General features: G+C 68.1%; 198 protein-coding genes and 1 pseudogene (2 of these 199 running past the window's edge). 75 read left to right on the plus strand and 124 right to left on the minus strand.

Features of this window, described 5'->3' with window-relative positions; all coding sequences use genetic code 11:
• The 10 genes from LTA6_RS03505 to LTA6_RS03550 form a co-directional block, all read right to left on the minus strand.
• A protein-coding gene (locus LTA6_RS03505; RefSeq protein WP_407358631.1) for a protein kinase domain-containing protein crosses the window boundary here: on the minus strand, positions 1-619 show its start. Its footprint begins 1,028 nt before the window's first position; 619 of the gene's 1,647 nt are visible here — the first part of the coding sequence; the start codon lies at positions 617-619; its stop codon lies beyond the left edge, outside the window.
• Complete coding sequence (locus LTA6_RS03510; RefSeq protein WP_407358632.1) at positions 616-2,148, minus strand: FHA domain-containing protein; 1,533 nt, start codon at positions 2,146-2,148, stop codon at positions 616-618. Before LTA6_RS03510 ends, LTA6_RS03505 begins: the two co-directional genes overlap by 4 nt.
• Positions 2,148-2,957 carry a protein phosphatase 2C domain-containing protein gene (locus LTA6_RS03515; protein ID WP_341976156.1) on the minus strand — a complete coding sequence of 270 codons (810 nt, stop codon included), beginning with the start codon at positions 2,955-2,957 and terminating at the stop codon, positions 2,148-2,150. Before LTA6_RS03515 ends, LTA6_RS03510 begins: the two co-directional genes overlap by 1 nt.
• Positions 2,954-4,198 (minus strand): RDD family protein, encoded by a 1,245-nt coding sequence (locus LTA6_RS03520; protein WP_407358633.1) that lies wholly within the window; start codon positions 4,196-4,198, stop codon positions 2,954-2,956. Before LTA6_RS03520 ends, LTA6_RS03515 begins: the two co-directional genes overlap by 4 nt.
• Positions 4,195-6,582 carry a transglutaminaseTgpA domain-containing protein gene (locus LTA6_RS03525; RefSeq protein WP_407358634.1) on the minus strand — a complete coding sequence of 796 codons (2,388 nt, stop codon included), beginning with the start codon at positions 6,580-6,582 and terminating at the stop codon, positions 4,195-4,197. The genes LTA6_RS03520 and LTA6_RS03525 overlap by 4 nt, the downstream gene beginning before the upstream one ends.
• Complete coding sequence (locus LTA6_RS03530) at positions 6,579-7,841, minus strand: DUF58 domain-containing protein (RefSeq protein WP_407358635.1); 1,263 nt, start codon at positions 7,839-7,841, stop codon at positions 6,579-6,581. The genes LTA6_RS03525 and LTA6_RS03530 overlap by 4 nt, the downstream gene beginning before the upstream one ends.
• Positions 7,841-8,812 carry an AAA family ATPase gene (locus LTA6_RS03535; RefSeq protein WP_407358636.1) on the minus strand — a complete coding sequence of 324 codons (972 nt, stop codon included), beginning with the start codon at positions 8,810-8,812 and terminating at the stop codon, positions 7,841-7,843. The genes LTA6_RS03530 and LTA6_RS03535 overlap by 1 nt, the downstream gene beginning before the upstream one ends.
• A gap of 49 nt (positions 8,813-8,861) precedes the next feature.
• A complete protein-coding gene (locus tag LTA6_RS03540) occupies positions 8,862-14,975 on the minus strand; it encodes an Ig-like domain-containing protein (RefSeq protein ID WP_407358637.1) in 6,114 nt (2,037 codons plus the stop codon).
• Positions 14,976-15,112: 137 nt separating this feature from the next.
• Entirely contained in the window at positions 15,113-21,190 is a 6,078-nt protein-coding gene (locus tag LTA6_RS03545; protein WP_407358638.1) for an Ig-like domain-containing protein, read from the minus strand.
• 130 nt (positions 21,191-21,320) lie between these two features.
• A complete protein-coding gene (locus tag LTA6_RS03550; protein WP_407358639.1) occupies positions 21,321-21,887 on the minus strand; it encodes a DNA-3-methyladenine glycosylase I in 567 nt (188 codons plus the stop codon).
• Between the two features lie 88 nt (positions 21,888-21,975).
• Here LTA6_RS03550 and LTA6_RS03555 point away from each other — a divergent pair, with 88 nt between their 5' ends.
• Positions 21,976-22,944, plus strand: a complete 969-nt coding sequence (locus LTA6_RS03555; RefSeq protein WP_407358640.1) for a hypothetical protein — start codon at positions 21,976-21,978, stop codon at positions 22,942-22,944.
• Positions 22,945-22,978: 34 nt separating this feature from the next.
• Here LTA6_RS03555 and LTA6_RS03560 read toward each other — a convergent pair whose 3' ends face one another.
• The 5 genes from LTA6_RS03560 to recQ all read right to left on the minus strand — a co-directional run bounded on the left by LTA6_RS03560 (position 22,979) and on the right by recQ (position 30,067).
• Positions 22,979-24,025: an NAD(P)-dependent alcohol dehydrogenase gene (locus LTA6_RS03560; RefSeq protein ID WP_407358641.1), complete on the minus strand. Its 1,047-nt coding sequence runs from the start codon at positions 24,023-24,025 to the stop codon at positions 22,979-22,981.
• A 119-nt stretch (positions 24,026-24,144) separates the two neighbouring features.
• A complete protein-coding gene (locus tag LTA6_RS03565; protein WP_363550792.1) occupies positions 24,145-24,684 on the minus strand; it encodes an MOSC domain-containing protein in 540 nt (179 codons plus the stop codon).
• Positions 24,685-24,743: 59 nt separating this feature from the next.
• Positions 24,744-26,810, minus strand: coding sequence for an acyl-CoA dehydrogenase (locus tag LTA6_RS03570; RefSeq protein WP_407358642.1), 2,067 nt, complete (start codon positions 26,808-26,810; stop codon positions 24,744-24,746).
• A 166-nt stretch (positions 26,811-26,976) separates the two neighbouring features.
• Complete coding sequence (locus tag LTA6_RS03575) at positions 26,977-27,831, minus strand: SGNH/GDSL hydrolase family protein (protein WP_407358643.1); 855 nt, start codon at positions 27,829-27,831, stop codon at positions 26,977-26,979.
• Between the two features lie 232 nt (positions 27,832-28,063).
• On the minus strand, positions 28,064-30,067 hold the full coding sequence (recQ, locus tag LTA6_RS03580; RefSeq protein WP_407358644.1) for a DNA helicase RecQ: 2,004 nt from the start codon (positions 30,065-30,067) through the stop codon (positions 28,064-28,066).
• 130 nt (positions 30,068-30,197) lie between these two features.
• Between recQ and LTA6_RS03585 the strand changes: the two genes are divergently transcribed.
• Complete coding sequence (locus LTA6_RS03585) at positions 30,198-30,512, plus strand: GNAT family N-acetyltransferase (RefSeq protein ID WP_407358645.1); 315 nt, start codon at positions 30,198-30,200, stop codon at positions 30,510-30,512.
• Positions 30,513-30,522: 10 nt separating this feature from the next.
• Here LTA6_RS03585 and LTA6_RS03590 read toward each other — a convergent pair whose 3' ends face one another.
• On the minus strand, positions 30,523-30,897 hold the full coding sequence (locus tag LTA6_RS03590; RefSeq protein ID WP_407358646.1) for a hypothetical protein: 375 nt from the start codon (positions 30,895-30,897) through the stop codon (positions 30,523-30,525).
• Between the two features lie 74 nt (positions 30,898-30,971).
• Here LTA6_RS03590 and LTA6_RS03595 point away from each other — a divergent pair, with 74 nt between their 5' ends.
• Positions 30,972-31,949 carry a pirin family protein gene (locus tag LTA6_RS03595; RefSeq protein ID WP_407358647.1) on the plus strand — a complete coding sequence of 326 codons (978 nt, stop codon included), beginning with the start codon at positions 30,972-30,974 and terminating at the stop codon, positions 31,947-31,949.
• Positions 31,950-31,997: 48 nt separating this feature from the next.
• Here LTA6_RS03595 and LTA6_RS03600 read toward each other — a convergent pair whose 3' ends face one another.
• The 7 genes and pseudogenes from LTA6_RS03600 to LTA6_RS03630 all read right to left on the minus strand — a co-directional run bounded on the left by LTA6_RS03600 (position 31,998) and on the right by LTA6_RS03630 (position 41,512).
• Positions 31,998-33,455 (minus strand): cation acetate symporter, encoded by a 1,458-nt coding sequence (locus tag LTA6_RS03600; protein WP_407358648.1) that lies wholly within the window; start codon positions 33,453-33,455, stop codon positions 31,998-32,000.
• The gene (locus tag LTA6_RS03605; protein WP_363550781.1) at positions 33,452-33,826 is read right to left on the minus strand and encodes a heavy metal transporter; all 375 of its coding nucleotides are present in this window, start codon (positions 33,824-33,826) and stop codon (positions 33,452-33,454) included. The genes LTA6_RS03600 and LTA6_RS03605 overlap by 4 nt, the downstream gene beginning before the upstream one ends.
• Entirely contained in the window at positions 33,823-34,542 is a 720-nt protein-coding gene (locus LTA6_RS03610) for a LytR/AlgR family response regulator transcription factor (RefSeq protein ID WP_407358649.1), read from the minus strand. Before LTA6_RS03610 ends, LTA6_RS03605 begins: the two co-directional genes overlap by 4 nt.
• Positions 34,543-34,549: 7 nt before the next feature.
• Positions 34,550-35,730 (minus strand): annotated as a pseudogene (locus LTA6_RS03615) (sensor histidine kinase).
• A 49-nt stretch (positions 35,731-35,779) separates the two neighbouring features.
• Positions 35,780-36,016, minus strand: coding sequence for a YbdD/YjiX family protein (locus tag LTA6_RS03620; RefSeq protein ID WP_363550776.1), 237 nt, complete (start codon positions 36,014-36,016; stop codon positions 35,780-35,782).
• A 10-nt stretch (positions 36,017-36,026) separates the two neighbouring features.
• Positions 36,027-38,312 (minus strand): carbon starvation CstA family protein, encoded by a 2,286-nt coding sequence (locus LTA6_RS03625; RefSeq protein ID WP_407358650.1) that lies wholly within the window; start codon positions 38,310-38,312, stop codon positions 36,027-36,029.
• A 170-nt stretch (positions 38,313-38,482) separates the two neighbouring features.
• Positions 38,483-41,512 (minus strand): S8 family serine peptidase, encoded by a 3,030-nt coding sequence (locus LTA6_RS03630; protein ID WP_407358651.1) that lies wholly within the window; start codon positions 41,510-41,512, stop codon positions 38,483-38,485.
• A 165-nt stretch (positions 41,513-41,677) separates the two neighbouring features.
• On the opposite strand from LTA6_RS03630, the gene LTA6_RS03635 reads away from it, so the two are divergent.
• From LTA6_RS03635 to LTA6_RS03655, 5 genes are all read left to right on the plus strand, one after another.
• Positions 41,678-42,220: an ECF transporter S component gene (locus LTA6_RS03635; protein ID WP_341976180.1), complete on the plus strand. Its 543-nt coding sequence runs from the start codon at positions 41,678-41,680 to the stop codon at positions 42,218-42,220.
• 103 nt (positions 42,221-42,323) lie between these two features.
• Positions 42,324-44,048, plus strand: coding sequence for an ABC transporter ATP-binding protein (locus tag LTA6_RS03640; RefSeq protein WP_407358652.1), 1,725 nt, complete (start codon positions 42,324-42,326; stop codon positions 44,046-44,048).
• The gene (locus LTA6_RS03645; protein WP_407358653.1) at positions 44,045-44,857 is read left to right on the plus strand and encodes an energy-coupling factor transporter transmembrane component T; all 813 of its coding nucleotides are present in this window, start codon (positions 44,045-44,047) and stop codon (positions 44,855-44,857) included. The genes LTA6_RS03640 and LTA6_RS03645 overlap by 4 nt, the downstream gene beginning before the upstream one ends.
• 14 nt (positions 44,858-44,871) lie before the next feature.
• A complete protein-coding gene (locus LTA6_RS03650) occupies positions 44,872-45,747 on the plus strand; it encodes a siderophore-interacting protein (RefSeq protein ID WP_407358654.1) in 876 nt (291 codons plus the stop codon).
• Positions 45,744-46,427, plus strand: coding sequence for an ECF transporter S component (locus LTA6_RS03655; protein WP_407358655.1), 684 nt, complete (start codon positions 45,744-45,746; stop codon positions 46,425-46,427). Before LTA6_RS03650 ends, LTA6_RS03655 begins: the two co-directional genes overlap by 4 nt.
• Before the next feature lie 218 nt (positions 46,428-46,645).
• On the opposite strand, the gene LTA6_RS03660 is transcribed toward LTA6_RS03655, so the two are convergent.
• Complete coding sequence (locus LTA6_RS03660) at positions 46,646-47,809, minus strand: acyl-CoA dehydrogenase family protein (RefSeq protein ID WP_341976185.1); 1,164 nt, start codon at positions 47,807-47,809, stop codon at positions 46,646-46,648.
• A 160-nt stretch (positions 47,810-47,969) separates the two neighbouring features.
• Complete coding sequence (locus LTA6_RS03665) at positions 47,970-48,899, minus strand: M15 family metallopeptidase (protein ID WP_407358656.1); 930 nt, start codon at positions 48,897-48,899, stop codon at positions 47,970-47,972.
• Between the two features lie 84 nt (positions 48,900-48,983).
• Here LTA6_RS03665 and LTA6_RS03670 point away from each other — a divergent pair, with 84 nt between their 5' ends.
• Together LTA6_RS03670 and LTA6_RS03675 are read left to right on the plus strand one after the other, a co-directional pair.
• Positions 48,984-50,027 carry an Rv2578c family radical SAM protein gene (locus LTA6_RS03670; protein WP_407358657.1) on the plus strand — a complete coding sequence of 348 codons (1,044 nt, stop codon included), beginning with the start codon at positions 48,984-48,986 and terminating at the stop codon, positions 50,025-50,027.
• A 46-nt stretch (positions 50,028-50,073) separates the two neighbouring features.
• A complete protein-coding gene (locus tag LTA6_RS03675) occupies positions 50,074-50,613 on the plus strand; it encodes a YaeQ family protein (RefSeq protein WP_407358658.1) in 540 nt (179 codons plus the stop codon).
• 24 nt (positions 50,614-50,637) lie between these two features.
• Here the strand turns inward: LTA6_RS03675 and LTA6_RS03680 are convergent, their stop codons facing one another.
• The gene (locus LTA6_RS03680) at positions 50,638-51,816 is read right to left on the minus strand and encodes a PIG-L family deacetylase (RefSeq protein ID WP_407358659.1); all 1,179 of its coding nucleotides are present in this window, start codon (positions 51,814-51,816) and stop codon (positions 50,638-50,640) included.
• 136 nt (positions 51,817-51,952) lie between these two features.
• Entirely contained in the window at positions 51,953-54,382 is a 2,430-nt protein-coding gene (locus LTA6_RS03685) for a DEAD/DEAH box helicase (RefSeq protein ID WP_407358660.1), read from the minus strand.
• Positions 54,383-54,656: 274 nt separating this feature from the next.
• Here LTA6_RS03685 and LTA6_RS03690 point away from each other — a divergent pair, with 274 nt between their 5' ends.
• Positions 54,657-55,553 carry an aldose 1-epimerase family protein gene (locus tag LTA6_RS03690; protein WP_407358661.1) on the plus strand — a complete coding sequence of 299 codons (897 nt, stop codon included), beginning with the start codon at positions 54,657-54,659 and terminating at the stop codon, positions 55,551-55,553.
• Between the two features lie 164 nt (positions 55,554-55,717).
• Here LTA6_RS03690 and LTA6_RS03695 read toward each other — a convergent pair whose 3' ends face one another.
• Positions 55,718-58,897 (minus strand): efflux RND transporter permease subunit, encoded by a 3,180-nt coding sequence (locus tag LTA6_RS03695; protein ID WP_407358662.1) that lies wholly within the window; start codon positions 58,895-58,897, stop codon positions 55,718-55,720.
• A 21-nt stretch (positions 58,898-58,918) separates the two neighbouring features.
• Entirely contained in the window at positions 58,919-59,524 is a 606-nt protein-coding gene (locus tag LTA6_RS03700; RefSeq protein WP_341976193.1) for a TetR family transcriptional regulator, read from the minus strand.
• A gap of 159 nt (positions 59,525-59,683) precedes the next feature.
• On the opposite strand from LTA6_RS03700, the gene LTA6_RS03705 reads away from it, so the two are divergent.
• Complete coding sequence (locus tag LTA6_RS03705) at positions 59,684-60,784, plus strand: hypothetical protein (protein ID WP_341976194.1); 1,101 nt, start codon at positions 59,684-59,686, stop codon at positions 60,782-60,784.
• A gap of 65 nt (positions 60,785-60,849) precedes the next feature.
• A complete protein-coding gene (locus LTA6_RS03710; RefSeq protein WP_341976195.1) occupies positions 60,850-61,740 on the plus strand; it encodes a LysR family transcriptional regulator in 891 nt (296 codons plus the stop codon).
• A gap of 85 nt (positions 61,741-61,825) precedes the next feature.
• Here LTA6_RS03710 and LTA6_RS03715 read toward each other — a convergent pair whose 3' ends face one another.
• The 12 genes from LTA6_RS03715 to LTA6_RS03770 form a co-directional block, all read right to left on the minus strand.
• Entirely contained in the window at positions 61,826-63,334 is a 1,509-nt protein-coding gene (locus tag LTA6_RS03715; RefSeq protein ID WP_341976196.1) for an aldehyde dehydrogenase family protein, read from the minus strand.
• Positions 63,335-63,356: 22 nt separating this feature from the next.
• On the minus strand, positions 63,357-64,469 hold the full coding sequence (locus tag LTA6_RS03720; protein WP_341976197.1) for a zinc-binding dehydrogenase: 1,113 nt from the start codon (positions 64,467-64,469) through the stop codon (positions 63,357-63,359).
• Positions 64,470-64,560: 91 nt separating this feature from the next.
• The gene (locus tag LTA6_RS03725) at positions 64,561-65,880 is read right to left on the minus strand and encodes an MFS transporter (RefSeq protein WP_341976198.1); all 1,320 of its coding nucleotides are present in this window, start codon (positions 65,878-65,880) and stop codon (positions 64,561-64,563) included.
• 72 nt (positions 65,881-65,952) lie between these two features.
• Positions 65,953-67,311, minus strand: coding sequence for a phosphonoacetate hydrolase (gene phnA / locus LTA6_RS03730; RefSeq protein ID WP_341976199.1), 1,359 nt, complete (start codon positions 67,309-67,311; stop codon positions 65,953-65,955).
• Positions 67,312-67,495: 184 nt separating this feature from the next.
• Positions 67,496-68,665, minus strand: coding sequence for a Gfo/Idh/MocA family oxidoreductase (locus LTA6_RS03735; protein ID WP_341976200.1), 1,170 nt, complete (start codon positions 68,663-68,665; stop codon positions 67,496-67,498).
• Positions 68,666-68,709: 44 nt separating this feature from the next.
• A complete protein-coding gene (locus LTA6_RS03740) occupies positions 68,710-69,699 on the minus strand; it encodes a LacI family DNA-binding transcriptional regulator (RefSeq protein ID WP_407358663.1) in 990 nt (329 codons plus the stop codon).
• 68 nt (positions 69,700-69,767) lie between these two features.
• The gene (locus LTA6_RS03745) at positions 69,768-70,661 is read right to left on the minus strand and encodes a carbohydrate ABC transporter permease (RefSeq protein ID WP_407358664.1); all 894 of its coding nucleotides are present in this window, start codon (positions 70,659-70,661) and stop codon (positions 69,768-69,770) included.
• A complete protein-coding gene (locus LTA6_RS03750; protein ID WP_341976203.1) occupies positions 70,654-71,613 on the minus strand; it encodes a sugar ABC transporter permease in 960 nt (319 codons plus the stop codon). The genes LTA6_RS03745 and LTA6_RS03750 overlap by 8 nt, the downstream gene beginning before the upstream one ends.
• 6 nt (positions 71,614-71,619) lie before the next feature.
• The gene (locus tag LTA6_RS03755; protein WP_341976204.1) at positions 71,620-72,894 is read right to left on the minus strand and encodes a sugar ABC transporter substrate-binding protein; all 1,275 of its coding nucleotides are present in this window, start codon (positions 72,892-72,894) and stop codon (positions 71,620-71,622) included.
• Between the two features lie 118 nt (positions 72,895-73,012).
• Positions 73,013-73,372: a CrcB family protein gene (locus LTA6_RS03760; protein ID WP_341976205.1), complete on the minus strand. Its 360-nt coding sequence runs from the start codon at positions 73,370-73,372 to the stop codon at positions 73,013-73,015.
• On the minus strand, positions 73,369-73,752 hold the full coding sequence (locus LTA6_RS03765) for a CrcB family protein (RefSeq protein WP_341976206.1): 384 nt from the start codon (positions 73,750-73,752) through the stop codon (positions 73,369-73,371). The genes LTA6_RS03760 and LTA6_RS03765 overlap by 4 nt, the downstream gene beginning before the upstream one ends.
• 10 nt (positions 73,753-73,762) lie before the next feature.
• Positions 73,763-74,644, minus strand: a complete 882-nt coding sequence (locus LTA6_RS03770) for a LysR family transcriptional regulator (protein ID WP_341976207.1) — start codon at positions 74,642-74,644, stop codon at positions 73,763-73,765.
• 68 nt (positions 74,645-74,712) lie between these two features.
• Between LTA6_RS03770 and LTA6_RS03775 the strand changes: the two genes are divergently transcribed.
• Together LTA6_RS03775 and LTA6_RS03780 are read left to right on the plus strand one after the other, a co-directional pair.
• Entirely contained in the window at positions 74,713-75,588 is an 876-nt protein-coding gene (locus LTA6_RS03775; protein ID WP_341976208.1) for an alkaline phosphatase family protein, read from the plus strand.
• On the plus strand, positions 75,585-76,430 hold the full coding sequence (locus LTA6_RS03780; RefSeq protein WP_341976209.1) for an SMR family transporter: 846 nt from the start codon (positions 75,585-75,587) through the stop codon (positions 76,428-76,430). Before LTA6_RS03775 ends, LTA6_RS03780 begins: the two co-directional genes overlap by 4 nt.
• Positions 76,431-76,586: 156 nt before the next feature.
• On the opposite strand, the gene LTA6_RS03785 is transcribed toward LTA6_RS03780, so the two are convergent.
• Positions 76,587-77,366 (minus strand): MerR family transcriptional regulator, encoded by a 780-nt coding sequence (locus LTA6_RS03785; protein ID WP_341976210.1) that lies wholly within the window; start codon positions 77,364-77,366, stop codon positions 76,587-76,589.
• A gap of 118 nt (positions 77,367-77,484) precedes the next feature.
• On the opposite strand from LTA6_RS03785, the gene LTA6_RS03790 reads away from it, so the two are divergent.
• The 3 genes from LTA6_RS03790 to LTA6_RS03800 all read left to right on the plus strand — a co-directional run bounded on the left by LTA6_RS03790 (position 77,485) and on the right by LTA6_RS03800 (position 81,598).
• A complete protein-coding gene (locus tag LTA6_RS03790) occupies positions 77,485-79,971 on the plus strand; it encodes a glycogen/starch/alpha-glucan phosphorylase (RefSeq protein WP_341976211.1) in 2,487 nt (828 codons plus the stop codon).
• Between the two features lie 164 nt (positions 79,972-80,135).
• The gene (locus tag LTA6_RS03795; RefSeq protein WP_341976212.1) at positions 80,136-80,975 is read left to right on the plus strand and encodes a DUF4097 family beta strand repeat-containing protein; all 840 of its coding nucleotides are present in this window, start codon (positions 80,136-80,138) and stop codon (positions 80,973-80,975) included.
• On the plus strand, positions 80,972-81,598 hold the full coding sequence (locus tag LTA6_RS03800) for a PadR family transcriptional regulator (protein ID WP_341976213.1): 627 nt from the start codon (positions 80,972-80,974) through the stop codon (positions 81,596-81,598). Before LTA6_RS03795 ends, LTA6_RS03800 begins: the two co-directional genes overlap by 4 nt.
• A gap of 127 nt (positions 81,599-81,725) precedes the next feature.
• On the opposite strand, the gene LTA6_RS03805 is transcribed toward LTA6_RS03800, so the two are convergent.
• Positions 81,726-82,271 (minus strand): universal stress protein, encoded by a 546-nt coding sequence (locus tag LTA6_RS03805; protein WP_341976214.1) that lies wholly within the window; start codon positions 82,269-82,271, stop codon positions 81,726-81,728.
• Between the two features lie 148 nt (positions 82,272-82,419).
• Between LTA6_RS03805 and LTA6_RS03810 the strand changes: the two genes are divergently transcribed.
• A complete protein-coding gene (locus LTA6_RS03810; protein ID WP_102193934.1) occupies positions 82,420-82,605 on the plus strand; it encodes a DUF3073 domain-containing protein in 186 nt (61 codons plus the stop codon).
• A 61-nt stretch (positions 82,606-82,666) separates the two neighbouring features.
• Here LTA6_RS03810 and LTA6_RS03815 read toward each other — a convergent pair whose 3' ends face one another.
• Genes LTA6_RS03815 through purM form a run of 3 tightly spaced genes read right to left on the minus strand, consistent with a single transcriptional unit; the run spans position 82,667 to position 86,565 of the window.
• On the minus strand, positions 82,667-83,971 hold the full coding sequence (locus LTA6_RS03815) for an MFS transporter (protein ID WP_341976215.1): 1,305 nt from the start codon (positions 83,969-83,971) through the stop codon (positions 82,667-82,669).
• The gene (purF, locus tag LTA6_RS03820; protein WP_341976216.1) at positions 83,968-85,443 is read right to left on the minus strand and encodes an amidophosphoribosyltransferase; all 1,476 of its coding nucleotides are present in this window, start codon (positions 85,441-85,443) and stop codon (positions 83,968-83,970) included. The genes LTA6_RS03815 and purF overlap by 4 nt, the downstream gene beginning before the upstream one ends.
• A 6-nt stretch (positions 85,444-85,449) precedes the next feature.
• Positions 85,450-86,565: a phosphoribosylformylglycinamidine cyclo-ligase gene (gene purM / locus LTA6_RS03825; protein WP_341976217.1), complete on the minus strand. Its 1,116-nt coding sequence runs from the start codon at positions 86,563-86,565 to the stop codon at positions 85,450-85,452.
• Positions 86,566-86,650: 85 nt separating this feature from the next.
• Between purM and LTA6_RS03830 the strand changes: the two genes are divergently transcribed.
• A complete protein-coding gene (locus tag LTA6_RS03830) occupies positions 86,651-87,283 on the plus strand; it encodes a zinc-binding alcohol dehydrogenase (RefSeq protein WP_341976218.1) in 633 nt (210 codons plus the stop codon).
• A 6-nt stretch (positions 87,284-87,289) separates the two neighbouring features.
• Here the strand turns inward: LTA6_RS03830 and LTA6_RS03835 are convergent, their stop codons facing one another.
• Both LTA6_RS03835 and LTA6_RS03840 read right to left on the minus strand, forming a co-directional pair.
• Entirely contained in the window at positions 87,290-87,604 is a 315-nt protein-coding gene (locus LTA6_RS03835; RefSeq protein ID WP_341976219.1) for a potassium transporter Trk, read from the minus strand.
• Between the two features lie 184 nt (positions 87,605-87,788).
• Positions 87,789-88,157 carry a sterol carrier family protein gene (locus LTA6_RS03840; RefSeq protein WP_341976220.1) on the minus strand — a complete coding sequence of 123 codons (369 nt, stop codon included), beginning with the start codon at positions 88,155-88,157 and terminating at the stop codon, positions 87,789-87,791.
• A 111-nt stretch (positions 88,158-88,268) separates the two neighbouring features.
• On the opposite strand from LTA6_RS03840, the gene LTA6_RS03845 reads away from it, so the two are divergent.
• Together LTA6_RS03845 and purD are read left to right on the plus strand one after the other, a co-directional pair.
• On the plus strand, positions 88,269-88,940 hold the full coding sequence (locus LTA6_RS03845; protein WP_341976221.1) for a CoA pyrophosphatase: 672 nt from the start codon (positions 88,269-88,271) through the stop codon (positions 88,938-88,940).
• Between the two features lie 238 nt (positions 88,941-89,178).
• A complete protein-coding gene (gene purD / locus LTA6_RS03850) occupies positions 89,179-90,456 on the plus strand; it encodes a phosphoribosylamine--glycine ligase (protein ID WP_341976222.1) in 1,278 nt (425 codons plus the stop codon).
• Positions 90,457-90,475: 19 nt separating this feature from the next.
• Here the strand turns inward: purD and LTA6_RS03855 are convergent, their stop codons facing one another.
• The 5 genes from LTA6_RS03855 to LTA6_RS03875 all read right to left on the minus strand — a co-directional run bounded on the left by LTA6_RS03855 (position 90,476) and on the right by LTA6_RS03875 (position 95,606).
• Complete coding sequence (locus tag LTA6_RS03855; RefSeq protein WP_341976223.1) at positions 90,476-91,204, minus strand: amino acid ABC transporter ATP-binding protein; 729 nt, start codon at positions 91,202-91,204, stop codon at positions 90,476-90,478.
• Positions 91,201-92,679, minus strand: coding sequence for an amino acid ABC transporter substrate-binding protein/permease (locus LTA6_RS03860; protein ID WP_341976224.1), 1,479 nt, complete (start codon positions 92,677-92,679; stop codon positions 91,201-91,203). Before LTA6_RS03860 ends, LTA6_RS03855 begins: the two co-directional genes overlap by 4 nt.
• A gap of 119 nt (positions 92,680-92,798) precedes the next feature.
• Positions 92,799-93,329 (minus strand): GNAT family N-acetyltransferase, encoded by a 531-nt coding sequence (locus LTA6_RS03865; protein ID WP_341976225.1) that lies wholly within the window; start codon positions 93,327-93,329, stop codon positions 92,799-92,801.
• Positions 93,330-93,378: 49 nt separating this feature from the next.
• Positions 93,379-94,806, minus strand: a complete 1,428-nt coding sequence (locus LTA6_RS03870; RefSeq protein WP_341978264.1) for a DHA2 family efflux MFS transporter permease subunit — start codon at positions 94,804-94,806, stop codon at positions 93,379-93,381.
• Positions 94,807-95,057: 251 nt separating this feature from the next.
• On the minus strand, positions 95,058-95,606 hold the full coding sequence (locus LTA6_RS03875; RefSeq protein ID WP_407358665.1) for a GNAT family N-acetyltransferase: 549 nt from the start codon (positions 95,604-95,606) through the stop codon (positions 95,058-95,060).
• Between the two features lie 109 nt (positions 95,607-95,715).
• Between LTA6_RS03875 and LTA6_RS03880 the strand changes: the two genes are divergently transcribed.
• The 5 genes from LTA6_RS03880 (at position 95,716) to LTA6_RS03900 (ending at position 100,396) form a co-directional block, all read left to right on the plus strand.
• Positions 95,716-96,594, plus strand: coding sequence for a phosphoribosylaminoimidazolesuccinocarboxamide synthase (locus LTA6_RS03880; protein ID WP_407358666.1), 879 nt, complete (start codon positions 95,716-95,718; stop codon positions 96,592-96,594).
• Between the two features lie 90 nt (positions 96,595-96,684).
• Positions 96,685-96,885, plus strand: a complete 201-nt coding sequence (locus LTA6_RS03885; RefSeq protein ID WP_341976228.1) for a dodecin family protein — start codon at positions 96,685-96,687, stop codon at positions 96,883-96,885.
• Between the two features lie 104 nt (positions 96,886-96,989).
• Complete coding sequence (locus LTA6_RS03890; RefSeq protein WP_407358667.1) at positions 96,990-98,330, plus strand: uracil-xanthine permease family protein; 1,341 nt, start codon at positions 96,990-96,992, stop codon at positions 98,328-98,330.
• 156 nt (positions 98,331-98,486) lie between these two features.
• Positions 98,487-99,359 (plus strand): DUF1266 domain-containing protein, encoded by an 873-nt coding sequence (locus LTA6_RS03895; RefSeq protein WP_407358668.1) that lies wholly within the window; start codon positions 98,487-98,489, stop codon positions 99,357-99,359.
• Entirely contained in the window at positions 99,332-100,396 is a 1,065-nt protein-coding gene (locus LTA6_RS03900; protein WP_407358669.1) for a hypothetical protein, read from the plus strand. Before LTA6_RS03895 ends, LTA6_RS03900 begins: the two co-directional genes overlap by 28 nt.
• Before the next feature lie 21 nt (positions 100,397-100,417).
• On the opposite strand, the gene LTA6_RS03905 is transcribed toward LTA6_RS03900, so the two are convergent.
• Genes LTA6_RS03905 through LTA6_RS03920 form a run of 4 tightly spaced genes read right to left on the minus strand, consistent with a single transcriptional unit; the run spans position 100,418 to position 105,913 of the window.
• Positions 100,418-102,130 (minus strand): acetyl/propionyl/methylcrotonyl-CoA carboxylase subunit alpha, encoded by a 1,713-nt coding sequence (locus tag LTA6_RS03905; protein ID WP_407358670.1) that lies wholly within the window; start codon positions 102,128-102,130, stop codon positions 100,418-100,420.
• Positions 102,127-103,800, minus strand: a complete 1,674-nt coding sequence (locus LTA6_RS03910) for a carboxyltransferase domain-containing protein (protein ID WP_407358671.1) — start codon at positions 103,798-103,800, stop codon at positions 102,127-102,129. Before LTA6_RS03910 ends, LTA6_RS03905 begins: the two co-directional genes overlap by 4 nt.
• 51 nt (positions 103,801-103,851) lie before the next feature.
• Positions 103,852-104,616, minus strand: coding sequence for a LamB/YcsF family protein (locus tag LTA6_RS03915; protein ID WP_407358672.1), 765 nt, complete (start codon positions 104,614-104,616; stop codon positions 103,852-103,854).
• Positions 104,617-104,620: 4 nt separating this feature from the next.
• Complete coding sequence (locus LTA6_RS03920) at positions 104,621-105,913, minus strand: NRAMP family divalent metal transporter (RefSeq protein ID WP_407358673.1); 1,293 nt, start codon at positions 105,911-105,913, stop codon at positions 104,621-104,623.
• Positions 105,914-106,047: 134 nt separating this feature from the next.
• On the opposite strand from LTA6_RS03920, the gene LTA6_RS03925 reads away from it, so the two are divergent.
• Positions 106,048-106,704, plus strand: coding sequence for a GntR family transcriptional regulator (locus LTA6_RS03925; RefSeq protein ID WP_341976236.1), 657 nt, complete (start codon positions 106,048-106,050; stop codon positions 106,702-106,704).
• Between the two features lie 12 nt (positions 106,705-106,716).
• Here the strand turns inward: LTA6_RS03925 and LTA6_RS03930 are convergent, their stop codons facing one another.
• The 6 genes from LTA6_RS03930 to LTA6_RS03955 form a co-directional block, all read right to left on the minus strand.
• Entirely contained in the window at positions 106,717-107,376 is a 660-nt protein-coding gene (locus tag LTA6_RS03930; RefSeq protein WP_341976237.1) for a TetR/AcrR family transcriptional regulator, read from the minus strand.
• A 389-nt stretch (positions 107,377-107,765) separates the two neighbouring features.
• Positions 107,766-108,764 (minus strand): LacI family DNA-binding transcriptional regulator, encoded by a 999-nt coding sequence (locus LTA6_RS03935; RefSeq protein ID WP_341976238.1) that lies wholly within the window; start codon positions 108,762-108,764, stop codon positions 107,766-107,768.
• A gap of 73 nt (positions 108,765-108,837) precedes the next feature.
• The gene (locus tag LTA6_RS03940; RefSeq protein ID WP_407358674.1) at positions 108,838-110,250 is read right to left on the minus strand and encodes a GH1 family beta-glucosidase; all 1,413 of its coding nucleotides are present in this window, start codon (positions 110,248-110,250) and stop codon (positions 108,838-108,840) included.
• Between the two features lie 5 nt (positions 110,251-110,255).
• Positions 110,256-111,188 (minus strand): carbohydrate ABC transporter permease, encoded by a 933-nt coding sequence (locus LTA6_RS03945; protein ID WP_341976241.1) that lies wholly within the window; start codon positions 111,186-111,188, stop codon positions 110,256-110,258.
• The gene (locus tag LTA6_RS03950; RefSeq protein WP_341976242.1) at positions 111,185-112,171 is read right to left on the minus strand and encodes a sugar ABC transporter permease; all 987 of its coding nucleotides are present in this window, start codon (positions 112,169-112,171) and stop codon (positions 111,185-111,187) included. The genes LTA6_RS03945 and LTA6_RS03950 overlap by 4 nt, the downstream gene beginning before the upstream one ends.
• 136 nt (positions 112,172-112,307) lie before the next feature.
• Positions 112,308-113,585 (minus strand): ABC transporter substrate-binding protein, encoded by a 1,278-nt coding sequence (locus LTA6_RS03955; protein ID WP_341976243.1) that lies wholly within the window; start codon positions 113,583-113,585, stop codon positions 112,308-112,310.
• A gap of 181 nt (positions 113,586-113,766) precedes the next feature.
• Between LTA6_RS03955 and LTA6_RS03960 the strand changes: the two genes are divergently transcribed.
• The 3 genes from LTA6_RS03960 to purQ all read left to right on the plus strand — a co-directional run bounded on the left by LTA6_RS03960 (position 113,767) and on the right by purQ (position 115,322).
• Positions 113,767-114,297: an adenine phosphoribosyltransferase gene (locus LTA6_RS03960; RefSeq protein ID WP_341976244.1), complete on the plus strand. Its 531-nt coding sequence runs from the start codon at positions 113,767-113,769 to the stop codon at positions 114,295-114,297.
• 72 nt (positions 114,298-114,369) lie between these two features.
• A complete protein-coding gene (gene purS, locus LTA6_RS03965; RefSeq protein WP_341976245.1) occupies positions 114,370-114,618 on the plus strand; it encodes a phosphoribosylformylglycinamidine synthase subunit PurS in 249 nt (82 codons plus the stop codon).
• Positions 114,615-115,322 (plus strand): phosphoribosylformylglycinamidine synthase subunit PurQ, encoded by a 708-nt coding sequence (gene purQ / locus LTA6_RS03970; protein ID WP_341976246.1) that lies wholly within the window; start codon positions 114,615-114,617, stop codon positions 115,320-115,322. The genes purS and purQ overlap by 4 nt, the downstream gene beginning before the upstream one ends.
• A gap of 187 nt (positions 115,323-115,509) precedes the next feature.
• On the opposite strand, the gene LTA6_RS03975 is transcribed toward purQ, so the two are convergent.
• Positions 115,510-115,938 carry a DUF1761 domain-containing protein gene (locus LTA6_RS03975; RefSeq protein ID WP_341976247.1) on the minus strand — a complete coding sequence of 143 codons (429 nt, stop codon included), beginning with the start codon at positions 115,936-115,938 and terminating at the stop codon, positions 115,510-115,512.
• A 160-nt stretch (positions 115,939-116,098) separates the two neighbouring features.
• Here LTA6_RS03975 and LTA6_RS03980 point away from each other — a divergent pair, with 160 nt between their 5' ends.
• From LTA6_RS03980 to LTA6_RS04005, 6 genes are all read left to right on the plus strand, one after another.
• Positions 116,099-117,760, plus strand: a complete 1,662-nt coding sequence (locus LTA6_RS03980) for an alpha-amylase family glycosyl hydrolase (protein WP_407358675.1) — start codon at positions 116,099-116,101, stop codon at positions 117,758-117,760.
• Between the two features lie 9 nt (positions 117,761-117,769).
• Positions 117,770-118,780 (plus strand): LacI family DNA-binding transcriptional regulator, encoded by a 1,011-nt coding sequence (locus LTA6_RS03985; protein ID WP_407358676.1) that lies wholly within the window; start codon positions 117,770-117,772, stop codon positions 118,778-118,780.
• Between the two features lie 71 nt (positions 118,781-118,851).
• Complete coding sequence (locus LTA6_RS03990; RefSeq protein WP_407358677.1) at positions 118,852-119,787, plus strand: ABC transporter ATP-binding protein; 936 nt, start codon at positions 118,852-118,854, stop codon at positions 119,785-119,787.
• Complete coding sequence (locus LTA6_RS03995; protein ID WP_407358678.1) at positions 119,780-120,580, plus strand: ABC transporter permease subunit; 801 nt, start codon at positions 119,780-119,782, stop codon at positions 120,578-120,580. The genes LTA6_RS03990 and LTA6_RS03995 overlap by 8 nt, the downstream gene beginning before the upstream one ends.
• A 143-nt stretch (positions 120,581-120,723) precedes the next feature.
• Positions 120,724-122,088: a TrkH family potassium uptake protein gene (locus LTA6_RS04000; protein WP_407358679.1), complete on the plus strand. Its 1,365-nt coding sequence runs from the start codon at positions 120,724-120,726 to the stop codon at positions 122,086-122,088.
• 43 nt (positions 122,089-122,131) lie between these two features.
• Positions 122,132-122,830, plus strand: a complete 699-nt coding sequence (locus LTA6_RS04005) for a potassium channel family protein (RefSeq protein ID WP_407358680.1) — start codon at positions 122,132-122,134, stop codon at positions 122,828-122,830.
• Between the two features lie 2 nt (positions 122,831-122,832).
• Here the strand turns inward: LTA6_RS04005 and LTA6_RS04010 are convergent, their stop codons facing one another.
• Complete coding sequence (locus LTA6_RS04010; protein WP_341976254.1) at positions 122,833-123,174, minus strand: metalloregulator ArsR/SmtB family transcription factor; 342 nt, start codon at positions 123,172-123,174, stop codon at positions 122,833-122,835.
• Between the two features lie 83 nt (positions 123,175-123,257).
• Here LTA6_RS04010 and LTA6_RS04015 point away from each other — a divergent pair, with 83 nt between their 5' ends.
• The gene (locus LTA6_RS04015; RefSeq protein ID WP_407358681.1) at positions 123,258-124,562 is read left to right on the plus strand and encodes an FAD-dependent oxidoreductase; all 1,305 of its coding nucleotides are present in this window, start codon (positions 123,258-123,260) and stop codon (positions 124,560-124,562) included.
• 51 nt (positions 124,563-124,613) lie between these two features.
• Here LTA6_RS04015 and LTA6_RS04020 read toward each other — a convergent pair whose 3' ends face one another.
• From LTA6_RS04020 to LTA6_RS04030, 3 genes are all read right to left on the minus strand, one after another.
• Positions 124,614-125,261 (minus strand): cation transporter, encoded by a 648-nt coding sequence (locus LTA6_RS04020; RefSeq protein ID WP_407358682.1) that lies wholly within the window; start codon positions 125,259-125,261, stop codon positions 124,614-124,616.
• On the minus strand, positions 125,258-125,617 hold the full coding sequence (locus LTA6_RS04025) for an ArsR/SmtB family transcription factor (RefSeq protein WP_407358683.1): 360 nt from the start codon (positions 125,615-125,617) through the stop codon (positions 125,258-125,260). Before LTA6_RS04025 ends, LTA6_RS04020 begins: the two co-directional genes overlap by 4 nt.
• Before the next feature lie 86 nt (positions 125,618-125,703).
• Positions 125,704-126,099, minus strand: coding sequence for a hypothetical protein (locus tag LTA6_RS04030; RefSeq protein WP_341976258.1), 396 nt, complete (start codon positions 126,097-126,099; stop codon positions 125,704-125,706).
• Between the two features lie 257 nt (positions 126,100-126,356).
• Between LTA6_RS04030 and LTA6_RS04035 the strand changes: the two genes are divergently transcribed.
• Together LTA6_RS04035 and LTA6_RS04040 are read left to right on the plus strand one after the other, a co-directional pair.
• Positions 126,357-127,349: a metalloregulator ArsR/SmtB family transcription factor gene (locus LTA6_RS04035; RefSeq protein WP_407358684.1), complete on the plus strand. Its 993-nt coding sequence runs from the start codon at positions 126,357-126,359 to the stop codon at positions 127,347-127,349.
• Between the two features lie 20 nt (positions 127,350-127,369).
• Positions 127,370-127,780: an arsenate reductase ArsC gene (locus LTA6_RS04040; RefSeq protein WP_407358685.1), complete on the plus strand. Its 411-nt coding sequence runs from the start codon at positions 127,370-127,372 to the stop codon at positions 127,778-127,780.
• 11 nt (positions 127,781-127,791) lie between these two features.
• Here LTA6_RS04040 and LTA6_RS04045 read toward each other — a convergent pair whose 3' ends face one another.
• From LTA6_RS04045 to LTA6_RS04070, 6 genes are read right to left on the minus strand one after another with little or no spacing between them, the layout of a single operon-like run.
• Positions 127,792-128,154: a nuclear transport factor 2 family protein gene (locus tag LTA6_RS04045; protein ID WP_363550676.1), complete on the minus strand. Its 363-nt coding sequence runs from the start codon at positions 128,152-128,154 to the stop codon at positions 127,792-127,794.
• 23 nt (positions 128,155-128,177) lie between these two features.
• Positions 128,178-128,609, minus strand: a complete 432-nt coding sequence (locus LTA6_RS04050; RefSeq protein ID WP_407358686.1) for an SRPBCC domain-containing protein — start codon at positions 128,607-128,609, stop codon at positions 128,178-128,180.
• Positions 128,602-128,949 (minus strand): ArsR/SmtB family transcription factor, encoded by a 348-nt coding sequence (locus LTA6_RS04055; RefSeq protein ID WP_407358687.1) that lies wholly within the window; start codon positions 128,947-128,949, stop codon positions 128,602-128,604. The genes LTA6_RS04050 and LTA6_RS04055 overlap by 8 nt, the downstream gene beginning before the upstream one ends.
• A gap of 57 nt (positions 128,950-129,006) precedes the next feature.
• Positions 129,007-129,636, minus strand: coding sequence for a superoxide dismutase (locus tag LTA6_RS04060; RefSeq protein ID WP_407358688.1), 630 nt, complete (start codon positions 129,634-129,636; stop codon positions 129,007-129,009).
• A gap of 37 nt (positions 129,637-129,673) precedes the next feature.
• Positions 129,674-130,192, minus strand: a complete 519-nt coding sequence (locus LTA6_RS04065; protein ID WP_407358689.1) for a flavin reductase family protein — start codon at positions 130,190-130,192, stop codon at positions 129,674-129,676.
• Positions 130,189-131,562, minus strand: a complete 1,374-nt coding sequence (locus tag LTA6_RS04070) for an FAD-dependent oxidoreductase (protein WP_407358690.1) — start codon at positions 131,560-131,562, stop codon at positions 130,189-130,191. Before LTA6_RS04070 ends, LTA6_RS04065 begins: the two co-directional genes overlap by 4 nt.
• 127 nt (positions 131,563-131,689) lie before the next feature.
• Between LTA6_RS04070 and soxR the strand changes: the two genes are divergently transcribed.
• Positions 131,690-132,121 carry a redox-sensitive transcriptional activator SoxR gene (soxR, locus tag LTA6_RS04075; RefSeq protein WP_407358691.1) on the plus strand — a complete coding sequence of 144 codons (432 nt, stop codon included), beginning with the start codon at positions 131,690-131,692 and terminating at the stop codon, positions 132,119-132,121.
• A gap of 54 nt (positions 132,122-132,175) precedes the next feature.
• Positions 132,176-133,390, plus strand: a complete 1,215-nt coding sequence (locus LTA6_RS04080; protein WP_407358692.1) for an amidohydrolase — start codon at positions 132,176-132,178, stop codon at positions 133,388-133,390.
• 131 nt (positions 133,391-133,521) lie between these two features.
• Here the strand turns inward: LTA6_RS04080 and LTA6_RS04085 are convergent, their stop codons facing one another.
• Complete coding sequence (locus tag LTA6_RS04085) at positions 133,522-134,208, minus strand: GTP pyrophosphokinase family protein (RefSeq protein WP_341976268.1); 687 nt, start codon at positions 134,206-134,208, stop codon at positions 133,522-133,524.
• A gap of 61 nt (positions 134,209-134,269) precedes the next feature.
• Entirely contained in the window at positions 134,270-135,172 is a 903-nt protein-coding gene (locus tag LTA6_RS04090) for an intradiol ring-cleavage dioxygenase (RefSeq protein ID WP_407358693.1), read from the minus strand.
• 346 nt (positions 135,173-135,518) lie between these two features.
• Here LTA6_RS04090 and LTA6_RS04095 point away from each other — a divergent pair, with 346 nt between their 5' ends.
• Positions 135,519-137,474, plus strand: coding sequence for an APC family permease (locus LTA6_RS04095; protein WP_407359244.1), 1,956 nt, complete (start codon positions 135,519-135,521; stop codon positions 137,472-137,474).
• 9 nt (positions 137,475-137,483) lie between these two features.
• On the opposite strand, the gene LTA6_RS04100 is transcribed toward LTA6_RS04095, so the two are convergent.
• Positions 137,484-138,662 (minus strand): SLC13 family permease, encoded by a 1,179-nt coding sequence (locus LTA6_RS04100; RefSeq protein ID WP_407358694.1) that lies wholly within the window; start codon positions 138,660-138,662, stop codon positions 137,484-137,486.
• Positions 138,663-138,869: 207 nt separating this feature from the next.
• Between LTA6_RS04100 and LTA6_RS04105 the strand changes: the two genes are divergently transcribed.
• Genes LTA6_RS04105 through LTA6_RS04130 form a run of 6 tightly spaced genes read left to right on the plus strand, consistent with a single transcriptional unit; the run spans position 138,870 to position 146,637 of the window.
• Complete coding sequence (locus tag LTA6_RS04105) at positions 138,870-138,959, plus strand: potassium-transporting ATPase subunit F (RefSeq protein WP_341976271.1); 90 nt, start codon at positions 138,870-138,872, stop codon at positions 138,957-138,959.
• Complete coding sequence (gene kdpA, locus LTA6_RS04110; RefSeq protein ID WP_407358695.1) at positions 138,959-140,638, plus strand: potassium-transporting ATPase subunit KdpA; 1,680 nt, start codon at positions 138,959-138,961, stop codon at positions 140,636-140,638. Before LTA6_RS04105 ends, kdpA begins: the two co-directional genes overlap by 1 nt.
• A 1-nt stretch (position 140,639) precedes the next feature.
• Complete coding sequence (kdpB, locus tag LTA6_RS04115; protein ID WP_407358696.1) at positions 140,640-142,793, plus strand: potassium-transporting ATPase subunit KdpB; 2,154 nt, start codon at positions 140,640-140,642, stop codon at positions 142,791-142,793.
• Between the two features lie 27 nt (positions 142,794-142,820).
• On the plus strand, positions 142,821-143,435 hold the full coding sequence (gene kdpC / locus LTA6_RS04120) for a K(+)-transporting ATPase subunit C (protein WP_407358697.1): 615 nt from the start codon (positions 142,821-142,823) through the stop codon (positions 143,433-143,435).
• Complete coding sequence (locus LTA6_RS04125) at positions 143,432-145,969, plus strand: ATP-binding protein (protein ID WP_341976275.1); 2,538 nt, start codon at positions 143,432-143,434, stop codon at positions 145,967-145,969. The genes kdpC and LTA6_RS04125 overlap by 4 nt, the downstream gene beginning before the upstream one ends.
• Positions 145,966-146,637, plus strand: a complete 672-nt coding sequence (locus LTA6_RS04130) for a response regulator (protein ID WP_341976276.1) — start codon at positions 145,966-145,968, stop codon at positions 146,635-146,637. Before LTA6_RS04125 ends, LTA6_RS04130 begins: the two co-directional genes overlap by 4 nt.
• Positions 146,638-146,683: 46 nt before the next feature.
• Here LTA6_RS04130 and LTA6_RS04135 read toward each other — a convergent pair whose 3' ends face one another.
• Positions 146,684-147,271: a VanZ family protein gene (locus LTA6_RS04135; protein WP_407358698.1), complete on the minus strand. Its 588-nt coding sequence runs from the start codon at positions 147,269-147,271 to the stop codon at positions 146,684-146,686.
• A gap of 11 nt (positions 147,272-147,282) precedes the next feature.
• On the minus strand, positions 147,283-147,867 hold the full coding sequence (locus LTA6_RS04140; RefSeq protein ID WP_407358699.1) for a TetR/AcrR family transcriptional regulator: 585 nt from the start codon (positions 147,865-147,867) through the stop codon (positions 147,283-147,285).
• 92 nt (positions 147,868-147,959) lie between these two features.
• On the opposite strand from LTA6_RS04140, the gene LTA6_RS04145 reads away from it, so the two are divergent.
• Positions 147,960-148,802 (plus strand): alpha/beta hydrolase, encoded by an 843-nt coding sequence (locus LTA6_RS04145; RefSeq protein ID WP_363550661.1) that lies wholly within the window; start codon positions 147,960-147,962, stop codon positions 148,800-148,802.
• Positions 148,803-148,982: 180 nt separating this feature from the next.
• Here LTA6_RS04145 and LTA6_RS04150 read toward each other — a convergent pair whose 3' ends face one another.
• The 14 genes from LTA6_RS04150 to LTA6_RS04215 all read right to left on the minus strand — a co-directional run bounded on the left by LTA6_RS04150 (position 148,983) and on the right by LTA6_RS04215 (position 164,199).
• The gene (locus LTA6_RS04150; RefSeq protein WP_341976280.1) at positions 148,983-151,106 is read right to left on the minus strand and encodes an iron ABC transporter permease; all 2,124 of its coding nucleotides are present in this window, start codon (positions 151,104-151,106) and stop codon (positions 148,983-148,985) included.
• Positions 151,103-152,134 (minus strand): iron-siderophore ABC transporter substrate-binding protein, encoded by a 1,032-nt coding sequence (locus tag LTA6_RS04155; RefSeq protein ID WP_341976281.1) that lies wholly within the window; start codon positions 152,132-152,134, stop codon positions 151,103-151,105. The genes LTA6_RS04150 and LTA6_RS04155 overlap by 4 nt, the downstream gene beginning before the upstream one ends.
• 33 nt (positions 152,135-152,167) lie before the next feature.
• A complete protein-coding gene (locus tag LTA6_RS04160; RefSeq protein ID WP_341976282.1) occupies positions 152,168-153,019 on the minus strand; it encodes an ABC transporter ATP-binding protein in 852 nt (283 codons plus the stop codon).
• Between the two features lie 19 nt (positions 153,020-153,038).
• Complete coding sequence (locus LTA6_RS04165) at positions 153,039-154,112, minus strand: DUF998 domain-containing protein (protein WP_341976283.1); 1,074 nt, start codon at positions 154,110-154,112, stop codon at positions 153,039-153,041.
• Positions 154,113-154,249: 137 nt separating this feature from the next.
• Positions 154,250-154,966 carry a Type 1 glutamine amidotransferase-like domain-containing protein gene (locus LTA6_RS04170; RefSeq protein ID WP_341976284.1) on the minus strand — a complete coding sequence of 239 codons (717 nt, stop codon included), beginning with the start codon at positions 154,964-154,966 and terminating at the stop codon, positions 154,250-154,252.
• Positions 154,963-155,088 carry a hypothetical protein gene (locus tag LTA6_RS04175; RefSeq protein ID WP_341976285.1) on the minus strand — a complete coding sequence of 42 codons (126 nt, stop codon included), beginning with the start codon at positions 155,086-155,088 and terminating at the stop codon, positions 154,963-154,965. The genes LTA6_RS04170 and LTA6_RS04175 overlap by 4 nt, the downstream gene beginning before the upstream one ends.
• Positions 155,089-155,120: 32 nt before the next feature.
• Positions 155,121-156,071 carry a siderophore-interacting protein gene (locus LTA6_RS04180; RefSeq protein ID WP_341976286.1) on the minus strand — a complete coding sequence of 317 codons (951 nt, stop codon included), beginning with the start codon at positions 156,069-156,071 and terminating at the stop codon, positions 155,121-155,123.
• The gene (locus tag LTA6_RS04185; protein WP_341976287.1) at positions 156,061-156,861 is read right to left on the minus strand and encodes an ABC transporter ATP-binding protein; all 801 of its coding nucleotides are present in this window, start codon (positions 156,859-156,861) and stop codon (positions 156,061-156,063) included. The genes LTA6_RS04180 and LTA6_RS04185 overlap by 11 nt, the downstream gene beginning before the upstream one ends.
• Positions 156,858-157,880 carry an iron chelate uptake ABC transporter family permease subunit gene (locus LTA6_RS04190; RefSeq protein ID WP_341976288.1) on the minus strand — a complete coding sequence of 341 codons (1,023 nt, stop codon included), beginning with the start codon at positions 157,878-157,880 and terminating at the stop codon, positions 156,858-156,860. The genes LTA6_RS04185 and LTA6_RS04190 overlap by 4 nt, the downstream gene beginning before the upstream one ends.
• Positions 157,877-158,923: an iron ABC transporter permease gene (locus LTA6_RS04195; RefSeq protein WP_341976289.1), complete on the minus strand. Its 1,047-nt coding sequence runs from the start codon at positions 158,921-158,923 to the stop codon at positions 157,877-157,879. The genes LTA6_RS04190 and LTA6_RS04195 overlap by 4 nt, the downstream gene beginning before the upstream one ends.
• Entirely contained in the window at positions 158,920-159,951 is a 1,032-nt protein-coding gene (locus LTA6_RS04200; RefSeq protein ID WP_341976290.1) for an iron-siderophore ABC transporter substrate-binding protein, read from the minus strand. Before LTA6_RS04200 ends, LTA6_RS04195 begins: the two co-directional genes overlap by 4 nt.
• Before the next feature lie 209 nt (positions 159,952-160,160).
• Positions 160,161-160,364 carry a cold-shock protein gene (locus LTA6_RS04205; protein WP_102193879.1) on the minus strand — a complete coding sequence of 68 codons (204 nt, stop codon included), beginning with the start codon at positions 160,362-160,364 and terminating at the stop codon, positions 160,161-160,163.
• Positions 160,365-160,933: 569 nt separating this feature from the next.
• Positions 160,934-163,870: an AAA family ATPase gene (locus LTA6_RS04210; protein ID WP_407358700.1), complete on the minus strand. Its 2,937-nt coding sequence runs from the start codon at positions 163,868-163,870 to the stop codon at positions 160,934-160,936.
• A 23-nt stretch (positions 163,871-163,893) separates the two neighbouring features.
• Positions 163,894-164,199 (minus strand): hypothetical protein, encoded by a 306-nt coding sequence (locus LTA6_RS04215; protein WP_407358701.1) that lies wholly within the window; start codon positions 164,197-164,199, stop codon positions 163,894-163,896.
• Between the two features lie 118 nt (positions 164,200-164,317).
• On the opposite strand from LTA6_RS04215, the gene LTA6_RS04220 reads away from it, so the two are divergent.
• Positions 164,318-164,674, plus strand: a complete 357-nt coding sequence (locus LTA6_RS04220) for an HNH endonuclease signature motif containing protein (protein WP_363550639.1) — start codon at positions 164,318-164,320, stop codon at positions 164,672-164,674.
• A gap of 12 nt (positions 164,675-164,686) precedes the next feature.
• On the opposite strand, the gene LTA6_RS04225 is transcribed toward LTA6_RS04220, so the two are convergent.
• From LTA6_RS04225 to LTA6_RS04240, 4 genes are all read right to left on the minus strand, one after another.
• Positions 164,687-165,742: a DUF998 domain-containing protein gene (locus LTA6_RS04225; protein WP_407358702.1), complete on the minus strand. Its 1,056-nt coding sequence runs from the start codon at positions 165,740-165,742 to the stop codon at positions 164,687-164,689.
• 58 nt (positions 165,743-165,800) lie between these two features.
• Entirely contained in the window at positions 165,801-166,997 is a 1,197-nt protein-coding gene (locus tag LTA6_RS04230) for a PucR family transcriptional regulator (RefSeq protein WP_407358703.1), read from the minus strand.
• Between the two features lie 65 nt (positions 166,998-167,062).
• Positions 167,063-168,298 (minus strand): amidohydrolase family protein, encoded by a 1,236-nt coding sequence (locus tag LTA6_RS04235; RefSeq protein ID WP_407358704.1) that lies wholly within the window; start codon positions 168,296-168,298, stop codon positions 167,063-167,065.
• Positions 168,295-169,770, minus strand: coding sequence for a peptide MFS transporter (locus LTA6_RS04240; protein WP_407358705.1), 1,476 nt, complete (start codon positions 169,768-169,770; stop codon positions 168,295-168,297). Before LTA6_RS04240 ends, LTA6_RS04235 begins: the two co-directional genes overlap by 4 nt.
• A 161-nt stretch (positions 169,771-169,931) precedes the next feature.
• Here LTA6_RS04240 and LTA6_RS04245 point away from each other — a divergent pair, with 161 nt between their 5' ends.
• Positions 169,932-171,122, plus strand: coding sequence for a M24 family metallopeptidase (locus LTA6_RS04245; protein WP_407358706.1), 1,191 nt, complete (start codon positions 169,932-169,934; stop codon positions 171,120-171,122).
• Positions 171,119-172,024: an alpha/beta fold hydrolase gene (locus tag LTA6_RS04250; protein ID WP_407358707.1), complete on the plus strand. Its 906-nt coding sequence runs from the start codon at positions 171,119-171,121 to the stop codon at positions 172,022-172,024. The genes LTA6_RS04245 and LTA6_RS04250 overlap by 4 nt, the downstream gene beginning before the upstream one ends.
• Here LTA6_RS04250 and LTA6_RS04255 read toward each other — a convergent pair.
• The 4 genes from LTA6_RS04255 to LTA6_RS04270 are packed head-to-tail and all read right to left on the minus strand — an operon-like array spanning position 172,001 to position 176,332.
• On the minus strand, positions 172,001-173,272 hold the full coding sequence (locus LTA6_RS04255) for a Gfo/Idh/MocA family protein (RefSeq protein WP_407358708.1): 1,272 nt from the start codon (positions 173,270-173,272) through the stop codon (positions 172,001-172,003). The two genes, LTA6_RS04250 and LTA6_RS04255, sit on opposite strands and share 24 nt — an antisense overlap.
• Entirely contained in the window at positions 173,269-174,087 is an 819-nt protein-coding gene (locus tag LTA6_RS04260; protein ID WP_341976301.1) for a carbohydrate ABC transporter permease, read from the minus strand. The genes LTA6_RS04255 and LTA6_RS04260 overlap by 4 nt, the downstream gene beginning before the upstream one ends.
• Positions 174,084-175,007 carry a sugar ABC transporter permease gene (locus LTA6_RS04265; protein ID WP_341976302.1) on the minus strand — a complete coding sequence of 308 codons (924 nt, stop codon included), beginning with the start codon at positions 175,005-175,007 and terminating at the stop codon, positions 174,084-174,086. Before LTA6_RS04265 ends, LTA6_RS04260 begins: the two co-directional genes overlap by 4 nt.
• A gap of 2 nt (positions 175,008-175,009) precedes the next feature.
• Positions 175,010-176,332 carry an ABC transporter substrate-binding protein gene (locus LTA6_RS04270; protein ID WP_407358709.1) on the minus strand — a complete coding sequence of 441 codons (1,323 nt, stop codon included), beginning with the start codon at positions 176,330-176,332 and terminating at the stop codon, positions 175,010-175,012.
• Between the two features lie 124 nt (positions 176,333-176,456).
• On the opposite strand from LTA6_RS04270, the gene LTA6_RS04275 reads away from it, so the two are divergent.
• From LTA6_RS04275 to LTA6_RS04290, 4 genes are all read left to right on the plus strand, one after another.
• On the plus strand, positions 176,457-177,557 hold the full coding sequence (locus LTA6_RS04275) for an ROK family protein (protein WP_407358710.1): 1,101 nt from the start codon (positions 176,457-176,459) through the stop codon (positions 177,555-177,557).
• Between the two features lie 96 nt (positions 177,558-177,653).
• On the plus strand, positions 177,654-178,940 hold the full coding sequence (locus LTA6_RS04280) for a family 16 glycosylhydrolase (protein ID WP_407358711.1): 1,287 nt from the start codon (positions 177,654-177,656) through the stop codon (positions 178,938-178,940).
• A 54-nt stretch (positions 178,941-178,994) separates the two neighbouring features.
• Entirely contained in the window at positions 178,995-179,633 is a 639-nt protein-coding gene (locus LTA6_RS04285) for a hypothetical protein (protein ID WP_407358712.1), read from the plus strand.
• 41 nt (positions 179,634-179,674) lie between these two features.
• Entirely contained in the window at positions 179,675-180,712 is a 1,038-nt protein-coding gene (locus LTA6_RS04290; protein WP_407358713.1) for an FUSC family protein, read from the plus strand.
• 82 nt (positions 180,713-180,794) lie between these two features.
• On the opposite strand, the gene LTA6_RS04295 is transcribed toward LTA6_RS04290, so the two are convergent.
• Entirely contained in the window at positions 180,795-181,829 is a 1,035-nt protein-coding gene (locus LTA6_RS04295; RefSeq protein WP_341976308.1) for a GGDEF domain-containing protein, read from the minus strand.
• Between the two features lie 92 nt (positions 181,830-181,921).
• Between LTA6_RS04295 and LTA6_RS04300 the strand changes: the two genes are divergently transcribed.
• Entirely contained in the window at positions 181,922-182,662 is a 741-nt protein-coding gene (locus tag LTA6_RS04300) for an EAL domain-containing protein (protein ID WP_341976309.1), read from the plus strand.
• On the opposite strand, the gene LTA6_RS04305 is transcribed toward LTA6_RS04300, so the two are convergent.
• Together LTA6_RS04305 and LTA6_RS04310 are read right to left on the minus strand one after the other, a co-directional pair.
• A complete protein-coding gene (locus LTA6_RS04305) occupies positions 182,624-182,830 on the minus strand; it encodes a hypothetical protein (RefSeq protein ID WP_341976310.1) in 207 nt (68 codons plus the stop codon). The two genes, LTA6_RS04300 and LTA6_RS04305, sit on opposite strands and share 39 nt — an antisense overlap.
• A complete protein-coding gene (locus LTA6_RS04310; protein ID WP_341976311.1) occupies positions 182,827-184,257 on the minus strand; it encodes a glycosyltransferase family 2 protein in 1,431 nt (476 codons plus the stop codon). Before LTA6_RS04310 ends, LTA6_RS04305 begins: the two co-directional genes overlap by 4 nt.
• A gap of 145 nt (positions 184,258-184,402) precedes the next feature.
• Here LTA6_RS04310 and LTA6_RS04315 point away from each other — a divergent pair, with 145 nt between their 5' ends.
• The 3 genes from LTA6_RS04315 (at position 184,403) to LTA6_RS04325 (ending at position 191,547) form a co-directional block, all read left to right on the plus strand.
• Positions 184,403-186,136, plus strand: coding sequence for an acyltransferase (locus LTA6_RS04315; RefSeq protein WP_341976312.1), 1,734 nt, complete (start codon positions 184,403-184,405; stop codon positions 186,134-186,136).
• 122 nt (positions 186,137-186,258) lie between these two features.
• Entirely contained in the window at positions 186,259-186,927 is a 669-nt protein-coding gene (locus LTA6_RS04320; RefSeq protein ID WP_341976313.1) for a DNA alkylation repair protein, read from the plus strand.
• 264 nt (positions 186,928-187,191) lie between these two features.
• Complete coding sequence (locus tag LTA6_RS04325) at positions 187,192-191,547, plus strand: endo-alpha-N-acetylgalactosaminidase family protein (RefSeq protein ID WP_341976314.1); 4,356 nt, start codon at positions 187,192-187,194, stop codon at positions 191,545-191,547.
• Between the two features lie 149 nt (positions 191,548-191,696).
• Here the strand turns inward: LTA6_RS04325 and LTA6_RS04330 are convergent, their stop codons facing one another.
• Positions 191,697-193,472, minus strand: coding sequence for a beta-galactosidase family protein (locus LTA6_RS04330; protein WP_341976315.1), 1,776 nt, complete (start codon positions 193,470-193,472; stop codon positions 191,697-191,699).
• A gap of 92 nt (positions 193,473-193,564) precedes the next feature.
• Between LTA6_RS04330 and LTA6_RS04335 the strand changes: the two genes are divergently transcribed.
• The 3 genes from LTA6_RS04335 (at position 193,565) to LTA6_RS04345 (ending at position 198,128) form a co-directional block, all read left to right on the plus strand.
• Positions 193,565-194,593 (plus strand): substrate-binding domain-containing protein, encoded by a 1,029-nt coding sequence (locus LTA6_RS04335; protein WP_341976316.1) that lies wholly within the window; start codon positions 193,565-193,567, stop codon positions 194,591-194,593.
• 192 nt (positions 194,594-194,785) lie between these two features.
• A complete protein-coding gene (gene deoD / locus LTA6_RS04340) occupies positions 194,786-195,499 on the plus strand; it encodes a purine-nucleoside phosphorylase (protein ID WP_341976317.1) in 714 nt (237 codons plus the stop codon).
• Positions 195,500-195,623: 124 nt separating this feature from the next.
• Positions 195,624-198,128: a DEAD/DEAH box helicase gene (locus tag LTA6_RS04345; protein ID WP_407358714.1), complete on the plus strand. Its 2,505-nt coding sequence runs from the start codon at positions 195,624-195,626 to the stop codon at positions 198,126-198,128.
• 49 nt (positions 198,129-198,177) lie between these two features.
• Here LTA6_RS04345 and LTA6_RS04350 read toward each other — a convergent pair whose 3' ends face one another.
• From LTA6_RS04350 to LTA6_RS04370, 5 genes are read right to left on the minus strand one after another with little or no spacing between them, the layout of a single operon-like run.
• A complete protein-coding gene (locus tag LTA6_RS04350; protein WP_341976319.1) occupies positions 198,178-199,194 on the minus strand; it encodes an ABC transporter substrate-binding protein in 1,017 nt (338 codons plus the stop codon).
• A complete protein-coding gene (locus tag LTA6_RS04355) occupies positions 199,191-200,003 on the minus strand; it encodes an ABC transporter ATP-binding protein (RefSeq protein ID WP_341976320.1) in 813 nt (270 codons plus the stop codon). The genes LTA6_RS04350 and LTA6_RS04355 overlap by 4 nt, the downstream gene beginning before the upstream one ends.
• Positions 200,000-201,100, minus strand: a complete 1,101-nt coding sequence (locus LTA6_RS04360) for an iron ABC transporter permease (protein ID WP_341976321.1) — start codon at positions 201,098-201,100, stop codon at positions 200,000-200,002. The genes LTA6_RS04355 and LTA6_RS04360 overlap by 4 nt, the downstream gene beginning before the upstream one ends.
• Positions 201,097-202,806 carry a prolyl oligopeptidase family serine peptidase gene (locus tag LTA6_RS04365; protein ID WP_341976322.1) on the minus strand — a complete coding sequence of 570 codons (1,710 nt, stop codon included), beginning with the start codon at positions 202,804-202,806 and terminating at the stop codon, positions 201,097-201,099. The genes LTA6_RS04360 and LTA6_RS04365 overlap by 4 nt, the downstream gene beginning before the upstream one ends.
• Positions 202,803-204,005, minus strand: coding sequence for a hypothetical protein (locus LTA6_RS04370; protein ID WP_341976323.1), 1,203 nt, complete (start codon positions 204,003-204,005; stop codon positions 202,803-202,805). Before LTA6_RS04370 ends, LTA6_RS04365 begins: the two co-directional genes overlap by 4 nt.
• 114 nt (positions 204,006-204,119) lie before the next feature.
• On the opposite strand from LTA6_RS04370, the gene amiA reads away from it, so the two are divergent.
• From amiA to LTA6_RS04405, 7 genes are all read left to right on the plus strand, one after another.
• Positions 204,120-204,218: a streptamidine family RiPP gene (gene amiA, locus LTA6_RS04375; protein WP_341976324.1), complete on the plus strand. Its 99-nt coding sequence runs from the start codon at positions 204,120-204,122 to the stop codon at positions 204,216-204,218.
• An 85-nt stretch (positions 204,219-204,303) separates the two neighbouring features.
• Positions 204,304-205,113 carry a hypothetical protein gene (locus tag LTA6_RS04380; protein WP_341976325.1) on the plus strand — a complete coding sequence of 270 codons (810 nt, stop codon included), beginning with the start codon at positions 204,304-204,306 and terminating at the stop codon, positions 205,111-205,113.
• Positions 205,110-206,087, plus strand: a complete 978-nt coding sequence (locus LTA6_RS04385) for a CocE/NonD family hydrolase (protein ID WP_341976326.1) — start codon at positions 205,110-205,112, stop codon at positions 206,085-206,087. Before LTA6_RS04380 ends, LTA6_RS04385 begins: the two co-directional genes overlap by 4 nt.
• Positions 206,087-207,484 carry a YcaO-like family protein gene (locus LTA6_RS04390; RefSeq protein WP_341976327.1) on the plus strand — a complete coding sequence of 466 codons (1,398 nt, stop codon included), beginning with the start codon at positions 206,087-206,089 and terminating at the stop codon, positions 207,482-207,484. The genes LTA6_RS04385 and LTA6_RS04390 overlap by 1 nt, the downstream gene beginning before the upstream one ends.
• A gap of 7 nt (positions 207,485-207,491) precedes the next feature.
• Positions 207,492-208,526, plus strand: coding sequence for a hypothetical protein (locus tag LTA6_RS04395; RefSeq protein WP_341976328.1), 1,035 nt, complete (start codon positions 207,492-207,494; stop codon positions 208,524-208,526).
• On the plus strand, positions 208,523-210,187 hold the full coding sequence (locus LTA6_RS04400) for an ATP-binding cassette domain-containing protein (protein ID WP_407358715.1): 1,665 nt from the start codon (positions 208,523-208,525) through the stop codon (positions 210,185-210,187). The genes LTA6_RS04395 and LTA6_RS04400 overlap by 4 nt, the downstream gene beginning before the upstream one ends.
• The gene (locus LTA6_RS04405) at positions 210,184-211,905 is read left to right on the plus strand and encodes an ABC transporter ATP-binding protein (protein WP_407358716.1); all 1,722 of its coding nucleotides are present in this window, start codon (positions 210,184-210,186) and stop codon (positions 211,903-211,905) included. The genes LTA6_RS04400 and LTA6_RS04405 overlap by 4 nt, the downstream gene beginning before the upstream one ends.
• 7 nt (positions 211,906-211,912) lie before the next feature.
• Here LTA6_RS04405 and LTA6_RS04410 read toward each other — a convergent pair whose 3' ends face one another.
• Positions 211,913-212,374 carry an SgcJ/EcaC family oxidoreductase gene (locus LTA6_RS04410; protein WP_407358717.1) on the minus strand — a complete coding sequence of 154 codons (462 nt, stop codon included), beginning with the start codon at positions 212,372-212,374 and terminating at the stop codon, positions 211,913-211,915.
• 85 nt (positions 212,375-212,459) lie between these two features.
• Here LTA6_RS04410 and LTA6_RS04415 point away from each other — a divergent pair, with 85 nt between their 5' ends.
• Positions 212,460-212,909 (plus strand): MarR family winged helix-turn-helix transcriptional regulator, encoded by a 450-nt coding sequence (locus LTA6_RS04415; RefSeq protein WP_407358718.1) that lies wholly within the window; start codon positions 212,460-212,462, stop codon positions 212,907-212,909.
• A 39-nt stretch (positions 212,910-212,948) separates the two neighbouring features.
• Here LTA6_RS04415 and LTA6_RS04420 read toward each other — a convergent pair whose 3' ends face one another.
• From LTA6_RS04420 to LTA6_RS04460, 9 genes are all read right to left on the minus strand, one after another.
• Positions 212,949-213,551 (minus strand): GNAT family N-acetyltransferase, encoded by a 603-nt coding sequence (locus LTA6_RS04420; protein WP_407358719.1) that lies wholly within the window; start codon positions 213,549-213,551, stop codon positions 212,949-212,951.
• On the minus strand, positions 213,548-215,644 hold the full coding sequence (locus LTA6_RS04425; protein WP_407358720.1) for a penicillin acylase family protein: 2,097 nt from the start codon (positions 215,642-215,644) through the stop codon (positions 213,548-213,550). Before LTA6_RS04425 ends, LTA6_RS04420 begins: the two co-directional genes overlap by 4 nt.
• A gap of 4 nt (positions 215,645-215,648) precedes the next feature.
• A complete protein-coding gene (locus LTA6_RS04430) occupies positions 215,649-217,430 on the minus strand; it encodes an IucA/IucC family protein (protein ID WP_407358721.1) in 1,782 nt (593 codons plus the stop codon).
• Positions 217,427-218,017: a GNAT family N-acetyltransferase gene (locus tag LTA6_RS04435; RefSeq protein WP_407358722.1), complete on the minus strand. Its 591-nt coding sequence runs from the start codon at positions 218,015-218,017 to the stop codon at positions 217,427-217,429. Before LTA6_RS04435 ends, LTA6_RS04430 begins: the two co-directional genes overlap by 4 nt.
• Positions 218,014-219,357: a lysine N(6)-hydroxylase/L-ornithine N(5)-oxygenase family protein gene (locus LTA6_RS04440; RefSeq protein WP_407358723.1), complete on the minus strand. Its 1,344-nt coding sequence runs from the start codon at positions 219,355-219,357 to the stop codon at positions 218,014-218,016. The genes LTA6_RS04435 and LTA6_RS04440 overlap by 4 nt, the downstream gene beginning before the upstream one ends.
• Positions 219,354-220,814: a pyridoxal phosphate-dependent decarboxylase family protein gene (locus LTA6_RS04445; RefSeq protein WP_407358724.1), complete on the minus strand. Its 1,461-nt coding sequence runs from the start codon at positions 220,812-220,814 to the stop codon at positions 219,354-219,356. Before LTA6_RS04445 ends, LTA6_RS04440 begins: the two co-directional genes overlap by 4 nt.
• 204 nt (positions 220,815-221,018) lie before the next feature.
• Positions 221,019-221,996 (minus strand): D-alanine--D-alanine ligase, encoded by a 978-nt coding sequence (locus LTA6_RS04450; RefSeq protein ID WP_407358725.1) that lies wholly within the window; start codon positions 221,994-221,996, stop codon positions 221,019-221,021.
• The gene (gene alr, locus LTA6_RS04455; RefSeq protein ID WP_407358726.1) at positions 221,993-223,141 is read right to left on the minus strand and encodes an alanine racemase; all 1,149 of its coding nucleotides are present in this window, start codon (positions 223,139-223,141) and stop codon (positions 221,993-221,995) included. Before alr ends, LTA6_RS04450 begins: the two co-directional genes overlap by 4 nt.
• On the minus strand, positions 223,138-223,785 hold the full coding sequence (locus LTA6_RS04460) for a M15 family metallopeptidase (RefSeq protein ID WP_407358727.1): 648 nt from the start codon (positions 223,783-223,785) through the stop codon (positions 223,138-223,140). Before LTA6_RS04460 ends, alr begins: the two co-directional genes overlap by 4 nt.
• 88 nt (positions 223,786-223,873) lie before the next feature.
• Here LTA6_RS04460 and LTA6_RS04465 point away from each other — a divergent pair, with 88 nt between their 5' ends.
• Together LTA6_RS04465 and LTA6_RS04470 are read left to right on the plus strand one after the other, a co-directional pair.
• Complete coding sequence (locus LTA6_RS04465; RefSeq protein ID WP_341976340.1) at positions 223,874-224,566, plus strand: response regulator transcription factor; 693 nt, start codon at positions 223,874-223,876, stop codon at positions 224,564-224,566.
• A 10-nt stretch (positions 224,567-224,576) separates the two neighbouring features.
• Positions 224,577-225,662 (plus strand): sensor histidine kinase, encoded by a 1,086-nt coding sequence (locus LTA6_RS04470; protein ID WP_407358728.1) that lies wholly within the window; start codon positions 224,577-224,579, stop codon positions 225,660-225,662.
• A gap of 145 nt (positions 225,663-225,807) precedes the next feature.
• Here LTA6_RS04470 and LTA6_RS04475 read toward each other — a convergent pair whose 3' ends face one another.
• Positions 225,808-226,770, minus strand: coding sequence for a helix-turn-helix transcriptional regulator (locus LTA6_RS04475; protein ID WP_407358729.1), 963 nt, complete (start codon positions 226,768-226,770; stop codon positions 225,808-225,810).
• A gap of 61 nt (positions 226,771-226,831) precedes the next feature.
• On the opposite strand from LTA6_RS04475, the gene LTA6_RS04480 reads away from it, so the two are divergent.
• Positions 226,832-227,998 carry an epoxide hydrolase gene (locus LTA6_RS04480; protein WP_341976343.1) on the plus strand — a complete coding sequence of 389 codons (1,167 nt, stop codon included), beginning with the start codon at positions 226,832-226,834 and terminating at the stop codon, positions 227,996-227,998.
• A gap of 113 nt (positions 227,999-228,111) precedes the next feature.
• Here the strand turns inward: LTA6_RS04480 and LTA6_RS04485 are convergent, their stop codons facing one another.
• From LTA6_RS04485 to LTA6_RS04495, 3 genes are all read right to left on the minus strand, one after another.
• Entirely contained in the window at positions 228,112-228,933 is an 822-nt protein-coding gene (locus LTA6_RS04485; RefSeq protein ID WP_407358730.1) for a GyrI-like domain-containing protein, read from the minus strand.
• Positions 228,930-229,373 (minus strand): GyrI-like domain-containing protein, encoded by a 444-nt coding sequence (locus LTA6_RS04490; RefSeq protein WP_407358731.1) that lies wholly within the window; start codon positions 229,371-229,373, stop codon positions 228,930-228,932. Before LTA6_RS04490 ends, LTA6_RS04485 begins: the two co-directional genes overlap by 4 nt.
• A gap of 74 nt (positions 229,374-229,447) precedes the next feature.
• On the minus strand, positions 229,448-230,686 hold the 3' portion of the coding sequence (locus LTA6_RS04495) for an SDR family NAD(P)-dependent oxidoreductase (RefSeq protein ID WP_341976346.1). It continues 279 nt past the right edge of the window; 1,239 of the gene's 1,518 nt are visible here — the last part of the coding sequence; its start codon lies beyond the right edge, outside the window; the stop codon is at positions 229,448-229,450.

Consider the following 230,686-nt stretch of genomic DNA (forward strand, 5'->3'; position numbering starts at 1 on the left):
GGCCGGCTAACAGCGTGTAGAGCGTCGCCCCGAGAGCCCAGACGTCGGTACGCGGTCCGCTCTGCGGCGGCTCGGCGAACGACTCGGGCGGCGACCACGGGATGGACATTCCGGATGCTTCACCGGTCGCACCGGTCGTCGAGGCGATGCCGAAGTCGGTCAGCGCCGGCCGGTTGTACTCGGTGACGAGGATGTTCGCCGGCTTGATGTCGCGGTGCAGGACGCCCGCCCGGTGAGCGGTCTCGACGGCCCCGGACACCTGGATGCCGACGCGCAGCGCTTCGGCCACCGAGAACGGCTCCTTGCGTGCGCGGAGCTGGAGGTTCGGACGCGGGCAGTACTCCATCACCAGATACGGACGACCGTCTCCGGCGACGTCGGACTGGTAGATCGTGACGATCGCGGGGTGCGTGGACAGCATCGCCATCACGTTCGCCTCATCGGCGAACTCGCGTGCGGCACCGCTGGAGATCCGGTCGGCCAGCAGCACCTTCACGGCCACGCGCCTGCGCGGCATCTGTTGCTCGTACAGGAACACATCTGCGAAGCCACCGGTGCCGAGCGGCTCCAGATAGGTGAAGCCGGGCAGCTCAGGCGGCGGCGAAGGACGACGACTCATGGGAGATCCTCGAATGCGACGGTGACGCCGTCGCCAAGATCCACCACATCTCCGGAGAGGACGAGCGTCTGCTCGCCGGGATGCAGACGCAGTGGATCGGCGCCGGGCCGGAGCAACGTGGATCCGTTCGTCGTGTGCAGATCGATCACGACAACCGTGTCGCCCTCTGGCCGGATCTCCAGATGGCTGCGGGAGATGTCCTGCTGCGGGCTCTCGACAGCGACGAGGTGCGGCATGTTCGCGCCGCTCGCCCGCGTGGACCGAGGGCGCCGTCCGATGATCACGGTGCGGTCGAGCGCGATGACCTGGCCGGTGGACATCCGGATGCGACCGCCCTGCGCCGCCGCGACCGGAATCACGGCTGTCGCCACCTCGTCGGCCACGGCCGGCGGCTGCTGACGGAGCGCCCGCAACTCAGCAGCAGAGATCGTGGCACCGTCGTGGTCACCCGTCGCATCGACGGGTGACGCCTTCGTACCGGGCTGATCGGAGACTGCGGACACGGAGTGCACCGTCTCGCCCCAGAGCTGGTCGAAGTCGTCGTCGGCGGACGGCGCGAGCGTCACCTCGGTCGGGAACAGCGTCACGCCGTCGATCACGGGCACGACGGGCTCGTCCGCCTCATCTGCGGAGACCACGTCGGACGCGTCATCCGCGGAGCTCTCGACCGACTCGACGTCACCCTCTCCGTCGCCCTCCGAGATCGGCGCAACGGGCAGCGCTTCGGTCGGCGCCGCGTCGATCGGAGTCTCCGCGTCGGCGGGAACGTCCGAGGGCGCCGGTTCGGCGACGGAGCCGACACTCGCCAAGACCGAGGCGACGGGCTCCGGTGACTCGGCGGCATCGTCCACGGCCGCGACGAGCGGCTCCGCAGCCGACTCGACGGGCTCGGGCGGGCCAGCCTCGATGACGGGCCCGACGGAAGCGTCGCGCTCCGTCGGTTCCGACGCAGAGCCCGAGACACCCGGAACGGGGAAGGCAGCGAGAAGCGGAGCCGGCGCACCGGCCAGGGCAGCCGCGGAGACGCCCATCGAGGCGGAGACCACGACCGGGGTCGGACCCAACGCACTCGTGAGCTGCTCGGCGTCGTCCGGTTCGAGATCGGCGCTCACCGCAGCCGCGAGCACGAGCCCGCTGTTCACCGTGAGGACGGACCCGGAACCGGTCTCCTCCACGGTGATCTCCACCCTGGTCGCACCGGCAACGAAACGCTCGCTCCAGGTCGTGACCTCGGCACCCGAGAATTCCACGGCATCGGTCGCAGAGCTGACCCGTGCGACGACGCGTCCGCGCAGCGCGATCCTCAGGTCGGCACCTTCAGCCACCGCTGCCACGAACGGCGGAAGCGCCGTGAACGAACCACCGGCGTGCGATGTCAGCACGTCGACGACCGTCGCGAGGGTCTTCGTGCCCGGCAGCCGCTCCCACAGTCCCGCGAGGATCTCCCCGGGCACGTCGGGCGGCAATGCGACGAGTGCACCCGGAATCACCATCAGGTACCACTGTCCCGGTCGGTAGATCGTCTGCATCAGCGTGTCCCTCCTGCAGCTGTACGCGGCCGTGTGTCCATGTCGAAGTCATCGGCTTCAATCGGCGTCCCCGGCCGGGTCACCACCGAGACGGCATCCAGGATCACCACGGTGATGTTGTCCCGTCCGCCCGCCTGCACTGCCTCTTCGACCAGTACGTCGGCCGCTGTCTGCGGATCCGGGGTCGTCAGCAGGATGTCACGGATCCGCGCATCCGTCACCTCCGAGGTGAGTCCGTCGGAGCAGACCATGATCCGGTCCCCGAGTTCCGCCGGGAACAGCCAGTAGTCGGCATCTCCGGTGCTGCTCGCACCGATCGCCCTCGTGATGATGTTGCGGCGTCGATCCGTGGCTGCATCCTCGATGGTGAGCTCACCGGCCTCGATGAGTTCCTGCACCACGGAATGATCGACCGTGATCTGCTCCAGGTCGCCGTCGGCCAACCGATACGTGCGGGAATCGCCGATGTTCATCGCCAGCCAGTAGCCGACGCCGTCGACCGAGGCGATCACGACGCCGCTGAGCGTCGTGCCCGCGCGGCCGTTGCCCGACGTCGAGAGTTCTTCCACCGCATCCCTGGCTCGCGCCAGGGCGCCGCGGACATCGTCCAGCGCGAGGGCGGACCGGCCGACGAAGAGCGAGAATTCGGCGATCACCGCGGCACTGGCGCGTTCGCCGGCCTCGTGCCCGCCCATTCCGTCGGCGACGAGGAAGACCGGGGCGCTGGCCAGGAGCGCGTCTTCGTTGAGCGCGCGCCGGAGGCCGGGATGCGTCGCGAACCCCGTCGACACGCTGACTGCGGAACTCACGCGTAACCACCGATCGTCACGATGCGGTCACCGATCTCGATGGCATCGCCGAGGCGTACCGGGACGCGTTGCCCTGCCGGGCACGCGATTCGCTGACCGTCGCGCACGATGGTCATGCCGTTGGTCGAGTGACGGTCGAGGACCCAGCCGCCCGACGTCTCCGCTGCGGCCTCGAAATGCGTCTTCGAGAGGGAAAGGGTCTCATCGCGCACCGAGACGAGAGTTGCGCCGTCTTCCGGTGCGGGATTGCGTCCGAAAACGGTGCGGCGCGAGACCGAGACGCGCGTGCCGTCGTCCCACGTGAAGATCAGCCGATGCCCGGGAACGCTGATCCGCGTGTCCTCGAGTTCGGCATCGTCCACGGATTCCGGGGCAGGCGGGGCCGCGGGAGCGGATGCAGGCGCGGGGGGCGTGTAGGTCGGCGCCGGGGGTGCGTATGTCGGTGCGGGCTGGATATCGACCGCAGGTTCCGGGGTCGCAGCGGGGGCGACGCGCGGCGGCTGTGCATCCTGCGTCACACCGGGGACAAACGCGATGAGCGCCCCCGGTTCGGCCACCGGCGCGGCCGGGACGACGGGTCGGCGTGCGGAAGCCGGCAAGACTGGAGCGGCCGGCGCGACGGGAGCGGGGGCAGCCGCCGAGGCGAGACCGGTGGGGAAGGCGGGAGGTCCGGATGCTGCGGCGGGCGCCGGGAAGCCAGGCAGCGCGGCGGAGGGCGCAGGGTCCGACGCGCGCGTCGGCCGCTGCGGAACCACGGCAGGCCCCGTCATCCACACGCTCGGCGAACCCGTGGCCCGCGCGTCCAGCATCAGCGAGTTCGCGACCTTGTCATGCCAGCCCTGATAGCGGCCGGAGCCGTCGAACAGGGGTGTGAAGTAGCCGACGACGATCGAGGCAGCGAGGCCGAAGATGACGTTTCGCAGCAATGCACGCCCGAACCCGAGCGGGGCGCCATCGACGGCACTGGCCAGCCGGAGTCCCTGCGCACGCATGCCGATCGACCCGTTCTTCGACTGCATCAGGGTGTACACGATGAACCAGCCGAGCAGGATCAGGCTGACGATGGGTCCGCCGATCAGGAGCGTCGTGAGCGTTCCTTCGATAGAACCAGTGAGGGAGGCGGCGATCATCAGGCCGCCGCCGAGCACGATGGTGAGGCCGGTGGCGATCGCTGCGTCGATGACGTAGGCCACCGCGCGCCGAGAGATCGGGGCGACCTGTCCGAACGCAAGCTGGGTCATGGGGTCTCACTCTCGGGTGACGGTGAAGTAGTGGTCTTGATCGTGCCAGGTTCACGCCGGACGCGCGCCGCCGCGGCATCCTTCAGGCTCTGCAGCTGCTGCGAGACCGCCGAGTCGCCCATCAGTGACCGAAGGTTGAGTCGCGCCTTGGTGCGCTTCCAGAAGCCGGCCTCGCTGTGGAGACCGCCGACGATCTCATCGACCTCGCTCCAGAAGGCATCCACGTCCTCCGGGGTGGGCTCCGCCGGACCGAAGACCTCGGCATCCGCGCGCTCGGCGAGGGCGGTGACGGTGGGAACGGGGAGGGAGCTGGCCACCGCGGTGGCCTCCTCGATGCGAGTTCCGCCGGGAGCGAGGCGTGCTCCGTAGTCGACGGCGCGGTCGGTGAGTTCGTCCCAGCCACCGCTGATCCGGTCGGCGGTGCGGGCCGCCGAACGGCGAGTGCGACGCTTGGCCGCCTTCCACGCGCCGATCACGATGAACGGCGACATCAGCAGCGCGATGATGCCGAGCGAGATCCCGCCGATGACGAGGATCGCCGCGAGGATGCCGGCGAGGTTGAGGTTCTCGTCCTCGGACTCACGGTCATCGGGAAGCGTCGGCGGCAGGTCGACCGGCTCCTGGGGCGGGGGCGGCGGCTGCAGGACCTGCGGCTTCGGATCGACCCGCGGCTTCGTGTTCTGGTCGTTGGGGACCTTGTCCTCCGGCGGGGTCGGGTTGAACGTGAGCCAGCCGAGCCCGTCGAAGTTGATCTCCACCCAGGCGTGCACGTTGTCACCGGTGGCCTCGAACAGCGGCGCGCCGTCCTGCTCCTCCTCGGGGTAGAACCCCATCACGACACGAGCGGGGATGCCGGCCTCGCGTGCGAGCAACGCCATCGCCACCGCGTACTGCTCGTCGTCGCCGATCATCTGATCGCCGCCGATGAGCGTCGAGATGCGCTCGGCGGTGTGGCCGGCGCGTGAGAGCACTTCGCCCTCGAGGCCGTGGCTGAAGAATCCGCCCTCGGCGAGGAAGGTCTCCAGCGCCCTGACCTGCTCGATCGGCGACTCGGCGCCGGCAACGGTGTCGGATGCGAGCGAGGTGAGTTCCTCGGGAACGTTGCTCTGCTTGGGCATCGGCACCGTGCCGAATTCGACATCGGCCAACTGCTCGTCATCGAACTCGGCGGGGATGACGGTGTCGACCGTGTACGAGTCGCCCGCCTTCAGCTTCGGTGTGGCGACAGCGGTTCCGGTCGAGCCGTTGTAGTACGTGCCGCGCTGGAGTTCCTCGGCGCGGTCGCCGGCGAACTCGATCGCGGAGACCTCGCCGGTCTCCGGCACCCATACGCCGCGGTACTCGTCGATCTCGACCTGCAGGGTGACCGGGACGCCTTCGGCATCCGGGGACATGTTGGAACGCAGCGGCGCGAACGCACTGGACGACTCCGGCCCGCCGTTGGTGACGTTGTAGACCATTCCGTCGTACTGGTCCATGGTCGCGATCCGGATGCGGGAGCCCTTGGGCAGCCCGCGCACCGTGAAGAGCGTGTCGTTCAGGTCGTCGCGCACGATCTTGCGGAAGGACTGCAATGCGCTCGGATAGTCCCGGATGTTGAACGGCGGGATGATCACGTCGCGGAAGATGTGGCGCGGCGCGACCGGAGCGGCGACCGCGCTGGTGGCGATGCCCGCACCACCGGCGATGGCGAGCACGGCGACGCCCGCGAGGAGTCTGCGCATCCGCATGTGGGCGGCCCGCGACGGATCCACCTCGCTGACCGAGATGGCCGCGTTCTGCGGCGCCCAGAGCTGGCGCAGCGCGAGCCAGGCGACGGTGAGCGCGGCGAACACGAAACCCTGCACGACGGGGAAAGCCGGTTCCGGTGTTCCCAGCGCGATCACGAGGATGAGCATGAACCCCGCGGGGAGCAGGGCCCAGGCCACCTGGCGCAGACGCAGCGCGAGGGATGCCGTGAGCACGGTGATCACCAGGGTGAGCAGGAACGGCACGAGGAGGTGTCCGTCGACGGCGGCGACCGGAGCCACCGTCGTCAGCAGCTGCTTCCACGAGGTGACGGCGCCGAGCGCCAGCTGCCGCAACGTCTCGAGCGTCGGAACGAACCCGAAGATCGTCGTATGCGGCAGCGCGAGCGCGCCACCGAATACGAAGTAGACGACGATCGTGAGGCCGCTGACGATGAGGATGCCCCAGTGGCGCCACGTCGCGAGAGCGGCAATACCGAGCCCCAGCAGAAGAGCGCCGATGGCGGCGAGCAGGTAGGACGGACCGGCGAAGGTCGGCCAGAAGCCGACGATAGAGACGCCGACGACGAGTGCCGTCGCGACCAGGTCGAGGATCCAGCGGCGCGGCGGAAGTGCCGAGGACGCGGGCGAGGTCATGCGAGCACCTTCCGCAGAGCGAGGGGAACCTGTTCGAGGGCACCGATGGTCATCACGTCGGCATCGCCGATCCGCTGCAGGGCCGGGGAGGACACCGTGCCGTCGGCGACGATGGCGAGCACCCGGGCGCCGAACGGCAGCCGGGCGCATGCCAGTCGAAGACTGTCGGTCGACACCTTGGACCCGCACACGAGAACCACGACGCTGGCGAGGGGCATGTGTGCGGCGACGACCCCCGCGAGTTCGGCGATGCCGCCGTCGCGCGGCTTGCTGTGCTCCACTGCTGACAGGGAGTCGAGCAGCTGCTTGCCGGTGCCGGCGGGAAGGTCCCTGCCCTGCACGCGCACGTCGACGCGCTGCGAGTCCCTGATCGCGCGCAGGCCGACGGACCCGGCAGCGGAGATCGCCAGCTCGAAGTCCTCGTTCGTCGCGTAATCACCGGACGAGCGGGAGAGGCCGATCACGAAGTGCGACCGCCGGGTCTCCTCGTACTGACGCACCATCATCACCCCGGTGCGTGCCGTGGACTTCCAGTGCACGTGCCGGAGGTCGTCACCCGGCTGATACTCGTTCAGCGCATGGAAGGACACGTCATCACGCGAGAGGTCAGCGGCAGGCAGACCCTCGAGGTCGCGCAGGTATCCGAGCGATTGACCGTCGAACAGCACGGTGCGCGGGTGCACGTAGAGGTCGACCGGGTCGTCGCGACGGTGTGCCCGTTCGAACAGGCCGAGCGGGTCGCCGCGGACCACGCTCACCGGTCCGACCTTGACCACACCGCGCTTCTGCGTGGGAATCGCGAAGAGCTCCTCCGCCTCCTCCCCCGGAGCAAGGCGCTGGATGCCGAACTCACCGCGGCCGGAGCCGACCGGGAGCACGACGCGCGAGGGCAGGATCGCCCTCGTGCCGCGGTTCGCCAGAGTCAGCGCGCCGACGGCGCGTTCGCCGACCACGACGCGGGTGCGTGCGAGATCGAGCGAGACGTCATACGCGGTGCGGCCGATCAGGAACAGCGCACACAGCGCGACCGTGATGGCGACGACGACCGCGGCAACGGTGAACTCGGACCAGCCGGCCACCTGGCCGAGAATCCAGAAGCCGACGGTGGTCGCCATCAGCACCCAGGCCAGCGGACGGATGGATGCGGTGATCTTCCGGAGACGAGCCAGGATGCGCGCGCCGATGACCGCCGCGATGTCTTGCCAGCCGGCGTCGCGGTCGGTCGGCACCGGCGGCGCCTGAAGCGTCTCCGCGGTCATCAGGCCGCCGTTCGTGCCTGCGGCGCTGCCACCGCATCCAGGACGCGGGAGATGACCACGTCGCTGCTCGTGCCCGCGAATTCCGCTTCGGCGTCGAGCAGCAGACGGTGCTGCCACACCGGACGGGCGAGCATCTTGATGTCGTCGGGGAGCACGAAGTGGCGGCCGTGCGCTGCCGCCCACACCTTGGCCATGCGGATCATCGAGATCGCACCGCGCACCGAGACGCCCAGACGGATCGCCGAGTCGTTGCGGGTCGCTTCGACGAGTTCGGCGACGTAGCGCAGCACCGCCGGCTCGACGTGCACGGATGCACCGAGGTCGGCCATGTCGGCGACTGCGCTCGTCGTGATGATCGCGCTGAGGCCGGCCGAGGGGTTGCGGTCGGAGGCTCCGGCGAGGATGCTCTCGGTGATCGCGAGGTCGGGGTAGCCGATCGAGGTCTTGATCAGGAAGCGGTCCAGCTGCGCCTCGGGGAGCTTGTAGGTACCGGCCTGCTCGATCGGGTTCTGCGTCGCGATGACGAGGAACGGACGTCCGGCCTCGTGCGTGACGCCGTCGATGGTGACCCGCGACTCCTCCATCACCTCGAGCAGGGCGGACTGCGTCTTCGGCGAGGCGCGGTTGATCTCGTCGGCGAGCACGATCGACGCGAAGATCGGTCCCTTGTGGAACTCGAACTTGTGCGACTGCTGGTCGTAGATGGTGACACCGGTGACGTCGGACGGCAGCAGGTCGGGCGTGAACTGGATGCGGGAGCTGGTGCCCTGCACCGTCGCCGCGAGCGCCTTCGCGAGGCTGGTCTTGCCGGTGCCGGGTGCGTCCTCTAGGAGGACATGTCCCTCGGCGAGCATGGCGGAGAGCACGAGGCTGACGACCTCGCGCTTGCCCTGCACGGCCTTGTCGATGTTGTCGACGAGGCGGTGGAACGTGCCCTGGAACCAGGCGGCCTGTTCGGGTGTCATTGTCATGAGGATTCCATTCGTTCTCGGTTCTTCGAAGTTGTCGTCGCGCCGGCCGTCACCAGGTGACGGATCCGGATTCCTTGTTGTACCCGGGTCCTTCGATCCACACGGAGACGCGCTCACCCGGATACCCGAAGTAGCAACTGGTCCGGGTGGCTCCGTTGGCTGGGAGCGACATGGTCCGCGGGCTCGTTCCGCCGATACGGCTTCCGTTCTCGAGACAGGTCACGGTGAAATTGCCCGCCGTGAAGTTCTCGGTGTTCACCACGATCCAGCGGCACGGGTCGGTGCTGCAGCCGGGTTCACCCTTCGCGGAAACGCCCTTGCTCGCCCACGCCTTCGGCGCCGGCGGATCGCTGGTGACGGCGGATGCCGAGGCGACCGGTGTCCACTGATTTGCGGTGTCTCGCGCTCTGACCTCGATGGTGTAGCGCTGCTGATAACCGTTGCCCGGCGTCCGCGATCCCGTCTGCGGCACGTCCTGCCAGCCGCCGTTGTTCACGTTGATCTGCGTGAGCTCGATCGGCCGGCCATTGGCGGACCCCCTCGAGTCCCAGGTGAGCTCGACGCTGGTGCCGAGGTTCCTGGCGTTGGCCTCCGGCGCGCGCGGTGCCCCGTACGGGATCTCGGCGATCGCATTCGACGGACTGCCTACGTAGGTGCTGCCGTCGACGTTGGCGACAGCGCGCACCTCGACCCGGTAGGAATCACCGTTGCGCAGCCCCCCAATGGTCCCCAGGAGCGGCGGGTCGAAGCCCGCATCGCGGGTCACGCTGCCGAAGTCGGCCCATCCGCCACCGTTCAACTGGTACTGGTACCTCAACTCGTCGGAGCGGGCGCCGTTGCGCGCCGGTTCCGAGAAGTGGGCGAAGAGTGCTCCGTCGCGGGGGGTCACGCTCCCGAGGCGCGGCGCGCCGGGTGCGATCACGCCGCGGCGTGGCGCGGACGCGGCGCTCGGCTCACCCCACCCGGCCTTGTTGTGAGCCAGGATGCGGTACGTGTACGCGGTCTCCGACGTCGGCACGACGACCGCGAAGCTCGTCGCGCCGGCAGCGGGCTGGTGCGTGCGCACCAGGCTCGAGCCCTCGTAGACCTCCAGCGTGTAACTGTCGATCACATCACCGTTGTTGTTCGGCGCGATCCAGTTCACCTGCATCTGCGCCTGGTCACCGACCGGCGCCAGTTCCGTCGTCGTCGGAGCCCCTGCCGCGAACGGCGGACCGGCCGGAACCTCAGATGTCGACCAGTTGCTCCAGCTCGACGGCTCCGGCGCTCGGTTATGCGCCTGCACCTTCACCTGATAATTGGCGCCGTTCTCCAGACCCTCCCAGGTCATCGAGTTTCCGGTGACTTCCTTCTGTGTGATCCCAGACGGCGGCGCTGGCGAAATCTCCAACGTGTAGCGCTCCACGGGGGAACCGGGGGTGGTCGGCGTCGTCCACGCCACCTGCAACGACTTGTCCCCGAACTTCAGCGTCGGCGGATTCGGAGTGTCAGGACGCGCATCCGGACGCGCGATCTGCGATGCTCCGGACGGCTCCGACTCGCCCACACGGTTCGTCGCCGTCACCTGGAAGGTGTACTCGACGTTGTTCGTCAGGCCGTCGAGGGTGCACGTCGTCGACTGGCACTCCTTCGAATACGCGCTGCCCTGCACCGACTTGACGGTGTACTTCGTGATCTCCGCGCCGTTGTTCGACGGCGCACCATACGACACCACCACGGTGCGGTCCTGCACGCTCGTGACCGTCGGGGCGCCCGGTGCCGCCGGAACGCCCTGCACCGTCACGACGACCTGTCCCGAGGCTTCCCGGTCGGGGTCTTCCGTCGCATCCTGGATGCGATAGCGCACCACGAGCGTGCCGACGAACTCCTTGGACGGTGTGACGACGAGTTTGTCCCCGTCTTTCTCCACCGAACCGCTGCCCGTCTCGACGACGAATGAGGTCAGCTTCAGAGGGGTTTCGGGGAATGGGTTGAAGTCATTCGCGAGCACCGGCACCGTGATCGGCTTACCCTGATCCGCCTCGGAGATCGTGTCGGTGTTCGCCGCCGGCATCGCCCGGTTCGATGCGGTGACCTGCACCAGCACCGTGCCCTCGACGGGTTCGGTCTCACCGTCGTCCACGCGCAGGGTCAGCGTCGCGACGGTGCCCTTCTTGGCATTCGACGAGGCCTCGACGGAGAGCTTCCCACCGCGAACCTGAGCCGTGATGCCCTTGCCCTCGCCACCGGTGAGCGTGTACTTGTGCTTGCCCGCGTCTTCCGGGTCCGGATCGACGGTCAGCGGTACCAGGTCGAGTACCTCGGCCTTCTCGCCCGGGGAGACGTTGATCTCTCCGCGGATGAACGTGGGCTGTTGATTCTCCGGTGGGAGCACATTGATCGGGATGCTGAGCGTCGCCTTGCGGCCCTCAGGGTCATCCGGGCCCGTGCCATCCGTCACCTCGAACGTGAGGGAGTCCTGACCGAAGTAGCCCGGCGCCGAGGTGTAGACCAGGGTCCGCTCGTCCTTGACGAGGTTCGAACCGTCAGACTTCGCTGCCGCGACCTTTGCGTGCTCGGTGATCACGACATCGCCGCCGCCGGCGACGGTGACGTACTCGGAGAGCGGGAGCTCCTTCGTCTCACCGCTGATGACTTCCAGCGGCTTCGTCGACGTGAGGGTCGGGCGCAGCCCGTCCACCGACGGCACGAAGATGAACGCCGAAGCCGCCAGACCATCCTGATCGGTGAGCGTGTAACGAATCAGCTGCAGCTCGTCGGTGACGGTGACTCTGATCTTGCCGTTCTCCAGCGGCGTACCACCGTCGCCGACCTCCAGGTCAAGACGTTCGACGGTTCCATCGGGATCCTCGTCGTTCTCGAGGATGTCGAGGTCTGCGGTCAGACTTCCCTTCTCAAGGTCGACCGGACGCAGCCGATCGTCACGAGCGACCGGCGCCACGAGCGGCACTTCCTCGTCGACGGTGATCTGCAGCACGGCCGATGCGGTCGCACCGCGTGTGTCGCTGATGGAGTACTGCAGCGAGGTCTCCAACGACTTGTCGGGAGCCTGGACCAGGACGCGGTCGCCGGACACTCGTGCCGACAATCCACCGATGTCGGGCACTTCGAGGCCGTCCTTGACGAGCGCCACCTTCTCGCCCTCAGGATCGGAATCGTTCACCAGCACGGGGACCGCGATCTCGCGCCCCGGACGCACCACCACGGCATCCTTCACCGCATACGGGGCCTGGTTCACCTGCTCCGCTGGAGCGATACCGACACGGATCGTCGCCGTGCCCTCTTTACCGAGGCGATCACGCACCCGGTACTTGAACGTGTCCACGCCGGTGGAGTCGTCGAACGCCTCGTAGGTGAAGTAGTTCTGCGCGACCTCGATGATGCGGCCCTTGGTCGGGGACGAAGCGATGTCGAGGAGTTCGACGGAGTCGCCGTCGCCGTCGATGCCGTCCAGCGGCACGGCGATGTTCACCTCGGTGCCGCTGAGTGCGCGCGCGACGAGATCCCGGGGGCGCGGGGCAGCATTCGTCTCTTCGTCGATCGGCAGGATCTGCACGGTCACGTACCCGGCAGACTTCTGCTGGCGAGAATCCACCGCCTCGTAGGTGAAGTAGACCGTCTTCGCCTCGGCACCGGCCTTGAACCGGACTGCGTCCTGGGAGACGAACGCCTCACCGTCCTCCGGATCGACGAACGGCTCGATGAGTTCGGGGGCGACGTGCAGGGCATCGTCGCTGGGGTGGGTGTCGTTGTCGAGGACCGGGATGGTGACGACATCTCCGGCACGCACATAGACGGTGTCCGGGTTCGCGATCGGCTGCAGGATCTTCTCGGGCGCCGGGATGGGCACCACCACGACCTCACCGTCGGCGGACTTCGATCCGTTCGAGATGCGATAGCTGATCCGGACGGTCTCCTCCAGGGTTCCCTGGTCGGTGATGCGCAAGGTCTCGTGATTGAGCACCGACACGGAGATGCCGGTGCTCGGCTCCATCGTCACGGACTGCACGACGAGGATGCCGCCGGACGGATCGGTGTCATTGTTGAGCACGCCGATGAGCGCATCGCCACCGGTGGGCAACAGCGCGACATCACGGACGGCGACCGGAGGCAGATCGACCTCGGCCCCCTCGGTCACGTCGATGCGCACGAGCCCTTCGCCGTTCTCGGGGCCCGCGGTCGCGAGGTACTGCACGTAATAGACACCGGCGGTCGGCGCCGAGAACGTGAACGTCTTGTTCGTGAAGTCAGGCAGGATCGTCGCACCCGGCGACTCGTCGACACGGCCCAGTCGCAGCGGCTCGCGGCCGGAGCTGGTGTCGTTCGCGAGGGGCGCGACGGTGATCTGCTCACCGACGCGGGTGACCACGTGATCGGCGTTCGTCTTCGGCTTCGTGGTGCCCTGCGGGCGCACATCGAGGGTGATCGTCGCCGTCGAGGTCTCGCCGGAGCCGTCGGCGACCGTGACCTGCACGTCTTTACGACCCTGCTGGCTCGCCGTCGCCTTGTATGTCAGTTGACCATCGGTGCTGAAATCGACTTCATCGCCCGGAGCCGCCACGACTGCCTTGAGGTAGATGTCATCGCCGTCGGGATCGATCCAGTCCGGGAGAATGTTGTAAGAGACCGTGCCACCGGCCTCGACCGTCAGCGACGTCTTGCGCTTGGGTGATGGCGCCGCGTTGACGTCCCACCCGTGCACCGACAGCGACACCGTCGCGGTGTCCTTGCCGCCTCGGCCGTCGTCGACCTCGTACGTGAACGATCCCGAGCCGGATGCGTCCTCCGGCACGGCAATCTGCAGAGACGCCCCGTTGTAGATCGGCTGCACGGTGCCGATGGCGGGCTGCTGCTCGGCGATCGCCGCAACCAGCACATCACCATCCGGGTCGTTGTCGTTGTCGATCACCGGGAGCAGAGCCGATGCCCCAGGACGCACGCCGAAGGAATCATCCTCCGCGATCGGCGGGGTGTTCACCTCGCTGCGCTCCGGCAGGGTCGTCTCCACCGTCTCCTCGGTGGAGTCCTCCTGGTTCTCCGTCTCGCCCTCCGGCGGGGTCAGGTCGTTCCAGTTGTCGACGCGCTGCAGACTCTCGTTCGCCATCCACGCGGCACCGCCGACGGCGTCGTTGAGGATGATCACATCGCGGTTCACCCGGAACGTGAGGGTCTTCGAATCCTTCGCATCCTTGATCGACGCCGCCACGTCATTGCTGTCGCCGGGGCACTCGCGAACGAACCTCGCGGCCCCCGCCCACGCGCCGTACGTACAGCCCTTCAAGAACACCGGCGCCGCCGGAGCACCCTCGCCCCCGGCATCCGTCACAACAGGCTCGCTGCCATCCAGCGGCACCTGCACCAACGCCGACGCAGTTGCGACAGCAACCGCATCCGTCTCCGCCGACGCCTGCTGCAGCACCGCGCCATCCGCATTCGGGATCTCAGTACGGAACCCGCCCGGCGTCAGTACGACACCAGACACCGCATCCAGCACCACCGGGGTGCGGCCCACGACGGTGATCGTTGCCTCCGCCGGATCGATCTCGCCGAGCGAGGCCGTCGAGGACTCCAGCGGCTCTCCCTCGTTGTCGACCGAGACCGTGACGACCTCGCCGCGCGTGCTGGACAGGCCGAAGACTGTGCCGTCCTGCGCGACGGCGACATCGGCGTCCTTGCCGAGCTCTGCAGCCGGCTCCTTGGACTCGATCTCGAAGGAGGCGATCCCCTTCACCGGCACGACCCACAGGTCGCCCGACTTCTGGTCGAGGATCGCCGCGGTCTGATTCCCGAGCGCCACCTTGGCGGATCCGGGGATGCCGGTGGAATCGCCCAGCGACACCCTGGCCGGGTCCACCGAGCTGACGGTCGACGATCCTTCGTCGACGACGAGCACACTGGTGGCGTCCTGCAGAATGTCGTAGTTCTCGCCCGTGGTCCGCAGACCCCCGTCGAGCACCGTGGATTCGTGGTTGAAATGCCCGACGAGCAGACTCGACGTCTTCGTGATCCAGACGCCGCCGTCGTTCAGATCGACCTTCGTCGTCGGAAAACCTTCATACGTCAGGGCCATCGTGGTGAGTGCGACGACGCCGGCGGTCACGCCTGCTGCCGAGGCCAGAACCTTCGGCCGCGCGCGAATCCACGACAACGCCTTCATACTCATTTCCCCCTGGTGGCACGATTCGGCTCTGAGTCGGTCGCTCGAAAGCGCCGCAGATACCCGGTAATCCTAACCGGCTCCGTCGACGCACCTGATGGGGAGTATTCCCCATCAGGTGCGCCCAGGGCCGTGATGGCGGCTTAGAAGTAGCCTTCCCTCGCTTGGGCCGGATTGCCACCGATGATGTTCAAGCCCTTCGTGGTTTCGTAGCCGTTCCAGCAGTTGATGATGATCGATCCGTTCGCGGGGATGCTGACCGAGTATCCGTCGTTGTTCGCGAACACCACACCGCCAGCCGTGCACTCGATCTTGTACGACCCTGCGGCGAAGTTCGAGGTGTTCAGCCGGAGGTTGTAGCACGGACCGCCGTTCACGCTCGTGCAGCCGTTGGTCTTCGCATCGCCTCGCGTCACCCAGGCATCGGGTTGCGGACGATCGCCCGACTGCGCCGACGCCGCGGCTTCCGCGGTCCACTGGTTCGCTTCGTCTTGGGCCCTGACCCGAATGCTGTGCGGCTCGCTGTAGCCGTTGCCGACGACGACCGAGCCCGATATTGCCACGTTCTGCCAGCCGCCACCGTCGATGCTGACCTGCACGACCTTGATGTTGCGACCGTTGGGTGAGCCAGTGGCGTTCCAGGACAATTCGACCTGGGTCGGCAGCTGTCGCGCCGATGCCAAGGGCGTGTGCGGGGGCCCGAACGGTCTCGCCGTCGACGCGTTCGATGTCGCACCGGCATACGTCGTTCCGTCCACGTTGGCGACGGCACGCAGCTCTACCGTGTAGTCCGTGCCGTTCGAGAGGCCGCCGATGGTGTTGTTTCCGGGGAGACCGGCCCAGCCACCGCCGTTGAGGCGGTACTGGTACGAGATTTCGCCGGAACGGGCGCCGTTACGCGACCCCTCCGAATAAGCGACAGTGATCGCCTGGTCCGCCGGGGACGCGACGACTCCGGTCGGCGCGCCGGGCGCGATCACGCCGCGGCGTGGTGCGGACGCGGCGCTCGGCTCGCCCCAGCCGGCCTTGTTATGCGCCAGGATCCGATACGTGTACGCGGTCTCCGACGTCGGCACCACGACCGCGAAGCTCGTCGCACCGGCACTGGGCGTGTGCGTGCGCACCAGGCTCGAGCCCTCGTAGACCTCGAGCCGGTAGCTGTCGATCGCGTCTCCGTTGCTGTTCGGAGCGACCCAGTTCACCTGCATCTGCGCCTGGTCGCCGACCGGCGTCAACTCCGTCGTCGTCGGAGCCCCCGCCGCGAACGGCGGACCAGCCGGAACCTCAGACGTCGACCAGTTGCTCCAGCTCGACGGCTCCGGCGCCCGGTTATGCGCCTGCACCTTCACCTGGTAGTTGCCACCGTTCTCCAGACCCTCCCAGGTCATCGAGTTCCCCGTGACTTCCTTCTGCGTGATCCCAGACGGCGGCGCCGGCGAGATCTCGAGCGTGTACCGCTCGACCGGCGAGCCCGGCGTCGTCGGCGTCGTCCAACTGACCTGCAACGACTTGTCGCCGAACTTCAACGTCGGCGGATTCGGGGTATCCGGACGGGCATCCGGGCGCGCCACGGCCGACGTGCCCGAAGGCTCGGACTCGCCCACCCGGTTCGTTGCCGTCACCTGGAACGCATACTCGACGTTGTTGGTCAGCCCGGTCAGCGTGCAGGTCGTCGACTCGCAATCCTTCGAATAGGCACTGCCACTCACGGACTTGACGGTGTACTTCGTGATCTCCGCGCCGTTGTTCGACGGCGCGCCATACGACACGACCACGGTGCGATCCTGCACACTCGTCACCGTCGGCGTTCCGGGCGCCGCCGGCACACCCTGTACCGTCACCACGACCTGACCGGTCACCTCTCGGTCCACGTCTTCTGTCGCATCCTGGATGCGATAAGCGACGACCAGCGTGCCGACGAACTCTTTGGACGGTGTGACGACGAGTTTGTCCCCGTCTTTCTCCACCAAACCGCTGCCCGTCTCGACGACCCATGAGGTCAGCTTCAAGGGGGTTTCGGGGAAGGGGTTGAAGTCGTTGGCGAGCACCGGCACCGTGATCGGTTTGCCCTGATCCGCCTGTGCGATCGTGTCGGTGTTCGCCGCCGGCATCGCCCGATTGGATGCGGTGACCAGCACCTGTACGGTGCCCTCGACGGGTTCGGTCACACCGTCATCGATGCGCAGAGTCAGCGTCAGCGCCGTCCCCTTCTTCGCGTTCGACGATGCCTCTACCAGCAACCGGTCCTTGTCGACCTTCGCCGTGATGCCCTTGCCCTCACCGCCGACGAGCGTGTACTTGTGCTTGCCTGCATCCTCCGGATCTGCATCCGTCGTCAACGCCGCAAGGTCCAATGCCTGCGCGGTCTCCCCCGGCGCGACGTTCACCTCACCACGGATGAACTTCGGCTGCTGATTCTCCGGCGGGAGCACATTGATCGAGATGCTCAGCGTCGCCTTGCGCCCCTCAGGGTCATCCGGCCCCGTGCCATCCGTCACCTCGAACGTGAGGGAGTCCTGACCGAAATAGCCCGGCGCCGACGTGTAGACCAACGTCCGCTCATCCTTGACCAGGTTCGAACCGTCACCCTTCGCCGCACTCACCTTCGCGTGCTCGGTGATCACGACATCGCCACCGCCGGCGACCGTGACGTACTCCGACAGCGGGAGCTCCTTCGTCTCACCACTGATGACCTCCAGCGGCTTCGTCGACGTCAACGTCGGGCGCAGACCATCCACCGACGGCACGAAGATGAACGCCGAAGCCGCCAGACCATCCTGATCCGTGAGCGTGTAACGGATCAGCTGCAGCTCGTCAGTGACGGTGACCCGAATCTTGCCGTTCTCCAGCGGCGTACCACCCGCACCGACCTCCAGGTCCAGGCGATCGACGGTTCCGTCGGGGTCCTCGTCATTGCTGAGAATGTCGATGTCGGCCGTCAGAGTCCCGTCCTTGAGGTCGACCGGGCGCAGGCGGTCATCGCGCGCGACCGGCGCCTGCAGCGGCACTTCCTCGTCGACCGTGACTTGCAGCACCGCGGATGCCGTGGCTCCGCGCGCGTCACTGACCGTGTACTGCAACGAGGTCTCCACCGAACGGTCGGGCGCCTGGACGAGCACGCGGTCGCCGGACACTCGTGCGGACAGACCATCGATGTCCGGCAGCTCGAGGCCATCCTTGACGAGGGCGAGCTTGTCACCCTCCGGATCGGAGTCGTTGCCCAACACCGGCACTGCGATCTCGCGCCCAGGACGCACCACCACGGCATCCTTCACCGCGTAGGGCGCCTGATTCACCTGCTCCGCCGGAGCGATACCGACGCGGATGGTCGCCGTGCCCTCTTTACCGAGGCGATCACGCACCCGGTACTTGAACGTGTCTACCCCGGTCGAACCGTCGAACGCCTCATAGGAGAAATAGTTCTGCGCGACCTCAGTGATACGCCCCTTCGTAGGAGACGAGGCGATGTCGAGGAGCTCGACGGAGTCGCCGTCGCCATCGATGCCGTCCAGAGGCACCGCGATGTTCACTTCGGTGCCGCTGAGAGCCCGGGCGATGAGGTCGCGGGGGCGCGGAGCCGCGTTGGTCTCTTCGTCGATCGGCAGGATCTGGACCGTGACGTATCCGGCCGCCTTCTGCTGCCGGGAATCCACCGCCTCATAGGTGATGTAGACCGTCTTGGCCTCGGCGCCGGCCTTGAACCGCACGACATCCTGGGAGACGAAAGCCTCACCATCCTCCGGATCGACCAGCGGCTCGACCAGCTCCGGCGACAGATGCAGCGCGTCGTCACTGGGATGCGTGTCGTTATCCAGCACCGGAATCGTCACGACATCTCCGGCGCGGACGTAGACGGTGTCCGGATTCGCAACAGGCTGCAGGATCTTCTCCGGAGCCGGAATCGGCACCACCACGACCTCACCGTCGGCGGATTGCTCGCCGTTCGAGATGCGGTACGAGATCCGGACCTGCTCGTCCAGCGCACCCTGATCGGTGATGCGCAGGGTTTCATGGTTGAGCACAGAAACCGACACTCCGGTACTCGGCTCCATCGTCACGGACTGCACGACGAGGATGCCGCCGGAAGGATCGGTGTCGTTGTTGAGCACGCCGATGAGCACGTCGCCGCCGGTGGGCAGCAGCGCGACATCGCGGACGGCGACCGGAGGCAGATCGACCTCAGTTCCCTCGGTCACGTCGATGCGCACGAGGCCTTCACCGTTCTCTGGCCCTGCCGTCGCGAGGTACTGCACGTAATAGACACCGGCAGTCGGCGCCGAGAACGTGAACGTCTTGTTCGTGAAGTCAGGCAGGATCGTCGCACCCGGCGACTCGTCGACACGGCCCAGTCGCAGCGGCTCGCGGCCGGAGCTCGTGTCGTTCGCCAACGGAGCGACCGTGATCTGCTCACCGACGCGGGTGACCACGTGATCGGCGTTCGTCTTCGGCTTCGTGGTGCCCTGCGGGCGCACATCGAGGGAGATCGTCGCCGTCGACGTCTCGCCGGAACCGTCCGCGACCGTGACCTGCACGTCTTTACGACCCTGCTGGCTCGCCGTCGCCTTGTATGTCAGTTGACCATCGGTGCTGAAATCGACCTCGTCACCGGGGGCGGCGATGACGTCCTTGAGATAGATGTCATCACCGTCCGGATCGATCCAGTCGGGAAGGATGTTGTACGAGACCGTGCCGCCGGCCTCGACCGTGAGCGACGTCTTGCGTTTCGGAGCCGGAGCTCCGTTGACGCCCCAATCGTGGACGGAGAGAGTGACCGTCGCGGTGTCTTTGCCGCCGCGTCCGTCATCGACCTCGTACAGGAAGGAGGTCGAACCCGACGCCTTCTTGTCGACGGCGATCTGCAACGAAGCACCGTTGTAGATCGGCTGCACGGTGCCGATAGATGGCTGCTGCTCGGCGATCGCCGCGACCAGCACATCACCATCCGGATCGTTGTCGTTGTCGATCACCGGAAGCAGGGCCGACGCCCCGGGGCGCACGCCGAAGGAATCATCCTCCGCGATCGGCGGGGTGTTCACCTCGCTGCGCTCCGGCAGAGTGGTCTCTACCGTTTCCTCGGTGGAATCCTCCTGGTTCTCCGTCTCGCCCTCCGGCGGAGTCAGATCGTTCCAGTTGTCGACGCGCTGCAGGCTCTCGTTCGCCATCCACGCCGCACCGCCGACAGCGTCGTTGAGGATGATCACATCGCGGTTGACGCGGAAGGTGAGGCTCTTCGAATCCGCCGCATCCTTGATCGACGCCGCCACGTCATTGCTGTCGCCAGGACACTCCCGAACGAACCGCGCAGCACCCGCCCAGGCACCGTACGTACAGCCCTTCAAGAACACCGGCGCCGCCGGAGCGCCGTCTCCTCCGGCATCCGTCACGATCGGCTCGCTGCCATCCAGAGGAATCTGCACCAACGCCGACTTGGTCGCGACGGCAACCGCGTTCGTCTCCGCCGACGCGTGCTGCAGCACCGCCCCATCGGCGTTCGGCAATTCGGTACGGAAGCCACCCGGGGTCATCACCACGCCCGCTGCAGGATCCAGCACCACCGGCGTCCGGCCGACCGCCGCGATCGTCGGCGTCGCTTCGGATGCATCGATCTCACCGACGGAGGCCGACGACGACTCCAGCGCCTGCCCCTCGTTGTCGACCGAGACCGTGACGACCTCGCCGCGCACACTCGACAGGCCGAAGACCGTTCCATCGTCGGCGACGGCGACATCGGCGTCCTCGCCGAGCTCTGCGACCGGATCGGCGGACTCGATCTCGAACGACGCGATCCCCTTCACCGGCACGACCCACAGGTCGCCCGACTTCTGGTCGAGGATCGCCGCCGTCTGATTTCCCAGCGCCACCTTCGAGGCGCTCGGAATGCTGGCAGAATCCCCCAGCGACACGCGCGCCGGGTCGACCGAGCTGACCGTGGAGGCACTCTCGTCGACGACGAGCACGTTCGTGGCATCCTGCAGGATGTCGAAATCTTCACCTGTGGTGCGCACGCCGCCGTCGAGCACCGTGGACTCGTGGTTGAAATGCCCGACGAGCAGACTCGACGTCTTCGTGATCCAGACGCCGCCGTCGTTCAGATCGACCTTCGTCGTCGGAAAGCCCTCATAGGTCAGTGCCATTGTCGTGAGCGCGACGACGCCGGCGGTCACACCCGCGGCTGACGCCAGCGTTTTGGGCCGCGCGCGGATCCACGACAACACCTTCATACCCGGTCCCCCCAGGAAACTCACCCGCGGCATCTGATGGCCCGCAGTGTAACCATTTCATCCTAGTTGCGTCATCTGAATGCGATGGCGGGGAGAAATACCCATCGACCAGCGTGCGTCGAAGGGGGCGTCAGGCCCGCCAGCACCCCGCAACATGGTCATCCACCATGCCGGCCGACTGCATGAGCGCGTACATCGTGGTGGGACCGACGAAACGAAATCCGCGCCGACGCAGCTCTTTGCTCATCGCGGTGGACTCCACCGTGACCGCCGGCACATCGGCCATCGACGCCGGTCGGGACGCGGATGCCGCGGGCGCGAACGACCACATCAGAGCATCCAGTTCGCCCTCGGCCATCTCGAGCACCAGGCGGGCGTTGCCGATCGTCGCCTCGATCTTCGCCCGGTTGCGGATGATGCCGGCATCGGCCATCAGCTTCTCGATCTCAGCCTCGCCGAATGCGGCGACCACCGCCGGCTCGAACCCCTCGAACACCTCACGGAAGCGCGGTCGCTTGCGCAGGATCGTGATCCAGCTCAGCCCCGCCTGGAACCCCTCCAGCGCCATCTTCTCGAAGAGAGCGCGGTCGCCGCGCAGCGGGGTGCCCCATTCTTCATCGTGATAGCGGCGGTATTCCGCGTCGTCACCGACCCAGGCACAGCGTTGACGTTCATCGGGGCCGAGCACGGTGTCCATTTCCTCAGGCTATCGACCGGCCCGGACACGCTGTGCCCTCGGAAGGGTTAGAGGTAGCGTGATGGGCACGACTCTGGAGGGAAGTCCCATGCGCAGCTCTTCCACACTCGCCCGCGTGCTCACGGTCGTGATCGCCGTCCTCGTCACGCCGATCGCCACGGGAGTCCTCTCCGCCGGCGGGTACCCCTGGCTGATCGAATTCTCGAGCTACGGCGTTCCCGGCATCAGTCGGCTCATTCTGCCTGCCCTGCTCCAGCTGCTCGCGATCGCCCTCCTGGTCGGGGTCGTGCTCACCGGGTTGTGGAGTTCGGCGGGTCTGATCGCGGTCGGCGCACTCTCCGTCGTTCCTCTTGTCTACGCGCTCTTCCCCGCGCTGCTGCTCGAGACGTACCGACTGCTCGCGCGGGTGCTGCCCCGAGAGTGGATCGACGGTCTGAGCTTCGGCATCCCGCTCGCCGTCTTCCCCGTGCTGGGCATGATGGGCGTCGTTCTCGCGATCGTCCGGCGACGCCCGGAGTCGACCGGAGCGGGATGGTCCGTCGCCGGGCTGATCGGCGCGCCAGCGCTGCTCGCCGTGGGCGCCATCCTGCTGAGCTGGGGCATCGGCCGGGGCCAGCTGATCGCGCTGCAGCAGTTCCGGTTCGATTTCGCCCCCGATGCAGCGGCTGCCGTGATCGGTGGCCTCGTGTTCGTACTCGCCAGCATCGGCGCCACCCGATGGTCCTCATTCGCTCTGGTGCTGCCGGCACTGGCGCTCCTGCTGGTGAGCCTGCTGTTCGTCGTACCGGCGACCTCTCATGTGCTCTTCTCCGCGCTGCCGATCGAGATGAGCCGCGCGGCCTCGACTCTGCTGCTGATCGGAGCGGGCACGGCCGTCGCATTCCTCTATCTCGCGTTCACCGCCGTGCTGCTGCGGGTACGAGCACAGTCCCGCCGGTGGTCGCCGGCGACTCAGCCCGATGCGTCAGCGGCTCAGCCGTACCCGCCGGCGCCGCATGTGACGCCGTACCCGCCGGCCGCGCCGCCGTATCCGCCCGCGGCGCCGCCGGCGAGCTAGCGCGCTGCGCCTTCCTCAGCGCCTTCTCCTGGGGTCAGGCGGCGATGGTCGATGCGTCGATCACGAACCGGTAGCGGACATCGGAGGCGAGCACGCGCTCGTAGGCGTCGTTGATCGCGGATGCCGGGATGACCTCGATCCCGGGGAGGATGCCGTGCTCCGCGCAGAAGTCGAGCATCTCCTGCGTCTCGCGGATGCCGCCGATGTTGGACCCGGCGAGCGTCTTGTTGCCGCCGATCAGCGACATCACGCCGAGGGACAGCGGTTCGCCCGGTGCGCCGACGCAGACCATCGCGCCTCCCACGTCGAGAAGGCCGAGGTAGGCCCGCAGATCGACGACGGCGCTGACGGTGTTGAGGATCACATCGAAAGACCCGCGCAGCTCCTTGAACGTCGCGGGATCGCCGGTCGCGCGGTAGTGGTCGGCTCCGAGCCGAAGACCGTCGTCCTTCTTGTTCAGAGTCTGCGACAGCACGGTCACTTCGGCGCCGAGGGCGTGCGCGAACTGCACTCCCATGTGGCCGAGCCCGCCGAGCCCGACGACGGCGACGCGGGTACCCGGTCCGACTTTCCATCGGCGCAGCGGGGAGAAGGTAGTGATGCCGGCGCAGAGCAGCGGTGCCGCCGCATCGAGCGGGATCGCGTCGGGGATGCGGACGACGAACGACTCCGTCACCACGACGTGCTCGGAGTAGCCGCCCTGGGTGACGGTGCCGTCGCGGTCGGTGCTTCCGTAGGTGAACACGGCGCCTTCGGCGCAGAACTGCTCTTCGCCTCGAACACAGCTCGGGCACTCGCCGCAGGAATTCACCAGGCAGCCGACGCCGACCCGGTCGCCGACGGCGTGCTTCGTCACCTCGGTACCGACGGCCGCGACGACGCCAGCGATCTCGTGGCCTGGCGCGAGCGGGTACTGCTGCGGCCCCCAGTCGCCCCGGACAGTGTGAATGTCGGAGTGGCAGATACCCGCGAAGGCGATGTCGATCAGCACATCGTGCGGGCCGAGGTCACGGCGCTCGATGACGGTACGCGCGAGGGGCGCTGCTTCATTCGGGGCTGCATAGGCGTGGGTGCTGGGCATGGTTGCTCCTTCGTTCTGCGCGGTGCAGTCCGACGATAGCCGACCCGATCGTGCAGACCCCTGGGGCATGCTGCTCATCCCCGTGCGACGCGCCTGCAGGGTGAAGCTCTGGGCCGCGATCAAACGCGCGTGAGTGGAAAGTGCGGTGTCGGCGGTAGCTCGACGTCGATCGTGTCTCCGGCGGCCACAGGTCCGCCGCGGGAGACAATACCCATGACCCCGGCGAGTCGGACGACGTGGCCCTCATCATCGGTCTTGATCACTTGCTTGAGCAGGCCGGATTGAAAATCGTTGATCTGCTGGCACGGGTTGCGGAGGCCTGTGATCGTCACCACCGCGTCGCCGAAGTGCAGGCGAGCGCCAACGGGAAGTGCCAGCAGGTCGACATCCCGAGTGGTGATGTTCTCGCCGAGTTCACCGGGTACGACGCCGTGACCGCTCGCGCGCAGTTCGTCGAATAGCTCTCCATGGATCAGGTGCACCTGTCGCAGGTTCGGCTGTGAGGGGTCTGCGGCTACCCGTGAGCGGTGCTGCACGGTCGCGCCACAGTGCGCATCCCCTTCCACCCCGAGCCCCTCGAGGAGCGTGATCGACTCACGCGTCAGCTTGCTGAAGGTGTGCGAGGCGTGGGAATGAACAGCGACAACCCGAGGAGCCATGCCTCGATCGTTCCACGAAACATCGGGACTCTCGACCGGCCCGCCTTCAGCAAGCCGCCCTAGCGCTTCGCCTTCTTCAGCGCCTTCTCCTGCACCGGGGCGTTCCCCGAGGCGACGAGATCGGCGTAATAGGCGCGTGCTTCGTCCTGACGCTCGGCCTCGGCCCCCGAAGCGATCGGCGCCCGCACGTGCTCGGGCTCGTAACCGAAGGCGTTGACGAGGTCGAGCGCGTAAGGCCGCAGCCGTGCACACAGGCGATCGATGTAGCTCGACACGGCGGCGGCACGCTGCGTCGACAGTCGTCCGTTGATGAGGTGCCAGGCGAGGTGCTTCTCGACGAGCTGCAGGCCGAAGAGGTCGCGCAGCCAGGTGAGCACCTTCTTCGTCTCGGCATCCTCGATGCTGTGCACGGCGTCGGTGAACGCCTCCCACTGCAAGAGCTCGCCGTGCGCACGAGCCGCCTCGATGAGCTCGGCCTGGTTCTCATTGAAGAGGCGGGCACCGAGCGCCTTGTCCTTGGCGCCGGGGCGCAGGCGTCCGGCGATGTCGGCCACCATCTGCTGCACGCGGTCGGCGAGCAGCTCGTGCTGCTGCTCCTCGCGGAGACCCTTCTCGACCGAGCGCGCGGTCGAGCCGAGGTCGGCGACGGCCTGCCCGAACTGACGGAGGCCCGCGCCGTGGAACACCTTGCCGGCGGTCTGCTCGACCGCGAACTTCGCCAGGGCGGCGGCATCCTTGCCCTGGAACTGCTTCGCGTAGTCGGTGAGCAGGCGCTTGCCGACGAGCTGCAGGAGAATGTTGTTGTCTCCCTCGAAGGTCACATAGATGTCGAGGTCCTGACGGAGCCCGACCAGGCGGTTCTCGAACATGAAGCCGGCCCCGCCGCACGCCTCGCGCGCTTCCTGCAAGGTGTCGAGCGCATGCCAGGTCGACAGCGGCTTGAGAGCGGCAGCAAGCGTCTCGAGATCCTCACGGTCATCCGGGGTGTCGGTGCGTCCGGAGAAGACGCCGTCGAACTTCTGCAGGAACTCGTCGTGCGCGAAGATCTGAGCGTAGGTGGTCGCCAGACGCGGCAGCAGCCGGCGCTGGTGCTTGCCGTAGTCGAGCAGGACGACCTCCTGCCCGTCGACGCCGTCGAACTGACGGCGCTGCGACGCGTAGGTGATCGCGATGTGCAGACCGAGGGCGGATGCCCAGCAGGCCGCACCGTCGAGGGAGACGCGCCCCTGCACCAGGGTGCCGAGCATCGTGAAGAATCGGCGGCCGGGGCTGTCGATCGCGCTCGAGTAGGTGCCATCGGCGGTGACATCGCCGTAGCGGTTCAGCAGGTTCGTGCGCGGGATGCGGACGTGGTCGAAGGTCAGACGGCCGTTATCGATGCCGTTCAGCCCTCCCTTGAGCCCGTCGTCCTCGCGGGTGATCCCGGGAAGGTCGTTCCCGTCCTCCCCACGGAGCGGTACGTAGAAGCAGTGCACACCGTGGCTCACGCCGTTCGTGATCAGCTGCGCGAACACGGTCGCGGCGATGCCGTGCAATGCGGCGTTGCCGAGGTACTCCTTCGTCGCGCCGCGGAACGGCGTGTGGATGACGAATTCCTCGGTCGCCGGGTCGTAGGTCGCGGTCGTGCCGGCCGACGCCACGTCGGAGCCGTGCCCGATCTCGGTCATGGCGAAGGCGCCAGGGATCGAGAGATCCATCACACCGGGAAGCCACTTCTCGTGGTGCTCCTTCGTGCCGAGCTGCAGGATGGCCGAGCCGAACAGGCCCCACTGCACGCCGGACTTGATCTGAAGGCTCGGATCGGCGACGACGAGCTCTTCGAAGCCGGCGATGTTCGCGCCGTTGTTCTCCTCGCCGCCCAGCGACTTCGGGAACGCGCGGTGCACGGTCTTGTTCTCGACGAGCAGGTGCAGCTGGCTGAGCACACGCTCGCGGTGCTCGTCCATGCCGAGCTCGTCCTTGCGCCAGAACGCCGGGTCCTTGATCATCTCGCGCGCCTGCCGACGAGTGTCGGCCCAGGTGCCCAGCAGGAGTTCGTTGACGGCATCGACGTCGATCTGCGGAGTGTTCTCCGCGTCGTTCGTCAGGCTGGGGGTCGTCGTAGGACGGACGGCGGCGTCGACCATGAGCATTCCTCTCAAGGAGAAGTAGGGATGCTCATATCGTAGGTCTGCGACAACATCAGGGGAACTCCACTGTGAGCATCCTCCAACGCGATGCCGGGGCTGCTCCGGTTCCGGTTGTCGGCTCGCGACAGCAACGCGCGCTCGGGAGATCAGGACGAGCGGATGCTCAGGGCGCGAGCGCTGCCGCCACGATCGCTGCGTAGGCCTGCTGCCCTGCCGCGTTCGGATGGAAACCGCGGTCCACCGTCGGCTTTCCGGAGACGAGGCCGCTGATCCAGCGATCCCCCGTGTCGCACAGCGCGTGTCCGGTGAAGCCCTGAGTGACATCGACATACCGGACCCCTGGATCGCCGGTCTGGCCGACGTATCCGGCGACGCCCGTCTGCACTGCGGTGTTCACACCCATCAGCCCCGCGTTGACCCCCGCTGCCTGCGCCGCGGTGAACTTCACCGAGACACCCTGGTAGTTCCCCACGCTGCAGGAGTCGGCGAACGCACCGAAGAGCATCGGGTAACCGGTGACCACGATCAGGGCGTTCGGAGCGAGCGTGCGCACAGCGACCAGCACTTGTGCGATGCCCAGCGGCACACCCTGCAGAGCGACGCCCGCGGCGCTCATCGCCGCCCCGCACGCCGCAGCAGTGCCGGCACTGCTGCACGCAGTGAGCACCCCCTGCCAGTCGAGATCGTTGACTCCGGCGGTGAGGGTCACGAGTTGTGTTGCCGGGCCGAGGTCTCCGAGCTGCTGCGCCACGACGTCCTGGGTGCTGGCGCCGGCACAGGCGCTCGATGCCACCGGTACCCCCGCCATGCCGGCCAGGAGCATCGGGTAGGACTTCTTCGAACGCAGGCACTCCTGGTCGACGTACGGAAGGTTGCCGGTGCCCGCGGCCTCGGAGTCGCCGATGGCGACGTAGGTCGCCCCGCCCGGATCATCCGCCAGGGCCGGAGATGCTCCTCCGATGAGGGCTGCTCCGCCCAGAGTCAGTGCTGCGAGCATGGCGATGAGGCGTCGCTTCATGGTGGTCCCCTTGATCTCGCCGGTTCCCCAGAACCGGTTCGTCGACACCGTCGTCGGCGAGATGGGGCCAACACTAGACCTGTCCTATTGCGCGCACCAGGGCATCTTCCATCGCTGCGAAAGGCGCCGGCGATCGAGGCGCGGTGCGAGGTCAGGAATGCATCTCCCACGGCAACGGCGGGTGCTATTTCGACCCGCACCGCGACGGATCGGGCAGAGCAGCGCGGCCTGCTCAGGACGCGGCGGCGATCACCGCGATGACGGCCTCACCATAGGCCTCGCGCTTCTTCTCGCCGATCCCGGTGATGCCGTCGAGGCCGGAGAGCGAGCTCGGGCGGTGTTCGGCCAGTGCCCGCAGCGTCGCATCGCCGAACACGATGTACGCGGGCATGCCCTGCTCCTTCGCGGTCTCCGCTCGCCAGGCGCGCAGCGCCTCGAAGAGGGGCCGGTCACCGGCATCCAGCGCATCGGCCGCCGACGCCTTGCGTGCGCGTGTCGTGGTGACGCGCCCGATGGTGTCTTTGCGCAACGGCACCGGCAGCTCGCCGCGTAGCACGCCAGCCCCCTGCTCACCCGGTGCGAGGGTGCCGTAGTCACCCTGGGCGACGAGGATGCCGCGGGCGAGGAGCTGGCGGACGACGCTGCGCCAGTCCTGATCGGAGAGGTCGGCGCCGATGCCGAAGGTCGAGAGGCGCTCGTGCCCCTGCTGCCGCATCCGCTCAGTGGATGCGCCGCGGAGGATGTCGATGAGGTGCCCGGCGCCGAAGGACTGACCGCGCTCGCGCTGCAGGCGCACGATCGTCGACAGCAGCTTCTGCGCGGGGATGAGTCCGTCGAACGTCTCCGGCGACTCCAGGCAGGTGTCGCAGTTGCCGCACGGTTGGGAGTCCTGCCCGAAGTAGCCGAGCAGGTTCTGCCTGCGGCATTCGACTGTCTCGCACAGCGCGAGCATCGCGTCGAGATGCTGCCCGAGCCGCATCTTGAAGGTGCGATCGCCGGGGCTCTGATCGATGAGCCGGCGCTGCTGCACGACGTCGCCGAGTCCGTACGCCATCCAGGCGACGGCGGGCTCGCCGTCGCGGCCGGCTCGACCGGTCTCCTGGTAGTAGCCCTCGACCGACTTCGGCAGGTCGATGTGCGCGACGAATCGGACATCCGGCTTGTCGATACCCATGCCGAACGCGATGGTCGCGACCATCACGACGCCGTCGTCACGGAGAAAGCGCGACTGGTTCGCCGCGCGCACCTCGGCCGGGAGGCCCGCGTGATACGGCAAGGCGTCGAGACCCTGGGCTGCGAGATAGGTCGCCGTCTGCTCGACTGACTTGCGGCTGAGTGCGTAGACGATGCCCGCAGCGCCCTCGGTCTGGGACTTGATGAACGCCACCAGCTGCTTGCGCGGGTCGATCTTGGGAACGATCCGGTACTGGATGTTCGGTCGGTCGAAGCTCGCCACGAAGTGCTTCGCCGTCGGCAGCTGCAGCCGCTCGGTGAGCTCCTTGTGCGTCTCGCGCGTGGCCGTCGCGGTGAGCGCCATCCGCGGCACACCGGGGAACCGTTCGGCCAGGTCGCCGAGGGCGAGATAGTCCGGGCGGAAATCATGCCCCCACTGCGACACGCAGTGGGCCTCGTCGATCGCGATGACGCTGAGCGTGCCGCGCTGCAGCAGAGCGGTCGTCTGCGCGCTCGACAGCCGCTCGGGCGCGACGTAGATGAGGTCGAGCTCGCCGGCGAGGTACTCGCGCTCGACCCTGGCGCGCTCCTGAGGGGCTTGCGTCGAGTTGAGGTACGCCGCCCGCACACCGTTGGCGCGGAGCGCGTCGACCTGATCGTGCATGAGCGCGATCAGCGGGCTGATCACCAGACCCGTGCCCTCGCGCACGAGCGCCGGCACCTGATAGGTGACGCTCTTGCCGCCACCTGTCGGCATGAGCACGACGGCGTCACCGCCGGCGATGACGTGCTCGACGATCGCCGCCTGATCGCCTCGGAACGCGTCATAGCCGAAGACCGCGTGCAGCGCTTCGCCCGGGGTCGCGTACTGGCTCGGCGTGGCCTTGCGAGCGGTCGGGGCGGATGCCGCCGCCACCGGCGTCACGGGACCCGGCCCCCAGTCGAGGGGAGGCTCGTAGTCCGCCCCCTGCGGCACCCAGTCCATCTCCTCCGGCGGGGTGTCGTCCCACGGCTCGTCCGCGTACGGCAGATCCTCGTACGGGTCACGGGGAGTCTGCGGCATCCGTCCAGCCTAACGACCGGCGCCGACGTCGGCTGGCGTCATCCACAGGCCGACACATGGACTTCGGGGAACCGGGGCCGGGCCTGCCTGACGGCCTTAGGTTGGAGACACACGCCCGAAGGAGCATTCGATGACCGACACGACCGCCACCTCCGTCGTCACCCGCAACGACGAGCTCTCCCGCTATGAGATCCGCACCGACGGCACCCTCGCCGGATTCGCGGAGTTCGATCGACGACCGGGAGAGATCCGTTTCACCCACACCGAGGTCGATCCCGCCTTCCAGGGCCAAGGGCTCGCCGGGCGGCTCGCGGCAGACGCACTGGCGGATGCCGCGGCATCCGGTGACGTCATCGTGCCGTTCTGCCCCTACATCGCCAAGTACCTGCAGACGCACGAGATCGATGGCGCGAAGATCCGCTGGCCCGAGCGTCGAGGAGCCTGACTGCGCGGGGCTACTGGAGGCAGGTCCCCTTGTAGTACCCGTCGAGGGCGCTACCCGCCGCCGCCACCTCACGGTCGTACGCGGCGAGCAGCGCGGCAGGATCGACGTCGATGGTCTCGGCCGCGCTGTTCAGATATCCGATCCATACCTCCAGGTCGTCGGCCAGCTCCGATGTCGGTTCGAGCTTCTCGACGAGGGAAAGACGCGTCTGCGCTGTCTCTGCGTCGTCCGCACCGGGGATCAACGGGGTGAACGCCACGGCTGCGGTCTCGTTGGCGTCATGCAGCGGACCGCAGAAACCCGCATCGCCGCCGGAGGCGCAGCCGGCTGCAGCGAGAGTTGCGGCGAGCGCAAGTGACATCAGGATCGGGCGTCGAGCGAGCATGCGGCCGAGTCTACGCAGCCCTCCGGTAGGGCTGACGGCATTAGTTTGGACGTACCCACGTGAAGGAGCAACCGATGAGCGACCTCGCAGACGGCGCACGCGTCGACGGGCCCGGCACGCCGGGAGACGGTCGAACGATCGGACAGCGCCGGATCATTCTGGAGCCGCGCGAGGTGCCGCTCGGCGGCGTGCGCGGGATGAACGTGCTGCGCGCTCTCCCGCACCGCAACCTGCCGACGATCGGAGCCTGGTGCTTCCTCGACCGGTTCGGTCCGGCCCAGACCCGGATGCGGGTGGAGCCGCACCCGCACATCGGGCTGCAGACGGTGACCTGGCCTCTCGTCGGCGAGATCCGCCACCGCGACTCCCTCGGCAGCGATGCGGACCTGCGCCGCGGCCAGCTGAATCTGATGACGGCCGGGAACGGCATCTCGCACTCGGAGTATTCGATCGGAGACGCCCCGATCCCCCTGGATGCGCTGCAGCTCTGGGTCGTGCTGCCGGAGACGGCACGGCACGGCGACGGCGGGTTCGAGCGGCACACGTCGTTGCCCACGCTCGATCTGCCGGCGATCGCAGGGACGGATGCCACTGCCACCGTTGTACTCGGCGAGTTCGCCGGGACCCGATCGCCGGCGACGGTGCACACCCCGATCGTCGGCGCGGAGATCAGAGTGCCTGCCGGGACCCGGCTGACGCTGCCACTGCGCGCGGATTGGGAGCACGCCGTGATGCTCGTCGACGGCGCGGTGTCGGTCGCATCGCACTCGATGGCACTCAACGACCTGCTGTACCTCGGCGATTCACGGGACGGTGTGGAGGTGTCGTCCGCCGAGGGCGCGCTGCTGTTCCTCATCGGCGGCGAACCGTTCGAGGAGGACCTCGTGATGTGGTGGAACTTCGCCGCCCGCACGCACGACGAGATCGCCTCCGCTCGGGAGGACTGGGAGGCGGCATCCGCACGCTTCGGCGTGGTCCCCGGCCACGATGAGCGCATTCCGGCTCCGCCGCTCCCGCCGGTGCGCCTGCTGCCACGGACCCGCACGATCTGAGGCCCGCTCACACGAGCCCCGACGCCACCAGCGGTCGGATGCCGCGAATCAGCCGCGCTCCGGCGTATGCACCCGCGCAAGGAACCGGTCGGTGCGAGGCGACGGTGCCCGCGGATCGAGCAGGGACACGACGATCGTGACGACCGCGGCGAGGGGAATCGTCCACGCGGCCGGCTGCGCGAGGTACGGTGCCGCCACTCCGACTCCCCCGATCGCCGCATGCACGAGCAGCGCGAGTCCGGCCGCGAGACCCCCGGACAGCATCCCCGCCACCGCACCGCGGGCGGTGAGCCCGCGCCACCACACCCCCAACAGCACGACAGGTGACAGCGTCGACGCCGCCACGACGAAGACGACACCGACGCTGGACCCCAGTCCGGCCGGCGCCGTGAGCAACGCGACCGCGAGCGGCACCAACGCGCACAGGACGGCGGACAGGCGGAACGAGCGCACCGACCCGGAGAACACGTCCTGGCTGATCACGCCGGCGAGCGACACCACGATCCCCGCCGAAGTCGCGAGGAACGCGGCGAATGCTCCGGCCACGATGAGCGCCGTGAGCAGTTCGCCGAGCAGGCTGGGGAAGACGCGCGAGGGGAGCTGCAGCACGACGGTGTCGGCGAGACCGGGGACTGCGAGGTCGGGAGCGGCGATACGCGCCAGCAGGCCCATCGTGCTCGAAACCGCGTAGAACGCGCTCACCATGGCGATGACGATCACGGTCGTCCGTCGCGCCGACACTCCGTTCGGGCTCGTGTAGAACCGCACCAGAACGTGCGGCAGGCCCATGGTTCCGAGCAGCAGCGCGAGCAGGAGGGATGCCGTCTCATAGGCGTCGAAACCCGAGGGACCGGCCTCGGCGGGGAAGACCAGCGCAGGATCGAACTCATGCGGCCCGCCGCTCAGCGCGAAGGCGATGAAGGCGACCGGCACGAGCAGCGCCGTGAGCTTGAGCCAGTACTGGAACGCCTGCACATAGGTGATCGCGCGCATGCCGCCGGCGGCCACCGCCGCCGCCACGAGTACGGCCACCGTGACCGCTCCGACCCACTCGGGTACCCCTGCCACGACGAGCAGGGTGATCCCGGCCCCGTGCAGCTGCGGCACGATGTACAACCAGCCGATGATGAGCACAGCGATGCTCGTCACCCGTCGAGCCGCAGTCGACTCCAGTCGCGCCTCGATGAAATCGGGGATCGTATAGGCGCCGCTGCGACGAAGCGGCGCGGCGACGAACGCGAGCACCAGCAGATACCCGGCTGCATAGCCGATCGGGAACCAGAACCCCCTGGCGCCGTCGAGCAGCACGAGCCCCGACAGGCCGAGGAACGTACCGGCCGAGAGATACTCCCCACTGATCGCCGACGCGTTCCAGACCGGCCGCACGGTGCGCGACGCCACGAAGAAGTCGCTCGTCGTTCGCGAGATGCGCAGTCCGTACACCCCGATGAGCAGCGTCGCCGCGACGACGAGCGCGACGCCCACCAGGTCCATGGCCGCGTTCATTCGCGAGCCAGCAGCGCGCGATAGCGCCGCTCATTGCGAGCCGCGGTGCGCAGGTAGAGCACCGCGAACACGAGGATGATCGGATAGAACGCATACGCCTGGAGCAGCCACGACAGGGGAAGACCCCACACCAGGATCTGCCCGATCTCGGGAATCAAGGCGATCGTCAGCGTCAGCGCCACCACCACGAGCACGAAGCCGGCGATCGTGCCGAGCGCGAGGCGGAGCTGGCTGCGCATGAGCGCTCGAGCGTAGACGGCATCCGCCTCGTCCACCGGCGAACCGGGCAGCGCGATGCCGCGGGTCGATGCCGCCGCACGCCGAGCGGGGAGGTCGGCAGTCACCCGCACGCGCTTGGGCTTCTCCGTCATCCCGCCCCCTCGCCGCGCACGAGGGCATCACGCACCGTCGGCACCAGACGACGACTGACGGGGAGCGAGAGGTCACCGATCGACACCACGGGCTCCGCCCCGGAAAGGCGCGCCTCGGTCACCGCCAGGGTGCGCACGAGCGAGGAGCGATGGATGCGGATGAACCCGGCATCCGCCCACCGGGACTCGAGCTCAGAGATCGGGATGCGCACGAGATGCCCGGCACCGTCTCCGGTGTGCAGACGCGAGTAGTCGCCCTGCGCCTGCACCCAGCGCACGTCGCTGCGCCGCACGAACCGCACGGCGGTGCCGACCGTGACGGGCACCATCTCATCGTCGCCGGCACTCGCCGCGTCGCCGATCTCGAGGACGCGATCGACGGCACCACGCAGGCGCTCCGCGCGGACCGGTTTGAGCAGGTAGTCCACGGCGCGCAACTCGAACGCCTCCACGGCTCGGGCCTCGTCAGCCGTCACGAACACCACGGCCGGTGGCCTGGACAGAGCGAGCAGTGCACGCGCGAGCGCGGTACCGAGCAACCCGGGCATGTGGATGTCGAGGAAGGCGATCTGCACGGCCCGCTCGGAGAGCTGGCGAAGCGCGTCCGCACCGTTTGCGGCAGTGAGGATCTCGCCGATGCGGTCGTCCGTGCGCAGCAGGTGGACGAGTTCATCGAGTGCCGGCTTCTCGTCGTCGGCGACGAGGACGTCGATCATGCGCACCTCAGTCGTTGTCCGGGTCGTGCAGCGGTTGCGATTTCGGCACCCGCATGCGCACCAGGGTACCCGCGCCGGTGTTGGTCTCGACGATCAGTCCGCTCTCAGCCCCGTAGAGCTGACGGAGGCGCGTGTCGACGTTTCGGAGTCCGACGTGCAGACCGTCATCGGCGGCGGTGAGCGTGGCGCGCAGTCCCTCCGGGTCCATGCCGACGCCGTCGTCCTCCACCGAGATCTCGGTGTGCGTGCCGTCGTCACGAGACGCGATGCGGATCTCTCCTCCGCCCTCTCCCGGCTCCAGCCCGTGCCGGACGGCGTTCTCGACCAGCGGCTGCACCGAGAGGAAGGGATCACCGTCGCGAGGGTCTCCGGGGCGATCTGCAGAGTGACCTTCAGCCGGTCGCCGAAGCGCGCGCTTTCGAGTTCGAGATAGGAGTGGATGCTGCCCAGTTCCTCGGCGAGGGTGGTGAACTCGCCCTGCCGCCGGAAGGAGTAGCGCGTGAAGTCGGCGAACTCGAGAACCAGTTCGCGAGCACGGGCGGGGTCGCTGAGGATGAATGATGCGATGGCCGTCAGCGCGTTGTAGATGAAATGCGGCGAGATCTGCGCCCGCAGTGATCGCAACTCCGCCTCGGCCAGCTGGGTGCGCGAAGCTTCCAGATCACCGAGCTCGACCTGTGCTGCGCACCAGTCGGCGACCTCTTCGGCCGCCCGGACGAGCGCGGCCCGCACCGGTGCCGCGAACGCGACGACGGCCCCGACTGCCCGACCTTCGACGAGGATCGGCGCACCGACGGCCTCGAGATCGTCGTCCGCCCCCGGCGAGGGGAACACCTGCCGCCGACCCGAAGCGGTGACCTGCCCGGCGATCCGGACGGCAGCCGACTCCAGCCCGTCGGAGGGCCCGTCGAATGACACGGTGCCATCGGCGCTCACGATGGCCACCGCCGCGCTGCCGAGCAGCACGCGCAGGTGACGGGCGGCCTTGACGACGGCCGGCGCTGCGAGACCCGCGCGCAGGTGGGGAGCGGCGAGGCTCGCGTGGTGCAGCGCGTCGAGTGCGGCCTGCTCGGCATCGCTGCCGAGATCGGCCGCACCGCGCGCCAGGCGACGGGCGAGCAGCAGCAGGACTGTCAGGACGATCCCGCCGAGCACGCCGAGCACCGCAGCGAGAACGACGTCGGTCATGCCCTCAGCCTAGGCACCGCGGCATCCTGCGCCGTCACGAGCCTCGCCGTCAGCAGCAGCGCGCACCGGGATTGCGATCCTGGTCATCCATCCGCTGCCGCCAGAACTGCCGCTCCGTCATCGGTTCCTCGTCAGGATGCTGGCGCCGATGATGGGCGACGTACGTCGCATAGGCCGTGTCGCCCATCAGCGTGGTCATGTACCAGCGGATGCCGCGGCCGACCCGCCCTGCAGCACGCGCGAGCGTGCGCAGAGGGGTGGTCGCGGCATCCGTGTGGTTCGTCATCGCGTGCTCATCAGTGGGTCGTCGCCTTGCGTTCCTCGGCGAGCAGCGGTTCCCACTGCTTCTCGAGCTCGCGCTCGGCCGCGTTCGGCAGGAAGCCGGCCGGAGCGAAGCGTCGCGAGGCCACCGGGGTCTCCTCGGTGTTCTCGCCGCCGCCGTTGCGGATGGCCCTGATCGTCACGATGACGGCGGCCACCATCACGATGATCGCGAGCGTCACGAAGATGATCGACAGCGTGCCCTGCACCGCCGTGTTGCGGATGACCGCGTCGAGCACCTCGGGAGCGCCCAGCGACGTGTCGCCGCTGTCGCGGGCCTCGACGTACCGGAAGTGGTTCGCCCAGTATCCGATCGCCGGTACCGGGGAGGCGATCTTGTACAGCGACGCCGTGATGGTCACGACGGCGGTGAACGCGAGCGGCAACCCGATGATCCACAGCCACTTGACATAGCTCCGGCCGCGCTTCGCGACGATCGCCAGCACCACGGCGAGCGCGATCGCTGCGAGCAGCTGGTTCGCGATGCCGAACAGCGGGAAGAACGTGTTGATGCCGCCGAGGGGATCGGTCACGCCGAGGATGAGGATCGCTCCCCAGCCCGCCACCATGATCGCGGTGCAGATCCAGACGCCGGGGCGCCATGACACGTCGCGGAAATTCGGGAACCAGGCGCCGATCGAGTCCTGCAGCATGAAGCGGGCGACACGGGTGCCGGCATCCACCGCGGTGAGGATGAACAGGGCCTCGAACATGATCGCGAAGTGGTACCAGAACGCCATCAGCGCCTGCCCGCCGAGGGCCTGCTGCATGATGTGCGCGAGGCCGAGCGCGAGCGTCGGAGCCCCACCCGTACGGGAGACGATCGATTCCTCGCCGACTGCCTCGGCGGTGCCCGTCAGCATCTCCGGCGTCAGGTTCACCCCGGTCAACCCGAGGGAGTTCACGAACGCGACCGCGCCTTCCACCGTGCCCTGCGTCACCGCCGCCGGCGCGTTCATGGCGAAGTAGATGCCCTGGTCGATCGAGATCGCGGCGACCAGCGCCATGATCGCGACGAAGGACTCCATGAGCATGCCGCCGTAGCCGATGAAGCGCGACTGACGCTCCTTCTCGATGAGCTTCGGTGTCGTACCCGAGGCGATCAGAGCATGGAAACCCGACAATGCTCCGCACGCGATCGTCACGAACAGGAAGGGGAAGAGCGGACCGGCGAACACCGGCCCCATGCCGTTCTCGCCGAAGATGCTGACGGCCGGGACGGTGATCTCCGGACGCACCAGGATGATGGCGCCGGCGAGCATCACGATCACGCCGATCTTCATGAAGGTCGACAGGTAGTCGCGCGGGGCGAGCAGCAGCCAGACCGGGAGCACTGCGGCGATGAAGCCGTAGATGATGATGCCCCAGGCGATCGTGGTGCGGTCGAGGTGGAAGATCGCCTGACCCCAGTCGGTGCCGGCGACCCATCCGCCGCCGATGATGGCCGCCATCAGCAGCACGAACCCGATGATCGAGACCTCGGTGACCTTGCCGGGGCGCAGGAACCGCAGGTAGACGCCCATGAAGATCGCGATCGGGATGGTCATCGCCACCGAGAAGACACCCCAGGGGCTCTCTCCCAGTGCGTTGACGACCACGAGCGCGAGGATCGCGACGATGATCAGCATGATCAGGAGGGATGCCACGATCGCGGCCGTTCCGCCGATCCTGCCGAGCTCCTGCCTGGCCATCTGGCCGATCGTGCGACCACCGCGGCGCATGGAGAAGAACAGGACCGTGTAGTCCTGCACCGCACCGGCGAGCACGACGCCGACGATGATCCAGATCGTGCCAGGGAGGTAGCCCATCTGGGCGGCGAGCACCGGACCCACGAGCGGACCGGCGCCGGCGATGGCGGCGAAGTGGTGACCGTAGAGCACGCGGCGATCGGTGGGGACGTAGTCCTTGCCATCCTGCTTGACCTCGGCCGGGGTGGCCCGGCGGTCGTCGGGTCGGGTGATGTACTTCTCGATCACCTTGGAGTAGAAGCGGTAGCCGATCAGGTACGTGCAGACGGCCGCGAACACGAACCAGATCGCGTTGACCGTCTCGCCGCGGACGATCGCCAGCATCGTCCAGGCCACCGCACCTAGCAGCGCGATCGCCGACCAGATGAGAATCTTGGGCCAGGTCCAGCGATTCGCCTTCTCGTGGTGCTCGTCGGTCAGGGCGACCGGGGGAAGATTCGGGTCGGTGGCGACAGGAGGTTCGTCATCGACGATCGCGGTGCCGTCGCGGCGGCCCGATGAAGGTGCAGTCATGGAGATCTCCTCGGTGTGCGCATCGTTGCGTCTCCCCACGCTAGAAAGCTCAGCCGCCACGGGTGAGCGCTCGAGCGGATGCTGCGACGAGCGGCATCGATCGCGCGATGAGCGGGCACGCGCAGCACAGCGCCCCGCGGTCCGTGGACCGCGGGGCGCTGTGCGAGGGGCTACTCGGCGGCGACCGTCACGACGGTGCGCACCTCGGAGTCGCCGTACTGCACGACGCCGAGGTAGTCGGTGCCGGCGGTGAGGCCGGTCCAACTCAGCTCGTAGCTCGTCTTCTCACCGCGGACGGCCGGAATCGGATTCGGCGTCGCGGTGAACGCGCCCTCTCCGCCCGGGACGACGTTGGCGTAGGACATATCCCACGTCATCGGCCCGGTCGTCGAGTACACGTTCGCGACCACCAGATACGTTCCCGCGGTCGGTGCGACGACGGTGACCTGCTCGTCCGCCGAGCCGGTCGCCGACGCCCAGCGCTGGTGGTAGCGCAGGTCATCCGGCGACACGACCCGGAAGACCGTGAGGTCGAGATCGCTGCCTTCGTCATCCGAGGAATCGAGGTCGAACCGCGACAGCGCGGTGCCCTCCGGCACCGTCACGATCCACGACACGTCCTTATTCTCGTCGCCCGAGTTCTCGTTGCCCGAGTGCCCCTCGACGGGGTTGGCCTCGTCGACGAGCAGTTCGAACGGCGTCAGACCGGACAGGTTGAGCGGCAGGTCGCCGTCCACACCCGGCGTGATCTCGACCTCGGTCGAACCGTCGACGCCGGTGCCCGCGACCTCGGCCGGAGCATCCGCCGTCACCGGGAACACCGCGATCGGAGAACGCACCGTGTTCGAATCGCTCGACCAGGTGAGCGAGCCGGTCGCCCACTGCTCGACCGGGGCGCTCTTGTTGTCGAAGGTGACGTTGAACGTCGCCGTCTCGCCCACGGCGCCGAACTCGAGCGTGGCCGGCTCGACGGTCACGTCGACACCGGGAACGTCGACGGATGCCGTGAACGTGCCCGCCTCGGTCGAGGTGACTGTGCGGGTCACCGTCTGCGCACTCGCCAGCGAACCGATCGAGATCGACGCGATGTTGAGGTCGCTGCCGTCGATCGGCTCGACGCCGTCGAACTCCGCGAGATCCTTGCCCTCGATGAACGCCGCCCAGTCGGCGATGCCGTTGAGGTACAGCAGACCCGGCTCGAAGTAGCGCGTCGGGTCGACGTGACCTGCGCCCTGCTCGAAGGGGTTCGTGTTCGCCGAACCATCGGCCAGCACGGTGTCGTACGCGGTGGTCATCATCGCCGACTTCACCTCTGCAGGCGTCGCGTTCGGACGCTCGCCGAGGTACAGGGCGCCGAGGCCCGCGACGTGCGGCGACGACATCGAGGTTCCGGAGAGGATCTCGAACGTCGGATCCGCACCTGCGACATTGTGCCCGGCCGCGAGGATCGCGACACCGGGGGCGGTGACGTCCGGCTTCATGATGTCGCTGCCGTCGGCGAGCATCGGACCACGACTGGAGAAGCCGGCGATCTGCGGAACCGGAGTGGTCTCGCCGGTGGTGTTCTCGCCGACGAGCGTGATCGGACGGTCTGCTCCACCCTGCACGTACGCGAGCACGGCTTCGTGGTGCACCGAGGAGAGGTGCACCGTCGGCACGGCGTGGAAGTCGTTGTCGAGCGAATCCGCACCACCCGGCACGTTCACCAGCACGACACCGATGCCGCCGGCATCCTTCACGACCTGCGACTTCTCAGCGCGCGCGTTGCCACCGCGGTCGCAGACGACGATGTGGCCGGTGACCTTCGCCGGATCGAGTGTTCCGGGGAGGCACAGCTGTGCGTCGACGGCATCTGCCACCGCCGCGTCCCCTGCGTAGACCGAGGGGCCCTGCACGGTGCTGCCGAAGGGCACGCTCACCGAGGCGCCGGCCTCTTCGAAGCCCTCGAACTGGACGGTTCCCTCCCAGGTCGGGATCGTGGATGCCGCCACCGTGGTGTACCACGGCGACGCATGATCGGCCGTCGCCGAGTCCGGACCGTCGTTGCCGGCGCTGACGGCGACGAACACGCCGGCGGCCGCCGCGTTCAGGAACGCGATGTCTTCGGGAGCGAGCACCGTCGAGGCTGCTCCGCCGCCGATCGAGTAGTTGATCACATCGACGCCGTCGGCGACGGCTTTGTCGATGGCGCCGACGAGATCGCTCAGCGCGCAGATGTCGTCGGTGGTGACCGTGGTGTCGGGGCCGACGTAGCACGCCTTGTATGCGGCCACCTTCGCGCCGGGGGCGACGCCGGAGACCTTGCCGAAGTCGACACCGCCGACGGACGCGTTCACCTTGAAGTTGCCCGCTGCGGTGCTGGCGGTGTGCGAACCGTGGCCATCGCCGTCGCGGGGAGACAGATAGTCGTACTGGAAGTCGAAGCCCGCCGCCGCAGCTCCTGCGGAGAAGTACTGGGCGCCGATGAGCTTGGTCGAGTAGTCGCCCTTGTCCCAGTCCTGGGCCTCGAGCATCTCGGCCTGGAACTGGCCGCCGTCGGACTTGTCGAAATAGACGTAGGTGCCGTCGGTATAGGGCTGGTTGCCCTTGTGACGGTTCTGCTGCTTCTTCTGCTTCTTCAGCTTCTTGCCGTCGAAGGAGGGATGCTCCGGCGCGATGCCGGTGTCGATGACGCCGACCACGACGCCCTCGCCTGCCTTGCCGACCCCGCCGGTGTCCTCCCAGACGCCGCCGCGGCCCTTCTTGTCATCGCCGAGTCCGAGGAAATCGGTCGACGTCTGGGCATCCGGGTGACGGATCTCGTCGGGGAAGACGCCGAACACATCCTTCGAGGTGCGCAGCTTGTCGACCTGTTCGCCGGTGAGCTCGGCGCTGAAGCCGTTGAGCACGACCTGGTAGGTGGTGTCCGGAGTGACCCCGATCTCCTCGGCGAGGCTCTTCTGCTCACCCTTCAGGTGCTTCACGTAGCGCTGAGCGTCGTCGGACTGCGCCTCGAGCTGAGCGCCGGCATCCGGCTTGGTCGCCTTGAGTCCGTTCACGTCGCCCGTGTAGCTGGCCAACGGGTCGGACTTCATCACCACGATGTAGTGCCCCGGCGTGCCGGCGACCGGAACAGGATCTGTCACCTCCTCCACGCCTGCGTATCCTGCGGTTGCCGTCGAAGCGATGAACAGCGCAGCCAGGGTTGTGGCTGCTGCCATCCGGAGTGGGATTGAACCCATGTACTGCTCCCGGTGGTCATGATGCGGCCGGGTTGCCACATTGTCGATCAACCTAGTGCGACTCCCGGTCTCACACCAGGTGCGCCGCAGTGTCATAGACGAACGTCCAGCCCCCGTGACTTTCGTCGCCAGTAGGCTGAGAAAGTGACCCGCACCTCCACCCTGTCGACGCGAGTGCTGCTCGTCTGTGCGGCGATCGGAGTCGCGACCGGAATCCTCGGCGGGATCGCCGGTTGGCTGACGATCCCCGTCCTGCTGGGACCGTTCTTCCTCTACGGCCTGGTGCTCGGTTCGCACGTGCTGCCGGGGATCATCGCGCAGGAGGTGCTCCGCCAGCCGTTCGTGGCGATCGTCACGCATGTCGTCGCAGCTCTCATCGCGAGCGCGTTCAACCCGGCGTGGACGCTGCGCTTCCTCGGCACCGCGCTCCTGTTCGGCGCCATCCAGGAGGGTGTCGCCGCCCTCACCCGGTACCGATCCTGGGGTCCGTGGCGGTTCTTCATCTCCGCGGCCGTGATCGGCGTGCTCGTCGCCGTCGTCGTCTACTTCGCCGCGCACCTCGCCGTGATGGCGCCGTGGGCGCAGATCCTGTACCTGACGATCTCGGTCCTCGGTCCGATCGCCTGGACGGCCGTCGGCCTGGGGATCGGCTCGGCGCTGCGCCGCGCCGGCGTGGCACGGCGCTGACGAACGCGGAGCGGTGAACGCCGGCATCCACCGCCGGATGGCGAATCAGGTAAGGCTAGGCTAAGTTAAGAGGGTATTCGACCCGCCTACCCGAGGTTCCGCCGTGCGCTCATCCGCGCCTCTGCTTCGCGTGCGTGACCTCACCCTCACTCACGTGGATGCGGCGTTCCCCTCCCCCCGTGAGGTGAACCTCGACATCCACCCTGGCGAGGTCGTCCTGCTGCTCGGCCCATCCGGCTCGGGCAAATCGACATTCACGCTCGCGCTGAACGGACTCATCCCGCACGCGCTGCCGACGAGCATGTCCGGCACGGTCGAGGCCGGCGGGCTCGACACCACGACCACACCGACGGCGATGCTCAGCACCCGGGTCAGCATGGTCTTCCAGGACCCCGACGCGCAGATCGTCACCGGAAGCGTCTACGACGAGGTGGCCTTCGGCCCGGAGAACCTGCTGCTGCCGGTCGCAGAGGTGCATCGGCGATCCGAGGAGGCCCTGCGCCGGGTGGGGCTCTGGGATCGTCGCGCGGACAACCCCGACCGGCTCTCCGGCGGTGGCCGCCAACGCCTCGCGATCGCCTGCGCACTCGCTCTGGGTTCGCCGTTGATCGTGCTCGACGAGCCGACGGCCAACCTCGACACGCAGGGCATCGACGACGTCTACGCCGCTCTCGCCGACGTCGTGGCCGAGGGCGATCGGGCCATCCTGCTCGTCGAGCACAACCTGGATGCGGCGATGGAGCTCGTCACCCGGACGATCGTTCTCGATCGCACGGGCCGCGTCGCGTTCGACGGCCCCGCGGCCGAGATCATCCGCGCGCACACCGACGAGTTGATCGAGATGGGTGTGTGGCTCCCGGCCGCGACCCTCGCCGCGCGGCGGCTGGAAGCGGACGGCATCCGCCTCGACCCGCTCCCGGTCACGCCGGAACAGCTGGCCGAGGCGCTGGGCACGGTACAGATGCATGCCCAAAGCACGGATGCAGGTCGAAACGCGCCCGAATCGACCGACATCCGTACTTTCGCCCGACAGGTGCACCCCGGCGATGCGGGCGAGGGCGACTCGATCGTCCGAGCCCGCGGTCTCACCGTTCGACGGCACCGCACCGAGATCCTCCACGGCATCGATCTCGACATCCCCACCGGCAGCCTCACCGCGATCGTCGGTGCGAACGGCGCAGGCAAGACGACGCTGATCCAGGCGCTGGCCGGCGTCGTCCCGCCGCCGAGGCATCAGGTCGTCGTCGACGGTCTCGACGCCGGCTCCGCCTCCCCGCGGGATCTCGCCGCCCGCATCGGCTTCGCCTTCCAGAATCCCGAACATCAGTTCATCGCGCACACGGTGTTCGACGAGCTCGCCCACGGCCTGCGGCTGCGGCACACGCCGGATGCCGAGGTCGCAGAGCGCGTCCACGAGATGCTCGAGCGCTTCGGACTCGAAGCCAAGACCGACGTGCATCCGTTCCTGCTGTCCGGCGGCGAGAAGCGCCGACTCTCGGTGGGCACGGCCCTGATCGCTCGGCCGCGTGTGCTCGCCCTCGACGAGCCGACCTTCGGCCAGGACAGGGCCCGCGCATCCGAAATGCTCACGCTGCTGGAGTCCCTGCGCGAATCGGGCACGACGATCGTGCTCGTCACCCATGACCTGCAGCTCGTCGCCGACCACACGACGCACACCGTCGTGCTCGCCGAGGGGCGCGTGCACGCGGCAGGCTCGACGGGAGATCTCTTCCGCGACGAGGCGTTGTTCGCCGACGCGGGTCTTCGCCTGCCCGCGCTGCACCGGATGCTGCCGCCCGCGCTGCGCGGAAGGATCCGCGAGACATGACGACCACGACCGTCATCGACCCGTACGCCGCCGCGGCGCCCGCATCACGCCGGCAGTTCCTGCACGGCCTGAATCCGCTCTCGAAGGTCATCGGCGTCGCGCCGGCCATGGTGGCGCTGGTCTTCGTCCGCGACATGACCACCCCGACCGCGTTCCTCGTGTTCTCCTACGCTCTGATCCTGATCGGCGCCCGGCTCACTCGGCGCACCGCGGCGCTGCTGCTTCTCGCGCTGCCGGTCGGCGTGGCGGCCATCGGCATCGGATTCTCGCTGTGGGTGGATGCGGCACGCGTCGACGACACCGCCCCCGTCCTGCAGCTCGGCGGTTGGACCCTGTTCGCCGGCGCGCTCGACATCGGCTTCGCGACCGGTCTGCGGCTCGGCGCGATCCTCGCGCTCGCCCTCATCGGCGGCCTCACCACGACCGGCCCCGACCTGGTGCGCGCGAGCGTGCAGCAACTGCGCGTGCCGTACCGGATCGGATACACCGCACTGGCGGCGTTCCGGTTCGTCCCCCGCTTCGGTCACGAGCTCGCGGTGATCCGTGCCGCGCATCGCGTGCGCGGCCATCACGGTGGGAGCGGCCCCTTCTCGCGCATCGCCCGCGGCTGGGGCTACATCGTGCCGCTGCTGGCCGGCGCGATCCGGCACGCGGAGCGCGTCGCGCTCGCCATGGACTCCCGGGCGTTCGGAGCCCACCCCACCCGCACCGAGCGCCACCTCGTGCCGTTCCGCACACGCGATTGGATCTTCATCGCACTGTGCCTGGCGGCATCCGCCGTCATCTTCATCATCACCTTCAGCTTTTGAGAGAAAGGCGCCCCATGGCGTTCAGCAAGCTCGTCAAGCCCGAGTCGTCGGAGCTCATCCACCTCACCGTGCTGCGCTCGGAACGACTTTCACCGCACTGGATGAGAATCACGTTCGGCGAGGGCGAGATCGCGAAGTTCCGCCCGATGGGCTTCGACCAGTGGTTCCGGCTGTTCCTGCCGATCGCCGGAGAAGCAGGGCTCGAGCGGGTTCCGGCGAAGGCCAACAAGATGTTCGGATACTTGAAGTTCCTGCGCATCCCGGATGACGAACGCCCGGTGATGCGCAACTACACCGTGCGCGCCTACCGTCCTGCCGTGGGCGAGCAGGGCGCGGAGATCGACGTCGACTTCGTGCTGCACGGTTCCGCTGCCGACGGCACTGCCGGCCCGGCATCGCGCTGGGCCGAGACCTGCCAGCCGGGAGAGCACGTGCTGATCATCGACGAGGGCCTGACGTTCAATCCGCAGCGCGGCACGGAGCGGGTTGTACTCGTGGGTGATGAGACCGCACTGCCGGCCATCGCATCCATCTGCGCCTCCCTTCCCGCCGACGCCACCGGAACGGCGATCATCGAGGTGCCGTCCGACGACGACGCGCTCGAATTCCCGCATCCCTCCGGAGTCGAGGTGAGCTGGGTCGTGCGCGCTGGCGATTCGACCCCTGGCGTCCTCGCGCTGGGGCGCCTGCGCGAGCTGGCGCTGCCGGAAGCACCGTTCCACACTTACGGTGCCGGTGAGCAGGCTCTCGCCTCCGGCGTGCGCAAGCATCTCGTCGGCGAGCGCGACGTCGACAAGAACCTGGTCAGCTTCTGCGGGTACTGGAAGATCGGGGCCGCATCCCCGGCATCCAAGGCCGCACGCGAGGCCGCAGCGGAGCCCCTGGCATGAGCGGGACGGATGCGGGGAATGCAACGGCCGACCGCGCTGCGGCATCCGAGACGAATCCCTATGTCGGTGCGAGGTCAGAAACGCATCCGGCAGACCCGTCCGGGGTGCCTTCTCGACCTCGCACGGGAGCAGCGCGCCGATTCCGCCTGCCGACGGCGATCCTGCTGACCTGCGCAGCGCTCGGGGTGGCCGGCGCGCTGCTGCTCGCCCCGGCTAACTGGATCTCGACCCTGATGTTCGCCGGGTTGCCGTTCGTGAGCGTCGCGCTGGCCGGGCTCTGGCTGCTGCCGTCGGTGATCGCCCTCCGGCTGCTCAAGCGCCCGCTGGTCGGACTGCTCGTCGGCCTTCTCGCCGGGCTCATCATCGTGCCGTTCTCCCTCTACGGCTTCAACAGCGTGCTCACGAACCTGTGGTGGGCGGCGTTCACCGAGCTGCCGTTCCTGTTCGTGATCTGGCGCTACTGGGGCACGTGGCTGCACTACCTCGGTGCGGTCATCGTCGGCATCGTCTATCCGGTGCTGGCCTGGGCGTCGTTCGACCTCGGCTCGATGAGCACCGGCGTGCAGGTGGCGTTCTTCGCCCTCACGCTGGCGAGCTGCGTCGGCGCCACTGCCCTCGGCATCCTCGTCGCCGATCGCCTGCGCAAGGCCGGAGTCGGCGGGCGCGCTCGGCGAGCCTGAGTCACCCGCCAGGCCTGGCCACGCCCTGGTGGGTCCTCGCCCGCGCACACCTTCGGGGAGTCTCGGCGACACGCCGCACAGCGGCATCCCCCACTGGGGTGTCGCGAGGGGACTCCGAAGCTGTGCACGCATCGAAGGGACGACTCAGAAGTCGTTCACCACGGCGAAACGCACGAGGGCCCCGGATGCGGCATCCGGGGCCCTCGTGAAACGTGACGTCAGCGCTTGCCGACGATCTGGCGACCGACGAGGTCGCGCATGATCTCGTTGGTGCCGCCGTAGATGCGGTGCACGCGGGCATCGGTGAAGGCCCGCGCGATCGGGTACTCCATGATGTAGCCGTAGCCGCCGTGCAGCTGCACGCCGGTGTCGAGCACCTCCCACTCGCGCTCCGTCGCCCAGAACTTGACCTTCGCCGCGTCTTCCGCGGTGAGCTTCTTGTCCTTGTACGCGAGCAGTGCGCGGTCGATGTAGGCCCACATCGCGTCAGTGGTCGCCGACATGTCAGCGAGCCGGAAGCGCGTGTTCTGGAAGTCGGCGATGCGCTCGCCGAACGCCTCGCGGTCCTTCGTGTAGGCCACGGTCCAGTCCAGGGCCGCCTGCGCGGCCGCCGCTGCGGCGACGCCGATCGACAGGCGCTCAAGGGGCAGGTTCAGCATCAGCTGGATGAAACCCTGACCCTCCTTGCCGCTGATCAGGTTCTCGTCGGGGACGAACACGTCGGTGAAGCTGAGCTCGGCGGTGTCCCAGCCGTGGAAGCCCATCTTGCTGAGCTTCTTGCCCTGGTCGAAGCCCTCCATGCCCTTCTCGACGAGCAGCAGGCTGAACGCGTCGGGGCGGTTGCCCTCTCCGGTCTTCACGAAGGTCACGACCACGTCGGCCGTCGTGCCAGACGAGATGAACGTCTTCGCGCCGTTGAGGATGTAGCCGCCGTCGACCTTCTTCGCGTTGGTCTTGATGCCGCGGAGGTCGGAACCGGCACCCGGATCGGTCATGGCGAGTGCGCCGAGCACCTCACCGGTCGCCATGCGGGGCAGCCACTTCTCCTTCTGCTCCTGCGTGCCCATGTGCACGAGGTAGGGAACGGCCAGGTCGTCCTGGATGCCGAAGGCCCCCGCGAGCGAGCCGGCGCCGGCCGCGATGACCTCCTCCATCACGATCGTGCGGAAGCGGTAATCCTGCAGCATTCCCGCGCCGCCGAACTCCTCCGGAACGGAGAGTCCGATCAGGCCGGCTTCGCCGGCTGCGAGCATGGTCGCGCGGTCGATCTCACCCGCGGCATCCCACTTCTCGATCGCCGCGTTGTTCACGTGGCGCTTGACGAAATCCTTGACGAGGTCGCGAAAAGCCTCGTGGTCCTCTTCATAGATGTCGCGTTCCATGCCGTCCTCCTGAACGTTCGTGCGTCATTGCTCCGGCGATTCTATGTCGGTACGCCGCAGGGAAGACAGCCATTGTGAGAATGCATCCCACAATTCATGAGACTGGGTACCGCGATTGTGGGAAGCCGCCAGCCGCGATCATCGAGCGCCGTATCGCGACTCAGTGCGGGTAGTCGGGAGCAGCCGGCAGGCCGAAGAACTCCTCGAGCGTGTGGAAGCCGCCGTCGTGATAGGCGGCCGCGAGGTCCACCCCGATGTAGCGGATATGCCAGGGCTCGGGCTCGTAGCCCGTCACCCCGGTGCCGACCGTCTCGTACCGGACGATGAATCCGTGTTCCCAGCCGTGCGCCGCCACCCAGTCGCTCTGCGGGGTACCACCGAAACCGTCGATCCCTCCGCAGCCGCCTCCACAGGCGACGACATCGAGCGCGAGTCCGGTCTGGTGCTCACTGTGTCCGGGGCGAGCCGATCCGGCATCCGCCTCGGCCTGCCCCAGGTCCTCCACGTATGACTCGTACGTGGCCACCTGCAGCCCGTAGGAGCGGTATCCGTTGTTCGCCCCGAGCTGCCCCACTCCGGCAGCATCCGCGGCCTGGGCCAGCTCACCCGCGGCCGCAGCCACTTCTGGCCGCACCTGATTCGCACTCGTCGTCGTCTGCATCGGCAGCGGCGCCAGCACCGGCGGGGCGTAATCCATCGGCACGAGAGGTCGCGCCTTGTTCACGACGACCCAGCTGTGCGCAGGATCGTCGAGGGCGATGCACGGCGCGTTGCCGGCGACCACAGCGGCGCGGAAGCTCTCGCCGCCGCCGAATCCTGCGACCGTCGCCGCGTCGTCTCCCGCCGCCAGTGCCTGCTGGACCGCCGCGTCCGCGCACGGATCGACCGCCGGTGTCGCCCCGACGTCGACCGCCGGCACCTCCAGCACGGCCAAGGGCTCCGGTTGCACGGCCGCAGACGTCGACGCATCGGAAGCCCCGGCCAAGGAGAGCAGCACGCCGAGCGCGGTGATCGCGAGACCGATGGGCAGAGCAGGTCCGTGGATCGGGGATCGCGACTCCGCATGCTGTGGCTGCGGGGCGGCGTACATCCCTCCATTGTCCCCCATCCTCACTGATCGAACATAAATCCCCTTTCGGCTTGACACTCATTCGTTCATATGTTCGCATAGAGTATGCGCTGGCAGGGACAGAAGGTCGGAGATGTGGATGCCGCCGCCCTGCCAGGAATGGAAGATCGCTCCAGCGTCCTCCGCTCGGTGACCACGCCCGAGTTCGCCGGGATGACGTTCCACGAGGTGCTCAGCAAGTCGGCGCTCAACCGCGTGCCCGGTGCCTCGCGGATGCCGTTCAGCTGGACGATCAATCCCTATCGTGGGTGCAGTCATGCGTGCGTTTATTGCTTCGCCCGCGGCACGCACGAGTACCTCGACCTCGACGGCGGCGGGGACTTCGATTCGCAGATCGTCGTGAAGGTCAACGTCGCCGAAGTGTTGGAGAAGGAGCTCCGTCGCGGCAGCTGGGATCATGAGCTGGTCGCCCTGGGGACGAACACCGACCCATATCAGCGCGCTGAGGGCCGTTACAAGCTGATGCCCGGGATCATCGAGACGCTCGCTGCCTCGGGCACGCCGTTCTCGGTGTTGACCAAGGGCACCTTGATCCGGCGCGACATCCCCTTGCTCGTAAAGGCCGCGCAGCGCGTACCCGTCGACGTGCAGATGTCCATCGCCATGTACGACGATGAGCTCCAGAAGGCGATCGAGCCCGGCACGCCCAGCACCCAGGCGCGTCTGGACACCGTGCGGGCACTCGCGGACGCCGGGTTCCGGGTCGGGGTCTTCCTGATGCCGATCCTGCCGCACCTCACCGACTCGGTCGCGGCGATCGACGAGGCGCTCCAGCGCATCAAGGCATCCGGCGCCGCCTACGTCATCTACGGCGCCCTCCACCTGCGTCCAGGCGTGAAGCCCTGGTTCATCCAGTGGCTGGGCGAGTTCCGTCCTGACCTCCTCTCGTCCTACCGGGCGCTCTACCCGGGTACAGCATCCGTCGCCCCGAAGGCGTACCGGCAGTGGCTCGCGAAACGCACCCGCCCTCTCATCCGCGCGCATGGCCTGGACGGTCGTGACGAGGATGACGTCACTCCACCGCGACGGATGTCGGCTCGCCCCGCGCCGGTCGCGGCACCCGCTCCTGCGCCGGCGATGCTGTTCTGACGGCTGTGGATTCGCGGAGAGCAGTGAGCGCGTAGGCTCGACGGTTATGGCCATCGGCGCAATGATCCACACCTTCACCGTGCAACTCGCCGATATGGACCGCGGCGTCTACGACGACTTCACGCTCCGCGTGGCACGGCATCCCTCCGAGACGGATGCGTACATGCTCACTCGTGTGCTGGCCTACTGCCTGGAGTACGGCGAGGGGATCACCTTCGGCGACGGCATCTCGTCCACCGAGGAGCCCGCCGTGCTGGTGCGTGATCTCACCGGCCGGATCCTCACCTGGATCGAGGTCGGAGCCCCGGATGCCGAACGGCTGCACTACGGCAGCAAACTCGCCGAGCGCACCACCGTCTACACCCACCGTGATCCGGCGAAGGTGATGGCACCGTGGGTCGGGAAGCGCATCCATCAGTCTGAAGCGCTCACCCTGCACAGTTTCGACCCGGGCTTCATCGACTCCGCCGTCGGCGTGCTCGAGCGGCGCAACACCCTCACGCTCTCGGTCACGGAACGAGAGCTGTACCTCGACCTGAACGGGACGACGCTGACCTCTGCGGTCCACGAGCACCGACTCGACTAGAGCGCGGCGACAGGCGCCTTCGGCTCAGCGAGCGACGTCCGCATCCGGAACCAGGTACTGCCGCTGCAGCCAGGCCCCGAACTTTCGCACGTTCAGGCAGCTTTCGGCCGTCGAGCACTTCAACACGGAGTCGTACGAGGCGTACGCTGCGAAGGCTTCGAGCTTGCGTTGCAGCTCATCGCCCCCGAGGTTCACCCCGTTCCACTCGCTGGGGTAACCGACGGCGTACTGCACCTTCGCGCTCTCGACCACACCCCGATCGACGAGGTTCGCGACCAGGGTGCCGGTGGCGGAGTGGTCGGGGTGATCGCCCTGCGCCAGCGGAGACACGGCGGGCATGTGGGCGAGCACTGCCTGCGGCGCATACGCGGTCACCACTTCGGCGACGGTGGCTTCCAGCGCCGCGAGCGTGACCTGCTGGCCGGTGTCGATCGTCGTTATCGCTTCGATGGCCCCGGAGAGGAGCTGGGGCAGCGCCTGGTTGCCGGTGGCGCTGAAACCACTCGAGTCCAGGCCTCCGTCCGGCAGCCGCACGAACAGCAACGCGACGCGAGCATCACCGACGGGCGAGGTCGTGGTGATCGTCAGACCGCTGCGCAGCCCGACCGTCATGTCGGCCCACTCGCCCTCGGCGCCGCGGATGACGTCGTACGCCGCCCGGATGCCCCGTTCTCGGTTCGCTGCGTACTCCGGGCCCTTTCCGGCGTCGGAGCCCGTGATGAAGAGCGTCCGGATGCACTGGCCTGCGGCCAGCGCGTTCGGGATCGTCGGGCTGCCGAAGATCAGGTCATCGTCGTAGTGCGCCCACACGGTGACCGTCGCCGCGGAGGCACAGGGTGCCGTGTACTGCAGGGGTGAGACGAAGGTCGCCGGCTGCGCAGGAGCCTGCGTGACCAGCGCGATCAGGCCGCACTGCGCCGTGGCGGCCATGAAATCGATGGCGTTCGCCGCGGACTCGGGGAGTTCGCTCAGCACGTCGGCGGCGACCGTCGCGGGGCACTGCTGCTCGGTGATCTCGGCGATGCGCGCCGCGGTCAAGGAGTTCGCGGGCGGCGTGGGCGTCGGCGTGGACGTCGCAGTCGATGTCGGTTCCGCCGTCGGCGGCGCAACACACGCAGCGAGCAGCGAGGCGAGGACTGCGGTGATCAGAACGGCTCCGGCAGCGCGCTTCCGCGCGCGTGCACTCGGTCGAAACACGATCATTCATAACCCCCCGGTCGACTGTCACTGCGCACATGATCGACGACGCACGGGAAGGCGATCAACGTTCTGGGGGCAGCCTTCGGCCACCCCCAGAACTCCTAGCCATATTCTTAGCAGATCAGCGCGTCCTGAGAGGTCACGCCGTGAGGTCGGCCGCGCTCGGCGCCCGACCGGTGATCTCCTCGAGGATGTCGTCATCGATGCGCGCGTTCTCGAACGGCGCGTCGATCTCTGCACGATCGAGCAGTTCCGTCATCCGGCGCTGACGCTGGCGCGTGATCAGCGTGACCACTCGGCCGGAGCGGCCAGCGCGGCCAGTACGGCCGGAGCGGTGCAGGTACGTCTTGTACTCGTCCGGAGCATCCGCCTGCACGACCAGGTCGATGTCGTCGACGTGGATGCCGCGAGCCGCGACGTCGGTCGCCACCAGCACATTCACGCGACCCGAGGTGAGACGCTCGAGGTTGCGCGTGCGCTTGGCCTGGTTGAGGTCTCCGTGCAGCGAAACCGCGGGAATCCCCGCGTCGTCGAACTGCTCGGCGAGCATGTCGGCGTAGGCGCGAGTACGGGCGAAGACCAGCGTCTTGCCTGCACGGTCGACGAGCGAGGTGAGGATCTCGGCCTTGTCGCGGTGCTCGATCACGAGCACGCGGTGCTCGATCGTGCTGGAGTCCTGGTCCTCACCGGCGACCTCGAAGACGGCCGGGTCCACCAGGAATTCGTCGACGAGAGCTGCGACCTCACGGTCGAGCGTCGCCGAGAAGAGCAGCTTCTGGCTGCCCTCGGCGGTGTGCCGGAGGATGCGCTGCACAGGCTCGACGAAGCCGAGCTCGCACATGTGGTCGGCCTCGTCGAGCACCGCGATGCGGCAGTCCGAGAGGTCGAGCTTGCCCTGGTTGATGAGGTCTTCGACGCGACCGGGGGTGCCGATGATGATGTCGACGCCCTTCTTCAGCGCGCCCACCTGACGGCCCTGCGGCACGCCGCCGTAGATCTGCGTGGTGAACAGACCGACGCTGCGGGCGATCGGCTGAATGGTGCGGTCGATCTGCAGAGCGAGCTCACGCGTCGGAGCGAGGATGATCGCGCGCGGGGAGCGACCGAACTCGCGGCGCTTACCAGCCTGCGACTTCAAGACGTTCTCGACGAGCGGCGCACCGAACGCGATGGTCTTGCCCGAGCCGGTGCGGCCACGGGCGAGCACGTCACGGCCCTCGAGGACCGCGGGGATGCTGGCGGCCTGGATCGCGAACGGCGAGGCGGCGCCCATGTTGTTCAGCGTCTCGACGATGTTCGAGCCGAGGCCGAGGTCTCCGAAGCTCACGCCGTCGACGGCGACAGCCTCGATGGACTGCGCCTCGAGACGCTCGTGCACGACGTCCTCGGTCTGCTCGGTCTTCGCCTTGGACGACTTGTCCCAGTTGTCGCGGGTGGGACGGTCCTCGCGGCGCGGGCGGTCGTTGGAGTCGCGACGCGGGCGGTCGCTCGCGTCACGACGCGGGCGGTCGTCACGGTCGAAGCGCGGGCGCTCGGCGGAGGTGCGATCGAACCGCGGGCGGTCAGAGCCGCGATCGTCGCGGCGCGGACGCTCGTCACGATCGAAGCGCGGACGCTCGCTCGCGTCGCGGCGCGGACGCTCGTCGCGATCGAAACGCGGACGGTCGGTGCGGTAGGCGCCGCCCGTCGACGGGCGGGTGCGCTCGCCACCGCGGTCATCGCGGTTCGGGCGGGCATCGCGGTCGAAGCGCGGACGGCCTGCGGCGTCGCGGTGTGCTCCGGACCCGGTCGACGGGCGGGGACGCTCGTCGCGGCTGTCGTCGAAGGAACGGTTCAGTCGATCGCGATCGAAGGCGCGACGTGCGCGATCGCCGTCGAAGGAACGGTTCGGACGCTCGTCACGATCGGACCGCGGACGCTCGGACGCGTTCCGGTCGAAACGGGGGCGATCGGAGCCGCCGCCGCGGTAGTTCCCGGTTCCGGTCGACGGGCGCTGCCCGCGGTCCTGGCCGGCACGGTCATCGCGGTAGGTGCCTGCACCGGTCGGACGCTCGGTCGAGTTCCGCTCGTAACGCTGGCGGGCATCGCCACTACTGCGGTACGAACCCGCGCCGCGGTCGTCACGGCGGGGGCGGTCGTCGAAACGACGGGCCGACCCGGCGGCCGGACGGTCGGTGTAACGCGGACGGTCGGCGCCGCCGGACGTGCGCGGACGCTCATCGCGGTGATGCGGGGCCTCGCGGCGTCCCGACTCGGCGCGATTGCGGATGCCGCGTGCCTCGTCGCGGCCGGCGCGCTCCTGCGCGCTCCAGCGCTGCTTCGGCGCACCCGACTCCGCCTCGACGGGGCGGTGTCCACGGTGGCCGGCGCTGCGGCTGCCCGGACGGCGGTCGTAGCCGCCGGCTGCGGGAGAGGAGCGGCGTTCGGTGGAATCCGCTCGGCCTCCACGCTCGCCGTCCGACGACGGTGCGCCGTGGTGACGGTCGTGGAAGGAAGTCTTCTTCGCGGCGAAACGCGGCTCGAAGTTACGGGCGGGCCGGCCGCCCTGGGGCTTCTTGTTCTTGGGCATTGATGCAGTCCTTCTGGGTTCTCGCACGAGAACAGCGCTGCGCGCACGCGCGAGCACCCAGCGCCTCATCAAAGATCAAGACAAAAGCTCGGGGTCCGGACTGTCAGCGGCCGGGGCCATTCATGTGATGGTTGATTTGCGTCGATCGACGCTCACCATCGGCCCCTGGACTCACACTTCTTACACAAAAACGTCCGCGCTCTGCGCGGGTGTCCGAAGCCGACCGCACAAGTTTAGCGGATGCGCCTGAGAAACCTCCCCGTACGATGACTTGGTGACCACGTACTCCCCCACCGGCACCCAGGTGCACCTCCGTCGCGGCGACGTCACCGCGCAGATCTCGCAGGTCGGAGCATCCCTGCGCTCCCTGGCCATCGGCACCGTCGACCTCGTGCCGCCGTACCCCGCCGACGCGCCGACGCCGGCCTGCTCCGGAGTCGTGCTGACGCCCTGGCCGAACCGTGTGCGCGACGGTCGATGGAACGACGGCGACACCGTGCGGCAGCTCGCCATCACCGAACCGGCGAAGAACAATGCCAGCCACGGCCTGCTCCGCTTCAGCGCCTACGAGATCGACCAGACGGATGCCGCGGCCACCCTGACGGCGACGATCGTGCCGCAGACCGGCTACCCCTACCTGGTCGAGACCTCGGTCACCTATCTGCTGACCGACGCCGGCATCGAGGTCATCCATGTCCTCGTGAACCGGTCGGCCGAATCCGCGCCGGTCGCGCTCGGGACGCACCCGTTCGTCACGATCGGCGGTGTCGATCCGCATGACCTCGTGCTGCGGGTACCCGCGGAGACGGCATTCGACACCGACGAGCGGATGCTGCCCATCGGCACCCGGCCCGCCGATGCGGCGCTCCGCGAGGGGGTCAGGCTCGGCGATGTGACGCTCGACACCGGCTTCACCGACCTGAGTCGCGACGCGGACGGCCGCGTACGGCATTCGCTCACCGCTCCCGACGGCCGTCGCGTCACCCTGTGGCAGGGCGAGGGCTTCGACTACGTGCAGGTCTACACGACCACCGGCTATCCCGGTCAGGAGCTCGCGGTCGCCATCGAGCCGATGACCGCTCCCGCCGACGCGTTCAACAGCGGCCTCGGCATCCGCCACCTCGCACCCGGCGAGAGCTGGACCCTGCACTGGGGCATCGAGCTCGGCTGACGCTCGCCGCGGATCGGTTCACAATTCAGGAAGAACCGACCCATCGAGGGCTATGCGCAGATTCCATCCGCGAAGTTCCGCGACCGCTCGCCCGCCCGGGCTCCGGATTTCCTGAGTTATGAACCACTGGATCGCGGGCCGATCGGCCCGCGATCAGCGGCCAGCTACTCCGACGGGTGCTCGCGGAGCTCCCGACGGGTCAGCGGATGCGCGTGCGGCAGCACGGACTCGGATGCCGCGGCATCCGTCCCTGACTCCGAAGCATCGCCGGAACCGCTGCCGACATCACCGGTACCGGCCCGCTTCGCCCGCCGACGCTCACGCGCGCCCTCGACGAGGTTGTACAGCGTCGGCAGCACGATGAGCGTCAGGACGGTCGACGAGATGAGCCCGCCGATCACGACGATCGCGAGCGGCTGCGAGATGAACCCGCCGTGCCCGGTGATGCCGAGCGCCATCGGCGTGAGCGCGAAGATCGTCGCCAGTGCGGTCATCAGAATCGGACGCAGACGCTTCTCTCCACCGGCCATCACCGCGTCGGCGGTCGACAGGCCCTTCTCGCGGTACTGGTTGACCAGGTCGATGAGCACGATCGCGTTCGTCACCACGATACCGATGAGCATCAGCACCCCGATGAGAGAAGCGACACCGAGCGGCACACCGGTGACGATCTGCAGCAGGATCGCACCGGTCGCCGCGAACGGCACAGAGACGAGCAGCAGCAGCGGCTGACGCAACGACTTGAACGTCGCGACCATCACCACGTAGACGATCAGGATCGCGGCGAGCATGGCCAGCCCCAGCTGTGAGAACGAGTCGGCCTGCTGAGTCGCGACGCCGCCGACGGCGGCAGACGCTCCATCCGGCAGCTCGACAGCGGCGAGCGCCTCGTTGACCGAAGCGGTGGCGACGGCGAGGTTGTCGGAGGCCGGCGGCACCGTGACCGTCGCCGTGCGGCGCCCCTGCTCCGTGGAGATGGAGGTGGGCCCGTTGCGCTCCTCGACGGTGGCGATGTCCTGCAGCTGCACGAGGCCGAGCGGAGTCGGGATCGTGAGCGCACGCAGCGCATCCGCCGTCGCCGGCGGCTCGGATGCGGCGAGGTAGACGGTCAGCGCCGTGTCACCGATCTCGATCGAGCCGAGCTGTTCCGGACGCATCGTGTTCGACACGATGGAGCCGACCGCGACCTCGGAGAGGCCGCGTTCCGCTGCCGCCGCGCGATCGACGACGACCGCGATGTACGGCAACGACGCCGCAAGGTTGTCGGTGACCTGACCGACGCCGTCTCGTCCCTCGAGCTCGTCGACGACCGCTGACGTCGCGGTCTGCAGATCCTCGGAATTCGAAGCGGTGACGGTGATCTCGATATCACTGGATCCGAAGCCGGAGCTCGCCGCGACGGCGATCTCGCCGACATCCGACAGCGAATCGATCGCATCCTGCACGTCGGCGCGCAGCGCCTCCTGGTCGGCGTCGCCATCGGTCAGGACCGAGTAGGTCACACCGGCGCTTCCGGAGAACGCGTCGCGCAGCGCCGACCCGCTCGAGCCGATCGAGGCCTGCACGTGCTCGACACCGTCGACGCCGAGCAGCGCCTCCTCGACGGCGATCGCCGCGTCGGACTTCGCCTCCAGGCTCGCGGTCGGACCGAGATCCTGCGTGACGCGCATCGTGTTCTGACCGGAGTCGCTGAGGAAGTTCACCTTCATCAACGGCGCTGCCGCGAGGGTGGCACCGAGCACGACGACGGCGAGGATCACCGTGACCGCCGAGTGCTTCAGAGTCCAGCCGAGGATCGGGCGGTACATGCGCTGCAGCGGCGTCGGCGGGGCGTCCGGATGCTCCGGATCGATGGCCTTGCCGTTCTCGTCGAGCAGCTCCTTGCCCGGCCGGAGGAACCAGTAGGCGAGCACCGGGACGATCGTCAGCGAGACCAGCAGCGAGGCGATCATCGCGATCGACACCGTCACCGCGAACGGACGGAAGAGCTCGCCGACCATGTCGCCGACGAACACGATCGGCAGGAACACGGCGACCGTGGTGATCGTGGAGGAGGTGACCGCCATGGCGACCTCGCGCACGGCGAGCCGGATCGCGTCCCCCTTGTCGGCGTCTCCGACGTAGTGCCGCTTGATGTTCTCGATGACGACGATCGAGTCATCCACGACGCGACCGATCGCGATCGTCAGCGCACCGAGCGTGAGGATGTTCAACGAATAGCCGAACGCCTGCAGACCGATGAACGTGATCAGCACCGACGTCGGGATGGAGATCGCCGTCACCAGCGTCGATCGGATCGACAGCAGGAAGACGAGGATGATGATCACCGCGAAAGCGAGCCCGAGCAGACCCTCGGTGGCGAGCGTCTCGATCGACTGCACGATGAACGGCGCCTGATCGAAGATCACCGTGAACTCGGCATCCGGGAACGCCTTGCCGATCTCGTCGAGTGCCGCGAGCACGCCCTGGGAGACCTCGACGGTGTTCGCCGCCGGGAGCTTGGTGATCGAGATCGAAAGCGCGTCCTCGCCGTCGACCCGGGAGATGGACGAGACCGGGTCGGATTCCTGCGCGACCGTCGCGACGTCGCCGATCGTCGCCGCGGAGCCGACCAGCGGGAGCGCCGCGAGTTCTTCGACGGAGGTGATCTTCGCACCCGTCTGCACGGTGAGCGTCTGGCCGTTCTCGGTGATGTCACCGCCGGGGAAGAGCGTGCCGTTCTGCTGCAGCGCCTGACTGATCGCCTGCGTGCTGAGGCGCTGTTCCGCGAGGGCTGCGGCGTCAGGGGTGATGGTGATCCGCTGGCCGATGCCGCCGACGATCTGTGCGGCGTTGACGCCGTCGACGTCTTCGAGGTCGGGGATCGCGACGCGCTCGAGTTCGGCCTGGGCGTTCTCGGCGTCGTCGAAGCCGGTGACGGCGACCTGGATGACCGGGAAGTCATCGATCGCCACGGCGAGCACCTGCGGGCTCACATCGTCGGGAAGCTGCTGCCCGACCCGGTTGATCGCCTGCTGGATCTTCTGCTCGGCCGTCGCGAGATTCGTGCCGTACGCGAATGTCGCCTGCACGATCGAGGCGTTCGTCGTGCTCGTCGCCGTCGTCGATTCGAGTCCTGGCACGCCCTGGATCGCCGACTCGATGGGCGTGGACACGTCGTTCTCGACGACCTCGGGCGAGGCACCGGGATACGTGGTCATCACGATCAGGTTGGGCAGCTCCAGCGACGGGATGAGCTCCTGCTTGAGGTTCGTCAGCGCGAGGCCGCCGAACACCGCGGCGACGATCGTGATGAGTGCGATGAGCGCGCGGTTCTTGAGGCTCAGGACGGCGAGGTTCGACACGGCTGTTCTCTCTCGGTCGGATCAGGCGGATGCAGGTGCGGATGCGGTGGGTGCGGATGTGAGGATGCCGGCGAGGGCGTCGCGGATGAGGCTCTCGTCTAGCGGCTCGTCGTGGATCTGTGCGTGCCAGAGTACGCCGTCGATGAAGACGGCGGCCGCCCTGGCACGGTCGGTTCCGTGAACGGGAGCGATGAAGGCGACGACCTCGTCCGACCAGTGCCTGGCGAGCTCGCGCACGCGAGGATCGTGCACGGCTGCGGTGACGACGGCACGGTCCGCCTGGACGGCACGCGCGTCTTCGAGCCCCCCGTGGATGAGACGCGCGAGCCCTGCCGGTGTGACGCCGTCGGCGATCACGGCCTGCCGCGTGATGTCGATACGCAGCTCGACTTCGGCGGCGAGCGCATGCAGAGCGGCGTCGCGGAGGTCGTCGAGCGTGGCGAAGTACTGGGTCGTGGCGCCGAGCGGCACCCCAGCGCGGGCGGCGACCTTGCGGTGCGTGATCGCGTCGACGCCGATCTCGACGATCAGCTCGGAGGCGGCGGCGACGATCTCGCGTCGGCGCGCCTCAGGGTCGCGTCTCCTGCGCGTCACCGCATCCGGCATCACCCACCCCCTTCTGTACATTTGTACATTCACTGCGCTTGGAGAACGCTGAGAGGCGAAGTTCACGCCTTTCGACCGCCCCGCTCAGGACATTCGTCTCTGTCTCCGCGACACCGTCCTCCGGAGAATGGGAAGGCATGGTCTCGTTCCCCCCAGGAGGCCGGTTCCCGGAGGTCCCCCATGGTCGCAAGGCCTCGTTTCCCGTTCGCACTTCTCGCAGCCGCCATCGTGTTCACCGCGGCGCTGGCAGGGGCCGCACCCGCCGCGAGCGGCACGACCGGCTCGACGGCGCCGGCGGTCAGCATTCTGGATGACGATCCGACGATGATCCTCGGGTGGGCGTCGCACGACCTGCCCACGATGGCCACGGAAGAAACCGCCTTCGGCAGGAGCAACGGGATGCTCTCCACCTACGTCGATTTCGTGCAGTCTCCTGGATTCCCGCACGACGACGTCGATGCTGCCGAGGCCCGCGGCTCGGCCCTGCTGATCGCCTGGGAACCATGGGACTGGAATCGGCCCGCCGATCAGCAACCTGAGTTCGCCCCGCGCCGGATCGCCGCCGGCGAGTTCGACACCCAGCTGACGGCGTGGCTGACCCAGGCCGCGCAGCGCACCGCCGACGCGGAGATCATCGTGCGCTTCGCTCCCGAGATGGACGACTCGAGCCGCCCCTGGTCGAGCGGCACGGCCGCCGGGAGCAGCACACCGGCGGAGTACATCGCGATGTGGCGTCACGTGTACGCGATCAAGCAGGCGGTCGCGCCCGAGGTGGTCTTCCTCTGGAATCCTCTGAACTACGGAGCCGGGCCGCATCCCTTCGAGTCGTACTTCCCCGGATCTGCGCATGTCGACGCTCTCGCGCTCGACGGCTTCAACTGGGGCTACGTCCGGACGGGCTCGGCCGGGTGGCAGAGCCCGGAGGACGTCTTCGGGTTCTCGACTCCGAACGGCCCGGTGCCGAGGCTCAAAGCGCTGGCCGGCGCGAAGCCCTGGGGCATCGCCGAAGTGGCATCCGCCCCCGACGACCCCGCCGATTTCCAACTGGGAGGCCCCGGTTACGGGGCCTGGGGCACGTGGGTGCACCAATGGCCCGCGAACCCGCCGTACGAACAGACGCCACAGGATTGGATCACCCAGGAAGGCTGGTCGCGGATGCTGATCGAGCGGGCGAGCGACGCCGGGGCCTCCTTCGTCGGCTTCTTCCACACTGTGAAGGAGACCGACTGGCGCCTCACGGACACTCTCGTCGGCCGCGACGTGTTCGACGACGCCTCGTAGCCGCGCTCCTTTCGCCCGGCGCCATAGAATTACGCAGGGCCACGACGGCTTCCGAGAGGGTGGACATGGTCAATCTCAACCAGCTCGAAGTGCTCGTCACGGTGGTCGAGGCGGGCGGTTTCTCCGGGGCCGCGAAGAAGCTGTACATGAGTCAGCCGTCGGTCTCGACCCACGTGCGAAACCTGGAGACGTCGCTCGGCGTGCCTCTCGTCGAACGCACGACGCAGGGCGCACGCGCGACAGCCGCCGGCACGGTCGTCGTCGATCACGCCCGCCGGATCTTCGCCCTGCTCGCGGCGCTGGAACAAGACGTCGCCGCATTTCAGGGGCCGGACGCGGGGCGCCTCACCGTCGCCGGCACGACGACCCTCGGCACGTACCTGCTGCCGCGCCTGGTCGCACAGTTCAGCGCTCGCGCACCGCGCGTCGATTGCCAGATCCGGGTGGGCAACGAGGATGCCGTCGAGGGATGGGTCATCCGCGGCGACGTGGCTCTCGGCCTCTCGATCGGCCTGCCGCGCGAACAGCTTGAGGCTGAGCCGCTACTCACCGAGGAGATGGTGCTCGTCGCCGCCTCCGGTTCACCGCTGGCAGGGCGCACGCTGCAGGCGATCGAGCTCTCAGGGCAGCGTTTCCTCGTGCGAGAGCAGGGATCAGCGACCCGTCGACAACAGGAGGAGATCCTGCGCACCTGGGGCCTCGAGACCGCAGCGCGCTGGGAGATGTGGGGCCCCGATACCCTCAAGGAAGCCGCGTCCGCCGGCCTTGGCGTCGCGCTGCTCTCGGAGCACGCGACAGCACGTGAGCGCGCGATTGGAGACCTCGTCGCCCTTGACATCACCCCGGCACCGCCCGGGCGAACGGTGTCGCTGATCCGGCGGGCCGATCGGGTACTGACCCCGCCGGAGGAGGCCTTCGTCACGCTTCTTCGCAGCATGGCGCACTGGCCGACCTGAAGACTCGATCCGATCGCCGGATCGTTTGCGATGCAGGAGGTGCATCCGCGAGCTTCCTCACGGATGCACCGTTGCGCGGAATAGATCAGTATCGGATGCAGGCCGAGCGCAGATCCGTGTAGAACTGCCAAACCTCCGGTGAGCACTCGGGCGCTCCGAGCTGAGAAGCCTTGGCACCCATGTGAGGCAGATGCGAGTATGCACCGACACCAGGACGGTTCACGTGCAGCATCCCGGCCTGGAACTCCTGCAGCGCCTGGAAGATGCGCGATGGGTCCTGCGTGAAGATCGTTCCGGACATGCCGTACTTGACGGAGTTGCTGATGCGCATCGCGTCGTCGTAGCCGTCGCACGTGATCACGGAGAGTACCGGCCCGAAGACCTCCTCCTGTGCGAGCTCGGAGTCCCAGGCGACATCGTCGAGAATGGTCGGCTTGATGAAGAATCCCGGAGTGTCGAGCTCCGCGGCCTCTCCACCGGCGACGACCTTCGCGCCGTCTGTGATGGCGCGCTCGATGGCGGTGATGCAGGCCTGGTGACGCTCCTCGTTGACCACAGGGCCGATGTCGGACCAGCTCTGATCCCCGCGGCCGATCTTCATGGCCCGCACGCGCGGCGCGAGACGCTCCAGAAGAGCGTCGTGCACCTTCGCGTCGACGATCACGCGGCTCGTGGCGCTGCAGCGCTGCCCGCTCTGGCCGAACGCGCCATGGATGATCGCCTCGACGGCGGCGTCGAGGTCGGCATCATCGAGGACGAGGAGGGCGTTCTTGCCGCCGAGTTCGAGCTGGGTGCGCATGAGGCGGTCGGCGCCGGCGCGGTTGATCGCCTGACCGACCGGTAGCGAGCCGGTGAACGAGATGCCGGCGACGCGGGGGTCGTTGACGATCGCCTCCCCCGCTTCGCGGTCGCCCTGGATCAGGTTCAGCACGCCGGCCGGAACGCCCGCGTCGTGGAAGGCTTGCACGAGCAAGGCCGAGGTCCACGGGGTCAGCGGAGACGGCTTCAGCACCGCGCCACAGCCCGCGATCAACGCGGGAGCGATCTTCCACATCGGGATCGCGACGGGGAAGTTCCACGGCGTGATCAGGCCGACGACGCCGAGCGGGCGGCGGAATGTCATCACGATGGTGCGCGGCTCCTCAGCAGGAGTCGTGACACCGTTGATGCGTCGCGCCTCGCCGATGGTGAAGTCGAGGATCGCCAGGGAGCGGGTAACCTCGCCGCGAGCCTCGTTGAGACGCTTGCCCTGCTCGCGGGTGATCGCCGCAGCCAGGATGTCGATCCGGTCCTCGATGATACGGGCGGCGCGGGTGAGCACCTTCGCTCGTTCGATGGGGCCGATCGCATCCCACTCGATGCGAGCGCGTTCGGCGGCGTCGACCGCCGTTGTCACATCGGCGGTGACCGACTCGGTGAACTCGCCGATGACGTCGTTCAGGTCCGCCGGGTTGATGTTGCGTCGGGTGTCGCCGCTGACGCTGGCGCGCCACTGTCCGTCGATGTAATTGAGGAGGTGGTCGGGATCGGGGCTATGCGTCACGGCATATCCGACCACGGTCGAAGGTTTCGGATCGATACTCACGTCAGTCACTTCAAGCTCCTGAGTTCGGGGGTCAGTTCGGGCGGACGGCGATGCGCGGAGCGACGGCGGTGCGTGCGACGGCGACGGCTTCGTCGATCTCGTTCAGCGGAAAGGCGTCGGGGATGAGATCGGAGAACAGGTGCTGCACAGAGGTGCGCTGCAGAAAATCGACGGCCTCGACGAGGTCGTCGATCCGGTAATTGTGGCTGCCCACAACGGTGGTCAGGTTCTTCACGAAACCACTCGGCTCGAAGATGATCTCCGGGGCGGGCGACACAGAGCCGACCATCGCGATGCGGCCGCCCATGGCGACCACCTGGAACGCAGACTGCACGGCACGACTGTTGCCGGAGAGCTCGAAGATCACGTCAGCGCCCAGGCGCCCGGTCGTCTCCGCGAGGTCCTCGGGCGCGACGGTGGCGGTCGCACCGAACTGCGCGGCCAGCTCGCGTCGGGCGGGATCGACGTCGACAGCGATGACGGTCTCGACGCCGCGATCCTTCGCATAGGCGACGGCTGTCAGCCCGAGCATCCCGCATCCGAGCACGACGACGACATCGGAGGCGTCGAGCTCGACCCGGCGTGCGGCGCAGGTCACTGTCGCCGTGGCGCAGTTCGCGGGAGCGGCCAGCTCCGCGGGAAGGTCTTCGGGCACCGGAACCAGACCGGTGCCAGCGATGAGGTGGCAGTGCGAGGCAAAGCCGCCATTGAGCTTCCAGTGGTCATCCATCGCCTCGTGGCCGTACTTTCGGACGCTCTCGCACTTCTGCGGGATGCCGCGCAGGCATCGGCGGCACTCGCCGCACGAGGTGCCGATGGTCCAGGTGACTCGAGTTCCGATGGCGAGGGCCGCCCCATCAGGACCCGAAGCGCTGCCGCCGGTGGCGACGATGCGTCCGACGGCCTCGTGACCGAGAACGGTGGGCAGCGGAGTCGGGCGATCTCCCCCGATGGTGTGCAGGTCGCTGCCGCAGATGGTCGCGAGTTCAATCTCGACCAGCACCTCACCGGGACGGAGTACGGGCAACGGCTGGCTGTCGACCGAGAAACCCTCGTCGACTCCGGACCAGACTGCGGCTGCGGCCGTGGGCGTCGCCTCTCGGGTGTCCGTGGCCTGTTCAGTGACGTCTTCGTCGGTGTTCATCGCTGCTCCTCAGCGCTCTCTTCGAGCGATCGTACGCTTGCGTTCATGGAGTGCGGGCCCCGGGACGGAATGCTCCCGGGACCCGCAGTTGTCATCGCCGGATCGTCGCCGCCACGAGGGCACTGCAGGTACAGGCGACAGCGACGATCGGGAAGATCAGGCCTGCGTCTCCGCCGTTGTGGTCCATGATCGCCCCGATGATCGGCTCTGCGGCACCTGCGAACAGGTAGGCGAAGAAGTTCACTGCACCGATCGCGGTGCCCGCCATCACCTTGCCGGCGAGATCGGGGCAGAGGGCCCAGAACGAAGACTGAGGACCATAGATGAAGAACCCGCAGAGGAAGAGCAGGACGATGCCGAGCAGCGGGCCGGGGTTCAGCAGCCACATCGCCAGAGCCGAAACGGCGCCGAGAGCCATGAAGAGCATGATCGGACGGTCGCGGCGAGAGCCGAAGAGGCGGTCGGACAGCTGACCGTTGACCAGAGCGCCGACGGCCATGCCGACCGGCAGCGACAGCGAGATCCACAGACCGCCCGGGGTCGATTTCCATTCGTCGCCGAGGAAGAACACCGGCACCCAGATGAGCATGCCGTAGCGAGCGGCGTTCTGGAACCCGATCGCGACACCGGTGAGCCAGATCTTGGGGATGCCGAGCACGGTCTTGTAGCGGGTGAGTGAGGTCAGCGTCTCTGCCGGCACCTCGACGGTCGCGTGCGACGACGTCGTCGTCAGAAGGGGCTTCTCGGCCTCATCGGCGTCCTTGGTGAAGCGCTCAGGCGGAATGACGCCCGCCTGCTTCGGGGTGTCGCGGGCGACGAAGTAGAAGGTGATTCCACCCACGAGCATGAGCAGCACCGGCAGGCGGAACAGCCACTGCCAGTCGAGCTGGAACGTCGACACCACGAGCGTCGAGGTACTGAAGACGAGCACCGACGAGCATCCGGCAGCCAGCGTGTAGAACCCGAAGGTCTTGCCGCGTTCGGAGTGGCTCCACCAGTTGGAGATCACCCGCCCGCCTGCAGACCAGCCCATCGCCTGGACGAAGCCATTCGCCCCGAGCACCGTCGCCATCGCGGCGGGCGAGCCCATGAAGCTGGCGATCACGCAAAAGATGGTCGAGCTGATCGAGCCGACGGTCGCGAGCCTGCGACCCCCGAACTTGTCGGCCAGGTTGCCGTTGACCATCTGACCGACGGCGTAGGCCCAGAGCGCCACGCCGCTGATCATTCCGACGGTGGCCTTGGTCCAGCCGAACTCCTCCTGGATGCCGGGGATCGCGAAGCCGAAAGCCTGGCGGCCCGTGTAGAAGAACAGATACATGAACATCGCCGCGAGCAGCATCTGCCACGCCTTCTTGCGGAAGGAGTGCTCATCGAGCTGCTTACCGGGCGCCATTGCCCGGTCGGTCATAGTCGACATTGTCTAGCCAATCTCCGAGTCGCCTGCGCCCTTCGTCGGACGCAGACTGGGGTAGGGGTTTTCTTAGGCGACGGCGAGTTCAGCCGCGTTTTCGTTCTGGGTCACCAGGGTGGTGGCGACCCAATACGCGTCGTAGTTGTGGATGTAGGCGGTGCGACCCCACGGCTCGTCGAGTTCGGCGGGACGCGGCAGCTCGCGGTTGATGATGAACGGGATCTGGAGTTCGCCGAGTGCACCGTGCGAGCGCAGCGGGGCGTCGAGACCAGTGAGGTCGTGCCAAGCGGCGTAGCGGCCGACGGCGGTTCCCTCCTCGCCGAGGACGATGATGTCGCCGATACGGTCGGCAGGCATCGAGAACGTCGACGCGGCCTCTTCGCGGGTGACGGCGACCTGCACACCGGGGATCTGGCGGAGCGCTTCGATGGTGGAGTCGCGGTCAGCGCCCTCAGGAAGGTAGACCGAGGCGAACGAACCCAGCGCGCCGTGGTGCACTGTGTACGGGTCGGTGATGGGGAGGATGACCCGCAGCCCGTCGGAGCCCGGCTCGGCACCGGTGGTGCCGAGGATCCTGCGGACCTCGTCTTCGACGAAGAGCACGTTCGGCTTGCCGGCCGCGTCGGTCTTCGCGCTCATACCGTGATCGGCAGTGAGAACGACGATCGCGCCGAGCGCCTCGAGTTCGGCGGCGTAGCGGTCGATCTCGGCGTAGAGGTCATTCGCCGCCTCGGTGCCAGGGGCGTTCTTGTGCTGGATGTAGTCAGTCAGAGACAGGTACATGATGTCGGCGCCGCGGGTGCGCAGGATCTCGACGCCTGCGGCGAGCGCGAAGATCGACAGGTCTGCCGAGTAGACGCTGGCCAACGGAAGTCCGACGAGCTCGAGCACGTTGTCGATGCCGTTGTCTTCGATCGTGGCCTGGTCGGCCTTCTCGGCGGAGAAGCAGATGCCCCTGCGGCTCGGCTCGACGAATTCCCCGCTGCCCTCGAGACTGGGGCCCGCCTCGACGACGCCGGCGCCCAGCAGGCGACGCAGCTTGTCCTTGGCGGTGACGATGACCACGTCGAGCCCGGCTTCGTTCGCCGCACCGAAGATGGTGGGGACGCGGAGGAACTTCTTGTCATTCATCAGCACCTCTTCGCCGGTGGAGGTGTCGAAGATGTAGTTTCCGCTGATTCCGTGCACTGCCGGCGGGTGACCGGTCGCGATCGAGATGTTGTTCGGGTTGGTGAGCGCGGGCATCGCGCAGTGCGCCTCCCACGAGCTCGCGTTCTTTTCGAGAACGCTGGCGAGCCACGGCATCCGACCGGCCTTGATGGCCTCGATGTGGTAGTCGGGCTCGCTGCCGTCGATGCAGATGACGACGACCGGAGCCGAAGGCTTGGTGTACGTGCGGTCGTTGACGGTGAACGTCTCAGCAGTCACGGGTGGCTCCTCAGATTCAGGTGATTCGGATGTCACCCACTCTGCGCTCACCGCAGCAGGCCCGGAACCCCGAACGGGGCTATGGGAGCGATAGCCACAACGGTGCTACCTCTGCGCGACGTCGGTCCCCTGACCCGCGAAACGACGCGCAGCCCCGATACTCGCGGACGCGCGCACGCCCGAGTTACGCGACCTGCCCCCGCGCGAAGTACTCGACCAGCTCGGGATCGAGCGACGGAACGTCGATCGCGGAGCCGTCAGAGCGCAGTGACTGCGTCGCGAGAATTCCGGCCGCCACCGCTTCCCGCGCCGCAACCGGCGAGGTCTCGGTGAGCCCGCCGTCACGGACGAACCGGAGGAATTCAGCGACCAGCAGAGCGTCGGCACCATCGTGCCCCGCGTCCGGGACCTCGGGCACGATGAAGGTCTCGTCGGCCTCGGCCGCGCCACGGTGACGGCGGTTCCAGAGCTTGACCTCGCTCCCCGCGGTGTCGCCGAAGTTCTCGATGCGCCCCGCGGTGCCGATGACGGTGTAGTTGCGCCAGTAGTCCGGCGTGAAGTGGCATTGCTGATACGAGGCCATGATCCCGCCGGTCAGCCGCATGTTCACCATCGAGATGTCCTCGACGTCGATCACCGGGTGCAGACCCGTGAGCGAGGTGGGCGGCCAGTTGTCGACACTGAACCAGTCCGGCATCCGCTCGCCGGTGCGCTCGCGACGATCGGTGATGTCTCCGTAGACGCTGAGCTCACCCATCGCGGCGACCTGCTCGGTGTAGGCGCCGGCCAGCCAATGGATGATGTCGATGTCGTGCGCGCCCTTCTGCAGGAGCAACCCGGTGGTGCGGCGACGGTCGGCGTGCCAGTCCTTGAAGTAGAAGTCCCCGCCGTGGCCGACGAAATGACGCACCCAGACGGCCTTGACGTCACCGATGCGCCCGTCCTGGATGAGGTCGCGCATCAGCGTGATCACGGGCATGTGCCGCATGTTGTGACCGATGTACAACCGACTGCCTGTGCGGCGGGCAGTCTCGAGCATCGCGTCGGCGTCGGCGAGATGGATCGCGAGCGGCTTCTCGCAGAAGACGGCGACGCCCGCTTCGAGGGCGCGGATGCTGAGGGCTGCGTGCGTGTCGTCCGGCGTGAGCACCATCACGGCGTCCACCCCTGAGGCGAGCAGTTCGTCGAGTGAATCCGTGACGAGTGCGTCCGGCACGAGGCGACGTGCATCGTCACGGGCGCGCTCTGAGGGGTCGCAGATCGCAGTGATGCGCGATCCCTCGCCCGGTCGCTGCACCTCCTCTCGGAGAGAGGCGCGCGCGCCGAAGCCGATGATGCCGATCTTGAGATCCACGATGGTCCTTCTGGGAGTCGATTGTGAGGGAAAGGGCGAGACCGTCACCGGGAGCGGGACGGGGGTGCGTCGAGATCTGTCGACGCACCGGGGAAGAGCGACCACTCGAACTCGTGAAGCTGTCCGCGCGGCGGGTCCTTCGCGAGAGCGCAGTCGACGAGGATGCGCGCGTGACGCTCATAGAAGTCGGTGGGGCCGACGGTGGTGAGCGTCGGCGCGATGAGACGGGCATCCGGGGTGTTGCCCACACCGATCACCGCGACGTCATGCGGCACGCGCAGGCCGAGCATGTGCGCCGCGTTGATCGCAGCGATCGCGGCGAAGTCGGTGGTGGCGTAGATCGCGGACGGCCGGTTCTCGCCCGTGAGCAAGCGAACCGCGGCGGCGAAGGCGCTCGCCTGCGTCTCCGTGTAGGTCTCCGTCCACGACGGAGCCGGGTCGATGCCGGCATCCCCCATCCGCTGCACATAGGCCGAGTACCGCGTGCGCTGGGTCGCCGAGAGCGTGACGGCGGCCTCGGCGGCGAGGCATCCGATCGCGGTATGCCGCTCGAGAAGGTGATCCATGGCGATCTCGCACCCGGGAAGGGCATCGGAGCGGACGACATCGAACCCCTCGGGTTCGAGGTGCTCAGAGAAGACGACGAGGCGCTGGCCGCGTTTGACCAGATCGTTGATCCTCGTGCGGGTCTGCTCGTCGGATCCGATGGCGTCGAGAAAGGCGACATCGCTTTCGAGACGGTCGAGGGCCGTGTACCAGTCGCCGTCGGCGAGGATGAGAGTGGTCAGGCCGTGCCGGTTCGCCTCGGCGTTCACGGCGTCAGCCACCGCCAGAGACCACGGGTCGCTGAGCATGTGCAGCGAGAGCTGCACGGTGCCGCTGCGACCGGTCCGGATGGTGCGCGCGGCACTGTTCGGGCGGTAGTTGAGCGCTTCTGCCGATGCGAGGACACGCGCCGCCGTCGCCTCGGCGACGCCCGGACCCGCGGCGCCCGCACGTCCCGAGAGAACGTACGACACCGTCGCCGTCGACACCCCGGCATGCTCGGCGACCATCCGAAGCGTCGGACGACGCGATTCCTGTTGTCTCCGCCCCGCCACGGTCAGCCCTTCGATCCGCTGAACGCGATGCCCTGGATGAACTGTCGCTGCAGGATCATGAACGTCACCAGCATCGGCAGGGTCGCCAGCAGTGCGCCCGCCATCAGCACCGGGTAGTCGGTGCCGTGGATCCCGACGATCTGCGAGAGCCCGACCGAGAGCGGCATCTTGGCGGGGTCGGTCGTCACGATCAACGGCCAGAGCAAGTCGTTCCACGACCAGAGCACAGTGAACACCACGAGAGCGATGATGCCAGGCTTCGCCAGCGGAACCATGATCTGCCAGAACGTCTGCCACGGATTCGCTCCGTCGATGCGCGCCGCCTCTTCGAGTTCGGCAGGCATCGACATGAAGAACTGACGCATCAGGAACGTCCCGAAGGCGCTGAAGATACCGGGCACGATCAGAGCTTGCAGCGTGTTCAGCCAGCCGAGCGCCTGGATGATCTCGTACTGCGGCAGCAAGTACAGCTGTGACGGCACCATGAGCACCGACAGGAACACGACGAACAGCGCGTTGCGTCCGGGGAACGGAATGCGCGCGAAGGCATAGCCCGCCATCGTGCAGAGCACGACCTGGCCGATCGTGCGGCCGACGGTGAGCAGCACCGAGTTCGCGAACATCTGCGCGAACGGCATCGACTCGAACACTTCCGCGAAGTTCGTGAAGACCCATTCGCGGGGCAGGAAGCTCGGGGGCACCTGAACCGAGTCGGACAGCGTCTTGAACGAGGTCAGCAGCTGCCAGATGAAGGGGAAGACCATCAGCACCGCCCCGACGGCGAGTACGACGTGCACGATCCAGATCGCGCGGTTCTTCGGCTTTCCCGCGCGGCGATCCTCGCCGGCGGGGGAGGCGCCGACCACGGCGCGCGTGTCGAGCGAGACGTCACTCATAGTGCACCCACTTCTTCTGCAGGCGGAACTGCACGACCGTGAGCAGCAGGATGATCACGAGCAGCAAGAAGGCGACGGCGGCCGCGTACCCGCGGTCGTTGTCGAGGAAACCCGCTTCGTAGAACAGATAGACCACCGTGCGGGTGTTCGGCATCGCAGGGTTGCTGCGGCCGAGCATCATGTAGATGAGGTCGAACACCTGCAGGGCGCCGATCACGCTGATGACGCTCACGAAGAAGATCGACGGCGACAGGAGCGGAATCGTGATGGAGATGAACTTGCGCACGGGGCCAGCGCCATCCAGGTCCGCGGCCTCCATGATCGTGTCGGGAATGCCCTGGAGTCCGGCGAGGAAGATGACGATGTTCGTGCCGAGCCCCGCCCAGATGCCGACGACGGCGATCGCGATCAGTGCCGTGTTCGGGTCGGTGAGCCAGCTGCGCCCGTCGATCCCGATGGCGCCGAGTCCGGCGTTGAGCACGCCGTAGTCGCCGTTGTAGATCATTCGCCACACCAGCGCGATCGCGGCGGGCATCGTGACGACGGGGATGAAGTAGAGCGTCCGGTATGCGCTTCGCCCCTGGAGTCCTGTGGTGTTCAGAAGCGCGGCGATCGCGACGGCGAGCGGGATGCCGATCAACGCGATCACCGTGTACAGAGCGGTGTTGCGGAGGGCCCCGATCAGCTCGGGGTCCTGGAAGAGCCGCGCGTAGTTCTCGATCCCCACCCATTCGGCGCCGCCGAACGGTCCGGATTTCGTGAAGGAGATGATGAGGGTGCGCACGGTCGGCCAGAGGTAGAAGACCGCGATACCCAGCGCTGTGGGGCCGATGAACACCAGTGCCCACCATGGGGAGGCTCCGGGGCTGCGCCGGCGGCGGCGGATGCCGGGGCTGGGGGCCTCCGGCATCCGCTCTGCCGACGTGCCGGCGCGAGACGCGACGACGCTCATATGTCGTTACTCCTGCTCCGCGTCCAGCGCGGCCTGCATCTTCTCGGCGAGGTCCTTGAGTCCGGCCTCAGGGGTGACCGCACCCGACCAGACCTGCGAGAGGATCTCGCTTTCGAGGCTCGTCCACGCCGAGGTGTTCTTCGAGACCGGGTACGGGACGGCCGTCTCGAGCGCGTCGATGTAGACCTGCAGGTCGTACTGCGGCAGCGCGTCGACCCAGCCCTGCTGAGTGCCATTGAAAGCGGGGATCACCGTACCGGTCTCGGCCTGGATCTTCGCCGCTTCCTCACCGCTCGCGAACGCCGCGAACGCCTTCGCCTCGGCCAAGTGCGGGCTCTTCGCGTTGGCGACGTTGCCCACGCCGTGGATCACGCTCTGGTTTCCCTCGGCGCCAGCGGGAAGGGGAGCCACATCGACCTTGTCGGCGATGTCGGCGTTATCACCGTAGGCGATCGCCGCCCACGAGCCGTTCTGGAACATGGCCACCTTGCCCGAGAGGAAGAAGTCCTCCGGGTTCGTGTCGGTCATCTGCTGCGCCGTCGGCGACGATCCGGCCGCGATGAGGTCGGTCCACAGCTCGATGCCGGCGAGAGCCTCCGGCGTGCCGTAGCCCGTCTCGGTGCCATCCGCCGAGACGACCTCGCCGCCGGCCTGGGCGATCGAGTTGTAGAAGTTCTCCTGCCCGTACTGGCTGGCAGCGATGCCGAACTGGCCCTTCGCCGGGTCGGTGAGCTTGCCCGCCGCGGCGGTGAAGTCATCCCAGGTCCAGCCCGCGGTCGGGTACTCGACACCGGCCGCGTCGAAGAGTTCCTTGTTGTACCAGAGGGCGACGGTGTCGAAGTCCTTGGGAGCGCCGAAGAGCTTGCCGTCGTACGTGTAGAGGTCGACCAGACCCTCGGGGTAATCGGCGGTGTCGACTCCGGCGTCGTCGAGAGGCGCGAGCTGGCCGTTCGACGCGTACAGCTGGAAGTTCGGGCCGTTCATCCAGAAGACGTCGGCGGCCGATCCACCGGTGGCCGCGGTCTGCAGCTTGGTGAAGTACTCCTTGTACGGCGTGACCTGGATGTCGATCGTGACGTTCGGGTTCTCCTTGGTGAATGCGGCCGCGATCTCCTCCATCGCAGGCTTCTGGTTCTCATCCCAGATCGCATAGCTGAGGGTGACGTCGCCGCCCCCGGAGGATCCTTCGCCCCCGGTCGAGGACGAGCATGCGCTGAGCGCGAGGACGGCTGCCACTGAGGCTGCGAAGGCGCCGAGGGTGCGGCGGGAAAGGCGGGCCATGGGTGTCTCCTTTGACGGTGCTACGGGTGCGAGGGGGGATCACTCGGGTCTGTGATCGATCGTGTTAAACGATTAGCAAGGAGAGTAGCCCGCGCGGGCGACCTGCGCAAGGGCGGGTTCAGATCAGGGAACCGAGAGCGAGGCCGAGGCCCGCCCCGAGAAGCCCGAGCGCGAGCATCCCCACCGCGTTGAAGGCGGATGCCGGTCGCTCGCCGTCGCGCCAGAGTGCGACCGTGTCGAGCATCGCCGTGCTGAACGTCGTGTAGCCGCCGAGCAGGCCGGCGCCGAGGAGAAATGCCTGGTCAGGGAGAACAGCGGTGATGAGACCGAGCGCGAAAGAGCCGGTGATGTTCACCAGCAGAATCCCCCAGGGGAAGCGCCGCCCCGCCACCTTCCCGACGCCGAGATCGACGAGGTAGCGAAGTGTCGCACCGAGGCCTCCGGCGAGCGCGGCGCCGACGAACAGCAGCGGACTCATGACGTCGCCTCTGCACGAGGACGTCCGAGTCGGAGCCCGCCTGCCGCCGCAGCGAGGCCGAGCACGAGGGTGCCTCCGGCATAGGCGATCGCGATGAGCGGAGCATCCGCCCACAGCGCCACCGTCCCCGTCATGAACGCGCTATAGGTCGTGAACCCGCCGAGCAGACCGGTGCCGAGGAAGAGCCGCAGTCCGGTCGTGGCGGGAAGCCGAGCAGTGAGGATGCCGATCAGCAGGGCCCCGATGAGGTTCGCCATGAGCACCGCGACCGGGAAACCGCCGGCGTCCGGTACCGCGAGACCCAGCCCGAGTCGGGCCGCCGTTCCCACCGTGCCACCCGCGGCGACGAGCAGGACGCGAACGAGGGGGGCAATGTTCACGCCCGCCACTCTAGCCCGCCGGCCGATCTCGGTACGCCCTGGGTGCGTTCGCCACAGCCTCGAGCGTTCGCCAGATCGATGTCCGCTCCACGCCGGACACGCACACGAGATACTCGGTGACGGTGACCACCGGATCGCTCAGGTCGAGCATCACCAGGCGCGGGTCGTCGAGCATCTCATCTTCTGCGACGATGCCGATGCCCAATCCGGCCGCGACAGCGGCGAGGACGGCCTCTCGCGTATCGGCGACCATGCCGTACGACAGCTCGACCCCTGCGTCCGCGGCTGCTTCCTCCAGCGAGGCCCGTGTGACGCTGCCGCGTTCGCGTCCGATCAGCCGTTCCCCGGCGAGGTCGGCGAGCGCGAGCTTCTTCCCACCGGCCCTCGGGTGATCCGTGCGCACGACAGCCACGAGATCCTGCGCGCGGAGCGCAATGCGGTGCAGCGCCGGATCGTCCGGCACATCGGCCGCGACGCCCGCATCGGCACGACGGCTGCGCACGGCGTCGATCACCGCGGTCGAGTTCCCCGCAGTGACCTCGAACCTGGCGCCCGGATGATCGTGGCGCGCTTCGGCGAGCAACGGCATCAGGTACCCCGGCGCGTCAGCGGCGATCCGGAAGACCTCACCTCCGAGGTGGGCGGCATCCGCGAGGTGGCGCTCCGCGACGTCGGCGAGTTCGAAAAGCGGCCGAGTGATCTCGTGCAGAGCGGCGCCGACCTCGGTGGGAGCGCCCGTACGGCGATCGATGAGCTGCACGTCGCGAGCGCGTTCGAGCGCCGCCAGTTGCGCCGAGACGGCCGGCTGGGTGATACCGAGGAACCGCGCAGCGGCCGTGATGCTCCCGGACGCGACGATGGCCTCGAAGACTCGGAGCTGCGCGAGCGACATAAACAAATCTTATGTGCACATAACCTCACCCCGTGGAGTTCTCCGTCGTCGAGTCCTAGTCTGAGCGCATGACGACGATGGGCGGGCACGAGATGACGGCACGGCGGAACCACGTCCTGATCGTCGGGTGGGACGGCGTCCGCGATGACATCCTCCGCGCGGCGCGCACTCCGCATCTCGACGAGATCGCCGCTGACGGATTCCTCGCCACCGTGCGCGTGCACGAGAAGAACCCGACGATCTCCGGGCCGGTGTGGTCGACGATGGCCACGGGTGTCTACCGCGATCTCCACGGAGTGCACGACAACGACTTCCACGCGAACGCCTTCGACCGGTATCCCGACGTGCTCACCCAGGTCCGCGCCGCGCAGCCCGGCGCCACGACGTTCGCCGCCGGCGCCTGGGCGCCGCTCGTAGAAGAAGCATCGGGCGGACCGCTCTTCGCCGGAGGCGGGTACCGACCAGGGCTGCCCGAGCGATCCGAGGACGGCCCCCTCGAGACTGTCGCGGCCATGGACGAGGCCGTCATCTCGCGAGTCGCGCGGGAACTGCGCCACCGCGACCACTCCGTCGTCTTCGCCTACGCGGCACTCCCGGACATCGTCGGCCATACCGAGGGTGTGACGGAGCGCTACCGCGTCTCGGTCGAGACCTGCGACGAGCAGCTCGGCGTGCTCATGGCAGCGATCGACGCGCGGCCGACTCGCGGACAGGAGAACTGGACGATCATCGTCCTCACCGATCATGGGCACCGCGACGAGGGCGACCACGGCGGCGACAGCGACGAGGAGCGCCTGGCATGGATCGCCGCGCGCGGACCCGGAATCGACAGGGCACCCGTCGGAGTCGATCACGCCGACGTGGCGCCGCACGTGCTCCAGTCCCTCGGGCTGGGCGTGCGTGAAGACCTTCCCGGGCGGCCGTTCGGTGCACGTCCGGCATGAGCACGGTCGTGCTCGTCGCCCTGCTCGGCTCGGCGGTCATGCACGCGACATGGAACGCGATGGCGAAGGCGATCACGGATCGGCTCGTCTCGTCCTCGCTGATCGGATGCGTGTACTTCGTGATCGGCGCCATCGGCGTGCTCGTGCTTCCCGCGCCGCACGCCGCAGCCTGGCCGGCCCTGATCGTCTCGGCGCTCCTGCAGACCGCGTACCTCATCCTGCTCACCGCGGTGTACTCGCACCTCGACCTGGGCGTCGCCTACCCGTTCACGCGTGGACTGGCCGTTCTCGGCGTGACGGTGCTTTCGGTGCTGGTGCTCGGGGAACGGCTGAGCACCGTGCAGTACGCGGGCGTCGCGATCGTCATCACCGCTCTGTTCGCGCTGACGCTCGGCCGACGACGACGCTGGCCACGCAGCGGATTGCTCCTGGCCATCGCGGTGGGCGCGTGCGTGACCGCGTACTCGTTCGTCGACGGCGTCGGCGTGCGCGCCTCCGGAACACCGCTGGGCTACGCGGCCTGGCTTTTCCTGCTGCAGGGCGCCGCCGTTCCGTTGTGCGCCCTGGCGCTGTCACGCGACCGACGGAGGCATCTCGTCGCACTCGGCGAGAACGCGCGGATCGGGATCGTCAGCGGGATACTGTCTCTCGCCGCCTACACGATCGTCCTCTGGGCCCAGGCCGAGGCTCCCCTCGCACTCGTCTCTGCGCTGCGCGAGACCGGGGTGATCGCCGCAGCCCTCATCGGCATACTCGTGTTCAAGGAAAGGCCCGGCCCCATCGGCATCGCCGCGGCCGTGGCAGCGACGGCCGGGATCATCGCCGTTCGCGTCGGATCGTAGGTTCTGCACGTATCAGGTCCGGCCGCGCGCTGCCCACGAGGACCGATCGCAGCGCACGGCCGCGTTTCGTCTCGTCGCTGCGCTCGTCGCTCAACGACCGGGTGCCGACAGCCCCCGGTCGTTGAGCGAGCGAAGCGAGACGAAACGTCCCGCCGACTACAGGTTGGCCTCCGCGTAGATGCGGAGCGCGTCACGGACGAACTCGGCACCCTGGGTGCCGCCGTCCGCCGTCGCGTAGTTCGCGCCGAAGCGCGGATCGGCGACGTATATCTCGCCGAGACCGATCACGTACGCCTTCGCGTCGCCTCCGGGCACGGCGGCCGGGGTGCCGGGGATACCTGTGAGCCACTCGACGTGGCGACGTGCGACGTCCTGGGCGTCGGCGGATGCCGGATCGATGCCGCTCTCCGCGGCGGCGATCCAGTCGCGTCCGAGGTCGGACACGCGCTGCTGCCATGCGGTGCGCTCGGCATCCGTCATCCCGCGCCACCAGCGGTCGCTGTCGGCGTAGGCCTTCTTGCCCCAGCGCTCTTCGACCTCGTCCTTGTACTGGGTGTGGTCGAAACCGTCGAACATGTTCTCTGCCATGAGGGTTTCACCTCCTTTCAATGCGTTGATTGTGGATTCGACCGACACGATCTGCCGCGTCAGCCGGTTCTGCTCCTCGCGCAGGAGCGCGAGGTGGGTCTCGAGCGCGGATGCCTCACTGCGCTCCTTCTCGAGCACTTCGCGCACCTGCGGCAGACCCAGGCCGAGTTCGCGCAGCAGCAGAATCCTCTGCAGCCGCACGAGGGCATGTTCGTCGTAGTGCCGATACCCGTTGCGCGCGATCCGCGACGGCGCGAGCAGCCCGATGTCGTCGTAGTGACGCAGCGTGCGGCTCGTGGTGCCCGCGAGGCGGGCGATCTCCTGGATCGACCAGTCGCGCCTGTCCATGGCATCCTCCTTCCGTGTCGATATCTCCACCGTAGAAGTTGCCGCTACGTCAATGTCAAGCGCGAACTCTTCACGACTTGTTGATGCGCGCGATACACCCGCTCGCTACCGTCGATACGTGCCAGAGAACCGCGATGCCACCCACCCGCTCGCCCTTGCCCCCGTCACCGCTCCACCGAGCACGGTGGACGGGTTCGTGCAGGAGTTCCTGCGCAACCTCAACTTCCACTGCGGGGTCGCCCTCTCGGCATCCAGCCCGAACGATCGCTATCTCGCGCTTGCCTACACCGTCCGCGACTACCTGATGGCGCGCTGGCTCGAAGACCTGCGCCGCCAGAAGGAGGCACCGTCCAAGAGCGTCTGCTATCTCTCCGCCGAGTACCTCCTGGGGCGCCAGCTCGACAACAATCTGCTGGCGAGCGGTCTGACCGAGATCGCGGCAGAGGCGCTCGCCGCCTGCGGGATCGAGCTCGACGACCTGCGCGCGCAGGAGGTCGAGCCCGGCCTCGGCAACGGCGGCCTCGGTCGTCTTGCCGCGTGCTTCATCGACTCCCTCGCGACCATGGGCGTGCCGAACATCGGCTACGGCATCCGCTACGAGTACGGCATCTTCCGACAGACCTTCATCGACGGTCAGCAGGTCGAGCAGCCGGATGCCTGGCTGACGATGGGCTCCCCCTGGGAGTTCCCGCACCCGGAGGCCGCGCAGACCATCTCGTTCGGCGGTCGCACGGAGCAGTTCGACGACGGCGGCGTGATGCGCAGTCGGTGGATCCCGGCGTGGAACGTGCAGGCGGTGCCCTACAACTACATGGTTCCCGGATTCCAGAACGGGCGCGTGAACACGCTGCGACTCTGGAGCGCGGTCGCCACGGATGCCTTCGACCTGCGCATCTTCAACTCCGGCGACTACGAGGAGGCCGTGCGCGCGCAGACGTACGCCGCGAACATCTCGAAAGTGCTGTACCCCGAGGACTCGACCCCGCAGGGGAAGGAGCTGCGGCTGCAGCAGCAGTACTTCTTCGTCGCAGCATCCATCCACGACTTCCTCGACACCATGATCGCCGACGATTTCGACCTGAACGAGCTGCCTGGGCGGGTGATCTTCCAGCTCAACGACACCCATCCCGTCATCGCGGTGCCCGAGTTCATGCGGGTGCTCGTCGACGAGAAAGGAATGGCGTGGGATGCCGCATGGCAGATCACCCGGCAGTGCTTCGCCTACACCTGTCACACACTGCTGCCGGAGGCGCTCGAGGTGTGGTCGGTCGAGCTGCTGGGCCGGCTGCTCCCCCGCCACCTGGAGATCATCTACCGCATCAACGAGGAGTTCCTCGCGGCGGTGCGCGAGCGCTTCGGTGACGACGAGATGCGCATCCGCAACATGTCGATCATCGCCGAGCATCCCGAGCGCTCGGTGCGGATGGCGTATCTCGCGACGGTCGCCGGTGCGCAGGTCAACGGCGTCGCCGAACTGCACTCCCAGCTGCTGCGCGACAACGTGCTGACCGACTTCAACGAGTTCTATCCCGGCAAGTTCACCAACGTCACGAACGGAGTCACCCCGCGACGGTTCCTGCGGCTGGCGAACCCTGAGCTCTCCGACCTCATCACTGCAGCGATCGGCGACGGCTGGGTCACCGACCTCGAGCGGCTCCGCGACCTCGAGCCGTTCGCAGCGGATGCCGAGTTCCGCACTGCGTTCGCCGGGGTGAAGGCGGCGAACAAACGCCGCCTGAGCGAAGTGCTTCTGGAACGGGACGGCTTCGAGGTCAGCGACGGGCACATGCTCGACGTGATGGTGAAGCGGTTGCACGAGTACAAGCGGCAGATGCTCAAGGTGCTGCACATCGTCAGCGCCTACGAGGGCGTCGTGTCGGGGCGGGTGGCCGTCGACGAGATTCAGCCGCGCACGTTCATCTTCGGCGCGAAGGCCGCCCCTGGCTACGCGATGGCGAAGCGGATCATCCACCTCATCAATGCGGTCGGCGCTGTCGTCAACACCGATCCTCGCCTCGAGGGGCGGCTGAAGGTGATCTTCCCGCCCAACTACAACGTCACCCTCGCCGAGCGGGTCATCCCCGCCGCCGACCTCTCCGAGCAGATCTCGCTCGCCGGCAAGGAGGCCTCCGGAACCGGAAACATGAAGTTCGCGCTCAACGGGGCTCTCACGATCGGCACCGACGACGGCGCGAACGTCGAGATCCGCGAGCTCGTCGGCGACGAGAACTTCTTCCTGTTCGGGATGAGTGAGCCAGAGGTGGAGGCGCTCGCCGTGCGCGGGTACCGCCCCAGCGAGTTCTACCAGGCCGATGAGGGGCTGCGCCGGGCCATCGACCTGATCGCCTCCGGCACGTTCTCCAGCGGCGATCGGTCGGTCTTCGAGCCGATCGTGTCGAATCTGCTCTACGACGACCGGTTCATGGTGCTCGCCGACTACTCCGCGTACATCGCGGCGCAGGCCAGGGTGGATGCCGCCTACGCCGACCAGGATGCCTGGACGCGCTCGGCCATCCTCAACGTCGCCCGCTGCGGCTATTTCTCCTCCGACCGATCGATCCGCGACTACATCGACCGCATCTGGCACACGCCGCCCGCGTTCTGAGGCGCGCTCCCCTCAGCGTTCAAAGAGCGCAAACGGCTGCATTTCGCCCGCGGATGCAGCCGTTTGCGCTCTTTGAACGGAACAGGGCTTGACAGACTCGCGATATATCGTGTTACTGTGATGACACGCGATATATCGCGAATCCCCAGACACAGGAGAAGGACATGACCGAGAAGTGGCTCATCGCCCCCGGCGAAGAACGCGTCATCGACATCGAATCCGTGACGCGCCTCAAGGTGGGCCTCGTCGGCGGACAGATCGACATCATCGCCCACGACGAGCCGGGCATCCGCATCGAGGTGCACGGCGTCACCATCAAGGACCTCCGCGTGGAGTCCCACGGCGGCGAGGTCGAGATCGACCACCCGCAGCTGGGCTGGGACAACTTCCTCGAGGTCTTCCGCAACTTCGGCTCGGGCGGACCGCGCGCCGAGGTGAGCGTCGCCGTTCCGCGCGCGATCGCCCTCAACCTGGGCGTCGTCAGCGCGGGGGCGCTCGTCTCCGGCATCAGCAACGACGCCCGCCTCAGCACCGTCTCCGGCGACATCATCGTCGACACGCTCATCGGCGATCTGACGGTGAACTCGGTCTCCGGCGACGTGCAGGTGCGCGGCCTCACCGGCTCGCTCAGCGCCAACAGCGTCTCCGGCGATGTGGCTGTCACCGGCGCCGTGCGCAAGGCGACGATCGACACCGTCTCCGGCGCCGCCCTGGTGGACGCCATGGGAGACGTGAACACGATCAACCTGAACACGGTCGCCGGATCCAGCACCGTCCGCCTCGACGAGACGCTGCCCGCGAATTACGTCGCGCGCTCGATGAGCGGCCGGATCCTGATCGACGGGATCGAGCGCAACTCCTCCGGTCCGAGCAACTACACGGGCTCGACCGGAGAACTCGCCGGACGCTTCGTCGACGTGCGCGCCAATTCGGTGTCGGGTTCCATCACCGTACTGCGCCGCGCCACGGCATCCGTCGCCGACGACGCGGAGTGGGAATCATGAGCCCCGCAGTCTTCTCGCACGGCGATCTGCGCCTGTACCTGCTGTCGCTGCTCGCCGAGGCGCCGCAGCACGGGTACGGCATCATCCAGGCTCTCACCGATCGCACCGGCGGCACCTACACGCCCAGCGCCGGCACCATCTATCCGCGGCTCGCGAAGCTCGAGGAAGAGGGCCTGGTGACGAAGACCGTCGACGGCCGCACCACGATCTATGCGATCACGGAAGCCGGTCGCGCAGAGCTCGCCTCCCGCGAAGGGGACCTGGCCGGCATCGAGTCCGGCCTCGCGGACTCGGTGCGGCTGATCGCCAATGAGGTGCGCCAGAGCGTGCAGGACGCGATGAAGAGCCTCCGCGCCGACCTCGCATCGGCCGAGCGCGACGAGCGGAGCGCGGCGAAGGCCCGCCCGCGGACACCGGCGGGCGACGCCCGGGTTTCCAGTCGCGAAGAGCTGCACCGGGCGGATGCTCTGATCAATGCCTTCCGTGCACAGGTGCGCACCGACCTGCGCACGCATGTCGCTCGGGGCGGCGAACTGCCGGCATCCATCGTCACCGACCTCGAGGGCGCCCTGGATACCGCTGCCCGCGGCATCACCGTCGGGCTCAACTCACTGGGCCGCTGACCGCGCAACCCGAACCCCTGGTCGTTGAGCGAGGAGCGCAGCGACGAGACGAAACGCGTCGATCCCGCGTCATACGCTGGACGGCGCGTTTCGTCTCGCTGCGCTCAACGACCGGGGCGAGCCCGGCTTAGGACTCCGGCCAGATCTCCTTCTGGTCGTCCGGCACGGATTCGCCGAGCGGGACCACAAGAATCGAACGATGCTGCCGATGCGCGAGGCGCGCCGCGACGGACCCGGTGAAGAACTCTCTGATCGATTCACCGATACCGCGCTTGCGCGTGCCCACGACGATCAACTGGGCATCGACCTTACCCGCGAGCTGCTTGATCGCCAGCGCCGGGTCACCGACGAGTTGCCGCGCCGTCCAGGTGAGGCCGGTGCGGTCGAGGATCTCCCCCGCTTCGGCCTGCACAGCGTCGAACTCGGCCTCACCCGCATCGAGGTTGAGATCGATGGGCGCGGAGTGCACGTAGCCGTCTGGATCCTCGTAGGTGACGAAACGGGTGACGTCGACGTGGACGACGATGAGCGGCGCGTTCAGCAATCGGGCATAGCGGGCGGCCTCATCAAGCACATGCCGGGCCTGGCCCGGTTGCATCCCGACGATCACCGCTTTCTGCAATGCGACGTTCTGTGCGGCTTCGTCGGATGGAGTGGAGGTGTTGTCTGACATGAGAATCGTTCCCTTCACCTGCCTGGCAGCGGCCAGAGGCCCTTACGCGCGTGCTATTCTGAATGCTACTCTTACCGGCCGCACGCCGGTGCCGTGAATGCGTCGGGCCCGAGTTTGCCCGCACCTCAACTCGTGAAGGGGGTCGCGCATGGGCCGTGGCCGTCAGAAGGCGAAACACACCAAGATCGCCCGCGAACTCAAGTCGTACAGTCCGTCGGTGAACTACTCGGCGCTGGAGCGCGAGCTTGCGCATCCGAGCGACGAGAACGAGTACGTCGACAAGTGGGCAGATCAATACGAAGACGAAGACGAGGACGAACTCGAGAAGGCGTAACCGCCGACTCATTCCTCGGTCTCCCCCGCGCTTTGCGCGGGGGATTCTTCGTATCAGCCGGTCACCAGCGACCGTGCCGGCGTTCCCACTCGTCCTCGATCGTGCGACGGCGCCCGGCGATATAGCCGGCCGGCAGCGAGACGATGAGCACTCCGGCCATCACGATCAACGGCACCTGCCACCCACCGGTGACCTCGTGCAGCATGCCGATCAGCAGCGGGAAGACCGCCGCGATCGCGTAGCCGATGCTCTGCACGAACCCGCTCAGTGCGACAGCACTCTCCGGGGTGCGCGCGCGGATGCTCAGCAGCACCAGACTCAACGGGAACATGATCGCCGACAGTCCGTAGATCATCACCCACACAGCGAGCGCCAGGGTCGGCACGAAGAGCAGACCCGCGAGACCGACGAGTCCCGCGCCGGCCGCGAAGAAGAAGAGCGGCCGCGTCGCCTGGAAGCGCACCACCAGGATCGGCACGACCATCGAGCACGGAAGGGCGACCAGCGCGAACAACGAGAGCAGGAACCCGGCCGTCGCCGGGGTCACGCCGCCGACGTCGACCAGCAGGGTCGGCAACCATGCGAACGACACGTACGCGGTCGTGGAGGAGGCGCCGAAGACGATGGCGAGCGCCCACGCCAGCGGTAGCCGCCAGAGCCGTCCGAAGATCCGCGGGTTCGCCGGCGAGACGGCAATCGGTCCGGTGGCGACCTCGACGGCATCCGGCGCGAAGGGGCGCGCGATCTGGTCCGGCTCCTCGACGACGGGCGCGGCGACCACCACGTCGGCCTTTCCTTGCACCAGCAGCGTCAGCCACGGGATCAGGGCGAGCGCGGCGCAGACGCCCCACATCCCCAGTGATACCCGCCAGCCCAGCGTGTCGGCCACCGGGACCGCGAGCATCGGCGGCAGGAAGGTGGAGACGGCCATCGTGGTGGAGTACAGCGTCATCATGACGCCGAGCCTGTCGGGGAAGTACTTCTTGACCAGCGGCGGCAGCAGCACGTTGCCCGACCCGACTCCCGCGAACACGACCACCGTCGCACCGAGCAGGGTGGTGGCATCGACCGCGAAGCCGCGCAGCAGGAGACCTGCGGCCATCACGGCGATGGCCGCGACGGCGACCCGTTCCAGTCCGAAGCGACGCTCGAGCAGCGGGGTGATCAGCCCGAAGATCGCGAAGCACACCGGCGGTGCCGCACCGATCAGCCCGATGACGACCGACGAAAGCGCGAAGTCACGATCGATGTGATCGACCACGGGCGACAACGAGGCGACGGCCGACCGCAGCGAGAACGCGACCAGCAGGATGCCCAGCAGCGCGAGCGCCCGGCCCTGCCACAGCGGCCGAGTGCTCGACGTCATGACGTCTGCGACCCCTCGACCCACGCCAGATACTCGTCGGTGACGGTGCCGGTGACATAGTGACCGTCGAAGCAACTCATGTCGAGCTCGGTCACCGCCGACCCCTCGGTGATCGCGGCCTTCAGGTCGTCGACCTCCTGGTAGACGAGGTGGTCGCAGCCGAGTTCCTCGGCGATCTCCGGGATGGTGCGCCCATGCGCGATGAGTTCGTGACGCGACGGCATGTTGATGCCGTAGACGTGCGGATGCCGCACCGGCGGCGCCGCCGAAGCGAAGGTCACCGAGATCGCCCCGGCATCCCGTGCCATCTGGATGATCTGCTTGCTCGTCGTGCCGCGCACGATCGAGTCGTCGATGAGCAGCACGTTCTTGCCCTGGAACTCCGTCGACATCGCATTGAGCTTCTGACGGACGCTCTTCTTGCGCACTGCCTGGCCGGGCATGATGAAGGTTCGTCCGACGTAGCGGTTCTTGTAGAAGCCTTCGCGGTACTCGATGCCGAGCTTGCGCGCGACCTCCATCGCCGCGGGGCGCGACGAGTCGGGGATCGGCATGACGACGTCGATCTTGTCCATCGGCACATGCTTGGCGATCGTGTCGGCGAGCCGGTCGCCCATCCGCAGCCGCGACTCGTAGACCGAGATGCCGTTCATCACCGAGTCGGGGCGGGCGAGGTAGACGTACTCGAACGCGCAGGGCGTGAGTCGCGGATCCGTCGCGCACTGTTTGCTGTGCAGCTCGCCCTCGCTGGTGATGAACACCGCTTCGCCGGGCTCGATCTCGCGGACGACCTCGTAGTCGGCGTTCTCCAGCACGAGCGACTCACTCGCGACGACCCACTCGTCGCCCTTCGGGTTGCCGTCCTGGTCGCGTCCGATGCGGTGACCGAGGATGAGCGGGCGGATGCCGAAGGGATCGCGGAACGCGAGCAGGCCGTATCCGGCGATCACCGCGATCACCGCGTAGGCGCCTTCGATGCGCTCCTGCGTGCGCGCCACGGCTTCGAAGACGCGCTCGGGCTCGAGGTCGACGGCCGAGGTCGTCGACTGCAGTTCGCCGGCCAGGACGTTCAGCAGCAGCTCGGTGTCGCTCGACGAGTTCAGATGGCGACGGTCGCGCTGTGCCATGTCGGCGGTGAGCTCACGGGTGTTGGTGAGGTTGCCGTTGTGGATGAGGATGATGCCGTACGGCGCGTTCACGTAGAACGGCTGCATCTCCTCTTCGCTCGAGGCGGTTCCCTTGGTGGCGTAGCGCACATGGCCCAGGCCCACATTGCCGAGAAGCGCACGCATGTCGCGGGTGCGGAACGCCTCCCGCACCATCCCCTGCGCTTTGGCGTTGTGCATGATGCCGTTCGGCTCTGCCGTGGCGATGCCCGTCGCATCCTGGCCGCGATGCTGCAGCAACAGGAGTGCGTCGTAGATGTCCTGATTGACCGGGGCTGTCCCCACCATTCCGACGATGCCGCACATGGGGTGTTATTTCGCTCCGTCCGCGTACGCGCCGACAAGGCGCACCGCTCCGCCGTCGACGCCCTTGGCGCCCTGTTCGAATTCTCCTGCCGGCCGCGCGCCGAAGCCCACGGTTCCGACCTGCCACGCAGGCATGCCCTCTGCGGACAGCGCCGCGATCGCGGCATCCTTCTTGTCTGCGGCGATGACCGCGAGGAAGCCGATGCCGAGGTTCCAGGTGCCCTCGGCCGACTCGAGAGTGGAGCCGGCGATGTCACTGAGCACCCGGAACACCGGGCTCGGCGACCAGGAGTTGCGGTCGACCTCGGCCCAGCTGCCCTGCGGGAGCACGCGCGCGAGGTTCGCCGCGATTCCGCCGCCGGTGACGTGGCTGAGAGCGTGGACGCCGCCGCCGAGCGTCTCGATCAGGCGCAGCAGGGGAAGCGTGTAGAGGCGCGTGGGCTCGAGAAGCGCCTCGCCCCAGGTCGTGCCGAGATCGGCAGCGTTGTCGCCGTAGCCGATACCTGCGCGCGTGACGATGTGGCGCACGAGGGAGAAGCCGTTGGAGTGCAGACCGCTGGAGGCGACCGCGATGACGGCGTCGCCGTCGCGCACACGATCCGCGCCGAGGATGGCGTCGGCCTCGACCACGCCCGTCGCAGCTCCCGCCACGTCGTAGTCACGCGGCCCGAGGAGGCCGGGGTGCTCGGCGGTCTCACCACCGACGAGGGCGGTTCCCGTCGCCGAGCAGGCCTGCGCGATGCCGCGGACGATGTCGGCGATGCGTTCTGGCACGACCTTGCCGCAGGCGATGTAGTCGGTCATGAACAGGGGCTTCGCACCCACCACGACGATGTCATCGACGACCATGCCGACCAGATCCTGGCCGATGGTGTCGTGCTTGTCGATGGCCTGCGCGATCGCGACCTTCGTGCCGACGCCGTCGGTGCTGCTGGCGAGCAACGGGCGCCGATAGCCGAGAAGCGCACTGGCGTCGAAGAGTCCGGCGAATCCGCCGACGCCTCCGAGCACTTCGGGGCCGTGCGTCGCGCGCACGGACGACTTCATCAGCTCGACGGCCAGATCGCCTGCAGCGGTGTCGACACCTGCTGCGGCGTACGTGTTAGTGGGGGAGTCTGCCACCCGTCAAGCCTACCGCCCGCACGGGGGGCGGCACTCCGCCGAAAGATCCTCGAACGCCAGGTCCGGACGCGCCTACGATGGGGCCATGGCCGACAAGCCGCAGTGGCTGATCCGAGAGGACGCGAGCGTCCCTGTGCTCCTCGCGCTCGCACTCCGGCAGACGCTCGGCGTGCGCCTTCCGGAAGATCTGCCCAGTCTTCGTGAGCTGCCGGTCCGCGCGCCGGACGCGGCGGATGCCTCACCTGAAGTCGAGGCCCAATGGCGCGAGTACTGGGACATGACGGTCGAACCGCGCGCGCATCCCTCCGGCGTGCCGCTCGAACTCGTCGACGGTTTCGAGACGCTGGTCGCCCTGCCCGCGACGGGCGCAGAGGAGCTCCGGGCGGCGATCGCGCCGCATGCGGCATCCGCTCTGCAGTTCGCACGAGGAGCGCACGACCGCTACGTGCGTTCGATTCGGAGCACGACGAGCGGCAGAGCCGGCATCAGTCATCCCGGCGGCGACTCGTACCGTGCCTACGCGAGTGCGATCGCCGAATTCGAACGCGACATCGGGCGCCGTGCCCACTCGTTCGAACTGAACGTGCAGGTGCTGCCGTTCTCGCAACGCGGCATCTGGTGGATCGGTGCGCTCACCGTGGCCGTCACCGACGGCATGCGTCGCGACATCGTCGCCTTCGACGCGGCGATCCGTCCGATCATCGCCGAGCTGGCGTGAGTCCGATCAGTCGGACTCGGTGATCGTCTCGCGGTCGACCAGGGCGACGCGATCATGGCGGCGAGCCACTCGCTCGAGGATCAGCGCGACCACCCCGCCGAGGGCGAGGCCGATCGGGACCGTCCACAGCAGGGCGAACCCGAACACCTGGCTCGGCGGGTAGACGACATCGAGGGCGACGGACTGCTCGTAACTCCCCGTCAGGGTGATGATGCCGGCTGCGATGATGCCGAGCACGACGCCGATTCCCATGAACACGCCGTACCGCGGCACACGGCGCACCGTCACTTCGACGGTCTGGTGAGAATCGGTGGGAGCCATGGAACCATTGTCCCACCGTTCGCCGGTAACGGTACCTCGGCGTGCGCTCGCGCGGGATCACACTGTCGGCTCGAAGTGCGGAATGTCGGCGAGATCGGCCGATCGGAGCCGGCATCCATGATCCCGAGCCGACAAACTGGTCGGACGGCGGCGGGCGGATGGCGCGGCGGGGCGAATCCCGGGACTACGGCCGCAGCGGCAGCACGTCGCTGAGGTCGGCGCGGATGCCGGAGGCGCTGATGCGCCCCGAGGCTGCGGCGTCGACCCAGGGCTCGGAGCCTGTCGCGACGGCGATCCAGGTCGCGGCATCCATCTCCACCACGTTCGGCGGCGTGCCGCGCGTGTGCCGGGGACCCTGGATGACCTGCACCGCGCCGAACGGAGGAACGCGCACCTCGACGCTGTTGCCCGGGGCCTTCTCGTCGAGCAGCTGCAGAAGATAGCGGACGGCGGTCGCGAGCGCCGCTCGCGGTGGCTTCGCTCCTGAAGCATCCGCGAGGTGCACCGTTTCGAGCGCCGCTCGTCCCTCGCCGGTGTCGATCCTCTTGGCCATCGGTCGGTCGTCCCTTCCCGCGTGCTGCGTCCCGTCGATCCGCCGAGCCTACCTCCGGCATCCTGATCCGCCACCGGACCAGTCCATCCCCGCGCGGATTAGGCTCGGACCATGAGCACGCCGCATCCCGAGGGGGCCCGCGCCCAGTTGCTCGCCGCGACCTCGGACTACGACTGGACGGGCCGGTTTCCGCAGCTCGCTGACACGGATGCCGCCAACGACGCGGCCGTGCTCATCCTGTTCGGCGTGCTGGACGGCATCCCGGCCCCGCACTCCGACACCGCGGTGGCAAAAGATCTCGATGTGCTGCTGCAGCGCCGTGCCTCGACCCTGTCCTCGCACCCGGGACAGGTGTCGTTCCCTGGTGGGCGCCGCGATCCGGGCGATGCCGACGCGATCGCCACCGCCCTGCGCGAGGCTCAGGAGGAGACCGGGCTCGACCCGGCCGGTGTCGAGGTGCTCACGCCGCTTCCGGTGATCCCGCTCGCGGTCAGCAACCACCGGGTGACGCCCGTGCTCGCATGGTGGCGCATGCCCTCCCGTGTCGCAGCCGTCGATCACGCCGAAACCGTCGACGTGTTCCGGGTGCCGGTGGCCCAGCTGCTCGACCCGGCGACGCGGCACACCTCGGTACGACAGCACGGCGACCTCACCTTTCGCGCCCCGGCCTTCGACGTCGACGGCACGATCGTCTGGGGCTTCACGGCGATGGTGCTCGATGGCATCTTCGAGGCCGCGGGATGGACCGTGCCCTGGGACGTCGCGGATGAGCGTCCGATCTGAGGCGTGACGCGTTCACAACTCAGGAAGAACCTGGCCGACACAACGCAGCGCGGCCCGGATGGGGCTCGAATGCCCGAAGTTTCCTGAATTGCGAACCGGTGACCGGCGGCCGCGCGTGCCACAACTCCGGAGAAACACCGCGCGGCGGGCGCCTTGGCCCCGAATCCGGGTCATATGCCGCCCGTTCTCCGGAGTTATGGACGGAAACCCCGGCTGACCCCCTCGGTAGGCTGTACAGGTGAAGATCCTTGTCCTCGGTTCCGGTGCCCGTGAGCACGCGATCATCCTCGCCCTGCGAGCAGAGCAGGCTGAGCACGACATTCTCGTCTCGCCCGGCAATGCCGGCATCGCGCAGGATGCCACCCCCGTCAACGTCGACCCGCTCGACGGCGGCGCGGTGACCGCGTTCGCGAACGAGCACGCCGTCGACCTTGTGGTGATCGGTCCCGAAGCGCCTCTCGTGGCGGGCGTCGCCGACGCGCTGCGCGCCCACGGCATCCCGGTCTTCGGTCCGGGCAAGGCCGCCGCGCAGCTGGAGGGCTCGAAGTCCTTCGCGAAGCGGGTGATGGATGCTGCCGGCGTGCCGACCGGACGCGCCGTGCGCGCCGCCACCGCGTCAGAAGTCGAGGCTGCATTCGATGACCTCGGCGCCCCCTACGTCGTGAAGGCCGACGGACTCGCCGCCGGCAAGGGCGTCATCGTCACCTCCGACCGCGCCGAAGCGCTCGCGCATGCCGCGCATTATCTGCCGGCCGGGCCCCTGCTCATCGAGGAGTTCCTCTCCGGCCCCGAGGTGTCGCTCTTCTTCCTCAGCGACGGCGACACCGTACGGGCGCTCAGCCCGGCGCAGGACTTCAAGCGAGCGCTCGACGGCGACGCCGGTCCCAACACCGGCGGCATGGGCGCATACTCCCCCCTGCCCTGGCTGGCCGAGCAGTTCGGCAGCGAGCAGGAGTTCGTCGACGAGATCACGCGCGATGTCGCGCTTCCGGTCATCCGCCAATTGGACGCCGAGGGCACGCCGTTCATCGGTCTGCTGTACGCCGGACTGATCCTCACCCCTGCCGGGGTGCGGGTCATCGAGTTCAACGCGCGCTTCGGCGATCCCGAGACGCAGGTGGTGCTTCCCCGCCTGGTCACACCCCTGTCAGAGCTGCTGTTCGCCGCGGCATCCGGCACCCTCGAAGACCAGCCCGACCCCGTCTTCAGCGACGACGTCGCGATCACCGTGGTTCTCGCCAGCGAGGGATACCCCGAGGCGCCGCAGACCGGCCGCCCGATCGAAGGGCTGGCGGATGCCGCTGCCGTCGACGGCGTCCGCATCGTGCATGCCGCGACCGCGGGCCCCGATGCTCCTGGCGGCTCGCTCGTCGCGACCGGCGGTCGTGTGCTGAACGTCGTCGCCGTGGCATCCGACTTCCGCACCGCGCGCGAACGCGCCTACGACGCGATCGGCCGTATCGAGCTCGAGGGCTCGCACTTCCGCACCGACATCGCCGCCCGCGTCGCCGAGTAGCCCGGAGCAGTCCCGCGGCTCAGAGCACCTTGGAGAGGAAGTCCTTCAGGCGCTCGTTCTTCGGGGCACCGAACAACTCGGCTGGCGTGGCCTCTTCGACCACGACCCCGCCGTCCATGAACACGGTCCGACCTGAGACCTCGCGGGCGAAACCCATCTCGTGCGTCACCAGAACCATGGTCATGCCGCCGGACGCGAGGTCGCGGATCACCTGCAGCACCTCGCCGACCATCTCGGGGTCGAGCGCGCTCGTCGCCTCGTCGAAGAGCATGATCTCGGGATCCATCGCCAGGGCACGGGCGATCGCCACACGCTGCTTCTGGCCACCGGAGAGGGATGCCGGCTTCGCGTCCGCCTTCTCCTCGAGACCGACACGGGCGAGCAGCGTGAGGGCGCGCTCGCGGGCCTCGGCCTTGGAGAGCTTTCCGAGCTCGATGGGCGCGAGGGTGATGTTCTCGAGCACCGTCATGTGCGGGAACAGGTTGAAGTGCTGGAAGACCATGCCGATGCGCTGACGCACCTCGTCGAGCTTCACGCTCCGGTCGGTGAGGTCGACGCCGTCGATGATGACGTGCCCGGAGCTGGGCTCCTCGAGCTTGTTGAGGCAGCGCAGCAGGGTGGATTTGCCCGATCCTGACGGCCCGATGACGGCGACGACCTCACCGTCTTCGACCGTGAGGTCGATGCCCTTGAGCACGTGGTTGTCGCCGAAGGACTTGTGCAGGTCTGTGACCTTGATCTTGCTCATGCGTTGAACTTCCTCTCCAGGCGGTTCGCGAGCAGCGTGAGAAGCGTGATCACGACGAAGTAGATGATGGCGACGATCGTCAGCACCTGCGCTGACAGGTACGTCGAGGCGATGATCTGGCGGGACACGAACGTCAGCTCCGCGAGCCCGATCACACTGATCAGCGACGTGTCCTTGAGGGTGATGATGCCCTGGTTCACGAACGACGGGATCATGATGCGGAACGCCTGCGGCAGCACGACCTTCTGCATCGTCTTCCAGTGCCCGAGCCCGAGCGAGCGCGACGCCTCCGCCTGGCCGGGATCGACGGCCTGGATGCCGCCGCGGATGATCTCGGTCATGTAGGCACCGGTGTTCAGCGAGAGCGTGATCGCGCCCGCGACGAACGGGTTGAACGTGAGCCCAGGGAACAACTGCGGGATGGCGAAGAACACGAAGAACGCCTGCACGAGGATCGGTGTGCCGCGGAAGACGAAGACATAGGCGGTCGCGAGCCAACGGAAGGGGGCGAACTTCGAGATGCGGCCGAAGCCGAACACCAGTCCGAGGATGAAGGCGGCGACGAGGGCGACGAGCGTCGCGAGGATCGTCAGCCAGAGACCCTGCATGAGAGCGGGCCAGTACTGCACGGCGACCGAGATGATGTCGGTCGCCTGCGTCGACTTCTCCCCGCCCGCGAGATACGTGTCGACGATCTCGTCGTACTCGCCGGACTCCTGCAGGTTCGCGAGGCCCGCGTTGAACATCTCGACCAGCTCGGGGTTCATCCCCTTGTTGACCGCGAAGCCGTACTCGCCGCCGAGCTCTGGTTCGCCGACCAGGCGGAACCCGGAGCCCTGCTGGATGCCATAGGCCAGCACCGGGAAGTCCTCGAAGTAGCCAACCGCCTGGCCGGCCTTCACGGCATCCACCATGTCGGTCGTGTCGGAGTAGGGGGTGACCTTGAAGCCGTACTCGTCCTGGTTCTCCTCCGCGAAGGTCTGCCCCTGCGTGCCCGTCTTGACTGCGACCGCCTCGCCGTCGAGGTCGTCGAGCGACTGGATGTCGCTGGACTCGAGCACTCCGAGCTGGATACCGCTGGTGAAATACGGCTCGCTGAAGTCGAAGGTCTTCTCACGCTCGTCGGTGATCGACATGCCCGCCATGACAGCATCGACCTGGTTCGCCTGGAGCGCCTGCACCGCGGCGTCGAAGCCGAGCTGACGGATCTCGACCTCGAAACCCTGATCCTTGGCGATCGCGCGGAGCAGGTCCATGTCGATGCCGACGAGGTCGCCGTTCTCGTCGGTGAACTCGAACGGCGCGAACGTCGTGTCGGTGCCGATGACATAGGTCTCGGTGCCATCGGCCGCGGCGGCGGCAGATGCCCCGCCGAGCAGCGCACCGACAGCGACGAACGCGCTGAGCGCCATCGCTCCGGCGGTGCGTCCGAGCGCGCGCAGACGCGCGGACACGGGAGAGGGATTACGGATCACGACGGATGCTCCTCGGATCGGATGGGCGACAGATGCTGTCACCGCGATGGTCGTCGACCATCAACCCTAACCGGCGACGGCGTGTCGCCCGCGTCGGGGAGCGTGTGAGCGCGTTTCCGCTACAGCTCGATCCAGTACCGACGCAGCAGCGCGTGCCCGCGCGCCGATTGGTCGGTGACGTCCTGCAGAACGCCGCCGGCACGCTCGATGGTGCGAGAGGAACCGACGTTGTCGTCATCGCACGTCAGCAGCACGCGCTCGAGGCCGACCTCCCTGGCACGGTCGAGGCTCAGCGCAAGCGCCGCGGATGCGTACCCCCGGCGACGACGGGATTCCCGGACGGCGTAGCCGATGTGGCCGCCGACCTCGCTGAGATAGTCGTTCAGTGCGTGCCGGAACGACAGCGTGCCGATGACCTCGTGGTCATCGACGATCCAGTACATGTCGTCGCGCACGAACCCCTCAGGCAACTCCGCGTCCGGGTCGGCGAACAGTGCGGCCTTGGCGATGAGCGCGTCGAGTGTCGCCCGGTCCGGCGTCACCGGAGCCGTCAGCCCCGAGCCGTCGATGTGCGATTCGCCGAACTCGGCCATGGCCGAAGACCAGCTGTCGAACAGTTCGGTGGTGGGGCGCATGAGTGCGATCGTCATCGGTCCAGCCCAGCAGACGGATGCGGCGAACGCAAAACGACGCGGGCGTCTAGCGGAGGTCGACCGCGGAAGACGGTTTGCCGCGCAGGAAGAGCACCGCGACGACCCCGAACAGGATGAGCACCGCCGGCATGAGCATCGTCTGCGCCATCGCATCGGCGAACGGCGCGGCGACCGCGGGCGGCAGCGACCCGCCACCCATGCCACCCGGCGCATCTCCGGCGCCCGGAAGGTTCGCCTCGATGCGGCTCTGCATGAACGCGGCGATCGCGGCGGAGCCGAGCACCGAGCCGACGGTCCTGGTGGTGTTGTAGATGCCGGCGCCGGCACCGGCCTGGAGCCGAGGCAGGTTGCGTGTCGCCGTGGTGGCCAGCGGCCCCCACATTCCGGCGTTCCCGATCCCGAGGATCGCCGACGGCACGAGCAGCCACGCGGTATCGACCTCGGTGTTCATCAGGAAGGCGAACAGGAACAGCGCGGCGGAGACGAGCAGCAGTCCGGGCACGAGCATGATGCGAGGGTCGATCCGATCGAGCACCTTCCCGGCGAACGGCGAGAGCACGCCGGCGGCCACGGCCATCGGGATCATCAGCAGCGCCGCCTCGGTGGGCGTGAGCCCCCGGGCCAGTTGCAGGAAGAACATCAACGGCAGCGACATGCTCGTCACGGTGAAGCCGACGGTCGCGATGGCGACGTTCGACCAGGAGAAGTTGCGGTCGCGGAACAGCGCCATCGGCACCAGCGGTTCGTTCTTGGTGCGCGCCTGGTACCAGAGGAAGAACGTGAGCACCACGACACCCGCCGCGATGAGACCCCACACCGAGATCGGCCCCCAGATCATGCCCCAGTCGTGAGCCTCGCCCTCCTGCAGCCCGAAGACGATGAGGAACAGCGCGACCGCACTGAGAAAGACCCCGGGAATGTCGAAGCGGTGCGGATGCGTCTCGAGCTTCGGCACCAGCAACAGTGCGAGCACGAAACCGAGGATGCCGATGGGGAGGTTCACGAAGAAGATCGCCTCCCACCCGAATGCGTCGACCAGCAATCCACCGGCCAGCGGCCCGACGAGCATCGCCACGCCGGATGTGCCGCCCCACAGTCCCATCGCTGCGCCTCGGCGGTCGGGCGGGAACGTGCGGGTGATCACGGCCATCGTCTGCGGAGTCATGCAGGCCGCACCAAGCCCCTGCGCCGCGCGCGCGATGATGAGGCCCTCGAGCGTCGTCGACAGCCCGCACCACAGCGACGCGAGCGTGAAGACGGCGAGGCCGATCAGGTAGATGTTCTTCGGCCCGAAGCGGTCGCCGAGCCGCCCGGTGATCAGCAGCGGCACCGCGTAGGCGAGCAGATAGGCGCTGGTAACCCAGACGACGTTGTCGAGATTGTTCGTGTCCGGATCGAGTGCGGCCTTGATCGCCGGATTCGCCACCGACACGATCGTCGTGTCGACGAGGATCATGAAGAAGCCGATCACCATAGCCCAGAGCGCCGGCCAGGGGCTGCGCGGTTGCAGGATCGAACCGGTCGTGGTGCGCTCAGGGGAAGTCACGGCGCAACGCTACACCCGGGATCCGACATGCGGACGGCATCCCTCCCCCGCGTGCGCAGGTGATATCGAGACCCACACCTGCCGCCGAGACCCACGCTCACAGACGGGGGTCTCGGCGCCGAGTGTGGGTCTCGGCGAACCGCACGACGACATCCAGGGATCGCTCCCGCACCGGGTCGCTACCGGAGCGTCGCGGCGAGCTGCTCCGCGGTCAGATCCCGGTCGGCGTAGACGAGCCGCATCACCGAAGGGTCATGGTTCCCTGCATCCGGCCCGCGGTGCACCAGACGCAGCCCGAGCTTCTCGGCCACTCGAGCGGAGGCGTGATTGTGCTCGACGAGGAAGGCGATCACCGGGCGGTCGGGATCAATTGCCCGTGCGCGCTCGATGGCGGCGCCGGCGACCTCGGTCGCATAGCCGTGACCGTGATGATCGGCCGCGATCCGGTAGCCCACGTTCCATACTTCGCCGCCCAGCAGCGTGCACCCGCCGTTTCCGATCACGTCGCCGGTACTCCGCAGCCGCACCACCGACGATCCCAGCCCGGCCTCGTTCCAGCTGCGCTCCCAGCGCTCCATCATCGCCACGGTCGTGGCGAGCTCCCTGTGCCGCAGGCTCGGGAAGTGCGTCCACACTCTGGAGTCCGCGTTGATCGCGTGAACGGCATCCAGATCCGCGGGGCTCGGGCGAGACAAGCGCAGGCGCGGGGTGAGCAGGTCGTCGGACACCGTTCCAGGGTAGGCAACCCCGACGACATCCGGATGCTCGTCGACGCAGTCCGCACCCGCTATCCGCCCTACCGCAGAGCGACACCGGCCGAACCGCGATAATGGCAGGGTGAGCACTCCTTCTGAAGGCACGGCACAGAGCATCCCCGGCTGGCGGCACATCTACTCCGGCAAGGTCCGCGACCTGTTCGCGTCGGCGGATGCTGCGGACACCCGCATCCTCGTCGTCGCCAGCGATCGGGTGAGCGCCTTCGATTTCGTACTCTCTCCGGGTATCCCGGAGAAGGGCGCGCTGCTCACGCGGCTCAGCCGCTGGTGGTTCGCCCAGCTCGCCGACGTGCCCAATCACCTCGCCGAGGGCGAGATCCCGGCGTCCGTGGCCGACCGGGCCATGCTCGCGCAGTCGCTCGAAATGCTGCCCATCGAATGCGTGGTGCGCGGGTACATCACCGGCTCAGGGTGGGCCGAGTATCAGGAGAGCGGCACCGTGTGCGGCATTCCGCTGCCGGCGGGGCTGCAGAACGGCGACCGACTGCCGGAACCGCTGTTCACCCCGGCGTACAAGGCCCCGATGGGCGAGCACGACGAGAACATCACCTTCGAGCAGACGGTCGAGCTGGTCGGCGCCGAACGCGCTGCCGAGCTGCGCGATACGTCGCTGGCGATCTACGCGCGGGCCGCAGCCATCGCCGAGGAGAAGGGTCTGATCCTCGCCGACACGAAGTTCGAGTTCGGCACGGATGCCGACGGCACGCTGCGCCTCGCCGACGAGGTGCTCACGAGCGACTCGTCCCGGTACTGGGATGCCGAATCCTGGCGTGCGGGCTCGACTCCGAACGAGCGCATGGCGAGCTTCGACAAGCAGATCGTCCGCGACTGGCTGGCGGCCAACTGGGACAAGCAGGGCGAGCCGCCGCTGCTTCCGAAGGACATCGTCGCCCGCACCGCAGACCGATACCGCGAGCTGATCGACCGCCTGGGGGCCTGACGCTTCTCCGACAGGATCGGCGCTGCCTCTTGCGCATGCCGCGGAACACGCGTTGCATGGGAGGTCCACAGGCCGTCAAGGAGGATCGCCATGTCCGTTGCACGCGTTACCACCATCACCGCCCGCTCGACGGAGAGCTTCGAGGATGCCGTCCGGCTCGGGATCGCGAGGTCGAGCGAGACTCTTCGCAACGTCAGCGGCGCCTGGGTCAAAGAGCACAAGGTCGGCGTCAGCGACGGCGCGATCACCGAGTGGCAGGTGACGCTCGAGGTCACCTTCGTCCTCGACTGACGTCCGGCGTCGGGCCCCGTCCGCACGTGCGATCGGGCGCACGAGCTCATCGACGGCGAGCCGATAGTGTTTCCCCAGTTCTACCCTGACCCTGAGGAGCACGCATGCCGCTGTGGAACCTGCACGGAGACGGTCGCACCGTCGAACCCGGTGCCGTCGTCCGACCCGATGAGCGTCTGAACTGGCCCGCCACGATCGCGATCGGCGTGCAGCACGTCGTCGCGATGTTCGGCGCGACCTTCCTGGTTCCGATCCTCACCGGGTTCCCCGTCTCGACGACACTGCTGTTCTCCGGCCTGGGGACCTTGCTGTTCCTGCTGCTGACCCGCAACCGTCTGCCCAGCTACCTCGGCTCCTCTTTCGCCTTCATCGCCCCGATCACGGCGCTCAATGCAGGTCAGGCCCTCGAGTCGGCCGAACAGATCACGCAGGCGCTCCTCGGTGTCGTCGCCGCCGGTGTGCTGCTCGCACTCGTCGGATTCCTCGTACAGGCGGTCGGCACCGGCTGGATCGACCGGCTCATGCCGCCGGTGGTGGCCGGGTCCATCGTCGCTCTGATCGGCTTCAACCTCGCTCCGGCCGCATGGAACAACTTCCAGCAGCAGCCGGAGCTCGCGACCGTGACGCTGGCAGCCGTGGTTCTCTTCAGCGTGCTGTTCCGCGGGTTCCTCGGGCGCATCTCGATCTTCCTCGGCGTCATCGTCGGGTACATCGTCGCGCTCTTCACCGGTCAGGTGAAGTTCGACGGCGTCGCCGAGGCGGCCTGGGTCGGACTGCCCGACTTCCACCTCGCCGCGGTCGGCGATCCGGTCGCCTGGGGTCTGGTGCCGATGTTCCTGCCCGTCGTGCTGGTGCTCATCGCCGAGAACGTCGGCCACGTGCGCGGCGTCGCGACCATGACGAACGACCCGTCGATCAACAAGCACACCGGCCGCGCCCTCCTCGCCGACGGCCTGGCGACCACTCTCGCGGGTGGCTTCGGCGGGTCGGGAACGACCACCTACGGCGAGAACATCGGCGTGATGGCGGCGACTCGCGTCTACTCGACCGCCGCGTACTGGGTCGCCGGCGTCGTCGCGATCCTGCTCGCGTTCTCGCCGAAGGTCGGCGTCATCTTCAACACGATCCCCGCCGGTGTTCTCGGTGGCGTCACGACAGCGCTCTACGGCCTGATCGGCGTCATCGGCATCAAGATCTGGGTCGACAACCGCGTCGACTTCTCGCGCCCGGTGAACCAGTACACGGTGGCCGTGTCGTTCGTCATCGCGATCGCCGGCTTCGCGATGAGCTGGGGCAGCTTCCAGCTCGGCGCGATCGTGCTCGGCACGGTCGCGGCTCTGCTCATCTACCACCTGGGCAACGCGATCGCCCGGTGGCGCAAGAGCGGCGCCGATGACGGCGGCCCGATTCCGGCTGTCGGTCCGCTGGGCGGCGACCCCGCTTAACGGGAGCAGCTGTGGGATCCGGATGCGTCGTCAGGAGCATCCGGATCCACTCGTTCCAATCTCCGAACTTCCGCAACGCACGCACTGCCGTATAGATTTATCGCTGAATGCTCATTCAGCCTATGAAGAGCACCGGACCCCCCTTCAGGAGCGCCCATGCACCCCTCTGCCCGCGTCGACCTCAACGACCTCGGCTCGATCATCGGCTGGCTCATCGGACAGTGGTGGGTCTGGGCGATCGTCGGCGTCGTCGTGCTGTTCTTCCTCGTGGTGTGGATCATGCCGGACGCCAAGGTGAAGGCATCCGAGCAGTACTCCACGACCGACACCGAGGCCAACGAGATCGCGCTCGGATTCCTGCAGATCACCAACATGCCATCCGGTCCGTGGAACGATCCGACGGCCTCCGACCTCGGCGACCGCGAGAAAGCGGCCCTCGTCGCCCAGTGGGGCGTGGCCACCCGCGAGGACTGGCTGGAGAACATCGAGCGCTTGACGACGGTGCGCCGCCGCCGCGAGATGTGGACCCTCTACCTCGCCGTGCGCGCGACGGCGGCCGAGCGACTGGGACGCACGCCGAAGGCGAAGGAATGGCTCGCCGCCATCGTCGAGGAGGGCGGCGACAAGCGCGACGCCCGCGCCTTCGTCACGGCGATCGAGTACATCGAGCAGGAAGTGCGCAAGCGCGTCGGGAAGGACATCGTCACCCCCGGCCTCTTCGTGAAGACCCTCGACGGCTACGCCATCGGGCAAGCCGTCGCGATGACCACCTGGGGAGTCGCCCTCGGTCACGGTGACGTCGCCGAGGCGCGGTCGATCATCCACCGCATCAACAGCGAGTCCCGAGGAGCCTTCTCGTCGTGGGCGGACTTCGGCCTCAGCTACATCGCCGGCCGTGTCATGCACTGGAGCGACGGAGATGTCGACGAGAAGTCGTTCGAGAAGTTCGGCGACGGCTGGTCGGACTTCAAGGCGGCCGGCACCGAGAAGCGCAACGGTCCGTGGGCGACGCTGTCGTGGAGCCGGTAGCCGTCGATCTGGACCCGCTGCGACGCAGCGCCGGATTCCGCGACATCCTCGCGTACGAGCGCATCTGCGGCACGCCGCTGTACCGGCGCTTCGTCGTCATCCTCATCGCGGTGCTGCTGTTCGCAGCGGCCATGCTCGCCGGGCTCTGGTGGCTCGGTCGCAACGATGTGCTCGCCGTCGCCCCGGTCCTCGGGGCATTCGTCGTCGTCTACCCGCTTCTCGCCGCCGTCGGCTTCATCTGGTACGCCATCGACCTGAGCCGCCGGGTGAAGGTCGCCGCCTTCGCGTGGCAGAACGGCTGGGCCTATGCCGACAGCCTCGAGCGCACTCGACGCCCCGGCGCCGCGTTCGCTCGCGTCGCACGCGGGCGGGAACGAGCGGTCGTGGCGTGCGAAGATCCGCGGATGCCGTTCGAGCTCGGCAGGCACTTCTCGATCGCGCGCGGCCAGGAAGCCGCGACGATTCAGCGACCGTTCGCCTTCATCGAGCTGCCGCTCCCTACCGCGGTCCCGCACATCGTGCTGGCGAATCGGAAGCGCAGCATCATCCCGACGCTGGGCCTCGGCCGAGGAGCCGCGCGAATGGAACTCGAGGGGGAGTTCGCGAAGATCTTCCGCCTCATCGTCCCGCAGGGGTATCAACAGGACGCGCTCTACATCTTCACCCCTGATCTGATGGCCCGGGTGCTCGACCTCGGCTCGGCCACCGAGATCGAACTCGTCTCCGATCGGCTCTACGTGTATCTGCCGAACAGCACGAGATTCGATCGCCCCGAAACGATGACGGCCGCGCTCGTCCTCGCCGAAGAATTCCACCGGCGCTTCGCCGCCCGTACCGAGCTGTACCGCGACGACAGCGCGGGTGCACTCGCGGCCCGTGCGGGGGTCTCGGTCGGACTGCGCGGTCAGCGACTCGCCGGTCGCGGCATCTCTGCGATCGCGATCGCCGGCACCGCGGGAGTGCTCCTGCTCTCCGCAGGGATGACCGCGTTCACGTTCTTCGGCGGCGATGTGCTGCGGATGCTGGGCGGCGGCTGACGCGCGGCGCCGGGCGCGGATTCAGAGGATGACGGCGAGCAGTCCATCAGCCATGACCGCGGAACCGACATCGGCGCGCGCCGACAGAGTGCCGGCTCGATGGGCGGCGACCGTGGTCTCCATCTTCATCGCGTCGATCACGGCGACGGGGGTTCCCTCGGCGACTTCCGCCCCCTCCTCGACGAGCCAGCGCACGATCGTTCCGGGTGCCGGGGCGCGCAGCTCGCGCAGATCCGGGCCGGGGGCATCCGATCCGACCGTCGCGCCCTGCCCGAACCCCGCCAGCAGCGTGAGCGGCAGGCCGAGCATCACCCGTCGACCGTCGATCTCGACCGGGAAACGCTGCAGCGCGGCATCCGCCAACGGAGCGGGCCGCAGCTGAGGCTCGAGCCGGGGCAGCAGCGTGCTCTCGATCCACTGAGTGTGCACGGCGAAGGTCGCCGTCGCGAACGCCTCTTCGTCGAGTGCGAGCCTGTCGAACGGGATGACGGTCGACGGACCCTCGACCATGAGCTCCCGCAGCGCCCTGCGAGCGCGCACGAGGGCGTCGTCGCGCGTGCCGGCGTGCACGATGAGCTTCGCGATCATCGAGTCGAAGGCGGGCTGGACGACATCGCCCGCCTCGATGCCGCTGTCCCAGCGCACGCCGGGGCCGCCGGGTACGCGCAGCGTCTCGACGAGGCCGGGACTCGGCAGGAACCCGCGACCAGGGTCCTCGGCGTTGATGCGGAACTCGAAGGCGTGCCCGACGGGCGCCGGAGTCGCGGAGATCGACATCCCCTCGCCGAACGCGATGCGGAACTGCTCGCGCACGAGGTCGACGCCGGTGACCTCTTCGGTGACCGGATGCTCCACCTGGAGCCGGGTGTTCACCTCGAGGAAGGAGATCGTGCCATCCGCGGCGAGGAGGAACTCGACGGTCCCCGCCCCGCGGTACTGCACCTCGGCGCAGATCTCCCGCGACGCCTGATGGATCAGAGAACGCTGCTCTTCGGTGAGGCCGGGCGCCGGGGCCTCTTCGATGAGCTTCTGATTGCGGCGCTGCATCGAGCAGTCCCGGTCGCCCACGACGACCACCGTGCCGCGACCGTCGCCGAGCACCTGCACCTCGATGTGACGCGGACTCTCCAGGAACCGCTCCACGAAGCACTCGCCCCGGCCGAACGCGGCGATCGCCTCACGGGTCGCCGCGTCGAAGGCATCGGCGACCTCTGCCAGCTCGCGGACGACCTTCAGCCCGCGCCCGCCGCCACCGAACGCGGCCTTGATCGCGATCGGGAGTCCGTGCTGCTCGGCGAAGGCGACCGCCTCAGCCGGGCCGGCGAGCGGCTGATCGGTGCCGGCTGCGAGCGGCGCTCCGACGCGCTGCGCGATGCGGCGCGCCGTCATCTTGTCACCCAGAGCCTCGATGCTCGCCGGCGCCGGGCCGATCCAGACGAGTCCGGCGTCCTCGACCGCCCGAGCGAACTCGGCGCTCTCGGAGAGGAAGCCGTAGCCGGGGTGCACGGCATCCGCTCCCGTCCGCTTCGCGGCGTCCAGCAGCGCGTCGATGGAGAGGTAGGTGGTGGCGGCCGTCGTGCCGCCGAGTCCTGCGGCTTCGTCGGCCAGACGCACGTGCATCGCGTCGGCATCCTGATCGGCGTACACCGCGATCGAGTGGTGACCCGCCTCAGCACACGCCCGGATGACACGGACGGCGATCTCGCCGCGGTTGGCGATCAGGATCTTCTTCATGATGTTCCTTCTGCGGAGTGTGCGACGGGTTCGACACCGGTCGCAGCGACGAATCGAATGCGGACGCCCGGCGGCAGTTGCCCGGCGAGGTCGAGACTGCGATCGGTGAGTGCGCCGATGATCGGATAGCCGCCGGTGAGCGGGTGGTCGGGCAGGAACAGCACCGGCTGACCGTCCGGGGGCACCTGGATCGCGCCGGTGACAGCGCCTTCGCTGGGCAGTTCGCCCGCGATGGCCCGCTCCAGCGGGACTTCTCCCTGCAGCCGGATCCCGACACGATCGGAGCGCGGAGTGACCTCCCAGTCCTGGCCGAGGAGCGCATCGAGGGCGGGCTCAGTGAACCAGTCGTCGCGCGGACCGAGCGTGATCTCGAGTTCGACCGTCTCCCCCGACGCGGGCAGACGACGCGGGATCGGATGCGGGGAGACCGCGTGCGGTGCCGTACGGGGGTCGCCCAGGGCGACGACGTCACCGACCGCCAACGGTTCCGGGCCGAGGCCGGCGAGAGTGTCGGTGGACACACTGCCGAGGGCGGACGGGGCGACGATCCCGCCGCGCACCGCGATCACGAAGCGCAGGCCACGGTCGGGATGCCCGAGCTGGAGTTCGTCGCCGTCGGCGAGCGCGAACGGCACGCCGTGCGGGATGCTGCGGCGCACATCGTCACGGTCGATGAGGGTGATCTCCCCCACCGCCCCGGTGACGGCGGCGACGTCCGCACCGTGGAAGCGGAGCACCGCACCGCCCACGCTTTCCAGGACGCCGGCCCCTGGGGCGTTTCCCACCGCGCGATTCGCGTCGCGGACCGCGGTGCGGTCGGCCGCGCCGGATGCCGAGACGCCGAGGGCCGCGTGCCCCGGGCGGCCGAGGTCCTGCACGAGCAGCTGCAGCGAGGCGCGGACGATCTCGATGCGCGGGGCTGACGTCGCGCTCGGAGAGGCGCGTTTCGACTCGCTTCGCTCGCTCAACGACCGCGGGTTGTCATTCTGGTCGTTGAGCGAGGGAGCGGAGCGACCGAGACGAAACGCAGTCTCCGGCGTTCGACTCCCCGTCACGACGGCTTCCCGGTCAGCCCGCTCGAAGCGCACCGACGTGCCCGGCGAGAGGAGCGCCGGCGGATCGCGGTCGATGTCCCACATCGCCGCATCCGTGTGTCCGATCAGCTGCCAGCCACCCGGACTCTCCCTCGGGTACACGCCGGTGAAGTGCCCCGCGAGTGCGACGGAGCCCGCGGGAACCCGCATGCGGGGCGAGGAACGTCGGGGCACGTCGAACAGCGGATCCGACGAGACCGCGTATCCGAATCCGGGCGCGAAGCCGGAGAACGCGACCTGCCATTCGGCCGCGAGGTGCCGGCCGATCACCGCCTCGACGGACACACCGAGCAGAGTCGACACGTCCTCCAGGTCTTCACCGTCGTAGCGCACCGGGATGGTCACTTCCCGGACGTGCGGCACGTGGGCGGCGTCGATGCGCGCGGCCCTGAGAACTGTCGCGAGCTCGGATGCCGAGATCCGCAGCGGGTCGAACCGCACCAGGACAGTGCGGGCAGCGGGGATGAGCTCGTCGATCCCCGCAACGTCCGCCCAGGCGAGATTGAGCCGCATGGCCTCGTCGAGGTCGGCCGCCTCGACGAGAAGAGCCCGATCGGATGCCGTGAGGATGCGCATCAGCCGCGGCGCTCCGCATCGTGAGGGCCTGTGATGGACGGGAGCGTCATCTCAGACTCCGGCGAACGGCGCGATGGCGATGCCGGCGCTTTCGAGCAGGCGCCGCGTCTCCGCCGCCATCGCCACGGATCCGCGGCTGTCGCCGTGCACGCAGATCGATTGCGCTTCCACCCGCACGTCGGTCCCGTCGATCGCGCGGACGACCCCCTCTTGCGCCAGTCGCAGCATCCGCTCGGCGACGGCGGACGCATCGTGCAGCACCGCGCCCTCCTGCGTTCGCGAGACCAGCTGACCGTCCGGCAGATAGGCCCGGTCGGCGAAGGCCTCGGCCGCGACGGCGAGACCCGCACGTCGGGCGACGTCGAGAACGACTCCGCCGGCGAGACCCAGCAGCACGAGCCCTGGATTCACGGCACGGATCGCCGCGACGACATCCTTCGCCTGACGTTCGTCGCGGGCGATGGTGTTGTAGAGCGCGCCATGGGGCTTGACGTAGGCGACGGTGCCGCCGACCGAGCGGGTGAGGCCTTCCAGCGCGCCGAGCTGGTACTCGACGTGCGCCTGCAGCGTCGCGGAGTCGATGTCGACATTCGTGCGACCGAAGTTCTCGTAGTCACGGTAACCCGGGTGCGCGCCGATCGTGACGCCGTTGCGCACCGCGGCGGCGACGGTCGCCCGGATCCCCTCCGGGCTACCGGCGTGGAAGCCGCAGGAGACGTTGGCGCTGGTGACGATTGCGAGCATCGCGTCGTCGTCGCTCACGATCCGGTCGGGAACGTTCTCCCCGAGGTCCGAGTTCAGATCGATGGTCGTCATCAGATCACGCTCCGGTTCCCAGCAGCGCGAAGATGGGGACGATCGAGACGGCGCCCATGTACCAGGTGAGCGCGGTGGCCAGGGTCCCGGCGACCAGGAGCCAGATCGGGTACTTCTTGGCGCCGAGCAGGTCGCGACGGAACCAGCCGATGTAGATGAAGACGGTGAGTCCGATCGGGAGGATGAGCCCGTTGAATCCGCCGACGAAGACCAGGATCGCTGCCGGGGCGGTGCCGATCGACACGTAGACGATGAACGACACCACGATGAAGGCGACGGTCGCCAACTGCAACGGCCATCCGCCGGCGAGCTTCTTGTTGAACGTGGAGAGGAAGGTCGCCGAGGTGTATGCCGCACCGATGACCGAGCTGATCGCGGCCGCCCAGAAGATCGCTCCGAAGATGCGGATGCCGCCATCGCCCAGAGCCGCGCCGAAGGCCTGCCCCGCGGGGTTGGCAGCGTTGGTGGTGAGGTCGAGGGTCACGCCGGAGGCCACGACCCCGAGGATCGCGAGGAAGAGCACGTAACGCATCAGGCCGGTGACCAGGATGCCGTTGGCTGCGGCCTTCATCACCGGCCCGGCGTACGCAGGTCCGGTGTGCCCGGAGTCGAGGTAGCGGTGCGCGCCGGAGTACGTGATGTACCCGCCGACGGTGCCGCCGACGATCGTGGTGATCGTGGCGAAGTTCAGCTGGTCAGGCAGGAAGGTCTGCCGAAGCGCATCGCCGACGGGCGGATTGGTGATGAAGGCGACGATCACGGTCATGATGATCATGCCGACGCCGAGGATCAGCACGACGATGTCCATGACCTTGCCGGCGCGCTTCACCAGGAACAGCGCGATCGCGATGCCGCCGGTGATCATGCCGCCGAGCTTCGCGTCGATGCCGAGCAGGGCGTTCAGCCCCAGCCCGCCGCCGGCGATGTTACCGATGTTGAAGGCGAGGCCGCCGATGACCACGAGCACGGCGATCACATGACCGGAGAACGGGATCGCGGAGTTCGCCAGCTCGCCGGCGCGCTTGCCTGACGAGGTGATCATCCGCCAGATGTTCAGCTGCACCGCGATGTCGACCAGGATCGAGATCAGGATCGCGAACGCGAACGCGGCGCCCATCGTCGCGGTGAACGTGGCGGTCTGGGTGATGAACCCCGGGCCGATGGCGGAGGTCGCCATGAGGAAGATCGCGCCGATGACGGCGCTGCGGCCCACACGCTTCTTCGCGGCGGCCAGTCGCGCATCGTCTTCGGGGGTGGAAGTGGCGGGAGGGGCGGCAGCAGGAGTCTGCTCGGACATGAGGTTCCCATCGTCATTGGCGGGTGCGGGTCAAGTGCGGGTTTCCAAGAGTGTAGAACATTCCCGGCAAGATTGTTCAACAATTTTCAACGTAGAGCGGAGGATGCAGCCGGGAACTGCCCTACGCTGATGCCGTGGCACAACAGGCAGTGCTGGCCGACGTCCTTCGCCAGCAGATCATCGACGGCGAGTTCTCACCGGGCGCACGCCTCTCTGAAACGGTTCTCGCCGAGCGCTTCGAGGTCTCCCGGAACACACTCCGCGAGGCTTTCCGCGTCCTCGAGGAACAGGGGCTGATCGAACACATCCCCCATCGCGGGGTCTCGGTGGCCTCTCCCACGATCGCCGACGTGGTCGACATCTACCGCGCTCGCCGGGTCATCGAATGCACCGCACTGCGGCACTCCGAGCCCGAACATCCTGCCGTCCAGCGCATGCGCGATGCCGTCGAGGCCGCCGAGGCCGGGATCTCCCGCGCCACCCCGCGCGATGAGGCAGCGTGGCGTGAGGTCGGAAGCGCGAACATGGCGTTCCACGTGGCCATCGTCGACCTCGCCGACAGCCCCCGCCTGGCTCGCACCTACCGCGACGTCGCAGCCGAGCTGCGTCTCGCCTTCCTCGAGATCGACGATCCGCGTTCGTTGCACGAGCCCTTCGTACGCAGGAACCGCGCCGTGCTCACGGCCTTTCTCGAACACGGGGCGGATGCGGGTGCTGAGGAATTGGAGCGGTATCTCGTCCAGTCCGAACGCACGGTGCTCGGCGCCTTCGCGCGCATGGGCAAGGGCTGAGCGACACCGAGGCTAGTCGGTGACGGCGCCGGCCGCCCGCGGCCGGTGCTCACCGTCGCCTGATCCGGGCGCCAGTGGGAGAGGCTCGGCCGGGGCGGGGAGATCGTAGATCCGGTAGACCCACCGCCGCGCGGCTTCCAGCGGATATGTGGCGCCGTACACCCCGTACTTCACGACGATGCCCTCGAGCGTCGTGCGCAGCATGATCTCTTCGACAGCGGGGTCATCGGCGCCCCGCTCCCGGAACATGTCTCGAACCGCGTCCTCCGCGGCGATGACAGCCGCAGCATGCCGCTCTTCCGCCTCGGCGAACAGCCGGTGCGTCGACGGCTGCTGCTGCATGGCGAGCACAGCGCGCTGCAACGGTAGGGCGAAGGCTGTCGCCATCAACGCCGAATCGATCACGCCAGCCAGTCGCGCATCGGCGTCGCCCTGCGCGCGGGCGAGACCGAAGAGCATGTCGAACCAGCGGTCGATCACGGCAGCGACGAGTTGCTCCTTGCCGCCGAAATAGTAATTGACCAGCCCCTGGGCGACGCGCGCGCGACCGGTGATCTCGGCAATGCTCGCTCCGGCGACGCCGCGTTCGCTGAAAAGCTCGACGGCCGCCTGCAGGATGCTCTCGCGCGAGCGTTCGCGGGCGATTCGGTTCTGCTCCTCGGAGCGGGCCATGCGGCATCCTCCTCCCGTGACCACCGGATTTTCCTCACGGGCTCTCTGCCGTATAGATTACTCGTTGAATGCTCATTCAACTTAAGTGATCGAGCATCCTCGTTGCCGCTGCCGTTCGCGCGCAGCCAGCACAGACCACGAGCGCGGGCCCGTTCAGGGGGAGCAGCGGGCCCGCGCCCGTGTGTTGCTCAGCGGCGGATACCCGAGGCCCCGCCCGGCATCGCGGCGCATGAGGGGACGCAGATGGTCACCATTCGGCGACGGATGCGACCACCAGCGCCCCCTCCCCACCGGGTGGGGACGCAGATGGCCGCCAAATGGTCGTGGATGCGGCCACGGACGACCCCTGGCTGGGCGCCCCTGGCCGGGCAACCCCTGAACCGAGCAACCTACGCCGAGGCGCGCACCACGAGTTCGGTCGACAGGATCGTCGCGTGCGCGGGCTCGAGGCCCGCGAGCACGTCGAGCAGGACCGAAGCCATCGTCTCGCCCTGCGCGTACATGGGCTGACGGATCGTGGTGAGCGGCGGATCCACCGCGACCGCGACCTGCGAGTCGTCGAAGCCGATGACGGCGACGTCGTCCGGAACCCGGACCCCTGCGCCGCGGAGCACCTGCAGCACACCACGCGCCATCAGGTCGCTGGCCACGAATATGGCATCGGGCAGGGCTGACCCGGATGCCAGCAGCCGGCGCGCGGCCTCGGCAGCGCCCTCCTCACTGAACCCGCCGTCGATCTCGGCGACCGGCTCGAGACCCGCCCCGGCGAGCGCCTCCCGGAACCCATGAAGACGGTCGACGGCTGCGGGCATCGTCAGTGATCCCGTCACGGTGGCGATCCGACGGTGCCCGCGGTCGATCAGGTACTGGGCTGCGTCGCGGCCGCCCAGCACATTGTCGACGTCGACCATGTAGTCGTTGGGCCGCGCCGTGATCGGCCGGCCGCCGAACACGACCGGAACCGACTCGGCGATGCGGTCCACGAAGGAGTCGCTGGTGTGGTGCGACACGATGATCGCCCCGTCGACGCCCCCGTTGCGCACGAAGCTCGTCGTCTTCTCCCCTGGATCGTCGCTGGCGATCAGAAGGTTCAAGATGTAGTCCGACCGGATCATCCGCGCGCTGATGCCGGCGACGATGGCCGCGAAGAACGGGTCGCCGAAGAATCGCGTGGTGTCTTCGGGAACGATCAGCGCGATGGCGTGCGTCTGCCGACTGGCGAGGGTTCGCGCCGCACGGTTCGGCACGTAGTTCAGACGCTGGATCGCATCCTGCACCGCGGTGAGTGCTTCCGCGCTCACCGCCGTCGAGCCGTTGACGACCCGCGAAACCGTGGAGCGCGACACTCCGGCGGTCGCGGCGACCTCTTCGATCGTCGCCCTCGTCATCGGCATCCTCCTGTGACGCAACGTTCCCGGCCGGCCCGCCGAGATCGATTCACGGAAGGCTGATCGACCGTGGTCACACGGCGCGCGCTGCGATGATTCGAGCGTACTCCCGGCCGCTGTCCTTGAGGATCCGCTCCTGGGTGTCGTACTCGACGCGGACGATGCCGAAGCGCTTCTCGTAGCCCCACGCCCACTCGTAATTGTCGAGCAGCGACCAGTAGAAGTAGCCGCGCACGTCGATGCCGGCGTCGATCGCATCCACGATCGCCTTGACATGCTCGACGAGGAATGTACGGCGCTCGGCATCCGGAACCGTGTCGCCTTCGCGCACGTCATCGTAGGCGGCGCCGTTCTCGGTGACGTACAGCGGAATGCCGTCGGCGTACTCGTCGGAGACGCGTCGCAGCAGACGGGTCAGCCCTTCCGGCTGCACCTCCCACCCCATGGCGGTGCGCGGCAGCCCGCGCTCGACCCAGTGGATGCCGTCGGTCGACGGGAACGGGGAGGCCGTCTTCCGCTCCGTCGGCGCATCGCCGCCTGGCGCCGCCTGCTCCGGAACACTTCCGGCCACCATCTCGCCGTGGTAGTAGTTCACGCCCAGGGCGTCGAGCGGAGTGGAGATCGCATCGAGATCGCCAGGCAGCACCGCCTGTTCCCAACGGGAGACTGCGTCGCTGTCGACCTTGCGGAAGTCGCGGATGACGTCGTCGGGGTAGTTCCCGCGGAAGATCGGGTCGAGGAACCAGCGGTTGAACTGTCCGTCGATGCGACGGGCGGCGTCGATGTCGGCGGGAGCATCCGGATCAGCGGGATCCGCGACGGTGAGGTTCAGGGTGATGCCGAGCTCGAGCTTCGGGTCGCGCGTACGCAGCTCCTGCACGGTCTTGCCGTGGGCCAGGAGGAGATGATGCGCGGCGAGCATCCCGTCGCCGACGTCCATGCGCCCTGGGGCATGGACCCCCGCGGTGTAGGAGAGGAACGATGAGCACCACGGCTCGTTGAGCGTCGTCCAGTAGTGCACCCGATCACCCAGGGCGTCGTGCATGGTGTCCGCGTACTCCAAGAAACGGCTCACGGTGTCGCGGTTCGTCCAGCCGCCGTGCAGCTCCAGCGCCTGCGGCATGTCCCAGTGGTAAAGGGTCAGCCACGGCACGATGTCCTTGCCGAGCAGCTCGTCGACGAGCCGCTTGTAGAAGTCGACGCCCTTCGCGTTGACGGCTCCGCCGTCAGGACGAACCCGCGACCACGAGGTCGAGAAGCGGTACGTCTGCAGCCCCAGTTCCTTCATCAGCGCGACGTCCTGCGGGTACCGGTGGTAGTGGTCGCAGGCCACGTCGCCGTTGTCGGCGTTGATCACCGCGCCAGGCACGCGGGCGAACGCATCCCAGATCGACGCCGTGCGACCGTCTTCGAACGCCGCACCTTCGATCTGGTACGCGGCCGTCGCGGCACCGAAGAGGAAGTTCTCTGGGAAGGGTCGGGTCATGGAGGTCATCCTTTCACTGCGCCCTGCATGATGCCACTGACCAGCTGACGGCCAGCCACGACGAAGAGCAGGAGCAGCGGAATGGTCGAGAGCAGCACCCCGGCGAGCACGATCGAGTAGTCGACGAAGTGGTTCGACTGGAGCAGGGAGAGGGCGACGGGGAGCGTCGGGTCCTGGCGATCGAGCACGATGAAGGGCCAGAAGAAGTTGTTCCAGGCCGAGACGAATGTGAAGAGCCCGAGCATCGCTGCTGCGGGCCGCGCCGCCGGTACGCCGATCGTCCAGAAGGTGCGGAACGAGGATGCACCATCCATGCGCGCCGCCTCGATGAGCTCGTCCGGCACCGCCTGCCCCAGGTACTGCGTCATCCAGAAGACGCCGAACGCGCTCGTCAGCGCCGGGATGATGATCGCGCCGGTGCTGCCCGTCCAGCCGAGTTCGCTGAACAGCACGTAGAGCGGCACGACGCCGAGCTGGGTCGGCACCGCCATCGTTCCGACGACGAACGCCAGCAGCCAGCCGCGTCCCTTGAACTTCAGTTTCGCGAACGCCCAACCCGCGAGCGTGGAGAAGAACACGACGGATGCCGCGATCAGCGCCGACGTGTAGATCGAGTTCCACAGCGCACGCCAGAAGTTCACCGCCGGATCATTCATGACAGCCAGAGCGTTCTGCCAGAAGTTCCCGCCAGGGATCCACGACATGTTCGGATCGCGGAGGGTATAGGCGTCGCCCGAGCCGATGAGGAAGGACCAGTAGAAGGGGAACACACTGCCGAGCAGCACGATGCCGAGCGTCGCGTAGACGATCCACCCAGGACGCGAGCCCCGCACATGGCGGGTCCTCCGACTGCGACCCCCCGTCGAACCGCCCAGGGCCCTCCGACCAGTACGCGGACTCGTCTCTTCCACGGCGTCCGTCTTGTCGATCACGCTCATGACGGCATCCGTCCCTTTTTCTTGATCGGTGTGCGGACCGAGTTCGCGGCATCGCCACGGACGAGTGCCCGCGTGACGAGAAGGTTGATCATGCCGATCACCAGCACGATGACGAAGAGGATCCACGCGAGCGCCGCGGCGCGGCCGAAGTTCCACTCCCCCCAGCCGATGTTGTAGAGGTACAGCGTGATCGTCAGCCACTGGCTGTTCGCGCCGCCGGTGCCGTACTGGTCGTACATGCGGGGCTCGTCGAAGATCTGCAGGCCGCCGATCGTCGACGTGATGATCACGAAGATGAGCGTCGGCCGCAGGCTCGGCAGCGTGATCGCGAAGAACTGGCGCACCTTGCCGGCGCCGTCGACGGTGGCCGCCTCGTAGTAGTCCCGCGGGATGGCCTGCATCGCCGCGAGCAGGATGAGCGTGTTGTACCCGGTCCAGCGGAAGTTCACCATGGTCGCGATCGCGATGTGACTCGCGAAGGCGTTGGAATGCCAGGGGATCGCACCGATGCCGATGTCGGCCAGCAGCGAGTTCACGATGCCGTACTTGTCGCCGAACATGTTGCTGAAGATGAGGGCCACCGCGACGGGCGCCATCACGTACGGCACCAGGACGCCCATCCGCCAGAAGGTCTTCCCCCGGATGTTCTGATCGAGCACGGCGGCGATCGCGACGGCCGCGATCAGCTGGGGGATGCTGGAGAGCAGGAAGATACTGAATGTATTGCGCAGCGCCACCCAGAACTTCGGCTGGCCGAGGATGTAGGCGTACTGCTCGAAGCCGATGAACTCGCCGTTCCCGCGGACCTGGTCCCAGTCCATGAACGAGATGACGGCGGTATAGGCGATCGGGAACATCCCGACCACGAGGAAGAGCAGGAAGAACGGCGAGATGTAGAGGTACGGCGAAAGCTTCAGATCCCAGCGCGCACGGCGCTGACTGAAGCCGACTCGCCTCGGCGGTGCGGCGGATGCGACGGTCATGAGGTTCCTTGGGTTCGTCGATGGCTCGACCGGTTCCGGTCGTTGAGCGAGGGAGCGCAGCGACCGAGACGAAACGCGGTGATTGCGTGGCCGCGTTTCGTCTCGCTCCGCTCGCTCAACGACCGGAGGGCGCTTGCTACTTGATGGCCTCGACTTCGGAGACCCACTGGTCCCAGCTCGTCGTGGCATCCTGCGTGCCGTCCTCGACGCGGGTGAGCGCCTTCTGCATGGCGTCGTTGATCTGGAAGTAGAACTCGCCCTTGAACGGTGCGACCGTCACGGCCTTCGCGCGCTCGGAGAGGATCTGACCGACCGGCGCCCCGCCGAAGTACTCGTTGGTGCTGTCGAGCAGCGTCGAGTCGGTGAGAGCGTCGTTCTGGCTCGGGAAGGTTCCCGCATTCGCGAATGCCTTGACCTGCTGCTCGGGTGCGGTCAGCCAGTCTGCGAGCTCCTGGGCAGCGGCCACGTTCTTGCCGGTGGACGGGACGGTCAGGTACGAGCCGCCCCAGTTGCCGCCGCCGTTCGGGAAGACGTCGGCGATGTCCCAGGTGGTGACGTCCTTCGCGTTGCCCTCGATGACACCGAGCATCCAGCCGGGGCAGAGCATGGTCGCGAACGCGCCGTTGGAGACGCCGGCGAACCAGTCGTCGGACCACTGGCCGAGGTGCGCCGACTGGCTCTTGCTGGCCGCGAGCAGCTGGTCGTAGATGTCCTTGACCTCGCCGTTCTCGGTGGCGACGATGTCACCGGACTTCGGGTCCTCGTAGGCGGCCTCGATCTGGTTGATCATGCCCTGGTAGGTGCCGCCCGCCGAATCGAAGAAGGCCTTGCCCGTGGCATCCGTGTACTTCTGGCCGACCTCGAAGTACTTCGCCCAGTCCCCCTCGAGGAGAGCGGCGACTTCCTCGCGGTCGGTCGGCAGGCCGGCCGCGGCGAACAGGTCGGTGCGGTAGCAGACGCCCTCGGGGCCGATGTCGGTGCCGTAGCCGATGAGGTTGCCCTCGGCATCCGTCGCCGCCTCGGTCTTCCAGTCCAGCCAGCGGTCCTTGAGGTCGTCGCCGACCGGAGCGAGCAGGTCGGAGTACTTCATGACCTCGGGGAGCCAGTCGACCTCGATGGCCTCGATGTCGGCGAGACCGGTCTTGCCGAGCTTCTGGAAGTAGTTCTCGCGTGCGTCGTTGCTGGTCGCGGCGCGGTTGTGCACGATCTTCACGTTAGGGTGCTCGTCCATGTACTCCTGGAGGAGCTCGTCGGTGTAGCCGAAGTCGTTGAACGTGGCGACGGTCAGCGTCACCTCGTCGTTCGGGTCGCTGCTGCCGCCCTCCGCGCCGGATGCGCAGCCGGCGAGGGCGAGAGCAGAGATGGAGGCGACGGCGGCCGTCGTGAGGATCCGCCGTTGGGCGCGTGTATTCACAGGTCACTCCTTTGTGTGTGGATGGGATGCAGTGGTGCAGGTCGTGGGCGCACGGCGTTGATCTTCAATACCGTGGGAGCGCTCCCACGAGGTGTCAGCCACTGTATGGGAGCGCTCCCACGAAAGTCAAGCGACACCGATCGACAGGGCTCGCGGACCCTCAGCGGGGTAACCTTGCCCGGTGCCTCCCGCCGAACTGTCGCCTTCCCTCGTCCGCGCCGAAACGCTGATCCGCTCTGTGCCGGACTACCCGCAGCCGGGCATCGTGTTCCGCGACATCACGCCGTTGCTGGCGGATGCCGAGGCACTGCGCGTCACGATCGAGGCCATCATCGAGCCGTTCGCCGGCCAGTTCGATGTGGTCGCCGGCGTCGAGGCGCGCGGGTTCATCCTGGCCGGAGCCGCCGCGATCGCCGCCGGAGTCGGGTTCATCCCGATCCGCAAGGCGGGCAAACTGCCCCGGCCGGCGGCATCCGTCGACTACGCCCTCGAGTACGGCACCGCGACGATCGAGATGCACGATGATCTGCCGGCGGGGTCACGCGTTCTGCTCATCGACGACGTGCTCGCCACCGGCGGCACTCTCGCGGCCGGTCGCCAGATCCTCGAGCGCCTCGGCTGCCAGGTCGCCGGCATCTCGGTGCTCTTCGAGATCCAGGGCCTCGGCGGCCGCGACGTCATCGGCGACGTGCACACGGTCTTCCGCTCCTGACCGCCGCGTGGGGGGATGCCGCGGGCCGGTAGACTGAGGCGGCCAGCCTTCCCGCGACTTCTGGAGCCGTTCATGCCCATCATCGTCGTCGACGTCATGCCCAAGCCCGAACTGCTCGACCCGCAGGGGAAGGCCGTCTCCGGAGCGTTCGCACGCCTGGGCGTCGAGGGCTTCACCGATGTCCGCATCGGAAAACGCTTCGAACTCACCGTCGAGGGCGAGGTCACCGACGAGATTCTCGCCGAGGCCAAGCGCATCGCAGACGAGGTGCTCTCCAACTCCGTGATCGAAGACGTCGTCGGCATCGAGGTCGCCGAGTGACCGTCCGCATCGGTGTCATCACCTTCCCCGGCTCGCTCGACGACCGCGACGCGCAGCGCGCCGTCCGCATCGCGGGGGCCGAGCCCGTCGCGCTCTGGCACGGTTCGCACGACCTCGACGGTGTCGACGCCCTCGTGCTTCCCGGTGGCTTCAGCTACGGCGACTACCTGCGAGCCGGCGCGATCGCCGCTCTCTCGCCGATCATGGCCGAGGTGAAGGATGCCGCAGCCAAGGGCATGCCCGTCCTCGGCATCTGCAACGGCTTCCAGATGCTCGTCGAGGCGCACCTGCTGCCCGGCGGCCTGATCCGCAACGGCCACCAGCACTTCGTGCGCCGCGACCAGAGGCTGACGGTCGAGAACTCCGACACCGCGTGGACGAACACCTTCCGCGCGGGTCAGGAGATCGTGATCCCGCTCAAGAACGCCGACGGCGGCTACATCGCCGACGAACAGACACTCGACCGCATCGAAGGCGAGGGCCTCGTCGCCTTCCGCTACGCCGGGGTGAACCCGAACGGCTCGCTCCGCGACATCGCCGGCCTCACGAACGAGGCTGGGAACGTCGTCGGTCTGATGCCGCATCCGGAGCACGCGACCGAGGCCGGCTTCGGCCCCGACACGGCAGCGGCGATGCGATCCGGCATCGACGGCATCGGCTTCTTCGCGAGCGCGATCGCCGCGGTCGCCCGCGTCGCAGCTTAAGGCATCGCGGAAACATCCGTCCGTCCGCGGCATCCGTCCGTCCGCGGCATCCGTCCGTCGCGGCATCCGTCCGTCGCGTTCCACTTGCAGGACGAACGTACGGATGCAGGACCGATCAGCGGCGTTTCATCCTGCATCCGTGATTCGGCCCTGCACCTGGCACAGCAGGCGGGACGGATGCTCGGCGCTACCCGAGGGCCGGCGGCCACACCCCGATCAGCACGGCCATCACGAGGACCGTGACGAGTTCGTGTGCGATGTTCATCGTGGTCAGCGCCGTCGGGCGCCCTTCGAACGCGTCGTGCGTGATGAAACGCGCCGCGGTGAACCCGGCCCACAGCGTGACCGCGGTGATGACGGCCGCACCGAAGAATGACCCCTCGTAGAAGTGCCAGGCGATCGCCGTCGCACCGGCGAGCACCCATGCGGTGATGAAGCTCACGATCACGGTCGTGATGATGGCCATCGTCGCACTCGCCGCGGGCTTGTCCATGTCGACGTTCGCCAGTTTCGACCAGCGCGTGCCGAAGACCTTCGGCGCGTACCAGATCGATCCGACGAGCATGCTCGACGCCGTCGCCAGCAGCACCGCCCAGTAGTTGATCTCAGGAACCATGATGTCTCCTCGCCGTCAGGACGGATCCGGAAGACCCGTCTTGCGCTGAGCGTAGCCCTGCGCCTGCAAGCGCGGCAGAGGCACGCAGGCGCAAGACCTCACCGAACCGATTCGATCCCGCATCTACCAAGACTGTAAGCGTTTGCACTATTCTGATCGCATGGCACAGCTTGAGCAGATCGCAGCCCCCGGTTCCGAGTGGTGGCGCAGCGCAGTCATCTACCAGATCTACCCCCGCTCCTTCGCGGACGCGTCCGGCGACGGCATCGGCGATCTTCCCGGTATCACCTCGCGCCTCGATGACCTCCAGGAGTTGGGCATCGACGCGATCTGGCTGAGCCCGTTCATGACCAGCCCGCAGAAGGATGCGGGTTACGACGTCGCCGACTACCGCGACGTCGACCCGATCTTCGGCACGCTCGCCGACTTCGACGAGATGCTCGCGCAGGCGCACGCCCGCAGCATCCGCGTCATCGTCGACCTCGTCCCCAACCACTCCTCGGACCAGCACGTCTGGTTCCAGGAGGCCCTGAAGGCCGCCCCCGGCAGCCGCGAGCGCGGGCGCTACGTGTTCCGCGACGGTCGCGGCAAGAACGGCGAGCTTCCTCCGAACAACTGGGAATCCGTGTTCGGCGGCGGGATGTGGGAGCGCGTGGTCGAGGCCGATGGCACTCCCGGCCAGTGGTACCTGCACATCTTCGACCCCAGCCAGCCGGATTTCGACTGGACCAACGCCGAGGTCCGCGAGGAGTTCCGCTCGATCCTGCGCTTCTGGCTCGACCGCGGAGTCGACGGCTTCCGCGTCGACGTCGCGCACGGCATGGTCAAGGAGGCGGGTCTTCCCGACTACGCACCGGTCGCGGATGCCGACTCGATGGGCGGCGGCGAGGAGAACGTCCCGTACTGGGGCCAGGACGAAGTGCACGACATCTACCGGGACTGGCATCAGCTGCTCGCGGAGTACGACGGCGATCGCGCGCTGTGCGGCGAGGCCTGGCTGCCGACTCTGAAGAAGACGGCGCTCTGGGTGCGTCCCGATGAGATGCACCAGACGTTCAACTTCCCGTACCTGATGACCGCCTGGGACGCTGAGGCTCTCGGCGCGGTGATCCGCGAATCGCTGGACGAGTTCGGCAAGGTCGGCGCGCCCAGCACCTGGGTGCTCTCGAATCACGATGTCGTGCGGCACGCCTCGCGTCTTGCCCTGACGGCCGAGAACCCGCAGGGCGAGGGCATCGGACCGGAGACTCCCGACAAGCCGGACACCGCCATCGGGCTGGCCCGCGCCCGCGCGGCGACCACGCTGATGCTCGCCCTCCCCGGCTCGTCGTACCTGTATCAGGGCGAAGAACTCGGCCTGCCCGAGGCGATGGAGATCCCCGACGAGTTCCGACAGGACCCGACCTGGTTCCGCACGAACGGTGAGCGCTACGGCCGCGACGGCTGCCGCGTTCCGCTGCCGTGGGAGGCGGATGCTCCGGCCTTCGGCTTCAACGACACCGGCGACTCCTGGCTCCCGCAGCCGGCCGAGTGGACGCAGTACGCGCGCGACACCGAGAGCGCGGACCCCACCTCGACCCTGTCCCTGTACAAGGAGCTGCTGGCCGAGCGCCGCGCGCGCGGCCTCGGCACCGGCTCACTGATCTGGGAGGACGCCGGAGCGGATGCTGTGGCCTTCCGCCGTGGCGACATCCACGTCGCGGCGAACCTGGGCACCGAGCCGCTCGAGCTCGGCGAGGATGTCACGTTCGTGCTGCAGAGCCAGCCGTTCGATGGCACGGCACTGCCCGTCGACACCGCCGCCTGGTACACCAAGGGCTGAACGCCTGTCATGGCGAGCATCGATGAGGTCGCGCGACTTGCCGGAGTCTCCACGGCGACGGTGTCGCGCGCCCTCAGCGGACGCGGGCACGTCTCCGAATCGTCTCGGGAACGAGTGCGCGCCGCGGCTCACGAGCTCGGCTACGTCGTCTCATCACGGGCATCGAGCCTGGCCTCCGGGCGCACGAAGAACATCGGCGTGGTCGTCCCGTTCCTGGATCGGTGGTTCTTCAGCGCGGTACTGTCGGGGGTTTCCAGCGCTCTGATGCGTCAGGGCTACGACATCACGCTGTACAACATCACCGCCGACCGCGACGTCCGCAGCGAGGTGTTCGACACCTTCCTGCGGCGTCAGCGGGTGGATGCCGTCATCGCGGTGTCGATCGAGCTCGACGAGAACGAGACACGTCAACTGATCGACCTCGGACTCCCCGTCATCGCGATCGGCGGTCCGAATCCGAACCTCGACACCCTGACGGTCGACGATGTGGCCGTGGCGCAACTCGCCACCGAGCATCTGATCGGGCTCGGCCACCGCGACATCGCGCACATCGGCGCGAACCCGGAGTTCGACCTGGACTTCCACATCCCGACGAACCGGCGTCTCGGATTCGAGAAGGGGTTGGCCACGGCCGGCATCCCGTTGAATCCGGCCTTCCTGGAGCCGGCCGACTTCACCGTCGGCGGTGGCTATCGCGCGGCCAAGCAACTGCTCGGTCGCCCCGGCCCCCGGCCGACGGCGGTGTTCGCAGCATCCGACGAGATGGCGATCGGCGCGATCCTCGCCGCACGGGACCTGGGCTTCCGGGTGCCGGAGGACCTCTCGATCGTCGGCATCGACGGGCACGAGCTCGGGGAGTTCTTCCAGCTCACGACGGTCGACCAGTTTCCCCTCGGGCAGGGCGAACGGGCCGCGGACGCCGTCCTCGCCAAGCTCGAGGATGGCACCGCCGCTCCGGCGAGGAAGCACGCCGATCTCCCGTTCGAGCTCATCGTTCGAGGAACCACTTCGCGCGTCTGAGCTCCGGCCAGGGGTGGACACCGTCCAGGTACCGGGCATACTGGGGCGATGGACGCAAAGGGAGCGGGACCGTGAACTCTGCCGTCGACCTCTCCCGCCTGCGCAAGCAGTACGGGCGCCACACCGCTGTCGACTCGCTGACCCTGTCCATCGAACCCGGCACCGTCTTCGGCCTCATCGGTCCGAACGGCGCCGGCAAGACCACCACCCTGCGAATGATCCTCGACATCATCCGCCCGACATCCGGAACAGTGCGCGTTCTCGGTGAGGACCCGCGCACCGGGGGTGCGGCGTTGCGCCGCCGCATCGGATTCATTCCGGGGGAGCTCCGCCTCGACGGGCGGATGACCGGCCGCCGCATGCTCGACTTCTACGCGGAGGTTTCCGGGCCGGTACCGTCCGGCACCATCGACCGGCTCTCCTCCCGCCTCGGCCTCGATCTGACCCGCCCTGTGCGCACGCTGTCGAAGGGGAACAAGCAGAAGCTCGGCATCGTGCAGGCCTTCATGCACGAACCGGAACTGCTCGTGCTCGACGAGCCGACGAGCGGGCTGGACCCGCTGGTTCAGCGAGAGTTCCTCCAGCTCGTCCGCGAAGCGCGCGGCCGAGGGCAGACGGTGCTGCTGAGCTCTCATGTGCTCAGCGAGATCCAGCAGACGGCGGATGCCGTGGCCGTGCTGAGTGCGGGCCGTATCGTCGCGGAGGGCGATGTGGCATCTCTTCGGCTCGGCGCCATCCGCCGGGTGCGGGCCGGGTTCGCCGAGGTCGACGCGGACGAGCTGCGTGCGGAGCTCAGTCGCATCCCGCACGTCGCAGAGGTGGAGATCCAGAACACAGACGGATCGGTACGACTCGCCGCCACCGTGGAGGGCGACATCGATCCGTTCGTCAAGGCGATCGCCCGCCACCGCATCGTCGACCTCGCAGTCGAGGAGCCGGATCTCGAGGAGTCCGTCCTGCGGCTCTACGGAAGCCCGGCCGCGACGACGGAGGCCGACGATGTCTAAGCCGCTTCCCGTCTTCCGTCGCGCGCTGCGCGAATCCTGGCGCGGCCTGCTGGGATGGACCGTCGGCATCGCCGCCATCCTGTTCCTTTATCTGCCCCTGTTCCCGAGCATCGGCGGCAACGGCGAGATGACGCAGATCATCGAGAGCCTGCCGCCCGAGTTGGTGAACGCTCTCGGCTACAACCAGATCGGAACGGGCGCCGGATACACGCAGGCCACCTTCTACGGACTCATCGGATTCCTTCTGGTCACGATCGCCGCAGTCAGCTGGGGCGCCGACGCCATCGGCGGCGCGGAGGAGTCCGGGCGCCTGGAGCTGGATCTCTCTCACGGCGTCGGCAGGGCGGCCTACGCGATGCAGGCAGCCTCGGCGATGCTGATCAGGGTGGTCTGGCTCGGCGTCTTCGCCGCGATCATCATCTTCGCCCTGAACGGTTCCGCTTCGCTCGACATCGAGCCGTGGCGCATCGTCGACGCGACAGTCGTGTTCGTCGGGGTCACGATGCTGTCCGGCACCGTCTCCCTCTTCGTCGGCGCGCTGACCGGCCGTCGCAGTCGAGGCGTCGCGGCGGGCGCGGGGATCGCCGTGGTCGGATACGCGTTCAACGCGATCTCGAATCAGGCTCCGGATGCCGAATGGCTGCGCATCCTCTCCCCGTACTCCTGGGCATTCCACCAGCCACCGCTCGTGGAGGGTCTGGCTCCAGCCGGATGCATCGCGTTGTGGGGCGCGACCGCGATACTGATCGCGGGCAGCGTGTGGGCCTTGCGGCGGCGCGACATCGTCGGTTGACCGCTTGTACGAGCAGTGCGGCAAGGCGGTGGAGATCCGCGATCTCAACGACACCGCGGCGGCTCTCCACCAGCGGCTGACCGGCAACCTCGGCGGAGGCCACTGAGCACGCAGCGAGTTTTCGTGGAGTAGTGTGCTTGCTCGTGGCTTCACACACTTCCGTCCGCGGTCGGCTCGCGAAGAGCCGCCCTCTGGCGCCCGCTCAGACGATCGCCGTCGGGTTCGGGGTGGCGATCCTCGTGGGGGCGGTCATCCTGATGCTGCCTGCCTCCTCGGCCGCGGGCACCTGGACGGGACCGATCGAAGCCCTGTTCACGTCGACATCGGCGGTGTGCGTCACCGGACTGATCGTGGTCGACACAGCTGTGCACTGGAGCCCGTTCGGGAAGATCGTGATCCTGGCGCTGATCCAACTCGGCGGTCTCGGCATCATGCTCTTCGCCGCATTGGTGGGCCTGGCGTTGGCCCGCCGGTTCACGGTGCGCTCGCGCTTGATCACCAGTACCGAGACCAAGACTGCCGGCGCCGGAGACCTGAAGAGGATCGCCACCGGCATCCTCGTCACGACTGTTGCGATCGAGGTGATGGTGGCTCTGGTGCTCTTCGTCAGATTCACCACGGGATACGGATACGACGTCGGCCGTGCAACCTGGCATGCTGTCTTCCACTCCGTGTCCTCGTTCAACAACGCCGGCTTCGCGCTCTACACCGACAGCCTGATGGGATTCGTCTCGGACCCCTGGATCTGCCTGCCGATCTGCATCGCGATCATCCTGGGAGGTCTCGGTTTCCCCGTGCTTCGCCAGCTGCGCCGAGAGTTCCGACGCCCGCTGCACTGGACGATGAACACGCGGATCGTTCTCGCCACGACGGGTGCCCTCCTCGCACTCAGCACCGCCTATGTGCTGCTCATGGAGTGGAACAACCCGGGCACGCTGGGCACGCTCACACCGGGTTCTCGAGTGCTCGCCGGCTTCTTCCACGCCGTGCAGGCGCGGACGGCCGGCTTCAACTCGGTCGACGTCGCGCAGATGCACGACGAGACATGGCTGGGCACGGACGTCTTGATGTTCATCGGCGGCGGTCCCGCCGGTACCGCCGGCGGCATCAAGGTGACGACATTCGCGGTGCTGTTCTTCATCATGTGGACAGAGTTGCGCGGAGGCACCGCCGTGAACATCTTCGGCAAGCGGCTCTCTCGCGCCGTGCACCGAGAGGCCATCACCGTCGTCATCGTCGCACTGGGAGCGATCATGGCAGCGGTGATCGCCATCCTCGCGATGACCGACCTCGACCTCGATCAGGTGCTGTTCGAAGTCGTCTCTGCCTTCGGCACGGTCGGCATGTCCACCGGAATCACCGCACAGCTGCCGCAGGCCGCGCAGATCATCCTCATCCTGCTCATGTTCCTCGGCCGACTCGGCCCGCTCACCCTCGGGTCGGCGCTCGCTCTCCGGGAGCGCAGGACTGCCTACGAACTCCCCAAGGAGCGGCCCGCGATCGGCTGAAGGCCCCGACGCCGAGCATCTCTCACCCCTCGAAAGGACTCACGTGCCCAAGTTTCTCTCGTTCGGCCAGGACGCCCGGCGGATCGCCGAAGCCGACTCGGTCGCCGTCATCGGCCTCGGCCGGTTCGGCACCTCGCTCGCGCTCGAGCTGATGGCATCCGGCACCGAGGTGCTCGGAATCGACGCCGACGAAGACATCGTCCAGGCGTTGAATGGCGAACTCACCCAGGTCGTCCGCGCCGATACGACGCGTCTCGACGTTCTGGAACAGCTCGCGATCGGTGAGTTCGACCGGGTCGTGGTGTCCATCGGCTCCGACATCACCGCATCGATCCTCACGGCCTCACTCCTTCTGCAGCTCAAGGTGCCCGTGATCTGGGCGAAGGCCGTTGACGAACGCCACGGCGCGGTGCTCGAGCAGCTCGGCGTGCACAAGGTCGTGTATCCGGAAAAGGACATGGGCCGCCGGGTGGCGCACCTCGTGCGCGGCGCAGCGGCCGACTACCTCGAGATCGACAAGGGCTACGCGATCGTGAAGACCGTCGCACCCCAGCATCTGCACGGCATCACCCTCACCGAGGGACAGGTGCGCGGCACCCATGGCGTCACGATCGCCGCGTACCGTTCATCGACCCACGGAGAGTGGCGAAACGCTCAGGCCGACACCATCCTCCGCGACGGCGACACGGTGCTCGTGGTGGGACCGACGATCGACGTCGAGAAGTTCGCGCAGCTGCGCTGAGGTCAGACGGAGCGGAGCGCGTCGGCGGCGGCATCCAGCGCGCCCTCGGTGAGCGCGAAATAGGCCCACTTGCCGCGCTGCTCGCGCGTGACGAAGCCGGCGTCGGCGAGCAGTTTCATGTGATGGGAGACGGTGCCCTGCGACAGGCCGACCGGATCGATGAGGTCGCAGATGCAGGCCTCGCCGCCATCGGCCGCGGCGATGAGCGAGAGCAACCGGATGCGCGTCGGATCGCCCAGCGCCTTGAAGACGTGCGCGATGCGCTCGGCGTCTTCCGCAGTGAGCGAAGACGTGATCGGCGGCACGCAGCACGACGGCGCTTCGATGGTCATTGGCAGGCTCACCCCTCCAGTCTGCCACGTATTGACATTCTTCGATAGATGCGTAACAGTCATCATATTGAAGAATCTCGATTTGAGGAGATGTGATGTCTGAGCTTCCTGTCGTCGTCATCGGAGCAGGCCCGCAGGGCCTCGCCGCCGCAGCGCACCTCGTCGAACGCGGCCTCGACGTCGTCGTCGTCGAACGCGGGGATGGGCCTGCGGCCGCGGTTTCGGACTGGGGACATGTGCGCCTCTTCTCCGCGTGGGCCGAACTCACCGACACGGCGGGAAGGCGGCTACTCGAACCGACCGGATGGAGCGCGCCCGCATCAGGCTTCCCGACCGGCGCTGAGTGGGTGAGCGAATACCTCGCTCCCCTCGCGGATGCCCTCGGTGAGCGCATCCGGTATGCGACCACGGTGACCGGCGTATCCCGCCAGGGCCGAGACAAGGTCGTCGAAGCCGGTCGCAAGAGCCAGCCCTTCGTGGTGCACACCGTCGATGCGAACGGCAACGATGCCCGGCTCCTCGCCCGAGCGGTCATCGACGCGAGCGGCACCTGGTCACTCCCCAATCCCGCCGGCGCCGACGGCTTCCCGGCACTCGGCGAGGCCAGCGCCGCTGAACGGATCTCCTATCGCATCCCGAATGATGTCGCCGCTCTCGCTGGCCAGCACGTCGTCGTCGTGGGCGCCGGGCACTCCGCCACGCACGCCGTCCTGCGGCTGAGCGAGCTCGCACGCCGCTCGCCGGGAACGCGTGTGACCTGGCTGCTGCGCCGAGGCAGCGCGGCGAATGTCTTCGGCGGAGGTGCGGGAGACGATCTTCCGGAACGCGCAGCACTGGGGTCGCGCGCGCGCAAGGTGATCGAATCCGGTGTCGTCGACCTGGTGACCGGATTCCGCGTCGCCGAGCTCCAGACGGATGCCGATGCCCTCACAGTCATCGCCGAGGACGGCAGGGAGATCACCGACGTCGCGCATGTCTACGCCCTCACCGGATTCCGGCCGGACACCGGCATCCTGCGCGAACTGCGCATCGATCTGGATCCGGTGCTCGACGCCGTCGCCGGAATCGCAGCCGACATCGACCCCAACATCCACTCCTGCGGCTCGGTGTCGGCGACGGGCGCACGCCAGCTCGCTCAACCCGAACCCGGCCTCTTCATCGTCGGCGTGAAGTCCTACGGGCGCGCGCCGACCTTCCTCGCCCTGACCGGGTACGAGCAGGTGCGCAGTGTGGTCGCCCATCTCGCCGGCGATCATGAGGCGGCGGCGCGCAACGAGCTCGCCCTTCCGGAGACCGGGGTCTGCGGCGGCTCCGGCGACTTCGATGAGGCGGCGGCGGGCGGATGCTGCGCCGCTCCGGCTGTGCTGCAGATCGGCCGGCCGGTGGGAGCATCCGTCTGACGTGATTCGCGGAGCCGGGGCGGCGCGTGTCGGCGGTCCCGGCTCCGGTACTCAGGTGTGGGCGTCCTCGAGCTCTTCGAGCACCTCGAACGGTGATTCGACGTCGCCGCGCCACGCCTCGATGCCCTCACGGATCGCGAGGACAGCCACGACCAGCGCGGCGGCCGAATCCGCCCACCACCAGCCGAGCAGGCTGTTCAGGAGGAGACCGACGAAAACGGCGCCGGAGAGATAGACGCACAGGATGAGTTGCTTCGCATCTGCGACAACGCTCTTCGAGTCCAGCTCGCGACCGGTACGCACCTCGAGCCATGCCAGCAGCGGCATGACGATGAGGCTGAGCGCCGTGATCCCCAATCCGAGCGGAGTATGCGTTGGACCTTCTTGTTCGATCAGGGCCAGTACCGCGTCGATCGTGACGTAGGCGGCGAGGAGGAAGAAGGCGAGGCCGATGACGCGGACGGTGCCCTTCTCCCAGCGCTCGGGGTTCTTCCGGGTGAACTGCCACGCGATCGCGGCAGCCGAGAGCACCTCTACTGCCGAATCAAGGCCGAACCCGATCAGTGCCGCCGACGAGGCGAGGACTCCGGCCCACACCGCGATGATGCCCTCGAACACGTTGTAGGTGATCGTGAAGGCGACGATGAACCGGACCCGTCGGTGCAGCCGGGCGCGCCTTTCCACGGTGGGCTCGGTCACGCGCCGGCATCCGTTCCGCAGCATCCGGGCACCGCGCAGGCGGCATCCATGCAGGGGGCGTTCTCATCGACCGCGAGGGTCACGTCCACGAGCGCCGTCAGCGCCGCGGCGAGGTGCGGGTCGGCGATCTCATACCGAGTCTGACGGCCCTCCGGCTCCGCGATCACGATGCCGCAGTCCCGGAGGCACGTCAGGTGGTTCGAGACGTTCGAGCGGGAGAGATCGAGAGTGCGCGACAGCACCGCAGGGTAGCTGGGCCCCCCGATGAGCGTCATCAGGATGCGAGATCTCGTCGGATCAGCCATCGCACGGCCGAGCCGGTTCATCACGTCGAGCCGTGAGGCAATAGTCAGCATGCAATGACTATACAGTTCCCACTGACTAATCGAATGGTGTCGGAATCCTCTTAGGTCAAGTGCGTCTCTGCTGCCAGGAGCCGTCTCTACGCCACGAAGAGCAGGACGAACGACAGCACCAGTCCCGCTCCCCCGGCGCTGGCAAGGGCGATCGCAACGACCTGGATCGCGTGGAGGGCAGGTCGCCGGGGTTCGAAACTCATCACGCGCGGGTGCTTCTCGCTGATGAAGGCCGGGGCTTCTTCGCGCCCCCGCCAGTGCTCTGCTTCGGATGCGCGGAGGGGGCGTTCCCAGAAGTCACCGGCGGTGTACCAGCGGGCGCGCGCCCGCTCAGCTTCCTCCAGGATGACGACCTCGATGGGATGCCACCGGCCGTCGTGAGCCCTGCCGATGGCGACGACCAGGAGCAGCGGGATCCCGATGCCGAGCCCGATCCACGCGATGATGTCGGCGATACTGCCGAGAACGTCCAGCGCGTCCATGGTCTTCCTGTCTGATGAGAGCATTCCAACCACCGCGGCTGTCGCTCATATACAGAGGAGAGTATCGGCCTCCCGTGCGAGGCGAGCGCGGGAGCAGGAAGAACCCCGGCTTCGAGCCGCCAGATGACCAGCAAGTGAACTCTTCCAGGGCAGCTTGCGGCTTGAATTGATATCCGTCAATATAGATACATATCGATTCACGCTGCTCGCCTTCTGGCGCTCACCACCGCCCCGTTCACTGGTGAAAGGATCACGTCATGAACGCGACATCCATGGCTGCAGACATCTGCAGTCCCGTCGCCACCCATGCGATCGGGCAGGATGCCGCCGCATCCGTCGCCACGACGCTCAAGGCGCTCGCCGATCCGTTGCGACTGCGGATGCTGTCGGCCATCGCCTCCGACCCTCGCGGCGAGTCCTGCGTCTGCGACCTGGCGGAGCTCGCAGAGGTCGCTCAGCCCACCGTCTCGCACCACCTCAAGGTCCTCAAGGATGTCGGCGTCCTGACATCCGAGCGGCGCGGCACCTGGGTCTGGTACCGCATCAATCCGGACCGCCGCCGTGCCGTCACCGCGCTCCTGGATTCGTTCGCGCCCGCCACGGTCGCCGCTCCATGGCGCAACGACTCAGTAGACGATGGGCTGCGGCCGGACTTCGACGCGCGCGTCACGCGCCTCGCCGGTGAACTCGCCGCTGAGGTGCCGCAACTCGACGCGGGCGTCGTGTTCGCGATCGTGCGCGAGTCGTACACCGGCCTCGCCCGCACGGCACGGGTCAGCTCGGCGCTGATCCCCCTCACTGAGCGCTTCGCCCGTCAGCGCCTGAGCGACCTCACCCGCGACCGCGATACGGGCGTGCCTCAGGTGCTGTTCGTCTGCGTCGCCAACGCCGGCCGGTCGCAGCTCGCCGCGGCCCTCGTGAACCAGATGGCCGGCGGCAAGGTCGTCGCCCGCTCGGCCGGCTCCAGCCCGGCCGACGTCATCCACCCGCACGTGCGGTCGCTCCTTGCGGAGATCGAGGGGGACGCGGCATCCGAACGCTTCCCGAAGCCGCTCACCGACGACGCCGTCCGCGCCGCCGACGTCGTCGTCACGATGGGATGCGGCGACGTCTGCCCCATCATCCCCGGCGTCCGCTACGAGGACTGGGCCGTGGGTGACCCGGCCCTCGCCTCTGCAGAGGGCGTCGAAGCCATCCGTGACGACATCGCCGCCCGCGTCCGCATCCTCGTCGACGACGTTCTCAACTGACCACTCACTCTGGAGACACCATGACTGACACCACCACCAAGCCCTCTGTTCTCTTCGTCTGCGTGCACAACGCCGGCCGCTCGCAGATGGCCGCAGGATTCCTCCGCGACATCGCCGGCGACCGCGTCAAGGTGCGCTCTGCCGGTTCCATGCCAGCCGACCAGATCAACCCGATCGCCGTCGAGGCGATGGCCGAGCTCGGAATCGACATCACCGCCGAGGCTCCGAAGGTGCTGACGACCGAGGCCGTGCAGGCATCCGACGTCGTCATCACGATGGGCTGCGGCGACGCCTGCCCGTTCTTCCCCGGGAAGCGCTACGAAGACTGGAAGCTCGATGACCCGGCAGGCCAGGGCATCGACTCCGTGCGTCCGATCCGCGACGAGATCCGCAGCCGCATCGAGACGCTCGTGGGCGAACTGCTGGGCTGATCAGGAGAGCGTCACGCCGATGGCGGCGGCATGTAGCTGAGCCTGTCGAAGCACAGCCGGATATCGGTGATTCGCCCATCCTCCACACGGAAGAGTTCACTGGCCAGCGTGGTGTCGGTGACGGCGGTTTGCGGGAAGTACCAGAGCGCCACCCGGTCGCCGTCTGTCATCCGAGTGAGTTCGGGAGCCCCGGTGAGCATGGGGACGAATCTGGAGAGGTACTCCCGCCAGTGGGCCTTCGTCGTGATCGCGGGATCCGGCGCTGCACATACGACGGAGTCCGACAGGTACGTCAGCGCGAGCTCGACGTCTCCTCCGGTCCAGGCTCGGTGATACGCCTCCACGGTGGCAACAGGCGTCGGTACGTTCGTCATCTCGTGCACTCCTTCGGTATCGGTCATTGCGACGGCGTCCAGGTGTCAGGCGGAAGCCGCTGCCCGGTGGCGGCGAGGGCGAGCCGGGCAACGAAGTGGTCCCATCCGTCGACGTGTCCTGGCACCGCGCTCTCCGGCAGGTCTGTGTGCACGACCTCGACTCGCGTGCCGCCGTCGGTCGCACTCAGCTCGAACGACACCGTCGACGATCCGGGTGGCAGCTCCTCGCTCCCCTCGAAACCCCAGGACACCGTCACCCGACGCGGCCGGTCGACTTCGAGGAAGATCCCCCGGGCGCCGTACCCGGCGATGTTCACGGAGAACTCTCCGCCCGGAGTCGGCTCGACCTGAGCCCAGTCGCCCATCCATGCCGTGATCCCCTCCGCGGTCACCAGGTACTCGAAGACCCGCTCCGGGGGCGCGGCGATGTCGACGCTCGAGCGGTGCTCAGCCATCGTCCTCACCCACCCCGGCTCCCTCGATCGCATTCTTGAGTCGCGTCAGCCGCTCCGGCCAGAAGTCATCGAAGAACGCCTTGCCCACCGCAAGACCCTCCACCCGGACTGCGTACAGGTGCCGGGTGCCCGATCGTGTGCCCGACACCAGGCCCGCTTCGCGAAGCACCTTCAGGTGATGCGACACGATCTGCTGCGACAGGCCGAGCTCGCTCGCGATCTCGCCGACCGGTCGATGACCGGTGCGCACCAGCGCGAGGATGGCCCGACGGTTGCCGTCCGACAGGGCATGAAACGCGTGGTCAAGACTCAGAGCTTCCATGAGCACCTCCGCGCTCATTATGCTCCACAAACATACACTTGTACAAGCGTCTGTTTGTGCCGATCCCGCGCCGAATCAGCGCGCGGCGATGAGTCCGCGCGTCGCCGCCTGCGCCTTGGTGAACCGCTCCTGCACGTCGGCCCAGTTCACGATCTCCCAGAACGCCTTGACGTAATCGACGCGCACGTTGCGGTAGTCCAGGTAGTACGCGTGCTCCCAGACGTCGAGCTGCAGCAGCGGGATCACGCCGAGCGGCGCGTTCCCCTGCTGATCGAACAGCTGGAAGATCACGGGCCTGGCCCCGATGCTGTCCCAGGCGAGCACAGCCCACCCGGAGCCCTGCACACCGAGCGCAGTGGCGGTGAAGTGCGCACGGAACGCGTCGATCGATCCGAACGAGTCGGCGAGCGCAGCGGCGAGCTCGCCCTCGGGCACCCCATCGCCGTTCGGCGAGAGGTTCTGCCAGAACACCGAGTGGTTGATGTGACCCCCCAGATTGAAGGCGAGATCCTTCTCGAGCTTGTTCACGTTCGAGAGATCCCCCGCATCTCGCGCGGCCGCGAGCTGCTCCAGAGCCGTGTTGGCACCGGTGACGTAGGCCTGGTGGTGCTTGGTGTGGTGCAGCTCCATGATCGTGCCGGAGATGTGCGGTTCGAGGGCGGAGAAGTCGTACGGCAGTTCGGGAAGCGTGTACAGGGCAGACATGGGAGTTCCTTTCGAGCGTGGTTCAGGGTGGTTCAGGTCAGAGTGCGACGAGTGGCGCAGGGTGCGCGAGCGAGTGGAACCCCCGGTCCAGGTACACGACCGGGCGACCCTGCGGGCCGTGGAGCACGTCGAGCACTTCGGCGATGACGACCGTCGACGAGCCGACGGCCACCGTGTGCAGCGACCGGCAGCGCAGTGCGGCCCGCGCGGAAGCGAGAAACGGTTCGCCGGTCTCGAGTGCCGTCCAGCCCTGTTCCGGGGTGAAGCGATCGGCGCCGCTCGTCGCGAAGCTCTGAGCGAGGGCGGCGTGCTCATCGTCGATGAGATGCACGACGAAGGTGTCGGCACCGAGGATCGCGCCGGCGGAGCCCGTCGCCCGCGTCACCGAGAAGACGATCGCGGCCGGGTCGACGGCGACGGAGGCGACGCTCGATGCTGTGAGGCCGACCGGGCCGTCGTCGGTCATCGCGGTGATGATGGCGACGCCGGCCGGATGGGTGCGGAAGGCCGCCTTGAGTCCTTCGCCGACGGGCGTCGGAACGGGATTCGCCGTCATCGGACAACCTCACCGATCGGGAGCGCATGGCCGAGCATCTCGTCTCTGGCCACGAGCTTGGTCCGCTCGCGACCGCGCTCGGCGCCTGCGCGGCGTTCTGCGTCGTCGATGCGCAGCCAGCCGGCGAAGTCGACGGCACCGGCGAGCGCGTCGAGCGGATCGGCCGCACGCTGAGCGGGCCCCTCGGCCAGATCACCGAGGTCATCGAGCACGTGCCGCACGGTCTGGGCGGCGTCCGACTTGGTCGAACCGATGAGCCCGACCGGTCCTCTCTTGATCCAGCCGGTGGCGTACAGGCGGGGGATGCGGGCGCCGTCGGCGTCGGTGACACGTCCCTCGACGTGCGGCACCACACCGCGCTCGGCATCGAACGGCATGCCGGGAACCGGAGTGGATCGGTATCCGATCGCGCGGTAGACGGCCGCGACGTCGTAGCGGAGCATCTCGCCGGTGCCGACCATCCGCCCGAGTTCGTCGGAGGCGGTCCGCTCCATCTCGATCGCGGTCACGGCCGCTGTGCCGAGCAACCGCACCGGTCGCTGCCGCAGGTGCAGGTGGATACGACGCGACGCGGTCTTCGTCGACGGAGTGCGACTCGCCCACTCGGTGAGTGTGCGAACGATGATCCTGCGCTGCGAGAACTGTTCGATCATCCGCTCGGCATGCGCGTCGAGCACCAGCTCATCCGGGTCCACGATGACGTCGACATCGTGCTGATCGGCGAGCTCGCGCAGCTCGAGCGCCGAGAAGCGCACGTCGGCGGGGCCACGCCGCGCGAACAGATGCACATCGCGCACGGGGCTGGCCGCGAGCTGCTCGAGGACGATGTCGGGAGTATCGGTGTGCGCGAGCGCTGCGGCGTGCTTGGCGAGGATCCGGGTGACGTCGAGCGCGACGTTGCCCGCTCCGAGCACGGCGACGGACTCGGCGGTGAGCGGCCAGCTGCGCGGCGCATCGGGATGCCCGTCGTACCAGGCGACGAAGTCGGCGGCTCCGAAGGAACCGGGCAGATCGATGCCGGGGATGTCGAGCGGCACGTCGAGGTCGGCGCCGGTCGCGACGATCACGCCGTCGTAGGCGGCTCGGAGCTCGGCGATGCCGATGTCGGCACCGACTTCGACATTGCAGCGCAGCCGGATCCGCGGGTTCGTGAGCACCTCGTGCAGGGCGTCGGTGATCTTCCGGATCCGCGGGTGATCAGGGGCGACCCCGTATCGCACCAGACCGTAAGGGGCGGGGAGCTTCTCGAACAGGTCGACGGTTGCGGTGGGCGAGAGCCCGAGCAGGATGTCGGCGGCGTAGATGCCGGCGGGGCCGGCTCCGACGATGGCGACTCGCGGTTCAGCGACGTTCATTCGGGTTCTTGTCACGTTCTCCACGGTAAAACCTCAAGTAGGCTTGAGGTCAAATCGAGCAGCGGGAGGGCCCGGATTGACGCCTGAAGACATCACGGACGCACCGCCGCACGCGCCGGACGAATTGCTCAGCATCGGTGAGATGAGCCGACGGACAGGCGTGGCCGTGTCGGCACTGCACTTCTACGAGAAGCTCGGCTTGATCGCATCGACGCGCACTCCGGGCAATCAGCGCCGATACGCGCGCCACATGCTGCGCCGGGTCTCCCTCATCACCGTGGCCAAGCGGCTCGGCATTCCGCTCGCGGACGTGCAGGATGCCTTCGCCGACGTCCCGCTCGCCGTCACCCCCAGCCATGAGGACTGGCAGCGCGCGTCGCGTCGCTGGAAGCGCGCGCTGGAACGACGCCGAGAAGGCATCGAACGCCTGGAGAAGGAGCTGACCGGATGCATCGGCTGCGGCTGTCTGTCCATGAAGGCGTGCGGCCTGCTCAACCCTGACGACGCACTCGCCAGCCGAGGTGCGGGGCCACAGCGATTGCAAGGTTCGGATGACCCCGCACCCCGCCACTGACCCCGGACGTCGCCTGGCCACTGATGCGATATGGCGGCGCACTAGGGTGATGGCATGACGATCGACCTCGAGGCCCTGTACATCGACCTGCACCAGCATCCGGAGCTGTCCTTCCAGGAGACGCGCACGGCCGGCGTCGCCGCCGGGCACCTGCGCGACCTGGGGCTCGAGGTGGAGGAGGGCGTCGGGATCACCGGCGTCATCGGGTTGCTGCGCAACGGCGGCGGGCCTGTCGTCTGGCTCCGTGCCGACATGGATGGTCTCCCCGTCGAGGAGCAGACCGGGCTCGCGTATGCGAGCACGGCGAAGGGCATCGACCCGACGGGAACCGCCGTCCCCGTCATGCACGCCTGCGGCCACGACATGCATGTCACCGCCATGATCGGCGCCGTCGAGAAGCTCGTCGCCGAACGCGACGACTGGTCGGGAACGCTGGTCGTCATCATCCAGCCCGCTGAGGAATACGGAGCAGGCGCACGAGCGATGCTCGACGACGGCATCCTGGCCCGCTACCCGAAGCCGGACATCGTGCTCGGTCAGCATGTCACCCCGCTGCCTGCCGGCATCATCGGAGTGCGCAGCGGCACCCAGATGGCCGCATCCGACGGCCTCACCGTGACCCTGCACGGTCGCGGCGGACACGGTTCGCGCCCGCACGCCACGATCGACCCCGTCGTGATGGCGGCGGCGACCGTAATGCGCCTGCAGACCATCACCTCTCGGGAGATCGATCCGCAGGGCGTCGCCGTCGTGACGGTCGGTTCGATCCACGCCGGGCTGAAGAACAACATCATCCCCGCCGAGGCCAAGCTCGAGCTCAGCCTCCGGTACCCGAACGACGAGATGCGCGACAAGGTGCTCGCGAGCGTCGAGCGCATCGTGCGGGCCGAGGCCGCGGCATCCGGCGCAGAGCGCGAACCCGAGATCCGCACCGACCACACTCTGCCGGCCACCATCAACGACGAAGACGCCACGGCACGGGTCACCGGTGCGCTGCAGCGCGCCCTCGGTGAAGCATCCGTCATGGACCCCGGCATGTTCACCGGCAGCGAGGACGTGTCCTGGTTCGCCCGCGATGCCGGTGCTCCCCTGGTGTTCTGGTTCTGGGGCGGAGCGGATCCGGTGAAGTTCGCCGAGGCGACGGCAGCGGGCCGGCAGGCCGAGGACATCCCGACCAACCACTCGCCGTACTACGCGCCGGAGATCCACCCCACCATCGAGGTCGGCGTCACGGCGCTGTCTGCGGCGGCGCGGGAGTTCCTCGACTGAGTCGCGGCTGCCGAGCTCCGTTCACAACTCAGGAAGATCCGCTCCGGTACTCACCGTCCGCGCCCGAATAGGCCCGGTCGCTGGAATTCTTCCTGAGTTGTGAACCGCGAAGCACCAGCCTGAACGGCCGATTACACCGCGATCACACGTGGCGGAGCGAGCTCGCGCGGCCGCACGCCGTGCGCCTCGCGGTGCAGCCGCTCCATGCGCACGTCGAGCTCGCTCGCTGCATCGGCCGCATCGGTGAGGCTGTCGACGAGGTGGCCGGGAACCTGGCCCTGGAACTTGTAGTGGATCTTGTGCTCGAGGCTGGCCCAGAAGTCCATCGCGATGGTGCGGAACTGCACCTCGACCGGCACCGCGATCGGGCCGGTCGAGAGGAACACGGGAACCTCGATGATCGTGTGCAGGCTCTTGTAGCCGTTCGGCTTCGGGTCGGCGATGTAGTCCTTGACCAGACGGATGCTGACGTCGTCCTGCTGGGTGAGCAGATCGAAGAGGCGGTACACGTCGGCGACGAAACTGCAGGTCACCCGGATGCCCGCGATGTCGGTGATCTCCGCACGGATGGTGTCGAAGTCGGGCTCGATCCCCTTGCGGGCAACCTTCTCGACGATGCTGTCCGGCGTCTTGATCCGGCTCTTGACGTGCTCGATCGGGTTGTACGCGTGGTTGTGCGTGAATTCGTCGCGGAGGATCGAGATCTTGGTCTCGACCTCCCGCATCCCGAACTCGTACTCCCGGAGGAACCGCTGGAACTGATCGCGGAGATCCTTCGCCTCGGCGATGGCCTGCTCGTCGACGGAAACCGTGCTCATGATCCTGACGTTACGCATCCGTGATCGGAATCGCCTGGGTGTTCGCCCGCAGCGGATGCCCTCACACGCCGATCGTCAGTGCGGCCATGTATCCCTGAGAGACGCCGCCGGTCATGGTCGCGATCTGGTGGATGCCGTCGTCGTCGCCGAAGACGTTGTCACCGGCCAGCGTCACCCTGGATGCGTTGGTCACGCTCTTCTCGTAGCCACCGGTCGCGTACACCGCCGCGTTGCTCTCCTCGGGGAGGGCGATCTGCGATGTCTTCACGATCGGGCCGGTCGCGACTGCCGATGCGACATCCCCGTAGACCTCGAAGTGGATATGCGGCCAGCGGCCGTCGTAGCAGGCCGGGTAGATCGAGGTGAATCGCACAGTGCCGGTGTCGTCGGCCTCCTGGACTCCGCGGAGATAGTTCTCGTCTTTCGCAGCATCCGAGTACAGCGAGTAGTTCCCGTCCCGGTCGCAGTGCCAGAGGTAGACGCCGGCCCCGACCAGGGCGCTGCCAGTCGCGGCGTCGCGCACCGTGAGCACGATCTCCAGCGGGACGCCCTCGGCGGTCGTCGTCGAGGATCCGAAGCTGGAGCGGATGTCCCGGCGCACGATCCCGGAATCATCGAGGACGTTCACGCCGTTCGATCCGTCGGCGGGGTAAGGCCCGGCCGTCTCGTCCGGCACTTCGCCTTCCACCGTCACACCGTCGCCCTCCGCCTCGGGCGCTCCGCCGGGTCCGCCGGATCCGCTCGGCGCCGCGGAACCGCTGGGCTCTCCGGACGAGTTCCCTGCCGAGGACGCCACCGGCGCGCACGCGGCGAGCAGCGCCGTCGCGGCCACTCCACCGAAGATGCCCAGAGCCCGCCGCCGGTTCACCAGCGTGCGGATGTCGTAGACCAGCCCGCGGTGGTCCTCGTCGATCTCGTTGCCATCCTTATCGATCCATCGCGGATCGGTCGTCGTCTCGCTCATGATCTCTCCCGTCGTCTGGATCCAGAGAATCAAGGCACGCTATGCGAACGATAGGTCGGGGCGGAGCGGATGCTATGTCGCAACGATGCGAATCCTATGAGCGCAGATCCAGAGAACCCGTCCCGAGGACCGGCGTCGCCGAAGCGTAAGAATTCCGTAAGGGCGTCCGCACACCCCGTAGGGATTCCGTAAGGATGTCGTGAGGATCGCCCCCGCAGGCGTATCGTCGCCGCTCGTGGCAAATGAATCCCGGAGCCTGCCGGACACCCCGCAGCTCGCGAAGCGCATCCTCATCGGGGATCCGCTGACCAACGAGCACCTCGAGGGTCAGCTGCTGCCGAAGCGCATGGCGCTGCCGATCTTCGCCTCCGACGCGCTGAGCTCCGTGGCCTACGCCCCGCAGGAACTGGTGATGATCCTGCTGATCGGCGGACTCACCTTTCTGTCCTTCACGCCGATCGTGGCCGTATGCGTCATCGTGCTGCTGCTCGTGGTCGTGCTCAGCTATCGCCAGCTCATCAAGGCGTACCCATCCGGCGGCGGCGACTACGAGGTGGCGTCGAAGAATCTCGGCGAGATCCCCGGCGTCGTCGTGGCGGCGGCCCTCCTCGTGGATTACGTACTGACGGTCGCCGTGTCGGTGGCATCCGGCGTCGACAACATCATCTCGGCCGTTCCTGCGCTCGACCCGTTCCGGGTATGGCTCGCCGTCGGCTTCGTCATCCTGATCATCGTCGTGAATCTGCGCGGTGTGCGTGAGGCGTCCCTCGTGTTCGCGATCCCGACCTACGTCTTCATCGCCTCGGTCGGCTTCATGATCGTCACCGGTCTGGTCCGCACGTTCCTCGGCGATGCGCCGGTCGCTTCCAGCGCCGAGTTCGCCGTGCACGCCGAAGACCTCAGCCAGGCGGCAGTGATCCTGCTCGTTCTGCGGGCCTTCTCGAGCGGATGCTCCGCCCTCACCGGCGTCGAAGCCGTCTCCAACGGCGTTCCCGCCTTCCGCGCGCCCAAGGTGCGAAACGCGCAGTCCACCCTCGTGCTGATGGGCACGATCGCGATCGGCCTGTTCGCGGGTCTGACCGCGCTCGCCCTGATCACCGGCGTCCACTACGCCGAGAATCCCTGCGACCTGATCGGCTTCGACTGCACGAACCCGCAGCCGAGCCTGATGGCACAGGTGGCGAGCGCCACCTTCGGTGGCGGCAGCATCCTCTTCTTCATCGTGCAGGCGGCGACCGCCTGCGTGCTGCTGCTCGCCGCGAACACCGCGTTCAACGGCTTCCCGCTGCTCGGCTCGGTGCTCGCCCGCGACGGCTATGCCCCGAAGGCCCTGAACACCCGCGGCGACCGGCTCGTCTTCTCGAACGGCATGATCGCCCTGGGCATCGTCGCGATGATCGTGCTCATCGTGTTCCAGGCGAAGCTGACCACGCTCATCCAGCTGTACATCATCGGCGTCTTCGTGTCGTTCTCGCTCGGCCAGCTGGGCATGGTGCGGCACTGGCGACGCATCCTGCGCCGGCCGGCCGAAGGAAGCACCGGCGTGCAGGCCACAGCATCCGATCGCCGCTCTGCGCGCGTCGGCCTGATCATCAACTCCGTCGGTGCGAGCCTCACGATCCTCGTGCTCGTCATCGTCACGATCACGAAGTTCACCCACGGCGCGTATCTGGTGTTCTTCGCCATCCCGGTGCTCGCGTTCCTGATGATGGGCGTGAAGCGGTACTACCGCGATGTCGAGCACGAGATCGCGATCGATGACGTCACGCATTTCGGCGCCAACGGAGACCTCGCCCTCGTGCTGGTCAATCGGCTGCAGAAGCCGGTCGTGAAGGCCGTCGAGTATGCCGTCGCGGCGAAGCACGGCAAGACTCTCGCTGTGCACGTGGGGGTTGCCGCCGATGACGCCACCGAACTGCAGCAGCAGTGGGCGGACCATCTGATGCCCGTCCCCCTGGTGATCATCGAATCGCCGTACCGGTCGTTCGCGCAGCCGGTGGCGCAGTTCATCAACCAGTACCGCGAGAAGCACGGCTCGTCGGTCGTGACGGTCTACCTTCCGCAGTACATCGTCGGGCACTGGTGGGAGACGTTCCTGCACAACCGACGCGCCCGCCGGTTGGCGAACCAGCTGATGCTCGTGCACGGCGTCTCGATCACGCTCGTGCCGTGGCTGCTGGATTCTTCCGAGCTCATCTACGGACGTCGCTCCCGCCCGCTGCCGGGCCAGGAGCGTGCCGGCCGCCCCGTCGTCGTGAACGGCCGGCGTGCGCACCGGCCTGCCGGTCCGCCGCAGAGCTGACGCCGAGCATCACCCGGCGACGAGGGCGAGCACCAGAGTGGCTGCGACGACCGTCGGCACCGCGACGACGAGCCCCCACAGCATGAAGCGCGGCCAACTGATCGTCACGCCGAGGGCGACGATCCGGTGATGCCACAACAGCGTCGCGAGTGATGCCCACGGAGTGACGAGCGGGCCGAGGTTCACACCGATCAGCAGTGCCATCAGCGCCACCGGGTCTCCCGCGGCGGGCTCCAGGATCAGATATGCCGGGAGGTTGTTCACACCGTTGGCGGCGAGGGCGCCGATTCCCGCGAGCTGCAGGAGCGCCGCCGGCCCGTGATCGTCGGGGGCCAGCGTCGTCAGGAAATCGAGGAAGCCATTGGCATGCGCCGTCTCGACCAGCACGAACAGAGCGGTGGCGAGTCCGACCGCGGACCACGGAACCAGTCCGAGCCGCAGCACATGTCGACGCCGCACAGCGAACAGCACGACCAGGAGCAGGGCGGCGGCCGTGGCGGGGATCCACACGTCGTGCGTCACCGTGAGCAACGGAAGCAGCGCGATCAGCACCGCGGCTGCGCCCCAGAAGAGCACACGGTCAGAGGGTGTCCCCGGCGGCGGCACGCGGTAGCCGCCGAACAGAGTGCGCCGGTGCACGATGGTGAGGATCGCGACAGGGATGAGCACGCCGATCAGCGTCGGCGCCCAGCTGAGCGCGATGAACGCCGCCGGGTCACTGCCGACCGCTGGCGCGGCGAGCAGGTTCGTGAGGTTCGAGACCGGCAGCGCGAGGGATGCCGTGTTCGCCAGCCACACCGTCGCGAGCGTGAACGGGAGCGGTGAGACGCCGATGCTCTGCGCCAGCACCACGACGACCGGGGTCACGATCACGGCCGTCGTGTCGAGTGACAGGAAGACCGTGCTGACGACCGCGAGCGCGACGACCGATGCCCAGAGCGCCAGAACCTGCCCCCGCCCCCAGCGGGCGAGCCTCTGCGCGAGCACATCGAAGACACCGGCGTCGCGGGCGAGTTCGGCGACGATCGTGATCGCGACCACGAATCCCAGCACGGGCACGATGCGGAGCCCGAGCGCACCGGCATCCGGTGCAGGAAGGATGCCGGTGACGACGACGACCGCGGCGACGCCAGCCAGCACGAGGACGATGATCGACCCCCTGCTGAGCGTTCGTCGTGCCGCAGTCACTCCGAGAGCATACGACGGCTTCCCCTTGGACACCCGCCGTGAGCAAGCCGCATGCGTCACGGCGAAGGGCGTAGGGGAACCGTGAGGATCGTCGTCGACACGCGTCAGCCGGAGTTGTATCGACTCCGTGCTCGACATCCTCTACCTCGCGCTGACTCTCGCGCTCTTCGCCCTCGTCTCGCTGACCGCAAAGGGGGTGGAGCGGCTGTGATCGTCTTCGAGATCATCGCTGCAGCTCTCGCACTCGCAGCGATCGCCTACCTCGTGGTCGCCCTCGTCGCCCCGGAGAAGTTCTGATGGGCGCGGGCATCTGGTTCGGCATCCTGCAGGCGGCGACGCTCATCATCGCGCTCGTGCTCCTGTACCGGCCCCTCGGCGACTACATCGCCCACGTGTACACCTCGGCACGCGATCTGCGCGTCGAACGCGGCTTCTACCGCCTCATCGGCGTGGACCCTTCGTCCGAGCAGACCTGGCGCGCGTACGCCCGCAGCGTGCTCGTGTTCTCCGCGGCCGGGCTCCTCCTCGTCTACGGCCTGCAGCGGCTCCAGGCGTTCCTTCCGGAATCCCTGGGCCTCCCGGCCGTCCCCGAAGGCCTCGCATTCAACACCGCGGCTTCCTTCGTCGCCAACACGAACTGGCAGTCCTACTCCCCCGAGCAGACGATGGGCTACACGGTGCAGCTCGCCGGCCTCACCGTGCAGAACTTCGCCTCCGCCGCCGTCGGCCTCACCGTCGCCATCGCACTGACCCGTGGGCTCGCCCGCCGGGGCTCGGCGACGATCGGCAACTTCTGGGTCGACCTGATCCGCGGGCTCGGTCGGCTGCTGCTGCCGATCGCGTTCATCGGTGCGATCGCGCTCATCATCGGCGGCGTCGTGCAGAACTTCGCCGGCTTCACCGAGGTGCAGGCCATCGGCGGCACGGCGCAGTCGATTCCGGGCGGACCGGTCGCGTCGCAGGAGGCGATCAAGCTGCTCGGCACGAACGGCGGCGGCTTCTTCAACGCCAACTCGGCGCACCCGTTCGAGAACCCGACCGGGTGGACGAACCTGCTGGAGATCCTGCTCATCCTCGCCATCCCGTTCGCGCTCCCCCGCGCCTTCGGACGCATGATCGGCGACAACCGCCAGGGATACGCGATCGCCGCCGTCATGGGCACGATCTTCCTGGTCTCGACCTTCGCGCTCTCGGCACTCGAACTGGCAGGACGCGGCTCGGCTCCGGAACTCGCCGGAGCGGCGATGGAGGGCAAGGAACAGCGTTTCGGCATCCTGGGATCCACCCTCTTCGGCAGCGCGAGCACGCTCACCTCGACCGGAGCGGTCAACTCGATGCACGACTCGTACACCGCTCTCGGTGGCATGATGCCGATGCTGAACATGATGCTCGGAGAGGTCGCTCCCGGCGGTGTGGGCTCCGGCCTGTACGGGATGCTCGTACTCGCGATCATCGCCGTCTTCGTGGGCGGGCTGCTCGTCGGACGCTCCCCGGAATACCTCGGCAAGCGGATCGGCCCGCGCGAGATCAAGCTCGCGAGCCTCTACATCCTCGTCGTCCCCGCGCTCGTGCTCGGCGGTACCGCCCTGAGCTTCGCGATTCCCGGGATCCGGGAAGACGTCGAGTCGACCAGCATCCTGAACCCGGGCGTCCATGGGATGAGCGAGGTGCTCTATGCGTTCACCTCGGCGGCGAACAACAACGGCTCGGCCTTCGCCGGACTCACGGCGAACACCCCGTGGTTCAACACGGCGCTGGGCGTGGCGATGCTGCTCGGGCGATTCCTCCCGATCGTGCTCGTGCTCGCACTGGCCGGTTCGTTCGCCGCGCAGGAGCGAGTACCGGCCACCGCGGGCACCCTCCCCACCCATCGGCCGCAGTTCGTCGGCCTCCTCCTCGCCGTGACGGTCATCGTCACCGCACTCACCTATTTCCCGGTCCTCACTCTGGGGCCGCTCGCTGAAGGACTCGTCTGACATGACCATCGTCACCTCCACCCCCGAGATGCAGGATGCCGCGGCATCCGCCTCCGCTTCATCCGAGACCGCGAAGCCTCGCGCGTTCGGCTGGGCGCAACTCGTCCAGGCCCTGCCCGGCGCCCTGCGCAAGCTCGATCCCCGAGCCCTCGTGCGCAACCCCGTCATGCTTCTCGTCTGGGCCGGCGCCGTGTTCACGACCGTTCTCGCGATCGCCGAACCCTTCCTCGGCGGCCCCGGGGAATCCGGCGGCACCGCCGTGCCGCCGATGTTCACCTGGGGCATCGCGGTCTGGCTGTGGTTGACCGTGCTCTTCGCGAACGTCGCCGAGTCCGTGGCCGAGGGCCGCGGCAAGGCGCAGGCGGCAAGTCTGCGCGAGACGCGCACCAGCACCCTCGCCCGTCGGGTCACCGGCTACGACGCGGCGCAGGACGCCGCCGCCGTACGCACCGAGACGGAGCAGGTCTCCTCGGCCGACCTGCAGCGCGACGACATCGTGATCGTGGAGGCCGGCGAACTGATCCCCGGTGACGGCGACATCGTCTCCGGTATCGCGACCGTCGACGAATCGGCGATCACGGGCGAGAGCGCCCCCGTCATCCGCGAGTCCGGCGGCGACCGCAGCGCCGTCACCGGCGGCACCCGCGTGCTGTCCGACCGGATCGTGATGCGCATCACGTCGAAACCGGGCGAGACCTTCGTCGACCGGATGATCGCCCTCGTCGAGGGCGCGAGCCGCCAGCGCACGCCGAACGAGATCGCCCTCAACATCCTGCTGGCGAGCCTGTCCATCGTGTTCCTGATCGTGGTCCTCGCCCTCAACCCGATCGCCGCCTACGCCGCGTCACCCGTGAGCATCCCGGTGCTCATCGCGCTTCTCGTCTGCTTGATCCCGACCACGATCGGCGCCCTGCTGTCGGCCATCGGCATCGCCGGCATGGACCGACTGGTGCAGCGCAACGTGCTGGCGATGTCCGGGCGCGCGGTCGAGGCCGCCGGCGACGTGACGACGCTTCTGCTCGACAAGACCGGAACCATCACCTACGGAAACCGCCGCGCACACGAGGTGCTGCCGCTTCCGGGCGTCGACGCCGACGAGCTGCTCCGCACGGCCGCTCTCTCCTCGCTGGCAGACCCGACACCGGAGGGCGCATCGATCGTCGAACTGGCTGCGGCACGCGGCATCCGGGTCGCGGAACCGGCGGATGCGATCGTCGTGCCGTTCACCGCGCAGACCCGGATGAGCGGACTGGACCTCGCCGACGGCACCCAGATCCGCAAGGGCGCCGGATCCGCGGTTCGCGCCTGGCTCGAGATCACCGGAGACGACGTCGAGCTGACGAGCCGCACCGATGCCGTCGCGCAGAGCGGCGGCACGCCCCTCGTCGTCGCCGTGAAAGCGCCTGCAGGCGCCGGCCGCGTGCTCGGCGTCGTCCACCTCAAGGACATCGTGAAGGAGGGCCTGAGGGAGCGCTTCGAGGAACTGCGCAGCATGGGAATCCGCACGGTCATGATCACCGGCGACAACCCGCTCACGGCGAAGGCGATCGCCGCCGAGGCCGGCGTCGACGACTTCCTCGCGGAGGCCACTCCGGAGGACAAGCTCGCGCTCATCCGCCGGGAGCAGGACGGCGGCCGGCTCGTCGCGATGACCGGCGACGGCACCAACGATGCCCCGGCCCTCGCCCAGGCGGACGTCGGGGTGGCGATGAACACCGGCACCTCCGCCGCGAAGGAGGCCGGCAACATGGTCGACCTCGATTCCGATCCCACGAAGCTCATCGACATCGTGCGCATCGGCAAGCAGCTGCTGATCACCAGGGGAGCTCTCACCACCTTCTCCCTGGCGAACGACATCGCGAAGTACTTCGCGATCATCCCGGCGATGTTCATGGGGGTCTTCCCCGGACTCGCGGCGCTCAACATCATGCAGCTGCACTCGCCGGCATCCGCCGTGACGAGCGCGATCATCTTCAACGCGATCGTGATCGTCTTCCTCATCCCGCTCGCCCTGCGCGGCGTGAAGTACCGGCCGGCGAGCGCCTCGCAGATCCTGCAGCGCAACCTGCTCATCTACGGCCTGGGCGGTGTGATCGCGCCGTTCATCGGGATCAAGCTCATCGACGTCGTCGTCAGCCTCATCCCCGGCTTCTGACCCTCCCCGATCCGACAAGGAAGAGACATGTCCTCATTCCGCAGCACCGTTCGCACCACCGGCGTCGCACTCCGCGCGATGCTCGTCCTCACGCTGGTCCTCGGCGTCGGCTACACCCTCCTCGTCACGGGCATCGGACAGGTGCTCCTGCCCTGGCAGGCGAATGGCTCTCCCCTCGCCGACGGAAAGGGCACCGTGGTCGGCAGTGCGCTGATCGGCCAGTCCTTCACCGATGCCGACGGCGAGGCGCTGCCGGAGTACTTCCAGTCACGACCGTCGGCGGCCGGCGACGGCTATGACGGCGCCAGCTCCAGCGGCAGCAACCTCGGGCCGGAGAACCCCGATCTCGTCGCCGCGATCGAGGAGCGTCGCACGACGATCGCCGAGCGCGAAGGCGTCGCGCCCACGCAGGTTCCGGCGGATGCCGTCACCGCATCCGCATCCGGACTCGACCCGCACATCAGCGTCGCCTATGCACTGCTCCAGGCCCCCAGGGTGGCAGCGGAGCGAGGCCTCTCCGAAGCAGAGGTGCTCTCGCTCGTGGAGTCTAGGATTCAAGGGCGGGATCTGGGATTCCTCGGCGAAGAGCGCGTCAACGTCGCAGAACTCAATCTCGCTCTTGACGAGCGGGAGGGCGCATGACCGGAGAGCGGATGCAGCGACGTGGTCGCCTCCGCGTGCTGCTCGGTGCAGCCCCTGGGGTCGGGAAGACCTACGAGATGCTCGCCGAGGGCCGTCGACTTCACGACGAGGGCCGGGATGTCGTCATCGCGATCGTCGAGACCCATGAGCGCGAGGCGACGCTGGCGCAGACCGTCGGCCTGCCCGAGGTGCCCCGACGGATCGACAGCCACCGCGGCGTCGAGCTCTCCGAACTCGACCTCGATGCGGTCATCGCCCGCGCCCCGGAGATCGCCCTCGTCGACGAGCTCGCGCACACGAACATCCCCGGTTCGCAGCATTCGAAGCGCTGGCAGGACGTCGAAGTGCTGCTGGATGCCGGCATCGACGTCATCACGACGGTCAACGTCCAGCACATCGAGTCGCTGAACGCGGTCGTGGAGAAGATCACCGGCATCGCCCAGCAGGAGACGATCCCCGATGCCGTCGTCCGTGCCGCCGACGAGGTCGAAGTCGTGGACCTCGCCCCGCAGTCACTGCGGGACAGGCTCTCGGCGGGGCTCGTCTACCCGGCCGAGCGCATCGATGCGGCGCTGTCGAACTACTTCCGTCTCGGCAACCTGACCGCACTCCGCGAGCTCGCCCTGCTGTGGCTGGCCGACGAAGTCGACAGTGCCCTGCGCAGCTATCGGGCCGACCACGGCATCGAGGGCACGTGGCAGGCCAGGGAACGCGTGGTCGTCGCATTGACCGGTGGCCCGGAGGGCGAGACCCTGCTTCGCCGCGGTGCCAGGATCGCTGCCCGATCCGCGGGCGGGGTGCTCCTCGCCGTGCACGTGTCGGCGCAGGACGGGTTGCGAAACGACTCACCCGGGGCGTTGACGGCCCAGCGCACCCTGGTCGAGTCGCTCGGTGGCAGCTATCACCAGATCGTCGGCAACGACATCCCGGAGACCCTGGTGGAGTTCGCCCAGTCCGTCGATGCCACGCAGGTGGTGATCGGCGTGAGCCGACGCGGTCGTCTGATGACAGCGCTGACGGGCCCGGGGATCGGTGCGGAGATCATCCGTCACTCCGGCGACATCGACGTGCACATCGTCACCCACGCGGCAGCCGGCGGACGCGCCTCGCTCCCGAAGATCACGGGTGGGGCGCTCGGATGGCGCCGCCAGGTGCTCGGATTCGCCGTCGCGCTCGCCTTCGGGCCGCTGCTGTCCTGGCTGATGTTCACGTTCCGCAGCCCCGAGTCGATCACCGCCGAGGTTCTCGCGTATCAGCTGCTCGTCGTGGTGGTCGCGCTCATCGGAGGGCTGCGCCCTGCGGTGTTCGCCGCCGTGCTCTCCGGCATCACCCTGGACTTCCTCTTCGTCGCGCCGCAGTTCACGATCACGATCGCCCATCCCCTGCATGTGCTCGCGCTCGCCCTGTACGTCACGATCGCGATCCTGGTGAGCATCATCGTCGATCAGGCCGCGCGTCGGGCTCGCACCGCCAAGCGCGCCACGGCTGAGGCCGAGTTGCTGGCCGCGGTCGCGGGCAACGTGCTCCGCGGTGACAACGCCGTGCTCGCGCTCGTGAGTCGTACCCGTGAGGCGTTCGGGCTGAGCGGGGTGCGCCTGCTCGACGCCGACGGCGAGGTGCTCGCGCGCGACGGGGAGCCACTGCGGGACGGAAGAGCGATCACGGTGCCGGTCGGATCCGGCGATGCCCCGCGCGCGATGCTCGAACTGCATGGCGGGCCGCTGGACGGTCCGGCCCGGCGACTGCTCGACGCGATCGTCGCCCAGCTGTCGGCAGCGATCGAGCACACCGACCTCCGTGCGACGGCGCGCGAGGCGGTCACCCTCGCCGAGACCGATCAGGTGCGAAGCGCCCTGCTCTCGGCGCTGAGTCACGACCTCCGCCGCCCGCTCGCATCAGCGGTCGCCGCCATCGGCGGTCTGCGAGGGGCCGGTGCACTGTCCGCCGCCGATCGGGACGAGCTCCTCGCCACCGCTGATGAAAGCCTGGGCACGCTGTCGACGCTCATCACCGATCTGCTCGACGTGAGTCGAGTGCAGGCGGGTGTGCTCGCCGTGTCCGCGACGCGGATGGATGCCGCCGGCAGTATCCTCGCCGCCATCGACGAGCTGTCTTTCGGCCCGTCCGATGTCGAACTCGCGCTCGACCCCTCGCTGCCGCCGCTGCAGGCCGATCCGGTGCTGCTGCAGCGGGTGCTGGTGAACGTCCTCGCCAACGCGCACCGGCATTCCCCGGATGGGCGGCAGGTGATCGTGTCGACGAGCCGGCTCGGTGCGCGCGCGGAGATCCGGATCATCGACCGTGGAGAGGGCGTGCCCGCGAACAGGCGCGACAGCATGTTCCAGCCGTTCCAACGCTATGGCGACACTGACAACACCACCGGACTCGGTCTGGGACTCGCGCTGTCCCGCGGGTTCACCGAGGGCATGGGCGGTAGCCTGACTCCGGAGGACACGCCGGGAGGCGGCCTCACCATGGTCATCTCTCTGCCCCTGGCCGCAGAACAGTCCGACACGGAGGAAGCGCAGCAGTGAAGCTCCTCATCGCCGACGACGACCCCCAGATGGTGCGGGCCCTGCGCATCACCCTGGCGGCGCACGGCTACGACGTGATCACCGCCGCCGACGGCGCCGCCGCAATCACCACCGCGGCGCAGACGCATCCGGACATCATCCTGCTCGATCTGGGGATGCCGAAGATGAACGGCATCGAGGTCATCCAGGCTCTGCGCGGCTGGACGAGCGCACCGATCATCGTCGTCTCCGGCCGCACCGGCTCTGCCGACAAGGTCGATGCGCTGGATGCCGGAGCCGACGACTTCGTCACCAAGCCCTTCCAGGTCGACGAGCTGCTCGCGCGGCTGCGCGCGCTCGCCCGACGCACGGCTCCCGCAGCCGGAGAGTCGACGGTGAGCTTCGGCGACGTCGTCGTCGACCTGTCAGCGAAGGCGGTGACCCGAGCGGGCGCGCGCGTACACCTGACTCCGACGGAGTGGCGGATGCTGGAGCATCTGTGCCGGCATCCGGGCGCCCTCGTCACGCGGCAGGACCTGCTGAAGGAGATCTGGGGCAGCGAACAGGTGTCCGACTCCGGCTATCTGCGCCTGTACATGTCTCAGCTGCGCAAGAAGCTCGAGCTCTCGCCCGCCGCACCCGTGCACCTGCTGACCGAATCCGGGATGGGCTACCGCCTCGTGCTGTGAGCACGCTCGTGCGCCTCAGATCTGCGGCGGCGGTGCCGCCAGCGCCCTAAGCGGCAACAGGCGCCGGGATCTCCGCTGGAGCGGGAACCTGCGACCAGCGGAAACGGTCGACCAGACCGGACACCTGAGGAACGCGCGACAGGATCAGCAGCAGACCGTAGCCCAGCATCCCTCCCGCGATGTTGGAGAGGAGGTCATTGACGTCTGCGATGTGCCCTCCGGCGAAGAATTTCTGCGCCGCCAACTGAGCCACCTCGATGCCGAGGCTGGTTCCGGCCACGGCGATGAGGACCTTCCACCAGGATGGCTTCGCCAGCAGCAGCGCACTGAGGATGCCGAGCGGCACGAACACCAGGATGTTCGTCACCGCGTCGCCCCACTCGTAGTCGGCGAAGGGGATGATCGCCAGCCCGGGAATCCAGTTGGCGCCGCCGGTGATGGGGTTGAGGTAGATCGGGAAGATCGTGTTCCCCACGATGCCGGCGGCGTACACGGCGAGAGCTGCGGCCACCATGGCGCGCGGAACGGAGAAGATCCGCTCGGCGTTGAGGCGCCAGAGCAGCAGCGCGAAGATCACGGCGCCGAGAGGAATGACCACCGGCAGCACCGGGATCTGCTGAAAGGGGTCGTTCATAGGGAAACAGGTTACCGAGCGCTGTTATGGATGCTCTGCACCAGCGCGGCGTCGATGAGCACCTCGGCGGCCGCCCTGGCCTGCGCGGCGACCTGCGGGTCGGCGGAGATCGCCGCGGTGCTCTGCGCCCCCTCGGCGAGGATGGACAGCTGCGCGGCAAGGGCCGCGGGCGCGCCCGACTCTGCGGCGAGCGAGGCCATGTACTTCTGGAACGACGCCTTGTGTTCGCGCACGATCTGCGCGACCTCGGGGTTGGTGCCGCCGAGCTCGCCGAACGCGTTGATGAAGGCGCAGCCGCGGAAGCCGTCCGTGCAGAACCATCCCTCGAGGTATCGATAGACCGCGAGCAGTCGGGTGCGCGGGTCGGTGCCGGCATCCGCCACCGCGGCCGTGAGCGACGTCTCCCACTCGTGGTGCTTGCGTTGCAGGACTGCGGCGACGATGTCGGTCTTGGCGGGGAACAGCGCATACAGCCGGCGCAGTGACACGCCGGCCGCCGTGCGCAGCTCATCCATCCCGACGGCCGCGTATCCCTTGCGGTAGTAGAGCTCCTCGGCGGCGGCGAGGATGCGCTCACGAGCCTCTTCTTCGGTCATACCAAGAGTTTACTTGACAAGAGAACGTTCGTTCTCTAGATTGATGACATCAAGCGAGAACGATCGTTCTCGCAGAAAGAGAGGAAACGATCATGGGTTACATCACCGTCGGCACGGAGAACAGCACGTCCATCGAGCTCTACTACGAGGACCAGGGCGCCGGCCAGCCCGTCGTGCTGATCCACGGCTACCCGCTGAACGGCCACAGCTGGGAGCGCCAGACCCGCGAACTCCTCGACCAGGGCTACCGCGTCATCACCTACGACCGTCGCGGCTTCGGCCAGTCGTCGAAGGTGGGCACCGGCTATGACTACGACACCTTCGCCGCCGATCTGAACACCGTGCTCGAGACCCTGGATCTGCGCGATGTCGTCCTCGTCGGCTTCTCGATGGGCACCGGCGAACTCGCCCGCTACGTCGCCCGCTACGGACACGAGCGTGTCGCGAAGCTGGCGTTCCTCGCCTCGCTCGAGCCCTTCCTCGTGCAGCGCGATGACAACCCCGAAGGCGTTCCGCAGGAGGTCTTCGACGGGATCGCCGCGGCCGCGAAGGGCGATCGCTACGCCTGGTTCACGCAGTTCTACAACGACTTCTACAACCTCGACGAAAACCTCGGCTCGCGCATCAGCCAGGAGGTCGTCACCGCCAACTGGAACCTCTCCGTCACCAGCGCTCCGGTCGCGGCCTACGCCGTCGTGCCGGCCTGGATCGAGGACTTCCGCGGCGACGTCGAGGCGGTGCGCGCGGCGGGCAAGCCCACGCTGATCCTGCACGGCACGAAGGACAACATCCTCCCCATCGACGCCACCGCCCGCCGCTTCCACCAGGCCGTTCCTGAGGCCGACTACGTCGAGGTCGAGGGTGCGCCGCACGGCCTGCTCTGGACCCACGCCGACGAGGTCAATGCCGCACTGAAGGAGTTCCTCACGAAGTAGCGCCTCGCCGCGGCATCCGCTCCTCCAGATCTGGGGAGCGGATGCCGCGTCATCCGGCGTCCCGAGATCAGGAGGACCGCCCGAGATCAGGAGAATCCCGCGAAGATTCTCCTGATCTCGGGCGGTCCTCCTGTTTTCGGCGATGGCGCCGCCGCAGCAATGAGACGGCGGCCGGTGCGCCTACGCGTCGCGCGAGCGCCAGAGCAGCCAGACGAAGTACGGCGCTCCGAGCAGTGCCACGATGAGCCCGGCAGGCAGCTGGGCCGGCTGGATGACCGTGCGTCCGAGGGTGTCGGCGAGGGCGACGAGCACTGCCCCGAGCAGCACGGATACCGGGATCACGCGCGCGTGCCGTGAGCCGACCAGCGCGCGGGCGGCATGCGGGGCGACCAGTCCGACGAAGCCGATCACGCCGACAGCCGCGACGCTGAACGATGCCAGCACGGCGGCAAGGAGCAGCAGGCCGAGCCGGGTGCGCTCCAGGCTGATGCCGACCAGGCGCGGGGTGTCCTCATCGAGAGACATCACATCGAGTTCTCGCCGGGCCATGAAGACCAGCGGCAGGGCGATGGCGAGCACGACGGCGACCGGCACGACCTGCTCCCAGATCCGCCCGTACGTCGTGCCGGAGAGCCAGGTGTAGACCTTCGGGGTGTCCCACGGATTCGCGCGCAGGAGGAAGAAGGTCGTCAATGCGGTCGTGCCGTAGGACACCCCGATGCCGATGAGGATGAACCGGTCGGCGTTCAGCCCGCGCCGCCAGGCCAGGCCGTAGACGAGGGCGAACGCGAGGAGCGAACCGACCAGCGCAGCGGCGATCATGCCGGCGGTCGAGGCGACGGCGCTGGTCACCACCAGGACCGCGCCGAGACCGGCGCCGCCGGTGACACCGAGGATGCCGGGATCGGCCAGCGGATTGCGGCTGACGGCCTGGAAGATGCCGCCCGACAGTGCGAGTGCTCCCCCGGCAACGACCGCGGCGATCACCCGCGGCGCGCGCTCGTCGAGCGAGAACGAGATCAGCGGCGGAGCCTCGCCGCGCAGCCACAGGGCGATGTCTCCGGTGAGCAGCCAGGTGCTCCCTGCCAGCAGGCCGAGCAGCACAGCCCCGATCACCGCGGCCACCGTCACGACGAGAACAAGGCGGAACCGCCGCGTGCTGCGGACACCGAAGCGCACTTTCGGCGGCTCGCGCGTCGGTCCGGAGTCGCGCAGTCGGCGCGCCATCACGACGAGCACGACGGCGCCGAGCAGCGTCGTGGCGACACCGGTGGGCACCGCGATCGCCGCCTCCGCGCCGATGATGGCCCGCAGCAGCGCGTCGGAGAGGATCACCACGATCGCACCGAGCAATCCGGAGACCGGGATGAGCAGCACGTGACGGTGCAGGATCGGCACGACGCGGGCGAGCAGTCGCGCGAGTACCGGGGCGCACAGTCCGACGAATCCCATCGGGCCGGCGAGCGTGACCGATACAGCGATCAGCACGACGGCGAGCAGGATGCCGACGACCCGGGTCGACCGGATCGGAACCCCGAGCGACGACGCCGTGTCATCGCCGAGAGCGAGAACGTCGAAGCGTCGGGAGAGCAGGAGCGCCAGAATCGTGGCCACCACGACGACGGGCGCTGCTTGCAGGAACGCATCCAACCCGAGCTGCGACAGACTGCCACTGCCCCAGGCGAACAGCCCCTCGGTCTCCTCGTCGAAGAGCACCAGCAGCGTCGATGTGCACGCCTGGAAGGCGAGCGCGAGGGCGGAGCCGGCGAGGATGAGGCGGGTCGTCGAAGAGCCTGCGCCCCCGGCGAGGCCCAGGACGATACCGGCGGCGATGATACCGCCGGCGAACGCGACGGCACCCGATGCCCACACCGGGATCGCGATGCCGAACGCGGCGACGGCTGTCACGGCCAGGTAGGAACCAGCGGTGACACCCAGGGTGTCTGGTGAGGCCAGCGCGTTACGCGCGAGGGACTGCAGGATGAGGCCGGCGACGCCGAGCGCGATGCCGACCGCAGCCCCCGCGGCGAGGCGCGGAAGGCGCGATCCGACGAGGATCGCCCCATCCGTGAACGAGGCGTCGCTGGTTCCCTGCGTGAGGTGCCAGAACCCCACCGCGGAGAGCGCGACCACGAGAGCGCCGAGAACGACGATCCCCCGGACGACGCTCGATCCGCCGGTCCGGGCGTCTCCAGCCCCGTCCGTGCCGGGCGAGACGACCGACGACCCGGACGACGCGTGTGCGACGCCTGACCCGGAGGCCGTCTGTTCATCCGACGCGGACGGGAGCTGGATGCGGGTCACTTCGAGAGGACCTCAAGGTAGGCGTCGATGATCTGCTCGGTCGAGCGCGGTCCGCCGAACATCCACACACCCGCCGGGAACGCGTGGATGCGCTTGTCCTGCACTGCGGGCAGCGACTTCCAGACCGCGTTGTCGGCGACGGCATCGATGAAGATGCTGCCGTCGGTCTCCCTGGTGCCTGCGTAGAAGAGGCTCGCGTCACCCGCTGCCGTCATGCCTTCGATGTCGGTCTGGCCGAGACCGTACGCTGCATCGACCTCACCAGTCCATGCGTTGGTCAGGCCGAGCGCCTCGCCGACCTCACCGACCAGCGAGCCCTGACCGTAGGGGCGCAGTCGCACGTTGCTGCCATCGACCCAGCCGTCGAAGAAGACGAACTCGTCGGTGTCGGCAACGCGGTCGGCGACCTTCGCCTTCGCGGAGGCCAGGTGTGCTTCGAACTCGTCGGTCACGACCGCAGCCCGATCTTCGCGACCGGTCGCCTGGGCGATCAGGTCGAACGTGGTGAGCATCTGGGCGAGCGGGTCGGCGGTGTCGGCACCGAGGGTCGCGAGTACCGGGATGCCGTATGCCTCGAGCTGAGCGATGATCGCGTCATCGCGCACGAAGGCCTCGACGATGACGAGGTCGGGATCCGCGGCGACCAGCGCATCGAGGTTCGGCTCCTGCCGGGTGCCGACATCCTTCACATCTGCCGGGAGTTCCTCCGCCTTGACCCACGTGTTGTATCCCTCGACGTCTGCGACGGCGACCGGGGTGACGCAGAGCGTGAGAGCGTCCTCGATCTGCTGCCACTCGAGCACCGCGATCCGCTCGGCGGGCTTGTCGAGCTCGATCTTGCGGTCGAACGCATCGGTGAGCGTCACCGCACCGGTCGAGGTCTCCGTGGAGTCGGCGGAGCAGTCCTCGCTGGACGCGGAGACCGGCTTGTCCGTGCCGGCCGAAGTCGGCTGAGTCGTACCGCACGCGGTGAGCGCGAGTAGCAGGGCGCTGCCGAGAGCGAGCGCGGTCAAGGGAGTCTTCTTCATGGTTCCTCTATCGGGGTCGGGGACGAGGGAGATCTATCGGGATGCCGCCACGGCACGGTGCCGCTCGTGGTGACGGCCACGGGGGATGACGCGGACGAGGCCGGTCTCGGCATCCACCACGGTGTCGATGCGCAGCCCGTACACGAGGGAGAGGTTCTCGCCGGTCAGTACGTCGGCGGGGAGCCCGGACGCGTGCACTCGGCCCTGGTGCAGCAGCACGATCTCATCGGCGACCGATGCGGCATGGTCGAGGTCGTGCAGCACAACGCCGAGGGCCGTGCCGTGGTTGTCAGCGAGGTCGCGCACCAGGTCGAGCGTTTCGATCTGGTAGCGCAGATCGAGGTGGTTGGTCGGCTCGTCCAGAAGCAGCACTCCGGTGTCCTGCGCCAGCGCCGTGGCGAGCCACACCCGCTGCAGCTCGCCGCCGGAGAGCTGATCGACGGCGCGATGCGCCATTTCGCTCAACCCGGTGAGAGCGAGCGCGTGCGCGATGGCCGCCCGGTCAGCGTCGGTCGTTCCGGAGAACCGTCCGCGGTGCGGGTGGCGGCCGTACGCGACGACGTCTGCGACCTCGATGCCCGACGGATGCGGACGCGACTGCGAGAGCATCGCGACAGTGCGAGCGAACTCCTTCGCGGAGAGCGTCGACACGTCGCGCGCATCTGCTCCTTCTCCGACCTGCACCGTTCCGCCGCCGATGCGATGCAGGCGGGCGAGGGCACGGAGCGCCGTCGACTTGCCACTGCCGTTCGGACCGATCAGGGCCGTCACGCGCCCCGGCGTGAGTCGCAGCGACACGTCGTGCACGACACGGGTTCGTCCGTAACTCAGCGCGAGCGCATCGCCACGCAGAGCGGCGGATGCCGGGAGCTCGTTGGTGGTCACGTTAGGAGAGCCTAACCTATTACGCTGCCGCCCGTGAAGCCCTGTGCAGCAGGTACTCGCGCTCCGAGGGGCGCGGATCGGGCGGAGCAAGCCAGGAGAGCGTGCGTACGAGCACCGTCATCCACCCCAGTCCCAGCCCGACGACGATCACCTCCAGCACGGTGAGCGAGTACACCCGCAACGGATCACGGAGCACGACCGCGACGACGAGCAGCACGCAGACGCCGATGGTGAAGAGGACCAGCATGCGCGGCGGTCCGGGCATGACCGCCGTCGTCAGCGCCGCTGCGGCGAGGAACAAGACCAGGGTGCTGATCGTCGCGACGTTGTGCGCGATCTCGCCGCGATGCACCGGGAGAACGCCCACGGCGGCGAGCGCGACGCCGGTGGACGACCACAGCACGACCACAGCGCCGATCCGGCCGAGCGCGCTGTCGCCCCGCAACCTGTGCAGATCGCGTCCGATGTACGCTCCGACGGTCGCGACCAGAAGACCCGCCACCACGAGTGTGCCGTTGAACGCCCAGGAACCCGCGCCGACGCCGAGCTGCGAGAAGTTCAGTTCCCACCACCGCGGGTCGGTGGCCGTGAGCATGGCGAGAAGAGTGCCGATCACGACGTATCCGAGCAGCAGGGTTGCGAGATCGGAGGTGCGCAACCCCGCCACGGCGTCGAATGCCAGGCGCCCGCCGACTGCGCTCGCGATGCCGATCACGATCCCGCCCCCGAAGGGCGGCAGCTCGAGCCCTTTCAGCGCGACGCCGAGGATCTCGCTCGCCAGAAGCACGCCGAGAGCCGTGACCCCGGCGAACGCGACGGTGAGGGCCGCGGCCGACCCCGCCGAGATGATCCGCTGCCACCGCGGCATCACCGCCTGCTCGACACGTCGACGCAGCAACGTGCCGAGGATGAAGGTCGCGGCTGCGATGACACCGGCGACCACCGCAGCCGGGATGCCGACAGAGCCGGCGCCGGCGACCGGGCGCGGGTTGCCCCAGAGCACGAGAGTGCCCACGCCGATTCCGACGAGGAAGCAGATCGCCGTCGCCCGGATCGCGCGGAACTCCTGCCTCAGCTGTCGGCTCTGGTCCACGCATCCATCGAACCATGAACCGACCACGCCTCTTGGCGCCAGAGACAGGAGCGAGCTCCCACCACCGGTCAGGAAACGGCCTGTCGGCATCCGCGAAGGGGGGAGGCCCTACCCATGCGAGGGACTTCGGGGCGCCCTCAGCCGCCGATCGTGGAGACCAGCACGCCGCCCTCGGCCGGCAACACCCGCCAGACGCTGCCTTTGCCCTCGACCCGGAGCTCGCCATGGCCCACGATCAGGGCGGTGCGCTCGTCGATGCCGAGCCCGCCCTGGACCAGCCCGGACTCGACCGCGGCGACCAGTCGGGAAAGCATGCCGCGCTGAGCCACATGTACCTCGATGGCCACGTCGACGAGGCCGATGCCGGTCTCGATCTCCAACTCGTCGCCCGCTTCGTCGGGGTCCTCGGGTGAGACGACCACGCCACCGATGCGCGAGCCGCTTCCGAGCGAGCCCTCCGCCGCGATCATCGCTCCGGCCGAGACGCCGAGGTAGGGCACACCCTCGGCAACCAGCCGGCGCAACTCGCCGAACACCGGCTCGAGCCCCGCGCGCACATCCTCGACGACGCCGCCCCCCACCGCGATGCCGTCGACGTCGGCGATCGCGCCGAGCCCGATCGGCTCGCCGGGTCGCCCCGCGGTGAGGTGCATCTCGATCGCGGTACCCGTTGCGGACTCGACGAGTAGCTCGCCCAGCGCCGCCGCCTTCTCCTCGGCCTCGGGGTGCAGTGAGATCACGGCGATGCGCGGCCGCGCGTGGCCCGCTCGCAGCGCCGCTTCGGCGACGAACGGCGCGTAGAGCGCGGCATCCGCAGCCGTTGTCGCGCCGCCCCCGATGAGGTGGACGCTCATGCGACACCGTCCCCCGCTGCGACGGCACGCGATGGTGCCGCCTCACGGAACTGGTCCCCGGTGAGGATCTCGCGGCGCATTCCGTCGATGCGGGTGTCCGCATCGCTCGCATCGAACGTCATCCGAAGAGCCTACTGGGCGTCAAGGCGGCCCCTCAGCCCCGCATCGCGACGCCGCGGCGCCAGTAGCCCATGAACGCGACCTGTGACCGGTCGATACCGAGATCCTTGACGAGGTGGCGACGCAGCGTTGTCACGACTCCGCTCTCTCCGGCGATCCAGAAGTAGCGCTCGGCCGGGCCATCGCCGGAGGCGATCTCCTCACCGAGGCCGGAGTAGTCCGGCGTCTCCCACACCAGATCTTCACCTTCGATGTCCTTCACGGTGATCTCGGCGCTGGCATCGGAATCGCCGAGATAGTCGAGCACCGTCGGGATCAGCCGCAGCCCGTGCAGCGCGTCGCCGCGGGGCAACCAGTGCACCTCGACGCCAGCCGGGGCATCGATCTGCAGGATGTCCTCGGCCAGCGGCACCTCGATGAACGCGATGCCGCGAAGATCTCGTGGGGCATCCTCCAGGACGCGGGCGATCGCGGGAGCGGCCGTCTCATCGCCGGCGAGCACGACGGACCGCGCGGCGCCGGGGTCGTACTCGATGCCGCCTCGGTCCTCGCGTCCGCGCCGCGGGCCGACGATCATCAGCGCGTCGCCCACGGCCGCGGTGCTCGCCCAGCTCGATGCCGGACCGGTGAGCCCGGGCTGCAGGTGCAGCACGAAATCGACGACCACCTCGGTGCCGGCGTCCGAGACTCGCAGTTCCCGCACGGAATACGTGCGCATCGACCCGCGCTCGTCCTCCGGCACTGCCAGATACGCGCCCCACCAATCGTCGTCCGTGCGGTCGAGCGGCGGGAGGATGCCGGATGCCGGCGGGAAGATGATCTTGATCCTGACGTCGAACATCTCCCCCGGCATGCCGAACTCGTGGAGCTCATCGCCGCCGAACGTGATCCGCACGAAGTTCGGCGAGACCCGCTCGACGGCGCGCACCTCGGCGCGAGCGAGGATGTACGACGGACGCGTGCGCGTGGTTGCCTCAGCGGACATGGTGCCTCCCGATTGGTGTGACCAGCGGCTTTCCGGAAACCGGGTCTGTGGTGATCTGATTCGCCAGGCCGAAGACCTCTTCGACGAGCGCACTGGTGAGGACGTCGTGTGGTGCGCCGACCGCGTGGACCCGGCCGTCCTTCATCGCGACGAGCTCGTCCGCGTATCGCGCGGCGAGATTGAGGTCGTGCAGCACCATGACGATCGTGGTGCCGCGCGAGACGCTGAGATCGGTGAGCAGGTCGAGCACCTCGACCTGATGCGCGACATCGAGAAAGGTGGTCGGCTCGTCGAGCAGGAGAATATCGGTCTCCTGCGCCAGGGCCATCGCGATCCAGACGCGCTGGCGCTGTCCGCCGGAGAGCTCGTCGACACTGCGGTCGGCGAGGTCGGCGGTGCCGGTGGCCGCGAGCGCGTCGGCCACGATCTCGTAGTCGTGCATGCTCCAGCGCGAGAGCACCTTCTGGTGCGGATGCCGCCCCCGGCCGACCAGATCGGCGACGGCGATGCCCTCGGGCGCGATCGGCGATTGCGGTAGGAGACCTAGGATCCTGGCGACTTCCTTCGACGGGCGGGCGTGCACGGACTTGCCGTCGAGAATCACGTGACCCGCGCTCGGCGACTGCAGGCGCGCCAGCGATCGCAGCAGCGTCGACTTGCCGCATCCGTTCGCTCCGACGATCGTGGTGATCTTGCCCGGCGCGATCGCCAGGTCGAGCGCGTCGATGACGGTCCGATCGCCATAGGCGAGGGTGACCCCCTCGGCGGAGAGTGTGTGCGGCTGCGTCATAGCGAGCCTCCCGAGCGGTTGGTGCGGATGAGGAGGTAGATGAGATACGGGGCGCCGAGGACGCCGGTGATGACGCCGACGGGGTAGCGCGCGTCGAACAGGTTCTGACCGATCAGATCGCCGGCGAGCACCAGGGCGGCACCGACGAGCGCCGACGGCAGCAGGAGGTTCGCACCCGGTCCCGTGATGCGCGCTGCAATGGGTCCGGCCATGAACGCGACGAACGCGATCGGGCCGGTCGCCGCCGTCGCGAAGGCGAGGAGCGCGACGGCGCCCAAGATGAACAGCAGTCGAGTGCCGTTCACCCGCAGACCGAGCCCGGCAGCGGAATCGTCGCCGAGTTGCAGCATCCCCAGCGCCCTCCCCTGGGAGAACATCAACGGCAGGATCACCAGGCACGCGATGGCGAGCGGGGCGATGCGATCCCAGGAAGCACTGTTGAGGCTGCCGGTCAACCACAGCATCGCCGTCTGAATGTCCCATTGGGCGGCGCGCGAGAGCACGTACGAGACGATGCTCTGCAGCATCGCCGCGACGCCGATCCCGATGAGGATCAGCCTGGTGCCCGCGAACCCGCCCTTGTTGGAGAGCAGGTAGATCGCGATCGCCGTGAGGAGGGCACCGGCCAGTGCCATCACCGACACGAGCGGGCCGCTGACCGAGAGCACCACGATGCCGACCACCGCCGCGGCGCTGGCGCCTTCGGCGATGCCGATGATGTCGGGGGATGCCAGCGGATTGCGCAGCAGGGTCTGGAACGCGACGCCCGCGATGCCGAAGCAGGCGCCCGCGAGCACGGCGAGCACAGTGCGCGGAAGGCGCAGTTCACCGACGGAGTAGGAAGCTCCAGGCACCGTCTCGCCGAGGATGACACGGATCACTTCGCCAGGCCCGTAGAACGTGTTGCCGACCATGAGCGCCACCGCTGCGAGGACGAGAAGCAGTGTGCCGAGCACCACGCTGGCAGTGGCGTGGCGGCGGTGGCGGGCACGGCGCCCGGCGATGATCGCGGCGGTCACAGCTCGCGCACCTTCTGGCGCCGGACGATCCAGATGAAGAACGGAGCGCCGATCACCGCGGTGATGATGCCGACCTGGATCTCTTCGGAGGAAGGAGCGATGACGCGTCCGATGACATCGCTGGCGACGAGCAGCGCCGAGCCGGCGAGAGCGGAGAAGGGCAGCAACCACCGGTGGTCGGTGCCGATGAGCATCCGGCAGATGTGCGGAACGACCAGGCCGACGAAGCCGATGGGTCCGGCGATGGCCGTCGCGGCTCCGGCGAGGATCACCGCGCCGAGGGCGGAGACGAGGCGGGTGCGGAAGACGTGCTCACCGAGGCCGGCGGCGAGGTCGTCACCGAGGGCGAGCGAGTTCATGCCGCGTGCACACGCGAAGCAGATGAGAGCACCGAGGGCGAGCACGGGCGCGGTGATGGCGAGGCGTGTCCAGTCCGCGCCGCCGACGCCGCCGATCTGCCAGGACTGGAACACCTGAAGCAGATCGACCCGCGGGAGCATGATGGCGCTGATGAGCGAACCGAGGGCGGCGGATGTCGCCGCCCCGGCGAGAGCCAGCTTGAGAGGCGTCGCCCCGCCGCGGCCGAGGGCGCCGACCGCGTAGACGAAGGTCGCCGCGATGGCCGCGCCGACGATCGCCACGATCATGTAGCCGTACTGGCTCGAGAGTCCGAAGAACGCGATGCCGATGACGACGGCGAGAGAGGCGCCGTTGGAGACACCGAGGATGCCGGGGTCGGCGATCGGGTTGCGGGTGACGGCCTGCATGGTCGCCCCGGAGAGCGCGAGCGCCGCCCCGATCGCGATGGCCAGGACCGTGCGCGGGATCCGTTTGATGACCGCCGCCTGCGCGACGGTGTCGTCATGACCCGTCAGCGCGGCGGCGATGTCACCGGCGCTCACGGATCGCGTCCCGAAGGAGATGGAGAGGATGCTGAGGACGAGGATGACTCCGACCCCGGCGAGCAGCCAGAGGGTACGCACCAGCGCCGGGCGCCGCAGTGCAGCGGCGCCCGGCGTGAGGATCCGAGTCGCGGTGGTCACTCCGCCGCGAGGAGAGGTGCCTCGAGGACGGCGAAGTAGTCGTCAAGGCCCCACGGGATCGACAGCGGCGACGGGTTGGCCGACGCGGCGAGCGGTGTGGCGTCGCCGAGCACGGCGATGCGCCCTTCAGCGATCGCGGGGATCTTCGACAGCAGCGGGTCGGCCTGCAGCAAAGGGATGATCGACTCGTCGCCGTAGGTGACGAACACGTCGACATCGTCGAACAGCTCGGCTTCTTCGGAGCTGACCGTCAGGTAGAACTGGTCGCTGTCAGCGTTGACCTCGACGATCGAGGGCATCGGGAAGCCGATTCCGTGCAGGTAGCCGGGGCGCGTGTCGATCGCGGTGTAGTAGCCGATCTGGCTGAGGTCGGTCGGATCGATGTAGGAGAACAGGAGCTTCTTGTCCTTCAAGCCGCTGTGCGCGTCGATCGCCGCTTCCGCGTCGGCGTGCAGCTGCTCGATGAGTGCCGCGCCCTCGTCGGCGAGGCCGATCGCTTCGGAGTTCATCGTGATCATGTCATCGACCGAGGTGCCCCAGGCGACCTCGGGGTAGGCGACGACCGGCGCGATCTTCGTGAGCTGGTCGTACTCCTCCTGCGTCAGGCCGGAGTAGGAGGCGAGGATGACGTCGGGCTGGGTGTCGGCGATCGCCTCGTAGTCGAGACCGTCGTCGTTGTTGAACAGGACGGGGGTCTCGGCACCCAGCTCTTCGAGCTTGTCTTCGACCCAGGGCAGAACGCCGTCACCGTCGTCATCGCCCCACGTGGCCTCGGCCATTCCGACCGGCACGACGCCGAGCGCCAGTGGCACCTCGTGGTTCGCCCATGCGATGGTCGCGATGCGTTCGGGCTTCTCGGCGATGGTGGTCTCACCGTAGACATGCTCGATGGTCACGGGGAAAGCACCGGCGGACGCCGGGTTGCCGGAGCCTGCAGCAGAGTCGCTGGTCGGTGCGGTCGCGCAGGCCGCGAGGCCGAGAGAGAGGACCACGGCGGAGCCGAGGCCGATGAGTCGAGAAGTGCGCACGGGCATTCCCTTCGAGTATGGAACGGGGGGAGGCGCGAATGCGCGGAGGCTTTGGTAAGCCTGTCCTAACTTATCAGATGGTTAGGGTTGCCTCAGTTCCCGCCCGCCATGCCGCGAGCCCGCGCCCGGACATGCGAAAAGCCGGCCGCGCCCGAAGGCAGCGACCGGCTTGAAGCGCTCAGAGATCAAACTCGGAGCGGTTCTCGCATTCAGAGCGGGCGAATGTTCGCAGCCTGCATGCCCTTGGGGCCACGCTCAGCGTCGAATTCGACCTTCTGGTTCTCGCGAAGCTCCTTGAAGCCAGAGCCGGAGATAGCCGAGAAGTGGGCGAAAAGATCGTCCGAGCCGTCATCGGGAGCGATGAAGCCGAAGCCCTTTTCCGAGTTGAACCATTTCACAGTGCCAGTGGCCATGTGTTTCTTCTTTCTGTTGATCGGGCCGTTTGCACGGCCTTGAGCGCCGCGCCGGAACCTCCGGCGGGCACGTGCGGGGACGCTCTCATGAAGAGAGGCCACGGAATGGGGGGCGCTGAGGACGTGTCCTTCAGCGCCGGCGGGACGGGCTGCGACGAGCCCGATGATGGCGGATGCCGCGACGGCGGCCTCGGCGTCGTGCGCCGAGTCGTGATGACCGAGGTCCTGGCCGCGCGCGCCGAAAGCGGCGGCGCCGTCGAATTCAACGACGACGTAGCCGGCGTATTCGCCGGCACTGGTGGCCACTCGGACGTCGACGTCGGCGTCGCGCCAGTGGAGTTCTTGGCTGGGTGCGCATGCACCGCAGCCGACTGCGTTTGACAAGTGAAGAAGCTTTCGGTGGGATCCGTGCCGAACCGATCGGGGCACAGAGATTCGGATCCTGGTATTAGGGCCACACACGTCGCACAATGCGTTCGCGGGCCGGTGATGAATGATGCCTCCGGTAGGAGGGACGTTCCCACCGTACCATGCCCACCCGGAATTGGACCTGGCAGTTCTCCCCACGGTCAACGGGCCACCAGTTCGACCGCGTCGATCTGCCGCGCGGCCAGCGCCGCTTCGGTGCGCGTACTGACTCCGAGTTTGCGAAGCACAGCCGACACATGCACGCTGACGGTCTTCACACTGATGTAAAGACGTTCGCCGATCTGCCGGTTGCTGAGCCCCTCGGCGACGAGCGCGAGCACCTGACGCTCCCTCGCCGTGAGGTGCTCTGCCTCCCCGGAGTCGCCGCCGGCACTGGCATCCGCGCGCAGTCCGGCGGCATCGGCGAAGGTGCTGACGGCGGTCTGGAGCTGCACGTGGCCGAGCTTCTCGGCGACGGTCAACGCTTCGGCGAGCAAGACGGCGGCAGCCGCGCGGTCGCCGCTGTCGACCAGCATCCGTCCCAGCTCCAACCGGGTGATCACCCGGAAAGTGACGGGCATGTCGTCGCCATCGGCGACGGACACCGCGTGCTGCAGGGCGGGAACGGTCGGCGCGAGCAACGCGTCGAGAATCGACCACCATGCCCCGGCGCGCAACTGCTCGGGCTGAGCCTGCCAGGCCGCACGGACCGCGTCGACGGCGGGAGCGACGACACCGCCGTCGGCACGCAGCGCGGCGATGATCCATCCGGCTTGGAGCAGCAACCGTCGCTGGTGCAGAAGGACCGGGCCCTCGTCGTTCAGCATCGCGAGAATCGCGTCGAGAGCGCCGGTGAGGTCACCACTGCTCTCGGCCACCGCCACCTTCATGACCACACCGTCGTACCAGATCTGACGCTCCACCTGTCCGGTCTCCTCGAACGCCGGCATCAGTCCCCGCAGCAGTTCGGCGGCTTCCTCGGACCGCCCCCGCCAGGCGAGCAATCGCACCTGCGACATAGTCGTGTACAGGCGGAACACCCGCAGCGTGCTCTTCTCCAGATCACGTGCGAGAAGCTGCTCCGCCCTCTCGATGTATCCGAGTTCGAGAAGCGGCGACACCATGTTCTGCGTGAGGATCGACCCCGACGTGCGCTCGACACCGAGCGAGCGCGCGCGCCCGAACCCCTCTTCCGCGACCTGCACCGCCTCGCGATAGCGACCGAGCAGGGTCAGCGTGTCCGAGAAGTTCACCCGGTAGCGCAGCTCGGCGTTCGACTCCACGGCGCGCACCCGCGCGGTCTCGTAGGCGGTGAAGCCACCGACGAGGTCGCCGAGATGCACCAGGCTCCCCCCGCGAACGTTGGCCGCAACGGAGATCTCGGTGTCGGAACCGGCGCGCTCGGCGAATTCCTGTGCGCGCGCCGCGAAATCGATCGCCTTCTGCCGGTGACCTGCGACCATGTGCCGGCTGGCGAGGTAGTTCAGGATCGAGGCGCGCAGGCGATCGTCATCGACTCCGGCATCGAGCACGTCGAGGGCTTCGCTCAACAACTCGATCGGCCCAGGGCGGCCCAGATTGGTCAGGTACAGCGCCTTGTCGCGCAGCAGGCGCACATGGGTCCGGGGGTCGACCACGGCCGGATCGATCTCGCCGAGGGCGACGTTCACCACCGCCAGCGCACGCTCGCCGTCGCCGGCGTTGCGCAGCACGGAGCCGAGCAGCGCGAGCAACGGGATGCGTTCGATGCCGGCCGCATCCGCCGCATCTGAAACCCGCGGCCAGAGTTCGAGCGCCAACTCGCCGAAACGGGCAGCGCTCGCGAAGGCATAGCGGGTCTTGGCGTGCAGCATCGCGGCGACGGATGCCGTGAGCGTCCGCCGATCGTCCTGCGCGAGTTGCCAGTGATACGCGAGCGCGGCCGCATCGCCGCTGCCGGTTCCCGCGCAGTTCTCTTCGAGCATCTCCGCATACGCGCGGTGCAGCCGAGCACGCTCACCGGGGAGAAGATCGCCGTGCACGGCCTCGCGCAGCAGCGCATGCCGGAAGCGGTAGCCGTCGTCGACGACGATGAGAATGCCGCTGCGCGCAGCCTCGCGCAGCGCATCGTCGAGCTGAGTCTCGGAGATGTCGACCAGCCGCGAGAGCAGCGAATGCGACAGCGGCCGCTCGGAGCCCGACGTCACCTGGACCACACGCCGGGCATCGGCTCCGAGTCGGTCGAAGCGGCCGAGCAGAAGGTCGCGAAGCCCCTCGGGCAACGGACCGGACGCGCAGCAGGCGATCTCCTCGATGAAGAACGGCACGCCCTCGGCGCGCTCCTGCATCCGCTCCAGCGCACCCTCGGTGAGCGGCCGTCCGACGAGCTGCTCCGCGAGCTGGCGCACCGCGCCCTCATCGAGACGCTTCAATGCGATGCGTTCCAGCAGTCGCGCTCTGCTCGCCTCGCCGATGAAGCCGCTCACGGCGTCGCCGCGGCGCACGTCATCGCTGCGGCAGCTGATCACCAGCAGGATGCGCCCGCGGGTGAGCGTGCGCAGGAGGAACGACAGCATCGCCAGGGTCGAATCATCCGCCCAGTGCACGTCCTCGACGATCAGTACCTGCGGCGCACGCTCTGCCGCCACTTCGATGAGGGTGGCGATCGCATCACGCAGCCGCTCCGGGCTGGTGTGCGCACGGTCGGTGGGAACGTCGACGAGTTCGGGCAACAGCATCCCGAGTGCCTCGGCTCCGACGCCGACCGCCGCCCGCGTCTGCTCGATGCCCAGCAGAGCGACGAGCGAGCGCAGGATGCCGGTGAGGGGGCCGTACGGCGTGCGCGCCGATCCCAGATCGAGGCACCAGCCGACGTGCACGTCGGCGCGGGTGGCGATCTCTTCGCCGAACTCGCGCAGCAGCCGGGACTTGCCGATGCCCGCCTCGCCCTCGACGAGCACGGCGGCGGGCGTTCCCTCGGTGGTGCGCTCGAACATCCCGCGCAGCAGGGCGAGGTCGGCGTCGCGGCCGACCATCGCCGCGATCGGGACGGATGGGAGCATGAAGACATCGTCCCACTCTCCACGGACATCAGGGGCGTCCGGGGCTGCTGTCTTCATGGCATTCACCGTCACCGCAGGGATCACCGGGCCGCAGCGGGCTCGCACGGCACCGCGGCACGGCGCGATGCGGATGCGGATGCGGAATCCGACGCCACCCGGCGGGAGGCGACATCCGGGGCCGTCCGCGTCGTCGCCGATACGGGCGCCGCGGTCGCCCGCGGTGCCCGGCCCACCATGCGGCGGAACGCCCGACGCAGGACGCCCTCAGGACGGAGGACGACCTGGTCGGCGTGCTCCTTGATGAAGCGACGGCGTGCGAGCGCCCGCTCCAGCTGCTCGAGTTCGAGCTCGGTCGCACGTTGGCTGAGATAGGGGTGTTCGAACATGAGGTTCTCCTGACGGTTTGCTGTACCCCTACATTCCGCTCTGAGGCCCCCTGCCGACATCGGACGGATGCCCTATCTTCGGCGCGGATCTGAGGCGGCATCCGTCTAGGGTGGCCTCATGCCCGTCAGTCGCAGCCGCCGTGCCCGCGTGGATCGTCGGCGACGCCGGCGGGTGGCGGCAGCCGACAACGACCTGACGCCGGCGGAATGGGACGCGCTGCGGCGGGAGTGGGGCGGATGCGCGTATTGCGGCATCGGCGACGTTCCGCTGCAGAAGGATTGCGTGCAGCCGATCTCACGCGGCGGCCGCTACACGGTGACGAACGTGGTCCCCGCGTGCGGCTCCTGCAACGCCAGCAAGTCGAACGGCGAGGTGACGAGCTGGCTGCGGCGCCGCGGGCTCGATGAGAGCGCGTTCCTGCTGCGCCACCATGCCGTGCAGCTGTCCTTCGTGACGGACGACCAGCCGGACTGAGCCGCGGGCCGGTCAGGCGCGCAGGAGCGTGGCGCGCAGCGACGGCCGAGATTCCGGCGGGACGACGATGGCGAGCATCCGCACGAGTGTCGTCATCCACACCAGGCCGAGCCCGATCACGATCGCTTCCAATGCCGTGACCGAGTAGAGCCCGAAGAACACCCACAGCAGCACCGCGAGCACGACGAGGGCGACCACCCCGATCGTGGTCACCACGAGAGCACGCGGCGGCTTCGAGATCACGAACGTGGTGGATGCAGCGGCTGCCCCGAACAGCACCAGCGCGCCGAACGCGACGATGTTGTGCACGACGGGCGCCGCGTGCAGCGGGAACAGCCCGACCGCGGCGAGCGCGACCCCGGTCGCCGCCCAGAGCGCGACCACTCCGCCGATGCGGGGCAGTGGAGCATCACCGCGCAGCCGATGCAGGTCGCGTCCGATGTACGAGCCGACCGTCGCCACCAGGAGCCCGGCGACGACGAGCGTGCCGTTGAAGGCCCAGGAGCCGGTCCCGAGGCCGAGCTGCGAGAAGTTGCGCTCCCACCAGCGCGGGTCGGTGGCGGTGAGCATCGCGAAGAGCGTGCCGATGATGAGGAATCCGAACAGGAGTCCGGCGAGGTCTCCGGTGCGCAGGGTGATCCCGGCGTCGAACGCGAATCGGCCGGCGAACGCACTCGCCGTACCGGTGAGCAGACCGCCGCCGAGAGCGGAGAGCTCCAGCCCCTGCAGACCGACGCCGAGGATCTCGCCGGCGAGGAGCACCCCCATCGCGGCGACGGCGCCGAACGCGATGGTGAGCGCGATCGCAGAGACGTCGGAGATCACCGCCTGCCAGCGCGGCATCGGCGCGGTCTCACCGCGTCGGTGCAGAACGGTGCTGGCCACGAACGCGGTCGCCGCACAGATCGCGGCGACGCCGGCCGCGGGGAACACGACGGAGCCGTCCCCGGCCAGCGGACGCGGAACCCCCTGAAGCAGCAGCATCCCCGCGCCGGTGCCAACGACGAAGCACAGCACCATGGCCCAGATCGCCTGGGTCTCCTGCTGAAGCCGCCGCGCCGTGTCCATGACTCCATCGAAGCACGGGTCGCCGACGCGGCGTCCAACCCCGCCGAGATCGCGCCGGTCACCCCCGCAGCCATCGCTGCCGGAGCCATGCTCCGATCACGAATCGCGTGTCGTCGGCATCGATGTCGACACCGATCGATGCAGCGGCGCGACGCAGGCGATAGTGCACGGTCGCCCGATGCACACCGAGTTGATCTGCCACCTCGGCGATCCGGCCGCCGTGCGTCACGTACGCCTCGAACAGCTCGATCGTCTCGGCTGGGGCCCCGGCCAGACGACGAAGCGGCTCCGGGAGCAGGTGCTCCGGCGGCTCGTCCGCCAGGAGGGTCGCAATCGACGCGGCGATCGGGTCGGCGCTCCAGGATGCCGATCGGCTGCCCCGCGACCGCGCGACGCGCACCGCGATCAGCGCCTGCTCGTACGACTCCCACGACGCGACCAGTTCGTCGACCGGCGCCCCGATGCCGAGGACGGCGCCGAGCGGCTCCTGCGCGTCGGAGGCGTCCGTCTCGCGAATGATCGCAGCAACGACACTGCCGATCGCTTCCGGAGTCGGCTCATTCCGGAAACCGATCAGGATGAACGTCTCCGGCATGGTCGGCACGAAGCTGTAGGCGTCGATCATCGGGGTGGTGATCGCACGCAGCAGCGCGTGCGAGATCACCTCGCGTGGGGGTGGCCCTCCCCACGGCGCCCACTCGGCATTCAGCGAGAGGCAGAGCGCCACGAATCGACGCGATCGCGTGAACATGCCGAGCTCGATGAGCTCGTTCGCTGCATTTTCTCTGCTCGGTGCATCAGAGGTGAGCAGACCGAGCATCTCGGATTCGACCTCGGCGTTCACCGCTTCGATCGACTGTGAGATGTTCACCAGCACGGCGCGCAGCGTCTCGACCGTCTCCGTGATGAGGACGACCTCGCCGGGGGTGAGCGGCTCGACGAGAGTGACCCACAGAAACCCGAGCACGCCGTAGCGCGAGCGCAGCGTGATCGAGAGTCGCGCGTACTCGATCCCGAAAGCGGGATCGGGCTCGATCACACGGGGCGCGCGTTGTGCGTGCAGCCGTCGGTTGCGCAGCTCGGCGGCGAGGGCATCCGTCGGGCGCCGCTCCGACAACGTCTGCAGCCGCGCCGGGTCGAGATCGCCGTAGTGAGCGCTACTGGCGAGCAGCACGAACTCGGCATCTTCGAGCACCACGGACCGGCGCAGCGACATCGCGAGCCGATCGACGGTCTCCTGCACGGTGTCAAACATCGGGCCTCCGCTACCTGACCGGCGAGACGCCTCTGATCCTACGCCGCGGACCGCACGAGGACCCGTCACACGACGAGCTCTCCACCCTTCACGACTGCCGAAACATCGCAGAAACGCTCGATCGCATCAAGGTGCGCTCCACGGACCGCAACGAGGTCGGCGTACCGCCCGGGAGCGATCGCTCCGATATCGGCCGATCGCCCGAGGCAGTCGGCCGCGACGGTCGTCGCCGATTGCAGCGCCTGCATGGGAGTCATTCCCCACTCGACGAACTCCCCCAACTGGCCGGCGTTCCGGCCATGGGGGAACACGATCGCGTCGGTGCCGTACGCGATGCGCACGCCGGCCTCGATGGCGAGCCGCACGGCGGCACGCGCCGAGGCACCCACCGCAGCCGTCTTCGCCCGGACGCCGGCCGGATGGTTCTCCCGCTCGGCGTGCTCCTCGACCCACTGCAGCAGATAGGTGGTCGGTACGTAATAGGTGCCGTGCTCGATCATCGCCGACATGGCGGCCTCGCCGAGCAGGGTGCCGTGCTCGATGGTCCGGGCACCGGCGCGGATCGCCCGCAGCGCGCCCTCTTCACCGTGCGCGTGGGCCGCGACGTAGAGACCGTAGAGAGCCGCCTCTTCGACACAGGCCCGCAGCTCGGCCTCGGTGTACTCGGGCGCGCCGGGGTTCGTGCCCGAGGCGTAGACGGCCCCGGTGGTGATGACCTTGATCACATCTGCCCCGCGGTGCGCGATCCGACGCACCGCCGAGCGCACCTCGTCGACCGAATCGGCCACGCCGAAGCGGTAGGACTTCGGCAGTTCGATGTCGACGGCGAGGTCGGTGATCTCTCCTCCGCCGGACGAGCAGGTGACGTAGGCGCCGGCGCACACCATGCGCGGACCTTCGCAGATGCCGGAGTCGATGGCGTCACGCAAGTCGCAGTCGACGAAGGCGCGGAAGCTGCCGACGTCACGAACGGTCGTGAATCCTGCTCTCAGGGTCGCACGCGCGTGACGTACTCCCAGGAGCGCGTCTCGGGCTGGCGAGCCGGTCAGGAATGGACTGTAGCTGCCTCGTTCGAGCTCGCCGATGAGGTGCGTGTGCAGATCAATCAGCCCGGGGGCGACGAGGTGCTCGCTCAGGTCGAGCACGTCATCACCGCCGTGCCGCGAGATGGACCATGGCTCGACGGCGGCGATGCGCTCACCCTCGAGAACGATGGCATGGTCGGTCAGCACCTCTCCGGTGAGCACATCGGCGATTGCTCCGGCACGGATGGTCCTGACGGTGTTCGTTGCAGTGGTCATCGAACGATCTCTCTTTCCTCGGTGGTGACCAGGCGTCTACCGACGACGACCCGCACGATGATCATGGCGACGGCGACGACAGCGCCGACGATGGCGAAGCCGGCGAAATAGCCGGTCTCGTTCTCTCCCGGGATGAACCCTTCGCCGGCGACGCCGGCCGCGGCGATGCCGATCGCGACGGAGAGGTAGTGCACCGAGAGCATGCGCGTCTCGAATCCCTCGGGAGCGACGGCTGTGGCAAGGGAAATACCGGATGGCGAGACGACGACGTCGGAGGCGCCGAAGACGAACACGATGAAGACGAGCACGATGATCGGAGTGAGTCCGCCGAGTCCGGAGGCCGCGGCGAGCCACCCCATCCCGAGCGCGCATCCGGCGAACGCGACGGCGAACTTCACAGGCAGCGACGGCTGCCGCTCCCCCAGCGCTCCCCAGACTGCTGCGAGGATCGGCGCGACGATGATCGTGCACAGCGGCGCGATGCCGAGCACCATCGACGGCGGGAGTTCGACACCGAAGATGACCCGGTCGGTGCTCGCCTCGGAGTGGATCGCCACGGTCGTGTACAGCTGCTGATAGAGCATCGCGAATACACCCGTCGCGCAGAAGAAAGGCAGATAGCGCAGCACCCGTCGCTTGTGCTCGCGGTCGAGGTCGTGTCGGGTGAGCAGCTTGGCCAGCACCCCGACGGCGACGACGAGCGCTCCGATACCGACGAACGTCGCCGGGTTCCAGCCGGCTGACACCGTGCCGATGACAATCGCAACAGCCATGACGACGCCGAGGATCGGCCAGGCGAGCGCCCAGCCGTGAACGCCGCGGCCCACGAGGACGGGGGCTGTGGCCTCGGTCCCGCGGCGGAACGGCAAGTACACGAGCAGACCGACCAGGATCGCGATCGCGGACGTGAGGAACCCGATCCGGAAGCCGTACTCCGTCTGCAGCACGCCGGTGAGAGTGATGCCGACCATGGCGCCGCCCGCGCTTCCGAGGTAGTAGATGGTGAAGCCCGACTCGCGCTTGGACTCGTGCGTGTTGAGCGTTCCTCCCAGCAACGTGCCCTCGCTGACCCACATCGACGCGGCCCCGAATGCGATCGCGAGGAGCCCGATCGTCAGACCGATATGACCCGGTACGAGCGCGAGCACGAGGTAGCCGATGAACGCGAGCACCGCGCCCCATCGCAACCCACGGCCGGCACCGAGCACATTGTCGGCCAACCAGCCGGCGAAGATCGTTGCGAGGAAGGTCGCGGCGCTGTACGTCGACACGATCGCGATCGCCACCGAGGGGGACAATTCGAGTCCACCCTCACTGCTGGCGAAGTACACGTAGTACACGAGGATCGTCTGCATGCCGTAGTAGGCGAGGGCATCGAATCCCGCAAAGCCGGCCACGGGATACATCGTCCGGGGCAGGCCGAAGAACGTACGCGCTGCCGGTGGAGCGCTGGTCGAGCTGCTGACGGTCATTGCGCCTCCATTGGTGCACGGGGTGCCGCGATGCGGCTTCGGGTTGTCGAGAGTCAATCCGATCGCGGACTCCGGCGGTTTCGACAGCGGTGGAAATCTGAGACGAGAAATGCGACGAGTGTCGCAGACGCGATCCTCGTCGGAGCGGTGACGATGGTCGAGTGAGCAACGACGCAGATCTCCCCTTCTCCCGCGACGAGTACGCCGACCGACTTCGACGCATGCGACGAGCGATGGCAGACGCCGACGTCACGGTCGCCATCCTCACCGCCCCCGACACGATGGCGTGGCTGACCGGCTATCGCGTCCGCTGGTATCGCCAGCACACGTCGACGTCGATGCCTCCGGCGCAGTGCATCGTCGTGCACGTCGAGGAGGGAAGCCCGTTCATCATCGATGCCGGCTACCACGAGGAGCTCGCTCGCACCGGGACTGTGCTCGACGACGTCCGCACGCTCCCCACGTCCTCGGAGATGCACGAGGCATCACTCGCCGACTATGTCGCCTTCCTCGCCGACCAGATACGCCCATGGGCGGGCACGCGGGTGGGGATGGAACGGTGGAGCTGCATCCCGAGCCCCGCCGTCGCCGACGTCGTCGACGCCATGCTCGAGGGTCTCGGATGCCGCATCGTCGATGTCACGCTGCCGTTCCGCGGCATCCGGCGCCTGAAGAGCTCCGCCGAGATCGGCAAGATCGAACAGGCGCAGGCGGCGACGGATGCCGGCATCCGCGCGATCCTGGCAGAGGCCACTCCCCAGACGACCGAGCTCGAGGCGTGGGGCATCTATTCACTGGGCATGGTGCGCGCGGGCGGGGAGCCGGCGGCGCTGCACGAGACGGTGGCCGCAGGCGCCACAGTCTCCGCCTTGCACCGACTCAGCGGGCGTACAGCCCTCGGCTCCGGCCCGGTCGTGCATCCTGACATGGCCTCGTCTGTCGACGGATACCACGCCAGGGCCACCCGACCACTGATGTTCGACGGGGTCCCCGATGAGAGCCGCCGGCAGGTCGCCATCGCCGCCGGGGCATACGACCTGGTCCTGCAGTACGGGAAGGTCGGCGCACCATGGGGACAGCTGATCGGCGCCCTTCGCTCCTACTTCGCGGACAGCGGGGCGCCAGGTGCCGGCTCGGCCGCGTACGAACTCGGGCTCTCCGTCGCACCCACCGACTTCGTCGGTGAATTCACCTGGGGGATGGACGACGAAAGAGACGACGTCATCGAAGCGGGACTCGTGACGAACTTCGAGTCGTGGACGTCGCTGATCCTCGTCGACACCGTCGTCTTCGAAGAGGCCGGCCCTCGATTCCTCTCGTCGCTGCCGCGCGACGTCCTGGAGTTCGCATGACCGCGGCGCCCTGGAATCAGCAGTTCGTGCTGCACACCTCGGCAGGTTCGATCCGCGTGCGCGAATGGGGTGATCCCGCTGGCCCTCTCGTCGTCTTCCACCACGGCACGCCCAGCAGTTCGATCGCCGTTCCGGGCGGCTGGGACGGTCCCTCTGCGGCCGACGTCAGACTGTGCTCGTACGATCGGCCAGGCTATGGCGGCTCACCTTCGACACCAGGGCGAACGGTCGCCGATGCTGCGGAGTGGAGCGCACGCATCGCAGACGCTTGCGGTGCGGACCTTTTCGCGGTGATGGGCACATCGGGTGGGGGGCCGCACGCCGTCGCAGCCGCCGCGCTTCTGCCGGAGCGGGTGACTGCGCTCTGCGTCGACGTGGGTCTCGGCCCCGCGCGACTCGGCTTCGACGCCGCGAGCCGGATGGTGGACGAGACCGTCGCCGAGATCGATGCCGCGCGCCGAGGCGAGAACGCGCTGCGCGAGCATCTGGGATCGCTCGGCCCCGGCACGGATGCCTTGAACGACTGGATGGCTCGACTGCCCGAGAGCGATCGCGAGGTGCTCGGCCGTGCCGATGTGCAACACGAGGAAGCGGTCGAGGCGACGGAGTGGGCCGTGCACGGCATCGACGGCTGGGTGGAGGACGACCTCGCATTGTTCAGCAGGGAGTGGGCATTCGACACAGACGACGTGCGGATGCCGACAAGGCTCATCTACGGCGGTGCCGATGTGCTCGTTCCTGCGTCGCACGGCGAAGCCTGGCTCGAGTTGATCCCGCACGCGGAGATGCACCTCGTGCCCGGCGGCGGGCACTGGCTGCGCGACCACGAGGTGGAAGCGCTCCGCTGGTGCCGCGGTAAGGCCCGGGCTGCCGCGCGGTCATCCGGTCACGTGCGCCACTGACACGACGGCGTTCGTCCGCCGCGCTTCCTCGGCGAGCCAGACGACCCGGTGGGTCGCGAGGCTCTCCTCCGGACCGGACAACAGGACCGATCGGTCCCCGGTTCGCACCGCGTGCAGGAACGCCTGGACAAGCGCGTCATCCGCACCGCCATGGCCGTCGGCGGCACTGGCGTTGCCCCGTGACTCGGGAACGACCTCGTACTTGCGGTCCTCCACGAAGTCATGGACCACCAGCGTGCGCCCATCCCCCTCGATGCTCCCGGCCGTTCCGAACAGACGGGTCTTGCGGAAGTCCAGCTCCGTGAATGCGGTGACGGTGAAGGATGCGGTGACGCCGCCCTGGTACTCGATGTTCACGACTTGATGATCGACGACATCGTTCTGTCCGTCGAAGACGCAGCGGCCGTACGGCCCGTCCCGAAGAGCGCGATCGATGCCGGATGCCGTGACATCGGTGGTGAGCACGGCGAGTGGCCAGCGCTCGAACGTCTCATCGCCGAGGAAGCCTCGGTAGATCTTCGTCGCGGAGTAGGCGCAGGTGTTCTGCAGCGGACAATCCAGGCAGCGTGCCGTCGCGTTGGCCGGCTTGCTCTCCGGCCGGAAGTGCAGGAGGCTCCCGAAGGACGACACCCGCTCGACGGGAAGCCCCACGACGTACGACAGCCAGTCGATGTCGTGGCTGCTCTTGGTGAGCAGCATCGGACCGGAGTCCTCCTCGCGAGCCCAGTTGCCCCGCACGTACGAGTGGGCGAAATGCCACCAGCCGATCGGCTCGAGGTGCTCGACCGAGACCAGACGGCCGATCGCCCCCTCATCGAGCAGCTTCTTGAGGGTCTGCGAGTAGCTCGAATACCGCATCACATGGCAGACCGCGAGCATCACTCCGGCCTCCTCAGCCGCCGCCACGATGCGCGCCGATTCCTCCTCCGTCGGAGCCATCGGCTTCTCCAGCAGCAGGTGGTATCCGGCGTGAGCGAGGCCGATCCCCGGCTCGGCGTGGAGCCGGTCGGGAGTCGAGATGACGACCGCGTCCGCGATCCTCGCCGGCAGCGCGGCGATCTCCTGCCACGTGTCGTAGACGATCACGGGCTGCGCGGAGAGCTCCGCGAGGAATGCCCGCAGCCGCGCTTCGTCCGGTTCGACGACGGCGGTGATCAGCGCACCCTCGGCGACCGCGCGTCGCGCATAACCGGTTCCTCGTGAGCCCGCGCCGATGATGGCGAGACGGGTGGGGACGGCGGCGGTCATTTGAGAGCTCCTTGAACGAGCCCAGCGACGAATTTGCGCTGGAAGATGAAGTAGAGGACGACGATCGGCAGGATGACGATGAGGGTTCCGGCGGCCAGCAGCGGGATGTTCTCGCCGTACTGCTGGACGAAGGTGCCCAGGCCCGACGGCGCGGTGCGGCGGGCAGGATCGCGGATCAGGATGAGCGCGAGCAGGAACTGGTTCCAGGCCCACATGAACGTCAGCAAGGCGTACGTGATGATGGCCGGCCGCGCACCCGGGATGAGGATCTGCACGAGCGTGCGGAAGCGGCCGGCGCCGTCGAGCTGCGCAGCCTCGATGATCTCGGCAGGCACGGACTCGAAGTGCGTCCGCATCCAGAAGATCCCGAACGGCATGAACGCGCCGACCAGAGGCAGGATGACCGCCCAATAGGTGTCGATGAGTCCGGTCGACCTCATCGCGAAGTACAGCGGGATCACGATCGCTTCGTAGGGCAGGGTGAGACCGGCGATGAAGAAGGCGAAGAGCGCCCCCTTCGCGGGCATCCGCATCGTCCCCATCGCGTAGCCGGCGAGCGTGGAGCAGATCACCGCGATCGGCACGACCACCACGGCGATGATCGCGCTGGATGCGAGGAGGGATCCGAAGCCGGCCATGCTCCACGCCGTGAGGAAGTTTCCCCACTGCGGGTCGGTGGGCCAGGTCAGCCGCGGGACCAGAGTGTCGGCGGGCTGCAGAGCGGCCGAGACCAGCGCGAGGAAAGGGAGCACGACGCTGAGTGCCGCGACCAGGAGGAACGCCGCGGAAAGGATGCGGGAGGCGGGGGATCTCATGCGTTGCGCCTTCCGGCTCGGCCGATGAGCGCGACGAAGACGAGGATGATCGCGCTGAGGACGGTGGCCAGCGCGCACGCGAGACCGACCTCGTTGGACGTGAAGACGAGCTTGTAGATGAGCACCCCAGGGACGATGGTCTGGTATCCGGGACCTCCACCGGTGGTGACGTAGACGATGTCGAAACTCGCGAGCGCAGAGATGAGGGTGACCGTGGCCGCGACGACGATCTCGGCCCGCACGCCTGGCACGGTCACGTGCCAGAACTGCCGGATCGGCCCGCAGCGATCCAGGCGCGCGGCTTCGTAGAGCGAGGGATCGATCTTCTGGATGCCGGCGAGCAGAAGCATCATGCAGAGCCCGGTCGTCACCCAGGTGCCGATCACGCCGACGGCGGGATAGGCCCAGGTGAAGTCGCCGAGCCACGCACGCGCCACGTCGCCGAGGCCGATCGCGGTGAGGCCCTGGTTGATGGGCCCGTCGGCTGCATAGAGATACCGCCAGATGACGCCGACGGCGACGAGCGGAAGGATCTGCGGAAGGAAGAGGATGGTCCGCACCAGTCCCGATCCGCGCCGAGGGCGGGCGGCGATCACCGCGGCGATGATCAGGCCCAGGATGACGGGGAACACCGTGTAGAACACGATGAACCCGAGGCCGTTGCGGAGCGCGGTGAGCAGGCGCTCGTCGGTGACGACCTTGACGTAGTTCTCGACACCGGCCCATGTGGCCGCGCCGATGCCGTCCCAGTTCCAGAACGAGAGCCAGATGCTCTGCACCCAGGGCGCGACGATGAAAGTTCCGTAGAACACGAACGCCGGAAGGATGTAGAGGAGTGCGCTCCAGCCGCGGCGGGGGCGGCGAGGGGAGCCGGCGATGTGCGCCGACTCCCCCCGCGTGCGGGACAACGATGTCGTCATGGTCAGCCCGCGTGCGCCTTCGCCCAGTCATTCTGGATCGATGCCAGGAAGTCGTCCACCGAGAGCTGCCCGGCGATGAGCTCCTGGGTGCCCGCCTTCAGCGTGTCATTCATCGTGGCCGTGGCGTTGTTGTTGAACGCGACCAGTCCGTCTGCCTCGGCGACCTTCGCCCAGGAGGCGACGATGTCGCCCTGGAGGGTCCCCTCCTCGGCGACGGCGACGGTCGGGTCGTTCGGCATGAACCCCTGAGCGAACTGCTGCTCGCTCGCCTCTGAGGATCGCAGGAAGTCGAGGAACGCGGCCGCTTCATTCGGGTGCTCGCTCTGCGCCGAGATGGCGTAGGCGACCGACGTGCCGATTCCGGTGACGTTCGCGCCGGGGAAGGGCAGGAAGCCCGCACTTTCACCCAGCCCGTCGCCGATCTTGCCCGCATCCCAGATGCCGTCGACGAGGAACAGCCCCTTACCCGCGATGAAGTTGTCCACCGCACCCTGCAGATCCGTGCCGTTGGCTGTCGTGGCATCGCCGAGGTACCCGGCCTTCTGCCAAGCGGCGAGCGTCTCGGCGGCGGTGCGGTTGGCCGCCGTGTCGAAGGTCTCCCCCTCGTGACCGAAGGCCCAGGCGTTGGCGTCGTCGGCGCCTGCTTCACCCTGCCCGAGGAGTTGGACGATGAAGGCCGCATGTCCCTCGGCATTGCCGAGCTGGACGGGCAGCGCACCGGCGCTGCTCGCCTTCTCCAGAGAGGCCTCGAGCTCCGCCAGCGACGTCGGCGCCGTGATGCCGAGCTGTGCGGCGAGAGCCTTGTTGTAGTAGACGCCGACGAGCGAGAAGCCCGCCGGCGCTGCGACGAGAGCGCCGCCATCGCCGAGGGTTGATCCGTCGTCGGCCACGCGCCACTGGTTGAGCTGGTTGGCGGGGAAGAAGTCGTCCCAACCGTAAAGGCCGGCGTAGTCGTCGAGGGGCAGCACGAGCTTGTTCTTGACGGTGTTGGCGACGGCGTTGAGCAGCACGATGTCCGGGGACTGATCGCCGGACAGGTTCAGGTTGACGCTCTGGTTGTAGTCGTCGTAGTTCGTCTGCGAGTACTCGATGGCGATGTTCGGGTGTTCGGCTTCGAAAGCCGCGATCGTCGCCTCGGTGGCTCCGCCGGACTCGGGTGTGGACATCAGGGTGAGGGTGATCTCGTCGGTAGTCAGCTCGGTGCTGGCCTCGATGTCGGCTGCGCTGTCGTTGGTCGTCGCGCCGGGAGCGCAGGCAGTGAGAGCGATGCCGAGAAGCGTGCTCGCCGCGAGGGGCGCGAGCACGAGTCGGGTGCGTCGTTGCATGTGATTGTCGCTTTCCAGGTGAGGGGAGTCTTTATTTTGCAACTCTCCGTGGTAATTCCCCAAGATAGGTCACCACCTGCAGGCTGTCAAGCCGCATGACGCGCGGATGTGATAGTCAGGAGACGTGACATCCCCCGCGCTCGGAACCGACCTCGCAGCAATGCGGCGCCTCAACGACCAGGCCGTGCTGACCACGCTCTGGGACACGACCGAACCGATGACGGCCACCCACCTGGCCGCATCGACAGGACTCTCCCGCACCACCGTCGAGGCCGTGCTCTCCGGGATGCTCGAGAACGAGCTGATCCGCGCCGAGCAGCTGCGACCGACACGCGCCGGCCGTCCGGCACGCGGATATCGGCTCGCCGCTGATCGCGGCATCGTCATCGGGATCGACATCGGCCCCCACGGCATCGCCGGCATCGCCGGCGATCTGCGCGGCACGGTCTGCGCTCCCCACCGCCGCATCGAACAGGACCTCTCCGGCGGCGAAGACGCGGTGACTGCGATCCTCGGGGTCGTGGACGCACTGCTCGCTGAAGCGGGAAAGTCGGCCGACGATCTCGCCGCACTCACCGTCGGCATCCCGGGCATCGTCGACGCCAACGGCCACCCAGTGAAGACGACCGTCGTTCCGGATTGGCTCGTGATCGACATCGATGCGCACCTCCGGCGGGCCTACCCGCAGACGACGATCTTCTTCGACAACGACACCAAGCTCGCCGCGCTCGCCGAGATCGAGAACGGCACGATCGGCTCCGACGAGACCGCCGTGGTTCTGCGTATCGGCAATCGGATCTCGGCCGCGTCCGTCGTGGACGGGCGAGTCGCACGTGGCGCGCACGGCGCGGCCGGCGAGATCGGCGCTCTCGGTCGCGTGGCGTGGCCGCAGGCTCAGGAACGACTTTCCGCCCGAGCCGAGGGAGGCATCGAGACCCTGTTCACCGGCGGCAACGATGACGCCGTGGCCGAGTTCGCCGCCGGGATCGCCGACGGCCTCGGCGCGCTCGTGCTCGCGATAGACCCCCATGCGGTCGTGGTCAGCAGCAGTATCCCCGAAGGGTCCGGTCGGATCGCCGACGCCCTGCGGGTCGAGCTCTCGGAGCGCGCCCTGTTCATCCCCGAGCTCCGCGCGTCGACGCTCGGGGCAGCGGCGCCGTGCCTCGGAGCTCTCGCAGTGAGCAGTGCCTCCGGTCGCGAGCAGCTCTTCGCACACACGTCTTGACAATTACGTAAGAGTCCGGGTTAATTGTCCTCGTCGGACCGGCGCACCCCCGCGACCCTCCGATCTATCGATCAAAGTCGATCCTTGAGGAGCAAGATGATCCGCCGAACATTCCCCCGCAGACTCGTGGCGGCTGCCGTCGCCGCGACCGCCCTGACCGCCCTCGTGCTCGCCGCCCCGCCGGCATGGGCCGCCGATACGCCCCCGAATCCGGTCGACAAGCCGGGCTACACCCTGGACTTCAGCGAAGAGTTCAGCGGGACGACGCTGGACACCGACAAGTGGCTGCCCAATTACCTCCCGCACTGGGTACCGGCCTCCGACATCGCCGACACAGCGGCGCGGTACACGATCTCGAACGGCACCATCAAACTCCGCGTCGATCAGGATCAGCCGCCGTGGAACCCCGACCAGGACGGCACCGTCGTGTCTTCGGCGATTCAGACGTACAACCAGAACAACTGGCATCCGTTCAACGGCAGTGCCGTGAACCGGAACAACCTTCCCACCTTCAACGGCTACTCGACCAAGTACGGGTACTTCGAGGTCAGGGCAAAGAAGTCGAACGCGGGCGGCGGCGGCCATCAGGCCGTGTGGCTCGTCGGCACCAACACGACGGGCGGCCAGGCCGAGATCGACTTCATCGAGACGTTCTTCAGCACCCCGACCAATTGGCGCATCGCGGCCTACGGTTGGGGCGACCCGAACTTCCTGAGCTCATGGCACCTGTCCAACGTCCCGGTCTCCGGCTCGCCCACGACCGAGTTCCACATCTACTCGATGGACTGGACGCCCACCGAACTGAAGTTCTACTACGACGGCCAGCTGGTGAAGACGATCAACGACGCCCCGAACACGGCCATGGGCATCGTCATGAACATCTACACCGGCGCCGGCTCCGGCCAGCCGAACGACGTCTGGCCGAAGCAGTGGGAAGTCGACTACCTGCGCGTCTACAAGGACAACGCCGGGTACACCGAGGCAGTGTCTCCCACCTGGAAACTCATCAACAACCGGCACAGGGCAGGAGCCGTCAACGTCGAGCCGAACGACGGCCTCGTCCGGTTCGGTGAAGTGCCCAGCACCTACTGGAGCGCACAGTGGGTACCGGAGACGACGGCATCAGGTGCGATCAAGTACCGCAACCGATGGACGAACCAGTACCTCTACGTGAACGGCACGACCGTGCGTCACGGCACCGCCGCAACGGCGGGAACGGCGGCCGAGTGGTCGGCACCGTCTGCGGGCAGCGGCTACGTCCGCATCCAGAATGCGTCCGGCGCCCTGCACGTCGAGAACGGCAACGGCAAAGTCGAGTTCGGCAGCGTGCCCAGCACGTGGTGGTCCTCCCACTGGCAGCTGAACGCCGCACCCGCCAACTGACGATCCGCGAACCGGGAGGAGGGCTGACGGCCCTCCTCCCGTGAGGAGCACATCATGAAGAGCATCCGTTCGAGCAGACTCGTCTCGATCGCCATCGCCCTCGCGGTCGCCTCGGTCAGCGCCGCAGGACTGTCGGGGTGCACCGATACGCCGCCGGCAGCATCCCCCCAGGCCGACACGAGTCCCACCCCGCGATTCGACCCCGACGCCACGCTGTGGACCATCGCATCGACGGGGGAGCAGCTGGACCTCGAGGATGCCGACGTGCAGGCGTTGCAGAAGGTCGTCGCGCTCCACTCCGGAGCATCCGACAATCGGTCGCCGGATACCGCCACCGCGTCGGTCGCGGCAGAGACGTCGTACTTCACCCCCGCGTTCGCCGAGAGGCTCTCCGCCCAGGGATACAACGACGCCGTCGTCACGCTGTACGTCGACAACGATCTGACGATCGAGCAGACAGGGGTCGCGTGGATGCCATCGAGCATCGATGCCGACCGCGAACACGCGACGGTCGGATTCGAGTCCCTCTTCCAGATCGTCGACGCATCGGAGGGCTATCTTCATGAGCTCGACGTCGCCTCCGGCACCCAGCTCGCCCAGCCGCGCGAGTACTCGCTGACGAAGGTCGACGGGCAATGGCTCATCGACGACATCGCGAAGGGGCCTCTTCGAAAGACGACGGGCGCGCCCTAGCGATCCCGGGGGATGCAGCATGCACGGCTAGCGTTATAGGCATGCGCATCCCTGCCACGATCCGCGCTGCGAAGCGGGCCCCGCTGCTGCAGGTCGTGAAGTCCGCCGCGGCGACGATCGCCGCGTGGTTGCTGGCGGGCTGGGCGTTTCCCGGGCAGCTTCCGGTCTTCGCCGCGATCGCGGCGCTGCTGGTCGTGCAGCCGAGCGTGAACCAGTCGCTGTCGAAGGCACTCGAGCGCAGCATCGGTGTCATCGTGGGCGTCGTCATCGCCGTCGCCCTCGGTCTGCTCCTCGGATCCCCGAGCTGGATCGTGCTCCTGGCGATCGTCGTCGCGATGCTCGTCGCGTGGGTGCTCAGAGCGACTCCTGGAACCGGCAACCAGGTGGCGATCTCGGCGATGCTCGTCCTCGCCCTGGGGTCATCCAGTCCGGAGTACGCCATCGCGCGCATCGCGGAGACGCTCATCGGCGTCGTCATCGGCATCGTCGTCAATGCGCTCATCGTCCCGCCCGTACTCATCGCGCCCGCCCGGCGCGACCTCGGGCTTCTCGGCGCCGAGCTCGCCGCAAGCCTCGACCGCCTCGCCGATGCCCTGCCGGAACCGCAGGCGCCGGCGGCTCTGCAGGAGCTGATGCTGGAGGTGCGTCTTCTGCGGCCGATGAAGGATGCCGCCGAAGCATCCATCGCCGCCGGCGAGGAGTCCCTGACGCTGAACCCGCGCCGCTCCACGCACCGCGCCGACCTGCAGGAGATGCGCGCTCTTCTGGAGAAGATGTCACCGATCGTCACCCAGGTGATCGGGATGACGCGCGCCTACTTCGATCACTACGACGATGCGCTCGGCGAGGAGCCGGCCGTCGCGGCGATCGCGGAACAGCTGCGGCGCGCGGGGCACGATGTGCGCCTCGCCGTGCAGATCGCCGAGGTGTCGCCCGACCCCGAGACTCTGACCTCGTCGATCCCCGCGCTGACCGCGCCGCTCGTCATCCGCCCACCATCATCGGCGCACTGGATTCTCGTCGGCTCGCTGATGGAGGATCTCCGGCGCATCCGCGGGCAGCTCGTCGGGGAGGACTGAACTCGAGTTCAGAGAGCGCGAACGGCTGGATCTCAGCCCGAAATGGAGCCGTTTGCGCTCTGCGAACGCCGGCGACCTGTCGTCAGAGGAGCGGATCGGCGTCGTTGCGCTTGTCGTCGTACATCGCCTGATCGGCGCGGATCAGGGCGGTGTCGACGGTGTCACCGGGGTTCATCTGCGCGACTCCCCACGACCACGGATGCGTCGCGAACTCGCGGAGCCGATGCATCAGCAACCTGGCCTCTTCGGCGTCCGTCTCCGGCAGCAGCATCGCGAACTCGTCACCGCCGAGTCGGCCCACGATGTCGGACGAGCGCGAGAGCGACATCCACTGCGCGGAGAGCGATTTGAGCACGAAATCCCCTGCCGCATGCCCGGCCCCGTCGTTGACCGACTTGAACTTGTCGAGATCGAGGACGGCGATGCTGACCGGGCGATCATGACGGGCGGCACGCCGGAACTCCATCCCGGATTTCGCCACGAAGCCGCGACGATTGAGCGCGCCGGTGAGCTCGTCGGTGTGCGATTCGAGCCGGATGCGGTGGCGGACGAAAAGCCCCGCTTCCAGGCAGAGCCAGGTGAACAGGGCCGCACCGAAGAGATTCACCGGCCCCAGCAGGGCATTGGTCCCTTCGACGGCTGTCGTGTACGGCCCGTAGACGATCGCGCCACCGACGAATGCAAGGATCGCGAGTTCGCCGAGCCGCGCGATACGGGCGCCGTAGAACCACGAGAAGTACATCGCCATGAGCGGAAGCTCCTGCAGCGCGGCGATGGCGTTCTGCCGTTCGTCGGAGAACCCGAGGTAATAGGCCGAGACGACCGCGTGCGCGACGACGAGGGCGATTCCGGTCCAACGCGCGAGTTCCACCCCGAAGAAGGCGACCATCACGACGAGAGCAAGACAGATGCCGAGAATACCGATCGAGAGCACCTGCTCGAACAGGGTGAGATCTTTCTCGAACAACTCGAAAGCGCCCAGGGCGGCGAACAAGAGGGCGATGGCGGCTGTCACCACGGAATAGGTCGACGTGCGCTCGCGCACATGCCGCAACCATCCCGTCCGCAGCCAGCGGAGATCCTCCGCGTCAGCAGCGCGGATGTCCTGGACGACCATGTTCCTACTCCCCCCGGCGCGTTCTGACACCGTCCCGACATCCAGGCTAGACGCTCCTCCGGTGAAGACGCTGTCCGGAGCTACACTGAACCGTGCCAAACCACGCCAGCCTCGACGCCGAGGGTGCCACGACGCGCATGACGATCGTTTTCCAGCCGATCGTCGACCTCCATCTCTGGCGCGTCGTCGGTTTCGAAGCACTCGCCCGCTTCGCAGACGGCGCTCCGCCGCCCGCCCACCTCGCCAGGGCAGAGGCCGCCGGTTCCCGGGAGGACCTGGAGCTCGACCTGATCCGCAACGCCGTGAGCGCTGCGGTCGCCTTGCCCTCTGACGCGTTCGTCACCCTCAACGCCTCCGGCTCCACCATCCTTCGGCCAGAGATGGCCGAGATCCTCGAACCCTGTGCGCGCCCCTGGGGACTCGAGATCTATGAGGGGGCGACCACCGCGAGCCTCACCGCCGTGCGGGAGCGGGTCACCGGTCTCGGCGGACAACTCCTCGTCGATGACGCCGGTGCAGCCAGCGCCGACGAGGCGAGGATCACGACGCTGCGCCCCGACGTCGTCAAGATCGATCGCGCCCTGTTCTGGCAGGTCGCCGACGACGACACAGCGCGGGGCGTGCTCGAAGGCCTGCTCGCCGCGGCGCGCGAAAGCGGCGCGAAGATCCTCGTCGAAGGCGTCTCCGACGATGACGAGGTCGAACGGGCGCGCGCTCTCGGCTCGGATCTCGCGCAGGGCTTCCATCTCGGGGTCCCCACCCCGGCCGAAGACGTCGCCGAGATGCTCGCCGAGCTACACCGGCGCGTCGGGGTGGATGCTCCGGGTCTCTGACCGTCGGCTCGCGCCGCGGTGGCGACGCAGCCGCACCTTCGGGAAGATCTTGATGCTGCCGAGCACCACGTAGATCACCGTGTTGATCGCGACGAACGTCGCCAGTACGCCGAACCAGTCGGAATACAGAACCGACTCCGGCAGCAGGAATCCGGCGGGTGCGATCATGCGACGACCGCCTTCTCGGCTCCGTGGTCGACGTGCTTCCAGGTGGCGCTTCGCCCGAAGGCGATCTCGAACACGCCCCGGAGGAAGGCGAGGTTCAGGAAGCAGTCGTACACGAGCTCGGGGAACACGAGCATCGCGATGATCCTCGCCCGCCACCCTCCGCGCCAGACCGTGACGGTGCGCTCGATCGAGAAGAGCACTCCGATGCCGATCCAGAACGGGAACCACACCCATGTGTCCATCGCGACGATCATCAGGATGATCAGCGCGAAGTACGTGAACAGCGCGAGCACGCCGTAGCCGATGCCGATCTGCTGCGCCCAGTAGCGGAGGGTCTGCGGTGTCACTCCGTAGGCTCCGAGGTTCTCGAGGGCGCCGCGCTGCCAGCGCAGACGCTGCGCCCACAGCATCCGCCAACTGGGCATTAGCTCGGTCACCACCGAGCAGGCGGTCGGTGAGATGGTGAGGCCGCCGAGCGACTTGATCGCGATCGTGAGCTCGTTGTCCTCGGTGAGGGCGAAGGTGTCGTAGACCTCGCCGTGAGTGCCGGGCAACTCTGTGCCTCGGGCGTCCGCGACGGCGCGCAGCGCTGCCGAGCGGAACACGGATGCCGTGCCGGTGAGCACGAAGACGCGACCATCCCGGCGGCGGATCTCGCGCTGGTAGCGGGTGTACTCGTTGCGCTGGAACTGACCGAGGAGGCCGTGGCCTTCCTCCCCTTCGAAGAGGCCCCCGACAGCCATCAGGGCACGATCGTCGCTGAAGCGGCGCATCGCCTCGGCGAGGAAGTCATCGCCGATCTGGCTGTCGGCATCCATCACCATCACGGTGTCGTTGTCACCCAGATCCGGCAGCAGATCCTGCAGCGCCTGATTGAGGGCGCCGCCCTTCTTGTGCGTGTTCCCGACGGTCTCGAAGACCTCGGCACCGTGCTCTCTGGCGACGGCGACGGTGCGATCCGTGCAGTTGTCGGCGACCACGACGACTCGGGCAGGGGGCGACGTCTGCTGCTGCAGCGACCGGAGCGTGAGCGGCAGCGAGGCCTCTTCGTTGTGCGCGGGGATCAGCACCGTCACCGTCACATCGCCGGCGAACACCCCGCGGGTGCGTTCCATCACCGCGCGCGGCGCGAGCGGGAGCCCGGTCACCTCGGTGTCGGCACGGCGATAGCGGCCGGCGACCACCCGTTCGCTGATCACGACGAAGAGCACGAGCAGCAGGGCGATACCGACAGCAGTGGCCAGCACGCCGAGGTGAGGCAGCTCGGTGCTGTAGAGGATCTTCCACGCACCGGCGAGGGTCAGCTGCGCCGGCTCCCAGAGGACGGGCGGATCGGTCACCGCGATCCCCCACCACAGCAGCCCGGCGGCGAGCAGCACGATCACGATCACCGCCAGACCGACGGTTCGTTGGAAGAACCTGTTCACGACGTCACCCCTCACTGTGAGCGCGAGCGCTCACCCTCCCCCCGCCACGATGTCATGGACGGACGCCGCCTGCCAGTCGACGGATGCTGTTACCGCGATCATTCGTCGTTGACTCTCCGGCGCCGCCGCGCACACAATGAGGATCATGACTTCCCCGGCGTCGACGACGACCATGACCGACGACCCCAAGCTGCTCGACTACAACGCCTGGCTCTTCCAGTCTCAGGCGACAGACGAGCAGCGCGCCGGCCAGGCAGAGCGCCAGGCGGCGATCCTGGCCGCGGCCGAGGGCACGATCGCCTCGGAATGTTTCATCTCGGAGCTGGCCATGGTGCAACCCACCCGGTTCCGCCTCGGCGACCGCAGCTATATCGCAGCCCACGCCTATGTCACCGGCAGCATCGCCATCGGCGCGGACTGCACCGTCAACGCCTTCACCGTGGTGCGCGGAACCGTGACGCTCGGTGACGGCGTGCGGATCGGCGCCCACACCTCGATCCTGGGCTTCAATCATTCGATGGCCCCTGACCGGCCAGTGCACAAGCAGCCGGGAACCGAGATCGGCATCACGATCGGAGACGACGTCTGGATCGGCTCCAATGCGGTCATCGTCGACGGTGTGACGATCGGGAGTCACGCCGTGATCGGTGCCGGATCCGTGGTGACCAAGGACGTCGCGGATTGGGCCGTCGTCGCGGGCAACCCGGCGCGGTTCATCCGGGATCGTCGCCAGACGAAGCCCGCCCGGGGCGCAGCGCGCGCGGAGACGGCTGCTCTCCTGGCCGAGTTCTCGGCCCGGGCGCGAGATCAGCGCGAGCAGGTGCTCGACCACTATTGGCAACCCGAGGCGCTGGCTCCCGACGGAACCCCGACCGGTCGCTTCTTCGACCCGCAGACGGGTCAGCCGACTCTTCGGGCGCATGCGGATGCTGTCGAGATCTCCTTCCTGCTGAGCGATGAACCTCCCGCTCAGCTCAGCGCGCACGACCACGTCGAGCGCCTCCGGCAGAACCAGGATCCGCTGACCGGGCTCATCCCGCTGCTCGCGAGCGACGGTCTGCATGGCCCCGCTCCGACCGGATGGGAGCTGGGCGAAACGCACTATCACGTGCTCAGCCAGGGCTACGCGCTCGATCTGCTCGGCGCCCGATTCGAGCATCCGATCCGCGCGATCGAGACGATGAGCACGACCGACCTGATCGATTCCTTGAACGCCCTGCCGTGGCGCGATCACGGGTGGAGCGCCGGAGCCACGGTCGATGCCCTGGGCACCGCGATGCTGCGCAACTTCCTCGCCGAAGGCGAGCGCTCGACCCGGTCCACGGCCCACTTCGATGCGCTGATCGGTTGGCTGGTCACACACGCGCACCGCGAAACGGGCATGTGGTCGCGCCCCCGGCAATCCGACGGGATGCTGCAGCCGGTCAATGGTTATTACCGGGCCACCCGGGGCACGTTCGCACAGTTCGGCATCCCGGTGCCACATCCCGACCGGGCCATCGATGCGGTCCTCGAGCACGCCGGAGACCGCCGTCACTTCGGTCCCGGCCGGACCACTGCCTGCAACGTGCTCGACGTGGCGCATCCGCTCTGGCTGACCAGCCGCCAGTCGGGGTATCGCCGCACCGAGATCGAGGCCTGGGCCCTGGGCCAGATCGGCATGGTCATCGACCAGTGGCGCAACGGGCGGGGATTCTCGTTCGCCCATGCACCGACGAGCGGCCCGACTCGGGCATCGCACCGACCGGGACTACAGGGGACGGAGATGTGGCTGGCCACGCTCTGGTACCTCGCCGACCTGTGCGATCTGGCGGAATCCCTGGATTATCGCCCCCGCGGCGTGCACCGCCCGGAGCCGGCCATCGACCTCTACACCTGAGGCGTTCCCGGCCGACCATCACCTTCGGCCCGGCCGACCATCCGCTTCAAAGAGCGCAAAGGGCTGCATCTGCGGCCCAGATCGAGCCCTTTGCGCTCTGCGAACCGGCCTACCCTGGTCCCATGGCCGAAATGACCCTGCCGAAGGCCCTCGCCGAACTCGCCGCCCTCGAAGACCCGAAGATGCGCGCCGCGAACGAGAAGCGCGGCGACGATCATGGCATCAACCTCAGCAGGATGCGTGCGCTCGCGAAGCGCGTCAAGATCGATCAGCCGCTTGCCTACGAGTTGTGGGCGACCGGTGAGACCCCGGCCCGACTGCTGGCCCTCCTGATCTGCAAGCCCCGCGAATTCACCGCCGACGAACTCGACGCGATGCTCCGCGAGACGGCGGCCCCGAAGGTGAACGACTGGTTCGTGAACTACGTCGCGAAGAAGACGCCGCTCGCCGAGGAGCTGCGACGGCGCTGGTTCGAGGACGCCGACCCGACTGTCGCCGCTGCCGCATGGTCGCTCACCACCGACCGCGTCGTCAAGAAACCCGAAGGGCTCGACCTCGAGCGTCTGCTCGACCTCATCGAACGCGATCTGAAGGACGCGCCTGCCCGCCTGCAGTGGTCGATGAACGAGTCCCTTGCCCAGATCGGCATCCACCATCCGGAGCACCGCGCCCGGGCGCTCGAGATCGGTGAGCGCCTGCAGGTACTGGCCGACTACCCCACTCCGCCCGGATGCACATCTCCGTTCGCCCCGCTCTGGATCAACGAGATGGTGCGCCGCCAGGAGCGCTGAGTTCCGGCATCCGCGCGGGTCTTGGCCCGGAGACCCACCGTGCTTCGGCCTTTCACGGCCCCGGTGCGCCGTCCCGCTGCGTCCCGTCGGCGTTCCACAGAGACCACAGGACGTCTTCGCACCTTCGGCGCCCGCGTGGTTGCGATAACAGTAAGCCACATTCACGATTGATTTCCCGGCTCCGTAGCCTTGTTTTCGCAAACATTTCCTGCAACGATCAGTGACGATCCGACTTCCGGATGCTGATTCGAAGGAGAGCCAGTGATGAATCCCCCGAACCGCCCGAGGCGGCGACTGACCGGAATCGGAGTGGGCTGCGCGCTCGTCGCCGCCGGCCTCTCGCCGTTCGCCGCGTCCCCGGCCTGGAGCGCGGAGGCCTCGGCCGATCTCGTGCTCCGCACGGGCACCCTGGAAGTACGTGCGTCCAGCGGCTTCCCCCAGGTGATCACCTACACCGACCGCGACAGCGGAGCCGTGATGAACGGCAACGACACCGCGCTCACCTCACTCGAGATCAACGGCACCGCACACGCGGTCGAGGTCACATCGGAGAAGACGAGCAAGAACAGTGCGCGGTACCAGATCACTCCCGGTGACCTGCCGGGTGTCCGGCTCACCGCCGAACTCAGCGTGAAGAAGAACGTCGTCACGCTCGCGATCACCGAGATCATCGATCCCGACGGCGTGGTCAAGAGCCTGCGCATCCCGGGGCACAACCTCGTCACCGTCTCGTCCGCCGAGCCGGGAGCCGCCGTCGCCGCGGCCAATCTCTCCGTCGACCGCAACGCCTCCGGCGACGTCTTCCTGCCGGTCACGGCCGAGACACCGCTCGATGCCGCACCGAAGTCGTCGAACACGATCATCGCGAACACCGGACAGCTGGCCGCCGCCTTCACCACGAACGCCCTGTACGACACCTCCTCCGGCCCTTCGCAGAAGGACTCGGGGAACTTCTGGCGCCAGGCCACGGCGGCCGACGGCCAGGTCGAGGTCGGAATCTCCAGCGGACAGTGGCTCTATCGCGCCGCAGAGTCCGAAGCGACGGAGGAGCTTCCCTGGGTCAAGGTCGCCATCACCCCCGACGCCAACTCCGACGATGTCGTGGACTGGCAGGACGGCGCCATCGCGCTGCGCGGCATCCGCACAGCTCCGAACAAGGGCGACCAGACGCCGGACAACGTCATCACGCACATCCCGTTCAACTTCGCCTCGCAGGCGACCCACCCGTTCCTGCGCACGCTCGACGACGTGAAGCGGATCTCGCTGGCGACCGACGGCCTCGGGCAGGTCGCGATGCTGAAGGGCTACACCAGCGAGGGCCACGACTCGGCCAACACCGACTACGGCGACAACTTCAACGAGCGCGCCGGTGGACTGGCCGAGCTCAACGAGGCCGTCGCGACCGGCAAGAAGTGGAACGCCTCCTTCGGCGTGCACATCAACGCCACCGAGATCTACCCGGAGGCGAACTCGTTCAGCGACGCGCTCGCAGACGAGGGCGCGAAGGGCTGGAACTGGCTGGATCAGTCGTACTACATGGACCAGCGTCACGACGTCGTCTCCGGCCAGCTCGATGAGCGCATCGGCGAACTCGCCGACGCGACCCACGACAACCTCGACTTCGTCTATGTCGACGTGTACTACCAGTTCGGATGGCTCGCACAGACCCTGCAGAACTCGCTCGTCGACCACGGCTTCCGCGTCGGGTCCGAGTGGGCCGACAAGCTCTCCGAGAACAACACCTGGTCCCACTGGGCCAATGACGAGAAGTACGGCGGATCGAGCAACAAGGGCGTCAACTCCCAGATCCTCCGATTCGTCAACAACACGCAGTCGGACGTCTGGAACCCGGACGCACGGCTCGGCACGAGCCACATCATCGAGTTCGAGGGCTGGACGGGCCAGAACGACTACAACGCGTTCACGAAGAACGTGTGGGAGGCGAACCTGCCGACCAAGTACCTCCAGCACCACGAGATCACCCGGTGGACGGACGAGGCGATCGAGTTCGAGGACGCCGTGCGCGTCACCGGGACCACCGCCGCCGATCGCTCGATCACCGACGGGGGCGCCGAGGTGCTTCGAGGCGACACGTACCTGCTGCCGTGGTCGTCGAAAGACAAGGACACCCGCGACAAGCTCTACCATTACAACCCGAGCGGCGGCAGCACCACCTGGCAGCTGACCTCGGAGTTCAGCGGCAACAGCTCGCTGCAGCTTTTCGCCCTGGGCGACAACGGCCGCACCAAGGTGGCCGATCTGCCGGTCACCGGCGGCGCTGTCACGATCGACGCGCAGCCCGGGCAGCCGTACGTGCTCGCGCCCGGAACGAAGACGGATGCCGCGAGCGCGCTTCCGCAGACCGCGAAGTTCGGGCAGCACACGCCGGTGCAGGACCCCGGCTTCAATGAGACCGACCTCGCCTCGTGGAACCCGCAGGGCGCGGCATCCGTCGAGCTCGATGGCCTCGGCCGACGTTCGGCCCTGCTCGGAGCCGGTGAGGCCGCGATCAGCCAGAAGCTGCGCGCACTCGATGCCGGTACCTACACCGTGAGCGCGTGGGTCGGCATCGACCCGGGTGCAACGCGCCCCACCACGCTCAGCGTGAAGGTGCCTGGGGGTGAGAACGGATCGGTGACCGTCGATGCTTCGACGATCACGAACACGGTGGCCGCCGACGAGTGGCACAGCACGAACCTGCAGCGCCTGAAGACCACGGTCACGATCCCGGAGGACGGCACGAAGCCGACGGTCACGATCGCGGCCGGCGCTGGCGACGCTTCGGTGCGCATCGACAACGTGCGCGTGATCAAGACCACGGGTTCCGAGCTCGGTGACGGTGTGGTCGTCTCCGAGGACTTCGAGAACGTGGATGCCGGTTGGGGTCCGTTCTTCAAGGGAGATGCCGGCGGTGTCACCGACCCGCGCACGCACATCTCCGAGCGGAACGAGCCGTACACGCAAGCCGGGTGGAACGATCGTCCCATCGACACGATCCTGAACGGCGACTGGTCGCTGATGGCGCACGAGGAGAACTCCGGGCTCGTCTACCGGACGTCCGACTACACCGTGCCCTTCGAGCAGGGCCACCGTTACCGGGTGAGCTTCGACTACCAGTCGACCCTCGCCGACGAATACGCCTGGGTGAACGGCTACGACTCGACGACCGGGCCGGTGGTGACGCAGACGACGCCGTTCGACACCGTGCGCGAGACGACTCGCTTCGAGCAGATCATCGACGCGAGCCCCTGTGGCGCGACGTTCGTCGGTCTGCAGCGGACGGGAGGCGGCGTCGCCGACCTGATCCTCGACGACTTCGTCGTGGAGGACTTGGGCCCGGCCGACTCCGTCCCCGCATGCGCCCAGTTGAGCGGCGACCTCGGACCGGACGTCGTGCAGCAGGGCGTTCCGCAGGAGTTCGTCACGACGTTCACCTCCGACGAGCCCGCTCCCATCTCGGATGTGGCGGTGACGCTGGAGCTGCCTGAGGGCTGGACGGCAGAGGCGAGGACCGCCGCTACCGCGGCCGAGCTCGCTCCGACCGAACGACTCGTCACGACCTGGAGCATCACCGCTCCGGCATCCGCTGACGGGGCGTATCCGGTGATCGCGAACGCGTCGTACCGCACGACGGTCGATCCGATCGGTGAGCGGAGCATCAGCGCGACCACCACCGTGCGCACCCTGCCCAAGCCGCCGCAGAGCGACGTGTTCGCGAGCGATCACGACTGGGTGCGGGCGACGAACGGGTGGGGTCCGGTCGAACCCGACCTCTCCAACGGAGAGCAGGGCGCCGGCGACGGCTCGCCGCTCACACTCAACGGGGTCGTCTACGAGAAGGGTCTCGGAGCACATGCGGCGAGCACCGTCCGGTACTACCTCGGCGGCTACTGCACGGCGTTCACCAGCTCCGTCGGCATCGATGACAAGCAGGCGACGCGCGGATCCGTGACCTTCTCGGTGATCGCCGACGGCCGCACCGTCGTCACCTCCCCGGTGATGAAGGCGACCAGCACGACCTTCGAGCTCAGCGCCGACATCACGGGCGCGCAGTTCGTCGACCTCGTGCTGGGCGATGCGGGCGATGGCGTCGGCAACGACCATGGCGACTGGGCCGATGCGAAGTTCCGCTGCTCGGACACCCCCGTCGACGGCGGAGATCCAGTCGCACCGAAGGGCACGGCGTTCGTCAGCGACCTCCCCTTCCTGAGCGAGACCAACGGGTGGGGGCCGATCGAACGGGACCTGTCGAACGGCGAGAACGCGGCCGGCGACGGCACGGCCCTCACCATCGGCGGAGTCGCTTTCGCCAAGGGGCTCGGCACGCACGCCGATTCCTCGGTGAAGGTCTACCTCGGCGGGGCATGCACGACCTTCACCGCCGTGCTCGGACTCGACGACTCGAAGGACGAGAAGGGAGAGGGCAACGTGATCTACAAGGTCTCGGGCGATGACGCTCTCCTGCATCAGTCGGCGGCCGTGCTGTGGAGCGATCCCGGCACGCCGATCGAGATCGACGTCACCGGCGTCGACGTGCTCGAGCTCGCCGTGGACCGCAACGGCGTGGACTTCAGGGACCACGCGAACTGGGCGGACGCGAAGGTGGTCTGCGCGCCGTAGTCGCGGAGCAGACGGAAGGGCGGATGCTTCGGCATCCGCCCTTCTTCGTGCCGTGAGCAACCAGCGCTCACGCGACGCGGGCGACCGTCCCGCATATGAGAACCGCCCCGAGGCTTCGACCTCGGGGCGGTTCGCTGTATCGCCTGCGCTCAGGAGCCGATGAACTCCTCGACCTCGCCGAAGCCCGGCTGCTCCCGGATCTCGACGACATCGCCGAGGCGATCCGTGTCGAGCACATGAATCTCATTCCGGCCCTCGCGCCACAGGGGCGCCGGGGCGTACAGCGTCTCCTGCGGGCCGATCTCCCAGTAGCGGCCGAGGAGGAAGCCGTTCAGCCACACCATCCCCTTCGCCCCGCCGGGGAACGCGAGCCAGGCGTCGGCGGGCTCGGCGATGTCGAACATCGCCGTTGCGACACCGGTGACCGACGCCGCTCCGGACGTCGACGGCGCATCCTGCGGGAGGATGCGGTGCGTCCAACCGTGCACGAAGCGGCGGCCGATCATCACGCCGTTCATGATGCCCTTGCCCTCGCCAGTGCGGGGTCCGTAGTTGATGCGGCCAAGGCTCTCGACGACGATGGTCAGCCGTCCGCTGCCACCCGCGGCCGGGAGGGCGAGCGAGGTCGAGCCATCGCGCTCGAGCACACCGAGTCGCTGCTCGTCGAGGAACACGATCGCACGGTCGTGCATCACGGGGACGCTGAGCGTCGCGTCGACGTCGAAGGTGCAGTCGGCCTGATACGCGACGAACCCGTCCTCCGCTCCGATCCGATCGAACGTGAGCGGTGCGGGCGCTTCGACGACGACGGATGCCGCGCCGACCGCATCCAGAAGCGAGGCCCGGGCGACCAGAGCGGCACGAGCCGCGGCCTGCCGACGGGGCGGCTCCGGGATCGCCGGGAGCGGCTCGGTGTGGAACGGCGCGAACGCCGCACGCAGCGCATGGAACTTCGCGTTCAGCGAGCCGTCCTCGCCGATGGGGGCGTCCGAGTCGTAGCTGGTGACGGTGGGCTGGAGGATGCCGTCGTGGTTCGCGCCGTTCCACAGACCGAAGTTCGTGCCGCCGTGAGCCATGTAGAGGCTCACGGAACCCCCGGCGTCCAGCAGCTCGTCCACGGTGCCAATCATGCTGTCGGCCGAACGAACGTGGTGACGCTCACCCCAGTGATCGAACCAGCCGCCCCAGAGTTCGCTGCACATGAGTGCGACATCGTCGGGCTTCAGCTCCTGGGCCTGGGCGACTCCGGTTCCGAACGTGAACGTGGGCATGGCACCTGCGACGCTGCCGTTGCGGACCATGTCCGCGGTGATCCCGTCTGCCGTGGTCAGCAGCTCGACAATGCCGCGCGCACGCAGTCCATCGCGCAGGTGCGTCAGGTAGGCGGCATCGCTCCCGAAGGATCCGTACTCGTTCTCGACCTGCACGGCGACGATCGGCCCCCCGTGAGCGGCCTGGAGCGGCACGAGCCGCGGCAGCAGCTCGTCGTACCAGGCGTCGACGCCGGCGAGGAAGATCGGATCGCTTGTCCGGACGGCCGGCGTCTGACCGCTGAGCCAGAACGGGATGCCGCCGTTCGACCATTCGGCGCAGATGTAGGGGCTCGGCCGGACGAAGACGTCGAGCCCGACCTCGCCGGCGATGCGGATGAACCGCTCGATATCGCGCCAGCCATCGAAGCGGACATCACCCTGGGTGCGCTCGTGGAAGTTCCAGGCGATGTAGGTGTCGACGGTGTTCGCCCCCATCGCGGCAAGCCGGCGCAGCCGGTCCTCCCACTGGTCGGGGTGCACACGGAAGTAGTGGATCGCTCCGGAGAGGATGCGATGCGGACGTCCGTCACGCAGCATCTCCCCGTCGCGCCACGTCAGCGTCGACGTGGTGCGGGCGGCCGCGTGTGCGGCCGGCATGAGGGTGTCGGTCATGAAGCTCCTGAGGCAGTGTTTGCGTTCACATTATCGCACCGCTGTCGCTCCAGCATCCCGTCTCTGCGCCGAATGATCGCTACCATGGGCCCATGTCTCCGCGCCGCGCCCCTGAGGATCGTGCCCCCAGCCAGGTGGATGTCGCCCGCCTGGCCGGAGTCTCGGCCCAGACCGTCTCCCGGGTGATGTCGGGACTGGACAACGTCCGTCCTGACACGGCCCGCCGCGTGCATTCCGCTGTCGAGCAGCTCGGCTACCGCGTGCACGCCGCAGCAGCCTCGCTCGCGTCCGGGCGCACCCGCATCCTCGGTGTGATCGTCGTCTCGACCGATCGGTATTCTTCGGCGGCCCTCGGCGTCGGCATCGAGCAGGCCGCGGCCGCGAACGGCTATACCGTCACCACAGCGGCCGTCGCCGATCACGCATCCGGCGATGCCTTCCTCGACGCCTTCGACCGCTTGGAACGCCAGGGCGCCGAAGGCATCGTGCTCGGCGTACCCGTCGAACTCGACAGCCCCTCGATGAGAACGCGAACACAGCGCACCCCGGCGACCCGCACCGATCGCGTCACCCTGGAGACCGGCGCGCCGCTGGCCGTGGACCAGAACGAGATCGCCCGGCTCGCCGTCGAGCACCTCCTCGATCTCGGACATCAGACGGTGTGGCACGTCTCCGGCGACGAGTACTGGGCCGAGACCGTACAGCGCCGCCAGGTCTGGGAGCAGGTGCTCACCGAGCGCGGCATCACGCCGCCGCCGGTCATCCCCGGCGATTGGACACCGGAATCCGGCTATCGCGCCGGCCGGACGATCGCCGCGATCCCCGGGGCGACCGCCGTGTTCGTCAGCAGCGACGAGATGGCTTTCGGCGTCATCCGGGCCCTGCACGAGGCCGGCCGGAACGTGCCGGAGGAGGTCTCCGTGGTCAGCGTCGACGACATCGCCCTCGCCGCCTACGCCTCCCCGGCGCTCACCACGGTGCGTCAGCCCTTCGAGGCGCTCGGCCGGGCCGCCGCGCTGCGTCTGATCGCCGAGATCGAGGGCACGGATCCGGTCGGCGACATCCCGCCGATCACCCCCACGCTCGTCGTGCGGTCATCGACGGCGCCGCCGCCCGCCTGAGCATCCGCCCGCCCCGCGGAACACGTGCATGCCCAAAACACAGATGCAGGTCGAAACCGTGCTTCTCGACCTGCATCCGAGATCTGAGCAGACAGGTGTACCGTCGCCGTCCTACGGGGATGTCGCCGACCGCGTGCGGTCGCGGCAGCGCCATCACGCCGGTGCAGCATCCGCCCTCACTACGCTGATCACATGAGCACCCACATCGCCGCAGAGCCCGGCCAGATCGCTCCCATCGTGCTGTTCCCCGGCGACCCGCTGCGGGCGAAGTGGATCGCGGAGACGTTCCTCGAGGACGCCGAGCTGTACTCGCAGACCCGCGGCATGCTCGGATTCACCGGAACGTGGGAGGGCCACCGCGTCTCGGTGCAGGGTTCCGGCATGGGGCAGCCGTCGATGGCGATCTACGTGAACGAGCTGTTCGACTCGTACGACGTGCAGACCGTGGTCCGCGTGGGCTCATGCGGCGCACTCACCGAGCGCCTGGCGGTGCGCGACATCATCATCGCCAACGGCGCCTGCACCGACTCCGGGATCAACCGGGTGCGCTTCCACGGATTGGACTACGCGCCGGTTGCCGACTTCGGCCTGCTGCGCGCTGCCGTCGAGGCGAGCGAGCAGATGACCCTCGACAGCGCGGTGCACGTCGGCCTGCTGCTCTCGAGCGATCAGTTCTACAGCACCCGCCCCGAGCTCAACGATCCGTTCGTGAAGCATGGGGTACTCGGAGTCGAGATGGAGACGAGTGGGCTGTACACACTGGCCGCGTACTACGGTCGGCGTGCACTCAGCATCTGCACCGTCTCCGATCACATCGTCACCGGCGAGGAGACGACGGCGCAGGAGCGCGAGCAGACGTTCGGCGACATGATCCGCATCGCGCTGCGTGCGGCGACCTCGGTCTGAGCGTCAGCCCGTCCATAACTCCGGAGAATCTGCCCCGTAAGGCCCCGAAACGGCTGTGTGATCGTCACCACAGGCGATTCTTCCTGAGTTATGGACACCAGCAGTAGGGGATGATCGAAGGACCATGACTTCCCCTTCGCGGCTCGATCCCGCCGCCGTTCCCGATGCCGCCGACCCGGATGCCGTCTACCTGGCCTTCGCGGAGTGGGTCGAGTCGACCGGCATCAGCATGTACCCGGCACAGGACGAGGCGGTCATCGAGATCGTGTCGGGGAACAACCTGATCCTCAGCACACCGACCGGCACCGGCAAGTCGCTCGTCGCGGTCGGCGCGCACTTCGCGGCCCTCGCGGCCGGACGCCGCAGCTACTACACCGCCCCCATCAAGGCCCTGGTGAGCGAAAAGTTCTTCGCCCTGGTCGACGTCTTCGGTGCAGAGAACGTCGGCATGGTGACGGGCGACTCGGCCGTCAATGCCGATGCGCCGATCATCTGCTGCACGGCAGAGATCCTCGCGAACCTCGCTCTGCGTCAGGGGCCGACGGCGAACGTCGGCCAGGTCGTCATGGACGAGTTCCACTTCTACGCCGACCCCGATCGCGGCTGGGCATGGCAGGTGCCGCTGCTGACGCTTCCGCAGGCGCAGTTCATCCTGATGTCGGCGACGCTCGGCGATGTGACCGTGCTGGCGGAGGATCTGACCCGGCGCACCGGCCGTGAGACAGCCACGGTCACCGGCGTGGAGCGTCCGGTGCCGCTGCACTTCTTCTATGAGATGACACCGATCCACGAGACGATCGACGACCTGCTGAACACCGGCCAGGCGCCGATCTACATCGTGCACTTCTCGCAGGCCGCGGCGATGGAGCGCGCCCAGTCCCTGTCCAGCACAAAGATCGCCACCCGGGAGCAACGCGACGTGATCGCTGAGTTGATCGGCGGATTCCGGTTCACCACGGCATTCGGCAAAACGCTGTCGCGGTTCCTGCGCGCCGGCATCGGCGTGCACCACGCCGGCATGCTGCCGAAGTACCGCCGCCTCGTCGAACAGCTCGCCCAGCGCGGCCTGCTGCGCGTGATCTGCGGCACCGACACCCTCGGCGTCGGCATCAACGTGCCGATCCGCACCGTGCTGCTCACCGCACTCACGAAGTTCGACGGCACCCGGATGCGCCAGCTCAACGCCCGCGAGTTCCACCAGATCGCCGGCCGCGCCGGACGCGCCGGGTACGACACCGCCGGCACCGTCGTCGCCGAGGCGCCCGATCATGAGACGGAGAACGCGGCTGCGATCCGCAAGGCGGGCGACGATCCGAAGAAGAAGCGCAAGCTCATCCGCAAGAAGGCACCGGACGGATTCGTGTCGTGGGGCGAGCCGTCGTTCCGCAAGCTGATCGACGCCACCCCCGAAACGCTCACCTCGCACATGCAGATCACGAGCAGCATGATGCTGAATGTGATCGGCCGCGGCGGCGACGTGTTCGCCAATATGCGCTCACTGGTATACGACAACCACGAGCCGCGTTCCCGCCAGCGCGAGCTCGCCATCCGTGCCATCGGCATCTACCGCACGCTCCGCGAATCGGGCATCGTCGAACGCACCGCCGACGGGGAGATCCGTCTCACCGTCGACCTGCAGCCGAACTTCGCCCTGAACCAGCCACTGTCGCCGTTCGCCCTGGCGGCGTTCGAGCTGCTCGACCCGGAGGCGCCCGGCTTCGCGCTGGACATGGTCTCGATCGTGGAGTCGACGCTCGATGACCCGCGTGCCGTGCTGAGCCAGCAGGAGTTCCTCGCTCGCGGCGAGGCCGTCGCCACGATGAAGCGCGAGGGCATCGAGTACGACGAGCGGATGGAACTGCTCGAGGAGATCAGCTATCCGAAGCCCCTCGACGAACTGCTCACCGCCGCCTTCGAGACGTTCAGCGCCGCGCAGCCGTGGATCCGCGACTTCGAACTGCATCCGAAGGCCGTGGTCCGCGACATGTACGAACGAGCCATGTCGTTCGGGGAATATGTCGCCTACTACAAGGTTGCCCGCTCCGAGGGTGTGGTGCTGCGCTACCTCTCCGATGCGTACCGTGCGGCATCGCAGACCATCCCGGAGGAACTGAAGACCGAGGATCTGCGCGATCTCATCGAGTGGCTCGGCGAACTGGTGCGCCAGGTCGACTCCAGCCTGCTCGACGAGTGGGAGGAGCTGATCGCCGGGCACATCCCGCCGCACGGCTCCGACGAACCGATCGTCCCGCCCGCGCCGAAGCGCCTCACCAGCAACACACGCGCCTTCCGCATCCTGGTGCGCAACGAGCTGTTCCGTCGCGTGCAGCTGGCCGCACGCGAAGACGTCGATGCGCTGGCCGAGTTGGACTCCGACTTCGGTGCGTCCGGATGGGATACCGCCCTCGACGCCTACTTCGCCGAGCACGACGAGATCCTCACCGGCGCGGATGCCCGCAGCTCCAAGCTGCTGCTGCTCGACGAGGGCACGACCGTGTGGACCGCGCATCAGATCATCGACGACCCGGCCGGCGATCATGACTGGCGCATCACCGCGACCGTCGACCTCGCGGCATCCGATGAGGCCGGCGAAGCCGTCGTCACCGTGACCGCGGTCGATCGGCTCTAGCTCGACGGGCGGGTGCGGCCGTCCGCCGCACCCGCCCTCCGGTTCCGAATCACGCGAAAGCGTCGGGGTACAGCGCCTGCGCGATCTGGCGGACAACGGAGATGTTCCCGAGCGTGCCGGGGAATGTGTCTGCGGTGGAGATGGCGATCAGGCGACCGTCGCGAACCGCTGGCATGTCGGGGAACGTGGCCGTGAGGTACGCACGGGTGGCGGCCTCGTGCGCCGGATCCGTCACGGCGAACACGAGAGCGTCAGGCGATTCCGCCGCGAGCGATTCCGGGGTGATCTCTGCGGCGAAGAAGTCGCCGAACGCGGCATCCTCCGGGCTGAACACGTTGTCGGCGCCGGCCCGTCGAAGAATGTCGTACTCGATTCCCGCGCCGACCGCCGTCAGCGACGTTCCGTCGACGTAGATCTGCGCCACACGCAGCTTGTCGTCGACCTGCTCCACGGCGGCGTCGACCACGGCGAGGTCGGCCTTCGATTCCTCGATGAGAGACTCCGCCTTGTCTTCGACGTCGAAGATCGTCCCGAGGTTCTCGAGGTCGATGAAGAGATCGTCGACCGTTCCTTCCATGCGTCGCTCGAAGCATCCACCGGTGGCGACGTACGCGGCGACGCCGGCCTCCTGCAGCTGTTCGATGCTGGCGAAGCCCTGCTCGGCGGTGAACTCGTAGGTCGTCGGCGAGTAGACGAAATCGGGTTCGACGGCGAGGAGCGCTTCGCGGTTCGGCGGCGAGTCCGCCCCGAGCACGGGGACATCGGCTGCCAGTGCGGCGACGTCGGCTGGAAGCGCCTGCGCTGTGGCCTGCGCCTGACCGACGAGCCGGTCGGCGAGCCCCAGGCGCAGCAGCAGCTCGGTCTGCGAGGGGTGCAGGCCGACCACGGCGGTCGGTGCCTCGGGCACCACGACAGTGCGGCCGCAGTTCTCGATCGTGACCGAGCCCGCCGATGAGGAGGGCGGCTGGGCGGAGGCGACTCCCGCCCCGCATCCGGTCAGACCGAGGATGCTCAACCCTCCCAGTGCAGTCATCAGGATGCTGGCGGATCGCGTGCGGGGTTTCATTCGGTTCTCCTTGGTGATGAGGGCGGGGGGTTCCCGCCCGAGGGGGTGAGAGGGTGGAAAGTCATCGCCCGGGCGCCCGTGCCCTCTTCCACCGCGACGCGTGCCGTCACGCGGAACACGTCGCTCACACGCGCCGGTGTGAGCACCACGTCGGGTCGCCCGAAGGCCACCAGGTTCCCGGCGTCGAGAACGGCGATGTCGTCGCAGAATGACGCCGCGATGTTCAGGTCGTGGAGAGCGGCGATGACGGTCTTGCCGAGACCGGTGACGACGCGCATCAGGTCGAGTTGATGAGAGATGTCGAGGTGGTTGGTGGGTTCGTCGAGCACGAGGATCTCGCCGTCCTGCGCGAGAGCTCGGGCCAGCATCACGCGCTGCCGCTGTCCGCCGGAGAGCTGACGCATCAGGCGATCTCCGAGATCGGCGACGTCGGCGGCGCGCAGCGACTCGTCGACGATCCGCAGATCCTCCGGAGAGTCTCGCGTGAAGGGCGGCCGGTGCGGCGCGCGGCCGACGAGCACCGTCTCCCGCACTGTGAGATCGAAATCGGACGGCGCATCCTGTAGCATCACCGACACTGTCCGTGCGAGCACCCGAGGTGCGAGTTCTGCGACGTCATCGCCGTCGACGCAGACCCGGCCCCGGAGAGGCCGACGGCCGGTGAACAAGGTGCGCAGGAGGGTCGATTTGCCGCTGCCGTTCGGACCGACGAGTCCGACGATCCGGCCGCGGCCGATCGTCAGATCGATTCCGCGGAGTACGACGCGACCGCCGAGCGCGACGTCGACGCCTTCGAAGGAGATGGTCATCTGTCGATTCCCGCTTTCTCGCCGCCCCGGCGCATCAGCCAGAGGAAGAACGGGGCCCCGACGAAGGCGGTGAGGATGCCGAGGGGGATCTCGGATGGAGCGGCGACCGTGCGCGCGAGCAGGTCGGCGACCATCAGGAAGAGTGTGCCGGCGAGCACGGTGATGGGGAGCATCCGCCGGTGATCGGAGCCGACGAAGATGCGCGCGACATGGGGGATCACGAGCCCGACGAAACCGATGCCTCCGCTGACGGCGACGATCGCCCCGGTGAGGAGCGACGCGATGACGAGGAGCGCCCCGCGCAGTCGCGTCGTACGCACCCCGACGGCGAGCGCGGATTCATCGCCGGCGAGCAGTGCGTTCATCGGCCTGGCGAGACCGAACACGGCGACGGACGCGATCAGGAGAGCCACCGCCGGGATGAGAAGCGACGACATCGTCGCCGCTGACACGCTTCCCAGCAGGAAGAACATCACGCTCACGACGTTCTGAGCGTCTGTCGTGATCGTGAGATAGCTCGTGACCGCACTCAGCAGTGATCCCAGCGCCACACCGGCGAGGATCATCCTGGTCGGCGACAGCTCACCGCGGCGCCGTGCGAGAAGCGCCACCAGGATGCAGGCGATCACGGCGCCGGCGAAGGCCGCGCCGCTCATCGTGAGTCCGGCGAACGCCGCCCCACCCGAGACGATCACGAGCACCGCTCCGACGCTCGCTCCCGAGGAGACGCCGAGGATGTACGGCTCGGCGAGCGGATTGCGAACGACGACCTGCATAATCGCCCCCGCGAGAGCGAGGCCGGCTCCGGAGAGCCCGGCGAGGAGCGCGCGCGGCAGCCGGAACTGCCACACCGCCTGGTCCTGCAGCGTCGACAGGCTGCCGTCCGACATCCACGGCATGTCGGCCACCAGATGACCGATCACGATCTTCGCGGCGTCGATCCCACTGACCTCGACCTGCCCCGTTGCTCCGGATACGACGAGCACGGCGAGAATCGACACGATCAGCGCAGAGATCGGGATCGCCAGGGAGAGCCTGCGCCGGCTTCCTCGTTCTCGGCCTTTCTTGTGGATGGTCGGCTGTGCCGCGCCGATCATTCGCTGTGCTCCATCGTGAGGCGGGCGGCGAAGTCCAGCACGGTCAGTCCCAGTTCGTGGAGACTCGTCAGATCATTGGAACCGTGCCCCGCGGCCGGAGCTGTCCACATGCGCGCGGAGCCCCCCGCCCGCAGCAGCGCCTCCACGGTGCGCACGGTGTCCCGAGCGATGACGCGCGTGTCCTTCTCCAGCACGATTCCGAGAAACTCCGGGGTCGCGGACCCACGCGGCAACGCCTCCGCCTGCGCGAGCGGTGAGATCCGTCGCACCCGCTCGCGCCCTTCCGGAGTGCCGTCATCGCCGAACTCCGACTTCCAGAGCCTTCCCAAAGGGTGTTCACCAAGGCCGAGGAGATCGAGCGGAGCTCCGGTCGTCACCACCCCGGCGCACAGGCCGGGATGCTCGAGCGCGCAGCTCGCGACGATGACGCCGCCGAGCGATGCCCCCACCAGGACGAGCAGCTCGGGTCGGGTGATCCCCCGATCGACAAGGGCTCGTGCCACGGCGGCCAGATCTGCGATCGTGCGGTGCTTGTTCGACCCGCTCCCGGCATCCCGCCACTGCACGCCGTGCTCGCCACCCCCTCGGAGCTGCGCTGTCGCGTACGCGCCGCCGTGTGCGAGCCATGCCAGGATCGTCGGCTCGAATGCGGGCAGGTACGCAACACCGAACCCGCCGTAGCAGGTGAGGATGAGGGGCCTCGGGCTGGAGGAATCCGGATCGGACGTGACGTGCACCACGAGATCCGCTCCGTCATCGGTGCGGATCTCGTGCCGAACCGTGGTCGCCCCGGAGGGCGCCGGCGCCGGGCGTCGATCCAGGGTCGCGATCCTGTCGCACTCGACGATCTGCGGCGGAGTCAGTGGTCCTTCCACGGCGACGTGGAGTACTCCGGCGTCCACGCTGATCCCGGTCGCCGACACGGCGTCGTGGCCGGCGGTCAGTTCTTGTGTGCACACGATCTGCCCGGCGCGGAGCGTGACGATGACGCTCCGCCCGCCCCGCACCATCAGCACGACGACCTGCTCGCCCTGCACAGCGACGTCGATGATCTGCTCGGTGGAGTCCCATCTCCACCGGATGCCGCCGTCGATGTCGACGGCGTCCAGGCCCGCATCGCGCCAGACGAGGATGCCGTCTGCGAGGGGCATCGCCCGGAACAGCGCGGCGAACGTACCCAGGCAGGTGTCCGACGCGCGGTCGATGAGCACCGTGCCCCCGTCTGTCGCACGTCGAGCCAGCAGCCCGCCGCGACCGCCGCGGAAGAAACGTACGCGGGTGCCCTGGTCGGTGACGGTCGCCTCCCACTCGCCGCTCTCGACGTCGAGGCTGACGATCTGGTCGTCCCTGCTCGCGACGACCTCGAGCCGCCGCGAATCCGCCTTCCAGAGGACCGTGTCGTAACGAAGACGGATGTCCGGATGCACGCGCATCTCTCCGGTATGCACGTCGATGATGGCGAGTACGGCGTTCTCGTCGGCAGCCGCGGCCCATTCGGCAGCGATCAGTCGACCGTCCGGCGACGGCGCGATCCGGTGGAGGTGCCCTTCGGGCTCAGTGACGCACCGCCCGTCGCTCCGGTACACACCGCGGCGGATCCGCCCCGCCTTGCGCCCGAGCGCGAATCCCGCGTTCGGAAGGCCGGGACGCCCGTACTGCTCCCCCTGCGAGAGCGCGGCCGAGAGCGAATCCGTGAGCGCGCTCATCGGCCGACCAGGTCGTTCAGCGGTCGGTCGGATGCCGCCCAGAAAAGGTGTCCGCCCTCGTTCAGCGGCGTGGGGAACTCCACGATCTCGGTATCGCCGCCGCGGATGAGGAGGAGGCGGGAATCGCCACCGCTGGTCACCGCGATCGTGTCACCGGACGGGTCGAGAGCGATCGACCGGCGCTGCGCGGGCATGCCGTCGACGGAATCCCACGGCAGATGACCGGGACGCGGCGGGTGCGTCATCGCCGGGATCGGGAGGTGCTGCGCCACGCGATCGTCGCCCCTGTCGACGGTGACCACGGCATCGCCGTCGGGGTGGATGACCGCTACGGCAGCCGTTCCAGCGCCGAGCGCGAAGCGGAAGGCGAGACCCGACGGCAACGGCACCGAACGCGTGGCACCGGTGTCGAGATCGATGTCGACGAAGGTGTTGGTCCACTGTGCCCAGGCGCCGGCCGCAGGAGGACCGCCTCGAACGATGCCCGTCGCATGCCCGCTGTCCGGGTCGAGCCGTAGGTAGTACGGCCTGCCGTCTCCCGGCCAGGGGATCACTCCGAGAGCGCGGGGCTCACCGCGATCGACGACGAATCGTTCGAGTCCGCGACCGGTCGCCACGGCCATGATCCCCGACTGCGGATGCACGACATCACCGTGACCGTCTGCCGCGAGGTCATCCAGGATCCGTCCCCGAAGCACCGGCACATGCGGGCCGACTTCGAGGGCCGACCCCAGCGGCACCGCTTCGATCGCGCCGGGTTCGCGGTGGCGCAGCAGGATCGTCGGCTCCCCCGTGGTCTGATCCGCGGCGACGACCACGCCGGGCTCACCGGTTCTCGCCCGGAAGCGCACGGAACTCTCGCGCACCAGGTCGACGACGGTGACGACATCGCTCCACGGAGCCTCATTCATCCCCATGCCCGAGGTGACGACCACGTGTCGACCGTCGTGGTCGCAGGCGATGTGCTCGGCGGGGATCGCGATCGGGATCCGCCGCACCGAGGAGTCGTCACCGACCACGAGCGCGCCGTCGGCGTCATCCGCGAACGCCCAGCGACCGCTCGCGCCCTTCGGCAGCGCGAGGAATCCGGCGTGCTCGGCGAGCGTCGCCTCGACGACGACACGCGGGAGCGAACCGTCGACCGCGTAAACGACATCTGCGCGGTAATCGGCGACCAGGAGAGGGTGCGAAGAGGGCATGCCTGAAACATTAGTGGATATTGAGAATCATTATCATTTAGAGTCGAAGCCGTTCACCTCGTGAACCCGCTCGGCGAGACCGCCGAGCGGAATTCCCCACAGAAGGAGCAACTCATGGACAAGCAGATCCTCTCCGAGATCGAAGAGACCGAGCAGCTGGCCCACCTCTCGGCGACGCACTCCAACGCGCTGGTCGAGAACCCCTTCGACTGATCACCGTGCTGTCCCACGTCGTCTGACGTGACCACCCCCGGCCGGGCGCCACGCGCGTCCGGCCGGGCTATTAAGGAAGAGTCGAATGAGTCGAGAACGCCGGGTCATCCCCCTCGCCGGCCACGGGGCGCACCTCATCGCGAGCGATGACGGTCGAAGCGTCGTCCGGATGCGCACCGGTCGTTATGCCGTTCTGAGCGCGCAGCCCGAAGGCCTTGAGGATGCTCTCACCCGGGCGCCCGAGCGGGCTCGAGAGCTCCAGCGCGCCTACCTCGAACGCCTATCCGCGGAACTCGGTGCACGAGACGCCGCCGACGACGCCACGAGGTGGCCCCCGCATCGCCGCTCCGTCTGCCTGCTCGGCGAAGGCCGAGTCCTCGATGATCTGACGATCGCGCTCGACGCGTGGGGCATCCGCACGACCCGACTGGGAGCCGACGAAGGTCCACCCCGCGATGCGACTCTCGTGCTCGCCTACGCCGACCACGGTGGCGAACGCTCCCGCTGGACGCGGTTCGATGCGCTGCCCGGCCGCGGCGTCGCCTGGCTCCGCGTGTACCGCGAGGGAGAGTGCGTGCTCATCGACCCCCTCGCCATGACAGCAGGCGACGCCACGTCGGAGCAGGTCTCTCGACGGCGGGTCGCCGCGAGCCTCGTTCCGGACGAGGTCGATGCCTGGCAGCGCAACGTCGCCGACGCCGGCACGCCCATCGACGCCGCAGCCTCAGCTCTCGCCGTCGCCCGGGTCTTGCAGATCCTGCTTGCCTGGGCGCAGGGCAGTGATGCCCTCGAACCGTTCCGCCGCACCCTGTGGAAGCTCGTCCCGGCGACCGGGACCGTGACCGAGCACACCGTCGTCGCTTACCCCGAAGCACCCCGATCGGTCCTGGCGTGACGCCGCCCCGGGGCGCGCACCCCCACCATTGCCTGGCCGAGGACGGCACAACGCTGCGCGGGTGGCGCTGGGATCCGCCCTCGATCCGCGGCGTCGTCCTCATCCGGACGCCCTACGGCGCCTGGCGCCATGCCGAGGCGGCGCTCGCCTGGACTCGTCGAGGTTTCCGCTGCATCATCCAGGACGTCCGCGGCCGGCATTCCTCCGACGGCTCGTGGAACCCCTACCTCACCGAACGACGCGACGGCTGCGCGACGGCGGATGCTGTCGCCGCCGAGAACCCCGGGCTCCCCCTCGTCTTCTCGGGCGGATCGTACGCCGCGCACACCGCCCTCGAAGCAGCGCACTCCGGGCACGCCCAGGCCCTCGCGCTCCAGGTCCCGGCGCTCGGCCTCGCCGAGACCGCGTGGGACGAGCAGGGCGAGCCGCAGCTCTGGCACCGCATCGGCTGGTGGCATCAGCATGCGCGCGGACCGCGCTCCCTGCCCGCACTCTCCGCCGCCGAACTCGCCGACCGGGTCGAACGCGCGGCCACGATCGGCGCGCAGAAGGCCGCCGAGGAATGGGGCTGGCCCGACGGCACTCTCGCCGGATGGCGGCGACTCTGGTCGGCCTCGCGCCTCGATCTGCGCCACGAATACGGCTCTGTCTCTGTTCCTCTGATGCTGGTCCGCGGTGACGACGACTTCTTCTTCTCGGATGCCGGGCTCCTGGCGAGTGCATGGCAAGGACCGGTGCACGTCGTCGATGGGCCATGGGGGCATCGCCTGAGCGCCGGCATCACCGACGAAACGCTCCGCGCTCGGCTGAAGGCGGCCGGCGGGCTCGGCGGTGTTCTCGACGCGTGGCTGGCGAAGAACGGACTCGTCGCCGGCGACATCGCGGATGCCGTCATCGATCTCCCCGACAGTCGACGATCGCGTTCGGTGTTCGACACCGATCTCGGCGACTGGCGCCACGAAAGGACACCATGATGCCGCGCATTGACGCACCACCGCCACCGACAGCGCTGCTGTCTGCAGAGTCGCTCGTCGACGCCGAATGCGGAATCATCCGTTCGGTGCGCGCCGTGGAGCACCCCGAGGGCGCCCCGCACGCCTATCTCGCGTTGACCGCGTCGGTGTCGGATGCGCGGCGCCTGGGTGAATGGCCGGCCGACCGGGTCTCGCTCGGCACATCATTCGGCGATGTCGCCCAGGCGCGCATCGCCGCCATCGGCGAAGGCGTCGAGCGGTACTGCGGAAACTGGCTTCCCGCCGACCTCCCCCCGACGGAGCTGCGCGTGGGCACCTCGGCCGACCTGACCGCCGACGGTCTGCCCTGCGCGACAGCCGAAGATCTCCCCCGGTTCTCGTCCTGGCAGCTCGCGCGACCGAGGTTTCCTTATGAGCCCCTGCGGGCGGATACACCGACGCTCTGGTCCCGGTGCGTGGATCTCGATGGCGAGCCCCTGTGGCTCCCGGCATCCCTCGTGTACCTGAACTGGCGGCAGTCGAGGTTCCGTTCGCTCCCGCGCACGCACCATCTCAACTACGCCGGCATCGCCACCGGGGCGGGGGTCGACGATGCACGCGACCGGGGTGTGCTCGAGATCATCGAACGCGACGCCCTCGAAGTGTGGTGGCACCTGGACGGCCCCACGTTCGGCATCGATCCGGCGACCGTTCCCGGTCTCGTGGACGACCTCCGCGGAAGTGACCTGCAGGTGTGGCTGGTGGCGATGCCCTCCGAGTTCGCGCCGGCCGTCGCCGCGTTGGTCTACGACGAGAAGAGAGGAATCTACGCTGCGGGGTTCTCGTCGGCTCTCGATCCCGAGCGGGCGGCCCGCAAGGCCGTGCTGGAAGCGGTGCACACCTGGATCTACACACAGGGATGCACGAGCGCCGACGGCTGGGTCTTCCGCGCGGTCGCCGAGGGTCTGATGGCGAAGGGACTCACCCTCGACTTCCGACCGGACGCCGACTACGCCGCAGCCGCCGGGCCGCAGTTCGAGAAGGTCATCGATCTGGGCGCGCACGTGCAGGTCTGGCTCGACCCGGCGACCCATCAGGAGGCGCGCCGATTCCGATCGCCGAGTCTCGGCATCCGTCCACTGACTGCTCTGCGACCGGCGACGATGGCCGACGTCTACGAGCGGCTTCGACTTCGTGGCCATCGAGTCCTGACCCGTGACCTCACCACCTCGGATGTGCGTCGGACCGCTCTGCGCGTCGTGCGCACCTTCATCACCGGGCTCGTCCCCAATGCTCCTGCCGCGTTCTCCTACCTGGGGATGCCGCGGTTCCGCGAGGCCGCGGAAGAGCGCGGCTGGCGCTCGTCGTGGACCGGAGGGCCCGACGATTTCACGCTCGTTCCCCCTCCCCACATGTGAGCGCCCGATGCACATCTCTCCACACGGAACGATGAACGGCGATCACCTGCCCCCGCCGCTCGACGCGGCGTTCTCCGGCGCCGTCCCCGGAACGGCGCTGCCTCCTGGCCCGCGCATGAACGCCTGGGCTGCGGCCGGCGCCGTGCAGGAGCAGGTTCACGGACCACTCGGAGGTTTGCTCCCGGCGCTCTGGCGTGCCGGTGAGCTCCATCGGAACACCGACGGAACACCCACGAAGATTCGTCGGCGCCCGGTACCGTCGGCCGGCGCCTGCTACGGCGTGCAGACCCACATCGTTTCGGCCGATGGCACGCGGCGCATCTTCGACACGGAGAGCGTCACGCTGTGGCGACGAGACGCGGCGCGCGATCTCGCGGCCGGGTGGCCGGTCGGCACGGACACGAATGCGAACGATCATCTGGTGTTCACCGTGCTGCCAGGGCGCACCTTCGGCCGCTACCGTCACCGCGCCTGGCCGCTGTGGATCGCTGATGTCGCCTACGCCGTCGCGGCGGTGAGATTTCTGCGGACCGGTCGGGCCGGCGCCGAACACTTCGGTCCATCCACGCGCCTGCGCGCCCTTCTCGGTGTGCCTCCTGCCGCCGATACCGAGGCCTGGATGCGCCGCGGGCTCGTTCCGGAGATTCCGCTCGCGGCCGTGGAGCTCAGTGGTGAGCCCGAGGTGCATCCGGAGCGTGTGCGGGCGCTGCGGGCGCGCCGTTCCCCCTCTCTCATTGAGTTCCTCGAGCGCGCCGAGCTCGCACCGCCACCCGCTGCTGTCGAGACTGTGGCACGAGCATCCGGCCAGACATGGGTGCGGGGCGCATCTTCGGTGCGGTCGTGGTCGATCCCGCGCACCGCGTCGACATCAGAGATCGGGACCGCCCTGTGGAGCGCCCACCTCTCCGCCGCCGGCCAGTGCTACACGGCCGCGCTCTCCGGGACTCTCCGCACCCGTCCTGTCTCAGGATTCACCCCCGTTCGCGATCGCTGGATCCTGCACGCCCTCGCCACCATCCCGACCTCCGGAGGCCACCCATGATGATCGTGCCCGAACTGTGGCGAGAAGCCCGCGCCTTCCCGCGTGAGCTCACGATGAGCGTCGTCCTGCTCCTGCTCGTCTTCGGCACTCACCTGCTGCAGGCTTGGGCGCTCGCCTGGTCGCTGGCCGCATTCGTCGACGGCGATATGACCGATGCTCTTGTCGGAATCGGTGCGATCCTCGGCATCGGAGTGTCGCGAGTCCTGCTGTCGCTCGCTCAGGCGAGTGCCGCCGCCGCGCTCGGCGGGAGAGTGCGCGAGGGGCTGCGCCGGCGAGCCGTCACCGCCGCGCTCGACCCCGCGCGCCTGCACGATGCTTCGCTGCGTGATGGCTCAGTGCAGGCGACGCTCGGAGATGGGATCGACGGCACCGACGCCTACGTCTCGAGGTACATCCCCGCCGTCATGCAACTCGCCGTCGGCAGTCTTGTCGCCGTCGTTCTGCTGGGGTCGATCTCACAAGTCGCCGCGCTCTGCGTGGGGGTGGGAGTGCTCCTGGCAATCGTCGGCCCCCTGGCATGGAAGCGGATGCTCGCGCGGCGCGGCTTCGAGCACTGGGACAGTTACGAGGCGCTCAGCGGCGACATGCTGGAATCGCTCCGGGGCATGGCGACGCTGCGGGTGCTGGGCGATGTCGCCGGAACCCGGGCGCTGCTGCACTCGAGGTCGGAGGCGCTGCGCCGCGCGACGGAGCGCGTGATGCGTTCGTCTTTGGCCGAGACCGCCGTGACCGACTTCGCCGTCCAGGCGGGATACGTCTCGGCCGCCTTCATCGCCGTCATCGATGTCGTGACGGGCGCGCCGCCGCGCGTCGAGGTGTACGCGATTCTGCTCCTCTCGTCCGAGGTGTTCCGCCCCGTGCGTGAGCTCTCGCGGCACTGGCATGCCGGGTTCCTCGGCTTGACCGCGGTGCCGGGTCTCGCCGCGCTCGGTGCCTTCCGCATTCCCGAAGCCGGTCCCGAGGCAGGCATCGCAGCCGGTACCGAGGCGATCCGCGACGCCTCGATCCCTTCTGCCGGCGGCGAGGTGTTGCGGGTCTCGGGCCTCACCTATCGATACCCCGGTGCGTCTGAAGACGTCCTCCGTGGTGTCGATCTCCGCGCGGAGAAGGGCACCGTGCACGCGATCGTCGGGGCATCCGGATCCGGAAAGTCGACGCTGTTCGACATCCTCCTCGGGTTCCTCACGCCGACAGCGGGCACGATCGAGATCGACGGTCGCGCCCTCCGCGCCGCCGACATCGCCGTCGTGTCGCAGTGCCCCGTGCTCTTCGCCGGCACGATCCGCGACAACGTCGACCTCTTCGGAGCCGACGACCTCGATGTCGAAGCCGCGTGCGCAGCCGCAGGCATCTTGGACGAGATCCGAGCGATTCCGGGCGGATTCGACGCGGCCGTGAGCGAAGCCGGCACGAGCTTGTCGGGCGGGCAGCGTCAACGGCTCGCCCTCGCCCGTGCGCTTCTCGCGCGCCGGCCGGTGCTGCTCGTCGATGAACCGACGAGCGCGCTCGATGACCGCAGCGCGCTGACCGTCGCCGACACCCTGGAACGGGTCGCTGCGGAGCGCATCGTCATCATGATCAGCCACCGGCCAGAGGCGCTGGAGCGCGTGACCGACGTGCGACTTCTCGATCAGGGCGTCCTCGTGAAGGCGGCATCATGACCGAGGCCACGACCGCGACCGTGTTCGCACGCCTGCTCCCGCCGCTGAGACCGGAGTGGCGGGGGATCATCTGGAGCTACCTGATCGGCACGACGAGCACCCTCGCACTGACCGCGATCGCGGTGCTCGCCGCACTCGGCGTCGGACGCGCGGTCGTGCACGGCGATTGGCCGCCCGCCGCGTGGTGGGTCAGCCTTTCGGCCCTCGTGCTGTTGCGCGCGGTCCTCACCTGGCGGGAGATGGATGTCTCCCACGCGCTCGCCTACCGGGTGCTCGCACGCCTGCGGGTCACCCTCTTCGACGCCTACTCGCGCAGTGTTCCCGGTCGCAGGCGGGAGCACTCCGGCCGTGCGGCCGCCGTGGTGATGACCGATATCGAGAAGCTCGAGTTCTTCTATGCGCACACGCTTGCGCAGATCGGCGCATCCGTCACTCTCTTCCTGCTGTCCCTGATCGGAGCGGCGGTGATCATGCCGGCGGCCGCCCTGGTCGTGCTCTTCGGTGGCGCCGTCGTCGCCCTCACTGCGCTTCTCGGGGCTGCGCCCGCGCGACGGATCGGTGCGCAGGAGCAGCGGGAGCGCGAGGACCAGTCGGAGAAGCTCGTCGACGCTCTCGGTGCGATGCGGGAGATCCTCGCGTACGGACTGCAGGACAGGATCGTACGGGAAGCCGTGGACGGCACCCGGCGCGCGGCGCGCACCTCACGACGGCGCGCTCTGATCGCCGAAGCCGTCAACGGCACGCGCGAGCTCATCCTGACCGCGGTCGTCATCAGCATCATCCTGCTCGCACTCGTCACGTCCGGTCCCGGCGGGATCGGAGCGCAGGGAGGCGGGGTGGCCGCGCTGCTTCCCGCCCTCGTCACGCTGTCCGTCGCCGGGGTGGCCGCGATCGCTGAGGCCAGCCACACCGTCACGGAACTCCATCCCCTCGCGGCGAGCGCACGGCGCGTCGGCGCGGCGATCTCTCGCCCGGCGGTGGTGGCCGATGTCGCCGATCCGATCGACCTCCCCCAAGGCCCGCTCGGCGTTCGCTTCGACGACGTCTCGTTCTCGTACGACGATCAGACTCGGGCGCTGCACAGATGGTCGATGGAGATCGCGCCGCGGGAGCACGTCGGCCTCGCCGGAGCATCCGGCGCCGGTAAGAGCACGGTCATCGCGTTGGCCGCGCGGCTCTGGGATCCGGAGCACGGCACCATCGCGCTGGTGGACGACGCAGGCAGGGTCTACCCACTCGATGCCATCGCGGAAGAAGACCTCCGCACCGCGGTCGCCGTGGTCGAGCAGGATGCCCGCCTGTTCCATGGCACCGTGCGTGAGAACCTCCTGCGCGGAGCATCGCCTCGTGACGATGGCGCCCTCCACGCTGTGCTCAAGCGTGTCGGCGCCGACACCTGGATCACGCTCGATGATCAGATCGGCGAACACGGCGTCCGACTCTCAGGAGGTCAACGGGCCCGGCTGGCGCTGGCCCGCGCCCTCGTGCGGGAGCCGCGGGTGCTCATCGTCGACGAGATCACCGCGAGTCTCGACCCGGCGACCGAGCGCCACATCTCCGACGTGCTCGCGGGCTTCGACGGCACGGTGGTCGCCGCCTCGCATCGCCGGGAGACACTCGAACGCCTCGATCGCGTGATCCGCATCGCGCCCGAAGCAGCCTCGCCCTACATCCCTGGCGAACTGAAAACCGCGGTTCTGCACGATCTCATCGAATGACTCAGAGTCACGCGGCCGAGCGACTCCGGTGCATCGCGCGCTCGTTCATGCGGATGAATAGCCTGTTCTTCTTCGTGTTCTGGAATGCGGCGCATCGCCAACCGTCGGCCGTCCGCACCAGCGTGAAGGTCTGCATCTTGTCGTGCGGGATGCGAGCTCGTGTTCCGATTCCACCTTCCGTCAGCACCACGGCGACGTCGTGCGCGATCAGACGCCGATCGAGGACTCGCATCGACATCTGACTGCCGCGCTGCCACTTCGTCAGCACCGGCTCGTGATCTCGAGCGATCGCCTTTCGACCGAGGGAGGCGATGCCGACGAAAATGACGTACACGGCGTCCTCGGTGAACATCGACGCGTACCGGTCGGCGTCGCCGCTCGCCCACGCGTCGCGCATCTCTGCGAGGAATGCATCGATCTCTTGCGCATCGTTCGTCGTCATGGATCGGGTCAGTGCGTTGTCGCGCATGACAATCCTTCCTGGTAATCTTATTTGTATTGACGCAATAGTTGCATGGATGCAGCTATTCGTCAAGACCACATGAGGAGACCGCATGACCGAGAACGACGCCGCGCAGCTCAGCGCGACCTACCGCCGCTACCTCGCCTCCGTGGTGCTGTTCCACCTCGCAGCCGCGGATGAGGTAGGGCTCACCGGCAGTGACTACCAGGCGAACAGCATCCTCGATCTGGACGGCCCCGTCACCAGCGGCGAGCTCGCGCGCCGACTCGGACTCAGCACCGGAGCCACGACTCGACTCATCGACCGTCTGATCGCCGGCGGATTCGCGAGGCGCGTCGCCGACCCCGCAGACCGGCGCCGAGTGCTCGTAACTCACACGGGAAAGACGCCAGAACGACTCGACGCCATCCTCGCCGACGTGCGCGATCCCATCGGCGAGATCATCGGCGGCATGACCAAGAGCGAGCTCGGAGCCCTGGCGCGCTACTTCACCGGAGCGGCCGAGGCGTACCGTGCGGGGCTGGATGGATTGGGACGCTGACGCCGGCACCCACCAGGGTTCTCCGCGAGACGAAGCCCCTCAGGCCGACCGCATCCGCTCCCACTGCTCGCGGGTCAGGAACGCCAGCTGGCCGGTCTTATCGGGAAGCTCGACCTCTGGGCCGAAGGTGAATCCTGATCTCCGGATCCTGTCGACGGCGCGCTCGTTGCGGATGTCGGGTTCGACCACGATGCGATCGACCTCGGGACGCGCGAACAGGAACTCGGCGATCACGCCCCCGACCCGCGCGGTGTAACCGGGAACCCGCTCCCCTCGACCACCGAGGAGGAAGTGGATGCCCGCGTCACCGGGTTGCACGTCGTAGACCTCGCCGAGCGGGTCGTGCTCGGGCTCGTAGGTCTGGAGCAGCACGATCGGCACCCCATCACGCCGCACGAGGAACGCGTGGTGACTGGGCAGCCCGTCGACGAAGAGGTACAGATCACGCAGGTCCTCGCGGGACAGCTCGGCCAGACCCCAGAACCGGGAATCGGGGCGAGTCACCCATTCGTGGATCACGTCGAGATCGGCCACCGGGTCGAGCACCGTGAAGGTGATGCTCCCCAGCACCGGGGAATCCGTGGTGTAGACGGTGGTGCCGGCCGGGCCGGACGCCAGCCGGGCGCTTCGTGTGGCGGTCATGCTGCTCCCGTTGATCGATCGAGTCGGAGGATGCTCCAGTCGGTGACGACCCGCGTCGGGCGGACGCCGACCCAGGGATCGAACTGGTCGCTGAAGTGCGGTGAGTCGGGGGCTCCGGAGGCGCCGAAGGGCACACTCCAGAGGCTCGCGTCGCGGTCGGCGAGGTCCCACGCCCACCGGGCGACGGATCCGCGCCAACTGCGGTCGGTGAGGCCGGGCGTCGAGCCGGTGCATCGCACGGCGTCTCCGTCTCCGGAGAGTTCGGCATCGAAGGATGGCCCCGACGACGTCACACCGGGGACGTCCGCAAGGACGTGCAGGGGGAGCATCCGATGCCTGGCACCCCACGCGGATGCCGATGCTGCTCGGGTCAGTGCGGCCGCGGCCAGCTCCTCGGCATCCGCCTGCAGCAGCGGGTGGCGCAGCAGTCGCGGAAGCGCCGCGGCCACCTGCCCCTCGATGCGCAACCAGGGATCGAAGACCGCCCCGAACCCGTGCGCTGCGTGCAGCGGGGCGAGAGCCGGATGCGCCGCGACCGCCTGCACCAGCGCGCTGCGCCAGGCGGCGAAGATCCCGGCAGCGAGGGATCCGGCGTCCATGCGCCCGTCCCAGCCGGCGAGCAGATCGCGAGCCGCAGCGACCGGTGCCGCGAACTCTCCCGCAGGCAGGAAGGTACGCAGCGCCGACCACGAACCGCTCACGGTGTCGCCCCAGATCTCGGGGAACTCGGTCGCTCGGCGCGGACGCACCGCGTCGAGCAGCAGCGTGATCCGCTCGGCGCGATGCGCAGAGGGATACGCCCAGCCCAGGTCGATCTGCTCGGCCGACGGACGTTCGTTGGCGTCGACGGTGACATCGGTGACCGCGACGGCAGCGGGCATCGTCCGGTCGGGAGCGGATGCGGCGACCACCGCATCCAGTGCCAGACGACGCTCATTCCTCCCCCGCTGCGGCACGGTGCCCACCGTCGCCGACAGCACCGTCCCCTCACGGTCGGCGGCGAGGAGGCGGTTGACGGGATCGACCCACGACGCGAACGCGGCAACCACGTCGCCCGCAGTGCGGGCGCGCAACAGCGGAAGCAGCGCGTCGACTCCGAGGTCGGCGTTCGTCCGAGCCGGGTGTCGGATGCTCCATGCCCGCAGTTCGTCACCGTGCGGGCGCAGGTCGGTGACGACGCATCCGCGCGCCGTCTCCAGCGCCTCGACCTCGACGTCGGCGCCGCCGCGCACCCGGACCACGGATCGCTGCACGTCGACCGCGTCCCAGCCGTCGGGCCCGAGCGCCTCGTACCCGTCGCCGCGCACGCGGATCCGCTCCTGGAAGATGTCGACGCTGTGCGCGATCGCATTCGTGATGCCCCAGGCCGCCGATCCGGTGTGGCCGAAGTGCGGCACGCCCGGCACGCCGGGAAAAGCCAGGCCGATCACGTCGAACTCGTCGCAGGCGAGGCGGATCTGCTGATAGACGCCGGGGAGCTCGAAGATCCGATGCGGGTCGCCGGCGAGCAGCGGCATCCGGCTTTCCGTGCGCGAACCGTGCAGTGCCCACGCGTTGCTCCCCGACGCGGGAGTGGTCTCGTCGGCGGCATCGCCGGCGAAGACATCGACCCAGTCATCGCCCAGAGCCGCGGCGACGTGCTCGCGCCACAGCACCGTCGGGAATGTCGAGAACAGCACGTGCGCGACGTGCAGCACCCCAAGCGGATCGTGGTCGTTCCACGGTGTCAGCGGGCGAGCGTCGCCGAACGCCTCATCCAGGTCGCAGAACTCGGCAGCATGCTGCCCGACGGCCTCCATGCCGCGCCGAACCCCCGTCGTGTAGTCGCCGATGAACCGCCGCGTCTCCCCGTCGAGCCGGTCGAAGGCGCGGCGCGCGGTGTCATCCAGCCGAGCCCGGCGCGCGAAGACGTCCCACGGGACGGCCGCCGCGCCGATGAGCTCGGAGAGCTGCCCCGAAGATCGCAGCCGATCGACCTCGATCTGCCATCCGCGGTCACGAGCCGTGACCTCCCCCTGCGCGACGGCGAGGTCACGCAGGTCGGTCGCGCGGATGTGCGGGATGCCGAGTTCATCGCGGTAGACCTCTGCCATCCCGTCAGCTTCCCACGGGCGCGAGCTGCGGGGTCCGTGCCCGCCCGATCGGGTTCGCCAGGGTGCCGGCGTACATCAGCGATGCCGACTGGTCCGCGAGGTCGACCATCCGCAGAGTGTTGCGCAGCTGGAGCCGGTTGAGGCACGAGTGCGCGAAGGAATCCGCCCGCAGGTCGACGAGGGAGTCCAGCCCGGGATGCTCAGCGGCGTGCTCGTCGACGGTCTCGGCCACGATCCGCCAGAACTCCGTCTCGGGCAGCGTCCCGTCGATGTGCAGGATGCCGGCGAGGTGGCGCAGCACGCCGTCGAAGACGTCGGTGAAGATCGCGAGCGCCTTCTCCTGATCGTCGACCGGCGACACGGTGCGGCGGATGTCCTCCGGAACGTCGCGCTCGGCGAGCAGGGCGATCTCCTCGCCGATGTCCTTCATGAAGACGCCGGTCGGCACATGGTTCTCGAGGATGAGGATGAGGTTCTCGCCGTGGGGCATGAATGCGAGGTCGTGCGCGAGCAGGCAGTGCACGATCGGGCGCAGGTACGCCCGCAGGTAGGCGCGCACCCACTCGGAGGCAGAGCGACCGGATGCGCGGATGAGAGACGTGGACACCGACGCACCGTCGTGATCACGGTGCAGCAGCGACGCCATCGTGGCGAGCTGCTGGGATCCGGTGATCAGCGGCATCGGGCTCTCCCGCCAGAGCGCCGCGAGCATCTTGCGGTGCGCCGACGGCTCAGGGGTGCGGTGGTACGCGTCGCCCGTGTACCCGATCGATGCGCGTTCCCGCAGCACGCGGAACCCGGCGTCGCGCAGCGTCGCATCCCCCGCGACGAGGTCGGCGACCCAGTCGTTGATCGCCGGCGTGACGCGCATGTAGGCCGGCGAGAGGCCACGGAGGAACCCCATGTTCTGCACCGCCAGCGCGGTCTTCACGTAGTGCCGCTGCGGATGCGAGACGTTGAACATCGTCCGCACCGACTGCTGGGCGCGGTACTCGTCGTCGCTCTCGCCGATCAGCACCAGATCGCGGCGAGCCAGGTCGGGGGCGAAGGTGATCGCCACCCGGTTCTCCCACTGCCACGGATGCACCGGCAGCAGGTGGAAGTCGGCGGGATCCTCGCCGACGTCGGCGAGTCGAGAGGCGAAGCGCTCGCGCTCGGCGGGGTTCAGTTCGCCGGCGAGCAGCGTCTCCTCGTCGAGCCCGGCGCCGAGCGCCAGATGCGAGGCCGATCGCCGAGCGGCCACCCAGACGAGACGGAAGGGACGGCCGGCCTCCGGTGCGAAGGCGGCATGGTCCGCGACGCCGAAGCCGATGCGTCCGTTGTTGGCGACGAACCCGGGATGCCCCTCGGTCATCGCCGCCTCGATCGTCTGGAAGTCTGCGTCAGCGAGAGCATCCGCGGTCGGCCCGCCCTGCGCGATCTTGAACATCGCCCCGGCCAGGGTGGAGGCGATCTCCTCCAGGTAGAGCGGCAACAACTCGTCCGACAGGCCGAGCAGCGGCTGCAGTTCGAGGATGAGCGCCTGCGCATCGAGGGGCGCCGTGCGTCCGTCGACGAAGCGATGGATGCTGTCCTCGTCGATGATCCAGTGCTCCAGCGCCGTGCGAACGGCGTCGAACCGGTACTCGGCGTCGCCGGACGGAACCGCGAGGCGCCATCCTCCGTCGGCGAGCGGCTCGGGGGTGATGAGTCGCTCGTGGCTGAACTCTGCGATCGCCTTGGCGACGAGGTGGCGCTGAGCGCGCTCGAGCGCGACGGGGGTCAGGTGGGTGGCGGGGGCGGTCATGCGCGTCCTCCTCGGACGGGATCGTGCGTCTCAGCGAGTTCGGATGCCGCGAACGCGGCGCGCGTGCACACCGACAGCATCGCGGTCTTGGTGTGGCCGCCATCGTCGACGGCGACTTCGCGCAGCTCTGTGAAGCCGGCACGCACGTTCTTCGTGCGGATGCGATCGTTGCGCGTATCGGGTTCGACGACGACCCGCTGCGCGCCGAGTCCCTCGAAGCACCAGGCCATCACGGCGCCGAAGACGGCGTCGGTGAGTCCGTGCCTGGGCTCGCCGATCGGCGGTGAGATCAGCACGTGCATGCCGAGGTCGCCGGGGATCGCGTCGTGGATGCCGGTCAGCAGCACGCGAGACGGGTCGTAGGTCTCGGCGTAGAAGGTGGGGATACCGTCGACCAGGCCGAGCCAGGCGTCCTGTGCCGGATGCGCCAGGATGCCGTCGAGATAGGCCACGACGCCGGCCGTGTCCACGTCGCCCATGCCCCAGAACGCCGCGTGCCGATCGGCGAGCCATGCCCGCAGCACGGCCGCGTCGCGTTGCGGATCGGCGGCGATGAGCCCGATGGCGAGGCCGGTGGCGATGGTCATCGGACCGCCTCCGTCTCCGGCTGCTCCGCACGCGCGGCGCCCTGCGGCACCCCGAACTCCTGGAATGCGATGCGGCGCTCGATGGGGTAGACCTCGCGGCCGAGGATCGACGCGAGGATCGACGAGTTGCGCCAGGCCCCGAAGCCGAGGTCCGGAGCGGTCAGACCGTGGGTGTGCTCCTCGCCGTTCTGCACGAAGATCCGGCCACGGCCGCCGTCGACGCTGTAATCGCGGGCGACGTCGAGCCTGCCGAGTGCATCCCAGTCGAGTCGGTCGGCGACGCCGGCAAGGAACGGCGGCGTCTCGGCGGCGTACCCGGTGGCGAGGATCAGCGATGCGGTCTCGCGCTCGTGGTCCTGGCCGAGTTGCCCGTGCCGCAGTCCGAGCCGGTAGGTGCTGCCGTCCCGCTCGGCCGAGGTCACCTCGGTGTCGGTCAGCAGCGTTGTGCGCACCGGGCCGTCGGCGCTGAGCCGGTAGAGGGTGTCGTAGATGTCGTCGATGAGGTCGGCGGAGATGCCCTTGTACAGGCTCCGCTGCTCGCGGCCGAGGTGCTGGCGCTGGCCGATCGGAAGCGCATGGAAGTGGTCGGTGTACTCGGGAGAGGTCATCTCGAGAGTGAGCTTGGTGTACTCCATCGGGAAGAACCGCGGCGATCGCGTGATCCAGTCGAGGCGGTATCCGCCGTCGCGGGCGCCGTCGAGGAGGTCGCGGTAGATCTCCGCCGCCGACTGCCCGCTGCCGACGACGGTGATCGAATCCGTCGCGCGCAGCTCGTCACGGCGCTCCATGTACTCCGAGCTGTGCACGGCCTGGCCGGCGACGTCGCGCAGTTCGCGGGGCACGGACGGGCGGGTGCCGACGCCGACGACGACATGACGCGCGCGGATCTCGCGCTCCTCGCCGGTGTCGGTGCGCATCGCCCGCACCGTGTACACGCCTTCGGCTTCGTCGTGTTCGATCGAGACGACTTCGTGATTCCACCGCAGGTTGGGGAGCCGGCTCGCCGCCCAGCGGCAGTAGGCGTCGTATTCGGCACGCAGCGCGTAGAAGCTCTCCCGGATGTAGAAGGGGTAGAGCCGGCCGGTGTGCTTCAGCCAGCTGAGGAACGAGAACTCCGAGGTCGGATCGGCCATCGTCACGAGATCGGCGAGGAACGGCACCTGGATGGTCGCGCCCTCGATCATCATGCCGTGGTGCCAACGGAATCCGTCTTCGCGATCGAGGAACACCGCATCGAGCCCGGTCGGATGCGCGAGGCACGCGAGCCCCAGATTGAACGGCCCGATTCCGACGCCGACGAGGTCGTGGATGTGGCCGCTGTCGTGCACGTGGCCGCTCATGCGTCGACCCCGACCAGTTCGAGTTCGTCATCGATGCTGGCCAGCGTCGAGGCGGCACCCTTCACCATCGCGAGAATCTCGCGCACGTCATCGAGCGTCGTCTCGGGGTTGAGCAGCGTGAGCTTGAGGCACGGCCGCCCCGCGATGACCGTCTTCGCGACGAGTGCGCGACCCGACTCGAAGAGCACGCGGCGCACCCCGGCGACGAGCGCGTCCTGCTCCGCGGGAGAGGCGCCGTCCGGACGCACACGGAACAGCACGGTGCTGAGCTGGGTGCGGCCGACGAGTTCGAGTTCCGGGTCGTCGTCGACGACGTCGCCGACCTCGACGGCCAGGTCGATCACGGCGTCGAACATCTCACCGATGCGGTCGGCTCCGATCGCCCGCAGCGAGACCCACAGCTTCAGAGCGTCGAAGCGACGAGTCGTCTGCAGCGACTTGTCGACCTGGTTCGGCTCGTCGTTCTCGAGCGGGTTGAGGTAGTCGGCGTGCCACGCTCCGGCCGCGAGGTCGCGGCGCTCGCGCACCAGGATCGCGCTCGACGAGACCGGCTGGAAGAAGCTCTTGTGGAAGTCGACCGTCACCGACCTCGCCCGCTCGATGCCCGTCAGCAGGTGCCGGCGACGGCGCGACACCAGGAGCCCGCACCCGTAGGCGGCATCGACGTGCAGCCAGACGCCATGCGCGTCGCACACGTCTGCGATCCGCATGATCGGGTCGATCACGCCGCGGTCGGTCGTGCCGCCGGTGGCGACGACCGCCATCGGCACGCGCCCTTCTGCGGCGGCCGCGTCGAGCGCCGCGTCGAGTGCGGAGGGCAGCATCCGCCCCTCGCCGTCGTCGGCGACCTCGATGACCGCGTCGTCGGCGAGGCCGAGCAGCAGCGCCGACTTCCCCACGCTGAAGTGACTCGACGCCGTCGCGAACACGACCATGCGCGAGAGCGCGATCGATCGCGGCTCCTCGATCGTCGGCACGGCCGCCTCCCTGGCGAGGAACAGGGCGTGGAAGTTCGACTGCGTGCCCCCGGAGGTGAAGACACCGTCGCCCGAGCCGAATCCGACCCATCCGGTCGCCGTCTCGATGAGCCGGCGCTCCATCAGGGTGCCCACCGTGGACTGGTCATAGGTGTCGACCGAGGTGTTCACCGCGGCGAGGATGCTCTCCGCGGCGACAGCGGGAATCACGACCGGGCAGTTGAGATGCGCGGCGTATCCCGGGTGGTGGAACCACACGGCGTTGGCGAGGAAGAGCTCGTCGATCTCGCGGATGGCCGCCGACCCGCCGACGCCCGATCCGGCGAGATCGACGCCGTCGACGAGCCGCTGCAGCTCGGCGCGCGATGCGCCGGACGAAGGTTGGGTCACCTCGGCGAAGCGCACGGCGACCCGAGCAGAGCTCTCATCGACCAACGAGCGATAGTCATCCGTCGTGGACGCGGTCAGCAGCTCAGACATTCAACCAGACTCCTCAAGTTAGGTATGCCTACCCTACATAGCGAGAAGTTCCGGCGCGAAACCGAGCGTCATGTTTCAGTGCCCTCCCGGTCGTTACGCGGGTCTCCGCGAGACGAAACGGGTCGATCTGACCGCCCACGCCAGAACAACGCGTTTCGTCTCAGTCGCTGCGCTCCCTCGCTCAACGACCGGGGGAGAGCTCGTTCAACGAACGACGGGGGTGAGTGCCGGCACCACGGCACTGTGCACCAGGCGCGCGACGAGCTCGGGATAGGCGACCCCCGCAGCCTGGAACATCCGCGGGACCTGCGACGCCGCGGTCATGCCCGGCATGGTGTTGACCTCGTTCAGCACCGGCCCGTCTTCGGTGAGGAAGAAGTCCATCCGGGCGACGCCTGCGCACCCGAGCGCGTCGAACATGGTCAGCGCAGCCTCCGTCAGCGCGCGCCGATCCACGTCGCTCAGCTCCGCCGGCACCGTGAAACGTGCAGAGCCGTCGTACTTCGCCGCGGTGTCGAACAGGCCTTCGGCGTGGATCTCCAGCGGCGGCGGCGCCCAGACGGTCCCGTCTGCATCGCGCATCACGGCCACATCGATCTCGCGGCCGCGCATCACCCGCTCGACGAGGATGCGGCGGTCGTACTCCGCCGCGGTGCGCAGCGCCGAACGCAGCTGCGCGGCGTCGCGCACCAGTGTCACGCCATAGCTGGATCCGGCCGAGACCGGCTTGACCACCACGTCCTCATCGAACTCGAGGTCGTCGATCTCGTCGACGGAGATGGCGATTCCCGGCGCGGTGCGGATGCCGACCGCATCCGCCACGAGCTTCGTCACCCACTTGTCCATACCGATCGCCCCGGCACCCGACCCGGACCCGACCACCGGCGTATGCGCGAGAGCGCACAGCGCGGCGAGCGCACCGTCTTCGCCGAGTGCACCGTGCACCGCCGGGAACACCACGTCGACCCGGTCGATCAGCGCGACCGCGGCCGCGAGCGATCCTGCCGCACCCGCACCCAGCGCGACGCCCTCCTGGATCCACGTGCCGTCCCGCGCGATCGTCACGGCGGTGACGGCGAAACCGCCCGATCGCAGCGCGCTCCCGACGGCAGCGGCGGACGCCAGAGAGACCTCGTGCTCGGCGTTCTGACCGCCGCCGATGACCAGGACGTTCGTGCTCATGTGGTGCTCCTCTTCACTCGCGGCCCGATGCCGGCGACGATCGTATGCGGGATGGTTGCGGCCCAGTCGGCCCATTCATGGATGCTCGGAACGGCTCCCCCGTCGGGACCGAACACGGTCGCGGTGGTGCCGTGCGGGAAGGCCTCGGCACCGGTGTCGATCACGATCTGGTCCATCGACACGCGGCCGACGATGCGATGCCGCCGGCCGCCGATCTCGACGGCGGCGTTCGCCGACAGCCCGCGCGGGATGCCGTCGGCGTAGCCGAGTCCGATCACGCTCAGGTGCGTGTCGCGGTCGGTGACGTGCATCCCGCCGTAGCCGACGGGCGTACCCCTCGGCGTTCGGGCGGTGTGCACGATCGGCGCGGTCAGCCGCGAGGCGCCGTTCAGGGCGATGGTGCCGGACGGATCGATGCCGACGAGCCCTGCACCGATCCTGACCATGTCGAAGTGCGTCGCGCGATCGGTCAGCGCACCCGACGTCGCGGCGAGATGGACGAGCAGCCGTCCGAGTCCTGAGGTGTGTGCCGCGGCGACCGCTGCTTCCATCCGTAGGACGGCGGCGGCGTTCTGCGCGGGATCGGCGTAGTCGGCCAGTGGCAGATGCCCCATGAGGGCCACGACGTCGATCCTGCCGAGGCCGTGGCCCGCACGCGCCAGGCGGAAGAGCTCCTCCCAGTGCTCACTCGGGCATCCGCCGCGAGCCATCCCGGTGTCGACGTTCAGGTGCACACGGATCGCGGGGTCGCCCAGCGGCCCGGCATCCACGATCAACTGCCGCAGCTCGTCGACCGAGGCCACCGCGACGTCGATCCGGTCGGCGGCCGCGCGAGCGGCGTCGATGCCGGAAGGATGCAGCCAGGCGAGGATCGGCACGGTCAGCCCTGCCGCCCGCAGCACGGATCCCTCGGCGATATCGGTGACACCGAGCTGCTCGGCGCCGGCCGCGACCGCCGCCTGGGCCACCGCGATCGCCCCGTGCCCGTAACCGTCGGCCTTCACGACGGCCATGATCCGCGCGTCGGTCCGCGCCTGCACGCGGCGGACGTTGGCAGCCACTGCTACCGGAAGCACCTGCAGCGTGGGGCCCTGCAGGTGCGGCCCTGCTGAGGTCATCGTGGCGGCAGACCGGAAGAGCGTCATCGGGTCATCCGCGGGTCGACGCTGGCATCGCTGTACATCTCCGGACAACCGTCGTCGATCGCCTCCGGACGCAGTTCGTAGTGCCAGGACTCATTGGCGTAGATCTGGCAGAGGCCGTACTGCGCGCCGTTCTGCATCAGCCAGTCGAGCGCGGTGAGCGGCCCCAGATCGACCGCTTGGCCGCTCACGTGCGCCGATGCCGTGGGCGGCGCCACCCAGCGCGACGCCTCTTCGATCGAGCCGTAGTCGGCGACGGCATCCGTCAGCAGCTTCTCCTGCAGCGCCGTCGAACGCCACCCGCCGTTGACCTCGAACTCGACGCCGTCGACAGCGGCATCCGTCGCCGCACGCCGCAGAGCCTCGAGGAGTGCGGGATCGAGCTTGCTCACCGCGGGAAGGTGATCGTCGAACACCGAGGGCCGAGCATCGTCGCGGATCACGCCGTCGGCTTCGCTCGGGGCGAGGCTGGTGCCAGCGGGGGCATGACCAGGATCGCCGGACGTCGCGGTGGAAGTCGGTGTGTTGGCGGATGCCGCCTCCAGCGCCTGCTGGGTGACGATCACTCCAGCGGCGACGAGGCCGATCGCGATGCCGGCCGCGGCGAGGCGCCGGCCGAGGAAGCGGGGAGCAGAGGTGTCGTTCATGTTCCCCAGTCAAGGAGGCCGCGTGTTGCCCTGCCGTATGCACATTTGCATATGCTCGCGATATGTCGGGGTGCGTAGGATCTGAGCCATGCGTGTGCTGATCGTCGAGGACGAGCTCTATCTCGCCGAGGCCATCCGCGACGGTCTGCGGCTCGAGGCGATCGCGTCCGACATCGCCGGCGACGGCGACACCGCCCTCGAGCAGTTGAGCATCAACGCGTATGACATCGCCGTGCTCGATCGCGACATCCCCGGCCCCTCCGGCGATGAGGTGGCGCAGTGGATCGTGGCGTCGGGCAGCGGCATCCCGATCCTGATGCTCACGGCTGCCGACCGTCTCGACGACAAGGCGACGGGGTTCGAGCTGGGCGCCGACGACTACCTCACCAAGCCCTTCGAGATGCGCGAGCTCGTACTGCGACTGCGCGCTCTCGACCGTCGGCGCGTGCGTACGCGGCCACCCGTGCACGAGATCGCGGGGCTCCGCCTGGATCCGTTCCGGCGCGAGGTGTTCCGAGACGGTCGCTATGTCGCGCTGACCCGCAAGCAGTTCGCCGTGCTCGAGGTGCTCGTCGATGCGGCCGGCGGTGTCGTCAGCGCCGAGGAGCTGCTCGAACGCGCATGGGATGAGAACGCCGACCCGTTCACGAACGCCGTGCGGATCACGGTGTCGTCTCTGCGAAAGCGGCTGGGCGAGCCCTGGCTGATCCTCACGGTTCCCGGGGTGGGCTACCGGATCGAGACGGAAGCGGATGCCGAAGGGGCGGATGCCGGTGCCTAGGCGTCGGGGGATGAGCGCCCGCCTCAAACTCACGCTGAGCTACGCTCTCATCGTCGTGCTGGCCGGAGCCGCGCTCCTCACTGTCGTCGGAGTTTTTCTTCTCCGGTACGTGCCTGATGTGCAGATTCCGCAGATGCTCCCCGGTGAATTCATCCCCAACCGCTCCGATCTGCTGCGCGCCTTCACGCCGGTCGCGATCCTGGTGATGCTCTTCCTGATCGTGGGCGGGTTCGTGGGCGGATGGGTCCTCGCGGGACGCATGCTCGCCCCTCTTGGCCGAATCGGCGAGGCGGCGAGGCTGGCCGCGCAGGGTTCGCTGTCGCATCGCGTGGCGCTCGAGGGTCCGAGAGACGAGTTCCGAGACCTGGCCGACGTGTTCGACTCGATGCTCGAGCAGCTCGAGGCGCATGTCGCAGAGCAGCAGCGCTTCGCCGCGAACGCCTCGCACGAACTCCGAACCCCGCTGGCGATCTCCCAGGCCCTGCTGGAGGTCGCACGGTCTGATCCGGGACGCGATGTGGATGCGCTCATCGATCGCCTGCAGGAGGTCAACACCAGGGCGATCGATCTGACCGAGGCGTTGCTGCTGCTGAGCCGTGCCGACGGTCGCGCATTCGTCCGTGAGGTCGTCGATCTCTCGCTCTCCTCCGAAGAGGCGGTCGAGACGCTGGCCCCGCTCGCCGATCGGCGCCGTGTCTCCCTGGACGTCGGCGGCGACGCCGCCCGCGCCCTCGGATCGCCGGCGCTCCTGCAGCAGCTGGTCACGAACCTCGTGCACAACGCCATCGTGCACAACCTTGCCGAGGGCGGCACCGTGACGGTGCGCACCTATGCGCGCCCCGAGGCGATCGCGCTCGTCGTGGAGAACACCGGAGCCGTGCTTCCGCCGCACCTGGTCGCGATCCTCGCCGAGCCGTTCCAGCGCGGCGCCTCGCGCACCCGTGGCGACGATCATGCCGGCATCGGGCTGGGCCTCGCCATCGCGCAGCGGATCACCGAGGCCCACGACGGCTCCCTGCACCTCACTCCCCGCGTCGGCGGCGGGTTGAACGTGACGGTGTGGCTGCCGCATCCGTATCCCGGGCCCCTGGTCTGACCTTCCGGCATCCGCGTTCGAGGCCCTTTCGGGGTCTCGCGTGTGCCATCTGTCGGACGAAGTTGCACCTGCAGGACGATCCGGTGGGATCGGTCCGACAACTGCAACATGGTCCGCCAAGTGGCATCCGATCGGGTCTCGTGATCTACTCGGCCACCCCGGCAGCCCGGGTGAACCTCGCCGCCATGTCGACGAGAGCACGGCGGACATCCTCTCCGTCCAGCAGCTCGAACTCGATCCCGGACATCCCGAGGTACAAGGCGAACTCCTCGGGTGAGCGCGAGCCGGCGGTGAGGATGCTGGTGCCGCCGCCCTCGTCGACGACCTCCGCGACCGTGACATCGAAGTGGCGGGAGACGACAGCAGCCGGTGCCTTCATCCGCAGTCGGGCGCGGTACGGATAGGGCGCGGTGGTGATGCTCCGCGTCGTGAACTGACGGAGGGCGTCGTCGGGGATGTCACGCTCCGGGAACTCGTCGCGCAGGATGAGCGGATGCCGCATCCGATCGACCCGCAGAGTGCGCCAGCCTTCGCGCTCCGGATCCCAGGCGACGAGATACCAGCGCTCCGCCGTGTGCACGATGCGGTGCGGTTCGACCGCTCGCCGCACCTCGACGCCGTCGTGGCGGGTGTAGTCGATCTGCATCCGCCGTCGCTCGGCGATCGCGGATGCGACGGTTGTGACCACATCGAGGTCGACTTCGTCACGGCGCGACGACAGTGACACCATCGCCCGTTCGACGTCGATGATCTGGCGGCGGGTCGCCGGCGACAGTGATTGCTCGAGCTTCGCCAGTGCGCGCGCCGAGGCGTCTTCGATGCCGGTGACGACGCTCGTCGCGGCGGCGCGCAGCCCGACGGCGATCGCGACGGACTCGTCGGCGGAGAGGGTCAGTGGAGGGACAGCCGCTCCAGCGCCGAGCCGGTAGCCGCCATGGCGACCTCGGGTCGCCTCGATCCCGTAGCCGAGCTCACGCAGATCGTCGATGTCGCGCCGGAGGGTGCGCCCGCTCACTTCGAGGCGGTCGCGCAGTTCCGCCCCGCTCCATTCCCGTCGTGCCTGCAGAAGCGAGAGCAGTTCGAGAGTGCGTCCGGTCGTCCGTGTCATGCTCCGAGTCTCTTTCGCTATCAGGACATATTATGGCCGGTTATGGCGAGATTCTGGAGACATGAACACGAACCAGACCGACAGCCGCATCCGCCCCTTCCACATCGAGATCCCCGAGACGGGGGTCGACGACCTCCGCTCGCGGCTGCAGAACGCGCGCTTCGCCGACCCGCTCCCGGTGGATAACGGGAGCACCGGTATCCCCTCCACCGAACTGCGTGACCTCGTGACTCGATGGGCGCAGCACGACTGGCGCGCGACCGAGGAGCGGCTGAACGCGCTGCCGCAGATCATCACGAACATCGACGGCCAGAACATCCACGCCGTACACGTGAAATCTCCGCACCCCGATGCGACACCCCTGCTGCTGATGCACGGCTGGCCGGGATCCTTCCTGGAGTTCGAAGGACTCATCGGCCCGCTCACCGATCCGGTCGCCCATGGCGCAGACGCCTCCGACGCCTTCGACGTCGTGATCCCGTCGCATCCGGGGTTCGGGTTCTCGATGCCCCTGGTCGGCACGGACTGGGGGCGCGGCGACATCGCCGTCGTGATGCTCGAGCTGATGACCAGACTCGGATACGAGCGCTTCGCGGTGCAGGGCGGCGACGTGGGTGCGGGTGTCGCTCCGGAGATGGCGCGCCTCGCTCCGGAACGGGTGATCGGGGTGCACGCGAACGGCTCGCTCGGAACGTTCCTGGGCGAACTCGACGAGGAGACCGCCGCATCGCTGAAGCCCGTGGAACACGACCGCCTGCGCCGGGTCTCCGAGTTCATGCAGAAGGAGTTCGGCTACATCGCGATCCAGTCGACGCGCCCTGGCCTGATCGGCGCGATGCTCGCCGACAGTCCGGTCGCGCAGTTCGCCTGGATTCTCGACAAGTTCCAGGAGTGGACGCATCCGGCCGAGAAGCCCGCGGCCGAGATCGTCGGCGAGCGCTTCCTGTTCGAGAACGCCTCGCTGTACTGGTTCACATCCTCAGGCGGCACGTCCGCCTATGTCGGCTATGCGCAGGATGCCGAGTGGGGCGCGCAGCCCGAGAGCTCGGGTGTCCCCACCGCCGTCATCGTCTTCGCGCACGACGTCGGTCTGCGCTTCGCCGAGGAGAAGACGAACAACATCGTCCGCTGGACCGACGTCGAAGGGCGCGGCGGACACTTCGCCGCTCTCGAGGAGCCCGAGATGCTCGTGTCCGACGTGCGAGCGTTTATTCGCGAACTCCGCTGAGCCTCGCCGACACAGTGATCTGCGCCACTTGTCGGACCACGTTGCACCTGCAGGACGATTCGTCGAGATCGGTCCGACAATCGCAACATGGTCCGACAAGTGGCACGAGATCATCAGCCGACCAGCGGGAGCAGGATCTCTGTGACCGAGTCATTCGGAGCGGTCACAGCCGGGTCGGTGAGGTACGCCTCGAACACCGGATGATCGCGAGGCTCTTCGCCCGATGCGGGCAGCCACTGACCGTACAGCCAGAGGTAGGCCCGGTGCATCGACGCGTACGGCCCGACATAGCGCATGACCGCGTGGCGCCCGGCCGGGATCGTCCTTCGTTCCAAGGGCGCCGGAACTGCGGCATCCTCGGCGAGGACGACTCCCGCCGCCGAACGCAGTGCGGAGACGGGAACGGCCTCGGGATCATCCTCGTAGATCGCGATCATCCGTCGACTGTCACCCATCCGGTCCCGCACGCGCGCGAACGCCTGGCCGATGTCGATGTACGCCCCTCGATGCGGGGAGACGGCGAGAACGAGCTCCTCCGTCTCGCGGATCTCCACCGGATGCGCATCGAGGCGCTCCGCCTGGGCTGTCCGGAAGACCGCGTGCGCACCGTCTTCGCGAAAGCGACCGGGCGGCATGCCGTAACCGCGCGACAGCGCACGGGTGAACGTCTCCACCCCCGAGAAGCCGGCCCGACGGGCGATCCGCGGGATCGACAGGTCCGTCTCGACCAGCATTGAGGCTGCGCGTTCGAGCCGAAGCCGGTGCACGGCTTGAGCCGCGGTCTCTCCGCGCACCGAACGGTAGACGCGATGCCAGTGATACGGCGAGAACCTCGCCACCTGGGCGAGGATCTCGAGGTCCAGATCGTCATCGAGATGCTCGTAGATGTACGCGGTCACCTCATCGAGTTGCTGGTGGTACTGCGCGGCTCTCACGATGCCGAGCGTAGACCCAGCGAGATCTCGATGCCGCCATCCGCCGCGTACCGCTCGAAGTCGGCGAGATAGCTGAGATCCAGGTCTTCTCGTGCCCAGATCCGTTGCCATGCCTCGCCGACGAGGTCGGGGCGGCCTGCTTCCAGCTCGACGACCTCGCGTTCGGATCGCGGCACGACCACGGAGGTCAACCCCTCCGGAACGGCGGCCCCATCGGCGACACGGTGGCCGATGATGAGCGTGTAGTCCCCGAGGTTGTCGACACCCGCATGCTCGTGATCGGCGTACACGGCGTAGACGTCTCCTCCGGCATCCATCCTGCCCGCGACGTCCGCCTGCACAAATGCCGCCCAGTGCGGCGGGATCGTCGCCGCAGCCTCCCGGTTGTTCGTGCGCAGGGGAAGGCCGACGACGGTGAACTGCTCCTGTGTGATTGTCATGGCTTCAGCCTGCCCGCCCCGGTTTGACGATTCTTGCGGTGTTCGCCGACGAATCGCGCCCGAAGCAGCGACACTCACCAGGGACTGGGCTCGTAGTCCTTCAGGAACACGCCGTGGATGTCTTCGCCGGCCTCGCCGCGCACGATCGGGTCGTACACCCGAGCGGCGCCGTCGACGAGGTCGAGCGGGGCGTGGAAACCCTCCTCAGCGAGGCGGACCTTCGTGTAGTGCGGACGCTCGTCGGTGATCCAGCCCGTGTCGACGGCGGTCATCAGGATGCCGTCAGTCTCGAGCATCTCGCCGGCGCTGGTGCGGGTGAGCATGTTCAGCGCGGCCTTCGCCATGTTCGTGTGCGGATGCCCCGGGCCCTTGTACCGGCGGGAGAACTGCCCCTCCATCGCCGAGACGTTGACCACGTACTTCCGGTGCGCAGCGGATGCCGCCATCGAGGGCCGCAGTCGGCTGATCAGCAGGAACGGCGCCGTCGTGTTGCAGAGCTGCACCTCGAGCATCTCAAGTGGATCGACCTGGTCGATCGACTGCACCCAGCTGTTCACGCGGTTCACGTCGGGAACGAGTCCGCCCGCGTCGATCGCCGTGCCGTCCGCGTGCTTCGCCAGCGACGACGATCCAGGAGCCATCGCGAGCCGCGCGAGGTCCTCGGCGGTGAGCGACTGGCCGCCCTGCTCGGCGACGGTGCCGCCGAGGGCCGCGACAGACAGCAGCGGATGCGCATCCACGGACGCCTGCAGCGCCTGAGGATGCTGATCGTTCGTGTGCCCGAAGGTCTCCATCTCGGGCAGGGGACCGTCGGGCAGCGGCTGCAGCTCGGCATCCGCCAGCAGCGAGTACGAACCCGGCGAGCGCCGCACGGTCTGCGCCGCGTTGTTGATGAGGATGTCGAGCGGCCCCTGGGCGGCGACGGAGTCGGCCAGGCCGATCACCTGAGCGGGATCGCGCAGGTCGATGCCCACGACGCGCAGGCGGTGCAGCCACTCGCCCGAATCGGGCAGGGCCGAGAAGCGGCGGACGGCGTCGCGGGGGAAGCGCGTCGTGATCGTGGTGTGCGCGCCGTCGCGGAGCAGCCGCAGCGCGATGTGCATGCCGATCTTCGCGCGGCCGCCGGTGAGCAGCGCGCGCTTGCCGGTCAGGTCGGCGTGGGCGTTGCGCTTGCCGTGGCTGAAGCGCGCGCAATCGGGGCACAGCTGGTGGTAGAAGGCGTCGACGAGCGTGTACGGCTGCTTGCAGATGTAGCAGTTGCGGGGCTTCAGCAGCTCGCCGGCGATCGGTGCGTCGATGACACTGGTCGCGAG

Source organism: Microbacterium sp. LTA6 (assembly GCF_045690355.1).
In the GTDB taxonomy this organism is placed as follows: Bacteria; Actinomycetota; Actinomycetes; order Actinomycetales; family Microbacteriaceae; genus Microbacterium.

What these genes read in the sequence shown, in the direction of transcription:
- LTA6_RS03855 (WP_341976223.1), bottom strand. Translation starts at nt 91,204, where the DNA reads ATGAGCAAGATCAAGGTCACAGACCTGCACAAGTCCTTCGGCGACAAC.
- LTA6_RS03760 (WP_341976205.1), bottom strand. Translation starts at nt 73,372, where the DNA reads ATGAGTCCGCTGCTGTTCGTCGGCGCCGCGCTCGCCGGAGGCCTCGGT.
- LTA6_RS04055 (WP_407358687.1), bottom strand. Translation starts at nt 128,949, where the DNA reads ATGAGCGCGGAGGTGCTCATGGAAGCTCTGAGTCTTGACCACGCGTTT.
- LTA6_RS04365 (WP_341976322.1), bottom strand. Translation starts at nt 202,806, where the DNA reads ATGAGCGCGCTCACGGATTCGCTCTCGGCCGCGCTCTCGCAGGGGGAG.
- LTA6_RS04095 (WP_407359244.1), top strand. Translation starts at nt 135,519, where the DNA reads ATGGCGCTGCCGATCTTCGCCTCCGACGCGCTGAGCTCCGTGGCCTAC.
- LTA6_RS04490 (WP_407358731.1), bottom strand. Translation starts at nt 229,373, where the DNA reads ATGACAATCACACAGGAGCAGTTCACCGTCGTCGGCCTTCCCCTGCGC.
- LTA6_RS03700 (WP_341976193.1), bottom strand. Translation starts at nt 59,524, where the DNA reads ATGTACAGAAGGGGGTGGGTGATGCCGGATGCGGTGACGCGCAGGAGA.
- LTA6_RS04170 (WP_341976284.1), bottom strand. Translation starts at nt 154,966, where the DNA reads ATGAGCGTCCACCTCATCGGGGGCGGCGCGACAACGGCTGCGGATGCC.
- LTA6_RS04215 (WP_407358701.1), bottom strand. Translation starts at nt 164,199, where the DNA reads ATGTTCGAACACCCCTATCTCAGCCAACGTGCGACCGAGCTCGAACTC.
- LTA6_RS04460 (WP_407358727.1), bottom strand. Translation starts at nt 223,785, where the DNA reads ATGAACGACACCTCTGCTCCCCGCTTCCTCGGCCGGCGCCTCGCCGCG.
- LTA6_RS04355 (WP_341976320.1), bottom strand. Translation starts at nt 200,003, where the DNA reads ATGACCATCTCCTTCGAAGGCGTCGACGTCGCGCTCGGCGGTCGCGTC.
- LTA6_RS03565 (WP_363550792.1), bottom strand. Translation starts at nt 24,684, where the DNA reads ATGGCTCCTCGGGTTGTCGCTGTTCATTCCCACGCCTCGCACACCTTC.
- LTA6_RS04235 (WP_407358704.1), bottom strand. Translation starts at nt 168,298, where the DNA reads ATGACCACTGCAACGAACACCGTCAGGACCATCCGTGCCGGAGCAATC.
- LTA6_RS03650 (WP_407358654.1), top strand. Translation starts at nt 44,872, where the DNA reads ATGGCGTTCAGCAAGCTCGTCAAGCCCGAGTCGTCGGAGCTCATCCAC.
- LTA6_RS04225 (WP_407358702.1), bottom strand. Translation starts at nt 165,742, where the DNA reads ATGGACACGGCGCGGCGGCTTCAGCAGGAGACCCAGGCGATCTGGGCC.
- LTA6_RS04425 (WP_407358720.1), bottom strand. Translation starts at nt 215,644, where the DNA reads ATGGCAGAGGTCTACCGCGATGAACTCGGCATCCCGCACATCCGCGCG.
- LTA6_RS04280 (WP_407358711.1), top strand. Translation starts at nt 177,654, where the DNA reads ATGATCCGCCGAACATTCCCCCGCAGACTCGTGGCGGCTGCCGTCGCC.
- LTA6_RS03885 (WP_341976228.1), top strand. Translation starts at nt 96,685, where the DNA reads ATGTCCGTTGCACGCGTTACCACCATCACCGCCCGCTCGACGGAGAGC.
- LTA6_RS03590 (WP_407358646.1), bottom strand. Translation starts at nt 30,897, where the DNA reads ATGCTCGCTCGACGCCCGATCCTGATGTCACTTGCGCTCGCCGCAACT.
- LTA6_RS03535 (WP_407358636.1), bottom strand. Translation starts at nt 8,812, where the DNA reads ATGACAATGACACCCGAACAGGCCGCCTGGTTCCAGGGCACGTTCCAC.
- LTA6_RS04025 (WP_407358683.1), bottom strand. Translation starts at nt 125,617, where the DNA reads ATGCTGACTATTGCCTCACGGCTCGACGTGATGAACCGGCTCGGCCGT.
- LTA6_RS03630 (WP_407358651.1), bottom strand. Translation starts at nt 41,512, where the DNA reads ATGGCAGCAGCCACAACCCTGGCTGCGCTGTTCATCGCTTCGACGGCA.
- LTA6_RS03905 (WP_407358670.1), bottom strand. Translation starts at nt 102,130, where the DNA reads ATGAAGAAGATCCTGATCGCCAACCGCGGCGAGATCGCCGTCCGTGTC.
- LTA6_RS04180 (WP_341976286.1), bottom strand. Translation starts at nt 156,071, where the DNA reads ATGTCCGCTGAGGCAACCACGCGCACGCGTCCGTCGTACATCCTCGCT.
- LTA6_RS03845 (WP_341976221.1), top strand. Translation starts at nt 88,269, where the DNA reads ATGAGCACGCCGCATCCCGAGGGGGCCCGCGCCCAGTTGCTCGCCGCG.
- LTA6_RS04210 (WP_407358700.1), bottom strand. Translation starts at nt 163,870, where the DNA reads ATGAAGACAGCAGCCCCGGACGCCCCTGATGTCCGTGGAGAGTGGGAC.
- LTA6_RS04345 (WP_407358714.1), top strand. Translation starts at nt 195,624, where the DNA reads ATGACTTCCCCTTCGCGGCTCGATCCCGCCGCCGTTCCCGATGCCGCC.
- LTA6_RS04395 (WP_341976328.1), top strand. Translation starts at nt 207,492, where the DNA reads ATGCACATCTCTCCACACGGAACGATGAACGGCGATCACCTGCCCCCG.
- LTA6_RS03835 (WP_341976219.1), bottom strand. Translation starts at nt 87,604, where the DNA reads ATGGCTCCCACCGATTCTCACCAGACCGTCGAAGTGACGGTGCGCCGT.
- LTA6_RS04220 (WP_363550639.1), top strand. Translation starts at nt 164,318, where the DNA reads ATGCCCGTCAGTCGCAGCCGCCGTGCCCGCGTGGATCGTCGGCGACGC.
- LTA6_RS04350 (WP_341976319.1), bottom strand. Translation starts at nt 199,194, where the DNA reads ATGAAACCCCGCACGCGATCCGCCAGCATCCTGATGACTGCACTGGGA.
- LTA6_RS03720 (WP_341976197.1), bottom strand. Translation starts at nt 64,469, where the DNA reads ATGAACACCGACGAAGACGTCACTGAACAGGCCACGGACACCCGAGAG.
- LTA6_RS04265 (WP_341976302.1), bottom strand. Translation starts at nt 175,007, where the DNA reads ATGACGACATCGTTGTCCCGCACGCGGGGGGAGTCGGCGCACATCGCC.
- LTA6_RS03750 (WP_341976203.1), bottom strand. Translation starts at nt 71,613, where the DNA reads ATGAGCGTCGTCGCGTCTCGCGCCGGCACGTCGGCAGAGCGGATGCCG.
- LTA6_RS04370 (WP_341976323.1), bottom strand. Translation starts at nt 204,005, where the DNA reads ATGCCCTCTTCGCACCCTCTCCTGGTCGCCGATTACCGCGCAGATGTC.
- purS (WP_341976245.1), top strand. Translation starts at nt 114,370, where the DNA reads ATGCCCATCATCGTCGTCGACGTCATGCCCAAGCCCGAACTGCTCGAC.
- purF (WP_341976216.1), bottom strand. Translation starts at nt 85,443, where the DNA reads ATGTGCGGCATCGTCGGAATGGTGGGGACAGCCCCGGTCAATCAGGAC.
- LTA6_RS04255 (WP_407358708.1), bottom strand. Translation starts at nt 173,272, where the DNA reads ATGACCGCCGCCGTCCCCACCCGTCTCGCCATCATCGGCGCGGGCTCA.
- LTA6_RS03800 (WP_341976213.1), top strand. Translation starts at nt 80,972, where the DNA reads ATGAGCCCCGCAGTCTTCTCGCACGGCGATCTGCGCCTGTACCTGCTG.
- LTA6_RS04405 (WP_407358716.1), top strand. Translation starts at nt 210,184, where the DNA reads ATGACCGAGGCCACGACCGCGACCGTGTTCGCACGCCTGCTCCCGCCG.
- LTA6_RS03930 (WP_341976237.1), bottom strand. Translation starts at nt 107,376, where the DNA reads ATGGCCCGCTCCGAGGAGCAGAACCGAATCGCCCGCGAACGCTCGCGC.
- LTA6_RS04040 (WP_407358685.1), top strand. Translation starts at nt 127,370, where the DNA reads ATGACTGACACCACCACCAAGCCCTCTGTTCTCTTCGTCTGCGTGCAC.
- LTA6_RS03785 (WP_341976210.1), bottom strand. Translation starts at nt 77,366, where the DNA reads ATGGACAGGCGCGACTGGTCGATCCAGGAGATCGCCCGCCTCGCGGGC.
- recQ (WP_407358644.1), bottom strand. Translation starts at nt 30,067, where the DNA reads ATGCCGCAGACTCCCCGTGACCCGTACGAGGATCTGCCGTACGCGGAC.
- LTA6_RS04290 (WP_407358713.1), top strand. Translation starts at nt 179,675, where the DNA reads ATGCGCATCCCTGCCACGATCCGCGCTGCGAAGCGGGCCCCGCTGCTG.
- LTA6_RS03680 (WP_407358659.1), bottom strand. Translation starts at nt 51,816, where the DNA reads ATGATCGTGTTTCGACCGAGTGCACGCGCGCGGAAGCGCGCTGCCGGA.
- LTA6_RS04205 (WP_102193879.1), bottom strand. Translation starts at nt 160,364, where the DNA reads ATGGCCACTGGCACTGTGAAATGGTTCAACTCGGAAAAGGGCTTCGGC.
- LTA6_RS03830 (WP_341976218.1), top strand. Translation starts at nt 86,651, where the DNA reads ATGGCCGACAAGCCGCAGTGGCTGATCCGAGAGGACGCGAGCGTCCCT.
- LTA6_RS03520 (WP_407358633.1), bottom strand. Translation starts at nt 4,198, where the DNA reads ATGACCCAGCTTGCGTTCGGACAGGTCGCCCCGATCTCTCGGCGCGCG.
- LTA6_RS04480 (WP_341976343.1), top strand. Translation starts at nt 226,832, where the DNA reads ATGAACACGAACCAGACCGACAGCCGCATCCGCCCCTTCCACATCGAG.
- LTA6_RS03895 (WP_407358668.1), top strand. Translation starts at nt 98,487, where the DNA reads ATGCACCCCTCTGCCCGCGTCGACCTCAACGACCTCGGCTCGATCATC.
- LTA6_RS03660 (WP_341976185.1), bottom strand. Translation starts at nt 47,809, where the DNA reads ATGGAACGCGACATCTATGAAGAGGACCACGAGGCTTTTCGCGACCTC.
- kdpB (WP_407358696.1), top strand. Translation starts at nt 140,640, where the DNA reads ATGACCATCGTCACCTCCACCCCCGAGATGCAGGATGCCGCGGCATCC.
- LTA6_RS03570 (WP_407358642.1), bottom strand. Translation starts at nt 26,810, where the DNA reads ATGGTCGACGCCGCCGTCCGTCCTACGACGACCCCCAGCCTGACGAAC.
- LTA6_RS03745 (WP_407358664.1), bottom strand. Translation starts at nt 70,661, where the DNA reads ATGAGTGACGTCTCGCTCGACACGCGCGCCGTGGTCGGCGCCTCCCCC.
- LTA6_RS04475 (WP_407358729.1), bottom strand. Translation starts at nt 226,770, where the DNA reads ATGACACGGACGACCGGACGCACTCTCGAACTGCTCTCGCTTCTGCAG.
- LTA6_RS04305 (WP_341976310.1), bottom strand. Translation starts at nt 182,830, where the DNA reads ATGATCGCACCCGCCGGATTCCTGCTGCCGGAGTCGGTTCTGTATTCC.
- LTA6_RS03525 (WP_407358634.1), bottom strand. Translation starts at nt 6,582, where the DNA reads ATGACCTCGCCCGCGTCCTCGGCACTTCCGCCGCGCCGCTGGATCCTC.
- LTA6_RS03605 (WP_363550781.1), bottom strand. Translation starts at nt 33,826, where the DNA reads ATGACGGAGAAGCCCAAGCGCGTGCGGGTGACTGCCGACCTCCCCGCT.
- soxR (WP_407358691.1), top strand. Translation starts at nt 131,690, where the DNA reads ATGAGCCGACGGACAGGCGTGGCCGTGTCGGCACTGCACTTCTACGAG.
- LTA6_RS03985 (WP_407358676.1), top strand. Translation starts at nt 117,770, where the DNA reads ATGGCGAGCATCGATGAGGTCGCGCGACTTGCCGGAGTCTCCACGGCG.
- LTA6_RS04045 (WP_363550676.1), bottom strand. Translation starts at nt 128,154, where the DNA reads ATGACGAACGTACCGACGCCTGTTGCCACCGTGGAGGCGTATCACCGA.
- LTA6_RS04440 (WP_407358723.1), bottom strand. Translation starts at nt 219,357, where the DNA reads ATGAGCGGCCACGTGCACGACAGCGGCCACATCCACGACCTCGTCGGC.
- LTA6_RS03915 (WP_407358672.1), bottom strand. Translation starts at nt 104,616, where the DNA reads ATGACGACCATCGATCTGAACTCGGACCTCGGGGAGAACGTTCCCGAC.
- LTA6_RS04435 (WP_407358722.1), bottom strand. Translation starts at nt 218,017, where the DNA reads ATGACCATCGCCACCGGCCTCGCCATCGGGCTCATCGCCGCCGATCCG.
- LTA6_RS03870 (WP_341978264.1), bottom strand. Translation starts at nt 94,806, where the DNA reads ATGGTGATCGGCTTCTTCATGATCCTCGTCGACACGACGATCGTGTCG.
- LTA6_RS04080 (WP_407358692.1), top strand. Translation starts at nt 132,176, where the DNA reads ATGACGATCGACCTCGAGGCCCTGTACATCGACCTGCACCAGCATCCG.
- LTA6_RS03645 (WP_407358653.1), top strand. Translation starts at nt 44,045, where the DNA reads ATGACGACCACGACCGTCATCGACCCGTACGCCGCCGCGGCGCCCGCA.
- LTA6_RS04060 (WP_407358688.1), bottom strand. Translation starts at nt 129,636, where the DNA reads ATGTCTGCCCTGTACACGCTTCCCGAACTGCCGTACGACTTCTCCGCC.
- LTA6_RS04465 (WP_341976340.1), top strand. Translation starts at nt 223,874, where the DNA reads ATGCGTGTGCTGATCGTCGAGGACGAGCTCTATCTCGCCGAGGCCATC.
- LTA6_RS04420 (WP_407358719.1), bottom strand. Translation starts at nt 213,551, where the DNA reads ATGACCGCCACACGAAGCGCCCGGCTGGCGTCCGGCCCGGCCGGCACC.
- LTA6_RS04015 (WP_407358681.1), top strand. Translation starts at nt 123,258, where the DNA reads ATGTCTGAGCTTCCTGTCGTCGTCATCGGAGCAGGCCCGCAGGGCCTC.
- LTA6_RS03865 (WP_341976225.1), bottom strand. Translation starts at nt 93,329, where the DNA reads ATGACGATCGCACTCATGCGCCCCACCACCGAACTGTTCGACAGCTGG.
- LTA6_RS03625 (WP_407358650.1), bottom strand. Translation starts at nt 38,312, where the DNA reads ATGACTGCACCTTCATCGGGCCGCCGCGACGGCACCGCGATCGTCGAT.
- LTA6_RS03840 (WP_341976220.1), bottom strand. Translation starts at nt 88,157, where the DNA reads ATGGCCAAGAGGATCGACACCGGCGAGGGACGAGCGGCGCTCGAAACG.
- LTA6_RS04470 (WP_407358728.1), top strand. Translation starts at nt 224,577, where the DNA reads ATGAGCGCCCGCCTCAAACTCACGCTGAGCTACGCTCTCATCGTCGTG.
- LTA6_RS03530 (WP_407358635.1), bottom strand. Translation starts at nt 7,841, where the DNA reads ATGACCGCGGAGACGCTTCAGGCGCCGCCGGTGCCGACCGACCGCGAC.
- alr (WP_407358726.1), bottom strand. Translation starts at nt 223,141, where the DNA reads ATGACGCTCTTCCGGTCTGCCGCCACGATGACCTCAGCAGGGCCGCAC.
- LTA6_RS03910 (WP_407358671.1), bottom strand. Translation starts at nt 103,800, where the DNA reads ATGCGCATCCTCACGGCATCCGATCGGGCTCTTCTCGTCGAGGCGGCC.
- LTA6_RS03620 (WP_363550776.1), bottom strand. Translation starts at nt 36,016, where the DNA reads ATGACGAACCACACGGATGCCGCGACCACCCCTCTGCGCACGCTCGCG.
- LTA6_RS04315 (WP_341976312.1), top strand. Translation starts at nt 184,403, where the DNA reads ATGACTTCCCCGGCGTCGACGACGACCATGACCGACGACCCCAAGCTG.
- LTA6_RS04450 (WP_407358725.1), bottom strand. Translation starts at nt 221,996, where the DNA reads ATGAGCACGAACGTCCTGGTCATCGGCGGCGGTCAGAACGCCGAGCAC.
- LTA6_RS03550 (WP_407358639.1), bottom strand. Translation starts at nt 21,887, where the DNA reads ATGGACACCGTGCTCGGCCCCGATGAACGTCAACGCTGTGCCTGGGTC.
- LTA6_RS04155 (WP_341976281.1), bottom strand. Translation starts at nt 152,134, where the DNA reads ATGAAGAAGACTCCCTTGACCGCGCTCGCTCTCGGCAGCGCCCTGCTA.
- LTA6_RS04240 (WP_407358705.1), bottom strand. Translation starts at nt 169,770, where the DNA reads ATGACCGTCAGCAGCTCGACCAGCGCTCCACCGGCAGCGCGTACGTTC.
- LTA6_RS04030 (WP_341976258.1), bottom strand. Translation starts at nt 126,099, where the DNA reads ATGGACGCGCTGGACGTTCTCGGCAGTATCGCCGACATCATCGCGTGG.
- LTA6_RS04035 (WP_407358684.1), top strand. Translation starts at nt 126,357, where the DNA reads ATGAACGCGACATCCATGGCTGCAGACATCTGCAGTCCCGTCGCCACC.
- LTA6_RS03940 (WP_407358674.1), bottom strand. Translation starts at nt 110,250, where the DNA reads ATGACCCGACCCTTCCCAGAGAACTTCCTCTTCGGTGCCGCGACGGCC.
- LTA6_RS04285 (WP_407358712.1), top strand. Translation starts at nt 178,995, where the DNA reads ATGAAGAGCATCCGTTCGAGCAGACTCGTCTCGATCGCCATCGCCCTC.
- LTA6_RS03795 (WP_341976212.1), top strand. Translation starts at nt 80,136, where the DNA reads ATGACCGAGAAGTGGCTCATCGCCCCCGGCGAAGAACGCGTCATCGAC.
- LTA6_RS03705 (WP_341976194.1), top strand. Translation starts at nt 59,684, where the DNA reads ATGGTCGCAAGGCCTCGTTTCCCGTTCGCACTTCTCGCAGCCGCCATC.
- LTA6_RS03675 (WP_407358658.1), top strand. Translation starts at nt 50,074, where the DNA reads ATGGCCATCGGCGCAATGATCCACACCTTCACCGTGCAACTCGCCGAT.
- LTA6_RS04135 (WP_407358698.1), bottom strand. Translation starts at nt 147,271, where the DNA reads ATGAACGACCCCTTTCAGCAGATCCCGGTGCTGCCGGTGGTCATTCCT.
- LTA6_RS03575 (WP_407358643.1), bottom strand. Translation starts at nt 27,831, where the DNA reads ATGAAGCGACGCCTCATCGCCATGCTCGCAGCACTGACTCTGGGCGGA.
- LTA6_RS03595 (WP_407358647.1), top strand. Translation starts at nt 30,972, where the DNA reads ATGAGCGACCTCGCAGACGGCGCACGCGTCGACGGGCCCGGCACGCCG.
- LTA6_RS03810 (WP_102193934.1), top strand. Translation starts at nt 82,420, where the DNA reads ATGGGCCGTGGCCGTCAGAAGGCGAAACACACCAAGATCGCCCGCGAA.
- LTA6_RS04085 (WP_341976268.1), bottom strand. Translation starts at nt 134,208, where the DNA reads ATGAGCACGGTTTCCGTCGACGAGCAGGCCATCGCCGAGGCGAAGGAT.
- LTA6_RS04295 (WP_341976308.1), bottom strand. Translation starts at nt 181,829, where the DNA reads ATGGTCGTCCAGGACATCCGCGCTGCTGACGCGGAGGATCTCCGCTGG.
- LTA6_RS03980 (WP_407358675.1), top strand. Translation starts at nt 116,099, where the DNA reads ATGGCACAGCTTGAGCAGATCGCAGCCCCCGGTTCCGAGTGGTGGCGC.
- LTA6_RS03945 (WP_341976241.1), bottom strand. Translation starts at nt 111,188, where the DNA reads ATGAGCGTGATCGACAAGACGGACGCCGTGGAAGAGACGAGTCCGCGT.
- LTA6_RS04090 (WP_407358693.1), bottom strand. Translation starts at nt 135,172, where the DNA reads ATGAGCGAGACGACGACCGATCCGCGATGGATCGATAAGGATGGCAAC.
- LTA6_RS03600 (WP_407358648.1), bottom strand. Translation starts at nt 33,455, where the DNA reads ATGAACGCGGCCATGGACCTGGTGGGCGTCGCGCTCGTCGTCGCGGCG.
- LTA6_RS03775 (WP_341976208.1), top strand. Translation starts at nt 74,713, where the DNA reads ATGACGACGATGGGCGGGCACGAGATGACGGCACGGCGGAACCACGTC.
- LTA6_RS04400 (WP_407358715.1), top strand. Translation starts at nt 208,523, where the DNA reads ATGATGATCGTGCCCGAACTGTGGCGAGAAGCCCGCGCCTTCCCGCGT.
- LTA6_RS04360 (WP_341976321.1), bottom strand. Translation starts at nt 201,100, where the DNA reads ATGATCGGCGCGGCACAGCCGACCATCCACAAGAAAGGCCGAGAACGA.
- amiA (WP_341976324.1), top strand. Translation starts at nt 204,120, where the DNA reads ATGGACAAGCAGATCCTCTCCGAGATCGAAGAGACCGAGCAGCTGGCC.
- LTA6_RS03890 (WP_407358667.1), top strand. Translation starts at nt 96,990, where the DNA reads ATGCCGCTGTGGAACCTGCACGGAGACGGTCGCACCGTCGAACCCGGT.
- LTA6_RS04335 (WP_341976316.1), top strand. Translation starts at nt 193,565, where the DNA reads ATGTCTCCGCGCCGCGCCCCTGAGGATCGTGCCCCCAGCCAGGTGGAT.
- LTA6_RS04250 (WP_407358707.1), top strand. Translation starts at nt 171,119, where the DNA reads ATGACCGCGGCGCCCTGGAATCAGCAGTTCGTGCTGCACACCTCGGCA.
- deoD (WP_341976317.1), top strand. Translation starts at nt 194,786, where the DNA reads ATGAGCACCCACATCGCCGCAGAGCCCGGCCAGATCGCTCCCATCGTG.
- LTA6_RS03770 (WP_341976207.1), bottom strand. Translation starts at nt 74,644, where the DNA reads ATGTCGCTCGCGCAGCTCCGAGTCTTCGAGGCCATCGTCGCGTCCGGG.
- LTA6_RS04445 (WP_407358724.1), bottom strand. Translation starts at nt 220,814, where the DNA reads ATGTCTGAGCTGCTGACCGCGTCCACGACGGATGACTATCGCTCGTTG.
- LTA6_RS04330 (WP_341976315.1), bottom strand. Translation starts at nt 193,472, where the DNA reads ATGACCGACACCCTCATGCCGGCCGCACACGCGGCCGCCCGCACCACG.
- LTA6_RS03585 (WP_407358645.1), top strand. Translation starts at nt 30,198, where the DNA reads ATGACCGACACGACCGCCACCTCCGTCGTCACCCGCAACGACGAGCTC.
- LTA6_RS04380 (WP_341976325.1), top strand. Translation starts at nt 204,304, where the DNA reads ATGAGTCGAGAACGCCGGGTCATCCCCCTCGCCGGCCACGGGGCGCAC.
- LTA6_RS04050 (WP_407358686.1), bottom strand. Translation starts at nt 128,609, where the DNA reads ATGGCTGAGCACCGCTCGAGCGTCGACATCGCCGCGCCCCCGGAGCGG.
- LTA6_RS04415 (WP_407358718.1), top strand. Translation starts at nt 212,460, where the DNA reads ATGACCGAGAACGACGCCGCGCAGCTCAGCGCGACCTACCGCCGCTAC.
- LTA6_RS03670 (WP_407358657.1), top strand. Translation starts at nt 48,984, where the DNA reads ATGCGCTGGCAGGGACAGAAGGTCGGAGATGTGGATGCCGCCGCCCTG.
- LTA6_RS04140 (WP_407358699.1), bottom strand. Translation starts at nt 147,867, where the DNA reads ATGACCGAAGAAGAGGCTCGTGAGCGCATCCTCGCCGCCGCCGAGGAG.
- LTA6_RS03545 (WP_407358638.1), bottom strand. Translation starts at nt 21,190, where the DNA reads ATGAAGGTGTTGTCGTGGATCCGCGCGCGGCCCAAAACGCTGGCGTCA.
- LTA6_RS04270 (WP_407358709.1), bottom strand. Translation starts at nt 176,332, where the DNA reads ATGCAACGACGCACCCGACTCGTGCTCGCGCCCCTCGCGGCGAGCACG.
- LTA6_RS04325 (WP_341976314.1), top strand. Translation starts at nt 187,192, where the DNA reads ATGAATCCCCCGAACCGCCCGAGGCGGCGACTGACCGGAATCGGAGTG.
- LTA6_RS03805 (WP_341976214.1), bottom strand. Translation starts at nt 82,271, where the DNA reads ATGTCAGACAACACCTCCACTCCATCCGACGAAGCCGCACAGAACGTC.
- LTA6_RS04430 (WP_407358721.1), bottom strand. Translation starts at nt 217,430, where the DNA reads ATGACCGCCCCCGCCACCCACCTGACCCCCGTCGCGCTCGAGCGCGCT.
- LTA6_RS03555 (WP_407358640.1), top strand. Translation starts at nt 21,976, where the DNA reads ATGCGCAGCTCTTCCACACTCGCCCGCGTGCTCACGGTCGTGATCGCC.
- LTA6_RS03950 (WP_341976242.1), bottom strand. Translation starts at nt 112,171, where the DNA reads ATGACCGTCGCATCCGCCGCACCGCCGAGGCGAGTCGGCTTCAGTCAG.
- LTA6_RS03510 (WP_407358632.1), bottom strand. Translation starts at nt 2,148, where the DNA reads ATGCAGACGATCTACCGACCGGGACAGTGGTACCTGATGGTGATTCCG.
- LTA6_RS03655 (WP_407358655.1), top strand. Translation starts at nt 45,744, where the DNA reads ATGAGCGGGACGGATGCGGGGAATGCAACGGCCGACCGCGCTGCGGCA.
- kdpC (WP_407358697.1), top strand. Translation starts at nt 142,821, where the DNA reads ATGTCCTCATTCCGCAGCACCGTTCGCACCACCGGCGTCGCACTCCGC.
- LTA6_RS04230 (WP_407358703.1), bottom strand. Translation starts at nt 166,997, where the DNA reads ATGTTTGACACCGTGCAGGAGACCGTCGATCGGCTCGCGATGTCGCTG.
- LTA6_RS04410 (WP_407358717.1), bottom strand. Translation starts at nt 212,374, where the DNA reads ATGCGCGACAACGCACTGACCCGATCCATGACGACGAACGATGCGCAA.
- LTA6_RS04260 (WP_341976301.1), bottom strand. Translation starts at nt 174,087, where the DNA reads ATGAGATCCCCCGCCTCCCGCATCCTTTCCGCGGCGTTCCTCCTGGTC.
- LTA6_RS03995 (WP_407358678.1), top strand. Translation starts at nt 119,780, where the DNA reads ATGTCTAAGCCGCTTCCCGTCTTCCGTCGCGCGCTGCGCGAATCCTGG.
- LTA6_RS03975 (WP_341976247.1), bottom strand. Translation starts at nt 115,938, where the DNA reads ATGGTTCCTGAGATCAACTACTGGGCGGTGCTGCTGGCGACGGCGTCG.
- LTA6_RS03920 (WP_407358673.1), bottom strand. Translation starts at nt 105,913, where the DNA reads ATGTCCGAGCAGACTCCTGCTGCCGCCCCTCCCGCCACTTCCACCCCC.
- kdpA (WP_407358695.1), top strand. Translation starts at nt 138,959, where the DNA reads ATGGGCGCGGGCATCTGGTTCGGCATCCTGCAGGCGGCGACGCTCATC.
- LTA6_RS03935 (WP_341976238.1), bottom strand. Translation starts at nt 108,764, where the DNA reads ATGACGAGGGCGACGATCGAAGAGGTCGCCGCGACCGCCGGAGTGTCG.
- LTA6_RS03685 (WP_407358660.1), bottom strand. Translation starts at nt 54,382, where the DNA reads ATGCCCAAGAACAAGAAGCCCCAGGGCGGCCGGCCCGCCCGTAACTTC.
- LTA6_RS04125 (WP_341976275.1), top strand. Translation starts at nt 143,432, where the DNA reads ATGACCGGAGAGCGGATGCAGCGACGTGGTCGCCTCCGCGTGCTGCTC.
- LTA6_RS03710 (WP_341976195.1), top strand. Translation starts at nt 60,850, where the DNA reads ATGGTCAATCTCAACCAGCTCGAAGTGCTCGTCACGGTGGTCGAGGCG.
- LTA6_RS04320 (WP_341976313.1), top strand. Translation starts at nt 186,259, where the DNA reads ATGGCCGAAATGACCCTGCCGAAGGCCCTCGCCGAACTCGCCGCCCTC.
- LTA6_RS04185 (WP_341976287.1), bottom strand. Translation starts at nt 156,861, where the DNA reads ATGACGCAGCCGCACACACTCTCCGCCGAGGGGGTCACCCTCGCCTAT.
- LTA6_RS03610 (WP_407358649.1), bottom strand. Translation starts at nt 34,542, where the DNA reads ATGATCGACGTCCTCGTCGCCGACGACGAGAAGCCGGCACTCGATGAA.
- LTA6_RS03780 (WP_341976209.1), top strand. Translation starts at nt 75,585, where the DNA reads ATGAGCACGGTCGTGCTCGTCGCCCTGCTCGGCTCGGCGGTCATGCAC.
- LTA6_RS04175 (WP_341976285.1), bottom strand. Translation starts at nt 155,088, where the DNA reads ATGACGTTCGATGCGAGCGATGCGGACACCCGCATCGACGGAATGCGC.
- LTA6_RS03540 (WP_407358637.1), bottom strand. Translation starts at nt 14,975, where the DNA reads ATGAGTATGAAGGCGTTGTCGTGGATTCGCGCGCGGCCGAAGGTTCTG.
- LTA6_RS03815 (WP_341976215.1), bottom strand. Translation starts at nt 83,971, where the DNA reads ATGACGTCGAGCACTCGGCCGCTGTGGCAGGGCCGGGCGCTCGCGCTG.
- LTA6_RS03755 (WP_341976204.1), bottom strand. Translation starts at nt 72,894, where the DNA reads ATGGCCCGCCTTTCCCGCCGCACCCTCGGCGCCTTCGCAGCCTCAGTG.
- LTA6_RS04145 (WP_363550661.1), top strand. Translation starts at nt 147,960, where the DNA reads ATGGGTTACATCACCGTCGGCACGGAGAACAGCACGTCCATCGAGCTC.
- LTA6_RS03665 (WP_407358656.1), bottom strand. Translation starts at nt 48,899, where the DNA reads ATGTACGCCGCCCCGCAGCCACAGCATGCGGAGTCGCGATCCCCGATC.
- LTA6_RS03560 (WP_407358641.1), bottom strand. Translation starts at nt 24,025, where the DNA reads ATGCCCAGCACCCACGCCTATGCAGCCCCGAATGAAGCAGCGCCCCTC.
- LTA6_RS04390 (WP_341976327.1), top strand. Translation starts at nt 206,087, where the DNA reads ATGCCGCGCATTGACGCACCACCGCCACCGACAGCGCTGCTGTCTGCA.
- LTA6_RS03725 (WP_341976198.1), bottom strand. Translation starts at nt 65,880, where the DNA reads ATGACCGACCGGGCAATGGCGCCCGGTAAGCAGCTCGATGAGCACTCC.
- LTA6_RS04065 (WP_407358689.1), bottom strand. Translation starts at nt 130,192, where the DNA reads ATGACGGCGAATCCCGTTCCGACGCCCGTCGGCGAAGGACTCAAGGCG.